We start from the raw sequence: 227533 nt of genomic DNA, 5'->3' as shown, positions 1-227533 counted from the left end.
GGCGGTGATGGCAATCATCGGGATTGAGAAGCGGCGGGAATAGCTGATGATGCCGCGCAACTCGGCGCTCTCGCCGCCCCAGGATATGGCGATGATGACATCGTCCTGCGTGATCATGCCGAGATCGCCGTGATTGGCTTCGACCGGATGCACGAAGAAAGCCGGCGTCCCGGTGGACGCCAGGCTCGCGGCGAGCTTGTTGCCGATATGGCCGCTCTTGCCGACACCGGTGATGACGACACGCCCGCTGATGTCGCCGATGAGCTCCACCGCGCGGCTGAAGGGCTCGGCCAAACCGTTGGTCAGCGCGCGTTCCAGCGCCTCCATGCCCCGCCTTTCGGTCTCGATCGTTCGCATCGCGGATTCGATCGCACCGTTCTCGATGAGTCTTACAGCTCTCTTGTTCATGAGCGAGGCCTAACGCTTTTCTGCAAATCTGTCCATCAAAGATCGACTTATGGCGATGGCGACGGTCTGCAACACCCTGGCGACAAATATTATCGAACCCTTTCTTGTCGCCATAGCTTGGCAACCAAGCGTTAACCACGCGGCTTTACACTTGAGTAAGAATTTAGGTCATTTCCAGCAGGGTCAGATACAGACAACATGGGCATCGGCAAGGACAAGGCGGGTCATGGTGCCCTCCGGCTGACGGCATGGGCGACCTCCGCCGTGCTTGGCTGGGGTATCGCATTCGCCGCGCCACTGCAGGCCAATGCGCAATCATTACCGCCCGACCAGACCCTCGACGACACTTTGCCGGCCTCGACATCGGCGTCCCCAACCGATCCGAATGCCGCACCTGGAACCAACGCCCAGGCAGGCGCATCGGCAAACCAGACATCGACCTCCAGCGACACGCCGCTGAACACGCCGCTGCGCCTTACTGGCATCGACCCCACAACGACCGGCTCGACGCTGGATAACGATCTGCGCCGCGTGAATATACAGGAACCCACCGTCGACGGCCTGAAGGCTCGCCAGCATCCGGATCGCGCAGACGTCCAGGGCATACCGCTCGGCACCTTCACTCTGAAGCCTTCGATCAACCAGTCGATCAATGTCGAACGCGATCGCACCGGCGACAGCAAGGACAATCGCGGCTTCCTGCAGACCGACCTGCGCAGCACCCTGACATCGGATTGGGATCGCCACGCCCTGACCGTCACTGGCGAAGGCGTCTGGCAGAAGAACATCAGCGGCACGGGCGAAGAAAAGCCGACCATCAACCTCAATGCCGACCTGCGTCTCGATCTTCCCGCCGACACGACCGCGCATATCACCGCCGGCTATCAATTCTACCGCGAGGACACCAGCGATCCGAATGCGATCGCCGGCGCCGCAAAGCAGTCCGCCGTCAATCAGTACACGGCGGGGCTCTCGCTGGAGCGCGATTTCGGCCTGCTGCGCGGCACGACGGCCGTGGCGCTGACACGCAGCGTCTATTCCGACGCCGTACTCTCCGACGGGACGACGGTGACGCTTAGCGACCGCAACCAGACGGCCGGAACCTGGCGCGGACGCATTGGCTATGAACTCTCGCCGGCCATCATCCCCTTTGTCGAAGTCAATCTCGGCCGTGCCGTCTACGACCAGACGCGCGACGGCAACGGCTATGCCCGCTCGAACCAGAGCTACGGCGGCAAGGGCGGCGTCGAGTTCGACCTCGGCGAAAAATTCAAGGGCGAGCTCGGCTTCGGCTACCAGCACACGCAATTCGACGATTCGCGCCTCGCCTCGGTCGATTCGCCGACGATCGACGGCAGTCTCGCCTGGTCGCCGCAGCGCGGCACCGATATCAGCGTCGGCCTTTCGACCACGGTCCAGCCATCCACCACGGCCGGTCTCAGCGGCTATACCGCTTACCAGCTCACGAGCACGATCAGCCATCAGCTGCGCGACGACCTCACGGCCAAGCTGACGGGGGGGCCGATCTGGCGCAATTACCCCTCCAATGGCCGTGCCGCCGACGAGGTCGAATACGACGCGGCTTTCGGGCTGACCTGGGGCATCAACCGCTATCTCGATCTGACCAGCAATGTCGGCTATCAGCTGACGACCCGAGATGTCGGCGACAGCACACGCCAGTTCCAGGCCGGCCTCGGATTGACGGTCAAGCGCTGATCGCGTCCTTCGCCTAAACCCACTCTTCCGCCCAAAGGAATTGAGGCCCGGCATGTGCCGGGCCTCAACATTTCTACCGAAAGGTTCGAGCGCCTATTTCAAGGCTGCGATCAACGCCTTGAACTCGTCCTCAATGGTCGGGCGGATATCGGCGCGCGCCAAGGCGAAAGCGACGTTGGCGAGGATGAAACCATCCTTTGCACCACAGTCGAAGGTCTGGCCCTGGAAGTGATAGCCGGCGAAATCCTGCGTCTTGGCAAGCTTCAGCATGCCGTCCGTCAGCTGGATCTCGTTGCCGGCGCCGCGCTCCTGGCTTTCCAGGATACGGAAGATTTCCGGCTGCAGGATATAGCGGCCGTTGATGAAGAAGTTCGACGGGGCCGTGCCCTTGGCCGGCTTCTCGACCATTTCGGTGATGCGGAAACCGTTGCCGATCGTCTCGCCGACGCCGACGATACCGTATTTATGGGTCTGGTCCGGCGCGCATTCCTCGACGGCGATGACGTTGCCGCCGCTGTGCTCGTAAAGCTCGATCATGCCCTTCATGCAGCCCTTTTCAGCGCGCATGACCATGTCTGGCAGCAGCAGCGCAAAAGGCTCGTCGCCGACGATCTCGCGGGCGCACCAAACGGCGTGACCGAGACCGAGCGGCTCCTGCTGGCGCGTGAAGCTGGCCGTGCCGGCTTTCGGCAGCAGGCCGTTCAGCAGCGACAGTTCGGCGTTCTTGTTGCGCTGGCGCAGTGTGTGCTCGAGCTCGAACTGGATGTCGAAGTAATCTTCGATGACGTGCTTGCTGCGACCCGTGACGAACACGAAATGCTCGATGCCGGCTTCCATCGCCTCGTCGACGACGTATTGAATTACCGGCTTGTCCACGACGGTCAGCATTTCCTTCGGCACCGCCTTGGTCGCCGGCAAGAACCGCGTCCCTAGCCCGGCGACTGGAAATACTGCCTTACGAACCTTCTTATGCTGTCCCACTCATACCTCCTGGGCATCAAATCAGTTGGCACTAGGCCATTCTAAAGGTCAGTAGATTAAATTTGCTACTGTTTTGCAAATAATGACTGAACCACACTTCCATGGTAAAGAATTTGTTGACTTCGTTCGTTTAGCGTCACGCATGGGCCGATGCTACGCGCATCGCCGCACCGAAATCCAACAATTGATGGACAAGGCTGTAGATGACCGTAAACCGCAAAAACTCCCTTCGTGGTCTCGCTCTGGCGCTCGCGCTCGGCGCCTTCGCGGGATTCCTTCCCGTTAACGCCAATGCTGACCCTGGGTTCCAAAAATGGATTGCGGGCTTTTACGCTACCGCCGCTAAGAGCGGTATCACGCAATCGACCTATCGCAATGCATTTGCCGGCGTGACGGACCCAGACCCCACGGTCCTCGAAAAGGCGCAGTATCAACCGGAATTCAAGTCCCAAGTCTGGGATTACCTCGACTCCCGTGTCAATCCCTATACGATTGATATTGGCCGCAAGATGGCGGTTAAATACGGGTCGACGCTGCGCACGCTCGAACAGCATTTCGGCGTGGATCGCAACATCATGCTGGCCATCTGGTCGATGGAATCGAATTACGGCGCCGTTCTCGCCAAGAACGATCGGCTGCATTATGTGCCGCAAGCGCTCGCAACGCTTGCCTATGCCGATCCGAAACGCGCCAATTATGCCAAGAAGCAGCTCATCGCCGCGCTGAAGATCCTGCAGAAGGGCGATATCTCGCGCAAGGATCTGAATGGTTCCTGGGCCGGCGCCATGGGGCATACGCAGTTCATCCCCACCAGCTATCTGCTCTATGCCGTCGATGCCGATGGCAGTGGCCATGCCGATATCTGGAACTCCATTCCGGACGCATTGGCGACGACGGCCAATCTTCTCGCCAAGAACGGCTGGGATACCGGACGCACCTGGGGCTATGAAGTGGTCGTGCCACCCGGCGGCGGCGCTCAGGCCGGCAAGACCCATACGATCGCGCAGTGGGCGGCTCTCGGCTTTACGCGTCCCAACGGCAAGGGCTTTCGCATGACCTCCGACCGCGCGCAGTTGAAGATGCCCGGCGGACCCGATGGTCCCGGCTTCCTGATGACCGGCAACTTCTTCACCATCAAGCGCTACAACGCTTCCGACAGCTATGCGCTCGCCGTCGGGCTGCTCGCGGATCAGATCGCCGGCTATGGCGGCATGCAGCAGTCCTGGCCGCGCCCCAGCGGCACGCTCGACGTCAAGCAGAAGTTCGAGCTGCAGACGCGTCTGAAGGAGCTCGGCTATTATGATGGCGTGGTCGACGGCAATTTCGGATCGGGCTCGAAAGCTGCGATATCAGCCGTTCAGCAGCGCATGGGCATGGATGCGGATGGCGAACCGTCCATGAACCTGTTGAACGCGTTGCGCAAATAGGCCGCCGCCATTAACCGGATCTTGGATCGCTGGACGGCAGAGACGTCCCTTGAGACCATGGGCGGTGAGCGGAAATGACACGATGACAAAGAGACCTGCCCCCGCGACCATGGCAACCTTCAGGACGATTTTCACGGCGCTGCTCGCCGTCGTCATCGCGCTCGGCAGCCTTTCGAATGTGGCCGAGGCCCAGGAGCGGCCCCGCAGAAACCTGTTTGACATGCTGTTCGGCACTCGCGAGCCCGATTATCCGGACCAGCCGGCCGAACAACCGCCACCGCGGCGCAAGGTGCAGCCGAAGAAGCGGCCAGCCCCGCCGTCACGTCAGCCGGTCGTCCAGCCGGAAACACCGCCGCCGGCCGAAAAGCTGCCCGATGCCAAGACAATCCTCGTCGTCGGCGATTTTCTGGCAAGCGGCCTGGCAACGGGGTTGGAAGATGCCTTCTCCACCTCGCCCGGCGTCGTCATCCAGGCGCGCGGCAATGTCGCCTCCGGTCTCGTGCGGCAGGATTACTACAACTGGCCGCAGCAATTGCCCGGGATGATCGACCAGCTGAAACCGGCCATGGTCGTCGTCATGATCGGCGCCAACGACCGCCAGCAGATGATCGGCGACGGGCTCAACGAGAAATACGGCACCGACCCGTGGTTTCTCGCCTATGAGGAGCGCGTGCAGCAATTCGCCAAACTAGTGACGGGCCGCCACATTCCTCTGCTCTGGGTCGGACTGCCCTCCTTCGGCTCCGACCAGCTGACCGCCAGCGCGGTCAAGCTCAATCAGGTCTACCAGAGCCAGATGACCAGCGTCGGCGGCGAATTCATCGACATATGGGACGGATTTACCGACCAGAACGGCGAGTTCATCGTCACGGGCTCCGATATCAACGGCCAGCAGGTCCGGTTGAGAACGGCTGACGGCGTCAACCTGACGGCCGCAGGCAAGCGCAAGGTCGCCTTCTATCTCGAGAAGTCGGCACGCCGGATCTTGGGCGATCAGGCAAGCCCCGACATCACGCGCCTGGATACGGGCAATCCGCTACCGGCACAACAAGCCAACCTTCCCGGCACGGAATCTGAGAAGATCACCCGCACGCAGCCGATAAGCCTCTCCGATCCCGATCTCGACGGCGGCTCGCAGCTTCTGGGCAGCACGCCCGCCCCTGCCGTAGTGACATCATCGCCCCGCGATCTTCTGGTCGAGAAAGGCCTGATGGACCCGGCGCCGGTCGGTCGCGTGGACGATTATCGTCTGCCGGGATCGGCGGCGCGATAGGTGTCGCCGACGCGGTTTGACATCGCTGCAACCCGCCAATAGAAGACTTGCATGAGCACCAAAAGCGCAGATCATATCGATCGTAACCGCACCTGCCCGCAGGTTGCGATTTTGCGCGCTTTCTCCGGCCGAGGTCTCCGCGTCCAGTCGTGACGGCCGGAGCGTTTGGCGTGTCCGGCGGCGGCTGGACGTAAAGCCTTCACCTCAAGACATCAACGTCGCCCATGGAGAATGGCACGTGCTCAATATCTACAACGTCAATTCGCTCGTTCATTGGGAAGAGCGGGACATCCGCCTGCGCGACGATTTCGTCCGGTTCTTTTCCGACGAAGTCGCCCGCTTTCTGCGATCCGAAAATCAGGCCTGGGATATCCGTAGGGTCGAAGCTCCGGCCCTGATGCCGCGAAAACTCGTCTCGGACGCCTATTCCAATGCAGACATCTGGGTGCCGGAACGGCTGTCGGACTCAGACACCGAACTCGTACCGCGGCCGGAGACGACTCCTTCGACCTATGTCTACATGCAGCATCTTCTCGGAAATCATTCCAGAACGCGGCTGCCATTATGCGTCTGGCAGGCCGGGAAATCCTACCGCCGGGAACAGGACCAGCCGAGCAAGCATGTACGGCTCAAGGAATTCTGGCAGCTCGAATTCCAATGCGCCTTCACCGCCGAGAGCGGCAACGATTACCACGCAGCCTCACTGGAGCCGGTCCGCCGGATGATTGCCTCGGTCATTTACCTGCCGACCAGGGTCGTGCCATCCGATCGCCTACCGGCCTATTCCAAAGTCACCATGGATATCGAGGTCGACAACGGCGACAAATGGATGGAGGTTTGCTCGATTTCGAGACGAACGGACTTTCCGCAGCGCTATCGCAGCCAGCCGAGGAAAGGGCCGGCAATAGACCACGAGGCTGCGGTGCTGGAAATCGCCATCGGTCTCGACCGCTGCATCTACAACTGGAACATCGCCACGACCAGATAGGGACAGAGGCCGGGTTCGTCGAGAACCCGGCCTTCCAGGACTTCCGGACGAAAATCTCCCAGCCTTTATCATTGTCGGCCGTGACCCCTTTCATTCAAGGCAAATTGGTTTCAGATTGCCTGGCACCGTATCCAGGTTTTTGAAAATGAACCCATGCGCACCGAAAATGTGCCGCTGAATGACGGAGATCTGCGATGAGCAAGAAGTATACGGCTCAATGCGCCTGCGGCGCCGTAAAATTCGAATTCGACAAGGACCCGGAATTCGTTGCCAACTGCCACTGCCTTGACTGCAAGAGAGCATCGGGCGGTGAGATGGCGACATTCTTTGCCATCGCCGAAGACGATTTCACTCTGCTGAGCGGCTCCCCCAAGGCTTTCCCGTATGTTGCCAATTCCGGCAAAAAACTCGAACGAAATTTCTGCCCGGATTGCGGATCGCGCCTATACACCAGCGAGCTGGAGAGTTTCCCCGGCCTAGTCTTCGTTCAATTGGGAAGCCTCGACCATCCGGAACTAATCGCACCGAGGCTAGAGATGTTCACGGTGCGCCGCCTTAAATGGAACAGGCCCCTCGATCTCCCGCAATTCGAGGGCATGCCCCACTAGATGCCAGTCGGATTGAATGTGAAATCGCCGCAAGCCGATAACGACAAGGGCCGGGTTCATCTTGAACCCAGCCCTTGGTCACCGCGGGAAAACAGCGGCGAATTTTAGTTCGGCAGAACCGTCGATCCCATCAAAGCCTCGTCGATGGCGCGGGCGGCCTGGCGTCCCTCGCGGATCGCCCAGACCACCAGAGACTGGCCGCGGCGAATATCGCCGGCCGTCCAGAGCTTGTCGACGGAAGTCTTGTAGTCCTTGTCGTTGGCAACGACGTTGGTCGAGCCGCGGCGGTCGGTATTCACAGTCAGTTTGCCGTCGAGTTCCTTGAGCACGCTATCGGTGAACGGGCCGCGGAAGCCGATGGCGATGAAGGCGAGATCGGCGCGAATGACGAATTCCGTTCCGGCGATCGGCTTGCGGCGCTCATCCACTTCGCAGCACTTGACGCCCGTCAGCACGCCGTCTTCGCCGACGAATTCGAGCGTTGCGACCTGGAATTCGCGAACCGCACCTTCGGCCTGCGAGGAAGAGGTGCGCATCTTCGTTGCCCAGAAGGGCCATACGGCGAGCTTGTCTTCCTTTTCCGGCGGTTGCGGACGAATGTCGAGCTGGGTCACCTTGACCGCGCCCTGGCGGAAAGCCGTGCCGACACAGTCGGACGCGGTATCGCCGCCACCGACGACGACGATATGCTTGCCGCCGGCAAGGATCGGGTCGGCTGGCCAGCCAACGCTGTCGATATTTTCGCGGCCGACGCGGCGGTTCTGCTGCACGAGATAGGGCATGGCATCATGGACGCCGGCAAGCGTGGTACCGGGAATGCCGGCTTCGCGCGGGGTTTCCGAACCGCCGCAATAGAGCACGGCATCATGATCGGCCAGAAGCTGCTCCATCTTGACGTCGACGCCGACATTGACGCCGCAATGGAAGGTGACGCCCTCGCCCTTCATCTGCTCGACGCGGCGATCGATGAAGTTCTTCTCCATCTTGAAGTCCGGGATGCCGTAGCGCAGCAGGCCGCCGGCCTTGCTTTCGCGCTCATAGAGATGAACGTCATGGCCGGCGCGGCCGAGCTGCTGGGCAGCTGCCATGCCGGCGGGGCCGGAGCCGATGATCGCGACCTTCTTGCCCGTATGCACGGTTGCCGGCTGCGGCCGGATGAAGCCGAGTTCATAGGCCTTGTCGGCAATCGCCTGCTCGACGGTCTTGATGGCGACCGGCGCGTCTTCCAGGTTCAGCGTGCAGGCTTCCTCGCAGGGCGCGGGGCAGACACGGCCGGTGAATTCCGGAAAGTTGTTGGTCGAATGCAGGTTGTGGATCGCCTGTTCCCAGTTGTTGTTGTAGACGAGGTCGTTCCAATCGGGGATCTGGTTGTGAACCGGGCAGCCGGTCGGGCCGTGGCAATAGGGGATGCCACAGTCCATGCAGCGGGCTGCCTGTTTCTGCACTTCCGGGTCCGACATGGGGATCGTAAATTCACGGAAATGCCGGATGCGATCCGACGCCGGCTGATACTTCGCCACCTGCCGGTCGATTTCCAAGAAGCCTGTTACCTTGCCCATGCTTTCGTTTCCTCACTCTAAAAGAGGAGCTCACGGCTCCCGTGCCTGAGGGTCATCTCGGTTTCCCTGTCCGGCACTTTAATTCAATTCCGATTCCGCTGTTCGACAGTCGCGATCGCCATGGCGGCGACCGCAATGCGAGGCGAAACCCTCGACTGGCTTCAGAGCCGGGGCGGATTACTCCGCCGCCACGCTCATCCGGCTGCGCTCCATTTCCTCAAGGGCGCGGCGGTACTCGACCGGCATGACCTTGCGGAATTTCGGGCGATAGTCGGCCCAGTGATCGAGGATCTCCTTGGCCCGCGTCGAGCCCGTATAGTGGAAGTGGTTCGAAATCAGCTGGTAGAGACGCTCTTCGTCATGGCGCGTCATGTCATCCGAGACGTCGACACGTCCTTTGTGCATGATGTCGCCGCCGTGATGATGCAGCTTCTCCAGCAGTTCGTCCTCTTCGGGAACCGGCTCCAATTCGACCATGGCCATGTTGCAGCGACGGGCGAAATCGCCCTTCTCGTCGAGCACATAGGCGACGCCACCCGACATGCCGGCTGCGAAGTTGCGCCCGGTCTCGCCGAGCACGACGACGACACCGCCGGTCATATACTCGCAACCATGATCGCCAACGCCTTCGACGATGGCGATCGCTCCGGAGTTTCTAACCGCGAAGCGTTCGCCCGCGACACCGCGGAAGTAGCACTCGCCCTCTGTCGCGCCGTAAAGCACGGTGTTGCCGACGATGATCGAGTGCTCGGCCAGAATCTTCGAGTTCTCCGGCGGACGGACGATGATGCGGCCGCCCGAAAGACCCTTGCCGACATAATCGTTGCCGTCGCCGATGAGATTGAAGGTCACGCCGCGCGCGAGGAACGCACCAAACGACTGGCCGGCCGTGCCCCTCAGAGTGACGTTGATCGTATCGTCCTTCAGGCCGCGATGGCCGTAGCGCTTGGCAACCGCTCCCGACAGCATGGCGCCGGCGGAACGGTCGACGTTCTTGATGTCGACCTCGAAGGCGACCGGCGTCTTGGAAGAGAGCGCCGGTTCCGCCTTCTCGATCAGCTTGCGGTCGAGAATGTCGTCGATCGGGTGCTTCTGCAAGGTCGTCCAGTAGGTCTCCGCCTTCGGCGCATCGACCTTGTGGAAGATGCGGCTGAAGTCGAGGCCCCTCGCCTTCCAGTGGGCCAGCATGTCGTCCTTTTCCAGAAGCTCGGAAGCGCCGATGATGTCGTCCAGCTTGGCGACGCCAAGCGAGGCGAGGATCTCGCGCACTTCCTCGGCCACGAAGAAGAAGTAGTTGATGACATGCTCCGGCGCACCCTTGAAGCGCTTGCGCAGGACCGGGTCCTGGGTAGCGACGCCGACCGGACAGGTGTTGAGGTGGCACTTGCGCATCATGATGCAACCGGCCGCGATCAGCGGTGCGGTGGCAAAGCCGAATTCGTCGGCACCGAGCAGCGCGCCGATGATGACGTCGCGGCCGGTCTTGAGGCCGCCGTCCACCTGCAGGGCGATACGCGAGCGCAGGCCGTTCAGCACCAGCGTCTGCTGGGTCTCGGCAAGGCCGATTTCCCAGGGCGAGCCAGCATGTTTCAGCGAGGTCAGCGGCGAGGCGCCGGTGCCGCCATCATAGCCCGAAACGGTGATATGGTCGGCGCGCGCCTTGGCGACGCCGGCGGCAACCGTGCCAACGCCAACTTCCGAGACGAGCTTGACCGACACATCAGAGGTCGGATTGACGTTCTTCAGGTCGTAGATCAGCTGTGCCAGATCTTCGATCGAATAGATGTCGTGGTGCGGCGGCGGCGAGATCAGGCCGACGCCCGGCGTCGAATGCCGGGTCTTGGCAACGGTCGCATCGACCTTGTGGCCGGGCAGCTGGCCGCCTTCGCCGGGCTTGGCGCCCTGCGCAACCTTGATCTGCAGCACGTCGGCATTGACGAGATATTCGGTCGTCACGCCGAAGCGGCCAGACGCGATCTGCTTGATGGCGGAGCGTTCCGGGTTCGGCGAGCCGTCGAAGAGCGGCATGTAGCGGTCGGATTCCTCGCCCCCTTCGCCGGTGTTCGACTTGCCGCCGATGCGGTTCATCGCAATTGCCAGCGTCGTATGCGCCTCGCGGCTGATGGAGCCGAAGGACATGGCGCCGGTCGAGAAGCGCTTGACGATATCGACAGCCGGCTCGACCTCGTCGACCGGGATCGGCTTGCGGCCGAGCGCTTCCGCACCCTTGATCTTGAAGAGGCCGCGGATGGTGTTCATCCGAAGCGCCGAATCGTTGACCATTTCGGAGAATTCGCGATAGCGGTCCTCGGCATTGCCGCGCACGGCATGCTGAAGCGCTGCCACGGCATCCGGCGTCCAGGCATGGCTTTCGCCGCGCATGCGATAGGCATATTCGCCGCCGATGTCGAGCGTGCTTGCCAGCAGCGGATCGCGGCCGAAGGCGGACTTGTGACGCGAAACGGTTTCCTCGGCGATCGTTTCGAGACCGATGCCCTCGATCATGGTCGCCGTGCCGAAGAAATACTTGTCGACCAGTTCCTGCTGCAAGCCCACGGCATCGAAGATCTGCGCGCCGCAATAGGATTGATAGGTCGAGATGCCCATCTTCGACATGACCTTGAGGATGCCTTTGCCGACAGCCTTGATGTAGCGATAGACGACTTCGGTCGCGTCCACTTCCTTCGGGAATTCGCCGCGCTGATGCATGTCGAGCAGCGTGTCGAAGGCGAGATAAGGGTTGATCGCTTCCGCGCCGTAGCCGGCCAGCAGGCAGAAATGATGCACTTCGCGCGGCTCGCCGGTTTCGACGACGATGCCGACCGAGGTGCGCAGGCCCTTGCGGATCAGGTGATGGTGTACGGCGGCCGTCGCCAGCAGCGCCGGGATGGCGATGCGGTCCGGGCCGACCTGGCGGTCGGAGAGCACGATGATGTTGTAGCCGCCCCGAACGGCCGCCTCCGCACGCTCGCAAAGGCGATCGAGCATCTCGGGCATGCCTTCGGCACCGCGTTCGACATCATAGGTGAAGTCGAGCGTCTTGGTGTCGAAGCGATCCTCGGTATGACCGATCGAGCGGATCTTTTCGAGATCGCCGTTGGTCAGGATCGGCTGGCGCACTTCCAGGCGCTTGGCGTTGGCCATGCCTGTATGGTCGAGCAAGTTCGGGCGCGGCCCGATGAAGGAGACGAGGCTCATGACGAGCTCTTCGCGGATCGGGTCGATCGGCGGGTTCGTCACCTGCGCGAAGTTCTGCTTGAAATAGGTGTAAAGCAGCTTCGGCTTGTCGGACATGGCCGAGATCGGCGTATCCGTACCCATGGAGCCGACAGCCTCCTGCCCGGTCGTCGCCATCGGCGACATCAAGAGCTTGGTGTCTTCGGTCGTGTAGCCGAAGGCCTGCTGGCGGTCGAGCAGCGACACGTCGCGGCGCAGCGCCCGCGGCTCCACCGGCTTCAGATCCTCGAGGATCAGCTGGGTGCGCTTCAGCCAGCTCTGATAGGGATGCTTGGTGGCAAGCTCCGACTTTACCTCGTCATCCGAGATGATGCGGCCCTTTTCCATGTCGATCAGCAGCATCTTGCCCGGCTGCAGGCGCCACTTCTGGATGATCTTCTCTTCTTCGACCGGCAGGACGCCGGCCTCGGACGCCATGATGATGCGGTCGTCGTTGGTGACGAGATAGCGCGCCGGGCGCAGGCCGTTACGGTCGAGCGTCGCGCCGATCTGCTTGCCGTCCGTGAAGGCAACGGCGGCCGGGCCGTCCCACGGTTCCATCAGGGCGGCATGATACTCGTAGAATGCCTTGCGTTCGGCAGCCATCAACTGGTTGCCCGCCCATGCCTCGGGGATGAGCATCATCATGGCATGTGCCATGGAGTAGCCACCGCGCACGAGGAATTCGAGCGCGTTGTCGAAGCAGGCCGTGTCCGACTGTCCCTCATAGGAGATCGGCCAGAGCTTGGAGATATCGTCGCCGAACAGCGGAGACGACACCGACGCCTGGCGGGCGGCCATCCAGTTGACGTTGCCGCGCAGCGTGTTGATTTCGCCGTTATGGGCGACCATGCGGTAGGGGTGCGCGAGCTTCCACGACGGGAAGGTGTTGGTCGAGAAACGCTGGTGCACGAGCGCAACCGCCGTCTCGAAACGCGGGTCGGCCAAGTCCTTATAATAGGCGCCGACCTGATAGGCGAGGAACATGCCCTTGTAGACGATGGTCGAGCTCGACAGCGACACCGGGTAGAAGCTGCTCTCCTCGCCCTCATATTCCGCATAGATGCGGTTGGAGATCACCTTGCGCAGGGTGAAGAGGCGGCGCTCGAATTCCTCGTTCGTGCCGGCATCGCGACCGGCGCCGATGAAGACCTGAACATGATGCGGCTCGGTGGCGGCAATGTCGGGTGCCTTCGACAGCGAGGAGTTGTCGACGGGTACGTCGCGGAAGCCGAGCAGAACCTGGCCTTCCTCGACAACGACCTGCTTGATAGCCGTCTTGAAGTGCTCGATCAGCGCCTCGTCGCGCGGCAGGAAGAAATGGCCGACGCCATATTCGCCAGCCTTCGGCAGGATCACACCCTGCTTGGCCATCTCCTCGCGGAAGAATCGGTCGGGAATCTGCACGAGAATGCCCGCGCCATCGCCCATGAGCGGATCAGCACCCACGGCGCCGCGATGCGTCAGGTTCTCGAGAATGAACAGGCCGTCGCGCACGATCTGGTGCGACTTCTGGCCCTTCATATGCGCGACGAAGCCGACGCCGCAGGCATCATGTTCATTGCGCGGATCGTAAAGGCCCTGTTTCGGTGGGATGCCAACAGCGCGTTTCGACGTTTTGGCCGTCGCGGCAGCATTGGCTGCGGCGGTCTGGTCAAAACTCGTGAACGTCGTCCTGTTCGTCATGGTCTTCCCTCCGGTAAGGCCCGCGTCGCGGGCGCTCCTTCGTCCCGCGCGGTCCGTTTCCGGGGCCGACGCGCGACAGCGCTGTTGCATTGTGAAGATCCCGGCCGCGAACCGCAGCTCCTTAAAGTGGAGCCCGTCGTCAGCGTTCCGCGCCTTGCCATTCCATCACCGCATTGCCCGCGCCTGAAAGGCTAAAAGGGCATGCTCTCGATAACTATAGCTCGAAATCCCGACATCGTCAGGACCCTGGGGGCACATCTTCGGCCTCGGCGGCCAAAATAGGACAGCAACCCTGTCCTAATTCATCAGCTCTATGCCAGAAAGCTCACGCCTTCGCAAGAGCAAAACGGCAAAATTTCGTCAACGAAAGACGGAAGATTGCCTTTGTTGCAGAAATAGAGCAATAAAGTTTCGCTGCGGCGCATCATTTTATTTGTTGATTGCGCCAATCAATTTCTGTGATGAATTCTTCAAACTCATGCGCTTGATAGGTTTTTGCATTGGCGTAATGTCCCGCCGACCCTATCTAACGAGCCGCAATTCAATTCCTCATCTGGTGCATTTCCATGTTCTTTGCTTCCGATAACTGGGCCGGCGCCCATTCCAAAGTCGCCGAACGTCTGCTCGCCGAATCCGGCGGTTTTGCCTCCGCTTACGGCACGAGCGAGCTCGACCAGCGTGTCGAAGCCAAATTCGCCGAGGTCTTCGAGCGCGAGGTCGCCGTCTTTTTCGTCGCAACCGGCACGGCCGCCAATTCGCTGTCGCTTGCGAGTGTCCAGAAGCCGGGTGGCATCAGCTTCTGCCATGCCGAGGCGCATGTCGCCGAAGACGAATGCGGCGCCCCCGATTTCTTCAGCGGCGCGCGTCTTGCGACCGTCGAGGGCGCTCTCGGCAAGATCGATCCCAAGGCGCTTGCCACCAAGATCGCCCGCTTCCCGCAGGATGCCGTGCATCATGGCCGCGCCGCCGCCGTGACGATCACGCAGGCGACGGAAATCGGCACGGTCTATTCGCTCGCCGAGATCGACGCCATCGCCTCCATCACCAAGGCAAACGGCCTGCCGCTGCATATGGATGGCGCGCGTTTCGCCAATGCCCTGGTCGCGCTCGACGCCACACCGGCCGAGATGACATGGAAACGCGGCGTCGACATCCTCTCCTTCGGCGGCACCAAGAACGGCTGCTGGTGCGCCGAGGCGATCGTTTTCTTCGACCCCGAGAAGGCAAAGGAGATGCACTTCATCCGCAAGCGCGCAGCCCAGCTTTTCTCCAAATCACGCTTCATCGCCGCCCAGTTCGACGGCTATTTCCAGGATGGCCTCTGGCTCGATCTTGCCCGCCATTCCAACGGCATGGCCGACCGGCTGCGCGCCGGCCTTCAAAAGACCCGCGGCGCCCGCCTCGCCTGGCCGACTGCTTCGAACGAGGTTTTCGCGATCATACCGAAAACCTCCGCCAAGGCAGCCGAGGACAAGGGTGCGAAATTCTACGAATGGCCGATCCCGGAATCGCAGCCGGACCTCGTCGGCGGCGGCGAAACGCTGATCCGCCTCGTCACCAGCTTCGCCACGACCGAGGCCGATGTGGCGAATTTCCTCGCCTGCCTCAGCTGATTGCATAAAAAAGAGCGCCGATCCCGGCTCCGGGCCGGGCGGTGCTTTATATCGGCGCCCCAATCGTTAGCTCGATCGCGGCCCCCTGACTTTCGCAAGAATATCGTCCGAAAGCGCGTTAACCAGAAGTTGGTCCGCACCCTTGCGCGGCACGAGCACGAATTCCACATCTTCGAGGGCCGGCAGCCAGCCCGGCGCAATCTCCGTCAATCCGGCCGGCGCCATGCTCTTGGGCTGGACGAGAACGCCCATGCCGGCGCGCGCCGCCGCCGTCAGGCCGCTCAGGCTGCCGCAGGTGCAGACGATCCGCCACGGCATCTGCTGCCGGCGCAGCGCCTCGAGCGCAACGGCGCGCGTGACGCTCGGCGTCGGAAAGGCGATCAGCGGCAATGGTGCCGCGAGCTTGCGGATGCGATCCGGATCACGCGCCAGCCAGACCAGCGGCTCGCGGTAGACGAGCTTGCCCCTGACGTCGCCGAGCCGGCGCTTGGCAAGCACCAGATCGAGATCGCCATTATCCTGCATTTCATAGAGCGTGCCGCTGAGCGCCACCGTCAGCTCGAGATCGACCGACGGATGCGAGCGAACGAATTCCTCCAGAACATCCGGAAGCTGGCTGGTGACGAAATCCTCGGAAACCCCAAGCCGAAGACTGCCGCGCAGACTATTACCGGCAAAAAGCTGCCGCACTTCGCCTTCGATCGACAGCATCTGGCGCGCATGGCCGAGCAAGGCCTCGCCGTCTCCGGTCAGCACGACGCGATGCGTGTCGCGTGCCAAGAGCTTGCGCCCGAGTTCCGCCTCCAGGCGCTGTATGTGCTGACTGACTGTGGATTGCCCAAGACCAAGGCGCTCCGCCGCCAGCGTGAAGCTGCCCATCTGCTCGACGGCAACGAAACTGCGCAATTGCGTGAGATCGAGCATGCCATATCCTGTATCGCGATAACTGTTATTCCTTGCATCGTGGATCACGATAGGTCTATCTACAAGGCTTATCTATACGACTTGCAAATGCAATTGGGGTAGGCACGATGCGCCGCTTTCTTCCAGACACCTTCACCATGCTGCTGGTGCTCACCGTGCTTACGGCATCCTTTTTTCCGGTGCAGGGGGCAAGCGCCCACTATTTCGGCATCGCCACTAACTTCGCCATCGGCCTGTTGTTCTTCCTGCATGGCGCGCGCCTGTCGCGCGATGTCGTCATCGCCGGCATGCTGCATTGGCGGCTGCATCTTGTCATCCTGTTGACGACCTTCGGCGTCTTCCCGCTGCTGGTATTGGCCATCGGCCATGTTGTCCCGGATAGCATTCTGCCGGTCTCGCTTTACACCGGACTGCTGTTTTTGAGCGTGCTTCCCTCCACCGTGCAGTCCTCGATCGCCTTCACCTCCATCGCCGGCGGCAACGTCCCGGCCGCGATCTGCTCGGCATCGGCCTCGAATATCTTCGGCATGTTCCTGACGCCGCTGCTCGTCGGCGTGCTCTTTTCGGTCGGCGGTCACGGCGGCGGCTTTTCCTGGGACGTGCTGTGGCAGATCATGATGCAGCTGCTCGCCCCCTTCATCGCCGGCCAACTGCTGCAGCCATGGATCGGCAACTGGATACGCTCGAAGAAGAAGATCCTGATGCCGGTCGACCGCGGCTCGATCCTCATGGTCGTCTATTCGGCCTTCAGCGAGGCCGTGGTCGAAGGGCTGTGGCACACCTTCTCCGTACTCGATATCGCAACGGTGATCGTCGCCAACATGGTGCTTCTGGCAATGGTGCTCTGCATCACCATGTTCGGCAGCCGTGCCCTCGGCTTTGCGAAGGCGGACGAGATCACCATCACCTTCTGCGGCTCCAAGAAGTCGCTCGCAAGCGGCGTACCCATGGCCAACGTCATCTTCGCCGGCCAGAGTATCGGCGCCATCGTTCTACCCCTCATGCTGTTCCATCAGATCCAGCTGATGGCCTGCGCGGTGATTGCCCAGAAATATGCCGATGCGGCCAAGCGGCGGGAGGCGGCGAAGGCGCAGCCGGGCGTAAAATCGGGCGAAGCCACCAACGCGGCCTGAGCCTTTCGACATCGCGACAAAACAAAAGCGGCGTCCATCCGGACGCCGCTTCTTTTTGATCTTGGGAGGATCAAAGACTGACGGTCAGGGACCGTCAGTCTGCATTAGTTGACGCGGGCCTCGATGGCCTTCGCAGTTTCCACCTGCTCAGCGGCGATGGAAATACGGCGGGGCTTCATGGCTTCCGGAATGTTGCGCAACAGATCGATGTGCAGCAGACCATTCTTCAGGGAAGCAGCCTGGACCTCGACATGATCGGCAAGCTGGAAACGACGCTCGAAGGCGCGCTTGGCGATACCACGATAGAGATATTCGCTCGTTTCAGCCGGCTCTTCGCTCTTTTCGCCCTTCACATGAAGGACATGGGCGTGAGCCTCGATGCTCAGTTCCCTTTCATCGAAACCGGCAACGGCCATGGTGATGCGATAGGTGTTTTCACCCGTGCGCTCGATATTGTAGGGCGGATAGGTCTGAGCCTGATCCGGCTGGCCAAGGCCGTCGAGCATGGTGAAAAGGCGGTCGAAACCGACGGTGGAACGGTAAAGGGGAGAGAAGTCTACGTGACGCATGGAGTCCTCCTGTGAGCGACAATTGCGATTCTATTTTTGTCCCATGACCCCACTCCTGGCGGCCTCGGGACGGTTCCGCGAGCCCGTTTGGCACCCGCAAAAAAGAGATGGGGATCGCTTTTCCGGAGTTCAAGCCCCCGTACCGCCGCCCCAATTCTGCAGAAAATCAATGCGTGAACCGCAGATGAACGGCTGGTTCGGAACCCGTTCAGGGTGGCGGGCCTATCGTCCAAACCATCGGAAGACCATCGTCCGATGACTGAAGTGTATCGTCCCTTCTTCTTCAGTCCTTGCTCGGCCGGCGAAGCGGATCTCTCTATCTCCGCAAGCCGGCCTTTTTTCTTTTGGGACTTTCAACGCAGCAGCTTCAGCGAGCCGGTGAGCGATTTCACCCATTTTAAGGGGCCTGCCAGTCCCAGGCCGTCGATCGCCTCACCGGCGAGATCGCGCTCCGGAAACGTCGCCTCGTATTCCCTATAATCGTGCAGCGATCGGGCGAAGGCGGGAAACGGAACGATCGCGCGGTCGTCCTCCGGCGACAAGGTCTTCAGCAACAAAGATCGAAGGGTTTCGGCATCGGCCTGCAGCACCGGAACGGGCATGTTCGAACTAATGTCGATGGTGCGCCCCTCCCTGTCGGTCAATTGCCGCGCCGCAAGAGCGGGAAACCTCGCACCCAACCCGATCGCGATGGCGCCGGCAGTATTGGCGATCAGCCCAAGCGGCAGGTTCGGATTGACGACGATGGCAAGACGGATATCGGGAAGCATGAGGACCTGCTGTTGATGATGAGATGTCCTCGTAGAGTATCTCTGCTTTCGCGGATAATCTTACCTATCATTGCCATCAATCCAGCTATTCTGGTAGATCTTACCGAAATAACATCAAGGATAGGCCGGATATGCCCGACATTCTCGAACCCATCGATCTGAAAATTCTCGGCGCGCTGCAAAAGGATGGACGCCTGACCAACCAGGCGCTTTCGACCGAAATTGGGCTTTCCACGTCGCCATGCTGGCGGCGCGTGCGCCAGCTGGAAGAAACAGGCGTGATCCAGGGCTATACCGCGGCTCTCGACCGACGTCAGATCGGCCTCGGCGTCCTTGCCTTCATCAGGGTCAAGATCGACAGCCACAGCGAGGCGGAAGCCGAGGAATTCTCGCGCGACGTGCTGAAGCTCAGCGAGGTCGTCGCCTGCTACAGCATTGCCGGCGACGCCGATTTCCTGCTGCAGGTCGTGGCCGCCGATCTCGACAGCTATGCCGATTTCGCCATGGCGGTGGTGCGCCGCCTGCCGCGCATCAAAGAGATGCAGACGACCTTCGTGCTGAAGGAGATCAAGCCGTTCAAGGGCTTCCCGCTGGATGTAGCGGGCCGTTAGAGCGGTTCAGCGTGTCTGATAGGCCGGGTGAGCCGAATTACTCCAGGACGAAGACACCTGAACTGCATTTTCAAACCAAGGCATCGCATACTTCGAATAGAACGGACCGGATCCATCGGTGACCGGGATCGCGGTGGCTGCGCTCGTGCCATGCCGCCATCTTCGTGAAGCCGGGGATTTCGAGCGGCGGGCTTATGACCGACACGCCATCGACCCCCACGACAAGACGGCTTGGAACCACGGCGACGAGGTCGCTCATCCGCAGGATCTCCGGCAGCACCAGAAAACTTGCCACGGATAACAGCACCCGCCGCTCACGTCCGATTCGTGCCAGGGCTTCATCCGTTACGCCCCTGAAATGCCCGCCGTCAAAGGAGACAAGCGCATGGTCAAGGGCACAGAAGCGATCGAGCGGAAGCTCGCCAGTTGCGGCGTCAGGGTGTCCGTGACGGAGGGCACAGACATAGTCTTCATCGAAAAGCCGCCTCGCACGCAAATCCTGCGGGATGGTCTCGGGCGTGACCAGAGCCAAGTCAATATCGGCATTTTCGAACTGGGCTTGCATCCGCTCAATCACGATAGGCCGAACCGACACCCTGATATTGGGTGCCCTTGACCGTAGTACAGATAGGAACGGCACGACGATGGCCCGCAACGCATAGTCGGTCGCCGCGATAGACAATGTCATCCGCACGGTGGCCGGGTCGAAGACAGGTGGCAATAACAGAGCTTCGGCGTCGCTGAGAAGCCGCTTGACAGACTCGGCCATTTCCAGCGCCCGTGGCGTCGGAATAACCCCCCGTTGTGTGCGAACGAACAACGGATCGTCAAAAACCTCACGCAACCTCGTTAAGCTTCCGCTGACCGCTGGCTGTGTCAGGCCCAAGCGTTGCGCCGCCCGAGTGACGTTCCGCTCATCCAGGAGCGCGTCCAATGCCTTCAACAGATTGAGATCGAGCGCTCTGATATCAGTCATGGTTATATCAATAATACAATTTATGGATTGGACTTATGATTGAGTAGCATTCATCATCCGGCCTGTCCAACCACAAGACATAGCAAGCACCGACGGCCGCGAGCGGTTTCACCCGCTGGACAGGGCGTCGCAAGCTCGAAACACCACAAGGAATGAGAACATGAGCGAGATTATCTGGCCTGAAGCCTATCTGCCGGGCAGGACCGACAACTACGTCTCCAACGAAATCATCGTCGCAGACCTGTCGGTTGCCGATGTCTGGCCTCATCTTGACACCACCACGACATGGCCAACCTACTACGGCAATGCGTCGGAAATTGCTTTCCGTGATGGCACCGGCCCTGGACTAAGCAAGGGCGCGCGCTTCCGCTTCACTACCTTCGGTTTTCCGGTCGAGGCGGAGGTTACGGAATACGAGCCACCAGCTGCTGGCAAGCCGGCTCGCGTGGCCTGGCATGGCTGGGTCGAGGGCGATGCCGAAACGCGGCTTGACGTCCATCACGCCTGGCTTCTCGAGGATCTGCCGGGTGGTCGGGTGCGCATTCTCACCCAGGAGACGCAAAACGGCAAGCCTGCCAAAGAGCTGGCCGCGACCAAGCCGAACCCCATGCTGAACGCCCACCAGGAGTGGATCGACGGTCTGGCCGGCGCGGCTGCCAGGCAAATGAAACGGTAAAGGCACTGTCCGTGCCGTGGGTGACCGAACTGCCGCTCGCTTCCGGGCCAGAGCAATCACCTTGCGGCAAAAGTCTTGAGCAACCAGAAGGATGAACACCATTCAACCGCAGTTGTCATGCATCTGTGACGGCAACTGCGGGCAAACATCGCACTTCCTCCCCCTCCCCAATCAAGATTGAATACTCGATCGCCGGACCTTTCACCGCAATGGTCCTCAACAAAGCAGTTGCAATTCCCCCACCTGCGCTATCCCCTTCAAAAGAACCATAGCGCCAGCGAGACGCGACATCGTCATGGATTCGATCCTCCATCGAGATGGGGTCTTCGAGAGCTTTGACGGGCGCAAGCTGCGCTATAGAGCCATAAATTGCTAACTTCACTGGTCAACACTTGGTTGCTGCGCACACCCCGCACGCCCTTTACGTTTGGACCGAAGACGTCCTATTCTGGTAGAGTGGCAGCCCACCCCGGGGTAATGAATGTCGGCGCTTCCTTTCTCGAAGATTCTTACATCGCTGAACGCGGTGCTCGCTGCAATCGGTCTGTTGACGGTGGCGGCACTGACGACGCCTGACATCACCGGGCAGACCAGGCTCGCCCTGCAAATCCTGCTCATCTGCGTATGGGCTGCCTATGTTTTCCAATTGATCGAGACGCTGGTCATGCAGCGGGCGAGAGACGTTCACGGCACGGGAGTGGAAATCGCGGTCGACGTGCTTGCCGTCTTAATCCCTCTGATGGCTTTCCTTTTCATCCGCGGGCGCGACCAGAGCCTTTATTGCGCCATCTGGCTTTTGAAGCCGCTGCGCGGCTCCACCTTCTTCCGGCTGCTGGGCCGGGTGCTGACGAAAGAGGCGCGCAACCTGATCGGCGTCACCTCGATCTTCGGCATCGTGCTGTTCGTCGCCGCTCTTGCGGCCTATATCATCGAGCGCGACGTCCAGCCTGACAAATTCGGCAGCATTCCGCTTGCGATGTGGTGGGCCGTGACCACGCTGTCGACGACGGGCTATGGCGATGAGATCCCGCAAAGTTTCGCCGGCCGCGTTCTTGCCGGGCTGGTCATGATGAGTGGAATCGGCATCTTTGCGCTCTGGGCCGGCATTCTCGCCACCGGCTTCTACGAAGAAGTCCGTCGCCAGGATTTCGTGCGCAACTGGCAGCTGGTGGCTGCCGTGCCGCTGTTCCAGAAGCTCGGTTCGGCCGCGCTCATCGAGATCGTCAGGGCACTCAGACCTCGCGTGGTGCCGGCTGGCGGCATCATCTGCCGCAAGGGCGAGGCCGGCGACCAGATGTACTTCATCGTCGAGGGCCGCGTCAGCGTCGCGACACCGAACCCCGTGGAGCTCGGCTCCGGCAGCTTCTTCGGCGAGATCGCGCTCATCAGCGGCGAGCCCCGCTCGGCAACCGTCAGCGCCGTGACGGAAGTGTCGCTGCTGTCGCTCTATTCCTCGGATTTCCAGATGCTATCGAGCAGCAGCCCGGAGATCGCCGACATCATCCGCAAGACCGCACTCGAACGACGCGGTGCGGCACCGAAGAGCTGATGCGGATGGTCTTCGCGCCCAACCCTTCCCGGCCGTTTGTCATGCCGAGAAAAGCCACAAACTATTTGCAATTCTTCCAACCTGCGCTATCCCCTTGAGACAAGCCATAGGTCAGCGAGGCGCGACACCGTCATGGATTCGATCCTCTATTCCACCGCAGACAATCCGGTGCCGGAAAACCGCACCGAGGGGTTCTTCGAAAGTTTCGACGGGCGCAAGCTGCGCTACGCCGTCTTCCGCTGCGAGCAGCCGGTTGCGACTGGAACGGTGGTCCTGCTGCAGGGCCGCAACGAATTCATGGAAAAGTATTTCGAGACGATCCGCGACCTCACAGCCAGGGGCCTCTGGGTTGCGACCTTCGATCTGCGTGGGCAAGGCGGATCGGAACGATTGCTGAAAGATCCCTTGCGCGGCCACATCCGGCACTTTTCCGACTACGAGCGCGACCTGAACGCCTTCCTCGACAAGATCGTCCTGCCGGATACGCGCCTGCCCTTCTTTCTCCTCGCCCATTCCACGGGGGCATTGATCGCCTTGTCGGCCGCGCCGCGGCTCGCAACCCGCATCGAGCGCATGGTGCTGTCGGCGCCCTTCATCGGCCTGACCGGTCACGGCGCCTCGCCGGGCTTGATCCGCTTCATCTCCGGTACGGTCAGCGGCATCGGCCTTGGCCGGATGCAATTCAGCAAGAAGTTCAAGGAAAAACCCTTCGCCGACAATCCGTTGACGACGGACGAACAGCGCTACCGGCGCAATATCGGCATCGGCACCACCTACCCGCAGCTTTGTCTGGGTCCGCCGACGGCGCGCTGGCTGTCGCAGGCCTTGCGGGCAATCGAACGGGTCAACATGCCCGAGCATCTGTTTTCGATTCAGATCCCGACCGTCCTGATCGCGCCCACGCGGGACGGCGTCGTGCCCTATGCCGATCAGGAGCGGCTGTCGCGCTATTTCCGCGCTGCACAGTTGGTACCGGTTCACGGCGCCAAGCATGAAATCCTGCAAGAGCGGGATGTCTATCGCAATCAGGCGCTTGCGGCCATCCACGCCTTCATTCCCGGCAGCGATGCAGAAACCAATGCCTACGAGATCGAAGCGGAAGCTTGATTTTCAGCGGGACAGGATGGCCAAGGCTTGCTCATAAACCGCGCGACTGCCGGCTGCGATGATCGTTCCGCCCATTTCCGGCCGACCGCCATCCCAAGTGGTCATGATGCCGCCGGCCTGCGCGACGACCGGAATGATGCCGCCGACGTCGTAGGGTTTCAGCGAATTTTCGATGACGAGATCGATATGGCCAGCGGCAAGCAGCGCATAGGCATAACAATCGCAGCCATAGCGAAAGAGCCGGACCTGGCTCTCGATCTCGCGATACTTGGCAAGCTCCTCACCTACGAAGAGATGCGGCGAGGTGGTGAAGAGAATTGCATTCGAGAGACTGCCGCAATCACGGACCTGCAGTCGTCTCTCGCCGTCCGGGCCGGAATAGGTGGCGCCATTGCCGTCGGCAAAATAGCGCTCGCCGGTGAAGGGCTGGTCGATCAGGCCCATGATGGCGCGACCGTTCTTCTGCAGGCCGATCAGCGTTCCCCAGACGGGCACGCCCGAGATGAAGGCGCGCGTGCCGTCGATCGGATCGATCACCCAGACATGCTCGCGATCAAGCCCGACGCTACCGTGTTCTTCGCCGAGGATACCGTGATCGGGAAACTCGGCCTCGATCAGTGCGCGAATCGCTTCCTCGGCAGCCCGATCCCCTTCCGTCACCGGATCGAAGCCCTTGGCTTCCTTGTTGACCACGTCGATACCGGCACGAAAGCGCGGCAGGGTTTCAGCCTTGGCCGCTTCGGCCAGACGATGGAAGAACGAGCGATCGGGGAGCATGGTCAATCCGGGTAAGTGACGGGATGGCGATGTCATATCGCATATAGGCCGTGAAGCAAACCGGATGATGACGCCGTGGGCGCAATGCCTGAAGATCGGGCAGAATTCTCGACTTTGCCTAAATATTTTGCACCGCAATAAAATGCTTGACATTTGTGCAGTGCAGTAGCAACATCCATCTGCAGTCTTTTGACTGTAAATACCCTCCTTGGGTGTTTCCTCCCTAGACTTAGCCGCGCCAAAAGCGCGGTTCTTTTTTTGTTGAGGCTATTTGCTTCATGGGATGGAACGGCGGGCGCGGGGTGATCTCACCCTCCTGAGCCTGTCGAAGGAGGCAGGCCAGACAGCCCCTACTCCGCCGCCAGCGCCGGATCGCCCGTATAAGACTCCACGTGCTCGGCCATGCGCTTCATGAACAGCGTAATGGCGGCGGCGACCTTGTCGAAATCCGGGCGTTTCTCCAGCGTCGTTTCATCGACATAGAGCGAACGATTAACTTCGATCTGCAGGGCATGCAGCCCGCGGGAGGGACGGCCGTAATGCTCGGTGATGAAGCCGCCGGCATAGGGCTTGTTGCGCACGGCGTTGAAGCCGAGTTCTTCGAGGATCTGCATGGCGGCGCGCGAGAGCTCGGCCGACGCGCTGGTGCCGTAGCGATCACCGAGAATGAAATCCGGCCGCACGTTGCTCCCGGCGATACGGATATTGCCCGGCATGGAATGACAATCGACCAGCACGCCGAAACCGAATTTGACATGGGTGCGCGCGATCAGGCGGCGCAGCGTGGCATGATAGGGCTTGTAGATGGTATCGATTCGCTTCAACGCATCCTCGACCGGGACGCGGCGCGCATAGATCTCCATGTTTTCGGCAACGATTCGCGGAATGGTGCCGAGACCGCCGGCGACCCGCAGCGAATTGATATTCGCAAAAGACGGCAACGCGCCGTCGAACATGCGCGGATCGAGCTCATAGGGCTCGCGATTCACATCGATGTAGGCGCGTGGGAAATTGGCAAGCAGCAGCGGCGCACCAAGAGAGCTCGCCGCCGAGAAAAGCTCGTCAACGTAATGATCTTCCGAGCGGCGGATGGCGATGCCCTGAAGACGGGACTGGGCGATGAAATCGGGAGGATAGACGCGACCGCTGTGAGGCGAGCTATAGACAAACGGTATCGTCTGGGAGATGGGCTCCAATACCTCGAAAATCTCGAAACTACGCATTTCCGCGGACATAAACGTCTTTACCATGTCAACAACTTGTCGCAGTAGTCATGTTGCCAGTTGCATGATCGCAAGTCCATAGTAACTTGACCGAAATGGCCTTAATCCAAAGTGCCGTAATCGAAATCTCCGGATGACCGGTCGGCGAAAACGCAAGGCGTTTTCGTAGAATGCACCTATGCTTCGAACAAATGCCGGAATGGCGCGTTTTGGCTGACCATTCACGGCTTGTTTACGGCGCGGCGCTACCCTAAACGCTGGACGAGTCCAACAAGACAAGATTGATTAGCGATAGAGATGATGACCCAGAAGATACTTCTTGCCGAAGACGACAACGACATGCGTCGCTTCCTTGTGAAGGCGCTCGAGAAAGCCGGCTACAAGGTCTTGTCCTTTGACAATGGAGCAAGCGCTTACGACCGGTTGCGCGAAGAACCTTTTTCGCTGCTTTTGACCGATATCGTCATGCCGGAGATGGACGGCATCGAGCTGGCCCGCCGTGCCACCGAGCTCGATCCCGACCTCAAGGTGATGTTCATCACCGGTTTTGCTGCCGTCGCATTGAACCCTGATTCGAAGGCGCCGAAGGACGCAAAGGTTCTTTCCAAGCCTTTCCACCTTCGCGAGCTGGTCGACGAAGTCAACAAACTCCTTGCCGCGTAAGGCTTCCGGCGGCCGCGTCACAAAACCGAAAAAAGCCTATTGACGGCAACCAAGGTTTTGTGATCTATGCGCCGCCATCGGATGGGCGTGTAGCTCAGCGGGAGAGCACTACGTTGACATCGTAGGGGTCACAGGTTCAATCCCTGTCACGCCCACCATCCTAATTCGCTGAAAAGCAAGGCCTTTCGAGAAATCGAAAGGCCTTTTTAGTTTCATACCGATCCGCAGAACTCCAGCTTTTGCTTTGACCCAGACTGGTCCTAGAGGTCCGCCGAACGCCGGAACGAGTTGACGTCCGTCAGCGATCCAGAAAATGCCGGAACACAGCCGTCGTCGGATAGGCGTAGACGCCGCGATCGACGAAGCCCTGACGGTAGAGGCAATCCCGCAAGGCCAGCCAATAGAGCGTACTGTTTGCATCCGGCGACCCGCGCCGCCAGGAATAGGCTTCGGGCTCGCAACGATTGAGAGCCCTGTCGTATCTTGCCAGCACCACCGGATCGCTGTCGACGCGGATACCCTGGTAGGTCTGATAATTCGAAGGCGCCTCACCTGCAGAGACGCATGCCAGGCTCAAAATCGCTCCCAGCGCTAACATCATTCTCATGTGCTTCGATCTCCAACTTGCCGCGTCTCGAAAATTCGAGCGCAAGTCGAGAATAATCGCCTTTTTGAAGATAGCCAATCACATGCTGATGTTCGTTGCGATCGCGAGTTGAACGCAGCCTGCGACACAAGTTCCCGCCACAAGCCGCTTGACTTCCGGCCGCGGCGTCATCCTACTGTCATATCAACGCATCGATCATACGGGAGGACGAGATGACGGTGATGAAGCGGCAGTTCTACAAGAACCACAAGCCCAACGGCGACGAATACATGTTCCACCTCGCGCGCGATACCGAAAGCGGCGAGGTCTTCGTCATCCGCCAGGCCGACTATATGGTCGATGGCGGCAACGAAACAAACATGACCCTCTATGAATTCCTGGCTGGCGGCGGCAACCGGCAGAATGCCCTGCTGCAGCTGATCGGCTCGCTCGTCCCGGAATCGGCGCAACATTAAGGCGTGCCGCGCAAAGGCCGCAGGCGGCTTTGCGACAACGACCTATACGATGGCAGATCCCTGAAGCGGTCGGAGAAAATCCGAACGATGGTGGCATGCTTTGGGTTTGCATCCCCGCTTCGGGTTGACTGCCACATTTGGATCGGCGAATCTGCGCGGGCTTGAAAGGAGCCTCTCTTATGCGATTCGCAGGCATTGTTTTTGGTTTGACGGCGCTCGTCGCTACATCGGCTACTGCCGTGGAAAATTTTCCGGCGCAGGGCGTAACTGTCGTAAGCGGCAAGTGCTCCAAGCTCGTGGTCGGTAAACTCGATGCCTCCAAAGGCTGCAAAGCGGAGCTTGCCAGTGTCACCGGCCCGGATGGATCTGTGGCATTCGTTTTCACATCCGGCGGCAAGATGCTGGGATTCGAGGGTAACGGCCGGGGGATCAAATCCGGCAGTCAGAAAGGCACCGCGCAATTGCCTGTCGACGTTATTTCGACCGGCCAGGGCGACAAGGTATCCAACAAAATCGAAGCAAAGGGCACCTGCATTTTCGCAAACCCCTATGCGGGAAAGCCGATCGCCATCGAATGCACGGCTAAATCGCCCCAGATGAGTTTCAACGCCAGCTTCATGTCCGACGGCAAAACGCCTCGACATAAATAGGCGCAATTCCTGGAAGAACCGTCTGCGCGACTAATGCGGCGCGCCCGGATTCTTCTTCTGACTGCGACTACCGCCGGCCGGTGCTTCACGCGACAGATCGGCGCCATTGACATGGGCAGGAACATGCACATCCTCATGCGTCACGGGATGCAGCGTCAGATCCACCTGATGCGGCGGCAAGACCTGGGCCTGGCGTAGCCTATTCGGCCGCGCTCTTTTCTGACGTTCCGTTAGTTCTGGCTTCTGCGTTTGCGACTTGTGGTGAATGGGTGCTGAGCTCATCGGAGCTTCTCCTCTCGGTCGCTGTTGTCGGGTAGTGATCCGCACTGAGGCATTCGGGCGGCGGGCGGCATAAGAGTGCCTGAAGGGCAAACGCAGCCTTGTCTGTTTGGTTCCTCGAATTCTGAGTTATCGAGGGCAGAGGCTGTCGCCGGCATTTCAACTCTTGACCTGCGTCGCAACTTCACTAACTATGAGCTATCTCCGCGCCTTCCTGACATCGGCGACGGATTGAACTTTGGTGCCGGGCCCCTCTGGCGAGAGTTTTCACGGCGCTCTCGCGATGTCGGTACCGCCTGCAGATGAGCCGGCGGACTTCTTTTCATGATCAGTTTGACCATGCCTGACCCGCATGCCGTCTTCGGTATGCGGCTATGCGCGCAATCCGGGCACACCCCCTCCTTTTGCAGCGAGGCTCGCCCATGAGCTCGCCCACCGCCTCAAAATCCGTGCTCGGCTATTTCGGCTGGGCCTTTGCCGTCACCGCCGGCGGCCTTGGCCTTGGCGCCCTGCTGGGCTGGAACACCACCGGTACCTTCGGCGGCCTTGCCACGGCCTTCTTCATCTGCGCGGTCCTGGCCGTGCTCGAAATTTCACTTTCCTTCGACAATGCCATCGTCAATGCCAACAAGCTGAAGGAGATGACGCCGGTCTGGCAGCATCGCTTCCTGACATGGGGCATCATCATCGCCGTCTTCGGCATGCGCATCGTCTTTCCGCTGGCGATCGTCGCCATCGCCGCGTGGATCGATCCGTGGGAAGCACTGAAGCTCGCCGCCGCCAAACCGGAACAATATGCTCAGATCATGCAGGCCGCGCATCTGCCGATTGCCGCCTTTGGCGGCACCTTCCTGATGATGGTCGGCCTGACCTACTTCTTCAATCATGAAAAGGACGTGCACTGGATCGGCTTCATCGAGAAGCGGATGGCGCATTTCGCCACCGTCAAGGGCGTCGAAATCGCCTTCGTGCTGGTCCTTGTTCTCATCTTCACCTCCATACTCGACGGTGATGACGCCACGACCTTCCTGCACGCCTCGATCTATGGTCTGCTGACCTTTCTGCTCGTCGAGGTTCTCGCCGGCTTCCTGGATGCCTCGCAACGGACGATGAGCGCTGCGGCAAAAGGCGGCTTCGGCGCTTTCCTCTACCTCGAAATCCTCGATGCCAGCTTCTCCTTCGATGGCGTCATCGGCGCCTTCGCCCTTACCCAGAACCTGTTCATCATCGCCATCGGCCTCGGCATCGGCGCCATGTATGTTCGCTCCATGACGATCATGCTGGTGGAAAAGGGGACGCTCGCCCACTACCGCTACCTCGAACATGGTGCCTTCTACGCCATCCTGATCCTTTCGGTGATCATGTATGTGCAGACGCTGACCCATATTCCGGAAGTCATCACCGGCCTTGGCGGCGCGGCCCTGATCGGCATCTCGCTTTTGTCGTCGATCCGCTACAACAGGCGCAATGGCCTCAACCATGCGCCGGCGCACGATGAACAGCACGACAGGGCGGAAGCTTGAGTGTGAAGCGTTGAAATCGCCGCTCACAAGCGAGCGTTGGACTTGATCTACAGCGGAAGCAGTCTTTCGACGGCTTCCGCTTTTTCATGCAAGATATTGCATGTGGCAAACTTTCACTGGATCTTCTGGACTAAAGTCGCCGAATGTTTACGATCTCGACGTATTAGCGCTGGCGCTTTAAGAAAAAATATCGCAATGGCGATGGAAATTGTCGGAGGAGCATGGCGAACGCACAATGGTTGTGCATCGTCAAAACGGCTTCGAGTGAGATGGCCAGGAGAGGCAAGCATGGCGGCAAAAATCGTTCCGGTGATCATGGCGGGAGGCAAGGGCACGAGGCTGTGGCCGCTATCGCGCTCTTCCGCGCCGAAACAGTTCATCCAGTTCATCGGCGACAGGACGCTGTTTCAGAATACCCTGGAACGCGTGGCGGATGCCGAGCTTTACGAGGCGCCGATCGTCCTGACCAATGAGGAGTTCCGCTTCCTCGTTGCGGAACAGGCCCGCGAGCTTGACCAGAAGCTGTCAGCCATATTGCTGGAGCCCGTGGCCCGCAACACCGCCGCCGCCGTTGCCGCCGCCGCAGTACTCGTCACCGAGCGCTTCGGCAAGGACGCAATCATGCACGTCCTCGGCTCAGACTACGAGATCGACGCCAATACGACCTATTACGATTGCGTACGTCTGGCACGCGACACGGCGCTGCAGGGCAAGCTCGTCACCTTTGGCATCAAGCCGACGGAGCCCGCCACCGGCTACGGCTATATCGAAAGCGGCAAGGCGCTGCCATCGGGCGCTCACGCCGTGAAGCGTTTCGTCGAGAAGCCTGCCCTGGAAAAAGCCCAGGAGATGGTGGCAAGCGGCCATTTCTACTGGAACTCCGGCATGTTCATGTTCTCGGCCTCCCAGCTTGTCGCCGAGATGAAGGAGTTTGCGCCCGATGTCGAAAAGGCTGCCAGCAAGGCCGTCTCCAAATCGACGCGCGATCTCGATTTCACCCGCCTCGACGCCGACACCTTCTCCAAGAGCCCGGATATCTCCATCGACTATGCGCTGATGGAAAAGACGGCCAATGCAGCCGTCGTTCCCTCGCCCTTTACCTGGTCCGATCTCGGCAGCTGGGATGCGGTCTGGAAAGTCGGCAAACGTGACGAAAGCGGCAATGTTTCCGCCGGCGCCACGACGCTCGTCAACACGAAGAATTCGCTCGTCATGAGCCACAGCCTGCACGTCGCGGTACAGGGGCTTGAGGACGTTGCCGTCATCGCCAGCGAGGACGCCGTCTATGTCGGTCATATCAAGGACAGCCAGGAAGTCGGCAAGCTCGTCAAGCTCTTGGCAAGCGACAAGAAGACCGCCAAGCTCACCGAGACGCATCCGACATCCTATCGCCCCTGGGGCGGCTATACCTCGGTGCTGAACGGCGAGCGCTTCCAGGTCAAACGCATCTTCGTACTACCGGGCAAGAAGCTGTCGCTGCAGAAGCATCACCATCGCTCCGAGCACTGGATCGTCGTCAAGGGCACCGCCGAAGTGACGGTCGGCGAAAACGTGCAGATGCTGCGCGAAAACGAATCGACCTATATCCCGCTCGGCGAAGTGCATCGCCTGGCCAACCCGGGCAAGATCCTGCTGGAGCTGATCGAAGTGCAGACCGGCTCCTATCTCGGCGAAGACGATATCATTCGCCTCGTCGACGAGTTCGGCAGAAGCTGATTGCAAGCAACCAGATCAAGATTTCAAAAACGGCGGGCAAATGCTCGCCGTTTTGTTTTGGCGTTACACGGCGGGACTTTCTCAAGCGCCGAGATGTCTTGCATTCTTTCGCTGCATTGCACACACTATCCGAGGGAACAGCAACCGCCGCACAATGATGCGGGCTAGGCAAAGAGACATATGGCGATCAAGGCGAGCATTTATCATCTCACCCATTACAAATACGACAATCCGATCCGCCTCGGCCCCCAGATCATCCGCCTGAAACCCGCCTCGCATTCCAAGACCCGCGTGCTCAGCCACGCGCTGAAGGTCACGCCGTCAAATCATTTCGTGAACCTGCAACAGGACCCTTACGGCAATTATCTCGCCCGTTTCGTCTTTCCCGATCCGGTGACCGAGTTGAAGATCGAGGTCGATCTCGTTGCCGACATGACGGTCTATAATCCTTTCGACTTCTTCGTCGAAGAGGAGGCGACCAGATGGCCTTTCGACTATCCCGAGACGATCCGCGAGGATCTGTCCATCTATATGAAACCGGAAGAGCCCGGCCCCCGGCTGAAAACCTTCCTTGCCACGCTCGACCGTTCGGAACAAAAGACGGTCGACATGATCGTCGGCCTCAATGCAAGGCTGCAGAAGGAGATCGGCTACGTCATCCGCCTGGAGACCGGCGTGCAGACGCCGGAGGAGACACTGGAGAGGGCAAGGGGCTCGTGCCGCGACACGAGCTGGCTGCTCGTTCAGGTGCTGCGCCATCTCGGCCTCGCCGCGCGCTTCGTCTCCGGCTATCTCATCCAGCTTACCCCGGACCTGAAAGCGCTCGACGGTCCTTCCGGCACCGAAGTCGATTTCACCGACCTGCACGCCTGGGCCGAAGTCTATCTTCCCGGCGCCGGCTGGGTCGGCCTCGACCCGACCTCCGGGCTGCTCACCGGCGAGAGCCATATTCCGCTCGCCGCAACGCCGCATTACCGCAACGCCGCTCCGATCTCGGGCGGTTATTTCGGGGAAGCCAATACCGAATTCGATTTCGACATGAAGGTGGTGCGCGTCGCCGAGCATCCACGCATTACCAAACCTTTCTCCGACGAAAGCTGGGATGCGCTGAATGCGCTCGGCAGCGAGGTCGACCGCATTCTCAAGGAAGATGACGTGCGCCTCACGATGGGCGGCGAGCCGACCTTCGTCTCGATCGACGATTTTCAGTCGGAAGAATGGAACACCGCCGCGGTCGGCCCGACCAAGCGCGACAGAGCCGATCAGCTGATCCGCCGCCTGCGCGAACGCTTCGCGCCCGGCGGTTTCCTGCACTATGGCCAGGGGAAATGGTATCCAGGCGAAAGCCTGCCGCGCTGGACCTTCTCGCTTTACTGGCGCAAGGACGGCCGACCGATCTGGCAAAACCCGGCCTTGATCGCAGAAGAGACAGCAAGCACCGGCGTAGGCGCAGACGATGCCGGCAAGCTTCTCAATGCGATCGCCAGGGAATTGGCCGTCGAGCCGGAGATGGTGCAGCCGGCCTACGAGGACCCGGCGGAGTGGATCGTCAAGGAAGGCAGCCTGCCTGAAAACGTCGATCCCTCCAATTCGAAACTGAAGGACCCCGAGGAACGCAGCCGCATTGCCCGCGTTTTCGAGCGGGGGCTGACGACGCCGACCGGCTATATTCTGCCGGTACAGGCATGGAATGCCCGTGCCGGTGGCACGCGCTGGGTCAGTGAAAAGTGGCGCACGCGCCGAGGCAAGATTTTCCTTGTGCCGGGCGATTCGCCGGTCGGCTACCGTCTGCCCCTCGGCACGTTGCCCTATGTGCCGCCGTCGCATTATCCCTATATCCATACAGCCGATCCCTCCATCCCGCGTGCGCCCTTGCCCGATGTCATCGTGCCGGCCGGTCGCGTCATGCCGGAGGCCTCGTTCCACGCTGACGAGAGTTCGCAATCGCGCATCGAGCAGACGCTCGGTGAGATTGGCGGGGCGGTGCGCACGGCGATCTCCGTCGAACCGCGCGATGGCCGGCTTTGCGTGTTCATGCCGCCTGTCGAACGGATCGAGCATTATCTCGAATTGCTGGCCGCCGCAGAGAATGCAGCCGCCAATCTCGGGCTGCCGGTCCATATCGAAGGCTATTCGCCGCCGCAGGATGAGCGCATCAACGTCATCCGCGTCGCGCCCGATCCCGGTGTGATCGAGGTTAACGTCCATCCCGCATCGAACTGGCAGGACTGCGTCGACATCACCACGGCGGTTTACGAAGAGGCGCGGCAGACGCGCCTCGGCACCGACAAGTTCCTGATCGACGGCCGCCACACCGGCACCGGCGGCGGCAATCATGTCGTCGTTGGCGGCGCCAATCCGAACGACAGCCCGTTCCTGCGCCGTCCGGATCTTTTGAAGAGCCTGGTGCTGCATTGGCAGCGCCATCCTTCCCTCTCCTATCTTTTTTCCGGCCTGTTCATCGGCCCGACCAGTCAGGCACCGCGCATCGACGAAGCACGCCACGACAGCCTCTACGAGCTGGAAATTGCGATCGCCCAGGTGCCCGCACCCGGCCACGGCATTCCACCCCTGCCCTGGCTTGTCGACCGCCTGTTTCGCAACCTTCTGACCGATTCCAGCGGCAACACCCACCGCTCTGAAATCTGCATCGACAAGCTGTTTTCGCCGGACGGCCCGACGGGACGCCTTGGCCTCGTCGAATTCCGCGGCTTCGAAATGCCGCCTAACGCCCGTATGAGCCTTGCTCAGCAATTGCTGGTGCGCGCGCTCATCGCCCGCTTCTGGCGCAATCCGATCGACGGCAAATTCGTGCGCTGGGGCACGACGCTGCATGATCGCTTCATGCTGCCGCACTATGTCTGGCAGGATTTCCTCGATGTGCTCTTCGATCTCCGCGAAAACGGCTTTGATCTGCGCTCCGAATGGTTCCAGGCGCAGCTGGAGTTCCGCTTTCCCTTTTGCGGCGAGGTCGAATACGAAGGCAGCAAGCTGGAACTGCGCCAGGCGCTGGAGCCATGGCATGTGCTGGGCGAGGAAGGCGCGGTCGGCGGCACCGTGCGTTATGTCGATTCATCGGTGGAGCGCCTGCAGGTTCGGTTCGAGACTGCTAACCTCTCCCGCTACACCGTGACCTGCAACGGCCGTCCCGTGCCGCTGACGCCGACGGGAATGGCGGGTGTTTCGGTCGCCGGCGTGCGCTACAAGGCATGGCACCCGGCCTCGGGCCTGCATCCCGTGCTGCCCATCGACACGCCGCTGACCTTCGATATCTACGATACCTGGTCGCAGCGTTCGATCGGCGGCTGCATCTACCATGTTGCCCATCCGGGTGGCCGAAATTATGACACCTTCCCCGTTAATGGCAACGAGGCGGAAGCGCGACGTCTTGCGCGCTTCGAGCCTTGGGGGCATACAGCGGGTGGCTACACCTTGAGACCGGAGACCCCATCGGTGGAATTCCCGCTGACGCTCGATCTCAGGCGGCCGGCAGGAATTTGAGACGGAACTGTGCATGGCTAGAAAACCGGCGACGGAACGGCGGGACGAAGTAAAGACCGGCATCGGAAAGGCGCCGGCCTTTGCCTATCGTCCCCTGCCTGGCGTTGCCGATGAAATGGTCGACAATAAGGGTGTAGTCCGCCCGGTCTGGCAGAACCTCCTCTCGGCGCTATCGCGCATGTCGGAAGAGGAACTGACCGAACGCTTCGCCCGTGCCGACCGTTATTTGCGCGATGCGGGTGTTTTCTATCGGGCCTATGGGACGACCGGCGTCAGCGAACGCGGCTGGCCGATCTCGCATATTCCCGTGCTCATCGATGAGCGCGAGTGGCAATCGCTTTCGGAGGGCCTGCGCCAGCGCGCCGATCTGCTCGAGGCGATCATCGCCGACATTTATGGAGACAGCCGGCTGGTCGGCGAAGGATTGCTGCCTCCCGCCTTGATCGCGGCCAATCCGGAATTTTTGCGTCCGCTCGTCGGCGTCGAACCCGCAAGCGGCCACTATCTGCATTTCCTGGCTTTCGAGGTCGGACGTGGTCCCGATGGTAACTGGTGGGTGCTCGCCGACCGCGCGCAGGCGCCGTCCGGCGCCGGCTTCGCGCTGGAAACCCGTGTCGCAACCACCCGCGCCTTTTCCGATATCTATGCCGAAACCAAGGTGCACCGCCTCGCCTCCTTCTTCGGCGCCTTTCGCGATGCGCTTCTCGGTGGCAAGCGCAGCGGCGAGGGACGCGTCGCCGTTCTGACGCCGGGACCGGCCAACGAAACTTATTACGAGCACGCCTATATCGCCCGCTATCTCGGCTTCATGCTGCTCGAAGGCGAAGACATCACCGTCGTCGACGATCAGCTGATGGTGCGCACCGTCGCGGGGTTGCGGCCGATCAGCGTGCTCTGGCGCCGCCTCGATGCCGCCTATGCCGATCCGCTGGAGCTCAACCAGCACTCCCATATCGGCACGCCGGGCATGGTCGAGGCGTTGCGGGCGCAGACGGTAAGCATCGTCAACGCGCTCGGTTCCGGCATTCTCGAGACACGCGCCCTGCTCGCCTTCATGCCGACCATCTGTCGGCATCTGCGCGGCGAGGAACTGAAGCTGCCGTCGATCGCGACCTGGTGGTGCGGCCAGAAGAGCGAGCGCGAGCATGTCGCCGCCAATATCGAAAAGATGGTCATCGGGCCGGCCTATTCCCGCATGCCCTTCTTCGACGACAATGGTCAGTCGGTATTGGGCTCGACATTACGCAGCACGGCCCGCGATTCGATCGCGGACTGGCTGGCGACCGAGGGCCAAAAGCTGGTCGGCCAGGAAGTCGTCACGCTTTCGACGACACCGGCCTGGGTCAACGGCAAACTGACGCCGCGGCCGATGAGCCTGCGCGTCTTCGCCGCCCGTACTGAAAACGGCTGGCAGATCATGCCCGGCGGCTTTGCCCGCATCGGCAGCGGCGACGATGTCGCAGCCATTGCCATGCAGGCGGGCGGCTCGGCCGCTGATGTCTGGATCGTCTCCGACAAGCCTGTCGAAGCCCATACGCTGCTGCCGACCGAAGAGACCTTCACGCGCAATATGCCCGGCAGCCTGCCGAGCCGGGCCGCCGACAACCTCTTCTGGCTCGGCCGCTATATCGAGCGCGCCGAAGGCGCCTTGCGCATCCTGCGCGCCTGGCACGGGCGTTTCGCCGAAGCGGCCGATCCGAAGCAGCCGCTGCTTGCCGACGTCAGCGCCTATCTTGCCGCCATCGACATCGACACCAAACAGGCGGTGCCCGAAAACCTGCTGCGCAACATCGAGAGCGCCGTCTATTCCGCGAGCAATATCCGCGATCGTTTCTCTCCAGACGGCTGGCTCGCACTGAACGACCTCGCCAAGACCGCACGCCGCTTCAAGGAAGGCGTGAAGCACGGCGACGATGCCAGCCATGCCATGACCATCCTGCTGCGCAAGCTCGCCGGTTTTGCCGGCCTCGTGCACGAAAACATGTATCGCTTTACCGGCTGGCGTTTCCTGTCGCTCGGCCGCTATATCGAGCGCGGCCTGCACATGACGCGGCTGCTCGGCCATATGTCCGGCCCCGACGCTCCCGACGGCGCGCTCGACATGCTGCTCGAAATCGGCGACAGCGTCATGACCCATCGCCGCCGCTACAACGTCAATACCGCGCGCTTGACGGTGACCGACCTTCTGGCGCTCGACCCTCTCAATCCACGCTCGATCCTCTTCCAGATGAACGAGATCCACCGCGAAGTCGAGCAATTGCCGAACGCCTTCGTCAATGGCCAGATGTCGCCCTTCTTCCGCGAGGCCATGCGACTGCATTCCGGGCTGGCTGTCATGACGCCGGAAACGATGACCGTCGAAGTCTACCACCAGCTGGCGCGAGAACTGGAGCGGCTTTCCGACCTGCTGGCGCGCACCTATCTCGGATGATGTGATGCTCTACGACCTCTCGCTTCACATGGGCTATATCTACGACGTGCCGGCCAGCGGGGCACGGCACATATTGCGTGTCCTGCCGCTTTCCCTGCCCAATCGGCAGCGGCTGATCGCCGGCTCGGTGAAAATAACCCCAGGCCCGGACGAGCAATCGAACTTCACGGATTTCTTCCAGCATCCCGCAACCTCGATCCTGGTGCGCGATCCGCATGAACGGCTCGACATCCGCATGCAGGCGCGTGTCCAGGTCGAAAGCCAACCCGTCACGGCCGACTTCTCCCCCTTGCTCGCCAAGTTGCCTGAAGAGATCGACGATTGCTGGTCGATCGATCCTTCTTCGCCCCATCATTTTCTCGGCAGCAGCCCGCGCCTGCCTGAAACGAGCGAGATCGGGGATTACAGCAGGCAATGGAAGGCCACCAATCTGACGACCCAGCAGATCGCCCATGCGGTCTGCGCGCGGATACACAAGGATTTCACCTACGATCCCAAGGCGACGACGGTCGACACCACGCCCAAGGAAGCTTTCCGTCTCAAGCGCGGCGTCTGCCAGGATTTTTCGCATGTGATGATCATCGCGCTGCGCAGCCTCGGTATCCCCGCCGGCTATGTCAGCGGCTTCCTGCGCACCATTCCGCCGCCAGGCAAGGAAAGGCTTGAGGGCGCCGACGCCATGCATGCCTGGGTGCGCGTCTGGTGCGGGGAAACGGCAGGCTGGATCGAGCTTGACCCGACCAACAATATCCCCGCTGGCATGGATCACATCGTTGTCGCCTACGGCCGCGATTATTCCGACGTCGCACCTGTCATCGGCGTGCTGAAAGGTTATGGCAGCCAGAAGACCGAACAGGCAGTCGATGTAATTCCCCTAAAATAGCAAAACCTAAGATAGTAAAATTTCAACTCAAATCGAGACTGAACGGGCAGTTTGTTAAAATTCAACCTGCCGTATAAACGATCAACTAATGTTTGTAATTGATAGTCCCGTCCTATTCTTGAGATCGAAACTCTCTTTTACAGGCGGACATGATGGTTCCCGGCTTCGATTTACTTCGAGCACTAAAACAACTTCTACGTGATCGAACGGGCAATTTTGCTATCCTGACGGCGATTTCGGTGCCGATGCTGGTAGCGGCAAGCGGTGTTGCGATCGATGTCACCAGCATGTCGATGTCGCGTAGCCAGCTCCAGGAGGCAACGGACTCGGCCGCGCTCGCGGCTGCAACGGCACTTGCCGACGGTACCGCAACCACAACGACCGCCAAGGATCTCGGTAACAATTTCGTCCTCGGCCAGATGTCCAATTACCTGACGGGAGATGCCACGACAACGAATGCGCTGAAGACAGGTACGTCGACCACGGTAACGTCAAGCAGCAATTCATCCGGCGGCACGAGCTACGTGGTCAATGTGAACGCATCCTATAGCATGTCGGCCAATAGCATGAGCCGTCTGCTCGGCATGCAGACGATGTCCGTTTCGGCCGCAAGCACCTCGACGAGCGGAACGGCCGTCGAGAAGACGGCGCTTTCGATGGAAATCGTGCTCGATAAATCCGGATCGATGTGGCTGGATACCGAAGCCATAGACAAGACACAGACCAAGTGTGATCAGTATTATGTCTCCGGTCTATATCTCTACAAGTACAAAGACCAGGAAAATCCGTGCTACATCAAGAAGATAGCGGCATTGAAGACCGCGACTGGCACGCTCCTCGATCAATTGGATGCTGCGGACCCAACCTCGCAATACGTTCGAACGGCGGGTATCGGTTGGAGCGATGAAATCGACCTATCGAGCGAGCTTGATTGGGGAACAAAAACAACCCGAAATAAGGTCATTAACAAGCTGGCAGCTGGCGGCGGCACGGAATCCAGTGCGCCAATGAAAAGCGCCTATAATAAGCTTGTGGCCGTCGACGAAGCCACGACGCAAGCGGGCAAAGGCAACAAGAATTTTCAGAAGATTATCGTCCTCATGACGGATGGCGATAACAACGCCACGAGCTCCGATACAGAGACATTGAAAACATGCACCGACGCCAAGAACAAAGGCGTGCAGATCTATACCGTCGCGTTTATGGCACCTACTCGAGGGCAAAATCTGCTCAGGTCCTGCGCGTCCAGCCCTTCGAATTACTTCGATGCAAAACAAATGTCCGATCTCGTTGCCGCCTTCAAGAGCATTGGCGCCCAGGCTGCCAAGCAGATGACGCTCCTGACCAAGTAATCCCGCCCATCAACAGCATCGAGCAACCAAAGATTGCTCGCAAAGAAAAAGCCCCGCGATACTGGTATCGCGGGGCTTTTCGTTTGAACGATGCGCGAATAAAAGCCCGAAACATCATCGGAATCAAGTCTTTTCCCGTAAATGGGAAGTGATCGGCGGCATTTTTCGCATCCGCCCAACTCGCTTGTTGCAACTGCTTTACATCAGTGCGTAAACTGATAGTGAAACGGAAAGGCAATTTGATTTAAACAGGCGTAACACGCTGAATATAAATCACAAATGGCGAGAGTTGATAGTATGAATAACTTGACGAAGGCCGATCTGCCCGTTCCCGCCCCGCGCAGTTCCCGCCCCGAAATCCTTGCCGAAGAAATCATCGAGCGCCTGACATACCGCATCGGCAAGGATGCGAAGGTCGCCAAACCGCATGACTGGCTGACGGCGACGATCCTTGTCATCCGCGACCGCGTCATCGACAAGTGGATCGAATCCACCCGCAAGGTCTATCAGACCGGTGCCAAACGCGTTTACTACCTGTCTCTCGAATTCCTGATCGGCCGCCTGATGCGCGACGCGATCTCCAATCTCGGCCTGATGGAGGAGATCACCAACGCTCTCGCCTCGCTCGGCGTCGATATCCGCGTCATTGCCGGCATCGAGCCGGATGCAGCTCTCGGCAATGGCGGCCTCGGCCGTCTCGCCGCCTGTTTCATGGAATCCATGGCGACCGTCGATGTGCCGGCCTACGGCTACGGCATTCGCTACGTCCACGGCCTGTTCCGCCAGCAGATGGCCGATGGCTGGCAGGTGGAGCTGCCCGAAACCTGGCTGGCGCACGGGAACCCCTGGGAATTCGAACGCCAGGAAAGCTCCTATGAAATCGGCTTCGGCGGCGGCGTCGAGACCATCAGCAGCCATGACGATCAGCCGCGTTATGTCTGGAAGCCGGCCGAGCGCGTCATCGCAACCGCCTTCGACACGCCCGTCGTCGGCTGGCGCGGCCAGCGCGTCAACACGCTGCGCCTCTGGTCGGCGCAGCCGATCGACCCGATCCTGCTCGATGCCTTCAACGCCGGCGACCATATCGGCGCGCTGCGCGAAAGCAACAAGGCCGAAAGCCTGACGCGCGTCCTCTATCCGGCCGATGCGACGCCCGCCGGCCAGGAGCTGCGCTTGCGCCAGGAGTTCTTCTTCTCGTCGGCATCGCTGCAGGACATTATTCGCCGTCACCTGCAGCAATATGATGATCTGACCAACCTCGCCGACAAGGTTGCGATCCAGCTGAACGACACGCATCCGGCCGTCTCCGTCACGGAAATGATGCGCCTGCTGGTCGATGTCCACGGCTTCGATTTCGACAAGGCTTGGGATATCACCAGAAACACGTTCGGATACACCAACCACACGCTGCTGCCGGAAGCGCTGGAAAGCTGGCCCGTGCCGCTGTTCGAGCGGCTGTTGCCGCGCCACATGCAGATCATCTACGCGATCAACGCCAAGGTTCTCGTGGAAGCGCGCAAGCTGCGCAATTTCAGCGACACGGAAATCCGCTCGATCTCGCTGATCGACGAAAACGGCGACCGCCGCGTGCGCATGGGCAATCTCGCTTTCGTCGGCTCGCATTCGATCAACGGCGTTTCGGCACTTCATACCGACCTGATGAAGGTCACCGTCTTTGCCGACCTGCACAAGCTCTATCCGGACCGCATCAACAACAAGACGAACGGCATCACGCCGCGTCGCTGGCTGATGCAGTGCAATCCCGGCCTGACGAACCTCGTGCGCGAAACCATCGGTGACGCCTTCCTCGACGATGCCGAGCAGCTGAAGCCATTGGATCAGTTTGCCCACGACAGCGCCTTCCAGGAGAAGTTCGCCGCGATAAAGCGCGCCAACAAGGTACAGCTCTCCAATCTTGTCGCCAGCCGCATGGGCATCAAGCTCGATCCGAATGCGATGTTCGACATCCAGATCAAGCGCATCCACGAATACAAGCGCCAGCTTCTGAACGTTATCGAGGCAGTCGCGCTTTACGACCAGATCCGCTCGCATCCCGAGCTGGACTGGCAGCCGCGCGTCAAGCTCTTTGCCGGCAAGGCGGCACCGAGCTACCACAACGCCAAGCTCATCATCAAACTGATCAACGACGTCGCCCGCGTCATCAACAACGACCCCTCGGTACGCGGCCTGCTGAAGATCGTCTTCGTGCCGAACTACAACGTCTCGCTGGCGGAGGTCATGGTTCCGGCCGCCGATCTTTCAGAGCAGATTTCGACGGCCGGCATGGAAGCCTCGGGCACCGGCAACATGAAATTTGGCCTCAACGGTGCGCTGACGATCGGCACGCTGGATGGCGCCAATGTCGAAATGCGCGACAATGTCGGCGAGGACAATATCGTCATCTTCGGATTGCGGGCCGATGAGGTCGCCAGTCTGCGCAGCGATGGACACGATCCACGCGCCATCATCGAGCGTTCGCGCGAACTCGCGCAAGCATTGTCGGCCATCGCCTCCGGCGTCTTCTCTCCCGATGACCGCAACCGCTATGCCAGCCTGATCGAGGGCATCTACAGCCACGACTGGTTCATGGTTGCAGCCGATTTCGATGCCTATGCCTCGGCGCAGCGCGAAGTCGACATCCTCTGGGCCAACCCGTCTGAGTGGTACGCGAAGACGATCAACAATACCGCTCGCATGGGCTGGTTCTCCTCCGACCGGACCATCCGTCAATACGCCAAGGAAATCTGGAGAGCCGGATGAAAAAGCCGAAAAAAACCGCTGACAGCACAAGCTTGAGCGATATTTCGGCACAGGACATTGCTGCAATTCTCGCAGGCACCCATTCCGATCCGTTCGCCGTACTCGGCGTTCACAAGACAGATGAAGGCTTCGTTGCCCGCTGCTTCATTCTCGGCGCGGAAGCTGTGACCGCCACGGCGCTGGACGGCTCGGTCGTCGGCGAGCTCGAATGCCTTGATCCGGCAGGTTTCTTTTCCGGCGAGGTGAAACTCGCCAAGCAACAGCCAGTCCGTTATCGCGCCAGGCGCGGCGATGCCGAATGGGCGGTGACCGACCCCTATAGCTTCGGCCCCGTCCTCGGACCGATGGATGATTATTTCGCCCGTCAGGGCACGCATCTGCGCCTGTTCGACAAGATGGGCGCTCATCCGCTGAAGCATGAGGGCGTCCAGGGCTTCCATTTCGCCGTCTGGGCACCGAATGCGCAGCGTGTCTCGGTCGTCGGCGATTTCAACAATTGGGATGGCCGCCGCCACGTCATGCGCTTCCGCTCCGACAGCGGCATCTGGGAAATCTTCGCCCCGGATGTACCGGCCGGTGTCGCCTATAAGTTCGAGATCCGTGGCCAGGACGGCGTCTTGCTGCCGCTGAAGGCCGACCCCTTTGCCCGACGCAGCGAGCTGCGCCCGAAGACGGCTTCCGTCACCGCCAACGAGCTGCATCAGATCTGGGACGATTCCGCGCACCGCGAGCATTGGGCAAGCGTCGACCAGCGTCGCCAGCCGATTTCGATCTACGAGGTGCATGCCAGCTCCTGGCAGCGCCGTGAAGACGGCTCGATGCTGTCATGGGATGAACTCGCCTCGCGCCTCATCCCCTATTGCGTCGACATGGGCTTCACCCATATCGAATTCCTGCCGATCACCGAACACCCCTATGACCCGTCCTGGGGCTACCAGACCACCGGCCTCTATGCGCCGACAGCCCGCTTCGGCGAGCCGGAAGGCTTTGCCCGTTTCGTCAACGGCTGCCACAAGGTCGGCATCGGCGTCATCCTCGATTGGGTGCCGGCGCATTTTCCGACCGACGAGCACGGCCTGCGCTGGTTCGACGGCACGGCGCTCTACGAACATGAAGACCCGCGCAAGGGCTTTCACCCCGACTGGAATACGGCGATCTACAATTTCGGCCGAACCGAGGTTCTCGCCTACCTGCTGAACAACGCGCTCTATTGGGCGGAAAAATTCCACCTGGACGGTTTGCGCGTCGATGCCGTCGCCTCCATGCTCTACCTCGACTATTCCCGCAAGCACGGCGAATGGATACCCAACGAGTACGGCGGCAACGAAAATCTCGAGGCTGTCCGTTTCCTGCAGTCGATGAACACCCGCGTCTATGGCGCGCATCCCGGCGTCATGACCATCGCCGAGGAATCGACCTCCTGGCCGAAAGTGTCGCAGCCGGTCCATGAAGGCGGTCTCGGCTTCGGCTTCAAGTGGAACATGGGCTTCATGCACGACACGCTCAGCTACCTCTCCCGCGAGGCCGTGCATCGCAAGTATCACCACAACGAACTGACATTCGGGCTGATCTACGCCTTCTCGGAAAATTTCGTCCTGCCGCTCTCGCACGACGAGGTCGTTCACGGCAAGGGATCGCTGATCGCCAAGATGGCCGGCGACGACTGGCAGAAATTCGCCAATCTGCGTGCCTACTACGCTTTCATGTGGGGCTATCCCGGCAAGAAGCTGCTGTTCATGGGCCAGGAATTCGCGCAATGGAGCGAGTGGAGCGAAGAGCGCGCGCTGGACTGGAACCTTCTGCAATACCGCATGCACGAAGGCATGCGCCGCCTCGTTCGCGATCTCAACTTTACCTATCGCAGCAAGGCGGCACTCCATGCCCGCGACTGCGAGGGCGATGGCTTCGAATGGCTTGTCGTCGATGATTTCGAGAACTCGGTCTTTGCCTGGCTGCGCAAGGCGCCGGGCGAAAAGCCGGTTGCCGTCATCACCAATTTCACGCCAGTCTATCGTGAGAACTATACCTTGCACCTGCCGGCTGAGGGGCGGTGGCGCGAGATATTGAATACCGATGCCGACATCTACGGCGGCAGCGGCAAAGGGAATGGCGGGCGTGTACAGGCCGTCAATGCCGGCGGAGGCATACAAGCGATCATAACGCTGCCTCCCTTGGCGACGATCATGCTCGAACCGGAATTTTGAGATTATTACGGACAGGGAGGAATGAAATGGTAGAAAAACGTTTCCAGCCGCTGGCGCGCGATGCCATGGCCTACGTTCTTGCCGGGGGGCGCGGCAGCCGTCTGAAAGAACTGACCGACCGCCGTGCCAAGCCAGCCGTCTACTTCGGCGGCAAAACCAGAATCATCGACTTCGCGCTGTCCAACGCGCTCAACTCCGGTATCCGCCGCATCGGCGTCGCCACGCAATACAAGGCGCACTCGCTGATCCGCCACATGCAGCGCGGCTGGAACTTCTTCCGCCCCGAGCGAAACGAAAGTTTCGATATCCTGCCGGCCTCGCAGCGCGTCTCGGAAACGCAATGGTATGAGGGCACGGCCGACGCCGTCTACCAGAACATCGACATCATCGAGCCCTACGGCCCGGAATACATGGTCATCCTCGCCGGCGACCACATCTACAAGATGGACTACGAGTGGATGCTGCAGCAGCACGTCGATTCGGGCGCGCAGGTGACGATCGGCTGCCTTGAGGTGCCGCGCATGGAAGCCGTCGGCTTCGGCGTCATGCATGTCGATGAGAAGGACCAGATCATCGACTTCGTCGAGAAGCCGGCCGATCCGCCCGGCATTCCCGGCAATCCGGATTTCGCGCTGGCCTCGATGGGCATCTATGTCTTCCACACGAAATTCCTGATCGAATGCCTGAAGCGCGATGCCGCCGATCCGAATTCCAGCCGCGACTTCGGCAAGGACATTATCCCCTACATCGTCAAGAACGGCAAAGCGGTCGCCCACCGCTTCACGCAGTCCTGCGTTCGCTCCGATTTCGAGCGTGAAGCCTATTGGCGCGACGTCGGGACGGTCGATGCCTATTGGCAGGCCAATATCGACCTGACCGCAGTCGTGCCGGAACTCGACATCTACGACAAGTCCTGGCCGATCTGGACCTATGCAGAAATCAGCCCGCCGGCCAAGTTCGTCCATGACGACGAGGACCGCCGCGGTTCGGCGGTTTCCTCCGTGGTCGCCGGCGACTGCATCATTTCCGGCGCCAGCCTCTACAACAGCCTGCTCTTCACCGGCGTACGCGCCAACTCCTACTCCAAGCTGGAGGGAGCCGTGGTGCTGCCGAGCGTCAAGGTCGGCCGCCGTGCGCAGCTCAAGAATGTCGTTATCGACCATGGCGTCACCATTCCGGAGGGCCTGATCGTCGGCGAAGATCCGGAACTCGATGCCAAGCGCTGGCGCCGCACGGAAAGCGGCATCTGCCTAATCACCCAATCGATGATCGACAAGCTGGATCTGTAACCTATGAAGGTTCTCTCGGTTTCGTCCGAAGTCTTCCCCCTGATCAAGACAGGGGGCCTGGCCGACGTGGCCGGCGCCCTGCCCATCGCGCTGAAGCCCTATGGCGTCGAAACCAAGACCCTCATTCCGGGCTATCCCGCCGTCATGAAAGCCATCCGCGATCCGGTTGCTCGCCTGGAGCTACCGGATCTCCTTGGCGAACCGGCCACCATTCTGGAAGTCGAGCACGCCGGTATTTCGTTTCTCGTGCTCGACGCACCGGCCTATTACAGCCGCACCGGCGGCCCGTATGTCGATGCGACCGGGAAGGATTATCCCGACAACTGGCGGCGTTTCGCCGCGCTGTCACTGGCCGGCGCGGAAATTGCTGCCGGTCTCCTGCCCGGCTGGCGGCCGGATCTCGTGCATGCGCATGACTGGCAGTCGGCCATGGTGCCGGTCTACATGCGCTACTATCCGACGCCGGAACTGCCGAGCGTGCTGACCATCCACAACATCGCATTCCAGGGCCAGTTCGGCGCCGACATCTTCCCCGGCCTGCGCCTACCGGTTCACGCCTTCTCCATGGAAGGCATCGAATATTACGGCGATGTCGGCTTCCTCAAGGGCGGCCTGCAGACCGCCCATGCCCTGACCACCGTCAGCCCTTCCTATGCCGAGGAAATCCTGACGCCGGAATTCGGCATGGGCCTTGAAGGCGTCATCGCCAGCAAGGCACACAACCTCTACGGCATCGTCAACGGCATCGACGACGAGATATGGAACCCGGCGAGCGATCCGATGATCGCCCAGACCTACAATGCGACCACGCTGAAGGATCGCGCCGTGAACCGCCAGCGCGTCATCGAGCATTTCGGCCTCGACGACGATGATGGCCCGATCTTCTGCGTCGTCAGCCGGCTCACCTGGCAGAAGGGTATGGATCTTCTGGCTGAGGTTGCCAGCGAGATCGTTCACATGGGCGGCAAGCTTGCCATTCTGGGCGCCGGCGATCCGGCACTGGAGGGAGCGCTGTTTGCCGCGGCCGGCCGCCATCGCGGCCGCGTCGGCGTTTCCGCCGGCTATAACGAGCCGATGTCACACCTGATGCAGGCCGGCTGCGACGCGATTATCATCCCCTCGCGCTTCGAACCCTGTGGCCTCACGCAGCTTTATGGCTTACGCTATGGCTGCCTGCCGGTCGTTGCGCGGACGGGCGGGCTGAACGATACGATCATCGACGCCAACCACGCAGCGCTGCAAGCAAAAGTCGCGACCGGCATTCAATTTTCGCCCGTCACCGCCGAGGGGCTGTTACAGGCCGTGCGCCGTGCCATGCATCTTTTCCAGGATCGAAAGGTCTGGACGCAGATGCAAAAGCAGGGCATGAAATCCGACGTGTCCTGGGGTAGGAGCGCAGAACGCTACGTCGCTCTCTACTCCAGTCTAGTCTCGAGAGGCGCTTAACCCGATGATTAAAACCGTTCCCACCACCCCCTTCGCGGACCAGAAACCAGGTACTTCGGGCCTGCGAAAGAAGGTTCCCGTATTCCAGCAACCGAACTACGCGGAAAACTTCATTCAGTCGATTTTTGATTCGCTCGAAGGCTATCAGGGCAAGATCCTGGTCATCGGCGGCGACGGTCGTTACTACAATCGCGACGTCATCCAAAAGGCCATCAAGATGGCCGCCGCAAACGGCTTCGGCAAGGTGATGGTCGGCAAGGGCGGTATTCTCTCGACGCCCGCAGCCTCAAACATCATCCGCAAATACAAGGCCTTTGGCGGCATCATATTGTCGGCCAGCCACAATCCCGGCGGCCCGACCGAAGATTTCGGCATCAAGTACAATATCGGCAATGGCGGCCCGGCGCCGGAAAAGATCACCGACGCCATCTACGAGCGCTCGAAGGTGATCGATAGCTATAAGATCTCGGACTTCCCGGACATCAATCTCGATCGTATCGCCCGCGAAGATGTCGGCGGCATGATCGTTTCGGTCATCGATCCGGTCGAGGACTATGCAGCCCTGATGGAAGAGCTGTTCGATTTCGGCGCCATCCGTAATCTGATCAGCCTCGGCTTCCGCCTCAGCTTCGATGCGATGAGCGCGGTGACCGGCCCCTATGCCAAGGAAATCTTCGAAATCCGCCTCGGCGCGCCGGACGGATCGGTGCGCAACTTCCTGCCGCTGCCTGACTTCGGCGGCCATCACCCGGACCCGAACCTCGTCTATTGCAAAGAGCTCTACGACGACATGATGGGCGACGATGCGCCCGATTTCGGCGCGGCATCGGACGGTGATGGCGACCGCAACCTCATCATCGGCAGGGGTATCTACGTCACTCCGTCCGATAGCCTGGCGATTCTTGCGGCCAACGCCAATCTCGCCCCCGGCTATTCCCATGGCATCGCCGGCATTGCCCGTTCCATGCCGACAAGCGGCGCTGCCGACCGCGTTGCCGAAAAGCGTGGCGTCGGCATCTATGAGACGCCGACCGGCTGGAAATTCTTCGGCAACCTGCTCGATGCCGGCATGGCGACGATCTGCGGCGAGGAAAGCTCCGGCACCGGCTCCAACCACGTTCGCGAGAAAGACGGTCTCTGGGCCGTGCTGCTGTGGCTGAACATTCTGGCCGTTCGCGGCGAGAGCGTCATCGATATCGTCACGCAGCATTGGGCGACCTATGGCCGCAACTATTATTCCCGCCACGACTATGAAGGCGTCGACACCGATGCCGCCAACGGTCTGATTGCGGCGCTGCGCGAAAGGCTGCCGACGCTGCCGGGCACGAAATTCGGCGATCTCACCGTTTCCGCCGCCGACGACTTCGCCTATCACGATCCGGTCGACAAGTCAGTCAGCCAGCATCAGGGCATCCGCATCCTGTTCGAGGGAGGCTCCCGCGTCGTCTTCCGCCTCTCCGGCACCGGCACGACCGGCGCGACGCTGCGCGTCTACATCGAGCGCTACGAACCCGATTCGACCCGTCACAACATCGAGACCCAGGAAGCACTGGCCGATCTCATCACCGCCGCCCAGGATATCGCCGACATCAAGGGCCGCACCGGCCGCGACGCACCGACTGTGATTACCTGAACCGATGGCGATAAGCCCCTTCTCCCCGTGATGCGGGGAGAAGGTGGCCAGAAGCCGCTGAACGACGTGAAGCGGCAACTGGTCGGATGAGGGCCCCGCTCAAAATTCATCACGACCGCAGAATTTGCCGACCGCTCCGCCCCTCACCCTAGCCCTCTCCCCGCAAGCGGGGAAAAGGGGATCATCTCGAGCAATCCGGAAAGCCCAAGCATGTCAGAGCCGACAATCCGCTCACTTGGCGCTACTCTCACCGACACGGGCGTCGAATTTGCCGTGTGGTCGCGGAATGCCGAGCGAATCGAACTTTGTGTGTTCGACGCGGAAGGCAAGAAGGAAGTCGTCCGACTGCCATTGGAGCGCGATGGCGACGAGCATCATCTTTTCGTCAAGCATGCCAAGCAAGGCATGCGCTATGGCCTGCGCGCCCATGGTACGTACGATCCAGACAAAGGCCTCTGGTTCGATCCGTCAAAACTGCTGATCGATCCCTACGCCAAGGAGATCGACCGGCCCTTCCAATATGATCCGCGCCTGGGGACGGTCGGAGAAGACACGCAAGATCTGATACCGAAGGCGATCGTTTCTCGCGATGTCACGGTTGCCCCCGCCAAGCCGTTGTTTCAGCCGGGCGGCCTGATCTACGAAATCGCCGTCAGGCCCTTCACCATGCTGCACCCGGATATACCGGGAACACAACGCGGCACCCTCGCCGCCCTCGCCCATCCCTCAATCATCGCTCATCTCAAACGCCTACGGGTCGATGCCGTCGAGCTGATGCCGATCACCGCTTGGATCGACGAACGACACCTGCCGCCGCTCGGCCTCAGCAATGGCTGGGGCTATAACCCCGTCGCCTTCATGGCGCTCGACCCACGCCTCGTGCCTGGCGGCATGAAGGAATTGCGCGAGACGGTCGCCGCCCTTCACGCCGAAGGGATCGCCGTCATCCTCGATCTCGTCTTCAATCATAGCGGCGAGAGCGACCGCCACGGCCCGACGCTGTCACTGCGCGGCCTCGACAATCCCACCTATTTCCGCCATCAGCCGGACCAGTCGGGCACGCTGGTCAACGATACCGGCACGGGCAATACCGTCGCCTGCGATCAGCCCGCAACGCGCAGGCTCATCGTCGACAGCCTGCGCCATTTCGTCCGGAATGCCGGCATCGATGGCTTCCGCTTCGATCTTGCCACCGTACTTGGCCGCGGCAGCAAGGGATTCGACCCGGAAAGCATGACACTGCGCACCATGCTGGCGGACGAGACGCTAAGGGACAGGATCATGATCGCCGAGCCCTGGGACATCGGCCCTGGCGGCTATCAGCTTGGAAACTTTCCCACGCCCTTTCTCGAATGGAACGACCGTGCCCGCGACGATCTGCGCCGCTTCTGGCGAGGCGATGCGGGCATCGGCAATCTGGCGACGATCCTCGGCGGCTCCTCCTCCATCTTCGGCAGTGATGGCCGCACGCAGACGCGCAGCGTCAATTTCCTTGCTGCCCATGACGGCTTCACGCTGATGGATCTCGTTTCCTACGAGAACAAGCACAATGAGGCCAATGGCGAGAACAACCGCGACGGCCACAACGAGAACTTCTCCTGGAACAACGGCATCGAGGGCAGGACGGAAGATCAGTCGATCCTGCGCAAGCGCAGGATCGATATCGAAGCCATGCTTTCGACGCTCTTTGCGACGCGCGGCACGATCATGCTGACGGCGGGCGACGAAGGCGGTCGCAGCCAACAGGGTAACAACAATGCCTATTGCCAGGACAATGCCATCACCTGGATGGATTGGAAGGCGCTGGATGAGGAGTTGATCGGCCATACTGCCTTGCTCGCCGGCTTGCGCCGCCGGTTCGCAGCGTTCGGGGATATGGACTTCTTCAAAGGCGACGGCGACGTCGTCTGGTTCTCATCGACCGGTGAGCCCATGTCGATACCTGATTGGGAAGCGCCGAATGCCGGCCTGCTCGGCATGGCGATCGCTACGCAAGATCGCGACAGGGGCCGGTCCACGCGCCTTGCCATCCTCTTCAATCGCACCGGCGGCGACCTCCCCGTCACGCTGCCGACAACCGAGACGGACGGCTGGTCGCTGCTGAGCACCGCAGGCGAAACCCCGGCTGGCGGGCAGATTGCGGTTGCCGCACGCTCCGTCAGTTTCTTCGTCGAAACCTGATCGTCGTTGCACTTTCCCTTCCGATTCGCCAGAAAGAGCCGGTGTCCCTTTAGATTGACGAGGATGGAAATGCCCGGCGATACCTCGCTTGTTGAAATCATGAAACGTGTCGGAACCGAAATCGGCGTCTCCGATTGGATAGCGGTCGACCAAACCATGATCGATACCTTCGCCGATGCGACCCACGACCACCAGTTCATCCACGTCGACCCGGAACGCGCCAAGGCGGAAACGCCCTATGGCGGCACCATCGCCCATGGCTTCCTGACGCTCTCGCTGCTCTCGGCGATGAACTATAGCGGCCTGCCGAAGATCCGCGAGCAGACCATGGGCATCAACTACGGCTTCGAGAAGATCCGCTTCATGTCGCCGGTCAAGTGCGGCGCGCGGGTACGCGGTCGTTTCACGCTCGCCGAAACCCGCCTGCGCGGCGCCAATATGTTGATGCTGACCTATGATGTGACGGTCGAAATCGAGAACGAGCGCAAGCCGGCTTTGACTGCGACATGGACGACCATATCGCAGTTCGATCCGAAGGATCGACCGGAGGAGTCTTGATCAACCCGGATGCGGAACCCTCTAAAGGCCCGCATCCTCCGCAGCTTCGCTTAGCAGACCGAAAGCGTAATCCGAAAACGAACGCCAGACCTCGACGCGGAACGTCTCCTCATCGAGCCGCAGGAGCACGACTTCGACCTTGCCGAGCAGCGTGCGCGAGCAGGCGCCGACCGGGAAAGCCTGTAGCGAAAGATCCTGTGGGCAGCCGCCCGCGATCGTCGCTTCGGCACCGGGACCGGAGACGATGACAGCGGTATTGCGATGCGAGACATCGGCCGCCGAGTGCAGCACGCCGGCCGAGGCCGCGACGCCGACCAGATCGGCGCCATTCTCATCGATGACGAGCCATTCGTCCGGTCCGAGCCAGAGGACATGACGACCGTTGGCGCTGGCCGAGGTCTTCGGCCGGTTCGGCACCTGCAGGCCAAGCGCCTGTGAAAGGCCGCCGATGGAATCCGCGGGCGCGCGCAGCGCAATGCGGCTTGCGGGTGCTGCTGGCGTCAATCGCACCGTGGAAGAACCGCCGTGGCGGCCAGCGAGCGGCAGTTTGCGAATTGCGAGATCAGCCATTGATCCGGCCTCCTTCCTTGTCAAAGAACACCAGATCCGTCACCTCGACTGATATCGTCTTGTCGGGCATCGGCACATAGAGCGTCTTGCCCATGCGCTCGCGTCCGCCAGCAACCAGCGCGAAAGCGATGGAGCGACCGAGATTCTCAGACCAGTAAGACGAGGTGACATGGCCGAGCATGGTCATCGGCTTCTGCTCGTTCGGATCGGCGACGATCTGTGCGCCCTCCTCCAGCACCACCTTCGGATCGCGGGTGACGAGACCGACGAGCTGCTTGCGCCCTTCCTTGACGAGATCCGGCCGCTTCAGGCCGCGAATACCGACGAAATCGGTCTTCTTCTTCGAGACCGCCCAGGAGAGCCCGGCATCATCAGGCGTCACCGTTCCGTCCGTATCCTGGCCGACGATGATGTAGCCCTTCTCGGCGCGCAACACGTGCATGGTCTCGGTGCCATAAACACAGGCACCCAGCGGCTCGGCGCGAGCCCAGACAGCCTCCAGAACCGACTGACCGTAATCGGCCGGCACGTTGATTTCGTAGCCGACTTCACCCGTGAAGGAGACGCGGAACAGCCGCGCCGGCACGCCGCACACCTTGCACTCAGCCACGCTCATATGCGGGAAGGCCTCGTTGGACAGATCCTGCCCCTCGACCAGCGGCTCGATGATCTCGCGCGCCTTCGGACCCTGCACGGCGATGACGGCCCACTGCTCCGTGGTCGACGTCAGCCACACCTTCAGATGCGGGAATTCGGTCTGCAGATAATCTTCCATGTGGTGCAGAACACGCGGCGCACCGCCGGTCGTGGTGGTCACATGGAAACGATCCTCGGCGAGGCGCCCGACGACGCCATCGTCATAAACGAAGCCGTCCTCGCGGGTCATGATGCCATAGCGGCAACGGCCCGGCTTCAGCGTATCCCAGGCATTGGTATAGAGCAGGTTGAGGAACTCGGCCGCATCCGGCCCGACCACCTCGATCTTGCCGAGCGTCGAGGCATCGAACACGCCGGCCACCTCGCGCGCCGTGCGGCACTCGCGATTGACGGCCTGATGCATGGTCTCGCCGGCGCGCGGATAGAACCAGGCGCGTTTCCAGTTGCCGACATCTTCGAAGATCGCACCATGCGCCTCTTCCCAGGCATGCATCGGCGTCTTGCGCGAGGGGTCGAAAAGCGACCCACGCGAATGGCTGATCAGCGTGCCGTAGGTGACGGGCGTATAGGGCGCACGGAAGGTGGTGAGACCGACCTGCGGAATATCCTTGCCAAGCATTTCGGCGGCAATCGCCAACCCGTGCATGTTGGAGAGCTTGCCCTGGTCGGACGCCATGCCGTTGGTGGTAAAGCGCTTGATGTGCTCGATGGAATGCATTCCCTCGCGCACGGCAAGGCGGATATCCTTGGCGCAGACATCGTGCTGGAAATCGACGAAGGCCTTGGCATTCGTGTCAGGCCCCGCGCCTTCGGCAGCACCGATCATGCCGCCCGTCCATTCGAAAGCCTGCTCGGCGTGAAGCTGGATCTTCTCGCCGCCATTGGTGGCTCCGGTAGCGCGGGCCATCAGCTCGCCGGCGGCAAGCGATTCCTCGATCGCCGCCTGCAGCCCGTCCGTACCGTTGCAGGCACCGACCGACAGACAATCCTGCACATAGGTGCCCGGCAGGAAGCGCTGTTTCTCCGCCTCGAATTTCAGCTTGCCGCGCGACTGCGAGAAGAGATGCACGGAAGGCGTCCAGCCGGATGAAACCAGCAGGGCATCAATCGCGATCTTGCGCTTGGCGGAGCTGCCATTGCGTGCAACGGTCATGGAGGAGACCCGCAGCTTGCCCGAGGTATCGATGACGGCATAGTCGGTCATCACCTCGATGCCGAGCCGCTTGGCCTCGGCCAGCACAGCCTCGCCCGGCCGCGCGCGGCTGTCGACGATGGCAGCAACGGAAACGCCGGCGCGCTTGAGGTCGAAGGCGGCTTCATAAGCCGAATCATGCGCCGTATAGACGCCGATCTTGGCTCCGACCGCGACGCCGTAGTGGTTGAGATAGGCGCGCGCGGCGGACGCCAGCATGATGCCCGGCCGGTCGTTGTTTGGAAACACCATGTGGCGTTCGATGGCACCCGTCGCCAGGATGGCCCGCTTGGCGCGGACCTGCCACAGGCGTTCGCGCGGCAGATCGCGGCCCGGCTTCGCCAGATGGTCGGTCACGCGTTCGGCAAGGCCGAAGAAATTGTGGTTGTAGTAGCCAAAGGCCGTCGTGCGGGTCAGCACCTCGACATTCGCCATCGCCTTGAGCCTGGCAACGACACCCTGCGCCCAGTCATAGCCCTCGACGCCGTCGATCTTGACGCCGGTATCGAAGCGCAGTGCGCCGCCGACCTCAGGCTGTTCGTCGCAGAGAATGACCTTGGCGCCGGTTTCGGCAGCGGCAAGCGCCGCGGAAAGACCGGCAATGCCGGCGCCGATGACGAGTACGTCGCAATGGGCGTAGCGGCTCGCATAGTGATCCGGGTCTTCTTCCGTCGGCGCGACGCCGAGGCCGGCGGCACGACGGATGAAGGGTTCATAAATATGCTTCCAAGCCGCCTTCGGCCACATGAAGGTCTTGTAGTAGAAGCCGGCGGCAAAGAACGGCGACATGAGATTGTTGACACCGCCGACATCGAAGGCGAGCGACGGCCAGCGATTCTGAGACTGCACCTTCACGCCGTCGAAGACCTCCTGTACGCTGGCGCGCACGTTCGGCTGCCGCCGCGCCGCATCGCGGGAGATGTCGAGCAGCGCATTCGGCTCCTCGGCGCCGGCTGACAGGATGCCGCGCGGGCGGTGATACTTGAAGGACCGGCCGACGAGATGAACGCCGTTGGCAAGCAGCGCGGAGGCGACGGTATCGCCTTCGAGCGCGGTGTAGCTCTTGCCGTCAAAAGTGAAGCGAGCGGTTCTGGCCGGCGTCAGACGCCCCTTGCCCGCAATACGATTGGCGCCGCTCATTCAGCAAATCCCTCTTTTTGTGCCGTCAGTTCTTGTTCGTTCTGCTGCTGTGCCGCCGGCTCGGATGCGCCAGGCTTGAGCGTCGCCGGATCAGGCTTCGGCTCGCCGGCCTTGTAGGTGCGATAGAAGTGGTCGCTCACCGTGTCGCGCGCCGCATTGAAGAAGCGGCCGCAGCCATGAATATGCCGCCAGCGTTCGAAGATCAGGCCCTTGGGATTGTCGCGGAGGAAGAAATATTCCTCGAATTCCTCATCCGAGATCCCGGCAATATTGGCCGGCCGAGCGATATGCGCATCGCCGGCGTTGCGGAATTCGAGTTCCGAACGCTCTTCCTCGCAATAGGGGCAGTAAATCAGCAGCATCGTTTTCTACCTGTGTTAAAGCTCGGAGCCCGAAAGGCTTGTGCCGGGAGGCTGGGCGCAAAGCCGCCGTCCCATGGTGACGAAAGGTGTTATGCGCTTCAGCAGCGCCTCCAGCGATCCATAGGGTTTCAGCACGTTGGTCATCCCTATATTAACCAGGCTCATGCCGAAGAGATCCGTATCGAGCACGAAGGCCCTGGTTGCCTCAGGTTTCTGGTCGGGCACGAAATAAACCGCCGGCTTGTTCAGCACCTTGGCGCAGGCAAGCACGCCGCTTTCTGCCACGAAGGGCCAATCGACCTCATCCTTCGCCTTGTGGATCACCTGCATACGAAAATCCTTGACCCCCGGAACGAGATCGTTGACTTCGGTCGCGATCACTCCAGCCGGCAAGGAAAACCCAGCCGCAAGAACGATCCCGACCGCCGTCAGCATCAGTGTGCCACGGCGGCGGCGGCCGCCTCATCGATCAGTCGGCCGGTGCGGAAGCGATCCAGCGTCAGCCCGGCATTGAATTTATGCGGCTCATCTCGGGCAATCAGATGCGCGAACAGATTGGCCGAACCCGGCGTCGCCTTGAAACCGCCTGTGCCCCAGCCGCAATTGACATAGAGACCCGGAACTGGCGTCTTCGACTGGATCGCCGAACGGTCCGGCGTGTTGTCGACGATGCCGCCCCAGGAGCGCATCATCTTCACGCGCCGGAACATCGGGAAAAGCTCGCAGATCGCATCCAGCGTATGGGTGATGATCTGCAGCCCGCCGGTCTGGCTGTAGGAATTATACTGGTCCGTGCCGGCGCCGATGACGAGTTCGCCCTTGTCGGACTGCGAGATATAGGCATGCACCGTGTTCGACATCACGACGCACGGGAAGATCGGCTTCAGCGGCTCGGAAACCAGCGCCTGCAGCGGGCTCGACTGCAACGGCACGCGCACGCCGGCCATCTGCATGACGACGGTCGTGTGGCCGGCAGCGGATACGCCGACCTTCTTGGCGCCGATGAAGCCCTTGCTCGTATCGACGCCCATCACGCGGCCGTCCGGCGCACGACGAATGCCGGTCACTTCGCAATTCTGGATAATGTGGACGCCGCGATCGGAAGCCGCGCGGGCAAAGCCCCAGGCCACCGCATCGTGCCGTGCCGTGCCGCCGCGACGCTGCAGCGCAGCGCCATTGATCGGATAGCGCGCCGTCTTCGAAATATCGAGCGGCGGACAATAAGCTTTCGCCTGTTCCGGCGTCAGCCATTCATTGTCGATGCCGTAGAGGCGGTTGGCATGGATATGCCGCTTGAAGGACTGCTGGTCATGCACATTGTGCGACAGCATCATCACGCCACGCGGCGAATACATGACATTGTAATTGAGATCCTGAGACAGCCCTTCCCAGAGCTTCATCGAATGCTCGTAGATGTGCATGCTCTCTTCATAGAGATAGTTCGAGCGGATGATGGTGGTGTTGCGGCCGGTATTGCCGCCGCCGAGCCAGCCCTTCTCGATCACGGCGACATTGGTGATGCCATGCTCTTTGGCGAGATAGTAGGCCGCACCCAGGCCATGACCGCCGGCGCCGACGATGATGACGTCATACTCCTTGCGCGGCTCAGGCGAGGTCCACTGAGCCTCCCAGCCCTTGTGAGCCCGCATCGCTTCCCGTGCCACGGCAAAAACCGAGTATTTACGCATTCGCCCTCAACTCCTTCAGGCATGACGCCCTTTTATGGGCCATACAAATCGCAAATCAAAAACCGACACAACGGCTCTTTTGCGACGCATTCAGGACCGTCTTTCGACACGGTTAAAAGAAAGATCGAATGACGACGCCAAACTTCTTAACGGCTTGCGTGTATGCGGCAAACTTCACGCTCGCTCAGACATAAACCACGGTGTTGCGTCACGCGTAAAAAGAAGACACGCGGCGAGTAAATAAAACAATGTCGATAGGATCAGAAAAGCGAGTTCCAATGTTGTACCTTCGGGATTGCCCTTGATGGCAATGAAGCCGAAGGAAAAGCCGATGACAAACATCATGGCGAATTGCGCTGCAAGCGTCATCCAGCGCGCCCAGTTCGTGCGCCTGCGCACAACCAGCCAGACCCAGAAAATTTGAATGCAAAGAAACGCGATTTGCAAGAAGGTGAATGCAAGCGGCGCTTCGGCAAAATGTCTGCTCGTCCTATCCCAATTCACCATCTGATTTATAAAAATGATCGCCATCGCGGCATATGTGAGCCGTTCAGAATACCGAACGTTGGTCGGCATAGTCTGGCCGTTCATAAGTCCCCCATCCTACTTGCGCTGCAGGTGACAAACCTTCACCCGGCCCCCATGGCCATCCTTGCGCCAGACGCATCCTTCTCTGCGCGGCTTCTGGTTGTAAAGATAGATTCTCGCACGGTGCTTGCTGTCAAAAGTCTGGTTGGAAAAATCGTGCCCGCCGACCCGGACGTTCTTGCCGAAGCGGACTTCGCCGGCCATAGCTGGCTCAAGCGCACCAGCAAGAACGATAAGAGCCAGCGCAAATGCCGCCACCCTCTTAGCGATCGCAAAGCCGAGCGATTTCATAAAGCGATTCCCCCTTTGCGCGGACAAGTGCCGAGATAGCGCAATCGCCGCAGCATGCGAACGACCGTGACCGAAATACTCACACAAGCATGTCAATGTCGCAAAGATCGGCGTCTGCCAATCGCTTATTCAACAGCTTCTTTGAAGCCCCACGGGCATCGCTGGCTGAATTCGGTACTCGACAACTAGCTTTTTCCTCTGCAAACTCACGATCTGGCTAGACTTTGACAAACCGATCTGCTATCTCGCCTAACCAATCGCAAGGCTACGGCTGCGCGAACGCATTTTTTTTGCCTCCTGGCGCTGCCGTCGCCGCTGGCATCAACCAAACTAAAGGAACGTGATTCTCGTGCAGGTACTTGTCCGCGATAACAATGTCGACCAGGCTCTCCGCGCTCTCAAGAAGAAGATGCAGCGCGAAGGTATTTTCCGCGAAATGAAGATGCGCGACTATTACGAAAAGCCGTCGCAGAAGCGTGCTCGCGAAAAGGCCGAAGCTGTTCGTCGCGTTCGCAAGCTTGCTCGCAAGCGCGCTCAGCGCGAAGGCCTTGTTGCCAAGTAATCGCCGTTTTTTCGACGTTTTCAGATGCATGTGTGGCGGGGGCGAGTCGTTCGCCGCCGCCTTTTTGATTTATTCTCCGGACAAATCGGATTAAATCAGAACAGCCTGATATGAGACGCATGGGGAAAGCGAACCCGATAATGGCAATGACGACTTCCGTAAAGTTCCGCACTTCGAACCTTTCCTTACTCGTTTCGAAGCGCGCCGTGGCGCTGCCTGCCTTGGCGATGCTTGCCGCGATCAGCCTTTCCGGCTGCCAGACCGCCTCCACCGATAATGTGATCCAGATCGACAAGGCGCAGGGCTCTTCGGAAAACATCGCTTCGCTGACTTCGGTCATCAACGCCAATCCGCAGGACCCGGAAGGCTACAATGTGCGTGGCACGGCCTATGGCCGTGGCGGTGATTTCAACCGTGCGCTGGCCGACTTCAACCAGGCGATCCAGCTCAATCCGAAGTTCTATCAGGCCTACGCCAACCGCGCGCTCATCTATCGCAACATGGGCAAGCTGCCCGAAGCGGTCGCGGACTACACTGCCGCCCTGCAGATCAACGGCAATTACGACGTCGCCTATATCGGCCGCGGCAATCTCTACCGCCAGGCTGGCCGAGATAACGACGCCTTCAACGATTATTCCAAGGCGATCAGCCTCGGCACGACTGATGGACGCGCCTATAACGGCCGCGGCGTGATCTATCAGAAGCGCAATCAGCAGGACAAGGCGATCGACGACTTCTCCAAGGCGATCTCGCTGTCGCCGAATGCGCCGGAGCCTTACAACAGCCGCGGCATCTCCTATCTCGCGCAGAACGACGACGACAACGCCTTCGCCGATTTCAACCACGCGATCGAATTGAACAACAAGGTCGCCGAATCATGGGCGAACCAGGCCTTCGTCTACGAACGCAAGGGCGACAAGGCGAAAGCACGCCGCTCCTATCAGCATGCGGTCAACCTCGATCCCAGCTATCAGCCGGCCAAAGATGGTCTGGCGCGCGTCGGCGCCGGCTCTTAACCAGTATCCGGCAATCGAATAAGCAGCCGCCCGGCGAACTCGCCCGGCGGCTTTTCTTTGCCATCGCGAACGCCTAGTCTCAGCTCACCCCATTCAAGCGAGACAGCGACATGCCCTCCCCGCAGAAAATCATCGTCATCGGCGCCGGCATCATCGGCGCCTCCATCGCCTGGCATCTCCAGCGCAAGGGCGCGTCCGTGACAGTGGTTGCCCAGCGGACCGGCGGCGTTGCGACGCCAAACTCCTTCGCCTGGATCAATGCGAGCTGGGGCAATCCGGAATTCTATTTCCGTGTCCGGCACCGTTCGATGGCGGAATGGTCGCGGCTGAAGAAGGATCTGCCCGATCTGCCTCTATCCTGGTGCGGCGGCCTCAGCTGGGACCTCCCCGAGGCAGAGCTGGACGCCTATGCGGCGCAACATCATGGCTGGGGTTATGGCATACAACCGGTCAACCGGGCGACCAGCGCGATGATCGAACCGGCTCTCGCCAACCCGCCCGACTATGCCTTGCATGTCGCCGAGGAAGGTGCCGTCGAACCTGTTGCAGCCTCCAAGCTTCTGCTGGAAAACGCCCGCCATCAGGGCGCGATCCTGTCGCCTGGCGTCGAGGTCAAAGGTCTGCTTAGAGAAGGTGAGCGGATCGTCGGCATCCAAACGAGTGAAGGGGCGATGCGCGCCGATCATGTCGTTCTGGCCGCCGGTGCGGGTACGGCAGCGCTCGCCGCCTCCGCCGATGTCTCCGTGCTGCTCGAAACGCCCCCGGGACTCATCGTCCATTCCCGTCCCGTGCGAAAAATGCTGAATGGCCTAGTGATGGCGCCGGAGCTGCATTTGCGCCAGACGATGGAGGGACGAATCATCGCCGGCAGCGACTTCGGCGGCACCGATCCCGGCAACGATCCACAAGCGGTTGCCGACGATCTCTTCGCCAAGGTCAAAGCGACATTGAAAGGCGGCGAAGCGCTGGAACTCGACTTCCACACCGTTGGCTATCGCCCGACACCGAAGGACGGCCTGCCGATCCTGGGTGGCGTCGATGCAGCGCCCGGTCTCTATCTCGCAGTCCTGCATTCCGGCGTCACGCTGGCGCCGCTCGTCGGCCTGCTGGCAGCGCAGGAGATCACCGAGGGGGACGAAGATCGCGATCTCGGCGCATTCCGTCTTTCACGCTTTGCCTAACTCGAATACCAGGCGGTCAACGCAACTCAAAGGATGCCTTGCCACAGTCGTAAATACCCGAGATCGCTTACGATTTTGAAGTAATGACTTTTCAGATGTTGCAACGAAAATTACCGAGCCCTAACATGGCGCTCATGGAGCATGTAGCTCGGATCTGGGCATGGGGGCGCTTGGCATGATGACCAAAACCATTCTTTTCGCGTTTGCCGGCGCTTTGGATCGTCATGGAGGCACGATCGGTTGATCGCCCCATGAGGAAGCCGCATTTTCCGAAAGCGTCGATCGGAGCCTATCTGATCGCCATCGCCCTGGCGATTGCCTTGCCGATTCTCGCCTTCGTCGCACTGCTTCTGGTCCAGCTCGAAGACAATGAACGCGACGCGCTGAAGGGCGATACGGTTCAGGACGCGCAGGCGCTTTCGCGCGTCATCGATCGGCAATTGCAGGACATGGCGACGACGTTGCGGCTGCTGTCTTCCTCGCCGGAACTCGAGCGCAACGACATCGCCACCTTCTTCGCTCGCACGGAAACGGTCCTGCGCACCGATTCGCTCTTCGTGCTGCTGATGGAAAAGGATGGGCAGCTTCGGCTGAACACTCGCTGGCCGCTTGGCAAACCGCTCGGCAAGACGGGCAACTTGGCTGCGCTGCAATCGGCGCTGAACTCCGGCCGCATCGAGGCATCCGATGTCTTCATAGGCTCGACCGCCCGCCGTTGGGTCTATAACGTCACCCTGCCCCTCGAACATTCGCCGGCCGGCGCTGCTCTGGCAGTAACCCAGGATGCTGACGAGCTTGCCAAGCTTGTGACGACGGAAGCCCTGCCACCTGGCTGGTCGGCCGCCGTTCTGGACAAATCGGGCCATGTGGTTGCCGCCGGCGGCCCGACGACCCTTGCGCCTGGCGACGCGTTCAACAAGAACATTCTGCCGAAGCTGATCGCGTCCAGCGGCGTCTACCAGGATGAAAAGACCCTGCCGAACGCAGTACTCGGTTATGCGCAGATCTCGGGCTGGTCCTGGAAGGCCGTCGTCTGGGGGCCGATCGCCTCCGCGCAGGCGTCGCTGATGAGCACCTGGCGCTTCCTGATCTATGGCGGCGTGACGCTGCTGCTGATTGCTTTGATCGCGGTCTATGCCCTGGCGCGCCAGGTGCGCACCACGATACAGAGCATTGCCGACATGGCGGATCGCATGGGCCGCGGCGAGATCGTCTCGCCGATCGATACCAGCGTTCTCGAGGCAAACCAGGTGGCCGTTGCGCTTTCCAACGCATCCTTCGACCGCAGCGTCACGGAGGACCGATTGCATTTCGTCATGCATGAGCTCGTCCACCGCACCAAGAATCTGCTGGCGCTCGCCCAGGCGATGACGCGGCAGCTCGCCCGGCAGACCGATAGCGTCGACACCTTCCAGCGGGCAGTCGCCGATCGGCTCGAAGGCCTGGCCCGCTCCATCGAGGTCCTGACCAGCGAACAATGGTCCGGCGTGTCGCTACGCCGCGTGATCGACATCCATCTCGCGACCTTCCTGCAGGCCCCGCAGCAGCTCGATGTTCTCGGCAATGATTTCCTGCTGAAGCCGGAGGCGGTGCAGAATCTCGGCCTGGTCCTGCATGAGCTCGCCACCAATTCGGTGAAATATGGCGCGCTTTCCGCGCCCGAGGGCAAGATCACCATCGAATGGACGAACGAAGCCGCGGAAACCGGCACCATGATTCGCTTCGTCTGGACCGAAAGCGGCGGTCCGCCGGTCAAGCCGCCGAGCGACACCGGCTTTGGCACTACCGTCACGAAAACCCATGCCGCGGCATCCTTCAGCGGCCATGTCGAGGTCGATTTCCGCCGGACTGGCCTTGTCTGGAAGCTGACAGCGCCGCGCAATACAATGGAGCGGCAGCGGAGCTGATGTCTGGAGCGATTCAGCTTTTCATGGAATCTCTGAAGCGCTCTATCTCTTTGTTGTCACGCAATTCCGGACGGAAAACCGCTGCGCACTTTTCCTGGAATTGCTCTATGGCTCGCCAAGAGAAGCGTCGGCACGGGCAAGCAACAAGGCACGTTCCCTTTCATTGCCGGTCAATTCCGCCGCGCGTCGAAATTCCATCCGCGCCTCCGCAGTTCGCCCCAGCCTTGCCAGAAGATCGCCTCGCACGGTCGGGAGAAGATGCGATTCCCTCAGGCGCGGCTCATCCTTCAGCGCATCGGCGATGGCAAGGCCATGGGCGGCGCCGAACGCCATGCCGACGGCGACCGCCCGGTTGACTTCGACGATCGGCGACGGCGCTGCCAGGGCCAGCGCTTGATAGTAGGCGGCAATGGCGATCCAGTCGGTATCGGCCGCGGTCGCCGCTCGGGAATGACAGGCAGCAATCATAGCCTGCAGCAAATAAGGACCGGGCAGCGTCGTCAGAAGCATGGCACGGGCCAGACCATCGAGACCGCTGCGGATCGACGACCAGTTCCATCGGCTGCGGTCCTGATCGAGCAGCAGGATCGGATTGCCCGACCCGTCGACCCGGGCCGCAAAGCGAGAAGCCTGCAGCTCCATGAGCGCCAGAAGCCCCAACACCTCCGGCTCGTGCGGCATCAACGCCGCCAGCGAACGCCCCAGACGCAAGGCCTCGCCGCACAGATCGGCACGCAGCCAATGCGGTCCGTCCGTTGCCACATAACCCTCGTTGAAGATCAGATAGACCACCTCCAGCACCGCGGCGAGACGCTCCCGCCGCTCCTCGCCGCGCGGCGTCTCGAAAGCGATTCCCGCTTCGCGTAGCGTTCGCTTGGCGCGCACGATGCGCTGCGCGATGGTGGCTTCGGGCAGCAAGAAGGCCCGCCCGATCTCCTGCGTCGACAAACCGCCCAGCAGCCGTAAGGCAAGTGCCGCGCGTTGCTCGGCTGGCAGCATCGGATGGCAGGCGGTGAAGATCAGCCGCAGCAGATCGTCATCGATATCCTCATCCAGCACGGACTCGATATCGGGAGTCTGGTGCTCAAGTGCGACGAAATCGATAGCGAGTTCGCGATTCTTGCCGTCGATCAGTGTGGTGCGGCGCAGCCGGTCAAGCGCGCGGTTCTTGGCGACCTGCGTCAGCCAGGCCGCCGGATTGCGCGGAATGCCATCGCGGGGCCAGCGTTCGAGCGCCAGCACGAAGACATCCTGCGCGATCTCCTCGGCAAGACCGATATCCCGCAGCAACCGGTTCAGCCTGGCGGCGAGCTTTGGCTGCTCGATCCGCCAGACCGCTTCTATGGTCCCTGACGTGGTCACCCCTTCAGCTCATCGAAGCCTTCAGCCACCTTCTGCACATCCTCCGGAAATTCGCTTATCTCGAATATGCGGCGAACCTCGATGACGTCGTCTTCCCCTGCCGGGCATCGGCGCGCCCACTCGATGGCCTCGTCGCGCGAACGCACGTCGATGACCCAATAGCCGCCCAGCACTTCCTTGACTTCGGCGAACGGGCCGTCGACGACGGATGGCTTTCCGCCCTTGAAGTTCACGCGAGCGCCGGAGGATGGCGGATGCAGCCCGTCGAGCGCCAGAAGCACACCAGCCTTCTTCAGCGCCTCATTGTATTTCATCATAGACTCGACGGCTTCCGCACCGGGCATGGTGTCGGGAGCAGCGGAAGCGTAACCGCCGGGGATCATCAGCATCATGAATCGCATGGGTTCTGTCTCCTTGGTTGGTTAGAACATACCACACGACGAACGAGGCACGGCGGAATCGACGGGAGCTCGAAAAATAGTTTCGATTTTTCGCGGAGCAGTGCAGACCCGGCCGGTTCGCAAGACCGGAGACGCGCAAATGCCTGCCTCCATGATTTTCCAGCGGGGAAGCAGGCATGGTCGATCCGAGATCCAAATCAGACAAACGTCCAGCGAAGATCCCGAGCGTTTTGGCGCTTACTCGTTCATCGCCTTGACGATTTCCTCGGTGACCTTCTTGGCATCGCCCAAAAGCATCATCGTGCCGTCCTTGTAGAACAGCGTATTGTCGATGCCGGCATAGCCCGAGCCAAGCGAACGCTTGACGAAGAGGCAGGTCTTGGCCTTGTCGACATCGAGGATCGGCATGCCGTAGATCGGCGAGGTCTTGTCGTCGCGCGCCGCCGGATTGGTGACGTCGTTGGCGCCGATGACATAGGCGACATCGGCCTGGGCGAATTCCGAATTGATGTCCTCGAGTTCGAACACCTCGTCATAGGGCACGTTGGCTTCGGCGAGCAGCACGTTCATATGACCGGGCATACGACCGGCAACCGGGTGGATGGCATATTTCACCTCGACACCGTGCGCCTTCAGCCTGTCCGCCATCTCACGCAGCGCATGTTGCGCCTGCGCCACCGCCATGCCGTAGCCCGGCACGATGATGACCTTGGAGGCATTGGCCATCAGATAGGCGGCATCCTCGGCCGAACCGAGCTTCACGGTCTTGTCGGAATTATCGGCTCCGCCCGATACCGCCTCGCCACCGAAACCGCCGAGAATGACCGAGACGAAGGAACGGTTCATGCCCTTGCACATGATGTAGGAAAGGATCGCGCCCGAAGAGCCCACAAGTGCGCCGGTAATGATGAGCGCCAGATTGCCGAGCGTGAAGCCGATGCCGGCTGCTGCCCAGCCGGAATAGGAATTCAGCATCGACACGACGACAGGCATGTCGGCGCCACCGATCGGCACGATCAACAATATGCCAAGCGCCAGCGACAGCACGACGACGGCCCAGAAATCGAAGTGGCTTTCGCTCGCGGCAAGGCCGACGATGAAGAAGACGATCAGCGCGAGCAGTACGGCATTGATGATGTGCCGGTATGGCAGCAGGATCGGCTTGCCGGACATGCGGCCATCAAGCTTCAGGAAGGCGATGATCGAGCCGGTGAAGGTGAGCGCGCCGATGGCGACGCCGATCGCCATTTCGATGCGTGCTTCCGTATGGATATGGCCGATTTCGCCGATGCCGAAGGAAGACGGCGTGTAGAGCGCAGAAGCGGCCACGAGAACGGCTGCCAGACCGACCAGCGAATGGAAGCCGGCTACGAGCTGCGGCATCGACGTCATCGGAATGACGCGGGCGATATAGGCACCCGCCCCGCCTCCGATGGCAAGACCGAGAATGATCAGCACCAAGCCGCCGAAGGACGGCGTCGCCAGCACCAGCGTCGTGGCGATGGCAATGCCCATGCCGATCATGCCGTAGAGATTGCCGCGCCGACTGGTGGCTGGATGGGACAGGCCGCGCAGCGCCAGGATGAACAGCACGCCCGAGACGAGATAAAGGAAAGCCGCTATATTGCTCAGCATGCCGCTCTCACTTGTCCTTCTTCTTGTACATCGCCAGCATGCGCTGGGTGACAAGGAAACCGCCGACGATATTGACCGAAACCAGGACCAACGCCACGAAGCCGAAGCCGGTGGCCAGCCCGCTCGCTGAGATGCCCACGGCCAGCAGCGCGCCGACGACGATGACCGAGGAGATGGCGTTCGTCACGGCCATCAGCGGCGTGTGCAGGGCCGGCGTCACCGACCAGACGACATAGTAGCCAACGAAGATCGCCAATACGAAGATCGCCAGCTGAAATACGAAGGGATCGATCGCTCCGCCCGTTGCGGCGCTTACGGCCTCGGGCGCCTGAGCGGCGGCGGTCGTGACGGCGGTGACGGCATCATTCAGTTGCTGGAGTGCCTGGTCCATTGCTTGGCTAGCCATCTCAGAGATCTCCCTTCTTGACGGTCGGCTGATCGGGATCGACGAAATTCGGATGCACGACTTCGCCGCCATCGGTCAGCATCGTCGCCTTGATCAACTCGTCTGCACGATTGAGGCCGAGGCTCTTCGTATCCTTGTCGACCATCGTTTCCAGGAAGGTGACGAGGTTCTTGGCATAAAGAGCCGAGGCACTGGCCGCGATCCGGCCGGCCATGTTCGGATAGCCGATCACTCGGACACCTTCGACATCGGCGACCTTGTCGTAATCGGCACCCTCGATATTGCCGCCGCGCTCGACGGCGAGATCGACGGCAACCGCACCGGGGCGCATCGCCTTCAGCATGTCGCGGCTGACAAGCCGCGGCGCCGGCCGACCGGGAATGAGGGCCGTGGTGATGATGATATCCTGCTTGGCGATATGATCGGCGACGAGAGCAGCCTGCTTGGCCTGATATTCCCTGGACATTTCCTTGGCGTAGCCGCCGGCGGTCTCCGCCGCCTTGAACTCCTCGTCCTCGACCGCGATGAATTTCGCGCCGAGAGAGGCGACCTGTTCCTTGGCTGCCGGGCGAACGTCGGTCGCCGAGACCTGTGCGCCCAGACGCCGCGCCGTGGCGATCGCCTGCAGGCCGGCAACACCGGCGCCCATGACGAACACTTTTGCCGCCGGCACCGTGCCCGCCGCCGTCATCATCATCGGCAGCGCCCGGTCGTAGACGGCCGCAGCCTCGATCACGGCCTGATAGCCGGCAAGATTGGCTTGCGACGACAGGACGTCCATCGATTGCGCGCGGGTGATGCGCGGCATCAGCTCCATGGCGAAGCTCGTCAGCCCGGCGCGCGCCATTTCGGCAAGTGCCGCCTCGTTGCCATAGGGGTCCATGATGGCGATGACGATCGCACCGCTCTTGTAGCCGGCGATCTCCTTGCTCGTCGGCCGCCTGACCTTGAGAATGACATCCGCCTTCTTGGCATCCTTCACCGTGCCGATGCGCGCGCCGATGGTCTCGTATTCAGCATCCGGGATGCGCGACAGGGCACCGGCGCCGGCTTCGATCACAACATCGAAACCGAGGCCTCTCATCTTCTTTACCGTTTCGACGGAAGCCGCAACGCGCGTCTCCTCCGCCACGCTTTCCTTGGCCACGAAAACCAGATTGCTCAACGACAACACCTCGCATCAAACGGCACCGCGCCCGAATGCGGCGGCGCTGCAGCCTGCAGAATCATGGGAAAGCGCGGGCCGGACTGGCCCGGCGTCGGTCAGCGTTGCAGTATCAGCGCAACAGGACGATGCTGGCGATGGTCAGAACGATGAATATGAGGACGCCACCGAGGAAACCGGCATGACCGAAAAAGCCAGCTGCCATGGCGATCAACAACGCCGCGATGATCGCAGATCCAACCTTGGCGCCGGAGACGAAAAGATTATAGGTCTTCTCATGCTCCTTGTAGTCCATGGCAGCGCCGGTCTCAGCCGGTCCTGTATGATGTTCGGCCATTCAGAATTCTCCCCTCAATGCTCTCCCCCGACAGACGACATCAACTGGCGGCCGGAGTTCGTCCTCAAAAGTCGTGGCATCTCGCAAAGGGATGCCGCAACCGAATTTCCTCTATCGAGGGGTTACACAAAGCGAGGGAAAATGCAATGCACGAGAAGGTCGCAGGCAGGCGCAGGCTGAGGGAATCGCCAGCGGATTCCGGGTGCGCCCGCATCGGCCTGACGATGCCGGCTATCTGATGGCGTCGGCTGGCAGAATCCTGCCGGCGCCCAGCTGTCGTCGATTGAGACTGTCCACCCTCTCTACGACCTGCTCCTGTGGCACGGGAGCGGAAAATACATAACCCTGGATGATATCCGCCAGGTTCCGCTCAACGACGAGTGCCAGCTGCTCCGCCGTTTCGACGCCTTCGATCACGATATGAAGACTGAGCGCGCGGGAAAGATCGACGATGCCGCACAGCAGCTTGAAACGGCGGCTGTCCGTCGTGATGTCACGGACGAAAGACCGGTCGATCTTGACGACATCCACTGGCAGGGAATCGAGGTAGCTGAGGCTGGAGAACCCCGTTCCGAAATCGTCGATCGCAATCGTGATGCCCTTGGCGCGCAGATCGGCAAGGATGGAGCGGACGGTCGCCACCTCATCCATCAAGCAGCTTTCGGTCACCTCGAGATGCAGGCGAGTGGGCTCCAGGCCCGATGCATCGAGCGCCGCCATGACGATTTTGACGATCTCGTCATTGCGCAGATCCTGCGCCGAGAGATTGACGGAGACTGCAAGAGGCGCGGGCCATGACGCGCAATCCCGGCAGGCCTGGTTGACCATGAAGCGGGTGATGCCCGCAACGATGCCCATTTCCTCCGCAAACTGCACGAAAAGATCGGGCGGGATCGAGCCTTTTTCCGGGTGAATCCAGCGAGCAAGCGCTTCGCAGCATTCGATGCGAGAGCCATCCGGCGTGAACATCGGCTGGTAGACGGCCTGAAGCCTGCCAGTCTCTATCGCCTCGCGCAAATCATCCTTCAGCTTCTGCCGCTCGACATAGCGCGCATCCATCTCCTGCTCGAAGGCGCTGCAGCCACCCTTCATCCGCGATTTGGCATCGAAGAGCGCGAGATCGACCTTGATCTGCCATTCCTCCAGGCGGAACTCCCGGCTGGACATGGTCATGTATCCGCCGCTGACGGAAACCCGAAGGCTGTTGTCCTCAACGCTATAGGTGCCCGCTACTGCCGTATGCAGGGCGAGGATACGAGCATCGATATCCGGCGCATCATCTTCATTGGGAAAGAACAGCACGAATTGATCACCGATGAGACGGGCGGCAAGCGCCGCAGTGCCGGCAAGCGCTTTCAGGCGCTCGGCTATGGCGACCAGCAGGCGGTCCCCGGCAACATGCCCCTTGGTGTCGTTGACGTGCTTGAAATCGTCGATATCGAGAACCAGAATCCCGATCCGGCTTTCCCTGCTGTGCGCGGCCAGCTTTTCCTTGACCAGTTCTATGAAATATTCGCGGTTTGGCAGCCCGGTCAAAGGGTCATAGCGCACCATATGCAGGATCTTGCGCTCTGCCCGAATACGCACCGTCACATCTTCGAAAATCAGGATGACGATCCCATCCGCACGGCGGCTTGCCGAAAACTCCAGGAACTGATCCTCGTTGAATTGGATGAGAGTTCGGGAAAGCGTGCCGCCGACCAGCTGCGCCAGCTGCCGCTGGATGAGCCCCGGCAGCGATCCGTCGATGAAGGCGTGACGGGCGCCATAGCGCAGGACCACGTCGAACTCGCAGTCCTTGAGCCGCTCGGGATGGGCGAAATTGAGGAGCTCGCAGGCCTTGCGATTGACGACCAGAATACGATTTTGGGCGTCCAGCATGAACAGCCCATGCGTCATATTGTTCAGCGCCGTATCGAATCTGTCGGCGATCAGCGATATCTCGCGTGAATTGATGATGTTCTTGTAGAGAAATTCGCGCATGCCATTCGCCATTGCGCGCGTCGTCAGCCCGAACGGAATGAGCATGAGAGAAGCGATCGCCTTGTAGAGCTGTTGCGACAGCAGGCAGGCGATGATGATCGGCACGCAGCAGGCGAGAATCTGGAGATCGACCGCCTTTGGTGATCCATAGTTCCGGCCGACGATCGATACCATCGAAGCCATCGTGACGGCGACGCAGATGAATTCCGCCAGCGGATTCCGCAGGATGAGAATGGCATAGCCGCTACCGATGCCGAGGATGGCCGCCACCGCTGCCGCACCGATCACATAATGCGCTTCCCAACCGGCAATATCGGCGCGCGTCAGGCTATTCTTGTCCGCGGCATCGAACAGCCGGAACAAACGGATGCGTAAGCCAAAGACGACGGCAAACGCCACGCAAAAGGCCAGATAGATGCCGGCATGCGTGCCCAGGAAAACGAGGACATATGTCAGGATGTGAACGAACACACCCGTGAAGAGCGTTTTGCGGTTTCCGAAAAGCGAACTGACGAACGACAGATAGATATCCGTCGGCACGGTGTCCGGGCTTGGAGGCTTCATTCAGACTTCCCCTGATGCGGCGGACACCCTAGTGGAAACCCTTTAAAATTTGCTTGCCCAAACAGAGGCCATTCGGACAGTTTTTCCAATCAAGTCTACAGCTTAAGTTGAAGCTGGATTGTGATCCGCATTGCGCTCGCACAATTACTCCCGGCGCACCTTACCACGGGCATAATATTTAAATCACTAATAAAGAAAACAATACATCGCTAAAGACTTATGAAATACGATTACAGCTTGCCTGCCCGCTGCTGGATCATCATGAATGTATCGAAAGTATACTCGGAAAGCTGCATCCAAAGATAGGCATCCTTCTTGTAGGCGACCTGATCCTCATAGATGCGTTTGAAATAGTCGTTGGATTTGGAGAGATCGGCGTAGAGCGCGCTGGCCGACTGGAAGCAAGCCTCCATGATCTCCTGGCTGAAAGGCCTCAGCGTCACCCCCTGCTGCACGATATCCTTCAGTGCCTGAGGATTTTTGACATCGTATTTCGCCAGCATATTGGTATTGGCGAAGGCGCAGGCGTCGCCGAGGATCGCCTGATAGTTCTTCGGCAGGGCATTCCATTTTTCCAGATTGAAGAAGGCGTGCACCACCGCGCCGCCTTCCCACCAGCCGGGATAATAGTAATATTTGGCGATCTTCTGCAGCCCGAGCTTCAGGTCGTCATAGGGACCGACCCATTCGGCTGCATCGACAGTGCCTTTGTCCAGCGCATCGTATACGCCGTTGACCGGGATATCCTGCTGCGGCACCACGCCGATCTTTTCGATCACCTTGCCGGCAAGACCCGCGATGCGCATCTTGAGCCCCTTGAGATCGTCGAGCGTGTTGATTTCCTTGCGGAACCATCCGCCCATCTGTGCGCCGGTGTTACCCGCGGGCAGGCCTAAAATGCCCTGCGTGGCATAGAACTCGTTCATCAGCTTGTTGCCGTCGCCCTGATAGAACCAGGCATTGCTCAGCCGGGCATTGAGGCCGAACGGCAGCGCCGTACCGATGGCATAGGTCGGGTCCTTGTTCCAGAAATAATAGGAGCAGGTATGCGCGGCATCGACGGCGCCGGCGCTCACCGCGTCGGCCGCCTGCGCGCCGGGCACGATTTCGCCGGCCTCGTAGGTCTGGATGACGAAATTGCCGTTGGTCGCGTCGGAGACATGCGCAGCGATATCCTCAGCACCGCCATAGATCGTATCCAGGCTCTTCGGAAAGGAAGAGGTCATCTTCCAGGTGATCTTCGGATATTCCTGGGCAACGGCCGGGCTCGCAAGCGCGGCGGCGGCAGCACCTGCGCCAACGGTCCCTGCCCGCCTCATGAAGGAACGGCGATCCATCGAATTCTCCCATACGGACGGCATTGCTGGGGAACGGCACGCTCCCCCGTCACGGCGCAAGCGATGGAACTAACCATGCCGCACACGGTCTTTCAAGTTTGCTCTTGCACTGCATTATGGCGATTCCTGTACATCCGCGTGACGGCGGGAAACAAAGCCTCATGGAAACCACTGCGCGTTGCCGGTCGGGAGATCTTCGCGTAAGTTTATCGCGTGCACCTCTGCCCTCGGATTGACATCATGCTTGTCCAGAGGTCTCGGCGTATATTCGTTTCGCAGCTTCCGGAGCATTGAATGTCCAGACCGATCATCGCCATTCCCGCCGATATCCGCGAGTTCGATGGCACGAGCTGGCATGCGGTGCAGTTGCAATATGTGCGCGCTGCCGTAAAGGCCGCGGGGTTGATGGCCTTGATCGTTCCCGCCCTTGAGGATGACAACGATGCCGATGCCATTCTCGACCGGGTCGACGGATTGCTCGTCTCCGGTTCGGCGACCAATGTGCATCCGTCGCTGTATGGAAAGGACGCAAGGGATAGCGATGGCCCCTTCGATCCCGCCCGGGATGCGACCTCGCTTCCACTTATCCGCCGCGCCATCGAGCGCGCCATTCCGATGCTCGCCATCTGCCGCGGCATTCAGGAGCTGAACGTCGCGCTCGGCGGCACGCTTGCCAGCGAAATCCAGGACCAGCCGGGCATCTGGGACCATCGCAAGCCGCAAAATGTCGATCGTGATACGATGTATTCGATCCGTCAAAGCGTCTTCGTCAAGGAAGGCTCGTGCATCGCCCGCGTCGTCGGACCCGGCGAAGTGCGCGTCAACTCGCTGCACCGCCAGGCGATTGCCGATACGGCGCCGCGACTTCAAGTGGAGGCGCTGGCCGAGGATGGCACGATCGAGGCCGTCTCCGTCATCGACGCCAAGGTCTTTGCCGTCGGTGTACAATGGCATCCGGAATATTGGGCGGAAACGGATTCGCCGTCGCGCAAGCTGTTCGCCGCCTTCGGCGATGCCGTGCGCGACTATGCGGCAGGCAAGGAGCGGCTGGCCGCCGCCGCCTATCAGCAAAAGGCCGTTTGATCAGCCGCGTGGCTTGACCGGCGTTTCCGGCACCGGCGTCACAGGCTTACCCCTAGCAAACCACTCGATGATGTTGTCGGCGACGAGATCGGCCATGGCATCGCGTGTCGGTACCGAAGCGGATGCGACATGCGGCAGCAGCGAAACATTCGGCAGCGAGAGATAGCCGGCCGGGACATTGGGTTCGTCATAGAATACGTCGAGGCCGGCAGCACCGAGCGTTCCATTGCCAAGCGCTGCAATCAGCGCATCGTCATCGACGGACCAGCCACGGCCGACATTGATGAATACGCCCAGCGGTCCAAGCGCCGACAGGATCTCGGCATTGATGACCTTGTGCGTTTCCGGCGTCTTCGGCACGATCGAGATCAGCGTATCCACCGACTGCGCCATCTCCTTCAAGGTCGGATAGTAGTCGTAAGGTAGAGAGTCGCGCGGCGTGCGCGTGTGATAGCCGATCTTCACCTTGAACGGCTCCAGCCTTCTCGCGATCTCCAGACCGATACGGCCAAGGCCGTTGATACCGATGCGGCGTCCCTTCATCGAGAAGGGCGAGAGCGGAAAGGCACCATCCTTCACCCAGCGCCCCTCGCGCAGCCAGCTTTCTGCCTTCGGAAACTGCCGCAGCGTGTTCAGCAACAGGGCGATTGCGGTATCCGCGACCTCATCGTTCAGGACGTCAGGTGTGTTGGTGACGACGATGCCTTTAGAAGCCGCATGCTTGACGTCGATGCCGTCATAGCCGACGCCGAAATTGGCGATGACCTCGACATTCGCAAAGGCGTCGATCCAGGTCGCATTGAAGCCGCCCGAGACCGCCACACCGCGCACACGCGCTGCCGTTTCTGCATCCATGCGCGGCCCACCGTCGCGATCGACCGAAATAACGTCGAAGTGTTTTGCGAGCCTTTCGAGAACACGCGGGTGTATCTTCCCCGGAACGAGGACGGCAATGCGGTTATCGGACATGAATCTTTCCTCTTGAGATGCGGTTCGGCGCTACTAAAGCAATTCCAGGAAAAGTGCGCAGCGGTTTTCCGTCCGGAATTGCGTGAAAACGATGAGACAGAGCTGAACAGTTCTAGCGTGCCTTGTAGGGCGTCGTCGATTGGCGGATACGCATTTCGGGCTTGATGAGATGGATACCATCCGGCTCATGGCTTCCTGCCAACCTATCCAAAAGCGCTCGCGCTGCAAGCCTTCCGACCTCGGCCTGGCCGTTCCAGACGGTGGTCAGCGCAGGCGTTGCGATCGCCGCTTCCTCCAGATCGTCATAGCCGGTGACCGAGATGTCGCGCCCCGGCACGAGGCCGGCGCGGGAAATGCCGTTCATGAGGCCGATGGCGACCAGATCGTTCCAGCAGACAGCCGCCGTCGGCTTCTGCGGCAGCGACAGGAAATGCACCGCCGCTTCGAAACCGCCCTGCTTGGAGCGTGCTCCGGGAATACGCAGATTGGCATCGACTTCGATGCCCGCCTTGCGCAATGCGTTGACATAGCCCTGATAGCGGTCGCGGCCGGTCGAGGTCTGGTCGGTGCCGCCGATCATCGCAATGGTGCGGTGGCCGAGGCTGATCAGGTGGTTGGTCGCAAGCGAGATGCCGTAGCTGTCATCGCCGCGAAACGTCGGCAGGTCGAGCGCATCGATCTGGCGCGCGACGAGGATGGCCGGCATGCCGTTTTGTTCCGCCAGCTCGAAATCCTCCGGCGGCGTCCCGATCGCCGGCGACATGATGACACCATCCCCGCCGAGCTGCAGCAGCGTCTCGATGAAAGTGCGCTGCTTCTCGACCGAGTCATAGTGGTTGGAGAGAATGAAAGTGTGGCGGCTGCGGTCGAGCTCGCTTTCGATTGCCTTCAGGATTTCGCCATAGAAGGGGTTCATGATGTCATGCACGACGACGCCGATGATGCCCGATCGCGATGTCCTGAGGCTCGCAGCGCGGCGATTGTAGATATAGCCCAGCGCGCGGGCCTGGTCCTTTATCTTCTCGCGAGTGTTGACCGCGACCAGCGGGCTATCGCGTAAGGCCAGAGATACTGTTGCCGTTGAAATACCCAGCGTTTCCGCAATTGTCGAAAGCTTTATCTTTTGCGCCACGCGCACCCTCCCCGTGAAACGCAGCCATATTCTTATTCCGTCGTTTTACGATTCCGGAATTTAAAATATTTAATTAAAAGCTTTAATCGCGCGGCGCAACTCGAATTCTTGGGAGATTCTCACAATTCGTCGTCGTCTTCGTCGTCATCGCCGGCCTGGAGGTTGCTCTCGATCGTCTTGAGCAGGCGCACGAGCGAGCGAATGTCCTTCTCAGAGAAACCGCGGGTCGCCAGCTCATCGCAGCTTGCCGCCGAACTTTCGATTTCGCTGACGCTATTTCGCCCGGTCTCGGTAAGGTAGACCTTGGTCAGGCGGGCATCGTCGGCATCCGGCCGCCGTTCGACAAAGCCTTGCGCCTCCATGCGCCCGATCGTGCGCGTCATTGTGGGAGCCTTGACGCCGAGTTTCTGCGCCAGCGTGCCGGCGGGAAGCCCGTCATTCGCCGCAAGCGCGAGAATGACGCCGTCCTGCCCGGCATAGAGGCCGCTCGCCGTCAGGCTGCGGGTCATCACCGTGCGCATGGACCGCGCCGCCTGCGTCAAAGCCGGCGACAGATCGGCAAGCGTGTAGTCCCGGTGATCCTTCTTCTTACCTGACTTACTTTTCTTCCCGACCTTGTTCTTTTTGCCCATCGTGATTCCGTTGACCTTTTCGCCGCTAAGTCATCACGCTATGACATTGCGCAGCTTATTGACATAAACAAGAGGCACACCCCCAGATGGCGCATCCTTTGCCATGTTTCGATGACAATGATGAAACATTGACGCCCGAGGAGCGAATAAAATGGATCGCCGTGCTGCCACTTGGCGCCTATGAGCAACACGGGCCCCATCTGCCCTTCGAAACCGATGCACTCATTGCCGAGGGAATCGCCTCGCGCCTCAAGGTTGCTTTGCCGGCCAATTTGCCCGTAAGCTTTCTGCCGGTCGAGCCTGTCGGCTATTCCGTCGAACATATGGATGCCGCCGGCACGAAGACGCTGACCTTCGATGAAGCCGTTCACCGCTGGCTCGATGTCGCCGAAAGGCTGAGCAAACTCGGCATCCGCAAATTTGTCATGCTGAACGCCCATGGCGGTAACTCTCCGCTGATGACCATCGTCGCGACGGAGGCGCGCCTGCGCTTCAACATGCTGGCGGTCGCAACCAGCTGGACGCGCTTCGGCATACCGGACGGATTGATCGCACCTGATGACAAGGCCATCGACATTCACGGCGGCGATATCGAGACCTCGGTCATGCTCGCCCTGCATCCGGAAAGGGTCGACATGTCGAAGGCGGCGGATTTCCCGTCGCGCCAATCGGGCTTCATCAAGGACTTCAGGCATCTGCGTGCCTACGGGCCGCACGCCTTCGGCTGGAAGATGTCCGACTTGAGCGAGCAAGGGGTCGCGGGCAATGCGGGCGCAGCAACGGCTGAAAAGGGCGAAAGGCTGATCGCGCATGCAGTCAAGGGGCTGGTCGAACTGCTTGAGGATGTCGACAGCTTCGATGTGTCAACGCTGACCTGACCACGCGGCCAATTCATCGTATCAAACCTAATGTGATCTTATAACATACAAAAGCCTTTGAACTGCCGTCCCCAACTCCTTATATGGAAGCCGACCAATGTCCGCTCCCCGGGGCAACCTTCCATATTTCGAGGCTCCCATGACCGAAACAGCCACGCAAAAGCCCATCCCCGTTACCGTTCTCACCGGCTATCTCGGCGCCGGCAAGACGACGCTGCTGAACCGCATCCTCTCTGAAAACCACGGCAAGAAATACGCCGTCATCGTCAACGAATTCGGCGAGATCGGCATCGACAACGACCTCATCGTCGAGTCGGACGAAGAAATCTACGAGATGAACAATGGCTGCGTCTGCTGCACCGTTCGCGGCGACCTGATCCGCGTCGTCGAAGGCCTGATGCGGCGCCCTGGCCGCTTTGACGGCATCATCGTCGAAACCACGGGCCTTGCCGATCCGGTTCCCGTCGCCCAGACCTTCTTCATGGATGACGATGTCCGCGCCAAGACGGAACTCGACGCAGTCGTCGCGCTCGTTGACGCCAAGCACCTGCCGCTGCGCCTGAAGGACAGCCGCGAGGCCGAAGACCAGATCGCCTTTGCCGACGTCGTCGTCATCAACAAGACCGATCTCGTCTCGCCGGAAGAACTGGCCCAGATCGAGGATGTCGTCCGCGCCATCAACCCGGCCGCCCGCGTCTACAAGACGACCCGCTCCGGCGTCGATCTCGCCCGCGTGCTGAACCAGGGCGCCTTCAACCTCGAACGCGCGCTGGAAAACGATCCGCACTTCCTCGAGCATGGCCATGACGATCATGTCTGCGGCCCGGATTGCGATCATGTCCATCACGCCCATGATCATCACCATCATGATCACGACCACGATCATCACCACCATGACCATGGTCACGACCATCATCACCACGCCCCGTCGCCAATCCACGACGTGACCGTGCAGTCGGTTTCGCTGCGCGGCGGCGAGATGAATGCGGAACGCTTCTTCCCCTGGGTGCAGAAGATCACGCAGACACAGGGCCCCAACATCCTGCGCCTCAAGGGCATCATCGCCTTCAAGGACGATCCGGAGCGCTACGTCGTTCAGGGCGTGCACATGATCATCGAAGGCGATCATCAGCGCCCCTGGAAGGACGGCGAAAAGCATGAAAGCCGGCTCGTCTTCATCGGCCGCGAACTCGACCGCGAAAAGCTGGAAGCAAGCTTCAAGGCCTGCGAGGCGTCCGCCTGATGCCGACTGTTGCTCCGCTTGATATCGACGGCCACGTTCTGGCCGTCGAATTTTTGGGTGATACCCCCTTCTTCGCGAGCGCGGCCGGCGCGATCCACCGCCTCGAAGGCGGAGACAAGACGACGGAAGCCCATCAGGGCATGCTCACCTGCATCCGCGATCCCCATAGCGAAAGCCTGATTTCGGGCGGCGAGGACGGCAAGGTTCTGCGCATCGCCGCCGATGGCAGCATAACCGTTTTGGCCGAAGCCCCGCGCAAATGGATCGGGCAGATCGCTGCCGGTCCGCAGGGCGCTGTCGCCTATGCCTATGGCAAGAGCACCTTCGTGCGGCTGTCCGACGGCACGACGAAGGAATTTGCCGAAGAGCGCACGGTTGAAGGCATCGCCTTTGCTCCCAAGGGCTTGCGCATCGCCGTCACGCGCTACAACGGCGTATCGCTGCACTGGGTCGGTATGAGCGCGCAGCCGGTTAATCTGGAATGGAAGGGGGCGCATACGAGCGTCACCTTCTCGCCGGACGGCCAGTTCATCGTCACGACCATGCAGGAAAACGCCCTGCATGGCTGGAAGCTGGATGCCAAGCCCGGCGCAGAGGCCAGGCATATGCGCATGACCGGCTATCCCGCCAAGGTGAAGTCTCTTTCCTGGTCCAACAAGGGCAAGTGGCTTGCCTCCTCCGGTGCGCCGGCCGCGATCGTCTGGCCCTTCCAGGGCAAGGACGGCCCGATGGGCAAGGCCCCGCTCGAACTCGGCACGCGCGCTAACATCATGGCGACCTCGGTAAAATTTCATCCCGCCGAGGATATCCTCGCCATCGGCTTCATCGACGGCATGATCCTTGCGGTCCGCCTCGGCGACGCCAAGGAAGCGCTCTTGCGTCGGCCCGGCAAGGGTGCGATCACGGCGATGAGCTGGAGCAAGTCCGGCAAGCTGCTGGCCTTCGCCTCCGAAGCCGGCGATTGCGGCGTCGTCGACGTCTCCGGTTGAAGAGCAATTCCGGGAAAAGTGCGCAGCGGTTTTCCGTCTGGAATTGCGTAAAAGCAAACAAATAGAGCGGTTGAGCGATTCAACGAAACGCTCAACCGCTCTAAGCAGAAAGACAAGGATCATGCCCCAGTCAGGAACGGCAATCGCCGGAAATAGCCCTGCCCCAGCCGAAAACGTCTGGGACGTGATCCGTTGCGAAGCCGCCGAGCTCGCTGCACGCGAACCAACGCTCGCTCCGCTGCTGCGGGCGCAATTGCTTGCCAACGCGTCCGATGCGGACGGCCTTGCCAAGATACTGGCCGCGCGTCTCTGCGTCGTCAGGATCGAACACAGCGACCTGCTGTCGCTGCTGTCCGATGTGCTGACACGGCATCCTGCGATCCTGCGGGCGACCGAGGCCGATCTCGTCGCCGTGCGCACGCGCGATCCCGCCTGCACCACCTATCTGCATGCGCTTTTGAACCTGAAGGGCTTTCACGCCCTGCAGGCACACCGCATCGCTCATGCGCTCTGGACGGAAGGCCGTAGGGAAATCGCGATCTGGCTCTCCAACCTCGTTTCGCTCGTCTTCGGCCCGGATATCCATCCGGCCGCAAAGATCGGCTCGTCGATCATGCTCGACCACGGCTCCGGCATCGTCATCGGCGAAACCGCCGTCATCGAGGATGAAGTGTCCATCCTCCAGAACGTGACGCTTGGGGGCACTGGCAAGGAGAGCGGCGACCGTCATCCGAAGATCCGGCACGGCGTCATGATCGGCGCCGGCGCCAAGATCCTAGGCAATATCGAAGTCGGCGCCTTCAGCAAGGTCGCGGCCGGCAGCGTCGTGGTAAAACCCGTTCCGCCGCATTGCACCGTCGCCGGCGTCCCGGCCGTGGTCGTGCGCATCCATCGCGCCGACGAAATCCCGGCTGAGACGATGGATCAGAACATCTAGCTTCAGTATTTGGGCGACAGTGGCCGCCTCGTCCTTCGAGGCATGTCTGTGCCTTGCTCCGAAATACGCCTCAAGATGAGGCGGAGCAAGCTGCGATCCTCTGTCGCCAGGCATACGAGGATCAGCCCTCATGGTGAGGAGGCCCATAGGGCCGTCTCGAACCACGAGGGCGGGTGAGGAAACCCTCGCCCGTGACATAAGGTAGCATCGCAATCGCTCAAGTCGGGCGTCTCCTGCTAAGCCGCTGCCCAAAGCGGCAGAATCAATTGTTTGCCACAGGCAATGCAGCGAAGGCGGAAAGGTTTCGCCGCGCTCTTCATGGAACTGTCATACTCCGTTGATAGCTCGGAATGGTTCTCTATGCCCGGCGTGGCGCAACATGCGCCGGAGCAATGCCCCCACTCGAAGAGGATATCACCATGACCGGTCTTTCACGTCGCGCCGCCCTTGCAGCCGGCAGCGCGCTTACTCTTGTTTTGCTCTGTTCCACCGCTGGTGCCGCTGACACAATGCCGGCACCGAATACCGCGACACCGATCAAGCATCTTGTCGTTATCTTCCAGGAAAACGTTTCCTTCGACCACTATTTCGCGACCTACCCCAAGGCCGCAAATGTCGATGGCGAACCGGCGTTCAAGGCGGCCGACAACACGCCGGCCGACATCAACACGCTCGCCAACGCCGGACTTCTCGACACCAACCCGAACAAGACCAACACAGCGAACGGCGCCGATGCGGCTGCCCCCTTCCGGCTCGACCGCACCCAGGCGGCCACCCAGTCGCAGAACCACGGCTACACCGCCGAACAGGCCGCCTACAACAACTTCGCCATGGACCTTTTCCCGGCCAATACCGGCCATGGTACCAAGGGCGCGGCCGGCGCCTTCGGCACCAAGGGTCAGGTCATGGGCTATTATGACGGCAACACCGTTACGGCCTATTGGAACTATGCCCAGCACTACGCGCTCAGCGACAATTCCTTCTCCACCAACTTCGGGCCTTCGACGCCCGGCGCGCTGAACCTGATCTCCGGCCAGACCAACGGCGTCATCCTGCCGCCCGGCTACACGCTGGAGAGCGACGGCACCTATTCCAAGGGCCGCATCGTGCCCGACGGCAATGGCGGCTGGACGGCGATCAGCGACTTCGACCCGACGGGCGACGTCTGCTCGGTCGGCCAGACGGCCCTGATGTACGGCAAGAACATCGGCGACATGCTGAACGAGCACAAGATCACCTGGGGCTTCTTCGAAGGCGGCTTCGACCTCACGCTGACCAATCCGGACGGCACGGCGGCCTGCAAGCGCACGACGACCTCGACCGTCACCAAGGTCAACAGCGCCGACTACATCCCGCATCACCAGCCGTTCCAGTACTACGCCTCGACCGCCAACCCGACGCACGCACGCCCATCTTCCGTAGCGGCGATCGGCACGACGGATGCGGCCAATCACCAGTACGACATGACCGACTTCTACGCAGCGCTGAAGAACGGCAACATGCCGACGGTCAGCTTCCTGAAAGCACCAGCCTATCAGGACGGCCATGCCGGCTACTCCGACCCGCTCGACGAGCAGGAATTCGTGACGGAAGTGGTCAACACCGTGCAGAATTCGCCTGATTGGAAGGATACCGCTATCATCGTCCTCTACGACGATTCCGACGGCTGGTACGACCATGCTCACGCGGTCGTCAATCCATCGAAGCTCCCGGTCAAGGGCTACGATGTCTTGAGCGGCGACAGCTGTTCCACCGGCACGCCGCTGCCCGGCGTCAACGGCCAGCCGGCTGAGGGGCGTTGCGGCTATGGCACGCGCCAGCCATTGCTGGTCATCTCGCCCTATTCAAAGACCAATTTCGTCGACCACACGCTGACTGACCAGACTTCCGTCATGCGCTTCATCGAGGACAACTGGATGGCCGGCGCACGCCTCGGCGGCGGCTCCTTCGATGCGCTCTCGGGCTCGCTGAACAACATGTTCGACTGGTCCAAGGGTGACACACCGAAGCTGATCCTCGATCCGAAGACCGGCAATCAAGCTTCATAAAACCATGAGGGAGACGGAAATGCCCTTGCAGTTCAACCGCCGTCTCCTGCCGCTCCTCGCGCTCGCGGGCCTCTCGCTCGCGGGTGCGGCTGTCGGCATGGCAAGCGAACCGGCCGCCAATCCCTCGACCTCGGACGGCTATGACGACCAGGCTCCGTTGAGCGCGGTCGCACAGCTCGGCAAGAGGCTGTTCTTCGACCCTTCGCTTTCCGGCGGCGGCCAGATGGCCTGCGCCACCTGCCACGATCCCGCCAACCACTATGCGCCCGCCAACGGCCTCGCCGTCCAGCTCGGCGGCCCGCATCTCGACCAACCCGGTATCCGCGCCGTGCCGAGCCTCGCCTACAAGATGTCGACGCCATCCTTCTCGATCGGGGAAGAGAGCGCTGCCGACGAGGCCGCGGAAGCATCGCCGATGACCGAAGCATCCGGCGTGGCTCTGGCCAATGCCCCCGCAGCCGTCACCGGCCCGCTGACGGCGCAGGCCGTGATCAAGGCGGATGCCGCAGCCGCGGCAAACCTCGTGCCGCAGGGCGGCATGTTCTGGGATGGACGCGTCGATTCGCTGGAAGAGCAGGCCCTGCAACCGATGATCTCGCCCTTCGAAATGGCCAATGCCGACGCCGCCACTGTCTACGACAAGCTGAAGAAAGGCTACGGCAAGGACATCTCGGCACTCTTCGGCGATAACATTCTCAACGATCAGGACATGACGATCTCCGAGATCGGTTTCGCGCTTGCCCGCTATCAGATCGAGGAAAACTCCTTCCATCCCTATACCAGCAAGTATGATTACTACCTGCGCGGCAAGGCGGTGCTCACGGATGCGGAAGCGCGGGGATTGAAGCTGTTCGACGATGCGAACAAGGGCAATTGCGCCTCCTGTCACCTCGACAAGATGATCGGCGACGGGCAGATGCCTAATTTCACCGATTTCGAGTTCGAGGCCCTCGGCGCACCGCGAAATCCGGCTATCCCGGCCAATGCCGATGCCCACTACTACGACACCGGCATTTGCGGGCCGCTGCGCAGCGACACCTACTCGGCCCAGCCGCAGAATTGCGGGCTGTTCAAGACACCGACGCTGCGCAACGCCGCCACCCGTCACGTCTTTTTCCACAACGGCGTTTATCGCACGCTGGAGGATGTGACCCGCTTCTACGTCAAGCGCGACACCAATCCGGAAGAAATCTATCCGAAGGATGCGGGCGGCAAGGTGCTGAAATATGATGATCTGCCGGCGCAATATCAGGCCAATATCGACGTCATCGACGTGCCGATGAACCGCAAACTCGGCGATGCCCCTGCCCTGAACGACGCCGAGATCGCCGATGTCGTCGCCTTCCTGAAGACGTTGACGGATGGATACGATCCGGCGAAGGACAGCGTGAAGGCAGCCAAATAAAGAGGCCTCCGCCCGACAGCCAGCCTCAAACTTAAATGTGGAATTCAATTAGATACTGGTACTCAATCCCCTTGTGGCATCGGCGTTTCGGACGGTTTATCTTGTTGAAAATATCTTCGTGTAGCATGCTGCGTGCTCACCTATCGCAGAACATTGGTTTTGCGGCGCCGCAAAATCAAGTCGCAAGACCGTCTCGTTAATTGGGAGTTTCGCGATATCTTTCGTGGCTTTTTCAATTATCTCATTAGCAGGTCGTGGAATATGCGCCGCATCCGACGATTCTCCATTGTTGCTATCGCGATTATCGTTCTTGGGGTTTCCGGAATAAGCGGATGGCTGACCTTCAGCCCACCCGATTTGCTGCTGGTCGCCACGGGCTATGCAGCCCAAATGGTTTGTTCGAACGTGTTCATTGCCAGACGCGACGCGGATGCGGTCATTGCGACCGACGTGCAGTTTGCGCTCTCGCATGCCGTCAAACGAATGAAGATCAACGTCGACACCGGCAAACAACGTGTAGAAGTGGCATATCTGGGCCTATTCGCCAGACGACACGCCCAATACGAGGAGGGACGAGGTTGCATTCTGGATTCAACTGAGGGGGTTCGTTCTCGCGTAGCCGAAACTTCTTCGCCGCCAAAGACATCCGATGCGCTCTGGCCGGCTGGCGACAGGGTGCAGTTGTCAGACGACAAGCATTTGCTGGCTGCGCTGAATGATCCGGCTCTTCAGGGACCTGGGATGCGCGCGATCGTCGTTGTTCGTGATGGACACATTGTCGGTGAAACCTATGGCGCAGGCTTCGGGCCTTCAACGCCATTGCTAGGTTGGTCCATGACGAAGACCGTGAACGCTGCGCTGGTCGGCATGGTCATCAAAGACGGAAAGCTCTCGCTCAATCAGAAAAATCTATTCCCGCAATGGATCAGCGACACACGCAATAACATATCCGTAGCCGATTTGATGGCGATGACAAGCGGTTTGAAATGGAGTGAAGAAGGCAATTTCCCCGATACGTATATATTAGAGGATCTCGCTAAAGATGCGGCGGCTTTCGCGAGAGACCGGCCTCTTGTCGCTCCGCCTGGAACAAAATTCAATTATTCCGGTGGCTCGTCGGTCCTGCTGGCGTGGCTTTGGCAAAATGCCGTTGGGGCAGACTCACAAGCTTTTCCGCAGGAGCGATTGTTCAAACCTCTAGGCATGACCAGTGCCGTTCTTGAAACCGACCCTTCCGGCACATTTCTAGGCGAAGCCTATCTCTTCGCTAGTGCGCGTGATTGGGCGCGCTTCGGCGAATTCCTGCGCCTGAACGGGGAGTGGAACGGTGAACAGCTTTTGCCGAGTGGTTTTGTCGACTACATGCGCTCGCCTGTGCCGGCCTCCGACGAGGGACATGGTCCCGCTTACGGTCGCGGACAACTTTGGTTAGGCCCGGGCCAGGGATTTACCCTGCCGGCCGACACATTCATGATGCAGGGGCATCTCCGTCAGGTGATTGCGATCATCCCTTCGCTTAAACTCGTGATCCTGCGTATGGGATTAACGCGCGAAGATATCGGTTACAGCAACGCGAAGCTACTGTATGCAATTGTCGCGGCGCTGCGAAACTCCTGACGTTCCCGACAAAACCGTCAGGACGAAATCCCACTGTAAATTCCTGTCGCAAAACTCACTCACAAAAGTCAGAGTTTCACGACAGATATTTACGACAGAAAGTATTCCACATTTCGGTTTGAGGCTGACACCCGACCGGACGAAGGCCTTTTGATACTTCAGGATTTTCGCGCGTTTTACGCAGCCTTTGATACCGGCGGCTGGGCAAGCTTGCGGCCGCTGGCCACAATGATGCCGGCAGCGCCGTCGAGCCAGCCGTCCTTCAGTTCGAGCGCCAGAAAGCGCTCGCGCTGGAACGGACCGGGCATGACGAGATGGCGGGCCTTGGAGGCAAAGAAGCCAAAACGCTCGTAATAGGACGCATCGCCGACGAGCAGGATAGCGGCATGGCCGCGCTTCTTGGCTTCCAGGATAGCAGCGCGCATCAGCGCCGAGCCCATACCCTTGCCTTCATAGGCAGGATCGACGGCCAGCGGACCGAGCAGCAGCGCATCGACAGGACGCGTCTCGCGGTCGACACCGGCTTCGACGTTCCACAGGCGAACCGTACCGACGACATGGCCGCTGCGATCGCGAGCGACGAGCGCCAGACCTTCGGCCGGAACACGGCCCTGGCGCAGCTTTTCGGACGACTTCTTGCGGCGGTCGGGACCCATGGCGCGATCCAGCAGATTTTCGCGCGCGACGACATCGCCTGCGTTTTCCAGGTCGAGGGTGAAAGTTGTGGGCGCAAAGAATGCGCGGACAGAATCAAGAACAGCGGCCATCTTGGCCTCCCGTGCCCAATACCGTTATCAGCGGCGGTGACAGATTATTGTGAGGGTGCCGCCCCGGCTGGCTACGGGAGCGGCGATATCAGACCTCAGCCTCGGCTGAGAATTTTCCTTGGCATGATCTTATCCGAAAACCGCTTCGCGCCTTTCGGGATACATGCCTTAGATGATGTAAGCCTTCAGCGGGTCGAAACCGTTGAACGCCACAGCCGAGTAGGTCGTGGTGTAGGCGCCGGTGCCTTCGATCAGGACCTCGTCGCCGATGGTGAGCGTCACCGGCAGCGGATAGAGGTTCTTTTCATAGAGCACGTCGGCGGAATCGCAGGTCGGGCCGGCGATAACGCAGGCTTCCATCTCGTCGCCGTCGCGCTCCGTGCGGATCGGGTAGCGGATCGCCTCGTCCATGGTTTCGGCGAGACCGCCGAACTTGCCGATGTCGAGGAAGACCCAGCGAGCGGCATCGTTGTCCGACTTCTTCGAAATCAGGACGACTTCAGCCTTGATCACGCCGGCATTGCCGACCATGCCGCGGCCCGGCTCGATGATCGTGTGCGGGATCTGGTTGCCGAAATGGGCGCGCAGAGACGCAAAGATCGCCTTGCCATAGGCTTCGGCCGAGGGAACGTCGCGCAGGTACTTGGTCGGGAAACCACCGCCCATGTTGACCATCTGCAGGTGGATGCCCTGCTTGGCGAGCGAGACGAAGACGCGCTTGGCATCGGCAAGGGCATCGTCCCAGGCATCGACCTTGGTCATCTGCGAGCCGACGTGGAAAGACACACCATAGGATTCCAGACCCAGCTGATGGGCGTAGACGAGCACGTCGACGGCCATCTGCGGGACGCAGCCGAACTTGCGCGACAGCGGCCATTCGGCGCCTTCGCCATCGGTCAGGACGCGGCAGAACACACGAGCGCCGGGAGCGGCACGGGAAATCTTCTCGACTTCCTCGTGGCTGTCGACGGCGAAGAGGCCGATGCCGAGTGCATACGCACGAGCGATATCACGCTCCTTCTTGATCGTGTTGCCGAAGGAGATGCGGGCAGCGGTCGCGCCGGCATCGAGCGCCATTTCGATTTCAGCGACGGACGCGCAATCGAAGTTGGAGCCGAGGCTTGCGAGCAGGCGCAGCACTTCCGGAGCCGGGTTGGCCTTGACGGCATAGTAGATGGCGCTATCCGGCATGGCATGGCGGAAGGCGTGAAAATTGTCGCGGACGACATCGAGATCGACCACCAGGCAAGGACCGTCCGGACGCCGGGTAGCGAGGAAATCGCGAATACGTTGCGTGGTCATGTCAATTCCCTTTCAAATTCCAAGAGCTCCGGGCAAGACCCAGAGGACAAAGGGCGACGCTCATTCGCTTTGGAACCAGCCGGTGGAGACCCCGGTGCCGTGCAAATGCGCGAAGCGCGGATGATGAACGAGTGCCGCAAGCGGCGCTAATTCGCTTTGTCTGCCATGGATTGGAGGGAATATCCCAACCGCACTTCCGGCAATGAAGGTGTGCCTCTTCAGTATCCCCGGCTGATGGAAAGCCGGGAGAGAACAAAAAGGCCCGCACCGTCGTTGCTTCAGATGTCCTCGCATTTTTCGGTTGGCCGAAATAGCGACTGGAGGGGTTAGTTCCAGGTACCTTACCGATTTTCTCACCACATCGAGGATCGGCGGACACCCACGGGCACGTGCGACTTTGGGCTAATCGGGAAATAGGAATATTCGCCGTAATAATCAAGAAAATTTTTCGGTCGTTCCCTAAAAAAATAATTGAACAAATCAACGCGTTTTGTTCAACATCCGGAAACAGTTAACGGGGGGCTTCGCCATGGATACATTAACCCGGATTCGCGCCTTTATCGACGTGGTGGAAGCCGAGGGATTTTCGGCCGCCGCGCGCAAGACGGGGCGCTCCAAGGCGCTGCTTTCGAAGTATGTCCGCGAGCTCGAAGACGAGCTCGGCGCGCTGCTGCTCAATCGCACGACGCGCCAGTTCTCCATGACGGAGGCCGGCCACACCTATTATCGCACCGCCTCCGACATCTTGAAGGAGATCGACAATCTTGCCGACCTTGTGCGTGAGAACAACCAGCAGCTTAAAGGACGGCTACGCGTTTCGGTGCCACGCACCTTCGTCGACGCCGATGTCGGGCAATCGCTGATCGACTTCGCCAAGGAAAACCCCGACCTGGCCCTGGAAATCGCCGCGGACGATCGCTTCGTCGATCTGATCGAGGAAGGCTTCGATGTCGCGGTGCGCATTACCAAGCTCGAGGATTCCGGCATGATCGCCCGCAAGATCTCGGACTTCCGCGTTCATCTCTGTGCAACGGAGGCATTCCTCGAGCGTTATCCGGCGCTCGAGCATCCGACAGATCTCGCGCGCGTGCCGTTCATCATCGACAGCAACAACCGCTCGCAGGGCACGATCCGCTTCGTCGATGCCGACAGCACGACTTTCAACGTCTCCATCAACGGCACGCTCGAAGTCAACAGCCCGCATGCGACGCTGCGCGCGGCACTTGCCGATCTCGGCGTCGCCGTCGTCCCGGATTTCATCGGCCGCAGGGCGATCGAAGGCGGGCAATTGCTGACGCTGTTCAATGATTATCTGCCGACCGATCGCGGCATCTATGCCGTCTATCCGCACCGACGCTATCTCCCGGCCAAGGTGCGCATCTTCGTGGACTACCTGCACAACTGGTTCCGCAAGAATGGATGAGCGGTGGAGCCAGACCGACCGGTCCCAATTCCGTCTCATTTCCTGACCAGAAAACGAACTGAATCAATGCTCGCGAAACACATCGGACGCATGAGAAAATCCACGATCACCCATGCCGTTGCCCTGACGGGCGGCCTGCTGCTTGCGCCGGCCGCGGTGTGGGCGCATCCGCATATTTTCGTGGAAGCGCGTCTGGAAGTGCTGGCCGGCCCGGATGGCAATGTGCAGGAGTTGCGCAACGTCTGGCGCTTCGACGAGGTCTTCTCCTCCTCCGTCCTCATGGATTTCGACAAGAACACCAATCTCAAGCTCGACCCCGACGAGCTGAAGGAGGTCGGCAAGACCGTGCGCGAGTCGCTGGCCGATTACGATTACTATGCCAACCTGACGCTCAACGGCAAAAGCATCAAGGTCAACAAGCCCGACATCATCAATGTCGACTATCGCGACGGCCAGATCCTGATGTTTTTCGCCGTCAAGCCGTCCGAGCCGATGCCGCTCGCCAAGGGCAATAAGCTCAGCTTCGGCATCTACGATCCGACGCTCTACACATCGATCGATTTCCCAACTGACAACGAGCTGGTAGTCGAGGGCGACGCCTTCAAGAGCTGCACGCACCAGGTCGTGCGGCCCAACCCTGATGAGGTCATTGCCGAGAACAAGTCGACATTGACGGATGCCTTCTTCAACGATCCGACGGGAACGACCATGTCGAAACTCTTCGCAACGCGGATAGACGTCCAATGCTGATTTCGAGACTAAGCAAGCTCGCTCCGGTGGCAATGCTCGCCCTTCTGGCAGCGGCCGGTCTTGCCCATGCCACCGGCTCGCCGCTTGGTATCGGCACCGCGGAGCCTAGCTTCCAGCCGATCGGCGGCCCGCTCGCGCCGATCTTTCTCTATGTGAACTACGAGCAGCAGGCCTTCTACCGCGCGCTCACCAAATCGATCGAGGCCATGCGTCGCGATCCATGGGAGCTCTGGACGCTGATCGGCCTCTCCTTCGCCTATGGCATCTTCCATGCGGCCGGCCCTGGCCACGGCAAGGCAGTGATTTCCTCCTACATGGTCGCCAACGAGATCGAGTTGAAGCGCGGTATTGCGATCTCCTTCGTCTCGGCCCTCATTCAGGGCCTTGTCGCAGTCCTCGTGGTCGTTGCCGCCTATTTCGTTCTGCGCGGTTCGGGCATCACCATGACGATGGCGACCAACGCCATGGAGATCGCGAGCTTCGTCATGGTCATCCTGTTCGGCGGCTGGCTGCTGTTCCGCAAGTTGCGGGCCATGATGCAAGACCGGGCGCAACGGCAGGAAATGCAGCTCGCGACATCGGCCGGACCGATCAGTGTTTCGCTGTTCGAAGGCGCCGCGACGGGAACGGATTCTGCGAGAGGCTTTGCGCGCAGCGGTGCTGCGATGCCAGCCTCCGCCACGGGCTATCAATGCTACGACCCCGCCCACGCGACCGGTGACGGCGGCTATTGCGAGGCATGCGGCCATGCCCATCTTCCCGATCCGAAGATGCTGTCGAGCGAAAAATTCAGCGTCCGCGAAGCATGGTCGGCCATCATCGCGGTGGGCCTGCGGCCCTGCTCCGGCGCCCTTCTGGTCATGACCTTCTCGATGCTGAACGGGCTTTATCTCGGCGGCCTGCTGTCCGTGCTCGCCATGTCGATCGGCACGGCGCTGACAGTCTCCCTGCTGGCCATCATCGCCGTCTTTGCGAAGGGCACCGCCATGCGCTTCACCGGCAAGGGCTCCCGGCTTTCGGCATGGGTCGGCAACGGCATAGAAATTTTGGGCGCGCTGCTGGTCATCTGCACCGGCATCGTTTTGCTCGGCGCATCGCTGCAGACCTGAGACGGCTCCAGGAATGAAGGTGGGCGGGTTCGCGGAGAGGCCTTAAGACCCGTTGCGCCGCTGATAGCGGGCGCGCAGCCAGAACACGAAGAAGAATGCCAGGATGACAAGCACGCCAAACCCTGTGCCGAGCCATGGCGAAATATTTCCGAGCCAGACAATGACGTTCGGCATCAGGTAAAGCACGGCGGTCGCCACCAGCAAGATGATGCCGGCTGCGATTGCCGCCGAGCGGGCGTCGCTTTTCTTATCCGTCAATGTAGCCGATCCCTAGCGCCGTGACTTGTTTTGCGGCGAAGGCTTAGGCCAGCTGCCGGAGAAAGGCAACCGGCCCTATCGTCACACGCGTCAGACTTTCGCGCCTGCAACCGTGGCTTCGATATGATCGACCAGGGCATCCGGCAGGCCGAGGCGGCCGGCGAGCAGATCGAGATAGCCGCGCTCTGCCCGGGAATCCGGCTCGATCGCCAGCCGCGAGGCGGTGTAGACCTGCACGCGCTGCTCCTCGGTCTTCGCCGAGGCAACGATAGCGTCGAGATCGACGGGATTTGCCAGCTCGCGCTGGAAAAAGCTCTCCGCCTCGGACCCGACACCTGCCTCCTGCACCTTGCCGAGAATGCGCTGGCGTTCGGTGTCGTCGATATGGCCGTCGGCACGGGCAGCCGCGATCATGGCGCGGACGAGCGAGAGCGTGAAATCATTGCTGGCGATCGCCGGGGCCGTGCTGAAGCCGGAATTAGCCGGCGGCGGCAGGAATTGCGGCTCGGCCTGCGGGGCCTGCTGCGGCTCCGGCTGTGGCTGATTGCCGTCGCGATAATTCTTGTAGGCCTGGTAGCCGAGCCCGGCGATGGCTGCAAGGCCGCCGAGCGCCAACGTATTGCCCGCGATCTGCCGCCCGGCCTTGGTGCCGAGCAGGACACCTGCAATCGCGCTGGTCGCCATTGGATTGTCCCTGGCGAGATTGATGGCCTGGGTGGCCCTGTCTTTCACCGTTCCTTGCACGCCTGGAACCTGCGATCCCAGGAATTGGTCAAGAAGCTTGCGGGCGTCGATCATATGGATGGTCCTCCGTCCTTGTGATGGTGAAGGGGAGATAGGAAGCGCAACCGCAAATACCAATCCACATCATGCAAAAAGGCGCGCAGAAAGCTCCGCGCGCCTTTGAAATCGAATTTGATAAGCTCGGCCTCAGCCCTTGAGCGCCGCAGCCTCGGCGGCAAGCTTGGTAATCCCGGCCCAGTCGCCTGCCGTAACAAGCTCCTTCGGTGCAACCCACGAGCCGCCGACGCAGATGACGTTCGGCAGCGACAGATAGTCATGGGCGTTCTTTAGCGAGATGCCGCCGGTCGGGCAGAAGATCGTGCCAGCGAGCGGTGAGGACAGAGCCTTGAGATAGGAGGCCCCGCCGGCCTGCTCGGCCGGGAAGAACTTCAGCACCGTATAGCCTTCTTCCCGCAGCGCCATGACTTCGCTTGCCGTGGCGGCACCCGGCAGCAGCGGCACATGCGAGGAGCGTGCAACATCGAGCAGTTCCTGCGTCGTGCCGGGGCTGACGATGAACTTGGAACCGGCCTCGACGGCAGCATCCCACTGGCTGACATTGAGGATCGTGCCGGCGCCGACTTCGGCCCCTTCCACCTCTTCCGCCACGGCGCGGATGGCATCGAGCGCGCCGGCGGTGCGCAGCGTGATCTCGATGGCCTTCAGACCGCCTGCAACGAGCGCCCGGGCAAGCGGTACGGCCGATTTCGCATCGTCGACGATCAGCACGGGAACGACGGGCTGCAGTTTCAGGATCGAAAGAAGCTTCTCGGTTTTCTCGCCCATGGTCGGTGCACTCCCTTTAAAACGATTGAAATCCGGCTTTCGAATAGCCTTCCCGAAGGTGCTTGTCGAGACAAAAGCTCGCTTTAAATACGACGGGTAGGAAATTGCAGCAACTTGCTATAGTGTTGTTAAATCTGTGCCGGTGGAGCATGTCAAACGCATGGCAAAAGAGATCGAGCGAAAGTTTCTGGTGCGCGGCGATCATTGGCGTGATTCCGTTTCGGAGAGGCTGATCCTGCGACAGGGATACATTGCCTCCATGGACGGTCGTTCCGTGCGAATACGGCTGACGAACGACGCGAAGGCCACCTTGACGATCAAGATCGGCAAGGCGATGACCAGGGACGAGTTCGAATACGAGATCCCCGTCGACGAAGCCGAGGAATTGCTGGGAACGGCTATCGGCCTCGTCATTGAAAAGACCCGCCACAAAGTGCCTTTCAAAGGGTTCACCTGGGAAGTGGATGTCTTTCGCGGCGCCCATCGCGGCCTCATCATCGCCGAGGTGGAGATGGGGAAAGAAAGCGACAATCCGGAACTGCCAGACTGGATCGGGCGAGAGGTGACCGGCGAATACCGCTATTCCAACCAGGCCCTCGCGACGCAGTTCGAGCAGGAATACGATGAGTTATCGCATACGGCCTGACCGGGCTCTCGATGACGAGGTGCATAAAGCCGCCGCGCATCAACTCGGCAGGGCGATGGCCGAACTGACCGACAGGCCGCAGGGCCTTCACGAGGCAGTGCATGCCGCTCGCAAGAACATCAAGCGCGTGCGCGCGCTCTACCGATTGATAGCGCCGATCGCGCGCGAATTTCAGCAAGACGAGAATGACCGGCTCCGGAACGCGGCGCGCACGCTTTCAGGCGTTCGCGATGCGACGGCGCTGATAGAGGTCAGCCACTATCTCCAGACAACGGCGACTTCAGAGGATGAATTGCATGCGCTGGCTCGCGTAACCGGTGTCCTGACCACCAGGCGCGACCGCATTGCGCAAGAGGAGACCGACCTCGAAGACAAGGCGCGGGCGGCAGTCGATACATGTGCCGAGGCACGCGAAGCTTTGAAGGACGCCTCCTTCGACTGCGGACGGCGCGACACGGCCCGCCTCTTCCAGAAAAGCTGGCGCAAGAATGCCCACAAGGCGGCGCAGGCGCTGTCCGAATGTCATGCCGAAGCGGCCCATGCCGAAAGCTTTCACGATCTGCGCAAGCGCAGCCAGGACTACTGGATGCATCACATGCTGCTGCGCGATGTCTGGCCGGCGGCCATGCACGCCAAGCAGCTGGAGGCCAAGGCACTGGTCGACGTGCTCGGCCGCTATCTCGACATGTCGATACTCGCCGACGTCGCGGACCGTGAACCGCATCTCTTCAACGGGAGCGACGATCACGCCCGCCTGCTGGAAGCGATCATTTCCCGGCAGCAGACCGCCCGCGAGGAAGCGTTGGAGAGAGCCGGCTGGGTCTTTGCCGACAAGCCGGAACGCGAGGCGCGAACCATAAGGCACCTTTGGCTGGAGGCGGCGGGCTGATCTAAGTCATACGCCCGCCCAGGCGGCTCAATCGGCTTGGCCCGCTATTGCCTCAGGCGCGCGGCACATCCGCCAAACCAAGCCCCACTTGCGCGAAATAGCCCTCCAGCATCGCAACGTCATCGGCTGCGGCGATGGCACCAATATAACCGTCCGGCCGCACGAGTACCCATTCGCCGGCAGATAGCCCGTATATGTCGCGAAGATGGTCCTCGGCATCGACCATGTCGCCTGACGGGCCGAAGGCATGAATACGCAGGCCTGCACGTGGCGGCACCGATCCTGGGCTCACCCCGTAGCCGAGCAATGTCCAATGACCGCCTCGAAATAGGTTGAACAGCCGTGTCGGCTGGCCGGCAGCGCCACGGATCGGCGCATCCGGAGCTCGGTCGCCGGCAGACAGGCGGCCGATACGTCCAGGCGTTTCGAGCGCGAGCGAGGAGGAAGGATAGCCTATGTCGAGTTGATGCACCTCGCGACCGCGACGCATATCGCCCTGTTTTTGCGCATCGAGAAGCTTTGTTGCGAGGCCGAGCATCGCTGCGGCGACGGGCTGACGCTCCTCTTCATAGCTGTCAAGCAGCGCATCGTCGGCTCCATTGGCGACCGCGGCCAGTTTCCAGCCGAGATTGTACGCATCTTGCACGCTGGTATTCAGGCCCTGGCCGCCGGTCGGCGGATGAATGTGGGCCGCATCACCCACGAGGAACACGCGGCCGACGCGGTATCGATCGGCAAGTCGCGCGTTCATGCTGTAGGCGGACGACCAGGACACGGATTGGATATGGATATCGTCGCGCTTGGTCCGTTCCGCCACTATGGCTTCTAGCCCCTCGGCCGAAAGATCGATATCGCCGTCGAGCGGGATCGGCCCCTGTATCTGGAACATCCCAGTCCCGGCGAGCGGGCAGAACATGATCTGCCGCGCCATGTCGCCTTCGTTGAAGCGGTGCCAGGCATCGCGCGTGAGACCGGTCAAGATAACATCGGCCACGATGGCGCGAACGCCAAGGGTCTTGCCGGGAAAGTCGATACCGAGCGTATGGCGAACGAAGCTGCGACCGCCATCGGCACCGACGAGCCAGCGCACCCTGAGAGTTTCTTCTCCCGCCCCGCCTGTAAGACGCGCCGTCACGCCGCCCGGATCTTGCTCGAAACCAACCAGCTCGCAGCCGAATTGCGGCCTGTGGCCAAGCTCGAGCAGCCTTTCGCGCATTACGCTTTCAGTCAGGAACTGCGGTATCATCAGCGGCAGATGATACGGCTCTGCCGGCGTCGGCTCGCCCTGCTCGATGATATTGGACTCGGTAAAACTGCCGTCATCGCGATATCGCCGCTCCGGCGGATAGAGGCCGCCGGTCGCAACGATCCGGTCGAGAATGCCGAGTTCCTCGAAAATTTCCTGGGTTCGCGGCTGAATACCTTTGCCGCGCGATCCGGCGAACGGCGCGTCCATCTTCTCGATCAGACGAAAGGAAATTCCTCTCCTTGCCAAATCGATCGCCAGTGCCAGGCCGGCCGCACCCGCGCCGCAAATCAGCACATCGGCTGCAAATTGCTCTGTCATTTCTGTCTCCATATGTGTAATATGCACATATTAAGAGAAGGGCGATCCGGTGTCAACAAAAAGCTTGCAAAATACACATATCAGCAATCGGCTACGCGAACTCCACAGCGCGCTCGTCGAAATCGTCGGCGTCATGAACCGGCCTCAGCGCGACGAGGCTATGGTTCGAGAGGCGGGCATCTCCCTCGACCGAGCGCTGTTTTCCCTGTTGGTTTTGGTGGAGCGACTCGGCCCGATCGGCGTTGTCGAACTGGCCGATCGCGTCGGGCGTGACTACACCACCGTCAGCCGTCAGGTTGCGAAGATGGAAGGGCTTGGGTTGATCAGCCGGCAGGAGAATGCGATCGACCGCCGCCTTCGCGAGGCCGTCATCACCGAGATGGGCAAGGCGATGACCGATCGCATCGATGAGGCGCGCGAGAGGATCGCACGGTCCATTTTCGCCAAATGGGATGACCAGGACATCGAGGACCTTGTGCGGCTCATGCGCAGGTTTGCCGATGACATCAAGGACGATGCGCCGCTTGCACGATAAGCCACATTTCAGCTTGCCGGCAATGGTATTCGGCATCTTTCGCCACACCGACCGAGGCGGAATGGCGAAGGCGCGGAGCTGCGACGCAAATCCCGATTGCCTGAAAGCCCACAAAATTGTATTTCCCCGGCATGACCGACATGCTTTCAGATCCACGGCGCGACGCGACCGGCGCATTCCTCGTCGCCGCGCTCTATCATTTCGTCTCCTTTCCGCGCTTCGAGAGCGTGCGCGAGCCCCTGTTCGCGCTCTGCGAGGAAAATGGCGTCAAGGGCACGCTGCTTCTGGCGCATGAGGGGATCAACGGCACGATTGCCGGCACCGATGCCGCCATCGGCAAGGTGCTTGCGTTCCTGCGCGCCCAGCCGGAATTTGCCGGCCTGGAGCACAAGGAAAGCCGCGCATCGAAAATGCCGTTCGTGCGCATGAAGGTGAAGCTCAAGAAAGAGATCGTCACCATGGGCGTCGAGGATATCGACCCCACCCAGGTCGTCGGCACCTATGTCGCGCCGAAGGACTGGAACGCGCTGATCTCCGACCCCGATACCATCGTCATCGATACGCGCAACGACTACGAGACCGCCATCGGCGTCTTCAAGGGCGCTCTCGATCCGAAGACCAAGACCTTTCGCGAATTCCCCGAATGGGTGCGCGACAATACCGGCCTGCACAACAAGCCGAAGATCGCCATGTACTGCACCGGCGGCATCCGCTGCGAGAAGGCGACCGCCTTCATGAAGCAGCAGGGCTTCGACGAGGTTTACCATCTCAAGGGCGGTATCCTGAAATATCTCGAGGAAGTGCCTGCGGAAGAAAGCCTGTGGGAAGGCGCCTGTTTCGTCTTCGATGAGCGCGTCTCCGTCGAACACGGCCTGAAAGAGGGCAATCACAAGCTCTGCCATGCCTGCCGCAATCCCATCATGGCCGAGGAAGTGACCTCACCCTTCTACGAGGCCGGCGTCTCCTGCAGCCATTGCTATCATGAGCGTACCGAGGAGGATCGCGAGCGCTATCGCGAGAGGCAGCGGCAGATCGCGCTTGCTCGCAAGCGCGGCCATGAGCATATCGGCTGAGAATATCAGGCGGCGGCGTGTTCTTCGTCCACCGCCGCAGCCATCTGCACAGCGAGCCGCTGGCTGATCTCGGCTTCCGGCATGGGCTTGCCGTAGAAATAGCCCTGTAGCTCGTCGCAGCCGAAACCTTCCAGCGCCCTTCCCTGCTCCTCGGTCTCTATGCCTTCGGCCGTAACCGGGATATCAAGCGATCGGGCCAGCGCCACGGTCGCCTTCACCATTTCGCGGGCGCGATTGTCTTCCAGCACATTCATCGTCAGCGAGCGATCGACCTTGATACGATCGAAGCCGAACTGGCGCAGATAGCCGATGGAGGAAAAGCCTGACCCGAAATCGTCGAGCGCCACCTTGACGCCGAGCTTCTTCAATCGCTCGATCGACTGACGGGTGCGCTCCGGATTTTGAATGATGTAGCCTTCGGTGATTTCCAGTGTCACCCGATCGGCTTCGATCTCCGTGCCGTTCAGCACGCTACGGACATAGTCGGCGAAGGCGGGATTGCGGAATTGACCCGGCGAGACGTTGACGGCGATCCGCAGATCCGGCCAATGCCGTGCCGCCTCGCAGGCCTTTCGCAGGACAAGCAAGCCCAGCGCCTCGATCAGGCCGCTGGTCTCGGCGATCGGGATGAAGGCCTCCGGCGAAATCGGCCCATGGCCGGGGCGGTTCCATCGCACCAGCGCCTCGACGCCGATCATCTCGCAGCTCGACGCATCGACAAGTGGCTGGTAGGCGAGCGTCAATTCCTCCATCTCGATCGCCCGGCGCAGATCGAGCTCCAGCGCGTTGCGTTCCTCGCGATGCGCATCCATGGCCGCCTCGTAGCAGGTCATGCGGGCGCGGCCGGCTTCCTTGGCCTTGTACATGGCAAGATCGGCGCGGCGCACCAGCTCCTCGCGGTCGATGCGACCTTCGGGCGAGCTTGCAATGCCGATACTGGCGCCGACCACGACCACCCGGCGGCCGATCTCCAGAGGCTCCGCAAGGAAATCCAGGATCTGCTCGGCCAGCCGCAGGGCCGGGGCATCGTTGAGCTCCTTCGTCGGGAAGACAATGGCGAACTCATCGCCGCCAAGGCGCGCCAGGGCCGCCTGCGGCGGCACGAGCACCTTGAGGCCGGCCGCGACGGCACGAATGAGCTGATCGCCCGTGCCATGACCATAAGCGTCGTTGATTTCCTTGAAACCGTCGAGATCGAGGTAGAGAAGCAGAACATTGGTGCCGTCTGAGCGCGCGCGCTCGACCAGGCGATCCACATCGAGCCGCAACCCCTCACGATTGAGGAGCCCGCTCAGCCGGTCGCGCAGAGAAACCTGACGCGCCTGAACCTCCTCAGCCCGCAACCGGCGCCCCGCCAGCGACCCCAGGATCAACAACACCACGAAGAACAGACCGACCAGGCCCAGTGCGCCGAGAACCAGTGAGCGCACCTGCTTATAGCTCATATCGCCTGGCTCGCGGGAGCTCCAGACGAGCCGCCCCAGCGACTTGCCGAGCGGATCGACAATGGAAACCGCGTATCGAGCCACGGTCTCCGGCGGCACAAGCGTCAGGCCGCTGATGACATAGGTATTGGAAAGCATCTTGATCCGAGCAGCATCGAGATAGCGCACGAGAATCAGATAGCGCCGTTGACCTTCGGGCACCGGAATACGGCCGGATCTTTCGCGGATCGTCGCGGCGCCGGCGGCGGCGATGCCATCCCTGGTCATGATATAGCCCGAGGCTTCCGGCACGCCCGTCACACGCGTGGTGCGCGCCTGATGGACGAGCGCCCAGATGGCGGTGCCGAGAACATCCTCGATGTTCCCGGTCAATGGCTGGCCATCGTGGTAAGCAATGATCGGCTTGTTGTCGTCATCGACGATGACTGCTGTGTCGAACAGCGCACTATTGGAGGAAATGTCGCCGTAGTTGCCGGCGATCCAACCCTGATGATCGGTCCCGTAGACGTTTCGTGCCGCGTCGTTGCGCGCGGTATGGTCATGCAGCGTCGCTTCCAACTGCCCCTGAAAGGTCTTCAACGCACCGACGGTCGTCTCCCAGGAGCGCTCGTCATCCAGCTTGTTGGAGTAATCCGCAACCCGCCCGATTGCGGTGAGAACCATCAGGGTCACGACGGCAACGATCAACGCAAAGCAAACCAAAACGGCCGTCACGATGGAATGACGACCGATCTGCGCGCTTTCCCGCATTGACTTGAAAGCTACTCCCAACACCTTTTCTCCTTGGCACGGAAGTCTGACGTCAGGTCTTCAATAAACGGTTAAGGCGCATCCGAGATTCCTACAGGAAAGGGTTGTATATTTGCCTACGAGGGAAGAATTCACGCGCGGGCAGCAATTGCATGCCTAAAACGGCTGAGACTCACGGATAGAAGGCCGCTTTCGCGCGCCTCCAACAGCATGGCAGCCTGCGTCTCATCGCTCTTGCCCGCAATCGGCAGGCGCAAGAAAGCGTCCTGCACAATATGCAGCGACATGGTCTGCAATACGTCGGTCAGCTGTGCCAATACGAGATCGCCGCGATGCGAGGCATGGGCAAACATCAGCGGCTTGAACGGCACCTCGTCGCGCGACACCAGCCAGTCCAGCGCGTTCTTGAAGCCGCCGGGTATGCCATGGGCATATTCCGGGCAGGACACGATCAAACCGTCCGCCTTGCGAATCCCGGCCGCGAATTGCTCGACCACGGGCGGCGTCTTGTCGCCCTCATTGTCCGGATTGAAGATCGGCAGATCGCCGATCAGATCGCAAATCGCAATGGTGACACCATCAGGGCACGCAAGCTGCAGTGCCTCCAGCAGCCTGCGATTGGTCGAAGCCAGCCGTTGGCTGCCGCAAAGCGCATAGAGGGAAATCGGCCGCTTGATCATGCGCGAAACCTAGCAGGCTGCGCCGATTCGGGCGATGGCTACCCTCCCCTCAAGGGGGGAGGTGGACCACATCAATCCGCCTTGTGGTTGCCTTTCGGGAACTGCGAGGCAAGCTCCCTGTACCATTTGCCGCTTTTCTTGACGGTGCGCACCTGCGTCTCGTAATCGACGTGGACGAGGCCGAAGCGCATGCGATAGCCTTCCGCCCATTCGAAATTGTCCATCAGGCTCCAGGCGAAGTAGCCGCGCATCGGATAGCCGTCCTTGATGAGGTCGGCGACGATGCCAAGATGCTCGACATAGTAGTCGAGGCGCGGCTGGTCATCCACTTCGCCGTTGACGACGCCCATATTGTAGCAGGCACCGTTTTCGGTGATGTAGCACTCGGGCAGCTCGTAGCGCTTGTTGAGGTCCTCGACGACGTGCTTCAGGCCAGGCGAATAGACCTCCCAACCGATATCCGTCCTGACATCGCTGACCGGCGGCGCTTCCTTCGTCCAGGGGAAATCGCCACTCTTGGCGGCATCATCAAGGACGCGCATCGGCATGTAATAGTTCAGACCCCACCAATCGAGTTTCTGATTGATGGTCTTCAGATCGCCGTCCTCGATGACGGGCATGCGATCGCCGAGCGCCTCGACAAATTCCTTCGGATATTCGCCCTTGAAAATCGGATCGAAGAAGGCCCCGTTGTGGAACTGATGGGCGCGTTCGACCGCAGCCAGATCTTCGGGACGATCGGAGCCCGGCAGGATGGAGGCAGCATTGAGAACGATACCGACGGGCACCTTCGGTGCCACGGAGCGGATCGCCTCGACGCCGAGACCATGAGCAAGGTTCATGGTGTGCATGGCATAGAGTGCTGCCTGCATGTTGCGCTCGCCCGGTGCATGGACGCCATAAAGATGGCTCAGCCAGACGATGCACCAGGGCTCGTTGAAGGTGGCGACGGAATCCAGCCGGTCGCCTAGGCGGGCCATGACGGTCTTGGCGTAGCGCTGGAAGGCATGCGCCGTCGAGCGCGCCGTCCAGCCGCCGTCGCCGGCAAGCGCCAGCGGCAGATCCCAATGGTAGAGGGTCGCGAAGGTCTTGATCCCCCGCGCCTTGCAGCCGTCGACCAGACGATCGTAGAAATCGAGGCCGGCTTCGTTCACCGGGCCGGTGCCTTCGGGAATGATACGCGGCCAGGCAATCGAGAAGCGATAGGCTTCGACGCCCATCTCCTTGATCAGATCGAGATCCTGGTCGAGCCTATTATAGTGATCGCAGGCGACATCGCCATTGTTGCGCTGATAGACCCGACCCGGCATGTTGGCAAAGGCATCCCATATGGACGGCTTGCGGCCGTCGGCCTTGGTGGCGCCCTCGATCTGGAAAGCGGCAGTGGCAACGCCGAATGTGAAATCGCCGGGGAAGCGATCTGCAAGAAGCTTCGGATCGATCATGGTGAAAATCCCGTCTGTTGTGGCTTCGTTGGCTGCGGTTTAACCAAGCGGCATGACAAAGTACAGTGCTGGCGCCGGAAAACTGTAACGTTACAGACGCCGATAAACCTAGCCGGCTAAGGGCGCCTTGGAAAATTTCGCCGGCAGCAGCAACACTCTTCGCACGGCTTGATAACAGCAATGTCAACAGTCGTGACTTGTCTTTTTAGGGCGGATCAATTGAGGGTAGCATTCAAACTTGACAACGAAAGGATACAAATGCTCCCTGCGCTCCACTCTCTCCATCCCTATCTGCTGAGCCTCCTGCGCATCGTCGCATCGCTTGTGCTGTTCAGCTATGGAACGCAGAAGGTCTTGCATTTCCCGGCTGCTGAGAATGTTCCAGCCGTCGGATCGCTCTCGTGGATCGCCGGCCTGCTCGAGCTTACCCTCGGCTTCCTCGTTCTGATCGGGTTTCAGACGCGGATTGCTTCCTTCGTCCTGTCAGGCCTGATGGCTTTCGCCTATTTCCTGCGCCATGCGCCGCAGAGCTTTTATCCCGCGCAGAACGGCGGCGTCTCCGCAATCCTCTTCTGCTTCATCTTTCTGTTTCTCGTCAGCGCCGGTGGCGGCCCACTCAGCGTCGACGCGATAACCAAACGCAAGCAGGAAGCCGTGGCCTGAGTGAACATGGTCCGAGGCGGCTTGCCGTCTCGGACCAAGCCCAGACTGAAGCTTATACCTTGACCCAGGCGCCGTTGCGCTTCGAGGAAGCGACGCAGGCGTCGACGAAGGCAACGCCCTTCACGCCATCATCGACGGTCGGGTAGATCACGGCCGGATCGACCGCCACGCCCTTCTTGGCCGCATTGATGGCGCGTGCAGCCTCGGTATAGATCGTGGCGAACGCCTCCAGATAGCCTTCCGGATGACCCGACGGAATGCGCGAGACGCGCGCGGCGGCAGCACCCGAGCCGGCGCCGTTGCGGGTAATCAACCGCTTCTGTTCGCCGAACGGCGTGTACCAGAGATAGTTCGGATCGGCCTGCGTCCATTCGATACCGCCCTTGGTACCGTAGACCCGGAGTTTGAGGCCATTTTCATGACCCGGCGCCACCTGGCTGCACCAGAGCATGCCCTTGGCCGGCTTTTCCGAACCCTTGGCCTTGAAGCGCAGCATCACATGAGCGTTGTCGTCAAGGCGACGTCCCTCAACAAAGCTGTCGAGATCGGCGGCAAGGCTGTCGAGTTCCAGACCTGTGACGAAGGAGGCGAGGTTATAGGCATGGGTGCCAATATCGCCGGTGGAACCGCCAGCACCCGATTGTGACGGGTCGGTGCGCCATGCTGCCTGCTTCTGGCCCGACTGCTCGATATTCTCCGTCAGCCAGTCCTGCGGATATTCCGCCTGGACGATGCGGATATCGCCGAGTTCGCCATTGGCGATCATCTCGCGCGCCTGGCGGATCATCGGATAGCCGGTGTAATTGTGGGTGAGGATGAAGAGAGCGCCGCTCTCGTCAGCCACCTTCTTCAGCTTCTTGGCGTCGGCGAGATTCGACGTCAGCGGCTTGTCGCAGATGACGTGAATGCCGCGGCGGAGAAATTCCTTGGCGGCATCGTAATGCACATGGTTCGGCGTCACGATCGAAACCGCCTCGATGCCGTTCTTCAGCTTGGCTTCGCGGATCGCCATGTCGCGGTAGCTGGAATAGGTGCGCGAGGGATCGAGGCCGAGATCGCGCCCGGAAGCGATGGCCCGCTCCGGCGAGGAGGAAAGCGCACCGGCGACGAGGTCGAACTGGTCGTCAATGCGCGCGGCGATGCGATGCACCGCGCCAATGAAGGCGCCCGCGCCGCCGCCCACCATGCCAAGCCGAATGCGCGGCTCCCGCGTCTGTTCCGATGATCCTTCGATTGCCATTTAGTCCTCCTGAATGAATAAGATTCACCCCCACCGGGGATATATTTGCTGCCTGCCCTTAAACCACCCGCCTCGCCCTTCGAGGGCCTTGCAGGCCACCTCAGGGTGAGGCTAATCCTTTGCGCCAAGACCCAGACCTTCCACCGATTGCTGCCATGGGTGGCTCCAGTGGAATTTCGCAAAAGCCCGCTCCGCCCTCATCCTGAGGTGCGGAGCCTCCTGAGCTTGGCGAAGGAGTGAAGCCTCGAAGGACGAGGGTGGCCCCGTTTCTCCATCAAAGAGAGATGACTTAGGACAGCCCCAGCATACGGCGGTTTGCCGCCTGGTCCGTGCCACTGCCGGCGAAGTCGTCGAAGGCCTTCTCCGTCACGCGGATGATGTGCGCCTTGACGAATTCAGCGCCTTCGCGCGCACCGTCTTCGGGATGCTTCAGCGCGCATTCCCACTCGACCACGGCCCAGCCATCGAAATTATTTGCCGTCATCTTCGAGAATACGGCGCCAAAATCGACCTCACCGTCGCCAAGCGAACGGAAGCGGCCGGCACGCTCGACCCAGCCCTGATAACCGCCATAAACGCCCTGGCGTCCGGTCGGATTGAATTCCGCGTCCTTGACGTGGAACATCTTGATCCGGTCCTTGTAGATGTCGATGTTGTCGAGATAATCGAGGCACTGCAGGACATAGTGCGAGGGGTCATAGAGCATGTTGGCGCGCGGATGGTTCTTCACGCGCTCCAGGAACATCTCGAAGGTGATGCCGTCATGCAGGTCTTCGCCGGGATGGATTTCGTAGCAGACGTCGACGCCGTTTTCGTCGGCATGGTTGAGGATCGGCGTCCAGCGGCGGGCAAGCTCGTCGAACGCAGTTTCGACGAGGCCGGCCGGGCGCTGCGGCCAGGGATAGATGAAGGGCCAGGCGAGCGCACCCGAGAAGGTCGCATGCGCCTTGATGCCGAGGTGCTTGGAAGCGGTGAGCGCCATCTTGACCTGCTCGACAGCCCATTCCTGCCGCGCCTTCGGATTGCCGCGCACTTCCGGGGCCGCAAAACCGTCAAAGGCTTCATCATAGGCCGGATGAACGGCAACGAGCTGGCCCTGCAGGTGGGTCGAAAGCTCGGTCACTTCGACGCCGTTCGAGCGGGCAACGCCGGCAAACTCGTCGCAATAATCCTTGGAGCTGGCGGCCTTCTTCAGGTCGATGAGCTGGCTTGCCCAGGTCGGAACCTGCACGCCGACATAGCCGGCGTCGGCAGCCCATTTCGTGATCGAATCCCACGAGTTGAACGGTGCTGCGTCGCCTGCGAACTGGCCGAGAAACAGGCCGGGGCCCTTGATCGTCTTCATCAGTAATTCCTCCCTAATCACGTTCTGTAAACGTTTCCGATGCCTAACGGACCCTTATGCGAGGCGGTTGGGACACCATAACCTCAAAAAACTATAGGGTCGCTTGGCTGAAAGTCGAATGCCTCGCGACCTAATCACGGCCTGCCGCCAACGGCAAGAGGTACGTGCCGCAAAATTTCCGCTCAGTGCGAAACCAACGGCAGATGCATAAAAAACGCCCGCCGGAACCGGCGGGCGCATCTGGTTAAATCAACCGATCAGAACGGTGAATCGGCGAAGTAGAAATCCTTGGCATTGTCCTTGGTGACGAGCGTCGCATCGAGGATGTAGTTGCCGCGAATCGGAACCTGATCGTAGAAGTTGGCGGCGGTCAGCTCCATGGCGGTGCCAACCATTGCCGGCGGATAGAGCACGTCGACCGGGATCAGCTTGTCGCCATCCATGACCTTCTTGATCATGTCCTTCGAGCCGGCACCGGCGATGACATACTTGATGTCGGTACGCTTGGCCTGCTCGATCGCCTGCAGCACGCCGACGGCCATGTCGTCATCCTGACACCAGACGACGTCGATCTTCGGGAACTTCGTCAGGTAGTCCTGCATGACCTTGAAGGCGTCGTCGCGGTTCCAGTTGCCGTACTGGCGGTCGAGAACCTTGACGTTCGAGCCGGCGATGCCCTTGTCGAAGCCGTCCTGGCGCTGCTGGTCGATCGGAATCGGCAGGCCGCGAATGACGACGACCTGAGCATCCGGCGTGTTCTTCTTGATATATTCGCCAGCCGTCTGGCCAAGCGCCGGATTGTTGCCGGCGACATAGAGGTCGCGGACGGAATTGTCGTTGTTGCTCGGCGCACGGTCGACCAGCGTCACGAACTTGCCCTTGTCCTTGACTTCCTTGATGGCGTTGACGAGCGGATCAGGGTCCGAAGGCAGGATCACGAGCGCGTCGATGCCTTGGGTCTCAAGATCCTGCACGGCGTTAGCCTGGCTTGCGGCGTCAGGCGACGTCTTGACGATGACGGTGAGCCCCGGATGCTCCGCCATCAGCAGCTTGGCGACACGCTCGGCATGGAACACCACGCCCGAGGTCCAGCCATGGTCGGCGGCCGGAATGGAAACGCCGATCGTCACCTTCTTGTCTGCGGCATGTACCGTGCCGGCCAAAGCCGCCATCACGATAGCCAAGCCAAATAGTCTTTTACGCATGTTTATCCTCCCAGATAGAGACAGGGCCTTGTCATAAGAACCGGGCGCCCCCTAACCCGGTTATTCATGATTTGCGTGCAAGCGAACGCTGGACCAGCATGGCGATGATGATGATCGCGCCCTGGATGGCACTCAGCAGATACTCGCTGATGAAATTGGAAAGCAGCATGATGTTGCCGACAAGCTCGAGGATGAAGGCGCCGCAGATCGTACCCCACACCCTGCCCGCGCCACCCTTCAGGGCCGTGCCGCCGACGACGACGGCGGTGATCGCCTGCAACTCCCAGAGAATGCCCGTCGTCGCCGACGTGGACCCGAGCCGCGGCACGTACAGAAGTACGGCAATCGCCACGCACAGGCCCTGGATGACGAAGGCGACGGTGCGGACGCGATTGACCGCGACGCCGGAATAGCGCGCAACGTCGCGATTGGAGCCGACAGCGATGACATGCCGCCCGTAGCGGGTGCGATAGAGGATGAAGGCCGCAATGCAGGTGACGAGAAGAATGACCACGATCGGCACCGGCACGCCGAACACGGACCCATAATAAACGGGCTTGTAGAGCGCCTGCACATCCGCCGGGCGCAAGGTGATCGCGCCTCCCTGCGACAACCAGGTCGTCAAGCCGCGATAGACGCCCATCGTGCCAAGCGTCGCGATGAACGGCTCGATCTTGCCCATGGTCGTAATCAGGCCATTGGCAAGACCGCACAGGACACCCGCGACGACCGAGAACAACACCGCCGCCGCCAGCATCAGGCTCGGATCGGCAATGACGCCCGAATTCATGAACAGGATCATCAGGCTCGCGACGAAGGCGACCATCGCGCCAACGGACAAATCAAGATCGCCCGCCGAGATGACGAAGGTTGCGCCAACGGCGATGATCGCAATAAAGGCACACCTCGTCGCGACATTGGTGAGGTTGGTCATGCCGATGAAATTCGGATTGACCAATGCGCCCACGATCAACAGCAGCACCAGCGCCGCAAACGGCGCCACGGCGCGCAGATCGACATCCCGCCAGGATCGGCCCCGTCTGACCGTCTTCTCGCTGCTATCCTCGCTCACGCTCATATCCAAAACCAACCTCCCGTCCCATTATTGCTTGGGAATTCGCCCTTGCCTTCGCCGCCCGTTCAGGCAGCCGTCTTTTTCTTCAGGCCCGCCGCATAACGCATGATCTCCTGTTCGGAGATTTCGTCGCCTTCGAGCATGCCGACGATCCGTCCCTCGCGCATCACGGCCACCCGCGTACACAGCCCGATGACCTCAGGCATCTCCGAAGAGACAACGATGATCGAATGCCCGTCGCGCGCCAGCGCCGAGATGAAATGATAGATCTGCTGCTTCGTACCGACATCGATGCCGCGGGTCGGCTCGTCGATGATGATGATCTGCGGCTCGGTCTCCATGACCTTTGCCAACAACAGCTTCTGCTGGTTGCCGCCCGACATGCGGCCCGCAACGATATTGCCGTCGCGCACACGGATATCGAAACGGCGGCGCGCGCGCGTGAGCGCATTCGCTTCGCTGGCGGCGCTGAGATAACCGAACCTGCCGTGCCGATCGAGGGATTGCAGGGTCAGGTTCGCCGTCATGCCCGAGTTCAGAAGCAGGCCCTTCGACTTGCGATCCTTGGTCATATAGGCAAGGCCGGCATCGATCGCGGCATGCACGTCATGCGCAGGCACGGGTTGCCCATTGGCAACGACCTCGCCGGCAGCCCGCGAGCGCAGGCCGACGATCGCCTCCATCAGCTCGGTGCGACCGGAGCCGATCATGCCCGAAAAGCCCAATATCTCGCCCTTGCGCAGCTCAAAGCTCGCATCGCGGACATAGCCTGTCGAGATGGAATTGACAGCGAGCACGACCTTTTCATCGACATCGGGCTCGTTCTTGGCCGGATAGAGGCTGGAGAGTTCACGCCCGACCATCAATTGCGCAATGGATTCGCCATCCAGCAGCGAGGTCGGCGATGTCTTCACCCATTGCCCGTCGCGCAGGACCGTCACCCGGTCCGTCAGCTCCATGACTTCGTCGAGCTTGTGCGACACGAACACGAAGCTCGTTCCCTGATCGCGAAGCTTTCGCACCTGCCTGAACAGAAAATTGGTTTCCTCACGCGACAGCACGGCGGTCGGCTCGTCCATGAAGACGATTCGCGCATCGCGGCTGATCGCCTTGGCGATCTCGACCATCTGCTTGTCGGCGACGGAAAGGGCGCTGATCATCGCGTTCTCGTCGACGTGCGACCCCAGCAGATCGAGCACGCGCCGCGTCTCCGCCCGCATGTGCTTCCGGTCAAGCACGCCGAACCGCGTGACTTCGCGGCCGAGGAACAGGCTCTCGGTCACGGTCAGATGTTCGGCGAGATTGAATTCCTGGTGGATGATGACGATGCCGAGCGCCTCGGCGGCGCCATTCGGCGGCAGCTTCACCGGCTTGCCATCAAGCAGGATCTCGCCGGAACTGGGCTGTTCGAAACCCGAGAGAACCTTGACGAGCGTCGACTTGCCAGCACCATTTTCGCCCATCAGCGCATGGATTTCGCCGGCCCGGAGATCGAAATTGACGCTGAACAGGACCTGCACGCCATTGAAGGACTTACAGATTCGCCTCGCGGACAGCACAACAGCACTGTCGACGTCCTCCGAATTCATTGCATCCTCCCTTGCGGCTCCACCCGCTTTGAAAGCTGTGTAAACCTTTACATAATAGGTGTAAAGGTTTACATCATTGGATATTGCACAATTCTTCCCGGTCGCCTTTGACCTGCACGGAAGTCTGTGTAGTGTCCGGTGCGAGACGAGACCCAAGGCAGAGCGCAGTGTCGAATTCCACGCCCGCAACCATCGAAGACGTCGCCCGAATTGCCAATGTTTCGATCGCAACGGTCTCCCGCGCAATCCATATGCCGGAGAAAGTCGCCAATTCGACACGGCTGAAGGTCAATCAGGCAATTGCCGTCACCGGCTATACGACCAATGCCATGGCGCGCAGCCTCAGGCTCGGCCGCTCGAACATGATTCTCGTGGTCGCGCCCGACATCGGCGACCCCAATTTCTCCAATATCCTTATCGGCCTGGAGAACGAGGCACGGGCGCATGGCTATGGCATCCTCATCGGTCACACGCAGAATGACGCCCAGCGCGGGCTGGAATATCTGAAATTTCTGAATTCCAACCAGGCAGCGGGATTGATCCTGTTTACCGGCATATTGCCTTTCGGACATCAGACGATGACGGCGCGGTTGCCGCCGAGCGTCGGCGTGTTCGAGCCGGTCTTCAACGGCGGCATTCCCTATGTCGGTGTCGACGATATCGCCGGCGCCCGCAAGGCCGTCGACCTCCTGATTGCCGAAGGCCACCGCAAGATCGCCTTCATCGGCGATTCCCGCACCCGCCTTGCCTATAGCCGGCGGCGCATGGGCTACGAGGCCGGAATGGACGCCGCCGAAATCGGCGCCGATCTCCGTATCGTTTTCGATGGCGACGGCACCATCGAGAGCGGGCGGCTGGCCGTCGAGCAGCTTTTCATGCGCGACACGCTGCCGACAGCCTTCATGTGCGTCAACGATCAGACGGCAATCGGGGTGATGATTGGCCTCAAGACACGCGGCTACGACATTCCCGGAGATTTTTCGGTGACCGGCTTCGACGACGTGCCGCAAGCCGTCTTCATGACGCCGTCGCTGACGACGATACGCCAGCCGCGCACTGCCATCGGCAAGCATGCCATGGCCCTGCTGCTCGAACTCCTGTCGGATGGCCAGCCGACGGAGACGGAAATTCTGCTGCTGCCGGATCTGGTGGTGCGCAATTCGGTCTCGGCGCCGTCGCGTATCAGGCGATAAGGAAGCGCAGCCATGCCGCTCGGTAGGATCGTCCTCTATGTCCGCGATGTGGAGGCGACGATCGATTTCTACGAGAAACATTTTGGGTTCAAGGCGCTCCGACTGGAGGGCGATCGGATTATCGAGCTGCTGGCGCAGGATGGTGGCGCCAATCTGATGATCCATCCGGCAGGGAAGGCCCAGAAGATGGGCCAGGTGCTGGTGAAACTGGTCTTCGATGTCGAGCATGTCGAAGCCTTCCGCGCCAAATGCGCCGGCGATGGCCTTGAATTCGGGCCTTTGCATCAAGCCGACGGCTATGTATTCGCCAATGCCAAAGATCCCTCTGGAAACCCTATAGCGATTTCGAGCCGCGCATTCAGGCAGTAGCCCGGAAGGCGACGAATAGCCACCTCCCGGATGTCATCGATCAAACGTAACGATTGACGATATTCTCAAGCAGTTCCTGCTTGCCGGACTTCGGCTGCGGATTGATATCCTTGGCTTCGACCCATTGCGCGATCTGATCGAGCGAATATTCACCGCGCAGCAGCTTCTGCCCTTCGGCCGAATCCCAGCCGGCGTAGCGGTCGGCGAGCGGCTTGGAGAGCGCCTTGTCCTCGATCATCTTGGCGGCAGCCTTCAGGCCGCGGGCGCAGCAATCCATGCCGCCGATATGGCCGATCAGCAGGTCTGCCGGATCGAGCGACTGACGGCGCAGCTTGGCGTCGAAGTTCGTGCCGCCGTTCTTGAAGCCGCCGCCGGCCAGAACCTGGTAGTAGGCCAGCGTCATTTCCGGGACGTTGTTCGGGAACTGGTCGGTATCCCAGCCGGACTGGTAGTCATTGCGGTTCATGTCGATCGAGCCGAAGATGCCGAGCGTGTTGGCGAGCGCCAGCTCGTGCTCGAAGGAATGGCCGGCGAGGATCGCATGGCCCTGCTCGATGTTGACCTTCACTTCGTTTTCAAGGCCGTTCTTCTTCAGGAAGCCGTAAACGGTCGCAACATCATAGTCGTACTGGTGCTTGGTCGGCTCCTGCGGCTTCGGCTCGATCAGGATCGTGCCCTTGAAGCCAATCTTGTGCTTGTATTCGACCACGAGGTTGAGGAAGCGGCCCATCTGGTCCAGTTCGCGCGACAGGTCGGTATTGAGCAGCGTCTCATAGCCTTCGCGGCCGCCCCAGAGCACGTAGTTCTCGCCGCCGAGCTTATGGGTCGCATCCATGCAGGTCTTCACGGTCGCAGCCGAAAAGGCGAAGACATCCGGATCGGGATTGGTGGCAGCGCCCGACATGAAGCGGCGGTTGGAGAAGAGGTTCGCCGTGCCCCAGAGCAGCTTTACGCCGGTTTCGGCCTGCTTCTGGGCGAAGTAGTCGACGATCTCGTTGAGGTTCCGGGTGTTCTCGGCGAAATTCTTGCCTTCCGGACGCACGTCGGCATCGTGGAAGCAGTAGTAGGGCGAACCAAGCAGCGAGAAGAATTCGAAGGCGACATCGGCCTTCAGCTTGGCGGCTTCCATCGTCTCGTTGAACCAGGGTCGAAGGAAGGTCTGGCCGCCGAAGGGATCGCCGCCCGGCCAGGTGAAGGTGTGCCAATAGGCCACGGCAAACCGCAGATGGTCTTCCATGCGCTTGCCGGCAACGACCTCGTCCTTGTTGTAGTGACGGAAGGCCAGCGGATTGGTGCTGTCAGGGCCTTCGTATTTTACCTTGCTGATATCGCCGAAAAATCCGGTGCTCATAGTCTGTCTCCTTGGGTTCTATATTTTCGTATTGTTGTTCGCGCTTGTGACGCCCCCTCATCCGACCCTTCGGGCCACCTTCTCCCCGAGGGGAGAAGGTATGGGCGACTGCAAGCTCGGTATCACCCTCTCCCCTCGGGGAGAGGGCAGGGTGAGGGGATCAGGCCGCACTCAGCGGCTTGATCGCCGGATAAACGGCCCGATAGCGCTTATAGGCATCCGCATAGGCATCCGTCAGCGACGCCACGGGATCGATCGTACCGGCTGTCTGCGGAGGCGTGCAGACGGCGACCGGATCGGCGCCGGTCGCCGCAATCAGGCCGAGACGCGCAGCACCGAAGGCAGCCCCGAAATCGCCGTCGGCCGGCAGGTCGACAGGCACGCCGAGCGCAGTCGCGATCGAGGCCAGCCAGTAGCGAGAGCGAGAGCCGCCGCCGATGGCGGTGACGCGCGCAATATCGGTGCCGGCTGACCGCAAAGCTTCAAGATTGTCGCGGATGGCGAAGGACACGCCTTCGAGCACGGCCTGTGTCAGCACCGCGCGGCCGCTTTCATGGCCGAGACCGATGAAGGCGCCGCGGATCGTTGCGTCATTGTGCGGCGTGCGTTCGCCGGAGAGATAGGGAAGGAAGGTAACGCTGGACGGCGCCTTCAGCGTTTCGCCCAGCTCGCCTGTGAGGTCCGCGGCGGATTTGCCTGTCACGCCGGAATGCCAGTTCAGCGCATCGGTCGCCGACAGGATGACGCCCATCTGATGCCAGGTATTCGGCAGCGCATGGCAGAAGGCATGCACGGCGCTTTCCGGCTTCGGCAGATAGGAGCCGTTGGCGGCAAACAGCACGCCCGACGTCCCGAGAGAAACGAAGGCGGCGCCATGGCTGACCGTGCCCATGCCGCAGGCCGAGGCCGCATTGTCCCCTGCCCCGCCAGCGACGACGACATCGCCGGTAATTCCCCATTTCGAGGCCAGCTCGCCGCGCAGCTTGCCGGCAACCTCTGTGCCCTCGACCAGCGTCGGCATCTGCTTCTCATCGAGATTGGTCGCCGCCAGCAGCTCGGAAGACCATTTGCGCTTGCCAGTATCGAGCCAGGAGGTGCCGGCGGAATCGGACATTTCCGACATGTGCTCGCCGGTCAGCCACAGGCGCAGATAATCCTTCGGCAACAGCACCCACCGCACCCTGGCAAAAACGTCAGGCTCATGCTTGGCAACCCATGCAAGCTTCGGTGCCGTGAAGCCGGGGAAGACGATGTTGCCGGTCAGCGCGCGGAAGCGTGGATCGGCATCAAGCGCGGCGGCCTCATGATAGCTGCGGGTGTCGTTCCAGAGAATGCAGGGGCGCAGCACCTTGTCATCGGCATCGAGCAGCGTCGCGCCATGCATCTGGCCGGAAAGCCCGATGCCGCGAACGGCGGCCAGTTCCTTCGGATGCGCCGCCTTTAGCCCGGCCACGGCTTCTTCGCTCGCGCGGACCCAGTGCGCCGGGTCCTGTTCCGACCAGCCGGGATGCGGACGCGATACATCGAGGTCGCCATGCGCGGAACCGATGATCTTCTGATTGCCGTCGATCAGCATCGCCTTGACGCCGGACGTTCCGAGATCGAGACCCAAATACATCAGATATTACTCCCTATGCTCTGCCGCGTTCAAATGCTCAGGGCAGATTGTCCTTCAAGAAAATGTCGAGGCGGATGCGTTCCTGATCGGCAATGACCGCCTGGCCGTCGGCCGTCGCCTTCATGACGCGGATGGCGCTGCGCACCTCATGGCCGGCATCCTGATTGAGAACGGCATCGATCGTGCCATCCACCAGCGCCGCGCGCGTATGCTGCGTCAGCTCATGCACGACCACCGTCAGCTCGCGCGCCGGCCTGACCGCCTTCAGTGCGCCGATCAGCCCTCGGTTACCGGCGCCCAGGCTGTAAATGCCGATAATGTCCTTGCCTGCGGAAAGCGCCTTGGACACGAGCGACCCGGCAAGCTCCGGATCATCACGCCCTTCCAGCACCGGCAGCAGCCGCAGCTTCGGAAACTCCTCCGCCATCACGGCCGAGAAGCCCTGCAACCGCTCGCGATGGTCGCGCACCAGCATGGAGCCGGCAAGAACGGTGATATTGCCTTCACGACCACCGAGGAAACGTCCGAGCAGCCGGGCTGCCGTGCGTCCCGCTGCGATATTGTCGATACCGGCATAGTGATGCCTAGCGGAATCGGTGAGATCGGAAACCAGCGTGACGACCGGAATGCGTTCGGACACAAGCCGGGCGACTGCGGCCCGCACCTCCGGCGCATCGGTCGCCACCAGGGCGACGCCGGCGATATTCTGCCCCTGCAATCCATCGAGCGCCGCAACCAGGGCCGACACATCAAAGGGCGGCACCTCGATGATGCGGATATCGGTGCGCTCCATGCCCGCACGCAAGGTCGCCTGATGCACCTCGGAACGCAGGCCGTGCATGAACGAATTGTCGCCGGTCGGCACGATGAAAACGAGGGGATAGACGCGGCCCTTGGCCAGGTTTGCGGCAGCGACATCGCGGATATAGCCGATCTGGCGGATGGCCTCCTCCACCTTCTCCCGCGTCACCAGCCGCACACCCGGCCGCTGGTTCAGTACACGGTCCACGGTGGCGAGGCTGACGCCCGCGGCAGCGGCGATGTCATGCACGGTCGGTCTCATCGGCTCCTCCTGATGAAATCCTTACTGCGATTTCTGATGTACGTAAATCAAAAATTTCCGGCCATGCATTTTTCCGTTCGTTCCTTTGGAAATAAAAAAGGCCCCTCGCGAGGAGAGGCCATGCCTTGGGAGCATTATTATGGGAGCTGGATCAGTGGCCTCCGCCGCCACCGCCTCCGCTGCCGGGCACGTTGGGCTTGCTCAGCATCAGGACACCGAGGATCATCGCCAGGAACAGCACGGTCAGCATCAGGAAGATATCGCTGAAGGACATGACGATCGCCTGCTGCGTTGCCATGTTGACCATCTGTTTCAGCGCAGCCTGTTCGCCATCGAGACCGGCTGCATTGAAGTTGGCGGCCATGTTGTTCAGCTGGGTGACGGCGGCATGGCTACCCCAATGAATATGGTCGCGCAGGTTGAAATAATGCTGGTCCTGCCGGTTCGTCAAAAGCGTGTTGATGATCGCAAGACCGACGGCGCCGCCGAGGTTACGCGTCAGGTTGAACAGGCCGGATGCACCGCGCATGCGGGCGGGCGGCATGGTTCCGAGCGCGATGTTGTTGATCGGCACCATGCAGAGCATCAGGCCGAAGCCGCGCAGGATCTGCGGGATCAAAAGCTCCCAGAAATCCCAGTCCACCGTCAGGTGCATCATGATGTAGGTACCGGCCGAGAAGCTGGTGAAGCCGATAATCATCAGAATGCGCAGGTCGACCTTGCTCGACAGGAAGCCGGCAAGCGGTGCCGTGAAGAACATGGTGAGGCCGGACACGAACATCGTCTCGCCGATCTGCAGCGAATCGTAGCCGCGAATGCGTGCGAGATAGAGCGGATAGATATAGGTCAGGCCGTAGAGACCGATGCCCATGACGAAGGAGAACATCGACCCGAAAGAGAAGTTCTTGTTCGTGAAGGCCCTGAGATCAACCACGGGGAATTCGACCGTAAAGGCGCGGTAGAAGAAGATCACCGCACCGATGGCGGAAGCGATAGCACCGGCAACGATGTAATTGTCGTTGAACCAGTCGTTCGTGTTGCCTTCCTCGAGCACATATTCGAGCGCACCGAGAAAAACGCCCATCGAGATCAGGCCCCACCAGTCGAATTTCTTGAACAGCGACAGTTCGGGCTTGTCGAAATCGATGTAGTTCCAGGTGACGATGGCAACGATGATGCCAGGCGGGATGTTGACCAGGAACAGCCAGTGCCACGAGAACGCATTGGAGAGATAGCCACCGACCGTCGGGCCGATGGTTGGCGCGAGCGTGGCGATCAGGCCGATGATAGGCGAGACGACGTTGCGCTTCGATGGCGGAAAAATGGTGAATGCCGCCGCAAAGACCGAGGGGATCATGCCGCCGCCGATGAAGCCCTGAAGGGCGCGGTAGATGATCATCTGGTCGATATTCGTGGCGGTCGCAGCGAGCGCGCTCGCCGCCGTGAAGCCGGCGGCCGAGATCGCGAACAGGTAGCGCGTCGAGATGATGCGCGCCAGCGTTCCCGACAGCGGGATCATGATGACTTCGGCGATCAGATAGGCTGTCTGCACCCAGCCGATCTCATCCGAGCCGGCGCTGAGGCCGGCCTGGATTTCGCTGAGCGAGGCAGACACGATCTGAATGTCGAGGATCGACATGAACATGCCGAGCACCATCGCCAGGAAGGCGATGAGTTTCTTCGTCTCGATATGATCCGCTGCCGGTGGCGCGGCAGGACCGGCCGCCCGTGGAGGCGACCCTGCAGTAGTGCTGGCGGACGACATGGCGCGTCTCTCCCGAGCTTGATCGCTTACTTGTCCGGCGCCGTGCGGGTATCGACGTCGACGACGACGCTGAGGCCTGCGCGCAGACGACCGGAGTTGAGCGCATCCTGCGGCAATGCGATGCGGACAGGCACCCGCTGGATGATCTTGGTGAAGTTACCCGTAGCATTTTCCGGCGGCAGCAGCGAGAAGACCGAACCGGACGCTGGCGAGATCGATTCGACGGTGCCGACGATCGGATGGTCGCTGTAGGCATCGACGTGGATATTGACCTTGGAACCGGGAACCAGATGCTGGATCTGCGTTTCCTTGAAATTTGCATCGATATAGAGCTGGCGGATCGGCACGATCGCCATCAGCTTCTGGCCGGGAGAGACGAGATCGCCTTCCTGAACGGAACGATTGCCAACGATACCGTCATAAGGCGCCTTCAGCACGGTGAAGGACAGGTCGCGGGCAGCCTTGTCACGAGCGGCCTCCAGGCCCTTGATCGTGCTCTCGGCCTGCCGGCGCTGTGCCTGCAGCAGGTTGATGTTCGCCTGAGCGGATGCGATGGCGGCGTCGCCGCCGACCAGATTGGCCTTGGCCTGATCAAGCGCGATATTGGCGCTATCCAAGGAGGCCGTGGTGCCGACCGACTTGGCTTGCAGTTCAGCAGCGCGCGTCTGGGTGATCTGGGCGCCGCGGACCGTGGCTTCCAGGGCAACCTTCTGCGCCTGCGACTGGGCAAGGGCTGCCTGGCCGGCAGCGATCTGTGCGTCGATGGTGTGGAGCGACAGCTGTTCGGTGTCGAGCGAGGCCTGAGCCTGTCCCAGCGCCAGCTTGTAGTCGCCGTCATCGAGCGTTGCGAGCACGTCGCCGGCCTTGACCTGCTGGTTGGCGACGACGTTTACCTTGGCGACATAACCCGTCACCTTCGGCGAGATCGTGGCGATATCGCCGCCGATATAGGCGTCGTCGGTGGAGACCATGAAGCGGCCGTTCGTCCACCAGTCATAACCATACCAGCCGCCGGCTGCGAGCGCCGCGACGATAACAATGGGAAGCACCAGGCTGCGCCGCTTCTTTGCCGGAGGCGGTGGGGCCGCGGGAACCGGAGATGCAGGCGCAGCCTGGGTGGGAGCCGGATTGCTTCGTGTTTCGGCAGCGGGAGCACTCACAGATGCACCGACTTCCGGCGCTTCCGCTTCTGCATCAGCGGACTCATCCACGATGCGCGCTACATTGTTTCCATGACTTGACGACATTGCCCTACCACCGAAAATCTGGGTAAAATAATCGAACCGAACGGTTCGGTTCAATTGACATAGAGCCTTTTTCATTCCATATCAAGAGATATCGAACTGAGCGGTTCGATTTATTTGGCGAATCTGTTTAAGAATCAGAAAAAGTGATCGAATGGATCGAATGAAGGAGACGATGAAACACGAATCGCAAAATGCCGCCATATTGAACGCGCCCGCACCAGGCTCCGGTGGACGTTGGGCAGCTGGCGAGGACCCGGTCAAGCGCCAGCAAATTCTGGAAGGCGCCAAGCGTGTCTTTATGAAGATGGGCTTCGATGCGGCGAGCATGAACGACGTGACCCGTGAAGCGGGCGTCTCCAAGGGCACTCTCTATGTCTATTTCGCCAACAAGGAAGACTTGTTTGCCGCGATGATGGAGAGCGAGCGTACCTATTTCGTCAATCTGGTGCGCACGGCGCTCTCCGACGAGGCGGATGTCACGACGTCGCTTTATGATTTCGGCGTGGTGTTCGTGACGCATGTCACATCGGACAAGACCATCAGCGCCATGCGCACGGTCATCGGCGTGCGCGAGCGTATGCCGTCGCTCTGTCAGCGCTTCTTCACCGGCCCGGAAAACCTGCGCACGGTGCTGCGCGGCTTCCTTGAGCGCCAGGTCGCAGCCGGCCACCTCAAAATCGACGATTTCGACATGGCGGCCCGCCATTTTCTCGAAATGGCCAGCGGCGGCTATTTCAAGCTGCGGCTGTTCGGCGACATGGACGAGCCTCCGTCGAAGGATGAGATCGATTATGTCGTTCGCGGTGCCGTACGCGTTTTCCTGGCCGGTTACGGTCCGGATCGCAAGGATTAGCACGCATAGCCTTCCCCTTTCGCCTGTGGGCGGATAGCGATCCAACTCCGCAACGACGATCAAGCGCTGCGGCTGCCGGCGGCCTATGAGTGATCCGGCAACCAGGGGAGTAGACAGTGAGCGCAATCGGAAGAGCCATATGGTTCATTGAAAGCCATTTTGCGTCCGACATCTCGCTCGACGAGATTGCCGAGACGGCCGGGCTGTCACGCTATCATCTGTCGCGGGTCTTCGGCATGACGACAGGCCACTCGATCAGCGGCTATATCAGGAGCCGCCGCCTCAGCGGAGCGGCTCTCGCACTCATCGACAGCTCTTCGACCATTCTCCAGGTTGCCCTCGATGCCGGCTACGGCTCGCACGAGGCCTTCACCCGTGCCTTTCGCGAGCAGTTCGGCATGACGCCGGAAAGCCTGCGCAAACAGGGGCACGTTCGCAACCTCGCTCTACAGGAGCCGATCAGAATGGACGACACCCGCCTTCCCAAGCTCGACGCCCCGCGCTTCGAGACCCACCCCGCAATGCTGCTCGCCGGCTTTGCTGAAACCTATGCCTATGAAGCCACGCAGGCGATCCCATCGCTCTGGCAGAAATTCAATCAGCATTTCGGCCATATTCCCGGCCAGATCGGCAATGTCGCCTATGGCGTCTGCACCCAGGCGGACGAAGGCAGCGAGGGCTTTCGCTACATGTCAGCAGCCGAAGTCTCAACCACCGACGAACTGCCCGAAGGTTTCGTGACGATCAAACTGCCGCAGCAGCGCTACGCGATCTTCATGCATCGCGGCCATATATCAGGCATTTCCGCCACCGTGCATCAGATCTTCGGCGAATGGCTGCCGCAATCCGGCCAACAGCACGCCAGCACCCCGGACATGATGGAACGCTACGACGACCGCTTCGATCCGCGCACCGGCACGGGCGTGACCGAGATCTGGATACCTCTGAACGCCTAAACTCGCGCCCGCCGCCATGAAAATGGCGGCACCGCTTGTACGAACCATGGCGCTCCTTACATTACGGCCATTCTGGAGAGGCCGGGGCTGGGGGTCAGCATCGGCGAATGCTGACAAAAGGGGACGTCGTCAATGGAAATTATGGGGCTGATACAGGACCCGGGTGCGTGGGTGGCGCTCGTAACACTTGTCGTCATGGAGGTGGTTCTCGGCATCGACAACCTCATCTTCATCTCGATCCTCACCAACAAGCTGCCGCCCGAACATCGCGACAGGGCCCGTAAGATCGGCATCGGCCTCGCCCTCGTCATGCGCCTTGCCCTGCTCGGAACTGTCGCCTGGATCGTGCAGCTCACCCAGCCGGTCTTCGAACTGTTCGGCCAGGGCTTCTCCTGGAAGGACATGATCCTGATCGGCGGTGGCCTCTTCCTGGTCTGGAAGGCGACGAAGGAGATCCATCACAACGTCGACCCGCAGGAACAGGGCGAGGATTTCATCGCCAAGTCGACGACATCGACCTTTGCCGCGGCGATCGGCCAGATCCTGCTGCTCGACCTGGTCTTCTCGGTCGACAGCATCATCACCGCCGTCGGCATGACGCCGCATCTGCCGATCATGTTCGTCGCCGTCATCGCGGCAGTCACGGTGATGCTGGTCGCCGCAAACCCGCTCGCCAATTTCATCGAAAAGAACCCCAGCATCGTCATGTTGGCTCTGGCCTTCCTGCTGATGATCGGCACGACGCTGATCGCCGAAGGCATGGGCGTCCACGTTCCCAAGGGCTACATCTACGCCGCCATGGCCTTCTCGGCCCTCGTGGAAGTGCTCAACATGATGGTGCGCAACCGTCGGAAAAAGGCATCCGGCGGCCATTGACGACGAAATCCGCATCCTGGAGCGGGTGCGGCCTTCTCAATCCTGGACGTGTACGTCGACCCACTCGCCGATGTCGCCGCGTCCGTAAATATCGACCTTGATCCGGACGTTGCCGCGAACGATGAGGTTTCCGGCATCGTCGGCGATATTGCCGCTCGCCAGCATGGCTTCGAGCTTCTGACGATTTGATGGCAGCGAGAAGAAGCTATCGCCCTGGTCGCCACGGTCGCGGCGGCGGTAGGCGTGATAGTTGGCGCGATCCTGGCGGATGATCTGCCAGGGCAGCGTCAACCGCTCGCCTTTGGAATTGTAGAGATCGTCATTGCCGATATAGGCGCGGTAGGATTCGATCAGGCTGGCGGAACTGTCGCGCGTGATGGTCGACTGGGCCGCAGCGACGTCGACCATCGAGACCGCCAATAACAAGCTCAAAATCAATTTCTTCATTGTATCCCCGCGGTGAACGATTGAAGCCCTATTTCGTCACTGCCGCGAAAATTGCAAATCAAATTGGGCAAGCGTAAGGCTTTTCTCCCGAAGCCCTTACGAAGGGTAAAGAAGACTCGTGAATTCGCGCAGTCGGCTCTTTTCGATGCAGCATGACGTCCTTGGCATCTCGACCCGCCGTTGCGGCGCAGTTTCCCTTGACGCCATCCCTTGAATATGGCCTAAGGCCAGCCATACGGAAAACGCTGACAGAAGCGGCAAGACGCCCTTTTCCGGCCGGTTTCCTGATCCAGATAGACATTTTCGGCTGGACGGCGCTTGTCCCGAGCGCAGCCCGGCCTTTTATGACGGGCAAACAAAATGACCACTTCAGGCGTTCGCGTCCGCATCGCACCCTCTCCCACCGGCGAGCCGCATGTCGGCACCGCTTACATCGCGCTGTTCAATTATCTCTTCGCCAAGAAGCATGGCGGCGAGTTCATCCTGCGCATCGAGGACACCGACGCGACCCGCTCCACTCCGGAATTCGAGACCAAGGTACTCGATGCGTTGAAATGGTGCGGCCTGAAATGGTCCGAAGGTCCTGACGTCGGCGGCCCCTATGGCCCCTATCGTCAGAGCGACCGCAAGGAGCTCTATAAGCCCTACGTCGAACAGATCGTCACGAACGGACATGGCTTCCGCTGCTTCTGCACGCCGGAGCGCCTGGAAAAGATGCGCGAAGCGCAGCGCGCCGCAGGCCTGCCGCCGAAGTATGACGGCCACTGTCTGAACCTTTCGGCCGAGGAAGTCACCACGCGCGTCGCCGCCGGCGAGCCGCATGTCGTGCGCATGAAGATCCCGACGGAGGGCAGCTGCAAGTTCCACGACGGCGTCTATGGCGATGTCGAAATCCCGTGGGACGCTGTCGACATGCAGGTTCTCTTGAAGGCTGACGGCATGCCGACCTATCACATGGCCAACGTCGTCGACGACCATCTGATGAAGATCACCCACGTCGCGCGCGGCGAGGAATGGCTCGCTTCCGTGCCGAAGCACATCCTGATCTATCAGTATCTCGGCTGGGAAGCGCCTGTGTTCATGCACCTGTCGCTCATGCGCAATGCCGACAAGTCGAAACTGTCGAAGCGCAAGAACCCGACCTCGATCTCCTATTACACCGCCCTCGGCTACATCCCCGAGGCGCTGATGAACTTCCTTGGCCTGTTCTTCATCCAGATCGCCGAAGGCGAAGAGCTCCTGACCATGGACGAGCTTGCCGAAAAATTCGATCCGGAAAATCTCTCGAAGGCCGGCGCCATCTTCGACATCCAGAAGCTCGACTGGCTGAACGGCCGCTGGATACGCGAGAAACTGTCGGAAGAGGAATTCCAGCACCGGGTTCTGACCTGGGCGATGGAAAACAGTCGCCTGCAGGAAGGCCTGAAGCTGTCGCAGTCGCGCATCACCAAGCTGGGTGAGCTGCCCGACCTCGCCGGCTTCCTGTTCAAGTCCGACCTCAACCTCGACCCCTCGGCTTTCGCCAGGATCAAATCGACCCCGGAAGAGCTGCTGGAGATCCTCAACACGGTGCAGCCGGATCTCGAAAAGATCCTCGAATGGAATGTCGAGACGATCGAAGCCGAACTGCGCGCCATCGCCGACCGCATGGGCAAGAAGCTCAAGGTCATCGTCGCGCCGCTCTTCGTTGCCGTCTCGGGCTCCTCGCGCTCCCTGCCGCTTTTCGATAGTATGGCCATCCTCGGCCGCTCCGTCGTGCGCCAGCGGCTGAAACTGGCCGCGCAGACCGTTGCGACCCTCGTCGGCCCGAAGAACTGAACCGGACTTTAAAACCATGAACGACAAGACCGAAGCATCCGCCCTCTCCTCCGACGCAACGGAAGTTCGCGCGCAGAAGCTGAAGCTGCTGCGCGAGCAGATCGGCGACGTCTATCCGGCGCATTTCCACCGGACCATGACCAATGCCGAACTGGCTGCGAAATACGAAGGCCTGGAGCCGGATACGGAAACGACCGACGTCGTCACCGTCGCCGGCCGCGTCTACTCCTCGCGCAATTCCGGCATGTTCATGGACATCCATGACGCCGCGGCCAAGATCCAGATCTTCAGCCACAAGGATGTGACCGGTGAAGAGGCCCGCGCCCTGCTGCCGATGATCGACATCGGCGACATCATCGGCGTCACCGGCGTCGTGCGCCGCACCAAGCGCGGCGAGCTGACCATCAATGCGCAGCAGATCACCATGCTGACCAAGTCGCTGCTGCCGATGCCGGAAAAGTGGCACGGCCTGTCCGATATCGAGCTGCGTTACCGCAAGCGCCATCTCGACATCATGACCAACGAGGAATCGAAGCTGCGCTTCCAGCAGCGCAGCCGCATCGTCTCCGGCATCCGCCGCTTCATGGAAAATGACGGCTTCATGGAAGTCGAAACGCCGATGCTGCATTCGGTCTATGGCGGCGCCACTGCCGAGCCGTTCAAGACGCATCACAACACGCTGAAGCTCGACATGTACCTGCGCATCGCGCCGGAACTGTTCCTGAAGCGCACGCTGGTTTCTGGCCTCACCGACAAGGTGTTCGAGATCAACCGCAACTTCCGCAACGAAGGCGTCTCCACCCGGCACAATCCAGAATTCACCATGATGGAATGTTATTGGGCCTATGCCGACTACGAGGACATCATGGACCTCGTCGAGCGCCTGTTCTCGACGCTGGCCATGTCGATCCACGGCAGCACCGAATTTGCCTTCGGCGACAAGCAGATCTCCTTCAAGGGTCCGTTCCGCCGCGTGCCCATGCCTGACGCCGTCAAGGAAGCGACCGGTATCGACTTCCTGGCGATCAAGACCGACGAAGAAGCACGCGCTGCCTCCAAGGCCGCCGGTTTCGCCGTCGAGAAGGACGCCACCTGGGGCGAATGCCTCGCCTTCATCTTCGAAGAGAAGGTCGAGGGCACACTGATCCAGCCGGCCCACGTCACGCATTTCCCGAAGGACATCTCGCCCTTCGCCAAGGAAGTGCCGGGCGAGCCGCGCCTCGTCGAGCGCTTCGAGACCTATTGCAACGCCTGGGAACTCGGCAACGCCTTCTCGGAGCTCAACGATCCCGAGGAGCAGCGCGCCCGCATGGTCGAGCAGCTCGAACAGGCGCATGCGCGCGGCGAAAAGCAGAAGGAACTGGACGAGGAATTCCTTGACGCGATCGACCAGGGCATGCCGCCGGCGGGCGGTCTCGGCATCGGTGTAGACCGCCTCATCATGCTTTTGACCAACTCGCCGTCGATCCGCGACATCATCCTCTTCCCGGCACGTCGCAACAAGGCCGACTGAGACCGGTTCGGTTCTTCGAACATCAAAGGGGCGTATCATGACGGATAAAGACCTATCGGCCGTAGATGCCGACAACGAGCGTCAGCGTCTCGCCGATCTTTCAGAGATCGGCGATATCGATCTCTCGCAATACGCGCCGGGGACGTTCGGCTGCCATGAGGCGATGCACACGACGTCGATCATGCTCGACATGACCGACGATCAGTTGCTGCAGCACCCCGCCATCCTGGCGAATCCGGACTTCTACCGCCTTGCCGGCGAAGTTCACGAGGCGCTCTTCGCGCTTTACCAGGCGATCGGCGAGAAACATCTGGTGGATTGATATTATTGCATTGCCGTCTGGCAATGCGGAACTGACCTGGTCAGTTCGTGACGGGCGAGCGACGGTCGGACGCGCCCGTCATGGTCGGGTCCAATCCCGATGACGGGCTCTTTCCCTTATCCTTGGCGTCTGCACCGATAAATTCGCCATTCTCATCATAGCCGGGCTGCACGTTGCCGGTCGATTTCGGTTCCGGCAGCGACGGCTTGCTGTCGTGCCCTTTCGCCTGATTGGCCGCGGCCTTCTCTTCCGCAGCGATCGCGGCTTTCATCTTGTCCTTCTTGGCGTCCCCACCATTATCCGCCGCCAGCGCATTGTCACAGTCGTCCAGGTCCTTCAACCCTGCAATCGCCGCATCGATATCCTGCGGCAGCATGGTGATCTGCTCGCCATAAAACAGGCCGGCATTGCTCGCGCCGCCATCATAATAGCGCGCCGTTACCGGCGCCTCGGAACTACCGTCGACAAGCCTGTCGGGATGCGGCACATAGACGACATCGGCGCCTAGCGCCCGACCGCGTATGTCGGAGCGCAGTATCGGTCCGTTCTTGTCGAGAACCACAACCTGAACGAGATCCGGCTTCTGTTCCTGATACACAGCCTTGGCGACCCTGAGCGCGGTCTTCACACGTGTCAGGCCATCGGTGGGTTCAGTGCTGATATATTTACGGACCCAGAAGCGGTTATCCTTGCGAATGGTGACGAGATTGACGTCCTTGCACTGGAGCCCGTTGGGTGACGCGGATGCGAGCCCAAGCAGCTTGTCCTTGCCGATATAAAGCGCAAAAACGCCGGAGCAGCCCACGAGAAGGGCCACTCCGCCGATTATGACGACAAGCTTCCGGGGTAACCGGAAAATGTGCAGTAAGGCGCTCACGCCAACTGCTCCAGCATAGACCACTCCAAGCCGACAAAAATGATCAACCCTCACGTTAGGGAATTGGCGTTTCGGAATACTTAAAACAGAGGTGAAACTTGTGTCGTCCGCAACATCGTTACCAAAAAAGGTCCGAACTTTCACAGCTATGGCGAGCGCTTGCCTTCCGTGCCGCGGCCATGCTCTAACAAGAGCATGGCCTTCACCTTGAGACAGCTGCAATACTTCGTCGCCGTGGCGGAACAGGGTTCCGTGACGCGCGCCGCGCAGAACCTGTCCATCTCGCAATCTTCCGTTACCGAAGCGCTCAAGGAGCTCGAGAGCGATCTCGGCGTCGAACTGTTCGAGCGTCATCCGCGCGGACTGTCGATCACCCATAACGGCCATCAGTTCCTCCGCCACGCTACGAAGATTCTGGCGACCGTTTCAGACGCGCGCACCAGCTTTTCCGGCCAGCCGAACGAGGCCGGCGGCACGCTGAATATCGGGGTGACATCGCTTGTCGCCGGCTATGTCCTGTCGGATCTTCTGGCGCGCTATCGCCGCGCCTGCCCCGGTGTCGAGGTCAGCGCCATCGAGGACAATGGCGGCTATCTGGAACATCTTCTGGTTGGCGGAGAACTCGACGTCGCCGTCATGGTCATTTCCAATCTGCGCGACCGCATGGCCCTGCAGGCCGAAATCCTCGAGACCTCGCCCTATCGCCTCTGGCTGCCGATGGGCCACCCCCTCGTCTCGGCCGACATCATCAGCGTCGCCGACATCAGTCGCGAACCGCTGATCATGCTGACCATCGACGAGATCGAGGAAAATACTGGCAAGCTCTTGACCGCACTCGGCGCCCGCCCCCACGTCGCCTTCCGCACGCGCTCGGTCGAGGCGGTGCGCAGCCTGGTCGCAACCGGTGCCGGCGTGGCGCTGCTGCCTGATCTCGTCTATCGCCCCTGGTCCTTGGAAGGTGATCGGATCGAAAGCCGCGACGTCTCCGGCTCGCTGCCGGTCGTGCAGGTCGGCATGGTCTGGCGCAAGGGATCGAGCCTGCCGCAGGCCGCCCGCGACTTCGTCGGCGTCGCCGAAAGCATGCGCTCGGGCCGTCAGCGATAGCAACGAGCTGTTTCACAAGCATCGAGAGGGTTAGAGGATCAATCATGAAGACCGCAATCATATTCGACTGCGAATTTCTTTGCCTCGAAGGCTCGCAACGCCGATTCTGGTGCGCGGCCCATGATCCCGATCCGGTGATCGCTGAGATCGGAGCAGTCAAGCTGGGATTGGAAGCAGACTTCCCCATTCTGGGCACCTACAAAGCCTATGTCCGACCCATCGACAGATTTGGCAATCAATATTCGCTCGATCCATTCTTCACTACGCTGACCGGTATTACCGAAGAGATTATCAGCGCTGAAGGGGTGTCCCTGCAGGATGGGCTTGCCGGCCTCGACGGTTTCTCAGGTGGCGCCGGCTTCTGGTCCTGGGGCAAGGACGAGCTGAACATGATGGCGATCAGCTGCTACATCGCCGGCATTCGGCCGCCAATTCCCGCTCATCGCTTCGACAATGCCGTCAAATTGCTATTGGCAGCGGGAATGCCGATCGAGGATCTGGCGAAGACACCGAGCAACAAGCTCGCCGACTACTACAGTGTGGACCATCCTCCTCTGCAGGAGCACGACGCGCTCGATGATGCTCTTTCTGTCTCCTACACACTGCAACATCTTATGAAGGCTGGAAAATTGCAGCCAGAAGTCTTCGGCAACTCCTAGCTCTGCCTGCCTCCAGATCAGCGCCTTCGACGCGTTGCGGCACCCGCCGCGTGACCGAGCCTCGAGGAATCGGAATTTCCGATATCGCCTTTCTGATAAATGAATTTGCGAATGCGGCGAAATCGCGTCACCTTTTCTTCCGGGAACAGGAAGCCAGCCACTGGCTCCACACGATCAAGGCTCAAAAACCGGGAGAGTCCGATGAAGCATTTGCTGAAATCATGCACGGCCGCACTCGCATGCCTAAGTTTCGCAACGCAGGTCATCGCCGCGGAGCCGCTGAAGACGCTCGGCAAGGGCGAAGGCGCTGTCAGCATCGTTGCCTGGGCCGGCTATATCGAGCGCGGCGAAAGCGACAAGAACTACGATTGGGTCACCGGCTTCGAAAAGGAGACGGGCTGCAAGGTCAGCGTCAAGACCGCGGCCACTTCGGACGAAATGGTCGCGCTGATGAACGAAGGCGGCTTCGACCTCGTCACGGCGTCCGGCGACGCATCGTTGCGGCTCGTTGCCGGCAAGCGCGTCCAGCCGATCAACACCGATCTGATCCCGAGCTGGAAAAATCTCGACGACCGGTTGAAAAACGCGCCTTGGCACACGGTCAACGGTGTCCATTACGGCGTTCCCTATCTCTGGGGACCGAATGTGCTGATGTACAATACCGACGCCTTCAAGGGCGAGGCGCCGAAGAGCTGGAACGTCGTCTTCGAGGAGATGACCCTGCCCGACGGCAAGTCCAACAAAGGTCGCGTCCAGGCCTATGATGGCCCGATCTATATTGCCGATGCTGCCCTCTACCTCATGGCGCACAAACCCGAACTCGGCATCAAGGACCCTTACGAACTGAACGAAGACCAATACAAGGCTGCGCTCGACCTCTTGCGCGGCCAGCGCAGGATCGTCAGCCGTTATTGGCATGATGCGATGATCCAGACCGACGACTTCAAGAACGAAGGCGTTGTCGCCTCCGGCTCCTGGCCGTTCCAGGTGAACCTGCTGCAGTCGGACAAGCAAAAGATTGCTTCGACCTTCCCCGACGAAGGCACCACAGGCTGGGCCGACACGACCATGCTGCATGCCGATAGCGAGCACCCGAACTGCGCCTATATGTGGATGGAACATTCGCTGCAGGCCAAAGTGCAGGGCGATGCCGCCGCCTGGTTCGGCGCCGTGCCCTCCGTTCCAGCCGCCTGCAAAGGCGATGAGCTGCTCACCGACAGCGGTTGCTCCACCAACGGTTACGACCACTTCGACAAGATCAAGTTCTGGAAGACCCCCGTCGCCAAGTGCACGAGCCAGAGCGAATGCGTGCCCTATCACCGCTGGGTCTCCGACTATATCGGCGTGATCGGCGGTAGATAAATCTTTCCTCTTCTCCCCAGCCGGGAGAAGATGTCCGCCCTTCGACAAGCTCAGGAGGGCAGATGAGGGGGATGAGGAGCGAAGCGACGAACGTCCTGAGCAATAAGCGAAGGACAATCCATGCTGCACGCCCCCTCATCCGACCCTTCGGGCCACCTTCTCCCCGCTGGGGAGAAGGAAAGAAAACCTCTTCCTCGGAGAAAGCCATGTCCGCCGTTCGTTTTCAGCAGGTATCGCGCCATTTCGGCCAGGTCCGCGCTGTGGACCGCGTCGATCTGGAAATCGCGCCCGGCGAATTCTTCGCCATGCTCGGCCCTTCCGGTTCCGGCAAGACCACCTGCCTGAGGCTGATTGCCGGCTTCGAACAGCCGACCGGCGGCCATATCGAAATCTTCGGCGAAACCGCCGAGGGCGTCCCGCCCTACCGGCGCAACGTCAACACCGTCTTTCAGGATTATGCGCTCTTCCCGCATCTGAATATTCTCGACAATGTCGCCTATGGCCTGATGGTCAAGGGCGTTGGCAAGGCTGAGCGGCTGCGCGCCGCCGAACAGGCGCTGGAGCTGGTGAAGCTGCCGGGCTATGGCGCCCGCCGCCCCGGCCAACTCTCCGGCGGCCAGCGCCAGCGTGTGGCGTTGGCCCGAGCGCTGGTCAACAAGCCGAAGGTGCTGCTGCTTGACGAACCGCTCGGGGCGCTCGACCTGAAACTGCGCGAGCAGATGCAGGAGGAATTGAAGAGCCTGCAGCGCGCGCTCGGCATCACCTTCGTCTTCGTGACCCACGATCAGGGCGAAGCACTCTCGATGGCCGATCGCGTCGCCGTCTTCAACGATGGCCGCATCGTGCAGCAGGGTACGCCGCATGAGATCTATCAGCGGCCGAAGACCCGCTTCGTCGCTGATTTCGTCGGCTCCTCTAATGTCATCGCCCCGGAAACCATGTCGTCGCTCGGCGGCGAACGGCGCTGGGCGAGCTTGCGCCCCGAAGCCATACGGTTGACTGAGGAGAGCGGCGTGGCAGCCACCGTGACGGCGACGAGCTTTCTCGGTGCTGCTACCCGCCTCTCTGTTGAGGCAAACGGCGCACGCCTGCATGTGACCGTGCCGGCCGGCCAGTCGGCACCGACTTCAGGCGCTGCCGTCCGCCTCGCATGGCTGCCGGCGGATGTGCACTACATGGATGACGCCGCATGACCGCCGCCGTCTTACCCGCTGCCGCGCAGCCGCCGGCCTCGATCCTGCCGAGCCGCGGCGGCTTCTTCGGTCGCCTCTCGGATCTCTTCTGGCGCCGTCCGAAACTGCTGCTGTTCCTCATGCTGACGCCGCCGCTGCTCTGGCTCGGCATCATCTATATCGGCTCGCTGATCGCGCTGTTGCTGCAGAGCTTCTTCTCGATCGACGATTTCTCGGGAATGGTGAACTACCAGTTCACGCTCGCGACCTATGCGCAGCTGCTGAATTCAGCCAATTTCGATATCATCGTGCGCACGGTGGTCATGGCCGCACTCGTCACCTTGGCCTCCGCCTTCGTCGCCTTCCCCATCGCCTATTATGCAGCACGTTACGCGCAGGGAAAATGGAAGGCGCTGTTCTATCTCGGCATCATGCTGCCGCTCTGGTCGAGCTATCTGGTGAAGGTCTACGCCTGGAAGCTGATCCTCGCCAAGGAAGGCATCCTCACCTGGATCTTCGACAAGCTGCATCTCGGCTGGCTGCTCGACGGCGTGCTTGCCCTGCCCATTATCGGCGGCAATTCGCTTTCGGTCAGCTATATCGGCACCTTCCTGGTCTTCGTCTATGTCTGGCTGCCCTATATGATCCTGCCAACGCAGGCCGCTCTCGAGCGCGTGCCGGCCAATCTGCTCGAAGCTTCCTCCGATCTTGGCGCGACGCCGAACCAGACCTTCCGCACCGTGCTGCTGCCGCTCGCCCTACCGGGTGTCGTTGCCGGCTCGATCTTCACCTTCTCGCTGACATTGGGCGATTACATCATCCCGCAGATCGTCGGCTCCTCGCGCCTCTTCATCGGCCAGGCGGTCTATGCGCAGCAGGGCACCGCCGGCAACGTGCCGCTGGCTGCCGCCTTCTCGGTCGTGCCGATCGTCATCATGGCTATCTATCTCTGGATCGCTAGGAAACAAGGAGCTTTCGATGCGCTCTGATCGCGGCCAACGCGCCTCTCTCCCCCTGAAAGCCGCCGCCGCCAGCGGTCTGCTCTTCCTGCACCTGCCGATCCTGCTGATCTTCGTCTATGCCTTCACCACGGAGGAGAAGAGCTACCAGTGGCCACCACCGGGCTTCACGCTGCAATGGTTCGGCATCGCCTGGAACCGGCCGGATATCTGGTCGTCACTTGCACTCTCCGTCCAGGTCGCGACCATCGCGACCGCCATTGCCCTGGTGCTCGGCACGCTCTGCGCCGCGGCCGTCAGTCAGACCAAATTCTTCGGTCGCGAGGCGATCTCACTACTTGTGATCTTGCCGATCGCGCTGCCCGGCATCATCACCGGCATTGCGCTGCGCTCCGCCTTCAGTCTGTTCGATATCCCTTTCTCGGTCTGGACCATCGTTCTCGGCCATGCGACCTTCTGCGTCGTCGTTGTCTATAACAATGCCGTCGCCCGCTTCCGTCGCACCTCCGGCTCGCTGATCGAGGCGTCGATGGATCTCGGCGCTGACGGCTTCCAAACTTTCCGGCACATTATCCTGCCGAATATCGGCACCGCGCTACTTGCCGGCGGCATGCTTGCCTTCGCGCTGTCCTTCGATGAAGTCATCGTCACCACGTTTACCGGCGGCCAGCAGATGACGTTGCCAATCTGGATGCTGGAGGAACTCATCCGCCCGCGCCAGCGACCGGTCACCAACGTCGTCGCCATGGTCGTCGTGCTCGTCACTTTCCTGCCGATCCTGGCAGCCTACTATCTTACCCGCGACGGCGACCAGATCGCCGGCGGCGGCAAATGAAAGGGAGATAAATATGGATACCCAGATGCTGATCGGCTCCCGCTTCGAAGCCGGCACCGAAACGGAAGAGCATGTGCTGAACCCGAAGACCGGCGAGAAGGTGCTCGGCCTGCCTGAGGCGTCGCTCGGCCAGATCGACGCCGCCGTCGATGCCGCCGAAAAGGCTTTCACGAGCTGGTCGCAGACGACGCCAAGCCAGCGCTCGGCCTATCTCCTCAAGATCGCCGACGCCATCGAGCGGGATGCCGAAGGCTTCGCTGTCCTGGAAGCGCTGAACTGCGGCAAGCCGATCAATGCCGTGCTCAATGACGAGATCCCGGCGATCGTCGACTGCTACCGCTTCTTTGCCGGCGCGGTACGCAACCTGCATGGCCCGGTCGCCGGCGAATACCTGCCCGGCCACACCTCGATGATCCGCCGCGACCCGATCGGCATCGTCGGCTCGATCGCGCCCTGGAACTATCCGCTGATGATGATGGCCTGGAAGCTGGCACCGGCGATTGCAGGCGGCAACACCGTCGTCTTCAAGCCCTCAGAACAGACGCCGCTGACAGCGTTGAAGATGGCGAAGCTTTTGGCCGATGTCCTGCCGGAAGGCGTCGTCAACGTCATCCTCGGCCGCGGCGAAAGTGTCGGCAACGCGCTGATCAATCACCCGAAAATCAACATGGTGTCCATCACCGGCGATGTCGCCACCGGCAAGAAGGTGCTTCAGGCAGCCGCCAAGACAGTGAAGCGCACGCATCTCGAACTCGGCGGCAAGGCGCCCGTCATCATCTTCGACGATGCCGATATCGACGCCGTCGTCGCCGGCATCCGGACATTCGGGTACTACAATGCCGGCCAGGATTGCACCGCCGCTTGCCGCATCTATGCCGACGCCAAGGTCTACGACAATTTCGTTGCCGACCTGACATCTGCCGTCTCCAGCATCAAATTCAACCTCGCCGACGACACCGAAAACGAGATCGGCCCGCTGATCTCCAAGCGCCAGCGCGACCGCGTCGAGAGCTTCGTGACACGCGCCGCCGAGCACAAGCACATGGAAATCACCACCGGTGGCAAAACGTCAGGCGAGCGCGGCTTCTTCTACGCCCCGACCATTGTTGCCGGCGCGACGCAGGATGACGAAATCGTCCGCCGCGAAGTCTTCGGCCCCGTCGTCTCGGTCACACGCTTTACCAACTCCGATGATGCCGTCGCCTGGGCCAATGACAGCGACTACGGCCTCGCCTCATCGGTCTGGACGAAAGACATCAGCCGCGGCATGCAGACGGCAGCCCGGCTGCAATATGGCTGCACCTGGATCAACACCCATTTCATGTTGGTCAACGAAATGCCGCATGGCGGGCTCAAGCAATCCGGCTACGGCAAGGATATGTCAGTCTACGCTATCGAAGACTATACTGCGGTGCGGCATGTGATGATCAATCATGGGTGAGATGGGGTCGGGGTAAAATAAATGTCCTCGATGTTTGCCGCGCCGATGTACCCCCCCTCTGTCACTTCGTGACATCTCCCCCACGAGGGGGGAGATCGTTGGGAGAATGCCGCCCGCTCTGTAAAAAACAATGAGCCTTGATTTCAGCAGACGCAATGCTGGCTTGGATATGAGAGATCCCTGCGGGTTACCAATCTCCCCCCTTGTGGGGGAGATGTCACGACAGTGACAGAGGGGGGTGCTGCACTCTCCACAATTCCGAGCCCTCACCAAAACCAAACCGCCCTCGGAACAATTCATCCTCCTCCCGCGTCTTTAAGAAATACAACGCAGAGGAGACTACCAAATGCTGAAATGGGCTCTCATTTTCTTTGTAATTTCGCTGATAAGCGGCTTTTTCGGCTTTTCCGGCGTGTCGGTGGCGACCGCAACCATAGCGCGTGTTCTCTTCGCCATCTTCCTGATCATCTTTCTGGTGTTCCTGGTGCTGGCGGTCATGGCCGGCAACGCGGTCGTCTGACAATATAAGCCGCGACTATCGAAGGGGTGGGCCTAGATCAGGCTCGCCCCGACGTTTATGGCCAGCGCCAGGATCGTCGTGTTGAACAGGAACGACAGGATGGCATGTAGCAGCGCCAGCTTACGCATCGATACCGTGGAAATGCCGATATCGGCGGTCTGCGCCGCGACGCCGATGGTGAAGGAGAAGTAGAGGAAGTCCCAGTAGATCGGCTCCTCCACTGGCTCGGCAAATTTCAGCCCCGCTCCCTTGCCCGGATTGCTGTAAAATTTATGCGCATAGTGGATGGCAAAGAGCGTGTGCAGGAACGTCCACGAAATCAGGATCGTCACGATCGCCATCATGACCTGGAAGAAGGCCACTTCGGGCGAAGCATCCTTCACGCCAAGCAGATCGAGCACAATGCCGCCGATGCTGGCAAGCGCTGCGGCAATCGACAGGAACAGCAGGAATCCATCCGAGAAATCGAGATCGGCGGAGCGTTTGCGGATGCGCTGCGCATTGGCCGTCAGCATCCGATAAAGGCTGTAAACGATGAAGACCATTGCGGTCGTATCCCAGGCAATCAGCAGATTGCCGGCATTGAAAGCACGCGATGTCAGAAGCAGGAAGACGGCGACGCCGGCAAGCACGGAGATCACAATTACATGGTGCTTGCGCCACAGCACGAGCCATCTGGAATGATGCAAATGTCCCTGCGCATCCATGCCGCTCTCCCGGTCGCAAATCGCTTGTTACAAACCGATTCGCAAATGAGAGTGGCAAATAAAAGGAGACCTCGCAATACGAAGCCTCCGATCCTGGAAATGTAAACTCAGGCCGTCCAGCCGCCGTCGATGACGTGGATCTGGCCGGTCGTGAAACCCGCCTCGTCGCCGGCGAGATAGGTCACCAGCGCGGCAATCTCTTCAGCGGTCGCGATGCGGCCCATCGGCTGACGGGCGATAAAATCCTTCATTGCCTTGTCGTAGTCGCCGGTTGCCCGCAGCCGCTCATGCAGCGAGGGGCTGTCGACTGTACCGGGGCAAATCGCGTTGGCACGGATGCCCTTGGCGACGAAATCGGCGGCGATCGATTTGGTGAGCCCGATGACGGCTGCCTTGGAAGAGCAATAGGCGAAGCGATTGGGCACGCCCTTCACGCTGGAAGCGACCGAAGACATGTTGACGATAGAGCCCTTGCCCTTCTCCAGCATGCCGGGCAGGAAGGCCCGGCAGGTCGTATACATCGCCTTGGCATTGAGGTTGAAGGAGAAATCCCAGTCCTTCTCCTCGCAGTCGAGGATCGTGCCGGAATGCACGAAACCCGCGCAATTGAAGAGTACGTCGATGGGGCCGAGTTCCTCGGCGTAGGCCTTGACCGCTGCACCATCGAGGACATTAAGCACATGCTTGCTGGCGCCATCCAGCGTCGAAAGCGTCTGCTCGTTGATGTCGGTGGCATAGACATGCGCGCCGAGCGAGATGAAGCGCTCCGCCGACGCCCGGCCGATACCCTGCCCCGCCGCCGTGATGACGACCTTCTTGCCTTCCAACCCGTGACCCATAATCCTGATCCTTTCCTCGGGACTATGATCTCATCCATTCCGGCCGGCCATGTTGCCGACGCCTCAGATAAGATCATGCAATAACAAATAGTTGACGCAGCCTCTCGCTAAATTTCGAAGGACTGCGCGAAGCGGCGGTTGAGCTTTTCGATGAGGACTGTATGCCGCTCGCCCGTTCGCAGTCCATCGCTAATCGCCTCGGAAGCGTCGCTTTGAAATGCCATGTAACCGTCGTGCCGCGGCCGCACATAGGCGCCCTCCAGCGTCGCGCGCGTGTTGCGGTAAAAGTCGAGTGCCGGCGTATTGACCGCATCGCTGACCCAGGCGTCGGCGTGGCCCGGCTGGCCGTTACTCTCGGCATAAATACCTGATTGCACCGGTCCGCCTGCGATCCAGCGCGCAAAGGCTTTTGCCTCTTCCGGAGCTTGCGTGCGCGCCGATACGGCAATGCCCGTGCCGCCGAGCGCCGAGCCATTCGGGGCGCTTCCGTCGATAACAGGCATATCCGCGAAAGCGATCCGGGCCGGCCGGAATCCGGCAAAAGAATAATTGACGTAACCGTAGATGAAGGGCGACGCCACATAGGGACTGTCAGCCTGCCCCATCAGATCGAACACGGCAATCGGGTCCATCTCGTAGCAGCTGATATCCATCCCCGAGACGAGCCGCGCCATCCAGTCAAGAACCGCTTCGCCATCGGACTTCGCGATGAAATCCGGTCCCTCGATGCTGCAGGGCGTGCCAAGATGAGCTGCAAGCGTAATGAAGGTCATCAGCGAATGCGGCGGGCGCATCGGCAGGATAGCCTTGCCTTCCTTGGCGAGCGCAACGAACTCGGCAAGATCATTGACCGGCGCACCCAGGCGATCCGGCCTGTATGCCTGCACCTGCGTTGCCGCATCGATCGGAAAGGCCCACTGCCGGCCCCGCCAATTGTAGCTTGGATAGGAGCGGCCGACGGTGCCAGCTGCAATCGTTGCAATTTCATCGGCATGGGCGGCGTCATCAAGCGGCAGCAGGCAGCTCTCGCGCATGATCTGGCCGACATGCGGATGATCGATGACGATGAGATCGTATTGCGCGGCAAGCTCCTCCACAGGAAAGGTCTCGAAATCCTGCAGCGACCGCTTTTCCCAGCTGATTTGGACGCCGGTCTGTTCCTGCCATTGCTTAGAGCAGGCAATCATCGGATCGTAGCCGCGCGGATGCGACCAGGTCATTCCCTTCAGCTTCACCATCATGCCTTCCCCGCAGCCGGCTTGCGCTCGACGACCAGGATATGATCGGCGGCAAGCACGACTTCATCGCGCTGATTCAGCACCTCACAGCGCTCAACGACACGGCCGGCCGCCGGCCGCTTGGGATCATCCTCTTTCGCCGAAATGGTGACGCGGGTGCGGATCGTATCGCCGATATGTACGGGACGGACGAAGCGAAGCCGGTCGTAGCCATAGGAAAAGGCGACGGGATTGATGAGCGAGGCCGTGAGCCCGACGCCGATCGCAAAGATCATCGTGCCATGCGCGATGCGCTGGCCGCCGGGCAAGGTCTTGGCAAATTCCGCATCCATGTGGTGCGGAAAGAAATCGCCGGTATGGCCGGCATGAACGACGAAATCGGTCTCTGTGATCGTCCGTCCGGTGGTTACTCGGACATGGCCGAGTTCGTAGTCTTCAAAATAGATGGTTTGTTCGGACATTCCTCAAGCCTTTGGAAGTTCGGCAATCGGCGTCGCCGGAGCGGCGCTCGACTGATAGGCGGCCTCGACCAACGCCATGGTCTGCCAGGCATCCTCGACAGAACCGATCAGCACCTTGTCCTCGCCTGAGGCGAAGCGCTGCAGATTGGCCATGCGATTGACGAAGGCGTCCGGGAACCAGGCGCCTTCGAGCTTCACCTCGACCCAATCGTTGCCACCAGCCGGACGTATCCACAATTCGTCCGGCTCGCCGCGCGGATAGTCGAGATTGACGCCGAGCTTGATATAGGCAGCACCCTTGGTGCCGGCGATGCGGAACTCGCAGGCCTGGAACTTGCGGCCGAAATCATGGTCGTGATTGACCGAAAGCACGCAGCGCACCTTGTCGCCATAATCGAGGATCGCCGCCGTCCGCGTCTGGGCGACATCGTGGTTGGGATGGCCGATGGTCTTGGCATGCACCCCCTGCGGATTGCCGAGCAGCCCGCGAATGAAATCGAGGTAGTGGATCGAATGCATGGCGATCTCGATGCGCGGCAGGCCCTTGAGGAAGGGCCAGAGGCCCCAGGGTGTCGCGAGCGCCAGCCAGGCATCGAAATCGACGACCTCGCCGAGATAGCCTTTCTCCACGGCATCATAGAGCGCGAGCATCATCGGCGCGAAGCGCAGCTGGAAATTGACCGCCGCCTTGATGTCACGCTCGCGGCACACCCTCAGAATTTCGGAAGCGCCCGCGAGATCGCTGCCCATCGGTTTCTGGATCAGCGCGTGGGAACCGCGCGGCAATTTCGAGAGGATCGGGGCATGGGCCGCCGGCGGCGTTGCAAGGTCGTAGATCGCGCCCTCGACGGCAAGCGCCTCGGCCTCGGTCGCAAAGGCGCGGATACCCCATTGCGCTGCGAGCGCCGCTGCCTTTTCGGCGTTCGGATCGTAGAGACCCGCGACCGGGAAGCCGCTTTGCTTGTAGGCAGGCAGATGCGCGTCTCCGACGATGCTGCCGGCGCCGAAGATCACGATCGGACGCGGCTGGCTTGGCTTCGGCCACCATTGGCGGAGGGATTGGGGATCGAAGGTCATCGCACCCTCCCCTTGAGGGGGAGGGTCGGACCGAAGGTCCGGGGTGGGGTGATCTCTCCTCCCGCAAGGAAGACAGAGAGGCCCATCCCGAGCATCACCCCCACCCGCGCGTTCCGCGCGACCTCCCCCCTCAAGGGGGAGGTGATCGCTTCGCTGTTCGTTCCATTCCAGGCCCTAATCATGGTGAAACACCTCCTCCATCATGGCCCACCATTCGCCTTGCCTGCGGGTCTCGAGCGGCTTCTGGCAGGGAATGCAAACGGACCACCATTCCTGGTTTTTCGGGCTCGCGGCCATCTTGCGCATATCGGCGTCGAAATCCGTGCCAACATATTCCCAATAGCCGAAGAGCAGGTTTTCCGGCTCCTTGAGAAAGATCGAATAGTTGGTGATGTTGCAGTCTGAGATCAGCGCCAGGATCTCGGGCCAGACGGCCGCGTGAAGCGCCTTGTATTCCAAGACCTTGGCCGGCTCCAGGCCGATTACCATTCCCATCCGCTGCATGGCCTGTTCCTCCTCAGCCGTGGATTTCGCGCGTGAATTCGCCGATCGACCGCGCCTTCACGGCTTCCCAATCCCAGGCGATGCCGATGCCGGGTTCCGAAGGCGCCAGCGCCTTGCCGTCGACGATTTCCATCCCCTTCGTGGTGAGATCGTCGAGCTGCGGGATGTATTCGACATATTTGCCGTTCGGCACAGCGCAGGTGAGGCTGACATGTAGTTCCATCAGGAAGTGCGGGCAGACCGGAATATCGAAGGCCTCGGCGGCATGCGCGACCTTCAGCCAAGGCGTAATGCCGCCGATGCGGGCAACATCCACCTGGACGATCGAGCAGGCACCCTTCTGCATGTACTCACGGAAATGCCTGATCGAATACATGGATTCGCCGACCGCGATCGGCGTTGGCGTCGATCGGGTCAGCCGGATATGGCCATCAAGATCGTCGGCCGGCAGCGGCTCCTCGATCCAGGCAAGATCCAGCTCCGTCAACCGCGCCGCGCGGCGGATCGCCTCGTCAACGGTAAAGCCCTGATTGCAATCCGTCATGATCTCGAAGCCGGAGCCGAGCGCCAGACGCATCGCAGCCAATCGATCGTAATCTTCCGAACCGTGCGGCTTGCCGATCTTCACCTTCGAGCCAGAAAAGCCCTTGGCCTTTGCCTGCAGGGCGTCCTCGACCAGGGCTTCCTTCTCGATATGCAGCCAGCCGCCCTCCGTCGTGTAAAGCGGGCAGCGATCCTTGGCGCCGCCGGCAAGCTTCCAGAGCGGCAGGTTCTGCTTCTTGGCGCGCAGGTCCCAAAGTGCGGTGTCGACCGCCGCTAGCGCCAGCGCCGTGATGGGGCCGATGGTCGTCGCATGGGTAGCAAATTCCATTTTGTGCCAGATCGCCTCGATGCGATCGGCATCCTCGCCAATCAGCAACGGCACCAGATGGTCCGAGAGCAACCGCATGACGGAGGAACCGCCGGTGCCGATCGTATAGCTGTAGCCGCTGCCGACGGCGCCGTCGCTATCGGTGATGGTGACGATCGGCGTCTCCTGACTGACGAAACTCTGGATCGCATCCGTCCGCTTCACCTTCGGCGGCAGGTCGACCATCCGCAATTCAATTTTCTCGATACGTGCCATGGGAGCTATTCCTTAAATCGCCAGGCTCTTGCCGGTTTCGACGGAGAAGAGGTGTGCCTGACTAAGATCGAAGCTCATCTTCAACGGCTCGCCGCTCTTTAGGCCGCGCGGATTGAGCATCCGCGACACCCATTCGCGTCCGGCGAATTCGACGAAGACGAGCGTCTCATTTCCGAGCGGCTCGGTGATGGCGACAGGCAATGTCAGTTCGTAGACATCAGATTCCGTGCCGGAATGCAGGCCGTGACCCGTTGGGAAGATATCGTCAGGGCGCAGGCCGAAGGCGACTTTCTCGCCTTCCCTGACCTTGCCGGCAAACTGGCTCGGCAATGGCAGCTTATCGCCGTTCTTGAAAACGAGTTCACCCGCCTTCAGCGTCGCCTCCTCGATGTTCATCGGCGGCGAGCCGATGAAGCCGGCAACGAAGCGTGTGGCAGGCCGCTTGAACACTTCGTCCGGCGTGCCGACCTGCTCGATATGTCCGTCGCGCATGATGACGATCCGGTCGGCCAGCGTCATCGCCTCAACCTGGTCGTGCGTGACGTAGACCACCGTCGACTGCACCTTGGCATGCAGCTTCTTGATCTCGGTGCGCATCTGCGTGCGCAGCTTGGCGTCGAGGTTCGACAGCGGCTCGTCGAAGAGGAAGACCTCCGGCTGGCGCACGATGGCGCGGCCCATGGCGACGCGCTGGCGCTGACCACCGGAGAGTTGCGCCGGTCGGCGATCCATCAGAGCTTCGAGGCTGAGAATGGCGGCGGCTTCATTGACGCGCTTGTCGATTTCCGCCTGCGGCTGCTTGGCGATCTTCAGCGAGAAGCCCATGTTCTCGCGCACCGTCATATGCGGATAGAGCGCATAGGACTGGAACACCATGGAGATGTTGCGGTCGCGCGGCGGCAGCTCGTTGACGACGGTGTTGCCGATCTCGATCGTGCCGCCGGAGACTTCCTCGAGGCCGGCAATCATGCGCAGCGTCGTCGACTTGCCACAGCCGGAGGGGCCGACGAGCGCGATGAACTCCTTGTCGGCGATGTCGAGATCGATGCCGTGGACGATTTCCAGCGCGCCGTAGCGCTTGACGAGTTTTTTAAGAGAAACCTGAGCCATGAGGGATCAACCTTTGACCGCACCGAATGTCAGACCCGACACCAGATGCTTCTGAATGATGAAAGTGAGAGCGAGCGCCGGAATGATCATCACGACCGCGAGCGCACACATGCCGCGCCAGTCGATGGTGAACTCGGACGTGTAGTCGAGCAGGCCGACCGGGAGCGTCTTCGAATCGACCGAGCGCGTCAACTGCGAGGCCAGTGCATATTCGTTCCAGCAGGTGAGGAAGGCGAAGATGCCGGCAGACGCGATGCCGGGACCGGCAAGCGGAAATTCCACCTGCCAGAAAGCCTGCCAGCGCGTGCAGCCATCGATCTGGGCCGCCTCGGCGAGATCCTTCGGCACCTGCCGGAAGAAGCCGTCGATCAGCCAAATGGTGAAGGGCACGTTCAGCGCGACATAGGTGAGGATGAGGCCGAAATGTGTATCGATGATCCCAAGCCGCGCATAGACCATGAACAGCGGGAGCGACAGGGCGACGCCGGGCACCGAGCGCGTCAGCATCAGCCCCAGGAACACACTCGACTTGCCCGGGAAACGGAAGCGGGCGAAGGCATAGCCGCCGGACATGCCGATGATGAGCGCGATCGCTGTCGAGGTGATCGAGATAACAAGCGAATTGCGGAAATAATCCCAGACGGGGATGCCGCCCTGCCCCACGCCGCTGAACATCGAGCGATAGGCTTCGAGAGAAAGTTCCTGCGGGATCCAGACCGGCGGCTTCGCCATGATCTCCACTGTCGGGCGCAGCGAGCTGATGATGATCCAGAGGCCCGGCAGGCAGATGATGAGCATCGCGATGAAGAGGCCGATGAGATAGGCGACTTTACGCAGGCGGCGCTGCAGGCGTTGTTGAGCGTTGCGATCCATGATTACCACTCCGCTCCGATCTGGGTGCGGGCAAGGGCCAGCTTACGGAAGAAATAGACTGTGAAGGCGATCGAAAGAATGATCGAGACATAAGCCATGGCGTTGGCAAGCCCCATCTGTGCGTCGGCATAAGCGGTACGCCCGACCAGCGTCCAGATCAGCTCCGTGCGCCGCGCCGGACCGCCATCGGTCATGATCTTGACGATGTCATAGGCGCGGGCGACGTCGAGCGAGCGGATCGTCATGGCGATGAAGGCAAAGGGCATCAGGAACGGCCAGGTGACATAGCGGAAGGTCTGCCAGCTGGTGCAGCCGTCTACCTTGGCGGCCTCGACCGGCTCCTGCGGCATGGCGAAAAGGCCGGCCAGAATGAGGATGGCGAAGACAGAGGTCGACGACCAGACTTCCGCGACGATGATCGAAAACAACGCCAGATTGCCGTCGATCAGCCACGGGATGGCATCGTTTGTGATGCCCAGGGATTGCAGGGCATTGTTGATGATACCGACATTGTCGTTGAACATGAATTTGAACTGGAAGCCGACGAGCACGGGCGAAAACATCATCGGAAACATCATCAGCGTACGCAGGATGCGCTTGCCGTGCGTCGCCTTGTTGACCAGAAGAGCCAGTCCCAGCCCGAGCAGCATTTCCAGATTGAGCGCGATCGTCAGCAGCACGACGGTGCGCACGAAAGCGGCTAGAAACACCGGGTCCGTGAGAATGCGCATGTAGTTGCGCAGGCCGATGAAGGTGAAGAGCGTCGCGGGTCGCGTCAGGCGGAACGGCGTGAAGCTGGAATAGAAGGACAGAAGCAACGGGAACAGCACCACGGCCACAAGGACGATGATCGCCGGAAGAAGAAGCAGGACCGGCGGAGATATCTTTTTGAACATGGTTTGCACCTGTCGGCATTCCTCGGCAGCATGGCCCGGACTGCATAGAATGAATTGCTTGGGACGAGACCCGGCGGAAAACCGGCAGCGCCGACCGGCCCCTCGCGGCGCCGATCAAAAACGATTCTCGAAGTCAGTTTGTGAAAGCCCCGCGCTCCTGGAAACACGGGGCTTCGATTGCATCGCTTAAAGCGCGCCGGCATCCTTCAGGACATCGGTGGCCTTCTGGGCAGCAGCATCGAGCGCCTGCTTCGAGGTCTTGTCGCCGAGAATGGCAGCCTGAAGTTCAGGATAGACGACGTTGGAAATCTCGATCCATTGCGGCGTGCGCGGAACCGGGAAGGCGTACTTCATCGACTCCTGGAATGTGCTCAGCACTTCCTTCTTGTAAGGATCGGAAGCAGCCTGCTGGATGTCCCACTCCCAGACCGCCTTGCGGGTCGGCAGCGTGCCGTTGGCAGCTTCGAGCTTCTGCGAATCGTCGTTGGTCAGGAACCAGACGAGCGAAGCGGCGGCATCCTTGTGGGCGCAAGCCTCCGTTACCGAGAAGCCATGATGGCCGGACCAGCCGGTATGCTTGCCCGACGAACCGACCGGCTGCACGACAACGCCGACATTGCCGGCGACCTTCGAGGACTTCGGGTCGTTGAAATAGGTCGCCCAACCCGGCCAGTCGAGATCGAGCGCGATCGAGCCGGAGGCAAAACCGGCGCCGAGATCGTCCCACAGATAGTTGGTCGTGCCGGCCGGAACGGCCTTCGCCTTGTACATGTTGACGAACCAGTCGAGCGCGCGCACGCCGGCTTCGGAATTGAAGGCGGGCTTGCCGTCCTTGTCGAGATAGTCGCCGCCTTCTGCGACCAGCATTTCATAGAAGCGGCCGTTGATGGCCTCTTCCTTGCCGGGGAACTGCGTGCCGAAGAAGTTCGGCGGATTGGAGAAGAAGATCGCCTGATCGGATACTTCCTTCCAGGTCTTCGGCGGCGCGAGATCATAGCCGTACTTCGCCTTGAAGGCCGTCTTCTTGGCTTCGTCGTTGTAGAGGCTCTTCTGATAATAGAGCGCCGAAACGTCGAACTGGGCGCGCGGCAGCATGATCAGGCGGCCGTCGATGGTCGAGGCCTGAATGGTGGAATCAACGAACTGGGCGATCTCTTCCTTAGGCAGCAGCTTGCCGAGGTCGGTATAGAGGTCGGGATACTGCGGCGCGAAGGACGAATGGTTCGAGCCGACGCACCAAGAGATGCTGCCCGATGCCATGTCGGACTTGATTTCCTTGTCGAGCTCGAAATGGTTCTTCTTGGAGAGAATGTTGACCTTGGCGCCCGTCTCCTTCTCCCACTCGGCAATGCGCGCGTAAAGCGGCTCATATTGCTGACCGCCGATGAGCTTGGCGTCGATCGTCACGCCCGGAAATTTGCCCGGCAGATCGGCGGCGAAGACCGAAGTGCCCGCAAGCAATGCCATCATGCCGGCAGCAAGACCGGCTTTCCAATTCCTCATCGAAATTCCTCCCAAAAACCGGACCCCTTGTCCGATTGCCCTCTCGACCCAAATATGGATCAATGATTTATAAGTAAACATCTTATTCATTGACCGTCAAGCCGTGATCGCGCGCTTGTAAAATGCATTCATTCATATATGAATGACGATTCATGTTTCTTGGCATGGGGGACTCATTGATGAGTGTAGAAGACGACAGTGACCGCTACCGCGCGCCGGCCCTGGACAAGGGGCTAGACATATTGGAGCTGCTGGCAACGATCGACGGCGGCTTGACGCAGGCCGAAATCGCCAAGGCGCTGAACAAGAGCCCCAACGAATTCTATCGGATGCTCGATCGGCTGGTGCGGCGCGGCTACGTGCAGCGGCAGGATGGCGATCGCTTCTATCTGACGTTGAAGCTGTTCGGGCTTGCGCATTATCACGCGCCGGTACGCCGGCTCGTGTCCTTCGCCACGCCGCTGATGCGCGAATTCTCCAACCGCGCCGAGCAGGCCTGTCATCTGGCGATCTACGACCGCGGCTCGGTCGCCGTCATCGCCCAGCAGGATTCGCCGACCTATTGGGGCATCTCCATCCGCGTCGGCGCTCAGATCAATCTCTACAATACCGGCTCCGGCCATATTCTGCTGGCGTTCAAGGACGAAAAGCAGCGCCAGATGATGATCAACGAGCAGAGGCGCCAGGAGCAGGATACCGAGGAGCCGCCTCCCGATCTCGAGGAAAAGCTCTCGGCGATCCGCGAAAAGGGCTTCGAAACCATGAACAGCCTGCAGACGAGCGGCGTCTACAACATTTCCGCGCCCGTGCTGGCGATGGATGGCAACGCGCTCGCGGCGCTGACGTGCCCCTATATCGAGCCCGTGAACCCGAAAGCGCCCACGCGCGAGCAGGTTGTCGAATATGCGCGGGAAGCGGCAAAGCAGATCTCCGAAACCGTGGCCGGCACAGTCGACAAGGCCGAGCTATAATTTCTATTTGAATAAACTATTCTTCTGTGAGTATATGTTGAGCAAGCAGGTATGGGAGGAACGCCATGCTTTTCGACAGCCACTTGCACATCGTCGACCGGAAACGGCTGGCCTATCCCTGGCTGGCTGAGGCCGGCGCGCTTAATCGCGACAGCCTCTATGAGGACTATGCCCGCGAGGCCAAACGCCTCGGGATCACCGATACGCTTCATATGGAAGTCGACGTCGCCGAGGACGATATCGAGCGGGAGACGGACTATGTCAAACGCCTCAGCCGCGAGCCGGGCAGCCTGCTGCGCGGCGCCATCGCCGCCTGCCGCCCTGAGAACACCGGTTTTCCCGCCTATCTCGAACGCGTGCTGGCCGACCCCTTCGTCAAGGGCTTCCGCCGTGTCCTGCATGTCGTGCCTGATGATGTCTCTGAAGGCGCGCTGTTCCGCGAGAACCTGAAGCGGCTCGCCGACACCCGCCTGACCTTCGATCTCTGCGTCCTACCGCATCAGATTTCAAAAGCGATCGCGCTCGCCGATCTCAATCCCGACGTCCAGTTCATTCTCGACCATTGCGGTGTGCCTGCTGTCAAAAAGCAGCTCAGCGAGGTCTGGTCTGCCGGAATATCAAACATTGCCAAGCGCCCGAATGTCATCGTCAAGATATCAGGCGTCGTCGCCTATGCCGATCCCGACAACTGGTCACCGGAAACGCTGCGCCCCTTCGTCGAACATTGCATAGCAAGCTTCGGCTGGGATCGCGTCATCTGGGGCAGCGACTGGCCGGTCTGCACGCTCGGCGGCAATCTCTCCACCTGGGTCGCCGCCACTCATGCGCTGATGCAGGGCGTAAGCGCTGACGAACGCAACAGCCTCTATCACCTGAATGCCAAGCGCCTCTGGTCTCTCTGAGACCGGAGGTTTTCCATCGAAAGACAATCCCATGACCGCCACCGTCGGCATATCCAGCACCCATCCGAAAACCATGCCGGCAGACCACGCCGAAATTCCCGTCTGGAACGCGGAAAACTGGTTCTATGAGGACTTCGAGGTCGGCCACAAGATCCGCTCTCTGCGCCGCACGATCTCGGAAGGCGAATCCCAGCAGTTCAACGCGCTGGTGCTCGACATGCATCCTTACGTCAGCGATCAGATCTTCGCCGAAACCGAAGGCCTGTTCGGCAAGCGGCTCGTCGCCGGCGCCTTCGTCTTTTCCGCCGGCCTCGGGCTTGTGGCCACCAACTGCGTCAACGCCTTCTCCTATGGCTACGACAAGCTGCGTTTCATCAAGCCGACCTTCATCGGCGACACGATCTACACCATCCGCACCAATCTGGATAAGCAGCCGAAATATGCTGAACTCGGCCTGATCCGCTCCTCGTATGAGGTGTTCAAGGGCGAAGGCGAACTCGTGCTCTATTGCGAGCATATTCAGACTGTGCGCTACAAGAACGGCCGGCCGGCGGACGCGCCACCGCTGAAGGTCTGACATGAGCAAAGATAACGAAGAAGGCCTGCTCTCCGGCATCATCGTGCTGGATATGAGCCAGTTTCTTGCCGGCCCGATGGCGGCGCTGCGGCTTGGCGATCTCGGCGCGCGCGTCATCAAGATCGAGCGACCCGATGGTGGCGATCTCTGCCGCCGGCTTTATCTCAGCGACACCGAGATCGGCGGCGACTCCACGCTCTTCCATGCCATCAACCGCGGCAAGGAAAGCTTCGCCGTCAACATGAAGGACGAGAACGACCTTAAGGAGCTGCGCGCCCTGATCGCCAAGGCTGACGTCATCATCCAGAATTTTCGCCCCGGCGTTATCGAGCGGCTTGGCCTCGACCACGCGTCCGTTGCAGCGATCAACCCGCGCATCGTCTATGGCAGCATCACCGGATATGGCCCCGACAATGAATGGCGTCACTTCCCTGGACAGGATCTGCTGGCCCAGGCCCGCTCCGGCGTCATGTGGCTGAACGGCGAAGCCGATGACGGTCCCGTGCCCTTCGGGCTCGCCGTCGCCGACATGCTGGCCGGCAATCTCCTTGTCCAGGCAATCCTCGCCGGCCTCGTGCGACGCGGTATGACCGGACGCGGTGTGCGTGTGGAAACGAGCCTGCTGGAAGCGCTGATCGATTTTCAGTTCGAGGTGCTGACCACGCATCTGAACGACGGCGGCCGTCTGCCGCGGAAATCCGCCGTGCGCAACGCCCACGCCTATCTCGCCGCCCCCTACGGCGTCTATCGCTGCGCCGACGGCTGGCTGGCGCTGGCGATGATGCCGCTGTCGAAGCTCGCGCCGCTGCTCGAGCTGCCCACACTTGCCGACTACACGCCGGACGATGCCTTCCAACGCCGTGACGAGATCAAGAGCCTGCTTGTCAGCCGCCTGCGGGACAAAACGGTTCGCGAATGGCTCGATCTATTGGAGCCCGCCGACATCTGGGCGGCCGAAGTGCTGGATTGGCCGAAACTGCTGCAAAGCGCCGCCTTCCGCCAACTCGACATGCTGCAGACCGTCACCCGCGATGACGGCGTCTCCGTGCGTACCACGGCAAGCCCGATCCGGGTCAATGGGGTCAGAGCGAAAAATGAGGTAGCGGCGCCAACGATCGGTGGGCAGTCGGACAAGGTCAGGGTGGAGTTTCTTGGGGATCGGTAGGTCGTCGCGCACTTTTTGTCTGCCGCACCTGCGCACCCCCCTCTGTCACTTCGTGACATCTCCCCCACAAGGGCGGAGATTGGTAACCCGCAGCGCCGTCGTCGCAAAACAACAATCACATAACCTGCGGAAACAGCGTTTTTAGATCTTTTCGGGAATGGCGCGGCAAACTCCTAACGATCTCCCCCTTGTGGGGGAGATGTCACGAAGTGACAGAGGGGGGGTATCACAGGCGCGGCAAACTCAAAGTCCCAACCTATCCCCCGAAACAAAGAGGGCGCCGCATCCCTGCGACACCCTCTCAAAATCATGGCTCCCCAAAGAGAGAGCCAATCTCACCTTCAGGCCGCAGCGAGCTGCAGCTCCTTGCTGACCATGGCGCGCAGCGTGCCGAGATCCTTGGCGAAGGCGCGGATGCCTTCGGAGAGTTTCTCGGTTGCCATTGCGTCTTCGTTCATCATCCAGCGGAAGGTCTTCTCGTCGACGGCGATCTTGGAGACGGCGGTCTTGTTTTCCGGCGAGAGCTTGCGCTCCAGCTTGCCTTCGTCCTTGGCGAGTTCGTCCAGCAGGTTCGGGCTGATCGTCAGGCGGTCGCAGCCGGCCAGCGCTTCGATTTCGCCGGTGTTGCGGAAGGAGGCGCCCATGACGATCGTCTTGATGTCGTTGGCCTTGTAGTAATTGTAGATCTCACGGACCGAAACGACGCCCGGATCTTCCTCTGCCGTGTAGTCCTTACCGGTCGACTTCTTGTACCAGTCGAGGATGCGGCCGACGAAGGGCGAGATCAGGAACGCCTTGGCATCGGCGCAGGCAATGGCCTGAGCCTTGCTGAAAAGCAGCGTCAGATTGCAGTCGATGCCTTCCTTCTGCAGCACTTCGGCGGCGCGGATGCCTTCCCAGGTGGAAGCAAGCTTGATCAGGATGCGGTCGCGCTCGATGCCGCGCTCCTTGTAGGAAGCGATGATCGCACGGGCCTTGGCGAGCGAGGCTTCAGTGTTGAAGGACAGGTCGGCGTCGACTTCGGTCGAGACACGGCCGGGAACCAGCTTGGAAAGTGCCGCGCCGACGGAGATCGCCAGACGGTCGGCAACGGCATGAACGACGGCTTCCGAGGCGCCGCCCTGCTGCTTGCCCCAGGCGACGGCTTCCTTGATCGCGTCGGCGAACATCGGCGTGCCGAGTGCCTTCAAGACGATGGTCGGGTTGGTGGTGCAATCCACCGGCTTCAGGCGAGCGACTGCCTCGATATCGCCGGTATCGGCCACGACCGTGGTCATGGCGCGGAGTTGATCAAGCTTGGAAGTCATAACAGGTATCCTTGTTGAATGAGGCCCATTGGGATGGGAGATGGCGGGCGGCAGATCCGGTCTTTTCGTCGGGCAGGGCCGAAGGCGTCAGAGTGCGGCCTTCCTTCTCCTATGTTCAGGTAACGGGATAAAAAGCGCTAGAGTTCCATTTCCGGTGAACGGTCGAGCGACGGGGAGACAACCTTCCGCAATCAGGCTTTTCACCGGCACCGGGCGCCCTATATGGCTCCCTGTCCGGTCTGGCACTTGCTCGCAGCAGCACTCGCACATTGTCCTCCTCGATTGGACAAGACCGAATTCCTCACCGCCGACTATCAGCAATCTCGCACGGAAAAGTCAAGGACATTTGTGCAATTCGATTGACATAAGTTTCACGTCATAGAATATCGGCAGCAGAAGAGCCGATCTCGCCCGCTCCTGTCATCCGCCATCGCTCCATTTCGTTTTCCGGAGTGATCATGATCCTAAAAGGCGCATGCGACAATCATTTCGGAGGACCTGTGGCCAAACTGAGACGCGGAACCCATACCGCCTATTCGGAGACCTCCTCCCTGAGGCTTCGCGCCGCATGGCTCTATTACAACCAGGGTCTGACGCAAAAGGATGTTGCCGAGCAGCTGGGCATCAGCCGCACCACCGTCATCCGCCTGCTGGATGAGGCCATGCGCCGCAGCGAGGTGCAGATCTGGATCACCGAAGGCATCGACGACTGCGTCGAGCTGGCGATCAAGCTGGAACGCACTTACGGGTTGGACGAGGCGATCGTCGTTCCCGAGCCGGCGAACGGCGACGTCAACGCGCAGGCAAAGAGCGTCGGCCTGGCGCTCGGCCAGTTTCTGACGGAAGCCATCCCCGACAATTATACGATCGGCGTCGGCTGGGGTCGCACGATGACGGCCTCGCTCGCAAGCTTCCGCCCGACCCGCCGCGACAATTGCAAGGTGGTCTCGCTGCTCGGCGGCATCGTCGCCGTCCACCAGACCAATCCCATCGATTACACGTGGCGCCTGGCGAGCCAGCTCGGCGCGGAATGCTACATGTTCCTGGCGCCGCTATTGGTCGATTCCGTCGAGACCAAGCGTAATCTCGTCGAAAAATGCGGGCTGGAAGCCATCTACCGGCTGGCGGAAAACCTCGATCTCGCCATCGTCAGCTGCGGCGATATCGGCCCGCAATCGACCTCGCTGTCGGAAGGTTTCATCTCGAAGCGCGAGCTGGAGGAGCTGATCGACATGGGCTGCGTCTGCGACACCATGTTCAACTTTCTCGACGCCGAGGGCAATTCCGTCGATCACCCCATCAACAAGCGCGTGATGTCCGTGGATCTCGATACGCTGAAGAAAGCCAAGCACATCGTCATATCGTCCGGCGGCGCTCACCGCGCCCGGGCGATCAGCGCCACCATCAAGCGCATCGGCTGCAATACCTTGATCACCGACGAAAGTGCGGCGAAGGCGCTGCTGCAGATGGCTATGGCGAAGGCTGCTTGAGCAAATGAATCCGAGTTTGCGGAGGGTGCATACCCCCTCTGTCACTTCGTGACATCTCCCCCACATGGGGGGAGATTGGTAACTCGCGGCGGCCTCTCGCCTCAAGCAAACATAGAATCTACTGAAACTGCAATTTAGTGTTTCGGAGAGAACGGGCGGCAAACTCCCAACAATCTCCCCCCATGTGGGGGAAATGTCCCGAAAGGGACAGAGGGGGGTTACCTACGCTCTACAAACTCAATACCTCCAAGAAAATACTCCCTCAAGCATCCCCCGATTCCCAACCCAGCATGGCTCGCTTGCGCGTCAGGCCCCAATGATAGCCCGTCAGCTGACCGTTCTTGCCGAGCGCGCGATGGCAAGGCACGACGAAGGAGATCGGGTTGCGGCCGACGGCCGCTCCAACGGCCCGCATCGCCTTTGGCTGGCCGATATCGCTGGCGATATCGGAATAGGTCACGGCCCGGCCCATAGGGATCTTCAGCAGGCTCTCCCAGACGCGCAGCTGGAAATCCGAACCGATCAGCACCACCCGCAACGGCTGATCGCCCGACCAGTTCGACCGTTCGAAAATGCGCACCGCGTAAGGCGCGGTCGCCTGCCGATCCTCGATGAACTCGGCATTCGGCCAACGGCAGGTCATGTCCTCCAGGCAGGCCCTCTCATTGCCGGAATCGCTGAAGGCAAGGCCGGCAAGACCGCGATCCGTGACCATGATCAGGGCAAGCCCGAAGGGCGAGATATGGAATCCGTAGCGCATCACCAGGCCGCTGCCCCTGGCCTTCCATTCGCCGGGAGACATCGCCTCATGCGTGACGAAAAGATCGTGCAGCCGGCTCGGGCCGGAAAGGCCGACTTCGAACGAGGTTTCGAGCAGCGGCAGGTCTTCCTTGCGCAGCAGACGCTTCGCATGGTCGAGCGTCACCGCCTGCAGGAAACCCTTGGGCGACAGGCCGGCCCAGCGGGTAAACGTCTTCTGCAGCTGCGTCGGCGACTGGCCGAGCCGATCGGCAAGCATTTCAAGCGACGGCTGATCGCGATATTCCTCGGTGATGAGCTCGATAACCTGCCGGACGGTCTCGTAATCCTGACCTTCCGGGGTAATGTCTTTCTTCAGCTGTGCAATCGCATTCATAATCTTTCTCCTTGGAAAGGAGAAAACCACGGCGGGGCGGGTAAAACCACCCGTTTCTTGCGCAGACGGGCTGTCTGCGAAAATGTGATGCTGCTGATTTCGGGGAACCCGTTCATATCCTCTGCGTGACCGTCGCCAGGGCGCGCTTGAAGGCCTTGGCAAAACTCTCGCGGTCCTCCGGATTGAGGAAGGAGCCGACATCCGTGTCGTGGCTTCTGTCGCGCACATGCATCGACACGACCCCGATTTCGCGATGCCGGCGAACCAGGAACCGCGTCCAGAACGGATTGAAGCGATGCTCGACCATCCGCCCCGTCGGCGAGAACTTGCGGATGGACACATTGGTACGCGATACCGTCACCTCTTCGCGCACGCGTCCGGAGCGGTAGTTGAGCCAGAAGGCGCCATAAAGGAGCAGAAAATCAGCGCCGAAGAAGATGCCGACCGGCCAGGCGCCGCGCGTGACGAAGATGATACTGTAGAAGAGGCAGAAAGTGCCGGCCAAGGCCAGCATCACCTTGAACCCCTTTCGTCCGAGCGAGCGATGGGGAAACAATTCGGCAGCGAAAACCGGCTTGTTGCCGTCTGCCGCAGTATCGGCGTTGCGTTCGGTCATGGGACTTGAGTATAGGTCGTTCATGGCAAATCCTAAGACCAAATCCAGCGCCCAAACCGCGAAAAAGTCAAATGCGACCGCAGGCCGCAAGTCGGCCGGAAGGAGCCTCTATTCCAAAGCGGATCTGGAAGAGATCTTCCGGCGCTTTTCCATCCAGCGGCCGGAACCGAAGGGCGAGCTGGAACACGTCAATCCCTTCACGCTGGTCGTCGCCGTAGCATTGTCGGCGCAGGCGACCGATGCCGGAGTCAACAAGGCGACGCGCGCCCTCTTCGCAATCGCCGATACCCCGCAGAAGATGCTCGATCTCGGCGAGGAACGCATTCGCGACTACATCAAGACGATCGGTCTCTACCGCAACAAGGCGAAGAACGTCGTCGCCCTGTCGGAAAAGCTGATCACGGATTTCGGCGGCGAAGTGCCGCGAACGCGCGAGGAGCTGATAACCCTGCCCGGCGTCGGCAGAAAGACTGCGAACGTCGTCCTATCCATGGCTTTCGGTCAGGCGACCATGGCCGTCGACACCCACATCTTCCGCATCGCCAACCGGCTGCTGCTCGCCCCCGGCAAGACGCCAGATGAGGTCGAGCAGCGGCTGATGGCGATCATTCCGGATCAATATCTCTACCACGCGCATCATTGGCTGATCCTGCATGGGCGCTATTGCTGCAAGGCACGCAAGCCCGAATGCGAGCGCTGCGTGATCGCCGACCTCTGTCGCTCGCCGGAAAAGACATGGGACATACCCGCGCCCCTCGTCGAGTTGCCCGCGCAGATCATTGGTGCGGAAGCCGCGGGCTAAGCCTGCCCCAACCGCCGGCTCGCTTCCTTGTGCGAGATCAGCTTGTGCAGATGCACCATCATGCCGGCGGCAAACAGCGGCGTCAGCAGGTTGAGAAGCGGGATCGCCAGAAAAGCGGCAATCACCAGACCGGCGAGGAAGACCGTGAGGGCGTGCCTGACGCGGAACTGCCGCGCCTCGTCCGGCGAGCGAAAGCGCATGGCGGCAAACTCGAAGAATTCCCGGCCGAGCAGATAGCCGTTCACCAGAAAAAAGGCGATCAGATTGACGCCCGGGATGAACAGCAGAAATAGCGCTATGACATTGCCGACGATGACGACGCCGAGAAACCGCACGGAGCTTTTCATCGCAGCGGCGATCGGCATGGCTGTTCCGGGCGCATCGCCCGGATAGTCGCGCTTTTCTACAACTTCGGCGACATCATCGAGAAACAGCCCGGCGATCAGCGCCGTGACCGGCGAGATCAGGAGTGCCATCGCCAATGCCAATGCGATGCCGGCAAAGATGGCCAGGAAGAGCGTAAACCAGCCCGTCCAGTCCGATGTGGATGGCATGAAGCCTTGCAGCCAAGGCAAGGCGAAGGAATTGAAGGCGCCGCGCAGTGCGAACCAGAGCACGGCGAGCGCCAGCAGCGTAAGGCCAAGAACCTTCCAGAAAACCTTGCGCGTCTCCGGCGCAAAGAGGTTTTCAAAAGAACGGCGGGCAGCAAGGGCAATCATTCGGTCTACCTCTTTTGGTGGCAATCGGACACCTAAGGAGCAGTTGCACCGATATCAATATCCCGCGTAGATATATGAATGTGTCAATTAAAAATTTGAATTATTGTAATACAGTTTGCACTAATATATTCTGTACGCCACATTAAGAACAACAACAGCAACAAGATCGGCCGCCCGATCAGATTTGAATGGCCAATTGACACAGCAATTGGTGCGACCGAACATCGAAAAGACCATCAACGAGGCGCAAAATTTGGAAGACCTTAGTCAGAAACTTAGACAATATATAAAGATCGGCACTCCGGCCGAACGAAGAATTGCTAAGTATTTCTCTGAACACTTAAATGAACTGCCGTTCGAAACAGCTTCCTCGGTTGCCGACAGGCTGGAGCTGAGCCCGATGACGGTAGGACGGTTTCTGCGTTCGCTCGGCTATCACGGTCTGGACGGGATAAAGGTGCATCTCAAGGAGAATGCACCCACGCTTTCGTCGCAATTGCCCAACATCCTCGAACAGCTTCAGAAGGACGCAAGCGAAGGCCATCCGCTTGCGACCCAGATCGCCGAACAGGTCGAGATGCTGCAGTATATCTACAACCTCGCCGGCCAGCCGCAATGGCAGGAAGCGGTTGCAACAATTCTGTCTTCCGGGAATGTCTTCATTACCTCTCACCCCAACCTCGCGGGGATTGGCCGTTATTTCAGCGACCGACTGGCCTTTGCCCGCGATCAGGTCCTGTTCCTCGACGGCGCCAATGGCAGCTACATCGAGCTGTTCGGCGAGCCAGCCGATGACGGGCTGCTTGTTGTCATCGACTCCCCGAGCTTCGTCGCGTCGCGTCTGCTGGCTCGTTCCGCGCGCCGCGCCGGCTGCAAGGTATTGCTGGTGACCGGTCAATTTACGGAATGGGCGCATGAATTCGCAAATATCACGCTGTCCCTGCCGCCTCAGCGCCCCAGCAGCCGCGAAAGCCTTTCAGCCATGATGGCGCTGCTGGAGTATCTGGCAATCGCCGTGGTTCAAGCCGCTGGCGAAACGGCGGAAATGCGAATTCGTCGCATAGAAGAGCTTCAAGGCATGTTCGCCCAGACGCCGCTTCGGTAAGCCGCCTATTCCATGGCATCCAGTTCCGCACGATGGCGATACATGGCGAGAAAGCGCCGGTAATCGCGATCGTAGAATGCCTTCCTTTCCGCATTCGGCAGCCTTTCATCGCCGCCTGGGTGCATCGCGGCGCCGGCTACGGCCAGGCTTTCATGGAGACCGCAGGAGACGGAAGCGGCAATGGCCGTGCCGAGCAGCACCGTCTCGTTCATCCTCGGGATCACCACCTTGCAGCCGGTGACGTCGGAATAAAGCTCCATAAGCACTGAATTTTTCACGTGGCCGCCGGCAACATGCAGCGTGTCGGGCACATAGCCGTAATCCCGCATCCGCTCCAGTATATGACGGATGCCGAGCGCAATGCCGACGCTGGTGCGCCAATAGAGCCGGCAGAGACCGTCGAAAGATGAATCCAGCGTCATGCCGCTGATGACACCCAGAGCGTGCGGATCGGCAAGCGGCGAGCGATTGCCGTGAAAATCAGGCAGCACATGGATGCGCCCGCCAAGCGAATCGCCTTCGGCAAGCCGCAACTCTGCAATTCGCCGAACGATACGGTCATGCAGCATCGCCGTCGGAGTTCCACCGGCCGCATGCATGCTGACGATATGGTCGAGCAACGCGCCCGTTGCCGATTGTCCGGCCTCGGCAAGCCACATGCCCGGGAAGACGGCTTCGTAATAGGGTCCCCACATGCCGGTGCTGCGCTTGCGCTCGCGCACGAAGGACACGACGCAGCTCGATGTGCCGGCAATCAGCGCCAGTTGATGCTCCAATGTGCCAGCGTCGACGGCATGCGCGGCAAGCGCGCCAAGCGCGCCGGCATAGGCATCGATCATGCCCGCGCCGACATGACAGGCGCGGTCGAGCCCCAGCGCCTCTGCCGCCTCGGCTGTCAACGTACCAATACTCCGGCCGACGGGAACGCTTTCCTCAGGCAGGCTGCCGCGCTCCCGCAGGTCGCCAAGGCCGATCACATTGAGAAAATCCGCCTGCCAGCCCGGCTTGCGATGCGCGAGATAATTCCATTTCGCCACCAGCGTCGAGCGCGATCGGGCAAGCGAGCCCGTCGCCTTCCAGGTCATGAAATCGGCAAGGTCGAAGAAATGGCCGGCCTCGGCCCAGCTTTCCGGCAGATTCTCCTTCAGCCACATCAGCTTCGGCATTTCCATTTCCGGCGACATGAAGTCCCCGGAATATTCGAGAACCGCATGCCTCGTCGCCGTGCAGTAGTCCGCCTCGGCCAAAGCCCGGTGATCGAGCCAGACGATGGTGTCGAACCTCTTCTCGCCGCCGGTGGAAACAGTCAGCTGCCTGCCATCACGGTCGCGCACCACCAGCGAGCAGGTGGCATCGAAACCGATCGCGCCGATGACGGATGCCGCAACGCCGGACGCCTTTACGGCCACGCGAACGGCGGTGCAGACGGCAGCCCATATGTCTTCGGAATCATGCTCGGCGTGGTTTTCACGCGGGCGATTCATCAGGATCGGATGTTCGCCTTTTCCCAGCAGTGAGCCGCTCGCCGTGAAGACACCGGCGCGCGCGCTGCCTGTGCCGATATCGACCGCAACCACGTGATCACGCATGCAAAAGAGGTCCCGACCACTTATCTCTTGTTGCGGACAAGTTGTATCAATTCCGGCATCGCGTCAAACACGACTTCCGGCGAAAGCTGCTCCAGCTCCGCCCGGTAACTCGGCGAATGCGCATGCGAACCGCCGGTGAAGGCAAAGACCGTCATGCCGGCCGCGCGCGCCGCCGTAATCCCCGCGGGGCTGTCTTCCACGACGATGCAATCCTTCGGCGGCACACCCATCTTTTCGGCGGCGTAAAGAAAGAGATCCGGCGCGGGCTTGCCGCGCTTGACCATGGTGGCGCTGAAAATATTCGGCTCCAGCTTGTCCAGAAGCCCGGTCACGCCGAGCGAGAGGCGAATGCGCTCCAGCTGGCTCGACGAGGCGACGCAGCGCGGAAGCGCAAGCGCATCCAGTGTGGCCCCAATGCCGTCGATCGGCTTCAATTCGTGTTTGAAGCGTTCATAGAGATCGTTGCGGATGCGATCGAGAAATGCCTGGTCGATGAAGACATCGAACTCCGTCTGCATCGTGTCGACAAGCGTCGCCAGGCTTTTGCCGAGGAAGCGGCTATAGACATCCTCCTCGCTCATCTCGACGCCGACATCACGCATCGCCTGGATGAGCACGCTGACCGACAGCGGTTCGCTGTCGACAAGCACACCATCGCAATCGAAGATTACGAGCCCTGTTTCCGCACCCGTCATCACAGATCCAACCCGAATTCTGTTGTTGTCCCGCCGGCCTGATTGACCGGCATGGCAATGGAAAACGGCCGGAACAGGAGAAGTCCGGCCGTTGAAAATTATTCCGCGAGTTTGTTGTCCAAGTATAGCTGCAGGGTGACGCGGGTACCCTTTTCCCACAGCGTTTTCAGTGCATGCGCGAAGCGCTTGCGGAAGAGATCCGACTTGGCGACATCGCCGAAAATGTCGTCGAGGGCAAGGAAGGCATTCGGATCGTCCTTGGCCTTGAGAGCGGCCTCATGCAGCCGATCTGCGCTGGCATCGTTGAAGACGATCTCCTTGCCGCTGTCGGTCTTGCCGGCGAAGTAGCGGCACCAGAGGGCAGAGACGAGCGCGAGGCCGACAATATCTTCGCCGCGGCGAAGGCGATCGGCCGTCGATGGCAGGATGAATTTCGGCTGGCGGTTCGAGCCGTCCTGCGCGAGGCGCGGAATGGTGTCTGCGATCTTCGGATTGGCGAAGCGCCGCTCGATCAGCTTGAAGTAATCGGCAAGCACAGTATTCGGCACCGGCGGGATGACGGGGATGATCTCATCGTTTTCAAGCTTGGCGAGGAAGGCGCGGATCAGCGGCTCTTCCATGGCTTCATGCACGAAATGGATATCCATCAGCGCCGCCGGATAGGCAATCGCCGCATGGCCGCCATTGAGGATGCGGATCTTCATGTGCTCATAGGGTGTGACGTCGGGCACGAAGGTGACGCCGACCTTTTCCAGCGCCGGACGGCCAGCCGGGAAATTGTCTTCCAGCACCCATTGCTTGAACTCTTCGCAATACACAGGCCAATTGTCCTCGATGTCGAAGGCCTCCTTCAGCAGGTCGATCTCGCGCGCACCCGTTGCCGGCGTGATACGGTCGACCATGCCGTTCGGGAAGGCGACGTTCGCGGCAATCCAATCGGCAAAAGCCGGATCGGAAAGACGCGCCGTACCGACGACGGCCGCTTTGGTGACGCCGCCATTATGGGGAATATTGTCGCAGGACATGACGGTGAAGGGCTGCAGGCCGGCGGCGCGGCGCCCCTTGAGGCCGGCCACGATCAGACCGAACACCGTCTTCGGCGCATCCGGGTTCTGCCCGTCGGCAACGATTGCCGGATGGGCGGGATTAAACTTGCCCGAAGCATCGATGAAGTAGCCGCCCTCGGTGATCGTCATCGAGACGATGCGGATCGTCGGGTCGGCGAGCTTGGCGACGATGGCCTTGGCGTCGCCGACCGGCAGGATGCCGATCATCGGCGCCGTCACGCGTGCAGCCGTGCGGTTGTTGTCCTGCTCGACCACGGTTGTCAGAAAATCCTGAGCGGCAAGCTTTTCGCGCATGGCGGCATCGGACGGCAGGACGCCGGCGCCGATGATGGCCCAGTCATGATTCTGGCCGGCATTGAAAAGATCGTCGAGATAGACGGCCTGATGGGCGCGATGGAAATTGCCAACACCGAAATGCACGATGCCCGCCGAAAGCGACTTCCGGTCGTAAGCAGGGATGGCCGCCGTTGCAGCCGCCTCCTGGAGAGTTGCGAGCGATAATTTGCACGTCATGTCTCTGGTCCTTCTGAAAGGTCTTTGGCTCCGGGCGGTTTGGGAAGGCCGCGCCGGCTGGTATGCTTGCCCGTCCGCGCGGATCGATGGATACGAACCGCGAGAAATGCACTGGCCATGCGCGCCGGTCGCGCACGGCCTTAATTTTTAGGCCGAGATCGCCAGCCCTTCGGCATTAAACCGGTGAATATGCGCCTTGTCGGGCGTCAGGTAGACGGTGTCGCCGGCCCGAGCCGGGAAATCGCCGGAGCCCCGCGCTGTCACCGATCCGATCCCGTCGACGTCGATATGCAGGAAAGTGTCGGAGCCGAGATGTTCGGCGACGAGCACCTTGCCCTGCCAGTCGCCCGCAGTGGTCGACAGCAGGGTATGTTCGGGCCGCACGCCGATCGTGTCGCCGCCGAGGCTCTGCGCATAGGCGCCCTTGACGAAGTTCATCTTCGGCGAGCCGATGAAGCCGGCGACGAAGAGGTTGCGCGGGCTGCGATAGAGCTCGAGCGGCGAGCCCACCTGCTCGATATTGCCCCGATTGAGCACCACGATCTTGTCGGCCATGGTCATGGCTTCGACCTGATCGTGCGTCACATAGACCATTGTCGTTTTCAGCTGCTGGTGCAGCTCGCTGATCTCGAGACGCATGTTGACGCGCAGCGCCGCATCGAGGTTCGACAAGGGCTCGTCGAACAGGAAGGCCGCCGGCTGCCGCACGATGGCGCGGCCGATGGCGACGCGCTGGCGCTGACCACCGGAGAGCTGGCGCGGCTTGCGTTCCAGATAATCCGTCAAGTTGAGGACGCGCGCGGCATCCGCGACCTTCTTGTCGATTTCCGCTTGCGGCATGTTCGCCATTTTCAGCGGAAAGGCGATGTTCTTGCGAACGCTCATATGCGGATAAAGCGCGTAGGACTGGAACACCATGGCAAGCCCGCGTTCGGAGGGCTTCAGGTTGGTGCCGTCCTTGCCGTCGATCAGGATCTGTCCGCCGGAGACGTCTTCGAGGCCGGCGATCAGCCGCAGCAGCGTGGACTTGCCGCAGCCGGACGGGCCGACGAACACGACAAACTCGCCATTGTCGATCTCGAGGTCGATGGAAGGGATGACCTTGGCTTCGCCGAAGACCTTGGAGACTTGTTTGAGAACAATGCTACCCATGTTTCTCTTCCTTACTTAACCGCGCCGAAGGTCAGGCCGCGAACGAGTTGCTTCTGGCTGAACCAGCCGAGGATCAGGATCGGAGCGATCGCCATGGTCGATGCCGCCGAGAGCTTGGCATAGAACAGGCCCTCCGGGCTGGAATAGGAGGCGATGAAGGTGCTCAGCGGCGCCGCGTCGACCGCGGAGAGATTGAGCGTCCAGAAGGCCTCGTTCCAGGCGAGGATGATGTTGAGCAACATCGTCGACGCAAGTCCGGGGATCGCCATCGGCGTCAGCACGTAGATGATCTCCTTGGCGAGTGTCGCGCCGTCCATGCGGGCGGCTTCGAGAATCTCGCCGGGGATTTCCTTGAAGTAGGTGTAGAGCATCCAGACGATGATCGGCAGGTTGATGAGCATCAGCACCACGACCATGCCGAGGCGGCTGGCGAACTGGTTGTTCAGGAGACCGAAACCCTGGAACAGCAGATAGATCGGGATGAAGGCGCCGACCGGCGGCATCATCTTCGTCGACAGCATCCACATCAGGACGTCCTTGGTCCGCTTGGTCGGCGAGAATGCCATCGCCCAGGCGGCCGGAACGGCGACGAGCAGGCCGAGAATGGTCGAACCGAAGGCGATGATGACCGAGTTGCCGAAGTGGAGGAAGTAGTCCGAGCGCGACTGCACCTCGAAGTAATTCTCCAGCGTCCAGTGAAAGAAGAGGAACTGCGGCGGCGAGGCGATCGCATCGCCTTCCGTCTTGAAGCTTGTCAGGATCGTCCACAGGATCGGGAAGAAGATGAGGATTGCCACGATCCAGGCGGCGATCGATACGACGATCTTGCGTTGTGTGGTGATCTTGCGTGCCATCTCAAGCCTCCAGATTCTTGCCGACTGCGCGCATCAGGAAGATCGCGACGATATTGGCGAGGATGACGGCGATGATACCGCCCGCCGATGCGCCGCCGACGTCCTGCGACAGAACGATCTGCGAATAGACGAGATAAGTGAGGTTGGTCGTCGCCGTGCCCGGTCCGCCATTGGTGGTGACGAGGATCTCGGCGAAGGCGGACAGCAGAAAGATCGTCTCGATCAAGATCACCACGGTAATGGCGCGGGCCAGATGCGGCAGGATGATGTAGATGAACTTCGAGATCGGCCCGGCGCCATCCATCTCGGCCGCTTCCTTCTGCTCTTCGTCCAGCGATTGCAGGGCCGTCAGCAGGATGAGCGTTGCGAATGGCAGCCATTGCCAGGCGACGATGATGATGATCGACAAGAGCGGAACCGTCTCCAGCCAGGTCAGCGGATCAAGCCCGAAAAACTTGAAGAGATGCGCCAGGAGCCCGTTCACAGGGTTCATGAACATATGCTTCCAGATGAGGGCGGCGACCGTCGGCATCACGAAGAAGGGCGCAAGCACCAGCATGCGCACGATGCCCTGGCCGAAGATCGGCTGATCAAGAAGGAGAGCCAGCGCAATGCCGCCAACCACGGTAATCAGCAACGCACCGCCGACGAGCAGCAGCGTCACGACGAGCGAGCTCAGGAAGGCCGGATCGCTGATGAAGTATTCATAGTTGAGCCAACCGATGAAATCATGCGCGCCGGGCGACAGTAGATTGTAGTTCAGCGTCGAGAAATAGATCGTCATCACGAGCGGGACGATCATCCACGCGAAGAGGAGCAGAACTGAAGGCGCCATCATGACGCGTGCGGTGGAACGGGTGTGCAACGTTGCCATGGCAAGTACCGACCTATCTTTTGAGTGGGAGAGGTGGCCGTGGACCGGCTGAAACGAAAAGGGCCGCCAAGGGCAGTTCGGCGCTCGGCGGCCTAGAGGAAAGCAGTGCTCGAGAGGGGGCACCGCTTTCCGATAGCTTCAAAGGCCCTTACTTCGGGTAGCCGGCCTTCTTCATTTCGCGTTCCGTCAGCTGCTGGGCAGCCTTGAGCGCCTGATCGACCGAGATCTGGCCGGCAAGTGCCGCCGAAAACTGCTGACCGACAGCTGTGCCGATGCCCTGGAACTCGGGGATGGCGACGAACTGGACGCCGACATAGGGGACCGGCTTGACGGTCGGGTGCGTCGGATCGGCCGAGTTGATCGAGTCGAGCGTCATCTTGGCGAAAGGAGCTGCCTTCTGGTAGTCCGCATTCGCGTAAAGCGACGTACGGGTGCCGGGAGGTGCGTTCAGCCAGCCTTCCTTCTGTGCGACCAGGTTGGTGTATTCCTTGCTGGTTGCCCAGGCGATGAACTTCTCGGCAGCTTCCGTCTTCTTCGAGGAAGCCGGGATGGCGAGGTTCCATGCCCAGAGCCAGTTGCCGCGCTTGCCGAGACCCTTATCCGGAGCCAGGGCGAAGCCAACCTTGTCGGCAACCTTGGATTCCTTCGGATCGGAAACGAAGGAAGCGGCAACCGTCGCATCGATCCACATCCCGCACTTGCCGGACTGGAACAGAGCCAGGTTTTCGTTGAAGCCGTTGGACGAAGCGCCCGGAGGGCCGGCGTCCTTCATCAGCTTGACGTAGAAGCTCAGCGTGTCCTTCCATTCCGGCTGGTCGAACTGTGCCTTCCACTTTTCGTCGAACCAGCGAGCGCCGAACGAATTCGACATCGCGGTCAGGAACGCCATGTTCTCGCCCCAGCCTGCCTTGCCGCGAAGGCAGATGCCGTAGACTTCCTTGTCCTTGTCGGTGATCTTGCGGGCCGCGTCGGCGATGAAGTCCCAGGTCGGCGCGTCCGGCATCTTCAGGCCGGCCTTGTCGAACAGGTCCTTGCGGTACATCACCATCGAGCTTTCGCCGTAGAATGGTGCTGCATACAGCTTGCCGTCGGTCGTCAGACCGCTGCGAATGGCCGGGAGAAGGTCATTCACATCATAGTCCTTGTCGGCGGAAAGCTTGTCGAGCGAGGCAAGCCAGCCGAGCTTGCTCCAGATCGGCACTTCGTAGGTGCCGATGGTCAGCACGTCGTACTGGCCGGCCTTGGTAGCGATGTCGGTCGTAACCTTCTGGCGCAATACGTTTTCTTCAAGCGTGACCCACTGCAGGTCGATACCGGGGTTCTTGGCTTTGAAATCGTCCGTAAGCTTCTGCATACGGACCATGTCGCCGTTGTTAACCGTCGCAATCGTGAGGGTTTCGGCAGACGCCAGGCCGGCAAACATCAGAGCCGAGCAGGCGCCCAGCAGTAAAGTTTTCAATTTCATATCTTCCTCCCAGAAGACCAAAGATGAGCATTCGCTTTGCTCATGGGCAATTACTCACATCTTGCGACAAAATGTCAATGCAGATTCGTTGCTGCATTGCCGAGCGAGCACCCTATCCATTTGTTTCTACGGGTTAAATTTTTTGCTCAAACCCTGAGCAAAAATTCGGCAACTGCCTCGTCGGTGATCAAACCATTGATCTGCTGACCGACAACGGCGGCCTTGATCGCCTCGAATTTGCGTCGTCCCTTGGCGATGCCGATGACGGCGCAGGTATCGCGCGACGGCAATGGCGCACTGGCGACGCGCTCGTTGACATCGTCTGGCATGAGCTTGCCGTCACCATCGAAGACCCAGCCGCAGATCTCCCCTGCGGCGCCTCGATCCATCAATGCCAGCATTTCGTCCTTTTCGAGGAAGCCGTCGAGACAGAGCGGCGCCTCGACGCCCATCTCGCCGATACCGACGAAGGTCACGTCGGCCTGCGCGCTGATATCGAGCGTCGAGCGCACCAGCGCCTGCGCATGCAGCAGCTCGCGCTCTTCCGCTGACGAGACAAGCACCGGCAACGGCATCGGAAAGTGTCGCGCCTTGACGACGTCGGCCATGCTGAAGATGACGTTGTAGTAGGCGGCGGAACCGTCAGGCCCGATATTGCCCGTTAGCGACACGACGCGGTGTTGCAGACATTCGATCGCCGGCAGCTGATCGACCGCAGCCTTCAGCGTGCGGCCCGTGCCGATCGCCAGCACGATCGGATCGCTACGGCGCAGCCAGCGCTCGATTTCGGCGGCGCCCGCTTCGGCAATGCCGATCGTGGAAGACGTGCTGTCCGGGTCGCTCGGCACGATATCGACATGGCGAAGATTGAATTTCTTCTTGAGCTCCGCCGCATATTCCAGACAGGCGGCAATCGGATGATCCAGCCGCACCTTGATCAACCGCTCGGCGACGGCGAGCGACACCAGCCTCTGCGCCGACTGGCGGGATATTCCCATCGCGACGGCGATCTCGTCCTGCGTCCGGCCGGCGACGTAGTAGAGCCATCCGGCCCGCGCCGCATCATCCAGCCGCCCTTGCGAATCCAGCTTCTTCGCCATCGCCTTCCTTTATCGAAACAGCGCTCTCGCCCGGGACGATCCGGGCCGGATCACTCAGTCTCCGGCGGGATGACGCCCTTGGTCAAGGTGAAACAGCCGTAGAAGCGGCGCTCGCCGGTCTGAACAACGCAAAAGGCATCCTTGGCGCGCTCGTAGAATGCAAAACGCTCGACCGGCATCAGCGGCCAATGCTTGCCCTCGGCCTTGTCGATCGCAGCCTGAACCTCGTGCTGGACCTGCGGCACCTCTTCCGGCGCGCCCACAACTTCCATGCGCGTCGCCGCATCGTCGATAAAGGTATCGAGCGGCATCAACGACAATATCGCCGCAACCGCATCGGCGGCAGATACGTTGTCGATGCGCAGCACCTCGCCCAGGACCGTCTGGCTCGCAATGGCCTCGGCCGGGAAGTTCGTGTCGACGACGACGAGCATGTCGCCATGCCCCATCGATTTCAGCGCATAGAGCACATCCGCGTTCAACAGCGGCGAAATTCCCTTCAGCATGATCGAGACCCTCCGATGGTCTGCAACGGCCATCCTGGGCCGCTTCGTTCTCCGCGCAAACAAGTAACCATCGCGTTCCTGTCTGTCCATAGACGCCGGGAACGTTTTCGGCGGACGTGCGGGCCATGAACTGTGTATCCAGCCAAGGCTTATTTCAGCCGTTATTGACCCGATAGGTTCGTCGGCATTAACTGAGGCGCGGTCAATGGTTGAGAGGTGCATGTGCGCATTCTTGTGGTGGAGGACGACGACACGATCGGCAGCGCTGTTCGCGACCATATCGCAGCGGGGCCTCACGCCGTGGACTGGGTCAAGAACCTGGTCGATGCGGAGGAGGTCACCAGCGCCGTGCAATACGGCCTCATCCTGCTGGATCTGCAACTTCCAGACGGCAGCGGCATCGATTTTCTCAAGCGGTTGCGCCGCAAGCCCGACGAAACGCCCGTCATCATCCTGACGGCGCGCGACCAGATTTCCGACCGGATCGAGGGCCTGAACAGCGGCGCCGACGACTATCTCGTCAAGCCGTTCAACCTCGGCGAACTGACGGCCCGCATCCTGGCGGTCGCCCGGCGCTATGCCGGCAGCCCGCAGCCGACCCTGCGCTTTGCCGATCTCGAAATCGATCAGCCACAGCGCCGGGTGCGGCTGGCCGGCAAGGACGTTATTCTGACAGGACGCGAGTGGGCCGTGCTCGACCTGCTGATCACGAGGCCCGGCGCCATCGTATCGAAGGACAAGATAGAGGAAGCGCTCTATGCCTTCGGCTCCGAGATCGAAAGCAACACGGTGGAAGTCTATGTCAGCCGCCTGCGCAAGAAGATCGGCAAGGACCGCATAAAGACAGCCCGCGGCGTCGGCTACTGTCTGGGTGAGCGATGACCGAACGCAAGGAACCCAGCCGCGCCAGCATTACCAGGCGCCTGATCACCGCGCTGACCGGCACCGTCGTCGTCTTCTGGCTGATTGCGGTGGGCATCGGCGTCTATGTCGTCAACAAGGAGCTTTCAGAGACTTTCGACGGCGCATTGCAGGAGACCGCCGAGCGTCTGATGCCGCTGGTGCTCGACGATCTCGCCAATCGCGACCACTCCGGCGATCCCCAAAGCCTGGAAGAGCTCAACAAGGGGCTGAACCGCGAATATCTCACCTACCAGGTGCTCGACGGGAACGGCAAGGTCATCCTGCATTCCCACGACGCCCCGGCAACGGCCTATGACGTGCCGCTGAAGATCGGTTTCCACAATACGGAGCGATACCGGATCTATACGGAATCCTCGGCCGACGGCTCGATCTTCCTGCATGTCGCGGATGCCTTCAAGAATCGCCGCGAGGCATCGCGCGAGACCGGGGTCTCGCTGCTGTGGCCGCTGCTGGCCCTCATCCCCGCCAGCATCATCGCCATCGGGATCGTCGTCGGCCGCTCGCTGCGGCCGATCGATCGCCTGCGATCGCAGATCGCCACCAAGGATGGCGGCAACATGGCCTCGATCGAGAGCGAAACGCTGCCGCTCGAACTGCAGCCGATCGCCCGCTCCGTCAACCTGCTGCTCGAGCGCTTGCGCCTCGCCCTTGAAGCCGAGCGCGAATTCACCGCCAACAGCGCCCACGAGCTGCGCACGCCGATTGCCGGCGCGCTTGCCCAGACCCAGCGACTGATCGCCGAATTGCCGCCAGGGCAATTGGCGGAACGCGCCGGCCGCATCGAAACATCGCTCTCCAATCTCGGCCGGCTGGCGGAAAAGCTGCTGCAGCTCTCCCGCGCCCAGGCCGGCATTGGTGCGGGAGACAAACCCGCCGACCTCGTAGGCATCATCGAAACGGTCATCGAAGACTACGATCGCGATAGCGGAACGGCGGGCCGTGTTCTGCTGGAGAACGAGACCGCCGGAAAACTGATCCGCAACGTCGATATCGACGCATTCGCCATCGTCATGCGCAACCTTATCGAAAACGCCTTGATTCATGGCCCGGTCGACGATGAGGTGACCGTCAGCATCGACGACCGCACCGTCCGCGTCATCAATGGCGGTGCCGTGCTTTCCGCACATGATCTTGCCGGCCTGAAGAAGCGCTTCTGGCGCGGCAAGACGAAGGCGGCGGGCTCCGGCCTCGGGCTTTCGATCGTCGAGCGTATCGTCGACCAGATCGGCGGGCATCTCGATCTGCGATCGCCGGCAACCGGCAGGGTAGATGGTTTTGAAGCCAGGATTACCCTGCCGTCCGATTGACCCCGCTCTTTCCGGCACGATTTGATCCTGCAAAGGATTGATCTTGCAAAGACTGGCAAAGGGTGCGAGCAAGTGCCCCATGTTTCCAGCGGGTCGATATTCATGATCGTTTCCTTCGACATCGGCGGCAGCGCCATCAAGGGCGGCATCGCCCGCTCCATGACGGATCTCGTGCCGCTGGCTCGGCGCCCGACTCCCAGGCACGATTTCGCTGAGTTCGTTGCGGCTTTGCGTGCTGTCATCGCAGAAGCGGACGAGAAGCCGGATTGCCTCTCCTTCTCCATCGCCGGCGTCGTCGATCCCGATACGCAGGCGCTGACCTGTGCCAATATTCCCTGCATTCACGGCCGGGGCCTTGCCGCCGATCTGGAAGCGGAACTCGGCTATCCCGTGCTGATCGCCAACGATGCCGATTGCTTCGCCATGGCCGAAGCGATGTCCGGCGCCGGCCGCGGCCATCGCATCGTCTTCGGCGCCATTCTCGGCACCGGCGTCGGCGGCGGCCTGGTCGCGGACGGCCGGCTCGTCAATGCTGCCGGCGGCTTTGCCGGGGAATGGGGCCACGGCCCCATCATCGCCTCCTTCGCCGGCAATCCACCGGTCGCCATTCCCGCCTACCCCTGCGGCTGCGGCCAGAAGGGCTGTGTCGACACGGTCGGCGGCGCCCGCGGCATTGAACGCCTGCACAAGACGCTACACGGACTGGAATTCTCCAGCGAGGAGATCATCGGCCGGTGGCTGAAGGGCGAAGACCGTGCCGAGCGCACGATCGACGTCATGGTCGATCTGGTCGCCTCCCCGCTCGCATTGACCATCAACATCACGGGCGCAACCATCGTCCCGGTCGGCGGCGGTCTTTCCAATGTCGAACCGCTGCTGGCGCGGCTGGACGAAGCCGTGCGTGCCCGCATCCTGCGCAAGTTCGGCCGGCCGCTCGTCGTGCCCAGCGAGTGCAAGCTGGAACCGGGCCTCATCGGCGCGGCGCTGCTGGGCCTGCAATATGCCGGAGAGCAAACCCATGCTGCTTGAGGTCTGCGTCGAGGATATTGCCGGCCTCAAGGCTGCCGTCGAAGGCGGCGGCGATCGCATCGAGCTTTGCAGCGCGCTCCCTCTTGGTGGCTTGACGCCGAGCGCCGGGCTGATGGCTGCGGCGGCGAAGATGCCTATTCCCGCCTACGCCATCATCCGCCCACGCGCCGGCAGCTTCGTCTATTCGGCAGACGAGCTCGAACTCATGAAGCACGACATCGACGCGGCGCGCTCTGCCGGACTGCCGGGCGTCGTGCTCGGCGCCTCCCTGCCGGACGGGCGGCTGGATGTTAAGGCGCTTACCGCCCTTGCCGCCCATGCCGAAGGTCTCGGCAAGACGCTGCATCGCGCCTTCGATCTGGTGCCTGACGTCGAGGAGGCCGTGGACATGGCCATCTCCCTCAGCTTCGAGCGCATCCTGACGTCGGGCGGCGCAAGGACCGCCGCCGAAGGCGTTGCCATGCTCGAACAGGCGATTGCCGCCGCCGCCGGCCGCATCGCCATCATGCCCGGCTCCGGCGTGACGCTGGCGACGGTCGGTGAGCTATGGCCCCGGCTGCGGATCAGCGAGATCCATGCATCCTGCTCCGCAACCGTCACCGAGGCGGATGAGCGCCTCATAGCGCTCGGCTTCTCGACGCCGTCGGCTCGCCGCACGGATGCCGCCACCGTCAAGGCACTCAAGGCGTATTTCGCCTAGAGCACGGCGCAAAGGCCGTGCAGCGATTTAGCGACAAGGACAAGCGAGAGGCCGAAGGTCCGGAACACAGGAACCGGATGCGGAAGATCGCGATGTGCTTTGGGCAACATCATGAATTGACAAAGAAACATTAGAATGATCAATCGTTCATAAACGCATATGCTGTAGCCATGAACGGGCTGCGCAACATACAGTTATTGCAGCAAGCAGGTTTCCTCGGGAGTAGCTGTGATCTGAATCATGTCGGTGGCGCCACCTAGCAAGAAAAGCAGAGCTGTCTTCTGGATTGCGGCTGTTGTCATCGGTTCGATCATCCTGGCAACCGCGCTCCTTGCCAACGACATGCGCAATCTGAGGGCGCTGGATAGCCGCTATCACCTCAATCTGTTTCCAAAGCAGGAGCAACAGGCAGTAGCAGCAGCACCGACGGCACCTTTGCCGGAGCAGCAACCAGCCCATGCGGCAACAACGCCTCCGGCCGTGGTACCGGCGACATCTGCCCCGGCATCCAGGCCAGCATCCAGGAATGTCCGAGCGAAACCGGTCAGTGTCACCACCAGGCCATCCGTCAAGAAGAGGTCGCATCTGCTGGACGAGCCCGTCGACGCGCTCCTGAGCGCCTTCGTGCGCAGCTGGCGCATGTCAGGCGAAACGCTTTGCGCCGATCTCGAGAAATTCGGCCTGCCCGTCGGGCAATGGCGGCAAAGCGAATTGGGCACCGGCACATCGGAATGCAGCTATGCCATCCAGAAGGGCGCCTATGGCGATGCGAAGGCAGCCTCTTTCTTCATCATCGCCCGCGGCAAGCCGAGCGGTGAACTCGAGACCATCCGCATCAAGGTCATCATGCCCGACAATGATGATGGCAAGGCGATTGCCGGCACCTTCGTCGACACTGTCGTCCTGCTGCTGAACGAGACACACTGGCTGGACTTTCAGGGAGCGCTGGATGCGATCGGCAAACTGCAGGACGTGACGCTGCAGGCCTTCGGCGCCAAGCTCAGTTTCTTCAAGGAATTCCAGGGCAACAACAATTTCAACCTTCAGCTGGAATTGCGGAGAACGGCGCCGGAGCAAATCCGCACCGCGATCGTCTTCGACAAGGCGCGCTGGACGCTGCCCTCCCCCATCTCGACCAACTAGACCCTAAAGTTCCGGCATTCGGCAGGTTCGGTTTTTGTTGCGCTGCGCCATGGATGGTGCTCAAATAGGCGACGATTCCGAAGGTCGGCGGATCACCGGCCGGCAGCACCATGTTTCCCGAGAGCACGAGGCGGTTTCCGAAGGGATTCATGCAAATCGTCAAACGCGCCGGACCCCAGCCGGCCGTTGGAAAGCCATTACATTTCATGGATTCGATAGATCCCAATCCGCAGGGCCAGACTTTTGCGGTCGAACGCAACCCTCGCCTACGCTACATCATCCCCGCCGTGGTCGCCGTCGCCTTCCTGATGGAACAGCTCGATTCGACTATTCTCATCACCGCCGTCCCCGATATCGCCAAAAGCCTCGGCACGACGCCGGTACGCATGAATCTGGCTGTCACGACCTATATTCTGACGCTTGCCATGTTCATCCCGGTCAGCGGATGGTTCGCGGATCGCTTCGGCGCGCGGCGCATCTTCGCGCTTTCGCTGTTCATCTTCACAATCGGCTCGATCCTCTGCGGGCTGGCGACCAGCCTGCCGATGCTGATCGCCACCCGCGCGCTGCAGGGCTTCGGCGGCGCGATGATGACGCCAGTCGGGCGCCTCATCCTCATCCGCAGCTTCCCGCGCAGCCAGCTGGTGACGGCGATGACCTACATGACGCTCCCCGCCGTCATCGGACCGGTGATCGGGCCGGTGCTTGGCGGCTTCCTGACGACCTATCTGTCCTGGCGCTGGATCTTCTGGGTCAACCTGCCCTTCGGCCTGATCGGCATGTTTATGGCGCTGCGCTATGTCGAGGACACGGAGCGCGACGAGACGATCAAATTCGATTTTCCCGGCTTCGTCATGGTCGGTCTCGGCTGCGTGCTGCTTCAATACGGGATCGAGAATATCGGCCGTCCCGCAATTCCGGTATGGGCGATCTTCCTCGTTCTCGCCGCCGCCGGTCTGCTGCTGGCCGGCTTCATTCGCTACGCAAGAACGGCAAAGTCGCCGGCCGTCGATCTCACGCTCTTCAAGCTGCGCACCTTCCGCATCGGCACGCTTGCCGGCGGCATCTGTCGCGTCGGGTTGAACGGCGTGCCTTTCCTACTGCCGCTGATGTTGCAGGTCGGTTTCGGCTTGAGCCCGATCGTCTCAGGCACCCTGACCTTCGTCAGCGCTCTGAGCGCCCTTGTCGTGCGGCCGGTGTCGGTGAAATTGCTGAAGCTTTACGGCTTCGACCGCATATTGACCTGGAGTGCCGTTTTCGGCGCAGCCGTCGTTGCCGGTTTCGCCCTGATCACGCCCGACACGCCGCACTGGTTCGTCATCCTCTATGTCTTCATCTTCGGGCTGGCGCGTGCGGCGCAGTTCATGACATCAAACACCCTGTCATATTCCGATACGCCGGCCGCCCAGCTCAGTCGCGCGACCAGTCTCGGCGGCGTCCTGCAGCAGTTGAGTGTCAGCTTCGGCATCTCTGTCGCCGCCATGCTGCTCGATCTGGTCACGCTGGATGGATCGCCGCTGACTCCGGAAAAATTCCATCTGGCCTTCCTGCTGATGGCAATCATTCCCCTGCTCGGCATACCCGGCTTCCTCAAGCTGCAGCCTGAGGATGGCGTGCAGGTGAGCGGCCATCAGCGCCGGCCGAAAAAGCAGTTGTAAGGGCTAAGCCGCAAGCGCCGAAGCGCGCGGATGGACGAGATGATCGCGAAGCACCGCGCCCGAGCGGTCGACTTCCTGCATCAGCACGTCGTAACTCCACAGATCGGCCAGGTGCTGCAACACGCGCTTGGCATCCATATCGTCGAGCATCGCACCGTTCAGCACCGTATGCTTGACCAGAAGCCGCCTGTCGCCAGCAAGATCGACATCGACGATCTCGATATGCGGATCGATCCAGCCGACATCATATTGCCGCGACAGCTCCCGGCGGATGCGCCGGTAACCGCGCTCGTCGTGAATGGCGGCAACCCGCAGCCCTTCTTCCTCCTCCGGATCATCCGTCAGCTGGAACATGCGCATCTTGCGCATCAGGTGCGGGCTCAGAAACTGTGCCACGAAACTCTCGTCGCGATAATTCGCCCAAAGATCGCGCAACACCGCCATGGCGTCGCCGGTCCCGGCGATCTCCGGGAACCACTGACGATCCTCCTCCTCCGGCTTCGTGACGATGCGCTCGATATCCTGCATCATGGCAAAGCCGATCGCGTAAGGGTTGAGACCGGAATAACGGGGATCGTTGAAGGTCGGCTGGAAGACCACATTGGTATGCGATTTCAGGAACTCCAGAAAATCGCCGTCGCTGATGCCGCCGCGCTCGTGCAGCCGCGTCATGATGCTATAATGCACGTAGGTCGCCGTACCCTCGTTCATCACCTTTGTCTGGCTCTGCGGATAGAAGTACTGCGCCACATGCCGCACGATACGAATGATCTCGCGCTGCCACGGCTTCAGGCGCGGTGCCATCTTTTCCAGGAAATAGAGGATATTTTCCTGCGGCAGGCCGGCCAGCGCGCGGCGCCGCTCCAGATCAAGGTCGAGAGTCTTCTTGCCATGTCCGGCCGGAACCGTACGCCAGAGGTCGTTGAAGATCTTCTCGTCATATTCGCGCCGCTCGCGCTCACGCTTTTCCTCGTCGCGCAGATCAGGCGTCTTTCTGCCGGCATAACGGTGGACGCCATGCGACATCAGTGCATGCGCGGCATCCAGCGTGCGCTCGACGGTCGCATGGCCATAGCGCTCCTCACAGCGCGCGACATAGCTCTTGGCGAAATTGAGGTAATCGAGAATGCCTTCGGCATCGGTCCACAGTTTGAAGAGATAGTTGTTCTTGAAGAAATGGTTATGGCCGAAGGCGGCGTGCGCGATGACCAGCGCCTGCATCGTCGCCGTATTCTCCTCCATCAGATAGGAGATGCAGGGCGAACTGTTGATGACGATCTCATAGGCAAGACCGCGCAGGCCCTTGCGATAGAAAGCCTCGTGATGGGCGAAATGCTTGCCGAAGGACCAATGCTTGTAAAACAGCGGCATGCCGATGGAGGAATAGACGTCGAGCATCTGCTCGGCGGTGATGATCTCGATCTGGTTGGGATAGACATCGAGCCCAAGCTCGTTGACGGCGATCTTCTCGCAGGCATCGTGAATCCGCTGAATGGTGGCGAAATCCCAGTCCGCACCGTCGAAAAGCCGCTCCATCGATGCCTTTTTGGCCATTATCCGCTCCTTGTTTCCGCCGTCCGACGCTGGAAGAGATCGTGGAAGACCGGGTAGATCTGGCTGCGATCGCTGACACGCCGCATGGAAAGCACTGGCCAGCCCGCCTGCATCCGCTCGTAGAGCGACCAGATCGCCGAGCCGGAAGAAATCGCGACGCTACGCGCCTCACCCACTTCGAGATAGGCGAAATATTGGCAGACGGGCAGGATCTCGCTCGTCATCAGCGCTGCCGTCGTCGCATTGTCGGAATAGGCATTGTCGCCGTCCGACGCCTGCGCGGCGTAGATGTTCCAGTCCGAAGCGGGAAAGCGATCCCGCACGATCCGCCGCATGGCCTCGAGCGCGCTCGAAACCTGCGTGCCGCCGGTCGCCGGACTGCGGAAGAAGGTCTCCTCGTCCACCTCCTCGGCGACATCGGTATGCCGGATGAAGACGATCTCGACGCGGCGATACTGCCGGGTCAGGAAGATATAGAGCAGCATGTAGAAGCGCTTGGCGAGATCCTTCATATGCTCCGTCATCGAACCGGAAACGTCCATCAGGCAGAACATCACGGCTTGCGCCACCGGCTTCGGCTCGTTCTCGAAGCGCCGATAGCGGATGTCGATCGGATCGATATAAGGAATGCGCCGGACCTTCGATTCCAGCATCTTGATTTCGGCTTCGAGCTGAGCGCGGCGTTCCTCATCCGTGCATTCCTCGGCCTCCTCGATCAGCTTCTCAACGGTCTCCGGCTTTGGACGATGTAGCGCGACGCGGCGCATCATGGCGAGCCGCATGGTGCGGTTGATGGCGAGATTGGCGGGTGATCCTGTCACCGAATAGCCCGATCGCACCGGATTGATCTGATCCGCCGATATCAGCCGCCGCTTGGCGAGGTCGGGCAATTCGAGATCGTCGAGAAAGAGATCGAGGAATTCGTCCCGCGTCAGGATGAAGCGGAAGGCATCCTCGCCGGTGCCGTCGCCGCCAGCCTTCGGCTTGCCGCCGCCGCCTTCCGGGCGGGGAAGCACATCGCCTTCTATGAAGTCTTTGTTACCGGGAAGAATATGTTCCTTCAGCCCCTCGGGGCCGCGATGGAACCGAGGTTCCTCGGTTCCATCTAGGGGAATGCTGATTTCGCCACCCTTCAGAATGTCCTGAATGTCGCGATTTTGAGAGGATTCGTAGACCGCTCTCTGCACCAGCGCTTTTGCTCTTCGCAAAAATCGTTGACGATTTTCCAGACTTTTTCCGCCTGGATTCAGGCGTCTGTCAACAATGTGCATTCCTTCTTCCTTGGTGGCTCATCCAGCCTGTTTCACACGCATGTACCATTCCACAAGCCGCCGGACCTGGCGCTCGGTATAACCCCGTGCAACCATGCGCTCGACGAATTCGCCATGTTTCTTTTCGGACTCGCCGTCCTTCTTCGACCCGAAGGAAATGACCGGCAGAAGGTCCTCGACCTGGGAGAACATCCGTTTCTCGATGACTTCGCGGATCTTCTCGTAGCTGGTCCAGGAGGGATTCTTGCCGCCGTGGCTCGCTCGTGCCCTCAGGCAGAACTTGACGATCTCGTTGCGGAAATCCTTCGGGTTGGCGATACCTGCCGGCTTTTCGATCTTGGTGAGCTCCTGGTTCAGAAGCTCGCGGTCGAGAAGCTGGCCCGTATCCGGGTCCTTGAAGTCGACATCCTCGATCCAGGCGTCGGCATAGTCGACATAGCGATCGAAAAGGTTCTGGCCGTAATCCGAGTAGGATTCCAGATAGGCCTTCTGGATCTCGTTGCCGATGAACTCCGCATAGCGCGGTCCCAGTTCGCTCTTGATGAACTCGATATAGAGCTTCTCGGTTTCAAGCGGCAGCTGCTCCCTGCGGATCGACTGCTCCAGCATGTACATCAGATGCACGGGATCGGCGCCGACCTCCGTCGTATCGTAGTTGAAGGTCGCCGCCAGCACCTTGAAGGCAAAGCGGGTGGAAGCCCCATCCATGCCTTCGTCGACGCCGGCCGTATCGCGATATTCCTGCACGCTGCGCGCTCTCGGATCGGTCTCCTTCAGGCTCTCGCCGTCATAGACCCGAAGCTTGGAGAAGGCAGTCGAATTCTCGTGCTTGGAAAGCCGCGTCAGAACCGTGAAGCGGGCGAGCGTCTCCAGGGTCGACGGCGCACAGGGCGCGTCGCTGAGTTCGGATTCCTCGATCAGCTTCTCATAGATCTTCTGCTCCTCCGTGACCCGCAGGCAATAAGGCACCTTGACCACGCAGATGCGGTCGATGAACGCCTCATTGTTCTTGTTGGCCTTGAAGGTCTGCCATTCCGACTCGTTCGAGTGAGCCAGAATGATGCCCGAGAAGGGTATGGCACCGATGTTTTCCGTGCCGATATAGTTGCCTTCCTGTGTCGCCGTCAGCAGCGGGTGCAGCATCTTGATCGGCGCCTTGAACATTTCGACGAATTCGAGAATGCCCTGGTTGGCGCGGTTCAAGGCACCGGAATAGCTGTAGGCGTCGGGATCGTTCTGCGCCAGGCTTTCGAGCTTGCGGATATCCACCTTGCCGACGAGCGAGGAGATATCCTGGTTGTTCTCGTCTCCCGGCTCCGTCTTGGCGACGGCGATTTGCCGCAGCCTGGAGGGCTGTATCTTGACGACGCGGAAGCGGGAAATATCACCCTCGAACTCTTCCAGCCGCTTCAGGCACCAAGGGCTCATGAGCCCGGTCAGTCGCCGGCGCGGAATGCCGTAGCGCTCCTCGATCATCGGGCCCATGGTGACGGGATCGAACAGGCTGAGCGGACTTTCGAAGACCGGGCTCAGCTCGTTGCCGGCCTTGAGCACGTGGATCGGATGGACTTCCATCAACGATTTCAACCGCTCAGCGAGCGAGGATTTGCCGCCGCCGACGGGGCCGAGCAGATAGAGGATCTGTTTGCGCTCCTCCAGCCCTTGCGCCGCGTGGCGGAAGAAGGCGACGATGCGTTCGATCGTCTCTTCCATGCCGAAGAAGCCCGCAAAAGCCGGATAAGTCCGGATGGTCCGGTTCATGAAGATACGCCCAAGCCGTGTGTCTTTGGCCGTATCGATCAGCAGTGGTTCACCCATGGCTGCCAGCAACCGCTCGGCCGCATTGGCATACATCAGCGGGTCATCCCGGCACCCTTCCAGGTATTCGGAAAATGACATCTCGACTTCGCGCCGTGCTTCGAAAGAACGGGCGAATGTGTTGAATAGAACATCGTTGTTTAACATGGCGCCCCGTTAGCTTGCTATTGCAAATAAACGCTGGACTTAACGAGATCACTTATCCCGCTATATCTAAGGTGCGGTATCAGTCGCTTCGAATCAATAGGTGATCTGTCAATAATTCGTACGCTTGATTCCAAATGTCATCAATATCTTGATGGGGTCGTACACCGAATTAATGAAACACAACCTAAGGGCTGTTGCGATCATCGATAGCACGCAGTGCGCGATCCAACCTCGATAAGTTTATCGGTCGTTTATTCACAAGAATAACCGATCTCGGAGAAGAATTGATCGAAGCCAGCATCAAGCTTCATTGTCAGCACGATTGGGGAGAAAAGATGGTGCCCAGAGCCGGAATCGAACCAGCGACACGCGGATTTTCAATCCGCTGCTCTACCAACTGAGCTATCTGGGCAACCGAGCTTCGTGTCCAAGGAAGAGCCTCGGAAGGCTCTGAGCGTTTGGTGCGCCCCGGAAGCGAGCGGGGTTATAGCATCTTGTTCGGCCATGTCCAGCCGCAAATGACTCTTTTTTGACAGGAAATCGAGTTTTGCCAATTCGCAAATAAAATGAAGGGGTTCGCAGGGCCGAACGACCTCAGGAAAACGCCTTCAGTCCTTGTCGGAACCGTCGGCCTTCGTCTCGTCCTCGGTCACCGGGATGGCGTAGGAGCCGTTGAGCCACCGGGAAAGATCGATGGAGCGGCAGCGATCCGAGCAGAAGGGATAGTGCTCGCGCACCGAAGGGCGCCCGCATTCCGCACAGGGACGCGTCTTGCGCAGCGGCTCGACCTTCGAGCCGACCTTGATCTCCTCAGCCTTCGTCATAAGCTTTATCCTTCCTGCCATCCGGCGTGGACGTCGAAGCCCTCGCCTGCAAGCAGCAGCATGGTTTCATAAAGCGGCAATCCGACGACATTGGTGTAGGAACCGACAAGCTTCTGCACGAAGGAGCCCGCAAGCCCCTGTATACCATAAGCCCCGGCCTTGCCGCGCCATTGGCCGGAGGCGAGATACATTTCGATGTCGCGGCCGGAGAGACGCTTGAAGCGCACCTTGGTTTCCACGACCTTCTGACGCAGCTTGCGGTCCGGCGTGATCAGGCAGATGCCTGTGTAGACGACATGGCCGCGGCCGGAGAGCAGATGCAGCGCCGCAGAGGCCTCATCGATGAACTCAGCCTTCGGCAGGATGCGCCGTCCGACGGCGACGACCGTATCGGCAGAGAGAATATAGCTTCCCAGCCAGGCGGCATCGCTCTTGACGGCCGCAAAGGCCGCCTCGCCCTTCTCGGCCGAAAGCCGCCGCGCCAGCGAACGCGGATGCTCCGACTTCTTCGGCGTTTCGTCGATATCCATCGGCATGAGACGCGCCGGCTCGATGCCTGACTGATGCAGGAGTTCGACGCGACGCGGCGATCCGGAGGCCAATATCAGCTTGTGTTTCAACGCCATCAGACCTCGACCTGTCATGCGGGAATGAGAGCCGGCACCGGAGCGTGACCTGAAATCATCGGCCCCAGCGAGCGGCGGACTATTTGAAACGGTAGGTGATGCGGCCCTTGGTCAGGTCGTAAGGGGTCATTTCCACCAGCACCTTGTCGCCGGCCAGAACGCGGATGCGGTTCTTGCGCATGCGGCCCGCGGTGTGGGCGATGATCTCGTGCTCGTTTTCCAGCTTCACGCGAAAGGTCGCGTTCGGCAGGAGTTCGGTGACGACACCGGGAAATTCGAGGACTTCTTCTTTCGGCATTAAAGCTTCTTTTCCTGTCGGTTGAGGCCGGCGCCCACGGCAAAAAGCTGGGGGTCGCCGGAAATTTGCGCGGAAACTACACAATCATCGCGGTTTTGTGAACCACGTTGATAAGGGTTTCTGCATTTGTTTCATTCGCAGCTCTAAAGCGAGCCGCGATGTTCCACCAGCCTGCTCTCGATCAGGCCGAGAAGATAGTCCCGCACGCCGCGATAGGCATCGAGAACCTGCTCGCGCGTTCCGTCCGTCGCGGACGGGTCCATCGTCGGCCAATAGATGACGTCGATGGCGTTCGCCCGCGTCAATTCCAGCGCGGCATGATGCGCCTCGGGAGACAGCGTAATGATGATATCGAAGAAGTCATCCTCCAGCTCCTCCAGCGTCTGCGGCTGCCGGCGGCCGAGCGAAAGTCCGATTTCACCAAGCACGACATCCACGAAAGGGTTGCGCTCGCCGGCCCGCACGCCCGCAGACGCGATATAGGTGCCCTGCGGCAGCATGCTGCGCGCCATGGCTTCTGCCATGGGCGAACGGATGGCGTTCAGGCCGCACATGAAGAGGATGGCGCCGGGGGATTTGCCGTTGTGCTCGATGGCCTGCGGCTCTTGCATGGCGGTCACCCGCGCCAGTAGAGCACGCAGACGAGCGTGAAGAGCCGGCGCGCCGTGTCGAAATCCACGCTGATCTTGCCGTTCAACCGGTCCATCAGCGTCTGGGAGCCTTCGTTGTGAATGCCGCGCCGGCCCATGTCGATCGCCTCGATACGGCTGGGCGTGGCCGAGCGGATCGCCTCGTAATAGCTCTCGCAGATCATGAAGTAATCCTTCACGATCCGGCGAAACGGCGTCAGCGAGAGAATATGAGTGGCGACCACGCCGCCATCTTCCAAGCGGATGTCGAAGACCAGCTTCTGATCGACCAGCGACAGGTTGAGCAGATAAGGCCCGCCCTGATGCCCCGCGGGCATAAAGCTGTTTTCCTCGATCAGGTCGAAGATCGCGACGGCGCGCTCATGCTCGACATCGGGCGTCGAGCGGCCGATCGTGTCGTCGAGGACCACATCGCTCAGCCGGAAGACGCCCTTGGCCATGCCTTACCCCTCGAGATTGAGGCGGATCGCAACCGATCGCGCATGTGCATCCAGCCCTTCGGAATCGGCAAGCGCGATCGCCGCCGGCCCGAGTGCGCGAAGCTGATCCGGCCCGAGCCGCAGGATCGAGGTGCGCTTGACGAAATCGAGCACGGAAAGTCCGGAAGAGAAGCGCGCCGAACGCGCCGTCGGCAACACATGGTTCGAGCCGCCGACATAATCACCGATCACCTCAGGCGTATGACGGCCGACAAAGATCGCGCCGGCGTTACGGACGCCTGATAACAGCGGCTCGGGATCGTCGACCGCAAGCTCCAGGTGCTCCGCCGCGATGCGGTTGGCAAGCGGAATGGCCTTCTTCAAGTCCGAAACCAGGATGACCGCGCCGAAATCCCGCCAGCTCGCCGCCGCCGTCAGCGAGCGGCTGAGCTGCTTCAGTTGCCGCTCGACGGCCGCTTCCACGGCCCTACCAAATTCTGCGTCGTCGGTAATCAGGATCGATTGCGCGCTTTCGTCATGCTCGGCCTGCGCCAAGAGATCGGCGGCGATCCAGTCCGGATCGTTGTTCTTGTCGGCGATGACGAGCACTTCCGACGGGCCGGCGATCATATCGATGCCGACGGTGCCGAAGACATGGCGCTTGGCCGCAGCCACATAGGCATTGCCTGGGCCGGTGATCTTGTAGACTGGCTCAATCGTCTCGGTGCCATAGGCGAGCGCCGCGATCGCCTGCGCGCCGCCAACACGGTAGATCTCCTCGACGCCGGCCATGCGGGCCGCGGCCAGCACCGCCGGATTGACAGTGCCGCCCGTGGCCGGCACGACGATGACGATGCGGTCGACGCCGGCGACCTTGGCCGGCACGGCATTCATCAGCACCGAGCTCGGATAGCTCGCCGTGCCGCCCGGCACATAAAGGCCGACGGCTTCGATCGCCGTCCAGCGAGATCCCAGGCCGACGCCGAGATCGTCCTCATAGATATCGTCCTTCGGCAACTGCCGGCGGTGATGCGATTCGATGCGGGTGGCGGCGACCTTCAGCGCGCCCAGCACTTCGGCCGGAACGGCCTCGATCGCCGCATCGATTTCGGCCTCGCTGACGCGCATCGGCGTCACGGCGAAATCAATGCCGTCGAACTTTTTGGAATAGTCCGCAAGGGCGGCATCGCCGCGTGCCCGCACATCGTCGATGATGCCGCGCACCACGACGTTCACGTCCTCGGACACTTCCCGCTTCGTCGTCAGGAACGCGGCGAACTGCTGCTCGAACCCTTCCGACGCCTGATCCAGCCAGATAGCCAATGCTGATATTCCCTTCCGTCGAGGCCGCCTTCAGCGACCGTATCCAACCGTTCCCAGCCTAAAGCGCGCCGCGATCTTTCAGATTCGCTTCTGACGCTTTAGGTTTTTGACCTCGCACATGTCGTTGTCGCAAAACCGCTGCACACTTTTGCGCGACATGCTTCAGTCGCCTGCATCCGGATGCCGGGGCTTATGTGCGGTTTCCCACGCGCCGCCGATATCGGCAAGCTGCGCCTCGACGCATTCGACATCGAGTTCAATGGTTGCCTTGCCGGCAAGGGCCAGCTCGATCGTGCCGTCGGGCCCTTCGCCCCGCTGGTCGAAACGGATGGCGAGCAGTGACAGTACCTCGTCGCGGTTGCGCCGGTCGATGCCGTTGGAGCGCACCGCCTTGACGCGCTTGAACACCAGCGCGGAACGATGGCGTTCGTAAGGCTTGCGGCGCTGATCGGATTGCTCCCATACGAAACGATTGGCCGCCAGGGAAAATTGCTCTTGCTTCGGGGCATAGGACATGTCGCCGACCTTGAAGACGCTATCCTGCATATAGGCAGACATCACATCCAGGTCCTCGGTGTCGAGTGCCATTAGCTTGAGATCGCTCATTCGTCCTTCAATCCCCGATCGCGCCAGTCAAACGCCCCGGTCAACACTATTTGCCGGGGTTTCCATATTCTGGACATAGGATGCGAGCGCAAAAGACGCAACCGAAGAAAGCGGGCTTGCCCGCTCTCTTGGCGCCATCAGGCGGAATTGCGGCCTATCGCGCAAGACCGTGTCGCGGTTTTGCGATAGGGATCGACCTTAGTCGCTGATGCGCTCAACGACGGCGCCGCAGCGCGTCAGCTTGTCTTCCAGCCGCTCGAAGCCGCGATCGAGGTGATAGATGCGCGACACCAGCGTCTCGCCTTCGGCGGCAAGGCCGGCGATGACGAGCGAGACGGAAGCGCGAAGGTCGGTCGCCATCACGGGCGCGCCCTTCAGCTTCTGCACGCCTTCGACGCGGGCCGTCTGGCCTGACAGAGAGATCTTCGCGCCGAGGCGGGCCAGCTCCTGCACATGCATGAAGCGGTTTTCGAAGATGGTCTCGGTGATGTGCGAGACGCCGGACGAGCGCGTCATCAGCGCCATGAACTGCGCCTGCAGGTCGGTCGGGAAGCCGGGGAACGGATCGGTGACAACGTCGACCGGCTGGATGCCGCCGCCATTGCGCATGACGCGGATGCCGTTATTGGTCGGCGAAACCGTGGCGCCGGCGCGGCGCAGGCTCTCGAACGCCGTGTCGAGCAATGCCATGTCGGTATTCTCAAGCGTGACGTCGCCGCCGGCCATGGCAACGGCCATGGCATAGGTGCCGGTCTCGATGCGGTCGGGCAGCACGCGATGGCGGGCGCCGGAGAGCGAGGCGACGCCCTCGATGGTGATCGTGCTGGTGCCGGCGCCGGAAATCTTGGCGCCCATGGCGATCAGGCAATTGGCGAGATCGACGATCTCTGGCTCGCGGGCCGCATTGCCGATGACGGTCGTGCCGCGGGCGAGCGTCGCGGCCATCATCATCACATGCGTCGCGCCGACGGAAACCTTCGGGAAGTCGTAGCGGGCGCCGATGAGGCCGCCCTTCGGCGCGGTGGCATTGATATAGCCGGCGTCGATTTCCATGGTGGCGCCGAGCGCCTGCAGGCCCTCGATGAAGAGATCGACCGGACGCGTGCCGATGGCGCAGCCGCCCGGCAGCGACACGCGCGCCTGGCCTTCGCGGGCAAGCAACGGCCCGATGACCCAGAAGCTGGCGCGCATCTTGGCGACGAGCTCGTAGGGCGCGGTCGTATCGACGATGGTGCGGCAGGTGAAATGGATGGTGCGGGAATAGGCGTCTTCCTGGCGCTCGCGCCGGCCGTTGACGGCGACATCGACGCCGTGATTGCCGAGGATGCGCATCAGCAGCTCGACATCGGCCAGATGCGGCACGTTTTCAAGCGTCAGCGTATCGCTGGTCAAAAGCGAGGCGATCATCAGCGGCAGGGCGGCATTCTTGGCGCCGGAGATCGGAATGATACCGTTAAGCTCATTGCCGCCGACAATCCTGATACGATCCATATAAGCAATACGGGCGAGGCCCGCCTTTCCTGATAGTTCCGGGCGCCTCGAAGTTACCGGCGCCAGGGTTCGTGCACCTGGTAAAAGGCGCTGTTTAGACGAAATAGATTAACGCATCAATTCGTTTGATGATGGGCGACATGAATCATTGCGATTCGTCCCTTTTTGCGGCGGCATCCGCGCTATCCCCAGCCTTTGCAGCCGGCAAACCATCCGTCTCGTCAGCCTGGCCGGCGCGCCGCGCCCGCACCTGCTGCTTGCGCCGCGACAGGTTCTCGCGCAGCTTCTGCGCCGCCCGCTCCCGCCGCCGGTCCGCTTCCGTCACCTGCCGGCCGCCCACGGGCTCGCCCGCCTTGTCACTGACCCCGCTTGGAGCAGAACCGCCCTGCAAAGCCTGCCCTTCATCGATTTTCGTCTTGTCCGCAGCCATGATTTCCCCATAGCCGAAAACGCCCGCCTTCAAAAGACCGACACATTTTTTCCAACGATCTTTCACAGAACTTGCAATTTGCGGCTTGCACTCGGCCTCCACCTATGGCAATAGCCGCCTCGCCCAATACGGCGCACCACACCGCGCCACGGAATGCTGCTATAGCTCAGGGGTAGAGCACTCCCTTGGTAAGGGAGAGGCCGAGAGTTCAAATCTCTCTAGCAGCACCAGTTTTTCAGATATATGCCTTCTTCTAAGTTGAATTGTCGCAAACTCCCTATGCTATAATTTCGACTCTACTGTTCTCATTGTGATGGGCTTGGCGCGCGGGACATGAGATATCTTTGGGATCGCTACGGCTGGTTATTGTGTATTGCCGCACTCACATTCTTCTTTTCAAGGATGCTTTGGGGCGAGCCCACATTTTGCGGCACTGCTGAAGGACAATGTCTGAGGAGTTGGGTTTCTGCAACCGGTGGATGGCTAGCGATACTCGCAGCGATTCCGACAATCACCTACCTGAGTCGTCAGGTTAACGCTGCAGTAAAAGCAAATGAAAACAACGCCAAGATCCAATTGCGTAGAAATTATGCTCTTAGCAAGAAGGCAAAGAATCGGTCTGACCTGCTTGATATGCACGCTAATGCGTTTTTGACCATCTTGGACAAACGCATCCCCGATTTCGCTATTAGGCCGCCCACTAGAAGGCAAGCTATTCAGCGTATGAGTGCTATCAATGCTCTGCTAACAGACGGCACTTTCGATAAATTTGAAGAAGAAATCGAATTTCCAGATCAGCATAACGCCGAGCAGCTTAGGCATCACATCAAACTTTTCACCGATATGACAATATCAACTGACGACCCTCTTCTTTCGGAAGAGGCTCGAACTCTGATCGTCGTAATTTGCGGTATGAGCAGAAAATACGCTACCGACTGTAAAGCCGCCTCCGAAATCTTCATTATTGAAGCTAATGAGATGATGGGTAGGGATCAAGATCGTGACCCCGTTGGCGACGGTTAGGTTATTTTCAATGCAAAACCGCCAGCAAATGCCGGCGGGCTCCCCAGATCACAACAAACCTAAATCTTAGAACTTCACACCGACACCGACGACATGCTGGTCGCGATTAGCCTTGACGCCGACGATGTCCTTGTCGCCGTAGCTGTTGAAGCGGTATCCGGCGCGAGAAAAGATGTTGTTGGTGAAGGCGTAGTCGACGCCAGCGCCGTTCCTCCACCCTTCAACCACCGCAACATCGCTTCAAGCAGCAGATCCGCAACCCTCATGGTGCAAACCCCAACCACGAAAGCCGTGGTGTTGACGGCGGCTACAACACGGGCAGTTGTCGAAGGCGAAGAGCCTCCAGCGGGCATTGCCAGATCCTGACTTGAGCCGCGTCAAGCGAACTGTGGCTGAAGCAACGTGTTCGGCAGCGACCGTACGTGGGGTTGACCAAGAAAGCCATGGAGTGCAACTCATGATATAGCGGTCTTCTGAGGAGGCAAAATGATCAGCCAAGAGAACATAGACGAAGCATTTGAGAGCGCTTTTTCTTCGATAGAATGGGCAAATGAACAAATTGCCGAGCTGGAAAGTAAAATAATAGGATTTTACAATTCTAATCCATTTGAAAATATTAAGGAAATCGATACAGCGACCGGCCAAGAAATTTACAAAGTAAAATTGATTGCAAAATTGCCCAATCGGCTGGCAAATCTGACGAAGGACGCCGCAAGTAACTTGAGGGACGCACTCGATCACGCAGTTTACGCAAGCACGCGCTTGCTGACCGGAAAGCAGGACCCGGGTGAAACGGGATTTCCGTTTGGTGTTGATGCCGCAGCCGTGTCCAGAGAGGTAAATGGAAAGCGCCTTAAGGGCAACGCGCCGGAAATTAGGCCTGTGCTTGAAGCCATAAAGCCGCACAAGGGGGGAAATGATCAGCTCTACGCTTTAAACAGGCTAAGGAATCCCAACACGCACAGACTCATTGTCCCTGTCGTCGCCGCTTCTACGAGTTATTCAATGTCGATTAGCGGCTCGATTAATGGACCAAGCCAAATCGGATATAATCGATGGGATGCCAAGAAACAGGAAACTGAGTATATGCGGCTGGGGATCGGATCGCAGGCAAACTTTAGTATCTCTATTTCCTTCGACGTTCTCTTCGACGCCATCGAGCAGGTACAAGGAAAGAGCGTGATTGCGACGCTAAAAGACATGAGTCGCGAAGTCCATAATGCCATTGATACCATTAAAGAGGAGACCCGCCTGATACTGGCAAGTCCGCCGCCTTCAAGCTGACATTTTTCGCTCGGTAGTCGAGGTTCGGACTAAATTCTCGAACGCTCAGCCCCACTAAACCCTCCCCAATTCCGCTGCAATCCCCCGTATAACCCCTTCTCCATCACATCCATCCTGGCCCGGGAGAAAAGCCTCAATGTCGAAACTACGCGTCGCCGTTCTGTTTGGCGGTCAGTCCAGCGAGCATGAGGTTTCCGTCATGTCGGCCCGCAATGTCGTCAGGGCGATCGATGGCGGGCGATATGAAATCGTGCCGATCCTGATCGATCGCGGCGGGCGCTGGCTGCTGGTGGAGGAAAAGGGCGGCGTGCTGCCGGAGCCGATTGCCTATGAGGGCACGGAGGTCTGCCTCGTGCCGGGCGGCAAGGGCCGGCTGCTGGCGCTGGAAGGCTCAAGCGCCCGCGCGCTGCCGGCGATCGATGTGCTGTTTCCGGTGCTGCATGGGCTGAACGGCGAGGATGGCTCCATTCAGGGCCTTGCCCAGATCGTCGGCCTGCCCCTCGTCGGCTGCGGCATTCTGGGCTCGGCCAACGCGATCGACAAGGACATGGCAAAACGCCTGCTGCGCGAGGCCGGCCTGCCGGTGGCCCGCTCCGTCACGCTCACGCGCGGCGACAAGCCTGATTTCGATGAGATCGTGAGCGCGCTCGGCTCGCCCGTCTTCGTCAAGCCCACGCGCCAGGGCTCCTCGGTCGGGGTCAGCAAGGTGCAGGATGCCACGGCGTTCGAGATAGCACTTGCCGAAGCATTCCGGCATGACCGCAAGGTGCTGGTGGAGGAATTCGTGCGCGCCCGCGAGATCGAGTGCGCCGTGCTGGAAGAGCCTGACGGCACGCTCTTCGTCTCCGTGCCGGGCGAGATCGCCACGGCCGCGAGCCACGGCTTCTACTCCTACGAGGCGAAATATCTCGACCAGAACGGCGCAGTCGTCACCGTGCCGGCGGATATTCCGGCCGGGACGGCGGAGGTGCTGAGGCGCATGGCGGCCGATGGCTTTCGCGCGCTCGGATGCGAGGGGCTGGCGCGCGTCGATTTCTTCTTGGCGCCGGATCAGACCGTCGTCATCAACGAGATCAACACCATGCCCGGCTTCACCAATATCAGCATGTATCCCAAGGCCATGGGCGCCTCGGGCATTTCCTATCCGGAACTCGTCAGCCGCCTGATCGAGCACGGGCTGGCGCGGGCACGGCAGGGCTAACCGATGCCGCTCGTCCGTCTGCCGTCAGACCTTTTCCGTCTTCTTGGTCTTGACCTTCGGCTCGACGGGCGCATCCGGCGTCGGCGCCAGCAGCTTTCTGAGCGAGGCGATCTTGTCCTTCACCAGCGGGCGGAAGCGGCTGGCGCGATAGGGCATGTCGGCGGCGCCATAGCCCTCCGGCCCGTCGTCATTGCCGCGATGGATCTCCTCCAGCTTGACGCCGATGAAGGTGCCGTCGACATAATGCGTGTATTCGCCGACCCAGCGGATGGTGTAGATCGTTCCCTTGCGGATCAGCTGATCGATGCTGACATGCTTGAACTTGTCGTCGATGCAGACGACCTTCTGGCCCACATGGAAATCGTAACTCACCCTGCCCTCCTTGAAGCGGCCGAAGCAACCGGCCGCATCGTTCAGATACAAGCATAGCCGCATAGACGCCAGTGAGTAAACGCGGGCAGAGGTCGCAGCCGCGATCAATGGAACGGTGACAAAGCAACCCGTTGACAAGCCTCGTGGAAGGCTGAAGATTGCGCTTCGCCAAAGCAACCGTAAGGCCTTGGCTTTCATGTACATATCCGTTACCCGCAAGGCCGCGAAGGCTCCAGAAGCTTATGCCCACCCTCCGCCTCATTGCTGACGATTTGACAGGCGCGCTCGATACCGCAGTCGAATTTGTCGGCGTCTACGGACCGATCGACGTGGAGCGCAGCGACGCGCTTTCTAACAACCTGCCGGATTGCCTCGCGATCGATAGCGGCACCCGCGAGAAAACGGCGGCCGAAGCCGAAGCGATCGTCGGCGGCATCGCGCCGCTTTTGGAGGGCGCCGATCTTGCCTTCAAGAAGGTGGACAGCCTGTTTCGCGGGCCCTGGGCGGTGGAGCTTGCGGCCTGCTTCCGGCTCCGCCACTGGCGGCATTGCATTCTCGCGCCGGCTTTCCCGCATCATGGGCGGCATACAAGAGGCGGACGGCAGGTGCTTTATGCCGGCAAGGACGCCTGGCGCGATATCAGCGGCGATCTGGCCGCGCATCTGAAAGCCGAGGGGATGCCAACCTTCAACACGACGCTCGACCAGACTGTCGATGGCGTTAGAGATCGGCCCATTCCTGGCGGCATCCACGTTTTCGATGCCCATTCCGACGACGATCTGGACGCCATCATCGCATGGGTGTCATCGCAGCTGGACGGACCGGTCCTGTGGAGCGGCACCGGCGGCCTCGCCCGCGCCTTGGCGCGCAATATCGAGCTGGCAACGCATTATCTGCCCCGCGCCGAAAGAAACACAGATAAACACCCCGCACCATCAGTCCCCATCTCGCGCAGGCTGCAAAGGCCGGTGCTCGGCCTGTTCGGCTCGGACCAGCCGATCACGCTCGCGCAGCTCCAGGCCTGCGGCCCCAACTGGCTGAAGCTTGCGGAAGGCGCGGACGCCACTGCCGTCGATCGACAGATCCAGCAAAGCGGCGTCGCCATGGTCAGCCTCGATCTGCCGGAAGGGCTTGCGCGCGATGATGCGGCAAGGCGGATCGCGGCGACCTTTGGCGGCATGGCAAAGGCATTGCCGGCTCCCGGCACATTGATCGTTGCCGGCGGCGAGACCCTGCGCAATCTCTGCTCGGCGCTCGATGTGACAGCCCTCAGCATCACCGGCCAGGCAGCACCGGGCCTACCCCGTTCGACAATCGTCGGCGGTCCCTGGCAAGGCACCACGGTCATCTCCAAATCAGGCGCGTTCGGAGGCCCGACGCTGTGGCGCGATCTCTTAAGTGAAAACGCGCTGATCGCCGGAGGAGAAGAACCATGACGCGGCACCTGGCAATCACCATGGGCGACCCCGCCGGCATCGGCCCGGAAATCATCGTCAAGGCTGCAACACGGCTGAAAGACCAGACGAAAGAAGGTAAGCTTAGGCTAACGATTATCGGCAGCGGCCATGCCCTGCGGCGCGCGGAACAGCAGCTTGGCTTCGATAGCGAAATTCCCGAGGCACGAATGGATGGCGACTGGCCAAGTCTCTGCTTCATCCAGGCCGATGCCGAGGGAGAGCCGATCCTGCCCGGCCAACTTTCCGCAGACGGTGGCCGCATGGCGTTCAAGGCGATCGAGAAGGGTGTCCAGCTCGCCATGGCTGGCAAGGTCGGCGGCATCGTCACCGCGCCGCTCAACAAGGAAGCGCTGAACAAGGCCGGCTTCCATTATGCCGGCCATACCGAGCTTCTAGCCGAACTTACAGGCGCGCGCGGCTCGGTGATGATGCTCGCTCACGGCAACATGCGCGTCAGCCACGTCACCACCCATGTCGCGCTCGAGGATGTGCCGAAGCGCCTGACGCCGGAGCGGCTGCGGCTTGTCATCGACCTCACTCACAAGGCGCTCAGGAATCTCGGCATCGCCAATCCGAAGATCGCGGTGGCGGCGCTCAATCCGCATGCCGGCGAAGGCGGCCTCTTCGGCCGGCAGGATATCGATATCTCGGCACCCACCATCGCCAAGGCGGTGTCCGACGGCCTCGATATCGTCGGCCCCGTTCCCGGCGACACCGTCTTCGTCAAGCTGCGCGCCGGCCAATACGATGCCGTTGTCGCCATGTACCACGATCAGGGGCATATCCCTGTGAAGTTGCTTGGGTTCGACATCGACCCGGCAACCGGCAAATGGATGGATCTTTCCGGCGTCAACATCACCCTCGGCCTGCCGATCGTGCGCACCTCCGTCGACCACGGCACCGCCTTCGACATCGCCGGCAAGGGCATCGCCAATGAGCGCAGCCTGATCGAAGCGATCGAATTTGCGGAAAGGCTCGCGGGGGAACGCTAAGAGCGTTAAGGGGCCATCGGTGTCTCGCCGAAGAGCTGATCGGTGCGCTCGGCGAGCAGCGCAAGAAAGGCTTTCGTCCTGGCCGCCGTGCGAAGTCCGGGAGGATAGATAGCATGGACCTCCATGCACCTGTACTCGTAGGAGGGCAGAATGGGAACCAATCTCCCTTCAGCGATCTCCCGGCTGCAGACGGCTGCGAACAATATGCCTATTCCCCTTTCCGCCAGCACCGCCTCCATCAGCGGCCTCCAGTGATTGACGCGCCATGCGGTGCGGATGGGCACCTCCACCGGCGCACCGTCAGGGCTCCTCAGATGCAACCGCTCATCCGCTGCGAAGCCGGATAAACGGATGAATGGGTGTGCCGCAAGCTCCGCCGGTTCGCGCGGCAATCCTTGCCGCTCGATATAGCCCGGAGCGGCCAGCAGGAGCCGCCGGATCGTCCCAAGCCGGCGCGCGATGAAATTGCCGCTGCCGATTCCACCGATACGGATGGAGAGATCCACACCTTCGGTCATCGGATCGACGAAGCGATCATTCAAGGTCACATCGATCGCCAGAGCCGGATGCAGTGTCTGGAATTCAATGAGCAGCCTCGGCAAGGTCACTTCGCCAAGCCCATGCGGCGCCGCGATCCGAAACGTTCCGGTCAGCGACGTCTCAGCCGAGACGACGGAGGCCTCCGCCTCCTCGGCGGCTTCAATGGCGCGCTTGGCATAGTCGTAGAAGCGCGCTCCGGCGTCGGTCGCCCGCACCGAGCGCGTCGTCCGGTAGAGGAGCCGCGCGCCCAGATGCTTTTCCAGCTTCTCGACACGCTCGCTGACGGTGGGTTGCCCGAGACCGAGATCGCGCGCGGCGGCCGAAAGACTGCCTCGTTCGACGACACGGGTGAAGATGCGCATGGCGGAAAGCATATCCATGGCCATAGTCTATCGACTTTTACGATAAATAATATCGCTACTTGCACTCTTCTAAAGCATATGGCGATCGACGAATTTGAGACCGTCCACTATCCAATCGGAGAACCAGCCTTGCAGACCAGCACCATTCAAACGAGTGATACACAGGCTCAGACGTTCCAGGGTCAAAATATCGTCATTATCGGCGGCTCTTCGGGCATCGGCTTGGCGACCGCCAGGCAAGCCAAGAATGCCGGCGCGAATCTCTTTCTGATATCCCGCAATCCGCAACGCCTTCGGGAAGCAGCCGAAGCGATCGGCGGCGCGGTTCAGATCGTCGCGGATGTAGCCGCCCCGCAGCCGACGATATTTGCAGCGATCGAAAGAATCGATCATCTGGTGATCACGGCTGGAACGCTGCAGCTGCAGCTGCTCAAAGATCAGTCCGAGGCGGATCTCCTGCGGGTCGTGAGTGAGCGTCTGATCGGGCCTTTGCTCGTCGTCAAGGCCGCTCTTCCCCTTCTGCATAACGCAAGCTCGATTACCATGACCTCCGGGCAGTCCGCCTCCCGTCCCCACGCCATCGGTGCGGTCGTGGCGGCATCTGTCGCCGCGGTTGAAAACGCCGCCCGCGCTCTTGCCCTTGAATTGTCGCCGATGCGCGTCAACGTGGTTTCTCCGGGCTGGGTGGACACCCCGCTGCTCGATGGCCTGATGGGCGACGCCAAGCGGCAGACGCTCGAGCAGACCGCATCTACCCTGCCCAGCCGCAATATCGCCCGACCGGAGGATATCGCCCAGGCGATGCTCTTCCTGATGGCGAACCGCTTCGTGACCGGAGAGGTCTTGCACATCGATGGCGGCGGCCGCTTGGTCTAGCCGCCACTGGCCGGCATGGGTTCGAAAGAATTTTCGCAAGCTTGTCGGCCTTGCCGCTCCTCTTTCGTCCTACGGGCATGCAACGCGAAAGAGGAGCGCCCAATGTCCAAGATTGCCCCATGCCTGTGGTTTGCGCGAGAAGCGGAGGAAGCAGCGAACTTCTACGTTTCGCTCTTCCCGGATTCCCGGATCGATCACGTGCAGAAGAACATCGTCGAGACGCCCGCCGGCAAGCCCGACGAAGTTCTGGTCGTCAATTTCACGCTCGCCGGCCAGCGTTTCATGGCGCTGAACGGCGGCAACCGCATCGAGTTCAACCATGCGATCTCGCTGGAAATAGATTGCGTCGATCAGGCCGAGGTCGATCGCCTCTGGGACGGCCTTATCGACGGAGGGGGAGCGCCGGTGGAATGCGGCTGGGTGATGGATCGTTACGGCGTCTCCTGGCAGGTCGTGCCGACCGTGCTCGGCAAATACATCGCCGATCCCGACCCGGCCAAGGCGGCCCGCGTCATGCAGGCCCTTATGCGGATGGTCAAACTCGATATTGCCGGCCTCGAAGCGGCCTATCACGGCTAAGCTTCGCGACCACTCGGGAGGTTGTCCAAGGCCCGACCTCCCGAAACCTATGCCGAAATTCCCCGCGATTTCATGAGCTCGGCGCCGTATCGGCACCCATGCGACTTGCGGTTGACCAATGCTTGGAATAGCGTTTCGCGCAGACTCGTCGAAAGCGGGTTTCTCGACATTTTTTCAAGCAATTGGACCGCCGCGGCCATTCAGGCAAGACTCGGCGGGGAACGGCCGATTTCATGCAGAAACAAAGAGACCGCATCGATCTCACCGGACGCGATTATACCGCAATCTATGCGCTGAGCGATATCCATGGCTGCCACGATCAAATGGTCGAGGCCGAAGGGCGCATCGCCGAGGATGCCCGCGACCTCCCGGGCCGAAAGCTGTTGATGTATCTCGGCGATTATGTCGATCGTGGCCCGTGTTCGAGCGACGTGCTGGCGCATCTGAGCGCTCCGCCGCCCGCAGGCTTCGATCGCTATGCGCTTTGCGGCAATCACGACGATGTCTTCCTGCGCTTTCTCGACGACCCCGATGCCAACAGTCACTGGCTCGAATTCGGCGCCCTGCCGACGCTTGCCTCCTATGGCGTTGATGCAAGACGTCTCCTCGTGGAGGAAGACCATAGCATCGGCGAATTGCGTGACATCGTGGTCAAGGCGATGCCTCCGGCGCATATCGATCTTTTACGCGCGCTCGCCGGCGCCGTCACCTTCGGCCCAATACTCTTCGTCCACGCCGGCATCCGGCCGGGCATAGCCTTGAACGACCAGACGGATGAGGATCTGATGTGGATTCGCGAGCCGTTCCTGTCGGAGGGTCCGCAATTGCCGCTGCTCGTCATTCACGGCCATACGCCGAGCTCGCATCCCGTTTTCGGTCAAGGCCGCATCGGCATCGATACGGCCGTCTCCATGGGCGGAACGCTGACGGTTCTCAAGATCGTCGATGGCCGACCGACGATCCTGTCATCGATCTGACGGCCCAAATGAAAACCCCGGCCTCTGGCCGGGGTTTGTTTTTCAAGTGCTCACTCCGCCGCCACAGCCGGCGGCAGCTGGATGGTCTTCTGGTCGTCATCGACCTGATCCTCGCTCGACGGCTCCGCCGACTTGTGCTTTGGCTCCCGTCCGAAGAACAAGGCATAGCCGGCAGGCAGCACGAAGATGGTCAGGATCGTCGCCACCAGGATGCCGCCCATCATGGCATAGGCGAGCGGACCCCAGAAGACGCCGCGCGAGATCGGGATCAGCGCCAGCACCGCCGTCAGCGCCGTCAGCATGATCGGCCGGAAACGACGAACGGCGGAGCCGATGATCGCTTCCTTCCGGTCCATGCCCGCCGCGATATCCTGATCGATCTGATCGACGAGGATGATCGAGTTGCGGATGATGATGCCGAGCAGCGCGATGACGCCGAGGATCGCGACGAAGCCGAAGGGCGCGCCGCTGATGAGCAAGGCCGCGGCGGCGCCGATGATGCCGAGCGGGCCGGTCGCCAGCACCAGCATCGCCTTGCCGAAGTGCTGCAGCTGCGCCATCAGGAGCACGACGATGATGACGAGCATGATCGGCGCCTTGGCGGCGATCGAGGCCTGGCTTTCGGCGCTGTCTTCGGCACCGCCCTGGATCTCGATCTTGTAGCCGGCAGGCAGACTGTTCCGGAGATCCGCCATGTCACTATAGAGCTTGGCGGTCACGTCGTTCGACTGCACATTATCAGGCAAGGTCGCCCTGACCGTGATGGTCGGCAGGCGGTCGCGCCGCCATTCGATGCTCTGCTCCATGACAGGCACGATCTTGGCGACCTGCGACAGCGGGACGAAGCCGCCGCTATCCGTCGGAATGTAGACCGAGTTGACCGAGGTCAGCAGATGGCGGCTTGCATCCGGCTCGCGGGCAACGATCCCGACGGTTTCCTCACCCTCGCGATAATTGTCGAGGGTGACGCCGGACATCGAGGCCTGCAGCATCTGGCGGATACGCTGCGAGGTGACGCCGAGCGCACGGGCGCGATCCTGATCGATCACCAGCTTCATCGCCGGCACCGGCTCGAGCCAGTCGTCATGGATGGCGCCGAGCACCGGATTCTGGGCGAAACGCTGCTTCACCTGATCGGCGATATGGCGAACCTCCTGCCGGTCCGGACCCATGACGCGCATCTGCACGGCCCAGCCTGTGGGCGGGCCGAGGAACAGGCGGTCGACCTTGCCGCGGACGGACGGGAAATCGGCCGCCAATATGCCGCGCATCTTGGCAATCAGACGTTCGCGGGCCGGCTCGTCCTTGGCCATGACCAGCATCTGGGCATAGTTCGGGTTGGTGAGCTGCTGATCGAGGGGCAGAAAGAAGCGCGGCGCACCCTGGCCGATATAGGTGGCGATGAAGCGCTTGTCCGGATCATCGGCCATGCGGGCTTCCAGGGCCTGGGCCTGGCGCTCGACTTCCTTGATGCTCGTACCCTCTGGCAGCCACAGGTCCACGAGGATTTCCGGACGCGATGACTGCGGGAAGAAGTTCTGCGGAATGAACTGGAACGACCAGAGACTGCCGACGAAGGCGGCAAGCGTCAGAACCAGCACGATGACGCGGTGGCGCACCGCCCAGGCGACCGAGGAGTGCAGGCGGCGATAGAAGCGCGTGTCGAACACATCATGATGCTCGCCGGCATGATGCCGCTGCCTGAGAATCATATAGCCAAGCCAGGGCGTGAAATAGACGGCCACGAACCAGGAGACCACGAGCGCGATGCCGACGACATAGAAGAGCGAGCGGACATATTCGCCGGCCGTCGATGCCGCAAATCCTACGGGAATGAAGCCGGCGGTCGTAATCAGCGTGCCCGTCAGCATCGGGAAGGCAGTCGAGGAATAGGCGAAGCTGGCGGCATCGAGCTTCACCAGCCCCTCCTCCAGCTTCCGCTCCATGAGCTCGACGACGATCATGGCGTCGTCAACCAGCAGGCCAAGTGCGATGATAAGCGCGCCGAGCGAGATGCGCTGCAGGTCGATGCCAAGCTCGTACATGATGGCAAAGGTGGCAGCCAGCACCAGCGGAATGGCGATGGCGATCACCAGGCCGGAGCGCCAGCCGATCGACAGGAACGATACGATCAGCACGATGACGAGGGCTTCGCCGAGCGCATGCATGAATTCGCTGATCGCATCGGTCACGACGTCGGGCTGATTGGAGATCTGATCGACCTGAACGCCGATCGGCAGCGAAGCCTCGAAGCGCTTGTAGGTATCCTCCACGGACTTGCCGACATCGGTCACCTTGTAACCGTTGGCCATGACGACGCCGAGCTGCACGCTCGGGTGGCCATTGTACAAGAACTTGGCGGTGTAGGGATCTTGCAGCCCGGCGGTGACGGTGGCGATATCGCCAAGGCGGGTCACCTGACCGCCGGCCGTCAGCCGCAGGTTCTTGATGTCCTCGATTTTATTGACGTCACCCTCGACGGAGATGCGCACCGAGCGCGTGCTGGTATCGACGGTGCCAGCCGGATCGACATTGTTCTGCCCGACGACGGCGTTCTTCAGGTCGGTGAGCGTCAGTCCGCGCTCGGCCAGCACCTTCGAGGAAACGTCGATATAGATCTGCTCAGGCTGGTCGCCAATGATGGTGGCCTTTTCGACGCCAGGCGTCGAAAGCAGCATGTCGCGCGCCTGGATGGCGAATTTCTTCAGTTCCGGATAGGTGTAACCGTCGCCGCTGATCGAATGCAGGGTGATGAAGGTATCGCCGAATTCGTCGTTGAAATAAGGGCCGAGCAGGCCGGAAGGCAGCTCGTTGCCGATATCGCCGACCTTCTTGCGGATCTGGTAGAACGCGTCCTTTACCTCGGCGGTGTTGGTGTCGCCCTTGATCTGCACCGTCGTGATGGCAAAACCGGCGCGGGTATAGGATTTGACCCAGTCGAGATGCGGCGTTTCCTGCAGCTTGCGCTCGATCTTGTTGACCACCTGGTCTTCCATGTCCTGCAGGGAGGCGCCGGGCCAGACGGTCTGCACGACCATGACGCGGAAGGTGAAGTCAGGGTCTTCCTTCTGGCCCATATGGGTCAGGCCGAGCGCGCCGGCGATGATGATGAGGCCGAACAGGAAGCGCGCGATACTGGGATGGGCGATCGCCCAGCGCGACAGGTTGAAACGCTGCTTCCCGCCGGAAGTGTTGTTGATGGACATGGTTTCGCCCTCTCGATCCCGTTAGCGCACGATATCCGCCGCCGGAGCGGCATGAGTATCGGCGGCCGTCTGTTGAGTGGCGTCAGCCGAAAGCTTGACTTTCATGTTCTCGGTCATGAATTGCGTACCGGCCGCAACCACGACGTCGCCGGTTTTCAGGCCATCGGCAACGCGCACGCCATCATCGGCGAAATCGGCGACCTTGATTGCCCGGGAATGCACGGTGCCGGCATTGCGATCGACGAGCCAGACGATCTGCTGCCCGTCCTTCTGCGCAAGGGCGCTCAGCGGAATGGAAACATAAGGCTGCGTGTTGTCGGCGAGCGCCTCGATCGTCGCGGTCATGCCGAGCAGCACGCGCGGATCGTTCGGCAGGCTGACGCGCACGGCAAAGGTGCGCGACTGGTCGGCACTGCCGGAGACTTCCCGCACCTTGCCATCCAGCACCAGAGCCGCATCGGACCAGAAGCGCGCCTTGACATCCTTGCCGACCTTGAACTGCGCGATATCCATTTCCGGCACAGCGATCAGCACTTCCTTCTCGCCGTCGACGGCGACGGTGATGACAGGTGTACCGGAACTGACCACCTGGCCGACATCCGCATTGATTGTTGTCACGATCCCGTTCATGTCCGAGGTCAGATCGCTGTAGGCGACCTGGTTCTTCGCCTCGGCGAGCGCCGACACAGCGGAATCCCGCGTAGAGGACGCCTGATCATAGGAAAGCTCAGCCTGTTCGAGCTGCGATTTGGACCCGACATTCTTATCGAAGAGCTTCTGGGCACGATCACGGGCAAGCTCGGTCGTCTGCACCTGCTTTTCGGCCGAATCCAGATCCGCCTGCGAGCGGCGCACCGCCAGAACGTAGTCGGTGGAGTCGATGCGGGCGAGCACATCGCCGGGCTTGACCTTCTGGCCGACATCCACCCTGCGCTCGACGATCTTGCCGCTGACGCGGAAGCCGAGGTTCATGTCGGTCCTGGCCTTGACCGAGCCGGAATAATCGAGCTTGCGCGTCGTGTCGGCCTGAGCAATCTCGACGATCTTGACCGGTCGGATCACCTCCGCCGCCTCTTCCTTTTTCTCATTGCAGCCCGAAAGCCCAAGCCCCAGGGCGGCAAAGAGAGCCGCGCCGGCAATGGCCCGAAAAGTATTGGTCGTCAGCGAAACCATGTCGCTCCCCTAAAGTCGAACAAAAGAGTGAGAGCACGCCGGCCATCCGGTGCGCAGATTGCTATTTTTTCAAGGCCCTGATGACGAACGCGATGAGATCCTCGGGATCGGCCTGGTAGGTCTTGGCAAGGCACTGCGCCACCATCTGCGGATGGCAGAGATCGACGGTCGCCGCAGCGAAACACTTGGCCGCAACATGCGGGTCCTGCTCGACGAACTCGCCGGCAGCGATCCCTTCGGCGATGATCTCGGCGACCAGATCCTGAATACGCTCGATATGTTTTTCGATGACGTGCCAGTCCCGCTCGATGGCGATGACCACCATCTCATGGACCTTCCGCTCATCGAGCATAGTTTCCAGCGTCATCTTGTATTGGGCGAGCAGGTAGGTGCGCAGCCGCTCGGATGCGCTGATCGGCTGATTGCGGATATTGAGGGCCATCTCGTAGCTCTGCGTCAGCATGCGCCCGCACAGAGCCTGATGAATTTCAATTTTGGAGCCGAAGAAGCGATAGATGTTCGCCGTCGACATGCCGAGATCGCGCGCGATGTCGGCCACGTTGGTCTTGCTGTATCCATAGTGGCGAAACAGCCTTTCGGCGGCATCGAGAATGCGAGCGATGTTTTCCTGGCGGGCAGGATCGGCGCTGACATCGGAAAGATCGAGCATAGGCAGGCCTGATGGTTTACGAGTGACGATTTTCAATTTTCGTCACTCGTAAACCATCAGAGCGCCGATGTCAATGAAGCCACCTACAACTTAGGCGGCTTTTAGATGCTAGTGAATAAACCGATGATGCGCCGAACAACTTGAAACAAGAGTTAAACGATCAACAACGCTCCTTGCGGAACGGGCTGAAAGTGTCCGGCATTTTGTCGCAGGCCCGATCGGCGCGCGGTCAGGCGCCCAAAAGCGTCGGATGGAAACGGCGAACGCTGAAATAACCGACCAACAGGCACGCCACCAAAAGCGCCACCTGCGCCGCCAGTATCGGCGGTTCGTTGCCGTTCGGCGCCAGCGCATTCAGCGCCGGTATCTTCTGGAACGATTGGATGATCAGCACCAGACAGTTGAAGAAAAGCAGCACCAGGGCGCCGACGACGAAAACGGATCGCCAGATGCCGGCGAGATGAAACCTGTATCGCGCCAGTGCCGTCGGAATGAAGATGAGAAGACAGAGAATGCCGACGATGATCGCCGGCGTCACACCGTGAAACGGGAACAGAAAACCGGTCAAGCTGGTGAGAACGGTCGTCAGCATATAGACGAACGTCGATCGATCGTGACGGTCGGCCGTGAGAAACCCGTAGGCCACGACGATGCCACTGATGACGGCAATCAAGCTTATGACGACATGAATCAAAAGAATCCCAGACATTCGCCCCTCCCCTTGGACATTGCATTTTAGCGAAAACGACAGCCCAATGCCCGAATGCGGAATATATACGAAACGCGCCGCGCCAACCAGCGCGGCGCAAAGGTCGAATTGGCCGGCTCAGGCGGCGTGAATTTCCAGCGAAATCGGAACGGAGGCAAGCGCCTTGGAAACAGGGCAGCCGGCCTTCGCCTTGTTGGCAAGTTCGGTGAACGTCGCCTCGTCGGCACCGGGCACGTTGCCCGTCAGCGTCAGATGGATCGCAGTGATGGCGAAGCCGCCTTCGACGCTTTCAAGCGTAACCTTGGCCGTCGTCTCCATGCTTTCGGCGGTAAAGCCGGCCTCATTGAGGATCAGCGACAGTGCCATCGTGAAACAACCCGCATGCGCCGCGCCGATCAGCTCTTCCGGATTGGTGCCGGGGACGCCCTCGAAACGGCTGGCGAAACCGTAAGGGTAGTTGTTGAGCGCGCCGCTCTGCGTCGAGATCTGGCCCTTGCCGTCCTTCAAGCCGCCGGACCATTGAGCCGAACCTGTGCGATTGATCTGCATGTCGTCCTCCTTGTGGTTGAATGAGCTTCGGGAGCGGAACCGCTTTCCCCGTGATGATCGACGGCATGCGGCATGGCCGCCTGCTCCGTCACCATAGTCCTTCTATCCGTCGAAGACGACGCCGCGGTAACAGCAGCGACGTCGAGTCCGAAAAGCTCGGGCTGGCGGATTGTTCCCTAAGGGTTGGAGAACGGGCAGATCAAATCATCATACAATAACATTGCCAATGTATGATGATTGGCGTATCTTCGTCTCAATGCGATACGCGACGGCGCGACAGCGCGCAGCTCCTTCGCAGCATGAGGTTTCCGCAGAAACTGCTAGATGGTGTGGAGGACAAGCGTGGATTCGCTTCAAAGGCAGGAGCATGGCGCGTCGGCCCGGCCCGAGCGTCGCCCACGCGTGCGCAGGAATGTGACGGCGGCGATCGCCGGAGACATCTGCACCGAACGCTACCCCTCCGGCTCGACCCTGCCGCGCGAAAACGACCTCTGCGAGATGTACGGCGTCAGCCGCACGGTCATCCGCGAGTCGCTCAAGGTGCTCGAATCCAAGGGCCTCGTGCGCGGCAAGCCGCGCATCGGCACGTCAGTCTGCGACAAGGACGACTGGAACATCCTCGATCAGGATGTGCTGGAATGGATGGGTCCCCATATCGCCGATTTCGACATTCTCGGCTCCATTCTGGAGGCACGCCGCACCATCGAGCCCGCTGCTGCCGAATATGCTGCGGAACGCGCCACGGCCCGGGAGATTGCCGATCTGGAGAACGCCTGGCAGCGCATGCGCGACAGCGGCGACGATCCGGATGGCTTTACCGAGGCCGATGTGACCTTTCACAAGGTGCTGCTCAGTGCCAGCCACAATCAGGTGTTTCGCCGCCTGTCCAGTGCCATGCATGCCGGCCTGAAATATGCGCTTCACGCCTCCAACGTCGCCGCCCATAGCCGCGACGAGGCAATCGCCGTTCACGGCGAGCTGGTGGAAGCGCTGCGCCTGCGCGACCGCGCCGCCGCGCGCGATTGCGCCCACCGCATGCTCGATCTTGCCGCCCGCGACCTCGCCGTCGAACGACGCGCACGCGATGGCGCAAGACCATTGTCCGATACCTCAAAATCCGCGGCGCCGCGCCGCTGATGCAATCCGAAGCCCAACTGGCCAAAGTCGAACTGGAAGCGTTCCCATGAAAATCACCAAACTGACGACCTACATCGTTCCGCCGCGCTGGATGTTCCTGAAGATCGAGACCGACGAAGGCATTACCGGCTGGGGTGAGCCTGTGGTGGAAGGCCGTGCGCTGACCGTGCAGGCAGCCGTGCATGAGCTGGAAGACTATCTGATCGGCAAGGACCCCTTCCTGATCGAAGATCACTGGAACGTCATGTATCGCGCCGGCTTCTATCGTGGCGGCGCCATCCACATGTCGGCCCTGGCCGGCATCGACCAGGCGCTGTGGGACATCAAGGGCAAGGCACTCGGCCAGCCGATCCACTCGCTGCTCGGCGGCCAGGTGCGCGAAAAGATCAAGGTCTATTCCTGGATCGGCGGCGACCGCCCCTCCGACGTCGCCAACAACGCCAAGGAGGTCGTTGCCCGCGGCTTCAAGGCGATCAAGCTCAACGGCTGCGAGGAGATGCAGATCGTCGACACCTACGACAAGGTGGAGAAGGCGGTCGAGACCATCGCCACCATTCGCGAGGCGATCGGCCCCTATATCGGCATCGGCGTCGATTTCCATGGCCGCGTCCACCGGCCGATGGCCAAGGTGCTCGCCAAGGAGCTGGAGCCCTACAAGCTGCTGTTCATCGAGGAGCCGGTGCTGTCGGAGAACCGCGAAGCACTGAAGGAAATCGCCAACCATTGCTCGACGCCGATTGCCTTGGGTGAACGGCTCTATTCGCGCTGGGACTTCAAGTCGGTGCTGTCGGACGGTTATGTCGACATTCTCCAGCCGGATCTTTCCCACGCCGGCGGCATCACCGAATGCCGCAAGATCGCGGCGATGGCCGAAGCCTATGATGTGGCGCTGGCGCCGCATTGCCCGCTCGGCCCGATCGCGCTTGCCGCCTGCCTGCAGGTCGATGCCGTCAGCTACAATGCCTTTATCCAGGAGCAGAGCCTCGGCATTCACTACAACAAGGGCAACGACATCCTCGACTATATCTCCAACAAGGAGGTGTTCCAGTATGCCGATGGCTTCGTCTCGATCCCGCAGGGACCGGGCCTCGGCATCGAGGTGGACGAGGCCTACGTCATCGAGCGCGCCAAGGAAGGCCATCGCTGGCGCAACCCGGTCTGGCGTCACGAGGATGGCAGCGTCGCTGAGTGGTAAGGCCGCGGCCGTCTCCTGACGGACGAGAAGCCGCATATCTCCAATGATTAAGGGCCCGATGGCAGCAGATCTGCGCTATCGGGCCCTTTCTTTTAGCCAGTGCTCTCTTAATCCGGCACCTTTCCCCTTGCCGCGGCTGCGGCGAAGATGGCTGCGAAACCGGCTCGTCCATCGAGTGGGGCTTACCACCCTCGATACCGCGATGAAGATCATCGCCGCTCGTCACCACGAGCCCGCCGCTTCGATCGCAAGCCTGGTTTCCCATTCCCCAAAAAAGTTGCGCCTGCAGTATCGGCGCAGATACTGCAGGCGCGTCATGCGTCTCAACAAGCCCCCAGGGAGACGCATTCCCGGAGCATGATCACCAAAGGCGTGGAGTGCCCTTCAGCTCAGACCATGCTCAAGCGTAATTCGAAACTATTCCCGTTCACCCGTGAAGTTCAGCAGCAGCTGGAAGATGTTCACGAAGTTCAGGTAGAGCGACAGGGCACCGAAGACGGCCAGCTTCTGCTGCGATTCCTGGTCGTGGTTCTCGGCATACTGTTCCTTGATGTTCTGCGTATCCCAGGCGGTCAGGCCGACGAAGACGACGATGCCGATCACCGAGATTGCGAACTGCAGAGCACTCGAACCCAGGAAGATATTGACGATGCTGGCGATGATCACACCGAACAGGCCCATCATCAGGAACGAGCCGATATTGGAGAGATTCCGCTTCGTCGTGTAGCCGTAGAGGCTGGTCGCGCCGAACATGGTCGCGGCGATGAAGAAGGTGCGGGCGATGCTCGTGCCGGTGAAGACCAGGAAGACCGAGGCCAGCGACAGTCCCATGACCGCACAGAAGGCCCAGAACATCATCTGCGCCGTACTGGCCGACATCGTCTGAATGCGGAACGAGAAGAAGAACACGAAGGCAAGCGGCGCCAGCATGACCACCCACTTCAGCGGGCTCTGGAAGATCGGCACGTAGAGCGCAGGTGTCGTGCCGACGATCAGCGCGACGATACCCGTCACGACAAGGCCGATACCCATGTAATTGTAGACGCGCAGCATGTGCCGGCGCAGACCTTCGTCGAAGAGCGCCTGAGAGCCTGTGCCGGCTCCGTAGCCGTAACCCGGATTGGTTTGGTTCATGGTCGTTCTCCTCTAATTCGAACTAGTACAGGCTGCGGGCAAGCTTTTCGGCATCGCCGTCGAGCTGACCCACCTTGCCTTTGCCGATCAGCGCATAGGCGACTTCACCGATCTGCCAATAGGCAGCCTGGACGTCGTCACGCTTGATGTGACTGACGTCCTGGACGGCGAAAGTGCCCGGGCGGACGGCAAACAGTGATAAATGTCCGTCTTCACCGGCATCGACCATCATTTCGACGCTCGGACCGAATTCGGACGGATAGATTTGTGCATCGGTGACGCGCCAGTCGCCCGGCAGTTCCGGCAACACGATCGCCGTCGACGCGCGGATTTCATCCGGATTGTAATTTACGGCCGCCGACTGCGGCTTGATCTCTTCGCGCACCGCCGTGGTCTTATAGGCGCGCACCGCATCGTCGACGAAGGCCGGCGGTCGTGTCGACGCGCTGACCTCGCTCGCCGTAAAGGCGCCGAAGGACGTATGCGCGACCCATCCGGTCGTCACCAGCACGGCAATGGCGGCAACGCGCTGGAAAGAGCCCAGCATGCGGCCGTAGACCAGTCCGCGCTCCAGCCGTCGCGCGGCCTCCCGCGTTTCGGCCCGGACAACATGACCTTCTCCGGCCAGCGCCATGCGCAGCTCGCCGCGGATGCTCATATCCGCCATCACCTTGGCGGCGATCTCGGGATGCTCCGAGAGATAGGATTCCACCTCGACACGCCGCCCGAGCGTCAGCTCGCCATCGACATAAGCGTCGAGATCGGTATCGATGATCGGATCAACGATTTTCATTGCCGCCTCCCTCGATGAGCCGCAGATGGGAAACCTTGGAGGTCGCCTCTTCGAAATTTCTAAGGCTCGCCCTTGCCCGCGCAATGCGGGACATCAGCGTGCCGACAGGAATGCCAAGGGCGGATGCCGCCTCCTGGTAAGAGAGGTCTTCGATCGCCACCAGATGCAGCGCTTCGCGCTGCTCCTCGGGCAGATTGAAGAATGCCTCGCGGACCTGGCTCAAACGCACCGTATGGTCCTGCGATGCCGGCAATGCCGTTTCCAGCTCGGCCGCCGCCTCTTCATGGCGACGGTTCAGCGACTTCTTCTGCCGCAGGCGGTCGATATGCACATTGTGCAGGATCGACAGCAGCCAGGTGCGCAGATTGCCGCCGTGGCGGAAGGATGACTTGCGTTCGTATGCCTTGACCAGTGCGTCATGCACCAGATCTTCGGCCTCGTCCGAATTGCGCACAAGCGAACGGGCGTATCGTCTCAGCGAACCGAGCTGCCCCAAAACATCGAATGTGCGTCCTTTGCGTTCCATACACCTATATACGGAAGCCCTCGGGATTCTATTCCATCGCCCGATGAATATTTTTGCTAATTTTTTACATCAGCACGAAATCCTGCGGCTGCGGCAACGGCGGCAAGGCGGTTTCACCAAGCGCCTCACGCAGATTGATCTCGATCGTATCGGCAAGCGCTTCGATGGCGAGCGCGTTGGGGCGATGGCCGAAAGGGTCCTCCAGCTCGTCGCCCAGAGCGTCGAGACCGAAGAAGGTGTAGGCGATGAGCGCCGTCACGAAGGGCGCCCACCAGCGCAGCGTATCGACGAAGCCGAACGGCAACAAGAAACAGAAGAGGTAGGCCGTACGATGCAAAAGCAGCGTATAGCCGAAGGGCAGCGGCGTATTGCGGATGCGCTCGCAGGCCGCCTGGACCGCTCCCATCTGGCCGACGCTGATATCCAGCATCTGAAATTGGATATCCGAAATCGCGCCTGATGCCTTCAATCGCGCGAGATCGGCCGACATCAAACGCAGAATGAGATCCGGCCCGTTCTGGGCGGCACGATAGAATTCGGCCTCGCTCGGCGTCAAAAGGCGCAACACCTTGTTCTCGTCGCTGCCTGCACGCAGAAGGCAGACCAGCGCCTGCGCGAAGGCCATGGTCAGGCGCAGCAGGTTCTTCCTTGCCTCGACGCCGGTATCGCCCGCCGCTTCGAGCACCAACGTCTGGCGGGCAAAGCCGCGCGCCACATAGACGAGCTGGCCCCAGTCGCGGCGGCCCTCCCACCAGCGGTCGTAGCTGGCATTGTTGCGAAAGCCGAGGAAGATCGAAAGGGCGATGCCAAGCAGGGCAAGCGGCGAGCCATTGAAGGCAACGATAAGGTTCGGCCGCTCGTCATGTCCCCAGACGATCAGGGCCGACAGCAGGAAGATGGCAATGATCTGCGGCAGGATGCGCCGGACGATCGACCCGCGGACGATGAAGAATAGCTGGAAGAGATTCGGCCGGTCGCGGACGATCATGGCAAAGCGCGCTCTCGATGAATGTCTGGTGAGGCAGCAATACACCAGACCTGCCGGGAGTAACGAGCATTTCTTGCAATGCGGCCCTGACCGACGGGCAACGCTCGCCGGTCAAGCAGGCCATCAGTTCGCGCTGGCGCTTGCCGTCACCAGAACGGGCTGGGCGCGATAATCTCCAGGGAAGAGATGCTGAAGATTCTTGATCTTCGGCAGGTCGTTGATGACGATGTAGGGGTAGCTCGGATGCGTCGTCAGGAAATCCTGATGATAGTCCTCGGCAGCATAGAATTGCTTCGATGGCTCGATCTTGGTGACGATTGATGCGTCAAAAGCCTTGGCTTTATTGAGCTGGTCGATATAGGCGCGGGCAATATCGGCCTGTGACTGGCTGGTCGGGAAGATGGCGGAGCGATATTGCGTGCCGCTGTCCGGCCCCTGGTAATTCAGCTCCGTCGGATCATGGGCAACCGAGAAATAGATCTGCAGCAGATGCCCATAGCTGATCTTGTGTGGATCGAAGACGATGCGCACGGATTCGGCGTGGCCGGTATCGCCGTCGCTGACCATCTCATAATGAGCCGCAGCCTTGTTGCCGCCGGCATAGCCCGACGTTGCGCTTATGACGCCGTTGACGTGCTGGAAGACGCCCTGCACGCCCCAGAAGCAGCCGCCGGCAAGCACCGCCGTCTCGGTCCCGGCGGCAACAGCCGTTTCGTCCGCGCTCGGCGCGGGAATGACGCGGGCATCCTCGGCCGAGGCGCGGCCGACAAATTGCAGCGCGATGGCGCCGACCAGCACGGCGGCCGCGGTGAGCCCTGCAAGACGCGCGACCCGCGCCGAGCCAATGCGGATCATATCTGTCGATAAAGTCTTCATGACACTCTCCTCTCGAACGCCATTCTAAACGCTTCGGTCACAAGGAGATACGGGAAGACGAGGTTCAATGTTACACACGGCCGCGTGCAACACCGAAACGTGAACAAGACGGCGCCCTTATTCAGTAATGGGGCGGCTTGGTGATGGCCGGCGCGTCGAGCGACTGTTCCTCCAGCGTCAGAAACCGCTCGGTCAGCCGGTCCAGCTTCTGCCTGGTCTGCTCGACCACTTTCCATTGCTCGGCAATCTGGTCGGAAAGCTCCTCGATCGTCTTCGCCTGATGGGCGACCGTCTCTTCGAGTTTGGTGATGCGGCTCTGTTCGTCTGACATATCTGATCCCTTTCGCAACGATCTATAGCAGGGCGGCAACCGCGTATAGTGCTTCCATTCGGCGCGACCCGAACGGCAGTGCCGTTTGACGGCGATGTGACAAAACTGAAAAACAGATGAAAAGACCCGTTACCTAACTGACATGGGGGCCTTCTAAAGAGAGCGCAGATACGCGCCGGTTTGAAGGCAATCCCTTCCGCAGGCGCACCCTTTCTGACGACTGCGGAGAAGCGCCTTGAAGATCATCCAGATCACCGACACCCATTTGAGCCCCAGCAAGCCGCATTTCAACGGCAACTGGGAGCCGCTGGCGAAATGGATCGAGGCAAGCGGCGCCGATCTCGTCGTCCACACCGGCGATCTGAGCGTCGACGGCGCCGACAAGGATGAAGATCTCACCTTCTCCATGGAGATGATGCGCCAAATCTCGGTACCGATGCTGATCGTGCCCGGCAACCACGATGTCGGCCACCTGCCCGGTTCCTATCAGCCCGTCAATCCCGAGCGGCTGGAGCGCTGGCGCCGCCTCGTCGGTCCCGATTATTGGGCGAAGGACGTCGACAACTGGCGTCTGATCGGCCTCAACAGCCTGCTGATGGGCTTCGAGGATGCCGAAGAGCAGAAGCAGTTCGGCTGGCTGCAGGACATGCTGGAAAGCCGCGGCGACCGCCGTATCGCCCTCTTCGCGCACAAGCCGCTCTTCGTCGATGCGCCGGATGAAGGCGACACCGGCTACTGGAGCGTGCGCCCGGCCCAGCGCCGCCGCCTCTATGATCTGATCGCGGCCCATGACGTAGCGCTGTTCGGCAGCGGCCATCTCCATTGGACCTGGGAAGGCCGTTTCAACGACACCGCTGTCGTATGGGCGCCGCCCGGCGCCTTCATCCTCGACAAGATGGAACGCGAGATGCCGGGCGAGCGGCTGCTCGGCGCCGCGATCCACGAGCTTGGCGAGACGGTGTCGACCGAACTCGTCGCCGTGCCCGGCATGACCGCCTACTTCCTCGATGACGTCGTCATGGAAGTCTATCCGCAGGCAGCATCCAAGGCACAGAAGGAGCCGACCGAATGAGTGCACTCTCGCTTCGCGGCATCGCCAAATCCTTTGGCGGCAACGCCATCCTCAAAGGCGTCGATCTCGACGTACAGCCCGGTGAGTTCATCGCCCTCGTCGGTCCGTCCGGCTGCGGCAAGAGCACGCTGCTGCGCATCCTCGCCGGTCTCGATCATGCCGACAGCGGCGAGATCATCCTCGGCGGCAGCGACGTCTCAGGCGTCGCGGCGGCGGATCGCAACATCGCCATGGTGTTCCAGTCCTACGCGCTCTATCCGCATCTGACGGCCTCGGAAAACATTGCCGTGCCGCTCGCCATGCGCCGGCTGTCGCGCGTCCAGCGCCTGCCCTTCATCGGCTCGCTGATCCCCGGCCAGCGCGCCGCCCGCACCGGCATCATCCGCGATGTCCGCGAAATGGCTGTTTCCCTGAAGATCGACCACCTGCTCGACCGCAAACCCGGCCAGATGTCCGGCGGCCAGCGCCAGCGCGTGGCGCTCGCCCGCGCCATGGTGCGCCGTCCCGCCGTCTTCCTCATGGACGAGCCTCTCTCCAACCTCGACGCCAATTTGCGCGTCCATGCCCGCGGCGAGATCGTCGATCTGCACCGCCGCGCCGGCGTGCCCACCGTCTATGTCACCCACGACCAGGCCGAGGCGCTGTCGATGGCCGACCGCGTCGCCGTCATGATCGGCGGCCAGCTGCTGCAGCTCGCCTCGCCGCAGACGATCTACGACGATCCCGCCCATATCGAAGTGGCCCGCTTCGTCGGCCAGCCGCGCATCAATCTTTTGCCGGCGCGGGCTGAAAACGGCATCGTCGCCTTCGGCGGCATCCGGCTTGCACTGGAAGACGGCAGCATTGCCGGCGGCAACGTCACGCTCGGCATCCGTCCGGAATTCGTGAGCCTCACGCAAAACCGGCAGGATGCACTTGCAGCCCATATCGAGCGCATGGAGTTCCTCGGCTCCGAAGTCATCCTCTATGCCAAGCTCGACGCCATCGGCGAGACGATGGTCGTCAAGCTCGCACCGGCAGACGTTGCCGGCCTTAGCGCCGGTATGCCGGTGGCGTTGGGCCTCTCAGCGGAACAGGCGATGGTCTTCGTCGAAGACGGCCGCCGCCTGCGCGCCGCACCGACGACCGTCGACGCCACGCGGGAGAAGGCGCATGGCTAGCATTGCCGCCACCTCCTTGCCGCTGCAGAGGGCCGCGGCCCGCGAACGGAGCGAAGCCCGCACGGCTCTGCTCTTCGCCCTGCCCGCCATCATCCTGATCGTGCTCTTCATCCTGGTGCCGATCGTTGCCGTCGTCTTTCTCGGCTTCACGGATTTCCAGCTGGGCGACAAGAGCCTGCGCTTCGTCGCCTTCGAAAACTACGCGCATCTGCTGCGCGACCGCGCCTTCCAGAAATCGCTCTGGAACACGACAGTCTATACGGCCATCGTCGCGCCCGTCTCGATCGTGCTCGGCCTCGGCGTCGCGCTTTTGATCGAAAGCGAAGGCATCGGCCGCAGCTTCTTCCGCACCGCCTACTTCCTGCCCGTCGCCTCGCTGATCGTCGCGATGGCAACCGTCTGGCAATATCTCTTCCATCCGACGATCGGCCCGATCAACGCAATGCTCGCTGAAATCGGCCTGCCTGGCCCGAACTGGCTCGGTTCGTCGGCGACGGCGCTCTATAGCCTGTCGATCATTGGCGTCTGGCAGTCGGTCGGCTTCAACATGGTGCTGTTCCTGGCCGGCCTCACCGCCATCCCGCGCGAGCTCTATGCCGCGGCCGAAGTGGATGGCGCAAAGTCGGCCTGGGATCGCTTCTGGCTCGTCACCTGGCCAATGCTCGGACCGACGACGCTCTTCGTGACCACCATCAGCATCATCAATGCGGTGAAGGTCTTCGATACCGTCAAGGCCTTGACCGATGGCGGCCCGAACCATGCCTCCGAGGTCCTGCTCTTCAGCATCTACCAGGAAGGCTTCGTCTATCTGCGGGTCGGCTATGCCTCGGCGATGACCACGGTCTTCCTCGCCATCCTCGTGGTGCTGACCTTCCTGCAATATCGCGTCCAAGACCGGCAGGTGCATTACACATGACCTCGACAGGCTTCACTCCCGGCCGCATCCTGCGCCTCTCTCTGCTGATCCTGGGCTCGCTGATCTTCCTGGCGCCCTACATCTTCATGATTTCGACCGCCGGCAAGGCGCAGGACGATATATTCACGTCCGCCTTGAAGCTGATCCCGACGCATTTCTATTACGTCGAGAACATCGCCAAGGCGCTGAGCAAGGTTGACATGGGCACGCTGCTGTTCAACGGCGTCATCGTCTGCGGCCTGATCTTCTTCTTCCAGGTGCTGATCGCCATTCCCTGCGCCTACGCCATGGCGAAGCTGAAATTCCCGGCGGCACGCACCATGATGGTGCTGATCATGCTGGGCCTGCTGATCCCGATCCACGCGACGGCGCTGCCGCTCTATGTCGGCTTCAACAGCCTGTCGCTCCTGAACAGCTACACGGCGCTCGTCGCGCCCTTCTCGATCTCGGTCTTCGCGATCTTCATGTTCCTGCAGTTCTTCCGCGCCATGCCCGACGACCTGATCCATGCCGCGCGTCTCGATGGCATGTCGGAACTCGGCATCGTCGCTCGCGTCATCGTGCCGAACGCATGGCCGGCCGTGACCGCTTTCGCGATCTTCTCGGTTGTCGCGCACTGGAACGACCTCTACTGGCCGCTGATCGTCATCAGCAAGCAGGATTATTTCACGCCACCGCTGGGCCTCATGTATTTCCGCGCCGCCGAAGCCGGCGACGACTACGGCGCGCTCATGGCGGCAACCCTCATCATCACCATTCCCCTCGTCGCGGCGTTCCTTCTCGCGCAGAAGCGTTTCGTCGAGGGCATCACCATGACCGGTCTCAAGGGCTGACCGGTTCCCTAGAGCGGATGATTTTAGATCGTATCGATCTAAAATCTGAATCCGCTCTAGAACCAAAGAAATAGAGCATGATGTCGTCCGAAAACCGCCTACACTTTTCGGCATCATGCTCGATAGGAGAACGAGCGATGAAGCATATCACCCAGATTCTCGCCGCCGCGGCCATTTCGATGGTCGTGTCGGTCCCGGCCTATGCCGAAACCACCCTGACGGTTCATTACCCCATGCCCGGCTTCTTCAAGAACGTGATGGACACGATCTCGAAGAAGTTCATGGAAGAAAATCCCGACATCAAGATCCAGTTCGCCGCTCCTTCGGCCACCTATGAGGAAGGCATCCAGACCATCCTGCGCCAGGCCGGCACCAGCGAGATGCCCGATGTCACCTTCATCGGCCTCAACCGCCTGCGCATGATGGACGAGCGCAATGTCGCCGTCGACCTCGGCCCCCTCGTCAAGAAAGAGGGTAACATGGCCGAGCAGGGCTTCTCGGACACGATCCTGAAGCTCGCCCAGGTCAAGGGCAAGCAGGTCGGCCTCGCCTTCGCAACGTCGAACCCGATCATGTACTACAATGCCGATCTGGTGAAGGCAGCCGGCGGCAATCCGGACAACCCGCCGAAGACCTGGGATGAAGTCATTGCGCTCGCCGGCAAGATCAAGGCGCTCGGCAATGGCGTCGACGGCATGGACTTCCGCTGGCAGGGTGACGACTGGATGTTCTCCGCCCTCCTCTTCGGCGCCGGCGGCAAGATGCTGAGCGACGACGAAAGCAAGGTTGCCTTCAACGGTCCGGAAGGCCAGAAGGCCGTCGAGATGATCCAGCGCTTCGTCAAGGAAGGCGGCATGCCGGTCTTCACCAAGGCTGCAGGCGAACAGGCCTTCGCAGCCGGCAAGGTCGGCTTCGAATTCCAGACGACTGGCGCGCTCGTCAACACCATCAAGAATGTCGGCACCAAGTTCGACCTGCGCACTGCCAAGCTGCCGCTGATCGACCCGGTCAACGGCCGCCTGCCGACGGGTGGCAACGCCGTCGTCATCCTGACGCATGATCCGGTCAAGGAAGAAGCTGCCTGGAAGTTCGCCAAGTTCGCCGCCGGCCCCTATGGCGCCTCGGTCGTCGTTCCCGGCACCGGCTATGTTCCGAACAACGAGCTTGCCGCCAAGTCGGCCGAATATCTCGGCGACTTCTACAAGAAGAACCCGCTCTTCCAGGCCGGCCTCAGCCAGATGTCGATCATGATCCCCTGGTACGCCTTCCCGGGCTCCAACGGCGTCAAGGTCACGCAGACCATCGTCGACAACCTCTCGCGCATCGTCGACGGCTCGGCCACGCCGAAGGAAGCCCTCGATGACGCCGCTTCCGACGTCGGCGGCCTGCTGCCGCGCAGCTGATCTTTAGACCCGATCTGAACAATCCACGCCGCCTCTCATCCAGAGGCGGCGTTTCCGTTCGCAGACAGGCGTCAAGATTGAATGGCAAGATTGCGCACTGTGCCGCCCGCGCGCATCCGATAAGGCACGGTCAGATGACGCGGCGGCGCAGCGTTTTCCGCCATGTCGAGCAGCAGCGAGGCCGCCGCCGCCCCCATCGTCCCGTCCGGAATTTCCACCGTCGTCAAGGGAACCTCTCCCAGAAACCCGAGCGAGATTCCATCAAAGCCGGCAACGGAGATATCGCGCGGGATCGAAAGACCCTGACGCCGAAGCGTGCCCATCACGCCAAGGGCAAGAAGATCGTTGGAGGCGATGATCGCCGTCGGGCGCAGACGCGAAACCGCATCGGAGAGGTCGAGCTGTTCCAGGCTGCTCACGAAGGAAATTTCCAGGGCATCGAGAGGCTGATGCCCTGCCGCTTCCATCGCCCTGATATAGCCGAGATAGCGCAGCTTCGCCCGATCCGATGCCGAAAAATGGCCTGATATGAACAGGATGCGGCGATGCCCCTTGCATAGGAGGTGGTCGGTCAGATCCCGGCCCGCACCGAAATTGTCGGTGGCGACGGCGGCCATGAAGCGGGTCGTTGGCAAATTGCCGAGCAATACGGTTGGCGGCAGGGCGGAAGACAGGAGCAGGCTGCGTTCAGGATCGCAAAGCGTCAGGATGAGACCGGTCGGCTGCTGCTGCAGCAGCGAGGCGACGGCGTCGACCTCCTGTGCAGGATCATAATTCGATTGTGCGATCAGCACGCTGTGGCCGGCATGAAGGGCCCTGTTCTGAATGCTGGAAAGCGACGCGGCAAAGACCGGATTGGTAATGCTGGGAATGAGCACGCCGATCGCCGGCCGCCCGTTGCCGCTGCGACTACCCGCCCGATAGCCAAGCTCAGCCGCCGCCCGGCGCACGCGCCGCACCATCTCGTCGCTGACCGGACCGTTGCGGTTGAGCACCCGGCTGGCGGTCGCGACCGAACAACCGGCTCGAAAAGCGACCTGCTGGAGCGTCGACATGCTATCAAGCACCTCCGGCTTCGGATTTTCAGCCCAGACTGGTAGAGCCCCTAAGAATTACGGGGATTTATATCAGACCGATGACAGTTATTTGACGCCGGCTCGCTGCCGTCGCGACGTAGGCGCCCTTGACTTTGCTGCAACGCAGCAGATGTTCGTCGTGATCGCCGCAGCGAATGATGCTGTCATCAACCGGTGCGATGATTGCCGCGTTGTGATCCGCAGATCCGACCCCTTGAAAGGATGCTCTCATGTCAGAAGCAGAAGCACGGACGCCTGCCACCTCCGCCGAAAAGACCGAAAGACTGTTCTTCCTCGACATCAACGATGGACGAATTCTCTCCTCCGCCATCGACGGCACCGATCTCAAGCTGATCGTCCAACGGGCCGGCCGCAGCCCGGATGGCATTCTCGTCGACAGCGAGAACGGCTGGATCTACTGGACGGAGATGGGTAACGACTACAACGCCCATGACGGCTCCATCGAGCGCATGGACCTCGACGGCGGCAACCACATCACGCTGATCCCGCCGGGCAGTACGCTGGTGACGCCGAAGCAGATCCAGATCGATCGCGATAACGGCAAGCTCTACTGGTGCGACCGCGAGGGCATGCGCGTCATGCGCGCCAATATCGACGGCAGCGACATCGAAACCCTGGTGCAGAATGGCGACAGCCCAGGGGACAGCGCCGAGATCGAGCGCTGGTGCGTCGGCATCGCGTTGGACCTGCCACTCGGGCAGATCTACTGGACCCAGAAGGGACCGCCGGATGCCGGCCTCGGCCGCATCTTCCGCGCCGGCATCGATATCCCTGCGGGTGAAACTTCCACAAACCGCAGCGACATCGAAACTCTGCTGGACAAGCTGCCGGAACCGATCGATCTCGAACTCGATCTTGCCACCCGCACCATCTACTGGACCGATCGCGGCAACCTTCCGCGCGGCAATACCGTCAACCGCGCCCAGATGGATGACATCGCAGCAACGTCCGAAGTCGTGCTCGAAGGCCTGGACGAAGGCATCGGCCTGTCGCTCGACCTGCCTGGTAACCGCATGTTCTTCACCGATATCGGCGGCAATCTCTACTCCGCAAGCCTCGACGGCTCGGGCGAGCGCGAACTCCTGCACCATGCCGGCTCCTTCACCGGCATCGTCTATGCTGAAATCTGAGTGCTGGTAGTCATAGGCGCGCAGAGAAAAGCGCGCCTATGATGCGTCTTCCTCGGCAACCATCCGATCCAGGTTCTGGTTGAGCTTCCGCATCAATAGAAGCAGCGTTTGAACTTCGTCGGCACTGAATCCTTCGAGAACCGCCTCACGGCCTTCTTCCAAGGCTTGCCGCGCAGCCGGAAGCCTGGCAATCGCCGCCTCGGTCAAGGACACGAGGCTGCTGCGCCCATCGGCCGGGTCGGGCGCGCGCCGGATCAACCCGTCCCGCTCCATCCGCGCCAGCATCTGCGCCATCGACGGCTGCTCGATCTTCGCGAACTTCGCCAGATCCTTCTGCGACATCTGCGCGCCATTGCGAAGCATATAGAGCACGGGCAGCTGGCCGATATTGAAGCCCAATGCCTTCACCCGCCGCTCGCCGAGACGCGCAAACGAACGCGACGCCATGTTGATGAGCGGCGCCGGCGCGTCGAACAAATCCCAATCCGTCATTTCCACACCACTTGAATAGGTACCTATGTTAATCTATATAGGTACCTATGTACAAAATTACGAGAACCATGTCCATGAGATCCTATCCCCGCATCGCCATCATCGGCGCTGGCCCCGGAGGCCTGACGCTGGCTCGCATCCTCCATCAGGGCGGTGTGCCGATCACAGTCTTCGAACGCGAAGAACACGCCCTTGCTCGCCCACAGGGCGGCACGCTCGACCTGCATGTCGAATCCGGTCAGCTGGCGCTGCGCTGCGCCGGCCTCTACGAAGAATTCCTGACGATCGCCCGTTATGAGGATCAGGGAAGCCGGCTTTACGACAAGGACGGCACATTGCTGTTTGCCGATGACGACGCCGACGATTCCGACAGGCCGGAAGTGGATCGCACGGCGCTGCGGCAAACGCTGCTCGCCTCATTACCATCGGAAATCATTCGCTGGAACCATGCGCTGCGCGAGGTGCGCCCGCGCGACGACGGCAGATACGATCTAGTCTTCGAAAGCGAAACAGTCGGCCCCTTCGATCTCGTCGTCGGCGCCGATGGCAGCTGGTCCAAGGTTCGGCCGCTGGTCTCCTCCTACCGCCCGCAATATAGCGGCATCACTTTCATCGAGTTCGGCATTGATGACGTCGATACCAGCCACCCCGATCTCGCGGCGCTTGTCGGTCGTGGCAAGATCGGCATCGAGGCTGCGGCAAGGGGCCTGATCGTCCAGCGCAATGGCAACGCTCACCTGCGCGGCTACGCCATTTTCCGCGTACCGACCGACTGGGCCGACAAGACCTTCGATTTTGCGTCGCCGGCAAAAGCCCGTGAGCGGTTGGCGGCCGAATTCGAAGGCTGGGCACCGACTATCGTTGCCCTCATCGAAGCCAGCAACGATCATATCGTTCCGCGCCCTATCTACGCACTCCCGGTCGGCCATCACTGGCAGAACCGTATCGGCATCACGCTGCTTGGCGATGCCGCGCATGTCATGTCGCCTTTCGGCGGCGAAGGCGTGAACGCTGCGATGCTGGACGCGGCGGAACTCGCCCGCCGGCTTCTTGAAAACGACGACTGGAAAAGCGCCGTCAGAGCCTATGAGGCAGACATGTTCGAGCGCGTCATCGAGCCGGCAGAGCATGCTGCGGAAGCCGTCGCCACCGAGCTCTCTCATCTCGGAGCGGAGCTCTCTCTCCAGCACTACAAGGCCCATCTCGACGCCCGCCTTCAAGGCTCCGCCGCCTAGCATCGCGTAAGAGAAAGCGGGCCAATCCGGCCCGCTTTAAAGACGCTATTTCATCCGGATAGCGGCTTAACTGCCCTTGCGCACGCCGTCGAGGAGATGCGGCAGCGACTTGACGCCCTCGTTGCGAAGCTCAGCCGGCAACAGGCCTTCCGGCAGATCCTGATAGGAGACCGGACGCAGGAAGCGGCGGATGGCCAGCGTGCCGACCGAGGTCGTGCGGCTGTCCGACGTCGCAGGAAAAGGCCCGCCGTGCACCATGGCGTGGGAAACTTCGACGCCGGTCGGCCAGCCATTGGCGAGGATGCGCCCGGCCTTGCGTTCCAGCACCGGCACCAGCTTGGCCGCCGTCGCATAGTCATCCGCTTCGATCTGCAGCGTCGCCGTCAGCTGCCCCTCGAGCTTTTCCGCAACCGCGATCATCTGGTCGATATCCTTGCAGCGCACGAGAAGGCTCGCCGCGCCGAAGACCTCGTGTCCCAAGCGCTCATCCGCCAGGAACTCATCGACATCGGTCTCGAAGAAGATGCCGGGGCTGCGATTGACGCCTTCGGCCGGCGCGCCGTGAGCGACGGTCTTGACTGCCTCATGATCCGCCAGTGCGGCAACGCCCTTGTCGAAGGCTGCGTGAATGCCCGGCGTCAGCATCGGTGCGGGCGCGCGGCCGGTCAGGGCACCGCTCGCAGCCTGGACGAACCGGCCGAGATCGGGGCTCTCGATCGCGAAAAGTAGGCCGGGATTGGTGCAGAACTGGCCGGCGCCGAGCGTCAGGGAATCGATGAAGCCCGTACTGATCGCCTCGGCGCGCGCTGCAAGCGCCGCCGGGAAAAGGAAGACGGGGTTGACGCTGCTCATCTCGGCATAGACCGGGATCGGCTCCGGACGAGCGGCTGCAATGGCGCCAAGCGCCAGACCGCCGCCGCGCGAGCCGGTGAAACCGACAGCCTTGATACGGGGATCGCGTACCAGCGCGGCGCCGGTCTCGTTGGCGCCGGTCAGCAGCGAGAACGTGCCTTCAGGAAGACCGGATGCGGCAACGGCGGCGCGGATGGCGCGGCCGACAAGCTCGCCCGTCCCTGGGTGGGCCAGATGACCCTTCACCACGACTGGGCAGCCGGCGGCAAGCGCCGAAGCCGTATCACCGCCGGCAACCGAGAAGGCGAGCGGGAAATTGCTGGCGCCGAAGACGGCGACCGGGCCGAGCGGGATCTGGCGCAAGCGCAGGTCGGCGCGCGGCAGTGGCTTGCGCTCCGGCAACGCAGGATCGACGCGCAGATCGAGCCATTCGCCGGCGCGAACCACCTGCGCAAACAGCCGGAGCTGACCGACGGTGCGGCCGCGCTCGCCCTGCAGGCGCGCGACAGGCAGGCCAGTCTCTTCCGTCGCCCGCTCGATCAACGCATCGCCGATCTCCATGATGTTATCGGCAATCTTTTCAAGGAATGCCGCGCGCTGCTCGGGGCTGGTCGCACGGTAGACGTCGAATGCCTGAGCCGCCAATTCGCATGCTTTGGCAACGTCGCTTTCGCTGGCAATCGCAAAGGCCGGTTCCAGGTTTGCGCCGGTTGCCGGATTGATGGCACGCGCGGTCCTGTTGTCGCCGGTGGAATCTGAGCCGATCAGCAGATCGCCGCGAATCTCGAAAGACTGTGTCATGGGTATTCCTTGATGAGGTCGGAGCGCTAGGAGATGCGCTGCGAGAGCAGATAGCAGGATGGGATGACAGATGTAAGATGATAATCGTCATCTAATTATCAAGACACAGGTCGGTGGAGCGACGTTTCAGTAACCTTCAGGCGTCCATGACCCCATATGGCGTTGCGGTCGCTTTCGTGCCAATTTAGCGTCCATCCGAAAGATTGAGTGCGGCCAAGTCCCAATGTCCATTGCACTTCTTGGCGATCCGATCGTCCAATTCTGTATCCTGGTCGTCATCGGCACATTCGTTAGCCGCATCATGCTGCGTCATCAGCGCGCCGGGCGTCTGATCGGCCAGATCGTCTTCTTCGCCAGCCTGACCGTGCTTTTGCTCTATCACGGCATCGTCCCCTATGAGCCGAGCCCGCCGGAGAATTCGGTAACGCTGCGCACCTTCACGGCCGTCGCCAAGATCGTCTGGTGGCTGAACGGCGCCTGGGTGCTGATCGCCTGTGTGCGGCTGTTCCTGATCTTCGAGCGCAAGCCCCGCGAAGGCCGGCTGCTACAGGATCTGATCGTCGGCATCATCTATCTCGGCGCCATTCTCTCCGTCGTCGGCGACGTCTTCAGCGTCCCAATCGGCACGCTGATCGCCACATCGGGCGTCTTCGCCATCATTCTCGGTCTGGCCTTGCAGAGCACGTTGAGCGACGTCTTCTCCGGCATCGCGCTCAATCTTGGCCGGCCCTATTCTGTCGGTGACTGGATCGTCCTCGACAACGATATCCAGGGTCGTGTCGTCGAGACCAACTGGCGCGCCACGCAGCTGTTGAACGGCACCAATGATCTCGTGGTGATCCCGAACAGCGTCCTTGCTAAGACCCGGCTGACCAACCTCTCCTCGCCCGAGGAGAGCCACGGCGCCACGGTCACCGTACGGGTGCAGCCGACCACCCAGCCGAGCATTGTTGCCGATGTGATGCAGAACGTATTGCTCAGTTGCAACTCGATCCAGAAAACCCCCGAACCCAGCGTCGCCATCAATTCGATCGATGGGCAGGCGATCGAACTGCAGCTCTGGTTCAGGGTGCGTGACATGTCGCTGACGACGGCCGCAAAGAATGAGATCTACGATCTCCTGTATCGTCATACGAAGGCGGCAGGCCTGAAGCTCGCCGGTCCCCCCGGTGCGATGACGATCCCGATGGAGCAGAAGACGGAAACCCAGGGCGAGCAGCAACATGCGCCTGGAACGCCGTGGCGGCTAATCAGCAATATCCCACTGTTCTCGTCGCTGACCGAGGACGAGAAGGAGCATGTGGCGTCGCACATGCAGCGCCGCACCTACCGCAAGGATGCCGTCATCGCCGAACAGGATGTCCGGCTTCGCGCGCTGACGATCGTCCGGTCGGGCGTCATCAGCATCACCCGCCGCGAGGGGCATCGGCAGATCGAGCTGACGCGCCTCGCGCCCGGCGACTATTTCGGCGAGAACGGCCTGTTGATGGGATCAGGCGAGGTCGGGACGATCCGCGCGCTGACCTTTGTCGTGACTTATGAAATCGGCGAGGAGTGCCTCGCCCCGCTGCTGCATGACAGACCCGTCCTCGCCGAGGAGTTGGGTACGATTATGGCAAAACGTATCGATGCCGAACGCCACCTCTTCGCCAACGCCGATATGCTGGTCCACGGTGCTCCGGTCAGCTCATTGACCTCACGCATCAAGCATCTGTTCCAGCTGCAGCAGCACGATTAGGCCGCGTCTGCCGTCTTCTCTGCCGGTGACGTGGCAAAGAGATTGTGGCCAATGGCGCGCGCGGTATCGAGATGAGGCGCCATGTCCTGCGTTTCGCCGAGAAGAAGCTCGGAGGTCGCGACCGACGCACCGCAATATCCGAAAATTCCATGGTCGATCTGCGTCTTCATGGCGCCGAAATAGCCGTGGCGCGCATAGGTGCGCATGTTGGCTCCGCCGATGGCGATCAGATGGACGCGAAGATGGCTCAATCTTTTGATCGTGCCGCTATCCGGCATATCGTCATAAGCCCACCCATTGCTGAACACCCGATCGATCCATCCCTTGAGGAGCCCCGGCATGGACCACCAATAGACGGGATAGACCAGCACCAGCGCATCGGCACGATCGATTCGCGCCTGCTCCGCGACAACATCGGCAGGCGATGGTCCTTCCCTGAGATGGACGGCGACATCGGCAGCGCTGAACCTCGGGTCAAAGCCTTCTGCCGCAAGATCCGCGATTTCGAACGTATCGCGCGGGCCTGCCTGCGCCACACCTTCGGCGACTTCGGTTGCGACGCTGTGGGTGAACGAGCCAGGGTTTGGATTGGCAAAGACGATAAGCGCATGCATGTGAAAAACTCCTGCTGACACGTTGCGAGCGGTGGCTCAAGCCTATATACTTTTAGTAAGTTACCTTTGGTATATAGCGATGTCAAGCATACAGACAAGGAAAACGGAGCCCCGCAGCCGGCTGACGCGGGAGGAGCGCTACCGGCAGCTTATAGAGATCGCCTGGCAAATCGCCGGAGAAGAGGGGACGGAGGCCTTGACGCTGGGTCGGCTTTCGGAGCGTGCCGGCGTGACGAAACCCGTCGTCTATGACCATTTCACCACCCGCTCCGGCCTGCTCGCTGCACTCTATCGCGAATTCGATATCAGGCAGACGGAGGTGATGGATGCAGCACTTTATGCAAGCGCGCCCACGCTAACGGGGCGGGCCGAGGTGATAGCGGCCTCCTATGTCGATTGCGTTCTGCGGCAGGGGCGCGAGATACCCGGCATCATCGCCGCGCTTGCGGGCTCGCCCGAGCTTGAAAAGATCAAGCGCGACTATGAAACCGCCTTCATCGAGAAGTGCCGCGCACTGCTCGTTCCCTTCGCAAACACCGGTTCCATTGCATCGGCCGGCCTATGGGCGATGCTGGGTGCGGCCGAGGCCCTCTCCTATGCCGCCACGATGGGCGACATCAGCCCGCAGCAGGCAAAGGACGAACTCTTCGAAACCATCAGGGCCATGGTCGCGAGAAACGCGTGAAGGCAAGTCTCGCGACGCCGTCAAATTTCAGGCCGGAACTGGCAGGCCGGCTTCGTCAGTTCGATTGCGTCGCCGGTGCTGGCTGAACCTGCCCGGCATAGAATGCCCTGGCATCCGTCGTGAACTGCTCACGCGATGTCGGGCGTGTATAGAACATGTGGCCGCCGCGATAGAGCTTCAGCGCCACGCGATCGGCAAAGGCCGGCGGCATGTGGTCGAGCACATATTTGTTCACGCCGAAGGGAATGACGAGATCGCTGTAGCCTTGCCCGATCATCACCCGGAAGGAAGGGGACAGCGACAGCTGTTCCTTGAGATCATCGGTGACATCGGCGGTCCCGCGCGAGCCGCCATGTTGGCCGCCCCATTTCCACTCCCTGTTCACGGTTTCAGACAGCAGCGTGTAGGTCATGTCGGTGTGAAAGCCCAACTCGTCGCGGGCATAGCTGGAAAAGGCACCGCCATAGGCGCGCACGAACCCATCCAGGATCGGATCGCCGCCATGCTCGGACTCCGACTGCGGATAGGGGTCAGGCGCCAGGAACGAGGCGTCATAGGCGCTCGCCACATCCGCGCCGTCACCATCGGAATGCTTGCGGTAGACGCGGCTGAGAAAGCCCTGGTTCTTGGCAACGACATCCTCGGGAATACCGGTCAGCGTCGCCACGCGGCCGTAGAAAGCCTTGCCGGCATCGCCCGACGGCGGTCGCCCGGCAAGCGCTGGCAGATATTCGCTGAAAGCGAAAGCTTGAGCATCCTGGACTGCCTTTTCGCTGAAGGCGTTTTGACGCTCCAGCTCGGCTGCCGCCAGCGACGGCAGTTGCAGGGCAGCGCCGAGCGCATCCTCTCCGCCGCCGAAGACGAACCGGCCTTCCAGCAGGGGCGACAGCATGACGACGCCGGAAATCAGGATGCCCTGATCCTCACGAAGGCTGTTGGCGACCTTGACCGAACGAAAGCCGCCATAGCTCTCGCCGAGAATATATTTCGGCGACGCCGCACGACCATTATGACTCACATACAGGGCGATTGCCTTGGCCAGGCTTTGGGCGTCGCTGTCGACGCTATAGAAATCATTCTGGTCATCGGGCTTCACCGTTCGGCTCCAGCCGGTGCCGATCGGATCGATCAGCACGAGATCGGTGAATTCGAGCCAGCTTTGCGGATTGTCGACCAGCTTGGCATTGGCGCCATCGCGACCGTTTGCGCCGAAATCGACAATACGCGGACCGACGAGCCCGAGATTGAGGAAGGCGGAGGCCGCTCCCGGCCCGCCATTGAACACGAAGGTCACAGGCCTGTTCGCATCGCGGTTCTTGGCGACATAGGCGGTGTAGAAGATCGCAGCACTGCGCTGACCATCCTGCCCGAAGAGATCGAGCGTTCCGGCCGTCGCTGTATAGGGAATGGTCTTGCCATCGGCATTCAGTACATGGTCGCTCGTAGCATCAGGCGGTAGAAGCGACAGCACGCCACCGCTGCCGGCAGGCGCACCATGGCCTTGCTCGGCCGGCGCGGCGGACGCCGTTGCCGATATCAGGGAAAGAGCCAGCGCCAGGCTGGGAGCCATCTGGCGAAAAGACATGAAATCGCATCCTCCAAAGGGTCATCGCATAGACGTCGTTGCCGGCGATACTATGTCACGGACGACGAGCTTCGAAACTCAAGAGATGTTGATCGATCAGCTCGGCAGCTTTGAAGGACGATGTTCTTGAGGGCCAGTGGGCCGTTTGCGAGATTAACATGCGGCGCTGGGTCATGAGCCGACAAAAGATCACAAGGGATTCGACGATGAGGCAGGATATAGAAATTCGGCACGCCTTGCCGAGGCGCTCCGCACCGGCGGGGTGGATCACGCCATCGAAAACTATGTCGGCATGGCGCACGGTTGGACAGTGCCCGACCACCATGGCGTTTATGACGGGGCTGGTGCCGAGAGACACTGGAAGCGGTTTCTGAACCTGTTCGACAAGGCCTTCGCCTGAACATTGCCTAGGGATATCCCGTTACCGCCAAGGAAAGCGGGATATCCTCCATCCAGCCCACGAAATCAGAATTTGATCCTGTCGATGCTGGTGAGCGTCGTCTTCTGCGAGACGCCGGGCGCGTTGACCATGTGCCAGGCCACATATTGCTCGCCATAAAGCTCCGTCGACGACATGCCATCGACCGGCAGCACGATATTCATGCCGTTGAGCGCCGCATCCGTGGCCGTATCGAGCACAGCACCTTCCGAGGCCGTGCCTGTCACGATGACGGTCTTGATGCCCTTGTCGGAGAGAATGCTGCGCAGGTTGGTGCCGATGAATTTATCCGGCCCTGATTTGACGACCGGCTCGCTCGCCAGCGGCGCCAGAAGCGTTGCGATATCCTGCGCCTCGCCGGCACCGCCCAGGCTGAAAACGACCAGCATCTCTTTGGCGCGCGCCTGATCGAGCAGGGTTTTGACCTTCGGCACGGAGGCCAGGCAGCGCGGCTTGGTTTTTTCGTTACACGGCCCCTTGGTCGGGTCCTGTGCGCCGTTGAAATCGAGGATGAGCAATGCCGTCGTCTTCGGATCGACCGTGACCGATTTCAGCTCTGGCGGTGCCGGCGGCTTCACTTTCTGCCAGTCGTCGATGATCGTCTGCGCTGCCGCCGGCAACGTCAGCGCAGGGCTGAAGGCCAGGCTAAGAGCTCCAAGGCCCACGCAGAAAGCAAAGACCGCCTTCCGCCTCATGCCACTTGCCCTGCTGATGAAGTTCCTCTCCGGCATCGACGTCCCCTTGGGTTGACGGTGGTGCAAAAGACATAGGCTAGAAATCCCGACAGAGCACCGAAACTCTTCGTGATACAGCACGGAGTGTTCGACAGGCATTGCAAGCAACGGGAAGCCATTACACGCCGGCATCATCCGACGGAACGTCGCCGCTCTTGTCGCCGCCGCGCAGCTTCTCCAGCAAGTTTTGCAGCGCCCGCTTCAGCGCCTCGATTTCGTCCAAACCGGCAATGTCGGACCAGCGCTGATCCACCAGCCGGCCAGCAGCCATGGCGACAGGCCGCACCCCCTTGCCGCGCTCGGTCAGGAATACGAGCCGCGCGCGCCGGTCGTTGGGGTCTGGCCGGCGTTCGACGTAACCGAGGCGTTCCAGCTCCTCCACGGCCTGCGTCATCGTCTGCTTGCGGACATGGGCGAGCCGGGTGAGCTCACTCACCTGAATGCCTTCCGGACGCGCAAAGGTAAAGACATTGGCATGTGGCGGACGGATGTCGCGGAAGCCGGCTTCCTCAAGCGCTGCGTCAACGTCCTGAGCATAATGTTGATGGATGAGCCGCAGCAGCAGCCCCAGCGACAGATGAGTAGGAGCAGATTCTTTCATGGATATAGACAGGCGCCTGACTATTGCAGTAAATAGACAGGCACCTTACCATCTTATCTCAGGAAAGGATACTCACATGCCTTCGCTCAACGTGCTGAATTCGACGATCTTTTACGAGGATGCCGGAACGGGAACGCCCTTCGTCTTCCTCCATGGCAATCCCACCTCTTCCTACCTGTGGCGGCATGTGTCACCTGCCGTCACCACGCCGGGCCGTCGCCTGGCGCCCGATCTCATCGGCATGGGCCGCTCCGGCAAGCCGGACATCGCCTACACGTTTGACGACCACGCACGCTATCTCGACGCCTGGTTCGACGAACTGGCGCTCGACGATATCGTATTGGTCGGTCACGATTGGGGTGGCGCTCTCGGCTTCGACTGGGCTGCCCGCCATCCCGAGCGCGTACGCGGTATCGCCTTCATGGAAACAATCGTGAAACCGATGACCTGGGGCGATTTCCCGAACGCACGCCCTCGTTATGAGGCGTTGCGCTCGCCAGGGATTGGCGAAACGAAGGTGCTGGATGAGAATTTCTTTATCGAACAGGCGCTGAGGGTTACCGTTCTCAGGGGCCTCAGCGAAGAGGATCATGCCGTCTATGCTGCGCCCTATCCGACGCGAGAGAGCCGTCGCCCGCTGCTGGCGTGGCCGCGCTCCATGCCGATCGAGGGCGAGCCCGCCGATGTAATCAGGCGTATCGAAGCCTATGACGCCTGGCTGGCGAAAAGCGCCGGTATTCCCAAGCTGCTGCTGACCTTCGAAGGCCCGGCGGATACGCTGCTGATCGGCGAGGCGATGACGGCCTGGTGCCGGGCGAACATAGCCGATCTTGAGGTCAGAAATTGCGGGCCGGCCAGGCACAATGCGCCTGAAGATCAGCCGGAAGCCATCGCATCAGCGATTTCCGACTGGGCGGATCGTCACGCCTTGTCCAGATAGGCCCAGCTGTCGAGCATGCGTTTCGCCACCCCTGCTCGGCAGCGAACGATTAAGGACAATCCATCGTTGACAAAAACCTGCCAGGCCATAATCTGCGCCTAAGCCTTTGCGATTGCCCAATTTTCTTTTGGAGATCAGGTTCATGCCGGCAAATTGCATGAGACGACTGGTTCTGGCAGGCATTATCCTCGGCATATCCGCCTATACGGCAGCCGCCGCGCAGACGCTGGACCTCATCGCCCAAAGAGGCACGATCCGGATCGGCTATATCAATGACGAAGCGCCCTTCTCCTTCAAGAACAGGGATGGCAGCCCCACAGGATATGCCATCGACCTTTGCGGCAAGATAGCCGATGCCGTCGGGCACAAGGTCACCAACCTCAAGCGCGACTATGTCGAAACCACGCTTGCCGATGGCTTCGACGCGGTGAAGAGCGGCCAGATCGACCTTCTCTGCGGCGCCCTGACCATCAGTCTCGGCCGGCGTCAAAACGTCGATTTCTCGCAGCCGATCTTCATCACCGGCGCCAGCGCCCTGCTGCGCAAGGATTCGCCGGACTATCTGATGGTGCTCTTCCTCGACAAGCGGCCGACGCAGGTTTCCGCCAAGCAGGCGCCCGCGACGAGCACGATCGGCGTTCGCGCCGACACGACGACGGGCGCGACGCTACGCGAAGCACTGGGTTCCGACGTGCCGAAGACAAGGATCGCCGAATTCGCCACGCATCAGGACGGCCTGGCTGCACTCGAGAACCACAAGATCGACGGCTATTTCGCCGATCGCGCTCTGCTCTTCGATCTTGCATCGCATGCCCGTAAGCCTTCCGCGCTCGCCATCGGCAATCGTCTCTTCACGCACGAGCCCTATGGCATTGCACTCAGGCAGAACGATTCCGCCTTCCGCCTGCTCATCGATCAGACACTGACCGAGACCTACCAGTCGGATGATTTCGCCAAATTGCTGACCACCTATTTCGGCGAGGAAGGCCCGATCCTGCGCCGCGAGATCATGATGCAGTCGATCCCGCAATAGTGCAGCAATAGCTCGCCGGCGATAATGAAGTCGCCTTTGCGACATCTCCGCTGGGCATATGTCGCCAACAAACCTCGCCATTTCCAGATGGGACGGCGTGACGGTCGTCGTGCAAGCATCTTGAATATGTCGTAGACAGGCTCTGGTCGTCGTCGCACACATCATAAAATCCGTTTTCAGTATCAATCAGGGTCGCACGCAATGGCAGTATTTCCTCAAAAGGCGAAGGTCGTCATCATCGGGCTTGGCGGTATCGTCGGCGCATCGATCGCTCATCATCTGATCGAGCGCGGCTGGGACGATATTGTCGGCATCGACAAATCCGGCATCCCGACGGATATCGGCTCGACAGCGCACGCCTCCGACTTCTGCTACACGACCAGTCACGATTTCCTGTCCTGCTGGACGACCCTTTACTCCATCGATTTCTACGAAAAGCTCGGTCACTACGCCCGCGTCGGCGGCCTGGAAGTCGCGCGCGTCGGCGATGACGACCGCATGGCGGAAATCAGGCGCAAGGTGACATCAGGCAAGGCCTTCGGCACGCGCGTGAGCATAGTCGACCCTTCTGAGATCAAGAAGAAATTCCCGCTGATCGAGGAAAGCATGGTTCAGGGCGGCATGTGGGACCCGGATGCCGGCCTCGTCATTCCCCGTTCGCAGACCGTTGCCGGCAAGCTGATCGATCAGGGCGAGAAGAGCGGCAAGCTGCAGTCCTTCGCCAATACGCCGGCCCAGTCGCTGATCGTTAGGGATGGCCGGATCACCGGCGTCGTCACCCATCGCGGCACGATCGAAGCCGAATATGTCATCGTCTGCGCCGGCCTCTGGGGCCGCCTGATCGCCGAAATGGTCGGCGAAGACCTGCCGGTCATGCCGGTCGATCACCCGCTGACCTTCTTCGGCCCCTACAACGAGTTTGCCAACACGGGCAAGGAAATCGGCTTCCCGCTGATGCGCGACCAGGGCAATTCCGCCTATATGCGCGACACCGGCGACCCGAAGACCGCCGAAGGCGGCCAGATCGAATGGGGCTACTACGAAGAGAAGAACCCGCGCCTCTGCCATCCACGCGATCTCCTCGAAAAGCATGAGGCCCGCCTGTCACCTTCGCAGCGCGATCTCGACATGGAGCAGATTATCGAGCCGCTGGAACGCGCCATGGAACTGACGCCGATCCTCGGCGAACTCGGCTATAACGAAGGTCATTCCTTCAACGGCCTGCTGCAGGTCACCACCGATGGCGGCCCCTCCGTCGGCGAAAGCCAGAAGGTCCGCGGTCTCTGGTACTGCGTCGCCATCTGGGTGAAGGATGGCCCGGGCTTCGGCAAGCTCGTCGCCGACTGGATGACCGACGGCCGCACGCCGATCGACCACAACAGGATCGACTACTCCCGCTTCTACCCGCATATGCTGGAAGAAAAATTCATCGAAGGCCGCTGCACCGAGGCGGCACAGAAGATCTACAATCCAGCCGTGCATCCGCGCGAACCCTACGCGACCGGCCGCAATGTCCGCCGCTCGCCCTTCTATGAGCGCGAGAAGGAGCTCGGCGGTTATTTCATGGAACTTGGCGGCTGGGAGCGCGCGCACGGCTACGCCGCAAACGAGCACCTGCTCGAGAAATACGGTGATCGCATCCCCGTGCGTGCAAACGAATGGGACAATCGCCATTTCTGGCGCGTCTCCAATGCCGAGCACCTGGCACTGAGCGAGGATTGCGGCATCATCAACCTCTCGCATTTCGCCATGTACGACATCGAAGGCCCCGACCATGTCGAACTGCTGGAATGGCTCTGCGCCGCCAAGATCGGCGGCGACGGCAATATCGGCAAGGGCATCTACACCCACTTCCTCGACGACGAGGGCATGGTGCGCGCCGACTTCACCGTGATCCGCATGGCCGACCGCTGCCGCCTGATCGACGGCGCCGATGCCGGCCCGCGCGATTTCCACTACATGCGCCGCGTTGCCGAGGACAAGGGCTTTGATGTCACCATCACCGATGTCACGGAACGCTATGTCACGATCGGCATCTGGGGGCCGAATGCCCGCACCAACCTGCAGAAGGTCGTCGAGGAACCTCAAAACCTCACGCACGAAAACTTCCCCTTCGCCGCGATCAAGCAGATCCGCATTGCCGGCAAGAACGTCACGGCATTTCGTATTTCCTATGTCGGCGAACAGGGCTGGGAACTGCACATGGCCTACGGCGATGCGCTTGCGGTCTGGGACGCGCTGCGCTCGACGGGCGCCATCGCCGTCGGCGTCGAGACCTATGCCAACAGCCGCCGTATGGAAAAGAGCCTCCGCCTGCAGAATGCCGACCTGCTGACGGAATACAATCTTCTCGAAGCCGATCTCGCCCGCCCGAAGGTCAAGGACGCCGATTTCCGCGGCAAGGCAAAGCACCTCGAATATCGCGCCCGCGAACACCAGCCAGCCATGCTCTGCACGCTCGTGGTCACCGATAACACCGATTCCAATGGCGTTGCCCGCTACCCCGTCGGCATCCTGCCGGTCATGGACCCCGAAACCGGCGAAACGCTCATCGACGACCTCGGCCGGCGTTCGTTCACGACGTCGATCGCCTACGGCCCGACCATCGGCAAAAACATTGCGCTCGCCTACCTCCCCTGGTCCCATGCCCAGGAAGGCCGCAAGCTGAAGGTGGAATATTTCGGCGAAACCTATCCGATGGAAGTGCTCAGCGTTGGCTACAAGCCGCTTTACGATGCAGAGAATTTGAAGCCGAGAAGCTAACCACTTCGTCTGTAAAACAACCAACGACATCCCCTGCCCGCTGGCAAGCCAGCGGGCAGTTTTGTCTGGTGCCATGCCAGTTTGCGAATGATAGTGCCCTCTTCTGACGGGATGCTGAGCGCCCGCCTCCATCGGGACCCTTCAAGCTGCCAGCTCATGAAGGTGTAAGGCTTGAAAGCATACGCCCAGAAACACGAAAGCCCTCCTTGCAGGAGGGCTTATTCATTTGATAAATCTTGTAAACTTAGGTTTTGTGGTCATGCTTTGCGGCTGCGGCGTTTTGGTTCTGGTCGTTAGGCTTGGGGCGCTAGCGATGGCCATCGCGGATGCAGTCTTGGCGCGGGGGATCAGGATCTTGGTTGTGGAGAAGAGAATTGGTTGCGGGGGCAGGATTTGAACCTGCGGCCTTCAGGTTATGAGCCTGACGAGCTACCGGGCTGCTCCACCCCGCGTCACCAGCG

Annotated in this window: 206 protein-coding genes, 4 tRNA genes and 1 pseudogene (1 of these 211 cut by a window edge); 101 read left to right on the top strand and 110 right to left on the bottom strand. The window is 60.8% G+C overall.

The features are described from left to right. Positions 1-408 carry the beginning of an SIS domain-containing protein gene (locus ACIQWP_RS05145; protein ID WP_402783145.1) on the bottom strand. Its footprint begins 588 nt before the window's first position, so 408 of the gene's 996 nt are visible here — the first part of the coding sequence; the start codon lies at positions 406-408; its stop codon lies off the left edge, out of view. Positions 409-606: 198 nt separating this feature from the next. On the opposite strand from ACIQWP_RS05145, the gene ACIQWP_RS05140 reads away from it, so the two are divergent. Continuing rightward, on the top strand, positions 607-2124 hold the full coding sequence (locus ACIQWP_RS05140; protein ID WP_402783143.1) for an outer membrane beta-barrel protein: 1518 nt from the start codon (positions 607-609) through the stop codon (positions 2122-2124). Positions 2125-2217: 93 nt separating this feature from the next. Here the strand turns inward: ACIQWP_RS05140 and galU are convergent, their stop codons facing one another. Then, entirely contained in the window at positions 2218-3105 is an 888-nt protein-coding gene (gene galU / locus ACIQWP_RS05135; protein ID WP_402783141.1) for a UTP--glucose-1-phosphate uridylyltransferase GalU, read from the bottom strand. 203 nt (positions 3106-3308) lie between these two features. Here galU and ACIQWP_RS05130 point away from each other — a divergent pair, with 203 nt between their 5' ends. The 4 genes from ACIQWP_RS05130 (at position 3309) to ACIQWP_RS05115 (ending at position 7401) form a co-directional block, all read left to right on the top strand. Next, positions 3309-4532 carry a lytic murein transglycosylase gene (locus ACIQWP_RS05130; protein WP_402783139.1) on the top strand — a complete coding sequence of 408 codons (1224 nt, stop codon included), beginning with the start codon at positions 3309-3311 and terminating at the stop codon, positions 4530-4532. Between the two features lie 82 nt (positions 4533-4614). After that, positions 4615-5805, top strand: a complete 1191-nt coding sequence (locus tag ACIQWP_RS05125) for a DUF459 domain-containing protein (protein WP_402783137.1) — start codon at positions 4615-4617, stop codon at positions 5803-5805. A 238-nt stretch (positions 5806-6043) separates the two neighbouring features. Beyond that, positions 6044-6793: an aminoacyl--tRNA ligase-related protein gene (locus ACIQWP_RS05120; protein WP_402783135.1), complete on the top strand. Its 750-nt coding sequence runs from the start codon at positions 6044-6046 to the stop codon at positions 6791-6793. A gap of 194 nt (positions 6794-6987) precedes the next feature. Continuing rightward, the gene (locus tag ACIQWP_RS05115; protein ID WP_402783133.1) at positions 6988-7401 is read left to right on the top strand and encodes a GFA family protein; all 414 of its coding nucleotides are present in this window, start codon (positions 6988-6990) and stop codon (positions 7399-7401) included. Positions 7402-7505: 104 nt separating this feature from the next. On the opposite strand, the gene ACIQWP_RS05110 is transcribed toward ACIQWP_RS05115, so the two are convergent. Both ACIQWP_RS05110 and gltB read right to left on the bottom strand, forming a co-directional pair. Next, positions 7506-8960 carry a glutamate synthase subunit beta gene (locus ACIQWP_RS05110; protein ID WP_402783131.1) on the bottom strand — a complete coding sequence of 485 codons (1455 nt, stop codon included), beginning with the start codon at positions 8958-8960 and terminating at the stop codon, positions 7506-7508. A 177-nt stretch (positions 8961-9137) separates the two neighbouring features. Then, positions 9138-13862, bottom strand: coding sequence for a glutamate synthase large subunit (gene gltB / locus ACIQWP_RS05105; RefSeq protein WP_402783129.1), 4725 nt, complete (start codon positions 13860-13862; stop codon positions 9138-9140). A 566-nt stretch (positions 13863-14428) separates the two neighbouring features. Here gltB and ACIQWP_RS05100 point away from each other — a divergent pair. Then, positions 14429-15475: a threonine aldolase family protein gene (locus ACIQWP_RS05100; protein ID WP_402783127.1), complete on the top strand. Its 1047-nt coding sequence runs from the start codon at positions 14429-14431 to the stop codon at positions 15473-15475. Positions 15476-15541: 66 nt separating this feature from the next. Here the strand turns inward: ACIQWP_RS05100 and ACIQWP_RS05095 are convergent, their stop codons facing one another. Continuing rightward, complete coding sequence (locus ACIQWP_RS05095; RefSeq protein ID WP_402783125.1) at positions 15542-16399, bottom strand: LysR family transcriptional regulator; 858 nt, start codon at positions 16397-16399, stop codon at positions 15542-15544. A 107-nt stretch (positions 16400-16506) separates the two neighbouring features. Between ACIQWP_RS05095 and ACIQWP_RS05090 the strand changes: the two genes are divergently transcribed. Beyond that, on the top strand, positions 16507-17532 hold the full coding sequence (locus tag ACIQWP_RS05090) for a bile acid:sodium symporter family protein (protein WP_402783123.1): 1026 nt from the start codon (positions 16507-16509) through the stop codon (positions 17530-17532). 104 nt (positions 17533-17636) lie between these two features. Here ACIQWP_RS05090 and ACIQWP_RS05085 read toward each other — a convergent pair whose 3' ends face one another. Beyond that, a complete protein-coding gene (locus tag ACIQWP_RS05085) occupies positions 17637-18101 on the bottom strand; it encodes an Hsp20 family protein (RefSeq protein WP_402783121.1) in 465 nt (154 codons plus the stop codon). 353 nt (positions 18102-18454) lie between these two features. Continuing rightward, a complete protein-coding gene (locus ACIQWP_RS05080) occupies positions 18455-18871 on the bottom strand; it encodes a DUF2000 domain-containing protein (RefSeq protein ID WP_402783119.1) in 417 nt (138 codons plus the stop codon). A 131-nt stretch (positions 18872-19002) separates the two neighbouring features. Here ACIQWP_RS05080 and ACIQWP_RS05075 point away from each other — a divergent pair, with 131 nt between their 5' ends. Further along, entirely contained in the window at positions 19003-19482 is a 480-nt protein-coding gene (locus ACIQWP_RS05075; protein WP_402783117.1) for an Lrp/AsnC family transcriptional regulator, read from the top strand. 70 nt (positions 19483-19552) lie between these two features. Here ACIQWP_RS05075 and ACIQWP_RS05070 read toward each other — a convergent pair whose 3' ends face one another. Further along, entirely contained in the window at positions 19553-20458 is a 906-nt protein-coding gene (locus tag ACIQWP_RS05070; RefSeq protein ID WP_402783115.1) for a LysR family transcriptional regulator, read from the bottom strand. A 160-nt stretch (positions 20459-20618) separates the two neighbouring features. Here ACIQWP_RS05070 and ACIQWP_RS05065 point away from each other — a divergent pair, with 160 nt between their 5' ends. The 3 genes from ACIQWP_RS05065 to ACIQWP_RS05055 all read left to right on the top strand — a co-directional run bounded on the left by ACIQWP_RS05065 (position 20619) and on the right by ACIQWP_RS05055 (position 23790). After that, positions 20619-21134, top strand: a complete 516-nt coding sequence (locus ACIQWP_RS05065; RefSeq protein ID WP_402783113.1) for an SRPBCC domain-containing protein — start codon at positions 20619-20621, stop codon at positions 21132-21134. 481 nt (positions 21135-21615) lie between these two features. After that, positions 21616-22683 carry a cyclic nucleotide-gated ion channel gene (locus ACIQWP_RS05060; RefSeq protein ID WP_402783111.1) on the top strand — a complete coding sequence of 356 codons (1068 nt, stop codon included), beginning with the start codon at positions 21616-21618 and terminating at the stop codon, positions 22681-22683. Positions 22684-22815: 132 nt separating this feature from the next. After that, entirely contained in the window at positions 22816-23790 is a 975-nt protein-coding gene (locus tag ACIQWP_RS05055; RefSeq protein ID WP_402783109.1) for an alpha/beta fold hydrolase, read from the top strand. A gap of 3 nt (positions 23791-23793) precedes the next feature. Here ACIQWP_RS05055 and hisN read toward each other — a convergent pair whose 3' ends face one another. Together hisN and ACIQWP_RS05045 are read right to left on the bottom strand one after the other, a co-directional pair. Further along, positions 23794-24567: a histidinol-phosphatase gene (gene hisN, locus ACIQWP_RS05050; protein WP_402783107.1), complete on the bottom strand. Its 774-nt coding sequence runs from the start codon at positions 24565-24567 to the stop codon at positions 23794-23796. A 350-nt stretch (positions 24568-24917) separates the two neighbouring features. After that, complete coding sequence (locus tag ACIQWP_RS05045; protein WP_402783105.1) at positions 24918-25817, bottom strand: N-formylglutamate amidohydrolase; 900 nt, start codon at positions 25815-25817, stop codon at positions 24918-24920. Positions 25818-26090: 273 nt separating this feature from the next. On the opposite strand from ACIQWP_RS05045, the gene cpdR1 reads away from it, so the two are divergent. Together cpdR1 and ACIQWP_RS05035 are read left to right on the top strand one after the other, a co-directional pair. Next, complete coding sequence (gene cpdR1, locus ACIQWP_RS05040) at positions 26091-26453, top strand: response regulator CpdR1 (protein ID WP_004117561.1); 363 nt, start codon at positions 26091-26093, stop codon at positions 26451-26453. Between the two features lie 83 nt (positions 26454-26536). Then, positions 26537-26611 (top strand) — tRNA-Val (locus ACIQWP_RS05035). A gap of 140 nt (positions 26612-26751) precedes the next feature. On the opposite strand, the gene ACIQWP_RS05030 is transcribed toward ACIQWP_RS05035, so the two are convergent. Further along, positions 26752-27060: a hypothetical protein gene (locus ACIQWP_RS05030; protein ID WP_402783103.1), complete on the bottom strand. Its 309-nt coding sequence runs from the start codon at positions 27058-27060 to the stop codon at positions 26752-26754. A 212-nt stretch (positions 27061-27272) separates the two neighbouring features. Here ACIQWP_RS05030 and ACIQWP_RS05025 point away from each other — a divergent pair, with 212 nt between their 5' ends. Together ACIQWP_RS05025 and ACIQWP_RS05020 are read left to right on the top strand one after the other, a co-directional pair. Further along, the gene (locus tag ACIQWP_RS05025; protein WP_402783101.1) at positions 27273-27515 is read left to right on the top strand and encodes a hypothetical protein; all 243 of its coding nucleotides are present in this window, start codon (positions 27273-27275) and stop codon (positions 27513-27515) included. Positions 27516-27694: 179 nt separating this feature from the next. Next, positions 27695-28165 (top strand): hypothetical protein, encoded by a 471-nt coding sequence (locus ACIQWP_RS05020; RefSeq protein WP_402783099.1) that lies wholly within the window; start codon positions 27695-27697, stop codon positions 28163-28165. A 30-nt stretch (positions 28166-28195) separates the two neighbouring features. On the opposite strand, the gene ACIQWP_RS05015 is transcribed toward ACIQWP_RS05020, so the two are convergent. Then, positions 28196-28447: a hypothetical protein gene (locus ACIQWP_RS05015; RefSeq protein WP_402783097.1), complete on the bottom strand. Its 252-nt coding sequence runs from the start codon at positions 28445-28447 to the stop codon at positions 28196-28198. Between the two features lie 419 nt (positions 28448-28866). Here ACIQWP_RS05015 and ACIQWP_RS05010 point away from each other — a divergent pair, with 419 nt between their 5' ends. The 13 genes from ACIQWP_RS05010 (at position 28867) to ACIQWP_RS04950 (ending at position 51921) form a co-directional block, all read left to right on the top strand. Further along, positions 28867-29967 (top strand): DUF475 domain-containing protein, encoded by a 1101-nt coding sequence (locus ACIQWP_RS05010; RefSeq protein ID WP_402783095.1) that lies wholly within the window; start codon positions 28867-28869, stop codon positions 29965-29967. A 288-nt stretch (positions 29968-30255) separates the two neighbouring features. Continuing rightward, a complete protein-coding gene (locus ACIQWP_RS05005; protein ID WP_402783093.1) occupies positions 30256-31683 on the top strand; it encodes a mannose-1-phosphate guanylyltransferase/mannose-6-phosphate isomerase in 1428 nt (475 codons plus the stop codon). A gap of 180 nt (positions 31684-31863) precedes the next feature. After that, entirely contained in the window at positions 31864-35184 is a 3321-nt protein-coding gene (locus ACIQWP_RS05000; RefSeq protein WP_402783091.1) for a DUF2126 domain-containing protein, read from the top strand. A 13-nt stretch (positions 35185-35197) separates the two neighbouring features. After that, positions 35198-37615, top strand: a complete 2418-nt coding sequence (locus ACIQWP_RS04995; protein ID WP_402783089.1) for a circularly permuted type 2 ATP-grasp protein — start codon at positions 35198-35200, stop codon at positions 37613-37615. A gap of 4 nt (positions 37616-37619) precedes the next feature. Further along, positions 37620-38498, top strand: coding sequence for a transglutaminase domain-containing protein (locus ACIQWP_RS04990; protein ID WP_402783087.1), 879 nt, complete (start codon positions 37620-37622; stop codon positions 38496-38498). 149 nt (positions 38499-38647) lie between these two features. Beyond that, positions 38648-39850, top strand: a complete 1203-nt coding sequence (locus tag ACIQWP_RS04985) for a pilus assembly protein TadG-related protein (protein WP_402783085.1) — start codon at positions 38648-38650, stop codon at positions 39848-39850. Positions 39851-40147: 297 nt separating this feature from the next. Next, positions 40148-42610, top strand: a complete 2463-nt coding sequence (locus ACIQWP_RS04980) for a glycogen/starch/alpha-glucan phosphorylase (protein ID WP_402783083.1) — start codon at positions 40148-40150, stop codon at positions 42608-42610. Further along, positions 42607-44814 (top strand): 1,4-alpha-glucan branching protein GlgB, encoded by a 2208-nt coding sequence (gene glgB / locus ACIQWP_RS04975; protein ID WP_402783081.1) that lies wholly within the window; start codon positions 42607-42609, stop codon positions 44812-44814. Before ACIQWP_RS04980 ends, glgB begins: the two co-directional genes overlap by 4 nt. Before the next feature lie 26 nt (positions 44815-44840). After that, positions 44841-46103, top strand: coding sequence for a glucose-1-phosphate adenylyltransferase (gene glgC, locus ACIQWP_RS04970; RefSeq protein WP_402783079.1), 1263 nt, complete (start codon positions 44841-44843; stop codon positions 46101-46103). Between the two features lie 3 nt (positions 46104-46106). Then, positions 46107-47549, top strand: a complete 1443-nt coding sequence (gene glgA, locus ACIQWP_RS04965) for a glycogen synthase GlgA (RefSeq protein ID WP_402783077.1) — start codon at positions 46107-46109, stop codon at positions 47547-47549. A gap of 4 nt (positions 47550-47553) precedes the next feature. Continuing rightward, entirely contained in the window at positions 47554-49182 is a 1629-nt protein-coding gene (locus tag ACIQWP_RS04960) for an alpha-D-glucose phosphate-specific phosphoglucomutase (protein ID WP_402783075.1), read from the top strand. Between the two features lie 210 nt (positions 49183-49392). After that, complete coding sequence (glgX, locus tag ACIQWP_RS04955; protein ID WP_402783073.1) at positions 49393-51363, top strand: glycogen debranching protein GlgX; 1971 nt, start codon at positions 49393-49395, stop codon at positions 51361-51363. A gap of 69 nt (positions 51364-51432) precedes the next feature. Beyond that, on the top strand, positions 51433-51921 hold the full coding sequence (locus ACIQWP_RS04950; RefSeq protein ID WP_402783071.1) for a MaoC family dehydratase: 489 nt from the start codon (positions 51433-51435) through the stop codon (positions 51919-51921). A gap of 21 nt (positions 51922-51942) precedes the next feature. Here the strand turns inward: ACIQWP_RS04950 and ACIQWP_RS04945 are convergent, their stop codons facing one another. From ACIQWP_RS04945 to ACIQWP_RS04915, 7 genes are all read right to left on the bottom strand, one after another. Next, positions 51943-52491, bottom strand: a complete 549-nt coding sequence (locus tag ACIQWP_RS04945; RefSeq protein ID WP_402783069.1) for a sarcosine oxidase subunit gamma — start codon at positions 52489-52491, stop codon at positions 51943-51945. Further along, on the bottom strand, positions 52484-55480 hold the full coding sequence (locus ACIQWP_RS04940; RefSeq protein WP_402783067.1) for a sarcosine oxidase subunit alpha: 2997 nt from the start codon (positions 55478-55480) through the stop codon (positions 52484-52486). The genes ACIQWP_RS04945 and ACIQWP_RS04940 overlap by 8 nt, the downstream gene beginning before the upstream one ends. After that, positions 55477-55842: a sarcosine oxidase subunit delta gene (locus tag ACIQWP_RS04935; RefSeq protein ID WP_402783064.1), complete on the bottom strand. Its 366-nt coding sequence runs from the start codon at positions 55840-55842 to the stop codon at positions 55477-55479. Before ACIQWP_RS04935 ends, ACIQWP_RS04940 begins: the two co-directional genes overlap by 4 nt. 15 nt (positions 55843-55857) lie before the next feature. Beyond that, positions 55858-56277, bottom strand: coding sequence for a hypothetical protein (locus ACIQWP_RS04930; protein ID WP_402783062.1), 420 nt, complete (start codon positions 56275-56277; stop codon positions 55858-55860). Further along, positions 56277-57530, bottom strand: a complete 1254-nt coding sequence (locus tag ACIQWP_RS04925; protein WP_402783060.1) for a sarcosine oxidase subunit beta family protein — start codon at positions 57528-57530, stop codon at positions 56277-56279. The genes ACIQWP_RS04930 and ACIQWP_RS04925 overlap by 1 nt, the downstream gene beginning before the upstream one ends. A gap of 174 nt (positions 57531-57704) precedes the next feature. Continuing rightward, positions 57705-58121, bottom strand: coding sequence for a hypothetical protein (locus ACIQWP_RS04920; protein WP_402783058.1), 417 nt, complete (start codon positions 58119-58121; stop codon positions 57705-57707). Between the two features lie 12 nt (positions 58122-58133). After that, positions 58134-58409, bottom strand: coding sequence for a hypothetical protein (locus tag ACIQWP_RS04915; RefSeq protein ID WP_402783056.1), 276 nt, complete (start codon positions 58407-58409; stop codon positions 58134-58136). Positions 58410-58758: 349 nt separating this feature from the next. Here ACIQWP_RS04915 and rpsU point away from each other — a divergent pair, with 349 nt between their 5' ends. The 4 genes from rpsU to ACIQWP_RS04895 all read left to right on the top strand — a co-directional run bounded on the left by rpsU (position 58759) and on the right by ACIQWP_RS04895 (position 63075). Beyond that, a complete protein-coding gene (gene rpsU, locus ACIQWP_RS04910; RefSeq protein WP_004117638.1) occupies positions 58759-58971 on the top strand; it encodes a 30S ribosomal protein S21 in 213 nt (70 codons plus the stop codon). Positions 58972-59111: 140 nt separating this feature from the next. Beyond that, positions 59112-59987: a tetratricopeptide repeat protein gene (locus tag ACIQWP_RS04905; protein ID WP_402783054.1), complete on the top strand. Its 876-nt coding sequence runs from the start codon at positions 59112-59114 to the stop codon at positions 59985-59987. 110 nt (positions 59988-60097) lie between these two features. Next, a complete protein-coding gene (locus ACIQWP_RS04900; RefSeq protein WP_402783052.1) occupies positions 60098-61168 on the top strand; it encodes an NAD(P)/FAD-dependent oxidoreductase in 1071 nt (356 codons plus the stop codon). Positions 61169-61419: 251 nt separating this feature from the next. Next, the gene (locus tag ACIQWP_RS04895) at positions 61420-63075 is read left to right on the top strand and encodes a sensor histidine kinase (RefSeq protein WP_402783050.1); all 1656 of its coding nucleotides are present in this window, start codon (positions 61420-61422) and stop codon (positions 63073-63075) included. A gap of 105 nt (positions 63076-63180) precedes the next feature. Here the strand turns inward: ACIQWP_RS04895 and ACIQWP_RS04890 are convergent, their stop codons facing one another. The 8 genes from ACIQWP_RS04890 to ACIQWP_RS04855 all read right to left on the bottom strand — a co-directional run bounded on the left by ACIQWP_RS04890 (position 63181) and on the right by ACIQWP_RS04855 (position 72265). Next, a complete protein-coding gene (locus ACIQWP_RS04890) occupies positions 63181-64437 on the bottom strand; it encodes an RNA polymerase sigma factor (protein WP_402783048.1) in 1257 nt (418 codons plus the stop codon). Continuing rightward, entirely contained in the window at positions 64434-64838 is a 405-nt protein-coding gene (locus tag ACIQWP_RS04885; protein ID WP_402783046.1) for a YciI family protein, read from the bottom strand. Before ACIQWP_RS04885 ends, ACIQWP_RS04890 begins: the two co-directional genes overlap by 4 nt. A 237-nt stretch (positions 64839-65075) precedes the next feature. Next, complete coding sequence (locus ACIQWP_RS04880; protein WP_402784336.1) at positions 65076-66470, bottom strand: NAD(P)(+) transhydrogenase (Re/Si-specific) subunit beta; 1395 nt, start codon at positions 66468-66470, stop codon at positions 65076-65078. Between the two features lie 10 nt (positions 66471-66480). After that, positions 66481-66879 carry an NAD(P) transhydrogenase subunit alpha gene (locus ACIQWP_RS04875; protein WP_402783044.1) on the bottom strand — a complete coding sequence of 133 codons (399 nt, stop codon included), beginning with the start codon at positions 66877-66879 and terminating at the stop codon, positions 66481-66483. Position 66880: 1 nt separating this feature from the next. Continuing rightward, positions 66881-68044, bottom strand: coding sequence for a Re/Si-specific NAD(P)(+) transhydrogenase subunit alpha (locus ACIQWP_RS04870; protein ID WP_402783042.1), 1164 nt, complete (start codon positions 68042-68044; stop codon positions 66881-66883). A gap of 112 nt (positions 68045-68156) precedes the next feature. Beyond that, entirely contained in the window at positions 68157-68381 is a 225-nt protein-coding gene (locus tag ACIQWP_RS04865) for an aa3-type cytochrome c oxidase subunit IV (protein WP_402783040.1), read from the bottom strand. A gap of 231 nt (positions 68382-68612) precedes the next feature. After that, positions 68613-70928, bottom strand: a complete 2316-nt coding sequence (locus ACIQWP_RS04860; protein WP_402783038.1) for a putative bifunctional diguanylate cyclase/phosphodiesterase — start codon at positions 70926-70928, stop codon at positions 68613-68615. Positions 70929-71158: 230 nt separating this feature from the next. Next, the gene (locus tag ACIQWP_RS04855; protein WP_402783036.1) at positions 71159-72265 is read right to left on the bottom strand and encodes a TRAP transporter substrate-binding protein; all 1107 of its coding nucleotides are present in this window, start codon (positions 72263-72265) and stop codon (positions 71159-71161) included. A 294-nt stretch (positions 72266-72559) separates the two neighbouring features. Here ACIQWP_RS04855 and ACIQWP_RS04850 point away from each other — a divergent pair, with 294 nt between their 5' ends. Further along, complete coding sequence (locus ACIQWP_RS04850) at positions 72560-73348, top strand: gamma-glutamyl-gamma-aminobutyrate hydrolase family protein (protein ID WP_402783034.1); 789 nt, start codon at positions 72560-72562, stop codon at positions 73346-73348. Here ACIQWP_RS04850 and ACIQWP_RS04845 read toward each other — a convergent pair whose 3' ends face one another. The 3 genes from ACIQWP_RS04845 to ACIQWP_RS04835 form a co-directional block, all read right to left on the bottom strand. Then, positions 73349-74317 carry a 2-hydroxyacid dehydrogenase gene (locus tag ACIQWP_RS04845; RefSeq protein ID WP_402783032.1) on the bottom strand — a complete coding sequence of 323 codons (969 nt, stop codon included), beginning with the start codon at positions 74315-74317 and terminating at the stop codon, positions 73349-73351. Positions 74318-74429: 112 nt separating this feature from the next. Further along, entirely contained in the window at positions 74430-75449 is a 1020-nt protein-coding gene (locus ACIQWP_RS04840; RefSeq protein ID WP_402783030.1) for a LacI family DNA-binding transcriptional regulator, read from the bottom strand. Between the two features lie 119 nt (positions 75450-75568). Then, a complete protein-coding gene (locus tag ACIQWP_RS04835) occupies positions 75569-76081 on the bottom strand; it encodes a MarR family winged helix-turn-helix transcriptional regulator (RefSeq protein ID WP_402783028.1) in 513 nt (170 codons plus the stop codon). An 86-nt stretch (positions 76082-76167) separates the two neighbouring features. On the opposite strand from ACIQWP_RS04835, the gene ACIQWP_RS04830 reads away from it, so the two are divergent. From ACIQWP_RS04830 to ACIQWP_RS04800, 7 genes are all read left to right on the top strand, one after another. After that, entirely contained in the window at positions 76168-76959 is a 792-nt protein-coding gene (locus tag ACIQWP_RS04830) for a creatininase family protein (RefSeq protein WP_402783026.1), read from the top strand. 139 nt (positions 76960-77098) lie between these two features. Then, positions 77099-78202, top strand: coding sequence for a CobW family GTP-binding protein (locus ACIQWP_RS04825; RefSeq protein ID WP_402783024.1), 1104 nt, complete (start codon positions 77099-77101; stop codon positions 78200-78202). After that, the gene (locus ACIQWP_RS04820; RefSeq protein WP_402783022.1) at positions 78202-79191 is read left to right on the top strand and encodes a WD40 repeat domain-containing protein; all 990 of its coding nucleotides are present in this window, start codon (positions 78202-78204) and stop codon (positions 79189-79191) included. The genes ACIQWP_RS04825 and ACIQWP_RS04820 overlap by 1 nt, the downstream gene beginning before the upstream one ends. 121 nt (positions 79192-79312) lie before the next feature. Further along, on the top strand, positions 79313-80128 hold the full coding sequence (cysE, locus tag ACIQWP_RS04815; protein WP_402783020.1) for a serine O-acetyltransferase: 816 nt from the start codon (positions 79313-79315) through the stop codon (positions 80126-80128). 419 nt (positions 80129-80547) lie between these two features. Continuing rightward, a complete protein-coding gene (locus ACIQWP_RS04810; RefSeq protein ID WP_402783019.1) occupies positions 80548-82176 on the top strand; it encodes a phospholipase C in 1629 nt (542 codons plus the stop codon). Positions 82177-82195: 19 nt separating this feature from the next. Then, a complete protein-coding gene (locus ACIQWP_RS04805) occupies positions 82196-83581 on the top strand; it encodes a cytochrome-c peroxidase (RefSeq protein WP_402783017.1) in 1386 nt (461 codons plus the stop codon). Positions 83582-83713: 132 nt separating this feature from the next. Beyond that, positions 83714-85198 carry a serine hydrolase domain-containing protein gene (locus ACIQWP_RS04800; RefSeq protein ID WP_402783015.1) on the top strand — a complete coding sequence of 495 codons (1485 nt, stop codon included), beginning with the start codon at positions 83714-83716 and terminating at the stop codon, positions 85196-85198. 176 nt (positions 85199-85374) lie between these two features. On the opposite strand, the gene ACIQWP_RS04795 is transcribed toward ACIQWP_RS04800, so the two are convergent. Next, the gene (locus ACIQWP_RS04795) at positions 85375-85965 is read right to left on the bottom strand and encodes a GNAT family N-acetyltransferase (protein WP_402783013.1); all 591 of its coding nucleotides are present in this window, start codon (positions 85963-85965) and stop codon (positions 85375-85377) included. Between the two features lie 168 nt (positions 85966-86133). After that, entirely contained in the window at positions 86134-87267 is a 1134-nt protein-coding gene (odc2, locus tag ACIQWP_RS04790) for an ornithine/lysine decarboxylase (RefSeq protein ID WP_402783011.1), read from the bottom strand. Positions 87268-87796: 529 nt separating this feature from the next. On the opposite strand from odc2, the gene ACIQWP_RS04785 reads away from it, so the two are divergent. The 3 genes from ACIQWP_RS04785 (at position 87797) to ACIQWP_RS04775 (ending at position 90549) form a co-directional block, all read left to right on the top strand. After that, positions 87797-88690: a LysR family transcriptional regulator gene (locus ACIQWP_RS04785; RefSeq protein ID WP_402783009.1), complete on the top strand. Its 894-nt coding sequence runs from the start codon at positions 87797-87799 to the stop codon at positions 88688-88690. A gap of 90 nt (positions 88691-88780) precedes the next feature. Further along, the gene (locus ACIQWP_RS04780; protein ID WP_402783007.1) at positions 88781-89440 is read left to right on the top strand and encodes a DUF1007 family protein; all 660 of its coding nucleotides are present in this window, start codon (positions 88781-88783) and stop codon (positions 89438-89440) included. Further along, entirely contained in the window at positions 89434-90549 is a 1116-nt protein-coding gene (locus tag ACIQWP_RS04775; RefSeq protein ID WP_402783005.1) for a nickel/cobalt transporter, read from the top strand. The genes ACIQWP_RS04780 and ACIQWP_RS04775 overlap by 7 nt, the downstream gene beginning before the upstream one ends. A gap of 42 nt (positions 90550-90591) precedes the next feature. Here the strand turns inward: ACIQWP_RS04775 and ACIQWP_RS04770 are convergent, their stop codons facing one another. From ACIQWP_RS04770 to ACIQWP_RS04760, 3 genes are all read right to left on the bottom strand, one after another. Continuing rightward, a complete protein-coding gene (locus tag ACIQWP_RS04770) occupies positions 90592-90807 on the bottom strand; it encodes a hypothetical protein (RefSeq protein ID WP_402783003.1) in 216 nt (71 codons plus the stop codon). A 90-nt stretch (positions 90808-90897) separates the two neighbouring features. Further along, entirely contained in the window at positions 90898-91605 is a 708-nt protein-coding gene (locus tag ACIQWP_RS04765; RefSeq protein ID WP_402783001.1) for a tellurite resistance TerB family protein, read from the bottom strand. 132 nt (positions 91606-91737) lie between these two features. Then, a complete protein-coding gene (locus ACIQWP_RS04760) occupies positions 91738-92376 on the bottom strand; it encodes a 2-dehydro-3-deoxy-phosphogluconate aldolase (RefSeq protein ID WP_402782999.1) in 639 nt (212 codons plus the stop codon). 160 nt (positions 92377-92536) lie between these two features. Between ACIQWP_RS04760 and ACIQWP_RS04755 the strand changes: the two genes are divergently transcribed. Both ACIQWP_RS04755 and ACIQWP_RS04750 read left to right on the top strand, forming a co-directional pair. After that, entirely contained in the window at positions 92537-93022 is a 486-nt protein-coding gene (locus ACIQWP_RS04755) for a CYTH domain-containing protein (protein ID WP_402782997.1), read from the top strand. After that, on the top strand, positions 93000-93911 hold the full coding sequence (locus tag ACIQWP_RS04750; RefSeq protein WP_402782995.1) for a CHAD domain-containing protein: 912 nt from the start codon (positions 93000-93002) through the stop codon (positions 93909-93911). Before ACIQWP_RS04755 ends, ACIQWP_RS04750 begins: the two co-directional genes overlap by 23 nt. A 52-nt stretch (positions 93912-93963) precedes the next feature. Here the strand turns inward: ACIQWP_RS04750 and ACIQWP_RS04745 are convergent, their stop codons facing one another. Further along, entirely contained in the window at positions 93964-95478 is a 1515-nt protein-coding gene (locus tag ACIQWP_RS04745; RefSeq protein ID WP_402782993.1) for an FAD-dependent oxidoreductase, read from the bottom strand. A 49-nt stretch (positions 95479-95527) separates the two neighbouring features. On the opposite strand from ACIQWP_RS04745, the gene ACIQWP_RS04740 reads away from it, so the two are divergent. After that, positions 95528-96013: a MarR family winged helix-turn-helix transcriptional regulator gene (locus ACIQWP_RS04740; RefSeq protein ID WP_402782991.1), complete on the top strand. Its 486-nt coding sequence runs from the start codon at positions 95528-95530 to the stop codon at positions 96011-96013. Between the two features lie 140 nt (positions 96014-96153). Further along, positions 96154-97086, top strand: coding sequence for a rhodanese-related sulfurtransferase (locus ACIQWP_RS04735; RefSeq protein WP_402782989.1), 933 nt, complete (start codon positions 96154-96156; stop codon positions 97084-97086). A 5-nt stretch (positions 97087-97091) separates the two neighbouring features. Here the strand turns inward: ACIQWP_RS04735 and ACIQWP_RS04730 are convergent, their stop codons facing one another. The 3 genes from ACIQWP_RS04730 to ACIQWP_RS04720 form a co-directional block, all read right to left on the bottom strand. Further along, the gene (locus ACIQWP_RS04730) at positions 97092-99302 is read right to left on the bottom strand and encodes a putative bifunctional diguanylate cyclase/phosphodiesterase (RefSeq protein WP_402782987.1); all 2211 of its coding nucleotides are present in this window, start codon (positions 99300-99302) and stop codon (positions 97092-97094) included. 110 nt (positions 99303-99412) lie between these two features. Next, the gene (locus ACIQWP_RS04725) at positions 99413-99961 is read right to left on the bottom strand and encodes an NADPH-dependent FMN reductase (RefSeq protein WP_402782985.1); all 549 of its coding nucleotides are present in this window, start codon (positions 99959-99961) and stop codon (positions 99413-99415) included. A 71-nt stretch (positions 99962-100032) separates the two neighbouring features. After that, positions 100033-101406 (bottom strand): GH1 family beta-glucosidase, encoded by a 1374-nt coding sequence (locus ACIQWP_RS04720; protein WP_402782983.1) that lies wholly within the window; start codon positions 101404-101406, stop codon positions 100033-100035. Between the two features lie 258 nt (positions 101407-101664). Between ACIQWP_RS04720 and ACIQWP_RS04715 the strand changes: the two genes are divergently transcribed. Next, the gene (locus ACIQWP_RS04715) at positions 101665-102069 is read left to right on the top strand and encodes a DoxX family protein (RefSeq protein WP_402782981.1); all 405 of its coding nucleotides are present in this window, start codon (positions 101665-101667) and stop codon (positions 102067-102069) included. Between the two features lie 52 nt (positions 102070-102121). On the opposite strand, the gene ACIQWP_RS04710 is transcribed toward ACIQWP_RS04715, so the two are convergent. From ACIQWP_RS04710 to ACIQWP_RS04690, 5 genes are all read right to left on the bottom strand, one after another. After that, the gene (locus ACIQWP_RS04710; RefSeq protein WP_402782979.1) at positions 102122-103309 is read right to left on the bottom strand and encodes a Gfo/Idh/MocA family protein; all 1188 of its coding nucleotides are present in this window, start codon (positions 103307-103309) and stop codon (positions 102122-102124) included. A gap of 289 nt (positions 103310-103598) precedes the next feature. Beyond that, the gene (locus tag ACIQWP_RS04705) at positions 103599-104654 is read right to left on the bottom strand and encodes a sugar phosphate isomerase/epimerase family protein (protein ID WP_402782977.1); all 1056 of its coding nucleotides are present in this window, start codon (positions 104652-104654) and stop codon (positions 103599-103601) included. Positions 104655-104911: 257 nt separating this feature from the next. Beyond that, a complete protein-coding gene (locus ACIQWP_RS04700; protein ID WP_402782974.1) occupies positions 104912-105859 on the bottom strand; it encodes a substrate-binding domain-containing protein in 948 nt (315 codons plus the stop codon). 64 nt (positions 105860-105923) lie between these two features. Next, on the bottom strand, positions 105924-106937 hold the full coding sequence (locus ACIQWP_RS04695; protein ID WP_402784334.1) for an ABC transporter permease: 1014 nt from the start codon (positions 106935-106937) through the stop codon (positions 105924-105926). 62 nt (positions 106938-106999) lie between these two features. Further along, positions 107000-108523, bottom strand: a complete 1524-nt coding sequence (locus tag ACIQWP_RS04690) for a sugar ABC transporter ATP-binding protein (protein ID WP_402782972.1) — start codon at positions 108521-108523, stop codon at positions 107000-107002. A 167-nt stretch (positions 108524-108690) separates the two neighbouring features. On the opposite strand from ACIQWP_RS04690, the gene ACIQWP_RS04685 reads away from it, so the two are divergent. Further along, on the top strand, positions 108691-109716 hold the full coding sequence (locus ACIQWP_RS04685) for a LacI family DNA-binding transcriptional regulator (protein WP_402782970.1): 1026 nt from the start codon (positions 108691-108693) through the stop codon (positions 109714-109716). Positions 109717-109728: 12 nt separating this feature from the next. Then, on the top strand, positions 109729-110085 hold the full coding sequence (locus ACIQWP_RS04680) for a VOC family protein (protein ID WP_402782968.1): 357 nt from the start codon (positions 109729-109731) through the stop codon (positions 110083-110085). 40 nt (positions 110086-110125) lie between these two features. Here ACIQWP_RS04680 and xylA read toward each other — a convergent pair whose 3' ends face one another. The 5 genes from xylA to ACIQWP_RS04655 all read right to left on the bottom strand — a co-directional run bounded on the left by xylA (position 110126) and on the right by ACIQWP_RS04655 (position 117129). Then, complete coding sequence (gene xylA, locus ACIQWP_RS04675) at positions 110126-111436, bottom strand: xylose isomerase (RefSeq protein ID WP_402782966.1); 1311 nt, start codon at positions 111434-111436, stop codon at positions 110126-110128. A gap of 160 nt (positions 111437-111596) precedes the next feature. Further along, a complete protein-coding gene (xylB, locus tag ACIQWP_RS04670; protein ID WP_402782964.1) occupies positions 111597-113054 on the bottom strand; it encodes a xylulokinase in 1458 nt (485 codons plus the stop codon). 37 nt (positions 113055-113091) lie between these two features. Beyond that, on the bottom strand, positions 113092-114117 hold the full coding sequence (locus ACIQWP_RS04665; protein ID WP_402782962.1) for a LacI family DNA-binding transcriptional regulator: 1026 nt from the start codon (positions 114115-114117) through the stop codon (positions 113092-113094). Between the two features lie 151 nt (positions 114118-114268). After that, positions 114269-115882: a DHA2 family efflux MFS transporter permease subunit gene (locus tag ACIQWP_RS04660; RefSeq protein ID WP_402782960.1), complete on the bottom strand. Its 1614-nt coding sequence runs from the start codon at positions 115880-115882 to the stop codon at positions 114269-114271. Positions 115883-115908: 26 nt separating this feature from the next. Further along, positions 115909-117129: an HlyD family secretion protein gene (locus ACIQWP_RS04655; protein ID WP_402782958.1), complete on the bottom strand. Its 1221-nt coding sequence runs from the start codon at positions 117127-117129 to the stop codon at positions 115909-115911. Positions 117130-117301: 172 nt separating this feature from the next. On the opposite strand from ACIQWP_RS04655, the gene ACIQWP_RS04650 reads away from it, so the two are divergent. From ACIQWP_RS04650 to ACIQWP_RS04640, 3 genes are all read left to right on the top strand, one after another. Next, complete coding sequence (locus tag ACIQWP_RS04650) at positions 117302-117982, top strand: TetR/AcrR family transcriptional regulator (RefSeq protein WP_402782956.1); 681 nt, start codon at positions 117302-117304, stop codon at positions 117980-117982. A 116-nt stretch (positions 117983-118098) separates the two neighbouring features. Beyond that, the gene (locus tag ACIQWP_RS04645; protein WP_402782954.1) at positions 118099-118938 is read left to right on the top strand and encodes a GyrI-like domain-containing protein; all 840 of its coding nucleotides are present in this window, start codon (positions 118099-118101) and stop codon (positions 118936-118938) included. A 132-nt stretch (positions 118939-119070) separates the two neighbouring features. Continuing rightward, the gene (locus ACIQWP_RS04640; RefSeq protein ID WP_402782952.1) at positions 119071-119814 is read left to right on the top strand and encodes a TerC family protein; all 744 of its coding nucleotides are present in this window, start codon (positions 119071-119073) and stop codon (positions 119812-119814) included. Positions 119815-119850: 36 nt separating this feature from the next. Here the strand turns inward: ACIQWP_RS04640 and ACIQWP_RS04635 are convergent, their stop codons facing one another. Then, positions 119851-120261, bottom strand: a complete 411-nt coding sequence (locus tag ACIQWP_RS04635; protein ID WP_402782950.1) for a hypothetical protein — start codon at positions 120259-120261, stop codon at positions 119851-119853. A gap of 360 nt (positions 120262-120621) precedes the next feature. Between ACIQWP_RS04635 and gltX the strand changes: the two genes are divergently transcribed. From gltX to ACIQWP_RS04620, 3 genes are read left to right on the top strand one after another with little or no spacing between them, the layout of a single operon-like run. Further along, positions 120622-122079: a glutamate--tRNA ligase gene (gltX, locus tag ACIQWP_RS04630; RefSeq protein WP_402782948.1), complete on the top strand. Its 1458-nt coding sequence runs from the start codon at positions 120622-120624 to the stop codon at positions 122077-122079. Positions 122080-122095: 16 nt separating this feature from the next. After that, positions 122096-123592, top strand: coding sequence for a lysine--tRNA ligase (lysS, locus tag ACIQWP_RS04625; protein WP_402782946.1), 1497 nt, complete (start codon positions 122096-122098; stop codon positions 123590-123592). A 37-nt stretch (positions 123593-123629) separates the two neighbouring features. Beyond that, positions 123630-123914, top strand: a complete 285-nt coding sequence (locus ACIQWP_RS04620) for a hypothetical protein (protein ID WP_402782944.1) — start codon at positions 123630-123632, stop codon at positions 123912-123914. 40 nt (positions 123915-123954) lie between these two features. Here the strand turns inward: ACIQWP_RS04620 and ACIQWP_RS04615 are convergent, their stop codons facing one another. Beyond that, entirely contained in the window at positions 123955-124791 is an 837-nt protein-coding gene (locus ACIQWP_RS04615) for a hypothetical protein (protein ID WP_402782942.1), read from the bottom strand. A 195-nt stretch (positions 124792-124986) separates the two neighbouring features. On the opposite strand from ACIQWP_RS04615, the gene ACIQWP_RS04610 reads away from it, so the two are divergent. The 8 genes from ACIQWP_RS04610 (at position 124987) to ACIQWP_RS04575 (ending at position 132843) form a co-directional block, all read left to right on the top strand. Further along, entirely contained in the window at positions 124987-125895 is a 909-nt protein-coding gene (locus tag ACIQWP_RS04610) for a LysR family transcriptional regulator (protein WP_402782940.1), read from the top strand. A gap of 44 nt (positions 125896-125939) precedes the next feature. Next, complete coding sequence (locus ACIQWP_RS04605; protein ID WP_402782938.1) at positions 125940-126554, top strand: 3'-5' exonuclease; 615 nt, start codon at positions 125940-125942, stop codon at positions 126552-126554. A gap of 201 nt (positions 126555-126755) precedes the next feature. Next, complete coding sequence (locus ACIQWP_RS04600; protein WP_402782936.1) at positions 126756-127916, top strand: ABC transporter substrate-binding protein; 1161 nt, start codon at positions 126756-126758, stop codon at positions 127914-127916. Positions 127917-128122: 206 nt separating this feature from the next. Next, the gene (locus tag ACIQWP_RS04595; protein WP_402782934.1) at positions 128123-129109 is read left to right on the top strand and encodes an ABC transporter ATP-binding protein; all 987 of its coding nucleotides are present in this window, start codon (positions 128123-128125) and stop codon (positions 129107-129109) included. Then, complete coding sequence (locus tag ACIQWP_RS04590; protein WP_402782932.1) at positions 129106-130077, top strand: ABC transporter permease; 972 nt, start codon at positions 129106-129108, stop codon at positions 130075-130077. The genes ACIQWP_RS04595 and ACIQWP_RS04590 overlap by 4 nt, the downstream gene beginning before the upstream one ends. After that, on the top strand, positions 130067-130882 hold the full coding sequence (locus ACIQWP_RS04585; RefSeq protein WP_402782930.1) for an ABC transporter permease: 816 nt from the start codon (positions 130067-130069) through the stop codon (positions 130880-130882). Before ACIQWP_RS04590 ends, ACIQWP_RS04585 begins: the two co-directional genes overlap by 11 nt. A 13-nt stretch (positions 130883-130895) precedes the next feature. Further along, the gene (locus ACIQWP_RS04580; protein ID WP_402782928.1) at positions 130896-132323 is read left to right on the top strand and encodes a gamma-aminobutyraldehyde dehydrogenase; all 1428 of its coding nucleotides are present in this window, start codon (positions 130896-130898) and stop codon (positions 132321-132323) included. 346 nt (positions 132324-132669) lie between these two features. After that, positions 132670-132843: a DUF1328 domain-containing protein gene (locus tag ACIQWP_RS04575; protein ID WP_402782926.1), complete on the top strand. Its 174-nt coding sequence runs from the start codon at positions 132670-132672 to the stop codon at positions 132841-132843. 32 nt (positions 132844-132875) lie between these two features. Here the strand turns inward: ACIQWP_RS04575 and ACIQWP_RS04570 are convergent, their stop codons facing one another. From ACIQWP_RS04570 to ACIQWP_RS04520, 11 genes are all read right to left on the bottom strand, one after another. Further along, positions 132876-133550, bottom strand: a complete 675-nt coding sequence (locus ACIQWP_RS04570) for a DUF1345 domain-containing protein (protein ID WP_402782924.1) — start codon at positions 133548-133550, stop codon at positions 132876-132878. A gap of 107 nt (positions 133551-133657) precedes the next feature. Beyond that, positions 133658-134389, bottom strand: a complete 732-nt coding sequence (locus tag ACIQWP_RS04565; protein WP_402782922.1) for an SDR family oxidoreductase — start codon at positions 134387-134389, stop codon at positions 133658-133660. Positions 134390-134496: 107 nt separating this feature from the next. Next, the gene (locus tag ACIQWP_RS04560) at positions 134497-135630 is read right to left on the bottom strand and encodes an extracellular solute-binding protein (RefSeq protein WP_402782920.1); all 1134 of its coding nucleotides are present in this window, start codon (positions 135628-135630) and stop codon (positions 134497-134499) included. Further along, the gene (locus ACIQWP_RS04555; protein WP_068399846.1) at positions 135627-136088 is read right to left on the bottom strand and encodes a MaoC/PaaZ C-terminal domain-containing protein; all 462 of its coding nucleotides are present in this window, start codon (positions 136086-136088) and stop codon (positions 135627-135629) included. The genes ACIQWP_RS04560 and ACIQWP_RS04555 overlap by 4 nt, the downstream gene beginning before the upstream one ends. Before the next feature lie 3 nt (positions 136089-136091). Beyond that, positions 136092-137165, bottom strand: coding sequence for a Gfo/Idh/MocA family protein (locus tag ACIQWP_RS04550; protein ID WP_402782916.1), 1074 nt, complete (start codon positions 137163-137165; stop codon positions 136092-136094). A gap of 174 nt (positions 137166-137339) precedes the next feature. Further along, a complete protein-coding gene (locus ACIQWP_RS04545) occupies positions 137340-137669 on the bottom strand; it encodes an L-rhamnose mutarotase (RefSeq protein WP_402782914.1) in 330 nt (109 codons plus the stop codon). 13 nt (positions 137670-137682) lie between these two features. Further along, positions 137683-138795 (bottom strand): mandelate racemase/muconate lactonizing enzyme family protein, encoded by a 1113-nt coding sequence (locus ACIQWP_RS04540; protein ID WP_402782912.1) that lies wholly within the window; start codon positions 138793-138795, stop codon positions 137683-137685. Between the two features lie 12 nt (positions 138796-138807). Beyond that, positions 138808-139905: an ABC transporter ATP-binding protein gene (locus tag ACIQWP_RS04535; RefSeq protein ID WP_402782910.1), complete on the bottom strand. Its 1098-nt coding sequence runs from the start codon at positions 139903-139905 to the stop codon at positions 138808-138810. 6 nt (positions 139906-139911) lie between these two features. After that, positions 139912-140778 carry a carbohydrate ABC transporter permease gene (locus tag ACIQWP_RS04530; protein WP_402782908.1) on the bottom strand — a complete coding sequence of 289 codons (867 nt, stop codon included), beginning with the start codon at positions 140776-140778 and terminating at the stop codon, positions 139912-139914. A gap of 2 nt (positions 140779-140780) precedes the next feature. After that, entirely contained in the window at positions 140781-141674 is an 894-nt protein-coding gene (locus ACIQWP_RS04525; protein ID WP_402782906.1) for a carbohydrate ABC transporter permease, read from the bottom strand. Between the two features lie 186 nt (positions 141675-141860). Beyond that, entirely contained in the window at positions 141861-143144 is a 1284-nt protein-coding gene (locus tag ACIQWP_RS04520) for a sugar ABC transporter substrate-binding protein (protein WP_402784332.1), read from the bottom strand. Positions 143145-143356: 212 nt separating this feature from the next. On the opposite strand from ACIQWP_RS04520, the gene ACIQWP_RS04515 reads away from it, so the two are divergent. The 4 genes from ACIQWP_RS04515 to ACIQWP_RS04500 all read left to right on the top strand — a co-directional run bounded on the left by ACIQWP_RS04515 (position 143357) and on the right by ACIQWP_RS04500 (position 146792). Next, entirely contained in the window at positions 143357-144148 is a 792-nt protein-coding gene (locus ACIQWP_RS04515; RefSeq protein WP_402782904.1) for an IclR family transcriptional regulator, read from the top strand. 65 nt (positions 144149-144213) lie between these two features. Continuing rightward, positions 144214-145050 carry an amidohydrolase family protein gene (locus tag ACIQWP_RS04510; protein WP_402782902.1) on the top strand — a complete coding sequence of 279 codons (837 nt, stop codon included), beginning with the start codon at positions 144214-144216 and terminating at the stop codon, positions 145048-145050. A 31-nt stretch (positions 145051-145081) separates the two neighbouring features. Beyond that, complete coding sequence (locus tag ACIQWP_RS04505; protein WP_402782900.1) at positions 145082-145627, top strand: MaoC family dehydratase; 546 nt, start codon at positions 145082-145084, stop codon at positions 145625-145627. Position 145628: 1 nt separating this feature from the next. Continuing rightward, a complete protein-coding gene (locus tag ACIQWP_RS04500) occupies positions 145629-146792 on the top strand; it encodes a CaiB/BaiF CoA transferase family protein (protein ID WP_402782898.1) in 1164 nt (387 codons plus the stop codon). A gap of 341 nt (positions 146793-147133) precedes the next feature. Here ACIQWP_RS04500 and tal read toward each other — a convergent pair whose 3' ends face one another. Beyond that, positions 147134-148099, bottom strand: a complete 966-nt coding sequence (tal, locus tag ACIQWP_RS04495) for a transaldolase (protein WP_402782896.1) — start codon at positions 148097-148099, stop codon at positions 147134-147136. 500 nt (positions 148100-148599) lie between these two features. Between tal and ACIQWP_RS04490 the strand changes: the two genes are divergently transcribed. Continuing rightward, complete coding sequence (locus ACIQWP_RS04490) at positions 148600-149589, top strand: sugar-binding transcriptional regulator (RefSeq protein ID WP_402782894.1); 990 nt, start codon at positions 148600-148602, stop codon at positions 149587-149589. Positions 149590-149851: 262 nt separating this feature from the next. Here ACIQWP_RS04490 and ACIQWP_RS04485 read toward each other — a convergent pair whose 3' ends face one another. Both ACIQWP_RS04485 and ACIQWP_RS04480 read right to left on the bottom strand, forming a co-directional pair. Then, entirely contained in the window at positions 149852-150724 is an 873-nt protein-coding gene (locus ACIQWP_RS04485; protein WP_402782892.1) for a methylated-DNA--[protein]-cysteine S-methyltransferase, read from the bottom strand. Between the two features lie 112 nt (positions 150725-150836). Then, positions 150837-151340: a DUF2244 domain-containing protein gene (locus ACIQWP_RS04480; RefSeq protein ID WP_402782890.1), complete on the bottom strand. Its 504-nt coding sequence runs from the start codon at positions 151338-151340 to the stop codon at positions 150837-150839. Between ACIQWP_RS04480 and nth the strand changes: the two genes are divergently transcribed. After that, positions 151339-152142, top strand: a complete 804-nt coding sequence (nth, locus tag ACIQWP_RS04475; protein ID WP_402782888.1) for an endonuclease III — start codon at positions 151339-151341, stop codon at positions 152140-152142. The genes ACIQWP_RS04480 and nth overlap by 2 nt on opposite strands. Here the strand turns inward: nth and ACIQWP_RS04470 are convergent. After that, positions 152139-152861, bottom strand: a complete 723-nt coding sequence (locus ACIQWP_RS04470; protein WP_402782886.1) for a sulfate transporter family protein — start codon at positions 152859-152861, stop codon at positions 152139-152141. The two genes, nth and ACIQWP_RS04470, sit on opposite strands and share 4 nt — an antisense overlap. Before the next feature lie 253 nt (positions 152862-153114). Here ACIQWP_RS04470 and ACIQWP_RS04465 point away from each other — a divergent pair, with 253 nt between their 5' ends. Then, positions 153115-153966: a MurR/RpiR family transcriptional regulator gene (locus ACIQWP_RS04465; RefSeq protein ID WP_402784330.1), complete on the top strand. Its 852-nt coding sequence runs from the start codon at positions 153115-153117 to the stop codon at positions 153964-153966. Positions 153967-153971: 5 nt separating this feature from the next. On the opposite strand, the gene ACIQWP_RS04460 is transcribed toward ACIQWP_RS04465, so the two are convergent. From ACIQWP_RS04460 to ACIQWP_RS04420, 9 genes are all read right to left on the bottom strand, one after another. Next, complete coding sequence (locus ACIQWP_RS04460; protein ID WP_402782884.1) at positions 153972-155555, bottom strand: FGGY-family carbohydrate kinase; 1584 nt, start codon at positions 155553-155555, stop codon at positions 153972-153974. Between the two features lie 20 nt (positions 155556-155575). Further along, complete coding sequence (locus tag ACIQWP_RS04455) at positions 155576-156250, bottom strand: HAD family hydrolase (protein WP_402782882.1); 675 nt, start codon at positions 156248-156250, stop codon at positions 155576-155578. A gap of 98 nt (positions 156251-156348) precedes the next feature. After that, positions 156349-157830, bottom strand: a complete 1482-nt coding sequence (locus ACIQWP_RS04450) for a mannitol dehydrogenase family protein (RefSeq protein WP_402782880.1) — start codon at positions 157828-157830, stop codon at positions 156349-156351. A 147-nt stretch (positions 157831-157977) separates the two neighbouring features. After that, positions 157978-158982 carry an ABC transporter ATP-binding protein gene (locus tag ACIQWP_RS04445; protein WP_402782878.1) on the bottom strand — a complete coding sequence of 335 codons (1005 nt, stop codon included), beginning with the start codon at positions 158980-158982 and terminating at the stop codon, positions 157978-157980. An 11-nt stretch (positions 158983-158993) separates the two neighbouring features. Then, positions 158994-159836 (bottom strand): carbohydrate ABC transporter permease, encoded by an 843-nt coding sequence (locus ACIQWP_RS04440; protein ID WP_402782876.1) that lies wholly within the window; start codon positions 159834-159836, stop codon positions 158994-158996. Position 159837: 1 nt separating this feature from the next. Continuing rightward, a complete protein-coding gene (locus ACIQWP_RS04435; protein ID WP_402782874.1) occupies positions 159838-160710 on the bottom strand; it encodes a carbohydrate ABC transporter permease in 873 nt (290 codons plus the stop codon). 148 nt (positions 160711-160858) lie between these two features. Further along, complete coding sequence (locus ACIQWP_RS04430; RefSeq protein ID WP_402782872.1) at positions 160859-162175, bottom strand: ABC transporter substrate-binding protein; 1317 nt, start codon at positions 162173-162175, stop codon at positions 160859-160861. A 146-nt stretch (positions 162176-162321) separates the two neighbouring features. After that, the gene (locus ACIQWP_RS04425; RefSeq protein ID WP_402782870.1) at positions 162322-163275 is read right to left on the bottom strand and encodes a sugar-binding transcriptional regulator; all 954 of its coding nucleotides are present in this window, start codon (positions 163273-163275) and stop codon (positions 162322-162324) included. 50 nt (positions 163276-163325) lie between these two features. Next, positions 163326-163781 (bottom strand): RbsD/FucU family protein, encoded by a 456-nt coding sequence (locus ACIQWP_RS04420; RefSeq protein ID WP_402782868.1) that lies wholly within the window; start codon positions 163779-163781, stop codon positions 163326-163328. Between the two features lie 222 nt (positions 163782-164003). On the opposite strand from ACIQWP_RS04420, the gene ACIQWP_RS04415 reads away from it, so the two are divergent. The 6 genes from ACIQWP_RS04415 to ACIQWP_RS04390 all read left to right on the top strand — a co-directional run bounded on the left by ACIQWP_RS04415 (position 164004) and on the right by ACIQWP_RS04390 (position 170542). After that, positions 164004-164663: a response regulator gene (locus tag ACIQWP_RS04415; protein WP_402782866.1), complete on the top strand. Its 660-nt coding sequence runs from the start codon at positions 164004-164006 to the stop codon at positions 164661-164663. Continuing rightward, complete coding sequence (locus ACIQWP_RS04410) at positions 164660-166012, top strand: ATP-binding protein (RefSeq protein ID WP_402782864.1); 1353 nt, start codon at positions 164660-164662, stop codon at positions 166010-166012. The genes ACIQWP_RS04415 and ACIQWP_RS04410 overlap by 4 nt, the downstream gene beginning before the upstream one ends. Before the next feature lie 102 nt (positions 166013-166114). Next, the gene (locus tag ACIQWP_RS04405) at positions 166115-167041 is read left to right on the top strand and encodes an ROK family protein (protein ID WP_402782862.1); all 927 of its coding nucleotides are present in this window, start codon (positions 166115-166117) and stop codon (positions 167039-167041) included. Next, entirely contained in the window at positions 167031-167741 is a 711-nt protein-coding gene (locus tag ACIQWP_RS04400; protein ID WP_402782859.1) for a copper homeostasis protein CutC, read from the top strand. Before ACIQWP_RS04405 ends, ACIQWP_RS04400 begins: the two co-directional genes overlap by 11 nt. A gap of 240 nt (positions 167742-167981) precedes the next feature. Beyond that, positions 167982-168884 (top strand): DUF6030 family protein, encoded by a 903-nt coding sequence (locus ACIQWP_RS04395; protein WP_402782857.1) that lies wholly within the window; start codon positions 167982-167984, stop codon positions 168882-168884. A 206-nt stretch (positions 168885-169090) separates the two neighbouring features. Beyond that, positions 169091-170542, top strand: coding sequence for a DHA2 family efflux MFS transporter permease subunit (locus ACIQWP_RS04390; RefSeq protein WP_402782855.1), 1452 nt, complete (start codon positions 169091-169093; stop codon positions 170540-170542). A 3-nt stretch (positions 170543-170545) separates the two neighbouring features. On the opposite strand, the gene ACIQWP_RS04385 is transcribed toward ACIQWP_RS04390, so the two are convergent. The 13 genes from ACIQWP_RS04385 to ACIQWP_RS04325 all read right to left on the bottom strand — a co-directional run bounded on the left by ACIQWP_RS04385 (position 170546) and on the right by ACIQWP_RS04325 (position 181999). Next, complete coding sequence (locus ACIQWP_RS04385) at positions 170546-172096, bottom strand: SpoVR family protein (RefSeq protein ID WP_402782853.1); 1551 nt, start codon at positions 172094-172096, stop codon at positions 170546-170548. Beyond that, positions 172096-173367, bottom strand: coding sequence for a YeaH/YhbH family protein (locus ACIQWP_RS04380; protein ID WP_402782851.1), 1272 nt, complete (start codon positions 173365-173367; stop codon positions 172096-172098). Before ACIQWP_RS04380 ends, ACIQWP_RS04385 begins: the two co-directional genes overlap by 1 nt. An 18-nt stretch (positions 173368-173385) precedes the next feature. Then, complete coding sequence (locus ACIQWP_RS04375) at positions 173386-175332, bottom strand: PrkA family serine protein kinase (RefSeq protein WP_402782849.1); 1947 nt, start codon at positions 175330-175332, stop codon at positions 173386-173388. Positions 175333-175668: 336 nt separating this feature from the next. After that, positions 175669-175744: transfer RNA gene (locus ACIQWP_RS04370), tRNA-Phe, on the bottom strand. 196 nt (positions 175745-175940) lie between these two features. Continuing rightward, positions 175941-176156 (bottom strand): DNA gyrase inhibitor YacG, encoded by a 216-nt coding sequence (gene yacG, locus ACIQWP_RS04365; protein WP_402782847.1) that lies wholly within the window; start codon positions 176154-176156, stop codon positions 175941-175943. A 5-nt stretch (positions 176157-176161) separates the two neighbouring features. After that, positions 176162-176782: a Maf-like protein gene (locus tag ACIQWP_RS04360; protein ID WP_402782845.1), complete on the bottom strand. Its 621-nt coding sequence runs from the start codon at positions 176780-176782 to the stop codon at positions 176162-176164. Positions 176783-176861: 79 nt separating this feature from the next. Next, positions 176862-177080, bottom strand: a complete 219-nt coding sequence (gene infA / locus ACIQWP_RS04355; protein ID WP_004117876.1) for a translation initiation factor IF-1 — start codon at positions 177078-177080, stop codon at positions 176862-176864. A 143-nt stretch (positions 177081-177223) separates the two neighbouring features. After that, positions 177224-177691: a low molecular weight phosphatase family protein gene (locus tag ACIQWP_RS04350; RefSeq protein ID WP_402782842.1), complete on the bottom strand. Its 468-nt coding sequence runs from the start codon at positions 177689-177691 to the stop codon at positions 177224-177226. A 5-nt stretch (positions 177692-177696) separates the two neighbouring features. Beyond that, positions 177697-178170, bottom strand: a complete 474-nt coding sequence (locus tag ACIQWP_RS04345; protein WP_402782840.1) for a UPF0262 family protein — start codon at positions 178168-178170, stop codon at positions 177697-177699. A gap of 3 nt (positions 178171-178173) precedes the next feature. After that, positions 178174-179472, bottom strand: a complete 1299-nt coding sequence (gene hisD / locus ACIQWP_RS04340) for a histidinol dehydrogenase (protein WP_402782838.1) — start codon at positions 179470-179472, stop codon at positions 178174-178176. Positions 179473-179634: 162 nt separating this feature from the next. Then, entirely contained in the window at positions 179635-180078 is a 444-nt protein-coding gene (locus ACIQWP_RS04335) for a DUF2948 family protein (protein ID WP_402782836.1), read from the bottom strand. A gap of 198 nt (positions 180079-180276) precedes the next feature. After that, positions 180277-181569 carry a UDP-N-acetylglucosamine 1-carboxyvinyltransferase gene (gene murA, locus ACIQWP_RS04330; protein ID WP_402782834.1) on the bottom strand — a complete coding sequence of 431 codons (1293 nt, stop codon included), beginning with the start codon at positions 181567-181569 and terminating at the stop codon, positions 180277-180279. A gap of 145 nt (positions 181570-181714) precedes the next feature. Continuing rightward, entirely contained in the window at positions 181715-181999 is a 285-nt protein-coding gene (locus ACIQWP_RS04325; RefSeq protein ID WP_402782832.1) for a hypothetical protein, read from the bottom strand. 155 nt (positions 182000-182154) lie between these two features. Between ACIQWP_RS04325 and ACIQWP_RS04320 the strand changes: the two genes are divergently transcribed. Then, positions 182155-182229, top strand: a tRNA-Thr gene (locus ACIQWP_RS04320). Between the two features lie 103 nt (positions 182230-182332). Then, positions 182333-183022, top strand: coding sequence for a hypothetical protein (locus ACIQWP_RS04315; RefSeq protein WP_402782830.1), 690 nt, complete (start codon positions 182333-182335; stop codon positions 183020-183022). Between the two features lie 66 nt (positions 183023-183088). Here the strand turns inward: ACIQWP_RS04315 and ACIQWP_RS04310 are convergent, their stop codons facing one another. Next, entirely contained in the window at positions 183089-183250 is a 162-nt protein-coding gene (locus tag ACIQWP_RS04310) for an outer membrane protein (RefSeq protein ID WP_402782828.1), read from the bottom strand. Positions 183251-183508: 258 nt separating this feature from the next. On the opposite strand from ACIQWP_RS04310, the gene ACIQWP_RS04305 reads away from it, so the two are divergent. Further along, positions 183509-184306 (top strand): hypothetical protein, encoded by a 798-nt coding sequence (locus tag ACIQWP_RS04305; protein WP_402782826.1) that lies wholly within the window; start codon positions 183509-183511, stop codon positions 184304-184306. 136 nt (positions 184307-184442) lie between these two features. After that, positions 184443-185507 (top strand): D-alanine--D-alanine ligase family protein, encoded by a 1065-nt coding sequence (locus ACIQWP_RS04300; protein WP_402782824.1) that lies wholly within the window; start codon positions 184443-184445, stop codon positions 185505-185507. A gap of 24 nt (positions 185508-185531) precedes the next feature. Here the strand turns inward: ACIQWP_RS04300 and ACIQWP_RS04295 are convergent, their stop codons facing one another. Further along, a complete protein-coding gene (locus ACIQWP_RS04295) occupies positions 185532-185879 on the bottom strand; it encodes a hypothetical protein (protein WP_004117911.1) in 348 nt (115 codons plus the stop codon). 242 nt (positions 185880-186121) lie between these two features. Here ACIQWP_RS04295 and ACIQWP_RS04290 point away from each other — a divergent pair, with 242 nt between their 5' ends. Beyond that, a complete protein-coding gene (locus tag ACIQWP_RS04290) occupies positions 186122-187315 on the top strand; it encodes a four-carbon acid sugar kinase family protein (RefSeq protein WP_402782822.1) in 1194 nt (397 codons plus the stop codon). After that, positions 187312-188328, top strand: a complete 1017-nt coding sequence (pdxA, locus tag ACIQWP_RS04285) for a 4-hydroxythreonine-4-phosphate dehydrogenase PdxA (protein WP_402782819.1) — start codon at positions 187312-187314, stop codon at positions 188326-188328. Before ACIQWP_RS04290 ends, pdxA begins: the two co-directional genes overlap by 4 nt. 5 nt (positions 188329-188333) lie before the next feature. Here pdxA and ACIQWP_RS04280 read toward each other — a convergent pair whose 3' ends face one another. Then, positions 188334-189248 (bottom strand): LysR substrate-binding domain-containing protein, encoded by a 915-nt coding sequence (locus ACIQWP_RS04280; protein ID WP_402782817.1) that lies wholly within the window; start codon positions 189246-189248, stop codon positions 188334-188336. Positions 189249-189308: 60 nt separating this feature from the next. On the opposite strand from ACIQWP_RS04280, the gene ACIQWP_RS04275 reads away from it, so the two are divergent. The 3 genes from ACIQWP_RS04275 (at position 189309) to ACIQWP_RS04265 (ending at position 191662) form a co-directional block, all read left to right on the top strand. Then, positions 189309-190106 carry an SDR family oxidoreductase gene (locus tag ACIQWP_RS04275; protein WP_402782815.1) on the top strand — a complete coding sequence of 266 codons (798 nt, stop codon included), beginning with the start codon at positions 189309-189311 and terminating at the stop codon, positions 190104-190106. Positions 190107-190208: 102 nt separating this feature from the next. Further along, positions 190209-190685: a VOC family protein gene (locus tag ACIQWP_RS04270; RefSeq protein WP_402782813.1), complete on the top strand. Its 477-nt coding sequence runs from the start codon at positions 190209-190211 to the stop codon at positions 190683-190685. 233 nt (positions 190686-190918) lie between these two features. Continuing rightward, entirely contained in the window at positions 190919-191662 is a 744-nt protein-coding gene (locus tag ACIQWP_RS04265) for a metallophosphoesterase (protein WP_402782811.1), read from the top strand. 50 nt (positions 191663-191712) lie between these two features. Here ACIQWP_RS04265 and ACIQWP_RS04260 read toward each other — a convergent pair whose 3' ends face one another. The 5 genes from ACIQWP_RS04260 to ACIQWP_RS04240 form a co-directional block, all read right to left on the bottom strand. Further along, positions 191713-194868: an efflux RND transporter permease subunit gene (locus ACIQWP_RS04260; RefSeq protein WP_402782809.1), complete on the bottom strand. Its 3156-nt coding sequence runs from the start codon at positions 194866-194868 to the stop codon at positions 191713-191715. Between the two features lie 21 nt (positions 194869-194889). Further along, positions 194890-196041, bottom strand: coding sequence for an efflux RND transporter periplasmic adaptor subunit (locus ACIQWP_RS04255; protein ID WP_402782807.1), 1152 nt, complete (start codon positions 196039-196041; stop codon positions 194890-194892). Between the two features lie 61 nt (positions 196042-196102). Further along, the gene (locus tag ACIQWP_RS04250) at positions 196103-196711 is read right to left on the bottom strand and encodes a TetR family transcriptional regulator (protein ID WP_402784328.1); all 609 of its coding nucleotides are present in this window, start codon (positions 196709-196711) and stop codon (positions 196103-196105) included. 229 nt (positions 196712-196940) lie between these two features. Further along, positions 196941-197420, bottom strand: coding sequence for a hypothetical protein (locus tag ACIQWP_RS04245; RefSeq protein WP_402782805.1), 480 nt, complete (start codon positions 197418-197420; stop codon positions 196941-196943). A 117-nt stretch (positions 197421-197537) separates the two neighbouring features. Continuing rightward, entirely contained in the window at positions 197538-197969 is a 432-nt protein-coding gene (locus tag ACIQWP_RS04240; RefSeq protein ID WP_402782803.1) for an OsmC family protein, read from the bottom strand. Between the two features lie 342 nt (positions 197970-198311). Between ACIQWP_RS04240 and ACIQWP_RS04235 the strand changes: the two genes are divergently transcribed. Both ACIQWP_RS04235 and dgoD read left to right on the top strand, forming a co-directional pair. Continuing rightward, positions 198312-199106, top strand: a complete 795-nt coding sequence (locus ACIQWP_RS04235; protein WP_402782801.1) for a FadR/GntR family transcriptional regulator — start codon at positions 198312-198314, stop codon at positions 199104-199106. A 46-nt stretch (positions 199107-199152) separates the two neighbouring features. Then, on the top strand, positions 199153-200301 hold the full coding sequence (gene dgoD, locus ACIQWP_RS04230; protein WP_402782799.1) for a galactonate dehydratase: 1149 nt from the start codon (positions 199153-199155) through the stop codon (positions 200299-200301). A gap of 417 nt (positions 200302-200718) precedes the next feature. Here dgoD and ACIQWP_RS04225 read toward each other — a convergent pair whose 3' ends face one another. The 6 genes from ACIQWP_RS04225 to ACIQWP_RS04200 form a co-directional block, all read right to left on the bottom strand. Further along, a complete protein-coding gene (locus ACIQWP_RS04225) occupies positions 200719-201435 on the bottom strand; it encodes a Bax inhibitor-1/YccA family protein (RefSeq protein WP_402782797.1) in 717 nt (238 codons plus the stop codon). A 22-nt stretch (positions 201436-201457) separates the two neighbouring features. Further along, the gene (locus ACIQWP_RS04220; RefSeq protein WP_402782795.1) at positions 201458-202228 is read right to left on the bottom strand and encodes an anti-sigma factor family protein; all 771 of its coding nucleotides are present in this window, start codon (positions 202226-202228) and stop codon (positions 201458-201460) included. Next, complete coding sequence (locus tag ACIQWP_RS04215; protein ID WP_402782793.1) at positions 202215-202754, bottom strand: sigma-70 family RNA polymerase sigma factor; 540 nt, start codon at positions 202752-202754, stop codon at positions 202215-202217. Before ACIQWP_RS04215 ends, ACIQWP_RS04220 begins: the two co-directional genes overlap by 14 nt. A 64-nt stretch (positions 202755-202818) precedes the next feature. Continuing rightward, a complete protein-coding gene (locus ACIQWP_RS04210; protein ID WP_402782791.1) occupies positions 202819-203742 on the bottom strand; it encodes a bestrophin family protein in 924 nt (307 codons plus the stop codon). Positions 203743-203865: 123 nt separating this feature from the next. Beyond that, complete coding sequence (msrA, locus tag ACIQWP_RS04205; protein WP_402782789.1) at positions 203866-204618, bottom strand: peptide-methionine (S)-S-oxide reductase MsrA; 753 nt, start codon at positions 204616-204618, stop codon at positions 203866-203868. 121 nt (positions 204619-204739) lie between these two features. Beyond that, positions 204740-204949 (bottom strand): SlyX family protein, encoded by a 210-nt coding sequence (locus tag ACIQWP_RS04200; RefSeq protein ID WP_120665174.1) that lies wholly within the window; start codon positions 204947-204949, stop codon positions 204740-204742. A 235-nt stretch (positions 204950-205184) separates the two neighbouring features. Here ACIQWP_RS04200 and ACIQWP_RS04195 point away from each other — a divergent pair, with 235 nt between their 5' ends. The 5 genes from ACIQWP_RS04195 to ACIQWP_RS04175 all read left to right on the top strand — a co-directional run bounded on the left by ACIQWP_RS04195 (position 205185) and on the right by ACIQWP_RS04175 (position 210333). Then, a complete protein-coding gene (locus tag ACIQWP_RS04195) occupies positions 205185-206021 on the top strand; it encodes a metallophosphoesterase family protein (protein ID WP_402782786.1) in 837 nt (278 codons plus the stop codon). Further along, positions 206018-207181 (top strand): ABC transporter ATP-binding protein, encoded by a 1164-nt coding sequence (locus ACIQWP_RS04190; protein ID WP_402782784.1) that lies wholly within the window; start codon positions 206018-206020, stop codon positions 207179-207181. Before ACIQWP_RS04195 ends, ACIQWP_RS04190 begins: the two co-directional genes overlap by 4 nt. Continuing rightward, positions 207174-208097 carry a carbohydrate ABC transporter permease gene (locus ACIQWP_RS04185; protein ID WP_047628862.1) on the top strand — a complete coding sequence of 308 codons (924 nt, stop codon included), beginning with the start codon at positions 207174-207176 and terminating at the stop codon, positions 208095-208097. Before ACIQWP_RS04190 ends, ACIQWP_RS04185 begins: the two co-directional genes overlap by 8 nt. Further along, positions 208094-208930: a carbohydrate ABC transporter permease gene (locus ACIQWP_RS04180; RefSeq protein ID WP_047628861.1), complete on the top strand. Its 837-nt coding sequence runs from the start codon at positions 208094-208096 to the stop codon at positions 208928-208930. The genes ACIQWP_RS04185 and ACIQWP_RS04180 overlap by 4 nt, the downstream gene beginning before the upstream one ends. 137 nt (positions 208931-209067) lie before the next feature. After that, positions 209068-210333: an ABC transporter substrate-binding protein gene (locus ACIQWP_RS04175; protein ID WP_402782780.1), complete on the top strand. Its 1266-nt coding sequence runs from the start codon at positions 209068-209070 to the stop codon at positions 210331-210333. Between the two features lie 71 nt (positions 210334-210404). On the opposite strand, the gene ACIQWP_RS04170 is transcribed toward ACIQWP_RS04175, so the two are convergent. Continuing rightward, complete coding sequence (locus tag ACIQWP_RS04170) at positions 210405-211388, bottom strand: LacI family DNA-binding transcriptional regulator (protein WP_402782778.1); 984 nt, start codon at positions 211386-211388, stop codon at positions 210405-210407. Positions 211389-211639: 251 nt separating this feature from the next. On the opposite strand from ACIQWP_RS04170, the gene ACIQWP_RS04165 reads away from it, so the two are divergent. After that, positions 211640-212560 (top strand): 3-hydroxyacyl-CoA dehydrogenase, encoded by a 921-nt coding sequence (locus ACIQWP_RS04165; RefSeq protein WP_402782776.1) that lies wholly within the window; start codon positions 211640-211642, stop codon positions 212558-212560. A 36-nt stretch (positions 212561-212596) separates the two neighbouring features. On the opposite strand, the gene ACIQWP_RS04160 is transcribed toward ACIQWP_RS04165, so the two are convergent. Next, positions 212597-213052: a MarR family winged helix-turn-helix transcriptional regulator gene (locus ACIQWP_RS04160; protein WP_402782774.1), complete on the bottom strand. Its 456-nt coding sequence runs from the start codon at positions 213050-213052 to the stop codon at positions 212597-212599. A 74-nt stretch (positions 213053-213126) separates the two neighbouring features. Here ACIQWP_RS04160 and ACIQWP_RS04155 point away from each other — a divergent pair, with 74 nt between their 5' ends. Beyond that, a complete protein-coding gene (locus ACIQWP_RS04155) occupies positions 213127-214287 on the top strand; it encodes an FAD-dependent oxidoreductase (protein WP_402782772.1) in 1161 nt (386 codons plus the stop codon). A 66-nt stretch (positions 214288-214353) separates the two neighbouring features. Here the strand turns inward: ACIQWP_RS04155 and ACIQWP_RS04150 are convergent, their stop codons facing one another. Further along, positions 214354-215940: an aldehyde dehydrogenase (NADP(+)) gene (locus ACIQWP_RS04150; RefSeq protein ID WP_402782770.1), complete on the bottom strand. Its 1587-nt coding sequence runs from the start codon at positions 215938-215940 to the stop codon at positions 214354-214356. A gap of 223 nt (positions 215941-216163) precedes the next feature. Between ACIQWP_RS04150 and ACIQWP_RS04145 the strand changes: the two genes are divergently transcribed. Continuing rightward, positions 216164-217678, top strand: coding sequence for a mechanosensitive ion channel family protein (locus ACIQWP_RS04145; RefSeq protein ID WP_402782768.1), 1515 nt, complete (start codon positions 216164-216166; stop codon positions 217676-217678). Here the strand turns inward: ACIQWP_RS04145 and ACIQWP_RS04140 are convergent. Further along, positions 217675-218292: an NAD(P)H-dependent oxidoreductase gene (locus ACIQWP_RS04140; protein WP_402782766.1), complete on the bottom strand. Its 618-nt coding sequence runs from the start codon at positions 218290-218292 to the stop codon at positions 217675-217677. The genes ACIQWP_RS04145 and ACIQWP_RS04140 overlap by 4 nt on opposite strands. A 79-nt stretch (positions 218293-218371) precedes the next feature. On the opposite strand from ACIQWP_RS04140, the gene ACIQWP_RS04135 reads away from it, so the two are divergent. Further along, positions 218372-218977, top strand: coding sequence for a TetR/AcrR family transcriptional regulator (locus ACIQWP_RS04135; RefSeq protein WP_402782764.1), 606 nt, complete (start codon positions 218372-218374; stop codon positions 218975-218977). Positions 218978-219032: 55 nt separating this feature from the next. Here ACIQWP_RS04135 and ACIQWP_RS04130 read toward each other — a convergent pair whose 3' ends face one another. After that, on the bottom strand, positions 219033-220562 hold the full coding sequence (locus ACIQWP_RS04130) for a S10 family peptidase (protein WP_402782762.1): 1530 nt from the start codon (positions 220560-220562) through the stop codon (positions 219033-219035). 196 nt (positions 220563-220758) lie between these two features. Here ACIQWP_RS04130 and ACIQWP_RS04125 point away from each other — a divergent pair. After that, positions 220759-220962, top strand: a pseudogene (locus tag ACIQWP_RS04125) (dienelactone hydrolase family protein); the annotation flags it as partial. 65 nt (positions 220963-221027) lie between these two features. Here the strand turns inward: ACIQWP_RS04125 and ACIQWP_RS04120 are convergent. Together ACIQWP_RS04120 and ACIQWP_RS04115 are read right to left on the bottom strand one after the other, a co-directional pair. Further along, a complete protein-coding gene (locus tag ACIQWP_RS04120) occupies positions 221028-221732 on the bottom strand; it encodes an isochorismatase family protein (protein WP_402782760.1) in 705 nt (234 codons plus the stop codon). Positions 221733-221853: 121 nt separating this feature from the next. Then, positions 221854-222336 carry a MarR family winged helix-turn-helix transcriptional regulator gene (locus ACIQWP_RS04115; RefSeq protein WP_402782758.1) on the bottom strand — a complete coding sequence of 161 codons (483 nt, stop codon included), beginning with the start codon at positions 222334-222336 and terminating at the stop codon, positions 221854-221856. Between the two features lie 76 nt (positions 222337-222412). Between ACIQWP_RS04115 and ACIQWP_RS04110 the strand changes: the two genes are divergently transcribed. From ACIQWP_RS04110 to ACIQWP_RS04100, 3 genes are all read left to right on the top strand, one after another. Further along, complete coding sequence (locus tag ACIQWP_RS04110) at positions 222413-223276, top strand: haloalkane dehalogenase (protein WP_402782756.1); 864 nt, start codon at positions 222413-222415, stop codon at positions 223274-223276. A gap of 142 nt (positions 223277-223418) precedes the next feature. Further along, the gene (locus ACIQWP_RS04105) at positions 223419-224309 is read left to right on the top strand and encodes an amino acid ABC transporter substrate-binding protein (RefSeq protein WP_402782754.1); all 891 of its coding nucleotides are present in this window, start codon (positions 223419-223421) and stop codon (positions 224307-224309) included. A 201-nt stretch (positions 224310-224510) separates the two neighbouring features. Continuing rightward, positions 224511-227072 (top strand): FAD-dependent oxidoreductase, encoded by a 2562-nt coding sequence (locus tag ACIQWP_RS04100; protein ID WP_402782752.1) that lies wholly within the window; start codon positions 224511-224513, stop codon positions 227070-227072. Between the two features lie 375 nt (positions 227073-227447). Here ACIQWP_RS04100 and ACIQWP_RS04095 read toward each other — a convergent pair. Further along, positions 227448-227524: transfer RNA gene (locus tag ACIQWP_RS04095), tRNA-Met, on the bottom strand. Positions 227525-227533 lie beyond the last annotated feature (9 nt).

This window comes from Rhizobium sp. NPDC090279 (assembly GCF_044769665.1).
GTDB lineage: Bacteria > Pseudomonadota > Alphaproteobacteria > Rhizobiales > Rhizobiaceae > Rhizobium.
The sequence above is the reverse complement of the archived record's forward strand: the minus strand, read 5'-3'. Positions and strand labels throughout refer to the sequence as shown.

Excerpts from the sequence above, each read along its gene's own strand:
- ACIQWP_RS04390 (WP_402782855.1), top strand. The coding sequence starts at position 169,091 with ATGGATTCGATAGATCCCAATCCGCAGGGCCAGACTTTTGCGGTCGAA.
- ACIQWP_RS04795 (WP_402783013.1), bottom strand. The coding sequence starts at position 85,965 with ATGGCCGCTGTTCTTGATTCTGTCCGCGCATTCTTTGCGCCCACAACT.
- ACIQWP_RS04450 (WP_402782880.1), bottom strand. The coding sequence starts at position 157,830 with ATGACGTGCAAATTATCGCTCGCAACTCTCCAGGAGGCGGCTGCAACG.
- ACIQWP_RS04575 (WP_402782926.1), top strand. The coding sequence starts at position 132,670 with ATGCTGAAATGGGCTCTCATTTTCTTTGTAATTTCGCTGATAAGCGGC.
- ACIQWP_RS04680 (WP_402782968.1), top strand. The coding sequence starts at position 109,729 with ATGCCGCTCGGTAGGATCGTCCTCTATGTCCGCGATGTGGAGGCGACG.
- ACIQWP_RS05025 (WP_402783101.1), top strand. The coding sequence starts at position 27,273 with ATGACGGTGATGAAGCGGCAGTTCTACAAGAACCACAAGCCCAACGGC.
- ACIQWP_RS04720 (WP_402782983.1), bottom strand. The coding sequence starts at position 101,406 with ATGATCGATCCGAAGCTTCTTGCAGATCGCTTCCCCGGCGATTTCACA.
- ACIQWP_RS04290 (WP_402782822.1), top strand. The coding sequence starts at position 186,122 with ATGCCCACCCTCCGCCTCATTGCTGACGATTTGACAGGCGCGCTCGAT.
- ACIQWP_RS04140 (WP_402782766.1), bottom strand. The coding sequence starts at position 218,292 with ATGCATGCGCTTATCGTCTTTGCCAATCCAAACCCTGGCTCGTTCACC.
- ACIQWP_RS04270 (WP_402782813.1), top strand. The coding sequence starts at position 190,209 with ATGTCCAAGATTGCCCCATGCCTGTGGTTTGCGCGAGAAGCGGAGGAA.
- gltX (WP_402782948.1), top strand. The coding sequence starts at position 120,622 with ATGACCACTTCAGGCGTTCGCGTCCGCATCGCACCCTCTCCCACCGGC.
- ACIQWP_RS04785 (WP_402783009.1), top strand. The coding sequence starts at position 87,797 with ATGGATACATTAACCCGGATTCGCGCCTTTATCGACGTGGTGGAAGCC.
- ACIQWP_RS04765 (WP_402783001.1), bottom strand. The coding sequence starts at position 91,605 with ATGATCGACGCCCGCAAGCTTCTTGACCAATTCCTGGGATCGCAGGTT.
- ACIQWP_RS04150 (WP_402782770.1), bottom strand. The coding sequence starts at position 215,940 with ATGACACAGTCTTTCGAGATTCGCGGCGATCTGCTGATCGGCTCAGAT.
- ACIQWP_RS04755 (WP_402782997.1), top strand. The coding sequence starts at position 92,537 with ATGGCAAAAGAGATCGAGCGAAAGTTTCTGGTGCGCGGCGATCATTGG.
- ACIQWP_RS04405 (WP_402782862.1), top strand. The coding sequence starts at position 166,115 with ATGATCGTTTCCTTCGACATCGGCGGCAGCGCCATCAAGGGCGGCATC.
- ACIQWP_RS04600 (WP_402782936.1), top strand. The coding sequence starts at position 126,756 with ATGAAGCATTTGCTGAAATCATGCACGGCCGCACTCGCATGCCTAAGT.
- ACIQWP_RS05020 (WP_402783099.1), top strand. The coding sequence starts at position 27,695 with ATGCGATTCGCAGGCATTGTTTTTGGTTTGACGGCGCTCGTCGCTACA.
- ACIQWP_RS04930 (WP_402783062.1), bottom strand. The coding sequence starts at position 56,277 with ATGCTGACGGCGGTCGGGATCGTTCTTGCGGCTGGGTTTTCCTTGCCG.
- ACIQWP_RS04400 (WP_402782859.1), top strand. The coding sequence starts at position 167,031 with ATGCTGCTTGAGGTCTGCGTCGAGGATATTGCCGGCCTCAAGGCTGCC.
- ACIQWP_RS04555 (WP_068399846.1), bottom strand. The coding sequence starts at position 136,088 with ATGTCCGAACAAACCATCTATTTTGAAGACTACGAACTCGGCCATGTC.
- ACIQWP_RS04300 (WP_402782824.1), top strand. The coding sequence starts at position 184,443 with ATGTCGAAACTACGCGTCGCCGTTCTGTTTGGCGGTCAGTCCAGCGAG.
- ACIQWP_RS04455 (WP_402782882.1), bottom strand. The coding sequence starts at position 156,250 with ATGACGGGTGCGGAAACAGGGCTCGTAATCTTCGATTGCGATGGTGTG.
- ACIQWP_RS04190 (WP_402782784.1), top strand. The coding sequence starts at position 206,018 with ATGAGTGCACTCTCGCTTCGCGGCATCGCCAAATCCTTTGGCGGCAAC.
- ACIQWP_RS04180 (WP_047628861.1), top strand. The coding sequence starts at position 208,094 with ATGACCTCGACAGGCTTCACTCCCGGCCGCATCCTGCGCCTCTCTCTG.
- ACIQWP_RS04515 (WP_402782904.1), top strand. The coding sequence starts at position 143,357 with ATGAGTGTAGAAGACGACAGTGACCGCTACCGCGCGCCGGCCCTGGAC.
- ACIQWP_RS04550 (WP_402782916.1), bottom strand. The coding sequence starts at position 137,165 with ATGACCTTCGATCCCCAATCCCTCCGCCAATGGTGGCCGAAGCCAAGC.
- ACIQWP_RS04900 (WP_402783052.1), top strand. The coding sequence starts at position 60,098 with ATGCCCTCCCCGCAGAAAATCATCGTCATCGGCGCCGGCATCATCGGC.
- ACIQWP_RS04135 (WP_402782764.1), top strand. The coding sequence starts at position 218,372 with ATGTCAAGCATACAGACAAGGAAAACGGAGCCCCGCAGCCGGCTGACG.
- ACIQWP_RS04510 (WP_402782902.1), top strand. The coding sequence starts at position 144,214 with ATGCTTTTCGACAGCCACTTGCACATCGTCGACCGGAAACGGCTGGCC.
- ACIQWP_RS04700 (WP_402782974.1), bottom strand. The coding sequence starts at position 105,859 with ATGCGTAAAAGACTATTTGGCTTGGCTATCGTGATGGCGGCTTTGGCC.
- ACIQWP_RS04805 (WP_402783017.1), top strand. The coding sequence starts at position 82,196 with ATGCCCTTGCAGTTCAACCGCCGTCTCCTGCCGCTCCTCGCGCTCGCG.
- ACIQWP_RS04325 (WP_402782832.1), bottom strand. The coding sequence starts at position 181,999 with ATGGCTGCGGACAAGACGAAAATCGATGAAGGGCAGGCTTTGCAGGGC.
- ACIQWP_RS04105 (WP_402782754.1), top strand. The coding sequence starts at position 223,419 with ATGCCGGCAAATTGCATGAGACGACTGGTTCTGGCAGGCATTATCCTC.
- ACIQWP_RS05055 (WP_402783109.1), top strand. The coding sequence starts at position 22,816 with ATGGATTCGATCCTCTATTCCACCGCAGACAATCCGGTGCCGGAAAAC.
- ACIQWP_RS04335 (WP_402782836.1), bottom strand. The coding sequence starts at position 180,078 with ATGAGCGATCTCAAGCTAATGGCACTCGACACCGAGGACCTGGATGTG.
- ACIQWP_RS04435 (WP_402782874.1), bottom strand. The coding sequence starts at position 160,710 with ATGGCAACGTTGCACACCCGTTCCACCGCACGCGTCATGATGGCGCCT.
- ACIQWP_RS04395 (WP_402782857.1), top strand. The coding sequence starts at position 167,982 with ATGTCGGTGGCGCCACCTAGCAAGAAAAGCAGAGCTGTCTTCTGGATT.
- ACIQWP_RS04160 (WP_402782774.1), bottom strand. The coding sequence starts at position 213,052 with ATGACGGATTGGGATTTGTTCGACGCGCCGGCGCCGCTCATCAACATG.
- ACIQWP_RS04885 (WP_402783046.1), bottom strand. The coding sequence starts at position 64,838 with ATGCGATTCATGATGCTGATGATCCCCGGCGGTTACGCTTCCGCTGCT.
- ACIQWP_RS04175 (WP_402782780.1), top strand. The coding sequence starts at position 209,068 with ATGAAGCATATCACCCAGATTCTCGCCGCCGCGGCCATTTCGATGGTC.
- dgoD (WP_402782799.1), top strand. The coding sequence starts at position 199,153 with ATGAAAATCACCAAACTGACGACCTACATCGTTCCGCCGCGCTGGATG.
- ACIQWP_RS04705 (WP_402782977.1), bottom strand. The coding sequence starts at position 104,654 with ATGAAGACGATCAAGGGCCCCGGCCTGTTTCTCGGCCAGTTCGCAGGC.
- ACIQWP_RS04915 (WP_402783056.1), bottom strand. The coding sequence starts at position 58,409 with ATGAAATCGCTCGGCTTTGCGATCGCTAAGAGGGTGGCGGCATTTGCG.
- ACIQWP_RS04605 (WP_402782938.1), top strand. The coding sequence starts at position 125,940 with ATGAAGACCGCAATCATATTCGACTGCGAATTTCTTTGCCTCGAAGGC.
- ACIQWP_RS04265 (WP_402782811.1), top strand. The coding sequence starts at position 190,919 with ATGCAGAAACAAAGAGACCGCATCGATCTCACCGGACGCGATTATACC.
- ACIQWP_RS04760 (WP_402782999.1), bottom strand. The coding sequence starts at position 92,376 with ATGGGCGAGAAAACCGAGAAGCTTCTTTCGATCCTGAAACTGCAGCCC.
- cysE (WP_402783020.1), top strand. The coding sequence starts at position 79,313 with ATGCCCCAGTCAGGAACGGCAATCGCCGGAAATAGCCCTGCCCCAGCC.
- ACIQWP_RS04725 (WP_402782985.1), bottom strand. The coding sequence starts at position 99,961 with ATGATCAAGCGGCCGATTTCCCTCTATGCGCTTTGCGGCAGCCAACGG.
- ACIQWP_RS05015 (WP_402783097.1), bottom strand. The coding sequence starts at position 28,447 with ATGAGCTCAGCACCCATTCACCACAAGTCGCAAACGCAGAAGCCAGAA.
- ACIQWP_RS05070 (WP_402783115.1), bottom strand. The coding sequence starts at position 20,458 with ATGACTGATATCAGAGCGCTCGATCTCAATCTGTTGAAGGCATTGGAC.
- ACIQWP_RS04665 (WP_402782962.1), bottom strand. The coding sequence starts at position 114,117 with ATGAGACCGACCGTGCATGACATCGCCGCTGCCGCGGGCGTCAGCCTC.
- cpdR1 (WP_004117561.1), top strand. The coding sequence starts at position 26,091 with ATGACCCAGAAGATACTTCTTGCCGAAGACGACAACGACATGCGTCGC.
- ACIQWP_RS04255 (WP_402782807.1), bottom strand. The coding sequence starts at position 196,041 with ATGGTTTCGCTGACGACCAATACTTTTCGGGCCATTGCCGGCGCGGCT.
- ACIQWP_RS04825 (WP_402783024.1), top strand. The coding sequence starts at position 77,099 with ATGACCGAAACAGCCACGCAAAAGCCCATCCCCGTTACCGTTCTCACC.
- ACIQWP_RS04780 (WP_402783007.1), top strand. The coding sequence starts at position 88,781 with ATGAGAAAATCCACGATCACCCATGCCGTTGCCCTGACGGGCGGCCTG.
- ACIQWP_RS04505 (WP_402782900.1), top strand. The coding sequence starts at position 145,082 with ATGACCGCCACCGTCGGCATATCCAGCACCCATCCGAAAACCATGCCG.
- ACIQWP_RS04380 (WP_402782851.1), bottom strand. The coding sequence starts at position 173,367 with ATGCACATTGTTGACAGACGCCTGAATCCAGGCGGAAAAAGTCTGGAA.
- ACIQWP_RS04830 (WP_402783026.1), top strand. The coding sequence starts at position 76,168 with ATGGCGCATCCTTTGCCATGTTTCGATGACAATGATGAAACATTGACG.
- ACIQWP_RS04315 (WP_402782830.1), top strand. The coding sequence starts at position 182,333 with ATGAGATATCTTTGGGATCGCTACGGCTGGTTATTGTGTATTGCCGCA.
- ACIQWP_RS05000 (WP_402783091.1), top strand. The coding sequence starts at position 31,864 with ATGGCGATCAAGGCGAGCATTTATCATCTCACCCATTACAAATACGAC.
- ACIQWP_RS04710 (WP_402782979.1), bottom strand. The coding sequence starts at position 103,309 with ATGGCAATCGAAGGATCATCGGAACAGACGCGGGAGCCGCGCATTCGG.
- ACIQWP_RS04775 (WP_402783005.1), top strand. The coding sequence starts at position 89,434 with ATGCTGATTTCGAGACTAAGCAAGCTCGCTCCGGTGGCAATGCTCGCC.
- glgB (WP_402783081.1), top strand. The coding sequence starts at position 42,607 with ATGAAAAAGCCGAAAAAAACCGCTGACAGCACAAGCTTGAGCGATATT.
- pdxA (WP_402782819.1), top strand. The coding sequence starts at position 187,312 with ATGACGCGGCACCTGGCAATCACCATGGGCGACCCCGCCGGCATCGGC.
- ACIQWP_RS04245 (WP_402782805.1), bottom strand. The coding sequence starts at position 197,420 with ATGTCTGGGATTCTTTTGATTCATGTCGTCATAAGCTTGATTGCCGTC.
- ACIQWP_RS04905 (WP_402783054.1), top strand. The coding sequence starts at position 59,112 with ATGGCAATGACGACTTCCGTAAAGTTCCGCACTTCGAACCTTTCCTTA.
- ACIQWP_RS05110 (WP_402783131.1), bottom strand. The coding sequence starts at position 8,960 with ATGGGCAAGGTAACAGGCTTCTTGGAAATCGACCGGCAGGTGGCGAAG.
- ACIQWP_RS04570 (WP_402782924.1), bottom strand. The coding sequence starts at position 133,550 with ATGGATGCGCAGGGACATTTGCATCATTCCAGATGGCTCGTGCTGTGG.
- lysS (WP_402782946.1), top strand. The coding sequence starts at position 122,096 with ATGAACGACAAGACCGAAGCATCCGCCCTCTCCTCCGACGCAACGGAA.
- ACIQWP_RS04620 (WP_402782944.1), top strand. The coding sequence starts at position 123,630 with ATGACGGATAAAGACCTATCGGCCGTAGATGCCGACAACGAGCGTCAG.
- ACIQWP_RS04855 (WP_402783036.1), bottom strand. The coding sequence starts at position 72,265 with ATGGATCGCCGTTCCTTCATGAGGCGGGCAGGGACCGTTGGCGCAGGT.
- msrA (WP_402782789.1), bottom strand. The coding sequence starts at position 204,618 with ATGAAGACTTTATCGACAGATATGATCCGCATTGGCTCGGCGCGGGTC.
- ACIQWP_RS04240 (WP_402782803.1), bottom strand. The coding sequence starts at position 197,969 with ATGCAGATCAATCGCACAGGTTCGGCTCAATGGTCCGGCGGCTTGAAG.
- ACIQWP_RS05005 (WP_402783093.1), top strand. The coding sequence starts at position 30,256 with ATGGCGGCAAAAATCGTTCCGGTGATCATGGCGGGAGGCAAGGGCACG.
- ACIQWP_RS04480 (WP_402782890.1), bottom strand. The coding sequence starts at position 151,340 with ATGACCGAACGCAACGCCGATACTGCGGCAGACGGCAACAAGCCGGTT.
- ACIQWP_RS04500 (WP_402782898.1), top strand. The coding sequence starts at position 145,629 with ATGAGCAAAGATAACGAAGAAGGCCTGCTCTCCGGCATCATCGTGCTG.
- murA (WP_402782834.1), bottom strand. The coding sequence starts at position 181,569 with ATGGATCGTATCAGGATTGTCGGCGGCAATGAGCTTAACGGTATCATT.
- ACIQWP_RS04375 (WP_402782849.1), bottom strand. The coding sequence starts at position 175,332 with ATGTTAAACAACGATGTTCTATTCAACACATTCGCCCGTTCTTTCGAA.
- ACIQWP_RS04860 (WP_402783038.1), bottom strand. The coding sequence starts at position 70,928 with ATGAAGCCTCCAAGCCCGGACACCGTGCCGACGGATATCTATCTGTCG.
- ACIQWP_RS04995 (WP_402783089.1), top strand. The coding sequence starts at position 35,198 with ATGGCTAGAAAACCGGCGACGGAACGGCGGGACGAAGTAAAGACCGGC.
- ACIQWP_RS04165 (WP_402782776.1), top strand. The coding sequence starts at position 211,640 with ATGTCAGAAGCAGAAGCACGGACGCCTGCCACCTCCGCCGAAAAGACC.
- ACIQWP_RS04990 (WP_402783087.1), top strand. The coding sequence starts at position 37,620 with ATGCTCTACGACCTCTCGCTTCACATGGGCTATATCTACGACGTGCCG.
- ACIQWP_RS04835 (WP_402783028.1), bottom strand. The coding sequence starts at position 76,081 with ATGGGCAAAAAGAACAAGGTCGGGAAGAAAAGTAAGTCAGGTAAGAAG.
- ACIQWP_RS04945 (WP_402783069.1), bottom strand. The coding sequence starts at position 52,491 with ATGGCTGATCTCGCAATTCGCAAACTGCCGCTCGCTGGCCGCCACGGC.
- ACIQWP_RS05030 (WP_402783103.1), bottom strand. The coding sequence starts at position 27,060 with ATGAGAATGATGTTAGCGCTGGGAGCGATTTTGAGCCTGGCATGCGTC.
- ACIQWP_RS04100 (WP_402782752.1), top strand. The coding sequence starts at position 224,511 with ATGGCAGTATTTCCTCAAAAGGCGAAGGTCGTCATCATCGGGCTTGGC.
- ACIQWP_RS04920 (WP_402783058.1), bottom strand. The coding sequence starts at position 58,121 with ATGAACGGCCAGACTATGCCGACCAACGTTCGGTATTCTGAACGGCTC.
- ACIQWP_RS04260 (WP_402782809.1), bottom strand. The coding sequence starts at position 194,868 with ATGTCCATCAACAACACTTCCGGCGGGAAGCAGCGTTTCAACCTGTCG.
- ACIQWP_RS04145 (WP_402782768.1), top strand. The coding sequence starts at position 216,164 with ATGTCCATTGCACTTCTTGGCGATCCGATCGTCCAATTCTGTATCCTG.
- ACIQWP_RS04115 (WP_402782758.1), bottom strand. The coding sequence starts at position 222,336 with ATGAAAGAATCTGCTCCTACTCATCTGTCGCTGGGGCTGCTGCTGCGG.
- ACIQWP_RS04130 (WP_402782762.1), bottom strand. The coding sequence starts at position 220,562 with ATGTCTTTTCGCCAGATGGCTCCCAGCCTGGCGCTGGCTCTTTCCCTG.
- ACIQWP_RS04350 (WP_402782842.1), bottom strand. The coding sequence starts at position 177,691 with ATGCAAGAGCCGCAGGCCATCGAGCACAACGGCAAATCCCCCGGCGCC.
- ACIQWP_RS04735 (WP_402782989.1), top strand. The coding sequence starts at position 96,154 with ATGCTTTCAGATCCACGGCGCGACGCGACCGGCGCATTCCTCGTCGCC.
- ACIQWP_RS04530 (WP_402782908.1), bottom strand. The coding sequence starts at position 140,778 with ATGGATCGCAACGCTCAACAACGCCTGCAGCGCCGCCTGCGTAAAGTC.
- ACIQWP_RS04950 (WP_402783071.1), top strand. The coding sequence starts at position 51,433 with ATGCCCGGCGATACCTCGCTTGTTGAAATCATGAAACGTGTCGGAACC.
- ACIQWP_RS04895 (WP_402783050.1), top strand. The coding sequence starts at position 61,420 with ATGAGGAAGCCGCATTTTCCGAAAGCGTCGATCGGAGCCTATCTGATC.
- ACIQWP_RS04385 (WP_402782853.1), bottom strand. The coding sequence starts at position 172,096 with ATGGCCAAAAAGGCATCGATGGAGCGGCTTTTCGACGGTGCGGACTGG.
- ACIQWP_RS04420 (WP_402782868.1), bottom strand. The coding sequence starts at position 163,781 with ATGCTGAAGGGAATTTCGCCGCTGTTGAACGCGGATGTGCTCTATGCG.
- ACIQWP_RS04470 (WP_402782886.1), bottom strand. The coding sequence starts at position 152,861 with ATGATTGCCCTTGCTGCCCGCCGTTCTTTTGAAAACCTCTTTGCGCCG.
- ACIQWP_RS04485 (WP_402782892.1), bottom strand. The coding sequence starts at position 150,724 with ATGAATGCGATTGCACAGCTGAAGAAAGACATTACCCCGGAAGGTCAG.
- ACIQWP_RS04875 (WP_402783044.1), bottom strand. The coding sequence starts at position 66,879 with ATGGCTAGCCAAGCAATGGACCAGGCACTCCAGCAACTGAATGATGCC.
- ACIQWP_RS04185 (WP_047628862.1), top strand. The coding sequence starts at position 207,174 with ATGGCTAGCATTGCCGCCACCTCCTTGCCGCTGCAGAGGGCCGCGGCC.
- xylA (WP_402782966.1), bottom strand. The coding sequence starts at position 111,436 with ATGAGCACCGGATTTTTCGGCGATATCAGCAAGGTAAAATACGAAGGC.
- ACIQWP_RS04695 (WP_402784334.1), bottom strand. The coding sequence starts at position 106,937 with ATGAGCGTGAGCGAGGATAGCAGCGAGAAGACGGTCAGACGGGGCCGA.
- ACIQWP_RS04635 (WP_402782950.1), bottom strand. The coding sequence starts at position 120,261 with ATGAAGAAATTGATTTTGAGCTTGTTATTGGCGGTCTCGATGGTCGAC.
- ACIQWP_RS05045 (WP_402783105.1), bottom strand. The coding sequence starts at position 25,817 with ATGGTAAAGACGTTTATGTCCGCGGAAATGCGTAGTTTCGAGATTTTC.
- ACIQWP_RS05115 (WP_402783133.1), top strand. The coding sequence starts at position 6,988 with ATGAGCAAGAAGTATACGGCTCAATGCGCCTGCGGCGCCGTAAAATTC.
- ACIQWP_RS05095 (WP_402783125.1), bottom strand. The coding sequence starts at position 16,399 with ATGCTCGATCTCACGCAATTGCGCAGTTTCGTTGCCGTCGAGCAGATG.
- ACIQWP_RS04590 (WP_402782932.1), top strand. The coding sequence starts at position 129,106 with ATGACCGCCGCCGTCTTACCCGCTGCCGCGCAGCCGCCGGCCTCGATC.
- glgX (WP_402783073.1), top strand. The coding sequence starts at position 49,393 with ATGTCAGAGCCGACAATCCGCTCACTTGGCGCTACTCTCACCGACACG.
- ACIQWP_RS04560 (WP_402782920.1), bottom strand. The coding sequence starts at position 135,630 with ATGATGGTGAAGCTGAAGGGAATGACCTGGTCGCATCCGCGCGGCTAC.
- ACIQWP_RS04535 (WP_402782910.1), bottom strand. The coding sequence starts at position 139,905 with ATGGCTCAGGTTTCTCTTAAAAAACTCGTCAAGCGCTACGGCGCGCTG.
- ACIQWP_RS04940 (WP_402783067.1), bottom strand. The coding sequence starts at position 55,480 with ATGAGCGGCGCCAATCGTATTGCGGGCAAGGGGCGTCTGACGCCGGCC.
- gltB (WP_402783129.1), bottom strand. The coding sequence starts at position 13,862 with ATGACGAACAGGACGACGTTCACGAGTTTTGACCAGACCGCCGCAGCC.
- ACIQWP_RS04215 (WP_402782793.1), bottom strand. The coding sequence starts at position 202,754 with ATGGAACGCAAAGGACGCACATTCGATGTTTTGGGGCAGCTCGGTTCG.
- nth (WP_402782888.1), top strand. The coding sequence starts at position 151,339 with ATGGGACTTGAGTATAGGTCGTTCATGGCAAATCCTAAGACCAAATCC.
- ACIQWP_RS04850 (WP_402783034.1), top strand. The coding sequence starts at position 72,560 with ATGTCCAGACCGATCATCGCCATTCCCGCCGATATCCGCGAGTTCGAT.
- ACIQWP_RS04440 (WP_402782876.1), bottom strand. The coding sequence starts at position 159,836 with ATGGCACGCAAGATCACCACACAACGCAAGATCGTCGTATCGATCGCC.
- ACIQWP_RS04820 (WP_402783022.1), top strand. The coding sequence starts at position 78,202 with ATGCCGACTGTTGCTCCGCTTGATATCGACGGCCACGTTCTGGCCGTC.
- ACIQWP_RS04865 (WP_402783040.1), bottom strand. The coding sequence starts at position 68,381 with ATGGCCGAACATCATACAGGACCGGCTGAGACCGGCGCTGCCATGGAC.
- ACIQWP_RS05125 (WP_402783137.1), top strand. The coding sequence starts at position 4,615 with ATGACAAAGAGACCTGCCCCCGCGACCATGGCAACCTTCAGGACGATT.
- ACIQWP_RS04425 (WP_402782870.1), bottom strand. The coding sequence starts at position 163,275 with ATGGCGAAGAAGCTGGATTCGCAAGGGCGGCTGGATGATGCGGCGCGG.
- infA (WP_004117876.1), bottom strand. The coding sequence starts at position 177,080 with ATGCCGAAAGAAGAAGTCCTCGAATTTCCCGGTGTCGTCACCGAACTC.
- ACIQWP_RS04690 (WP_402782972.1), bottom strand. The coding sequence starts at position 108,523 with ATGAATTCGGAGGACGTCGACAGTGCTGTTGTGCTGTCCGCGAGGCGA.
- yacG (WP_402782847.1), bottom strand. The coding sequence starts at position 176,156 with ATGACGAAGGCTGAGGAGATCAAGGTCGGCTCGAAGGTCGAGCCGCTG.
- glgA (WP_402783077.1), top strand. The coding sequence starts at position 46,107 with ATGAAGGTTCTCTCGGTTTCGTCCGAAGTCTTCCCCCTGATCAAGACA.
- ACIQWP_RS04750 (WP_402782995.1), top strand. The coding sequence starts at position 93,000 with ATGAGTTATCGCATACGGCCTGACCGGGCTCTCGATGACGAGGTGCAT.
- ACIQWP_RS04985 (WP_402783085.1), top strand. The coding sequence starts at position 38,648 with ATGATGGTTCCCGGCTTCGATTTACTTCGAGCACTAAAACAACTTCTA.
- ACIQWP_RS05085 (WP_402783121.1), bottom strand. The coding sequence starts at position 18,101 with ATGCGTCACGTAGACTTCTCTCCCCTTTACCGTTCCACCGTCGGTTTC.
- ACIQWP_RS04460 (WP_402782884.1), bottom strand. The coding sequence starts at position 155,555 with ATGCGTGATCACGTGGTTGCGGTCGATATCGGCACAGGCAGCGCGCGC.
- ACIQWP_RS04845 (WP_402783032.1), bottom strand. The coding sequence starts at position 74,317 with ATGTCCGATAACCGCATTGCCGTCCTCGTTCCGGGGAAGATACACCCG.
- ACIQWP_RS04660 (WP_402782960.1), bottom strand. The coding sequence starts at position 115,882 with ATGTCGTCCGCCAGCACTACTGCAGGGTCGCCTCCACGGGCGGCCGGT.
- ACIQWP_RS05140 (WP_402783143.1), top strand. The coding sequence starts at position 607 with ATGGGCATCGGCAAGGACAAGGCGGGTCATGGTGCCCTCCGGCTGACG.
- ACIQWP_RS05080 (WP_402783119.1), bottom strand. The coding sequence starts at position 18,871 with ATGCTTCCCGATATCCGTCTTGCCATCGTCGTCAATCCGAACCTGCCG.
- hisN (WP_402783107.1), bottom strand. The coding sequence starts at position 24,567 with ATGCTCCCCGATCGCTCGTTCTTCCATCGTCTGGCCGAAGCGGCCAAG.
- xylB (WP_402782964.1), bottom strand. The coding sequence starts at position 113,054 with ATGTATTTGGGTCTCGATCTCGGAACGTCCGGCGTCAAGGCGATGCTG.
- ACIQWP_RS04580 (WP_402782928.1), top strand. The coding sequence starts at position 130,896 with ATGGATACCCAGATGCTGATCGGCTCCCGCTTCGAAGCCGGCACCGAA.
- ACIQWP_RS04520 (WP_402784332.1), bottom strand. The coding sequence starts at position 143,144 with ATGATGGCATTGCTTGCGGGCACTTCGGTCTTCGCCGCCGATCTGCCG.
- ACIQWP_RS05060 (WP_402783111.1), top strand. The coding sequence starts at position 21,616 with ATGTCGGCGCTTCCTTTCTCGAAGATTCTTACATCGCTGAACGCGGTG.
- ACIQWP_RS04305 (WP_402782826.1), top strand. The coding sequence starts at position 183,509 with ATGATCAGCCAAGAGAACATAGACGAAGCATTTGAGAGCGCTTTTTCT.
- ACIQWP_RS04360 (WP_402782845.1), bottom strand. The coding sequence starts at position 176,782 with ATGGCGTTGAAACACAAGCTGATATTGGCCTCCGGATCGCCGCGTCGC.
- ACIQWP_RS05090 (WP_402783123.1), top strand. The coding sequence starts at position 16,507 with ATGCGCCGCTTTCTTCCAGACACCTTCACCATGCTGCTGGTGCTCACC.
- ACIQWP_RS04225 (WP_402782797.1), bottom strand. The coding sequence starts at position 201,435 with ATGAACCAAACCAATCCGGGTTACGGCTACGGAGCCGGCACAGGCTCT.
- ACIQWP_RS04280 (WP_402782817.1), bottom strand. The coding sequence starts at position 189,248 with ATGGATATGCTTTCCGCCATGCGCATCTTCACCCGTGTCGTCGAACGA.
- ACIQWP_RS04925 (WP_402783060.1), bottom strand. The coding sequence starts at position 57,530 with ATGCGTAAATACTCGGTTTTTGCCGTGGCACGGGAAGCGATGCGGGCT.
- ACIQWP_RS04155 (WP_402782772.1), top strand. The coding sequence starts at position 213,127 with ATGAGATCCTATCCCCGCATCGCCATCATCGGCGCTGGCCCCGGAGGC.
- ACIQWP_RS04410 (WP_402782864.1), top strand. The coding sequence starts at position 164,660 with ATGACCGAACGCAAGGAACCCAGCCGCGCCAGCATTACCAGGCGCCTG.
- ACIQWP_RS04595 (WP_402782934.1), top strand. The coding sequence starts at position 128,123 with ATGTCCGCCGTTCGTTTTCAGCAGGTATCGCGCCATTTCGGCCAGGTC.
- odc2 (WP_402783011.1), bottom strand. The coding sequence starts at position 87,267 with ATGACCACGCAACGTATTCGCGATTTCCTCGCTACCCGGCGTCCGGAC.
- ACIQWP_RS04715 (WP_402782981.1), top strand. The coding sequence starts at position 101,665 with ATGCTCCCTGCGCTCCACTCTCTCCATCCCTATCTGCTGAGCCTCCTG.
- ACIQWP_RS04345 (WP_402782840.1), bottom strand. The coding sequence starts at position 178,170 with ATGGCCAAGGGCGTCTTCCGGCTGAGCGATGTGGTCCTCGACGACACG.
- ACIQWP_RS04610 (WP_402782940.1), top strand. The coding sequence starts at position 124,987 with ATGGCCTTCACCTTGAGACAGCTGCAATACTTCGTCGCCGTGGCGGAA.
- ACIQWP_RS04650 (WP_402782956.1), top strand. The coding sequence starts at position 117,302 with ATGAAACACGAATCGCAAAATGCCGCCATATTGAACGCGCCCGCACCA.
- ACIQWP_RS04565 (WP_402782922.1), bottom strand. The coding sequence starts at position 134,389 with ATGGGTCACGGGTTGGAAGGCAAGAAGGTCGTCATCACGGCGGCGGGG.
- ACIQWP_RS04250 (WP_402784328.1), bottom strand. The coding sequence starts at position 196,711 with ATGCTCGATCTTTCCGATGTCAGCGCCGATCCTGCCCGCCAGGAAAAC.
- ACIQWP_RS04170 (WP_402782778.1), bottom strand. The coding sequence starts at position 211,388 with ATGTCGACGCTCCAGCAGGTCGCTTTTCGAGCCGGTTGTTCGGTCGCG.
- ACIQWP_RS04445 (WP_402782878.1), bottom strand. The coding sequence starts at position 158,982 with ATGGGTAGCATTGTTCTCAAACAAGTCTCCAAGGTCTTCGGCGAAGCC.
- glgC (WP_402783079.1), top strand. The coding sequence starts at position 44,841 with ATGGTAGAAAAACGTTTCCAGCCGCTGGCGCGCGATGCCATGGCCTAC.
- tal (WP_402782896.1), bottom strand. The coding sequence starts at position 148,099 with ATGACTTCCAAGCTTGATCAACTCCGCGCCATGACCACGGTCGTGGCC.
- ACIQWP_RS04120 (WP_402782760.1), bottom strand. The coding sequence starts at position 221,732 with ATGCCGGAGAGGAACTTCATCAGCAGGGCAAGTGGCATGAGGCGGAAG.
- ACIQWP_RS05065 (WP_402783113.1), top strand. The coding sequence starts at position 20,619 with ATGAGCGAGATTATCTGGCCTGAAGCCTATCTGCCGGGCAGGACCGAC.
- ACIQWP_RS04745 (WP_402782993.1), bottom strand. The coding sequence starts at position 95,478 with ATGACAGAGCAATTTGCAGCCGATGTGCTGATTTGCGGCGCGGGTGCG.
- ACIQWP_RS04810 (WP_402783019.1), top strand. The coding sequence starts at position 80,548 with ATGACCGGTCTTTCACGTCGCGCCGCCCTTGCAGCCGGCAGCGCGCTT.
- ACIQWP_RS04430 (WP_402782872.1), bottom strand. The coding sequence starts at position 162,175 with ATGAAATTGAAAACTTTACTGCTGGGCGCCTGCTCGGCTCTGATGTTT.
- ACIQWP_RS04275 (WP_402782815.1), top strand. The coding sequence starts at position 189,309 with ATGGCGATCGACGAATTTGAGACCGTCCACTATCCAATCGGAGAACCA.
- ACIQWP_RS04110 (WP_402782756.1), top strand. The coding sequence starts at position 222,413 with ATGCCTTCGCTCAACGTGCTGAATTCGACGATCTTTTACGAGGATGCC.
- ACIQWP_RS04220 (WP_402782795.1), bottom strand. The coding sequence starts at position 202,228 with ATGAAAATCGTTGATCCGATCATCGATACCGATCTCGACGCTTATGTC.
- ACIQWP_RS04935 (WP_402783064.1), bottom strand. The coding sequence starts at position 55,842 with ATGCTGCTGATTTACTGCCCCTATTGCGAGGAAGAGCGTTCGGAACTC.
- ACIQWP_RS04200 (WP_120665174.1), bottom strand. The coding sequence starts at position 204,949 with ATGTCAGACGAACAGAGCCGCATCACCAAACTCGAAGAGACGGTCGCC.
- ACIQWP_RS04585 (WP_402782930.1), top strand. The coding sequence starts at position 130,067 with ATGCGCTCTGATCGCGGCCAACGCGCCTCTCTCCCCCTGAAAGCCGCC.
- ACIQWP_RS04960 (WP_402783075.1), top strand. The coding sequence starts at position 47,554 with ATGATTAAAACCGTTCCCACCACCCCCTTCGCGGACCAGAAACCAGGT.
- ACIQWP_RS04540 (WP_402782912.1), bottom strand. The coding sequence starts at position 138,795 with ATGGCACGTATCGAGAAAATTGAATTGCGGATGGTCGACCTGCCGCCG.
- ACIQWP_RS04640 (WP_402782952.1), top strand. The coding sequence starts at position 119,071 with ATGGAAATTATGGGGCTGATACAGGACCCGGGTGCGTGGGTGGCGCTC.
- ACIQWP_RS05010 (WP_402783095.1), top strand. The coding sequence starts at position 28,867 with ATGAGCTCGCCCACCGCCTCAAAATCCGTGCTCGGCTATTTCGGCTGG.
- ACIQWP_RS05075 (WP_402783117.1), top strand. The coding sequence starts at position 19,003 with ATGCCCGACATTCTCGAACCCATCGATCTGAAAATTCTCGGCGCGCTG.
- ACIQWP_RS04545 (WP_402782914.1), bottom strand. The coding sequence starts at position 137,669 with ATGCAGCGGATGGGAATGGTAATCGGCCTGGAGCCGGCCAAGGTCTTG.
- ACIQWP_RS04525 (WP_402782906.1), bottom strand. The coding sequence starts at position 141,674 with ATGTTCAAAAAGATATCTCCGCCGGTCCTGCTTCTTCTTCCGGCGATC.
- ACIQWP_RS05130 (WP_402783139.1), top strand. The coding sequence starts at position 3,309 with ATGACCGTAAACCGCAAAAACTCCCTTCGTGGTCTCGCTCTGGCGCTC.
- ACIQWP_RS04655 (WP_402782958.1), bottom strand. The coding sequence starts at position 117,129 with ATGTCGTCAAGTCATGGAAACAATGTAGCGCGCATCGTGGATGAGTCC.
- ACIQWP_RS04210 (WP_402782791.1), bottom strand. The coding sequence starts at position 203,742 with ATGATCGTCCGCGACCGGCCGAATCTCTTCCAGCTATTCTTCATCGTC.
- ACIQWP_RS05100 (WP_402783127.1), top strand. The coding sequence starts at position 14,429 with ATGTTCTTTGCTTCCGATAACTGGGCCGGCGCCCATTCCAAAGTCGCC.
- ACIQWP_RS04980 (WP_402783083.1), top strand. The coding sequence starts at position 40,148 with ATGAATAACTTGACGAAGGCCGATCTGCCCGTTCCCGCCCCGCGCAGT.